The 230,686-nt window shown below is 32.0% G+C and carries 193 protein-coding genes, 1 tRNA gene and 2 pseudogenes (1 of these 196 cut by a window edge); 115 read left to right on the top strand and 81 right to left on the bottom strand.

The annotated features are described in order from the left end of the window. The 5 genes from CHB67_RS13940 to truB form a co-directional block, all read left to right on the top strand. Positions 1 to 609 carry the 3' portion of a transporter gene (locus tag CHB67_RS13940; protein ID WP_089382397.1) on the top strand. Its footprint begins 138 nt before the window's first position, so 609 of the gene's 747 nt are visible here — the last part of the coding sequence; its start codon lies off the left edge, out of view; the stop codon is at positions 607 to 609. 72 nt (positions 610 to 681) lie between these two features. Then, positions 682 to 1,560 carry a cell division protein FtsX gene (locus tag CHB67_RS13935; protein ID WP_089382427.1) on the top strand — a complete coding sequence of 293 codons (879 nt, stop codon included), beginning with the start codon at positions 682 to 684 and terminating at the stop codon, positions 1,558 to 1,560. A gap of 4 nt (positions 1,561 to 1,564) precedes the next feature. Then, on the top strand, positions 1,565 to 1,810 hold the full coding sequence (locus CHB67_RS13930) for a DUF3098 domain-containing protein (protein ID WP_089382396.1): 246 nt from the start codon (positions 1,565 to 1,567) through the stop codon (positions 1,808 to 1,810). Between the two features lie 2 nt (positions 1,811 to 1,812). Further along, positions 1,813 to 2,625 (top strand): undecaprenyl-diphosphate phosphatase, encoded by an 813-nt coding sequence (locus CHB67_RS13925; protein WP_089382395.1) that lies wholly within the window; start codon positions 1,813 to 1,815, stop codon positions 2,623 to 2,625. Beyond that, positions 2,625 to 3,317 (top strand): tRNA pseudouridine(55) synthase TruB, encoded by a 693-nt coding sequence (gene truB / locus CHB67_RS13920; protein ID WP_089382394.1) that lies wholly within the window; start codon positions 2,625 to 2,627, stop codon positions 3,315 to 3,317. Before CHB67_RS13925 ends, truB begins: the two co-directional genes overlap by 1 nt. An 11-nt stretch (positions 3,318 to 3,328) precedes the next feature. Here truB and CHB67_RS13915 read toward each other — a convergent pair whose 3' ends face one another. Together CHB67_RS13915 and CHB67_RS13910 are read right to left on the bottom strand one after the other, a co-directional pair. Continuing rightward, positions 3,329 to 3,814 (bottom strand): ABC transporter ATPase, encoded by a 486-nt coding sequence (locus CHB67_RS13915; protein ID WP_089382393.1) that lies wholly within the window; start codon positions 3,812 to 3,814, stop codon positions 3,329 to 3,331. A gap of 33 nt (positions 3,815 to 3,847) precedes the next feature. Beyond that, positions 3,848 to 4,462, bottom strand: a complete 615-nt coding sequence (locus CHB67_RS13910; protein ID WP_089382426.1) for a thioredoxin family protein — start codon at positions 4,460 to 4,462, stop codon at positions 3,848 to 3,850. Between the two features lie 269 nt (positions 4,463 to 4,731). On the opposite strand from CHB67_RS13910, the gene CHB67_RS13905 reads away from it, so the two are divergent. Together CHB67_RS13905 and meaB are read left to right on the top strand one after the other, a co-directional pair. Then, positions 4,732 to 5,445: a Bax inhibitor-1/YccA family protein gene (locus CHB67_RS13905; protein WP_089382392.1), complete on the top strand. Its 714-nt coding sequence runs from the start codon at positions 4,732 to 4,734 to the stop codon at positions 5,443 to 5,445. Positions 5,446 to 5,576: 131 nt separating this feature from the next. Next, positions 5,577 to 6,581, top strand: a complete 1,005-nt coding sequence (meaB, locus tag CHB67_RS13900) for a methylmalonyl Co-A mutase-associated GTPase MeaB (RefSeq protein WP_089382391.1) — start codon at positions 5,577 to 5,579, stop codon at positions 6,579 to 6,581. Positions 6,582 to 6,763: 182 nt separating this feature from the next. Here meaB and hypE read toward each other — a convergent pair whose 3' ends face one another. The 7 genes from hypE to CHB67_RS13865 form a co-directional block, all read right to left on the bottom strand. After that, a complete protein-coding gene (gene hypE / locus CHB67_RS13895) occupies positions 6,764 to 7,789 on the bottom strand; it encodes a hydrogenase expression/formation protein HypE (protein WP_089382390.1) in 1,026 nt (341 codons plus the stop codon). A 2-nt stretch (positions 7,790 to 7,791) separates the two neighbouring features. Continuing rightward, positions 7,792 to 8,883 carry a hydrogenase formation protein HypD gene (hypD, locus tag CHB67_RS13890; RefSeq protein WP_089382425.1) on the bottom strand — a complete coding sequence of 364 codons (1,092 nt, stop codon included), beginning with the start codon at positions 8,881 to 8,883 and terminating at the stop codon, positions 7,792 to 7,794. Positions 8,884 to 9,006: 123 nt separating this feature from the next. Beyond that, positions 9,007 to 11,259, bottom strand: coding sequence for a carbamoyltransferase HypF (gene hypF, locus CHB67_RS13885; protein ID WP_089382389.1), 2,253 nt, complete (start codon positions 11,257 to 11,259; stop codon positions 9,007 to 9,009). A 31-nt stretch (positions 11,260 to 11,290) separates the two neighbouring features. Continuing rightward, positions 11,291 to 11,824, bottom strand: coding sequence for a hydrogenase maturation protease (locus tag CHB67_RS13880; protein WP_089382388.1), 534 nt, complete (start codon positions 11,822 to 11,824; stop codon positions 11,291 to 11,293). A 76-nt stretch (positions 11,825 to 11,900) separates the two neighbouring features. Next, positions 11,901 to 12,650, bottom strand: a complete 750-nt coding sequence (gene cybH, locus CHB67_RS13875) for a Ni/Fe-hydrogenase, b-type cytochrome subunit (RefSeq protein WP_089382387.1) — start codon at positions 12,648 to 12,650, stop codon at positions 11,901 to 11,903. 10 nt (positions 12,651 to 12,660) lie between these two features. After that, a complete protein-coding gene (locus CHB67_RS13870) occupies positions 12,661 to 14,391 on the bottom strand; it encodes a nickel-dependent hydrogenase large subunit (protein WP_089382386.1) in 1,731 nt (576 codons plus the stop codon). A gap of 11 nt (positions 14,392 to 14,402) precedes the next feature. Further along, positions 14,403 to 15,527, bottom strand: a complete 1,125-nt coding sequence (locus tag CHB67_RS13865) for a hydrogenase small subunit (protein ID WP_089382385.1) — start codon at positions 15,525 to 15,527, stop codon at positions 14,403 to 14,405. Positions 15,528 to 15,709: 182 nt separating this feature from the next. Between CHB67_RS13865 and CHB67_RS13860 the strand changes: the two genes are divergently transcribed. From CHB67_RS13860 to CHB67_RS13850, 3 genes are all read left to right on the top strand, one after another. Next, a complete protein-coding gene (locus CHB67_RS13860; protein ID WP_141119725.1) occupies positions 15,710 to 16,078 on the top strand; it encodes a hydrogenase maturation nickel metallochaperone HypA/HybF in 369 nt (122 codons plus the stop codon). A gap of 10 nt (positions 16,079 to 16,088) precedes the next feature. Then, positions 16,089 to 16,919 carry a hydrogenase nickel incorporation protein HypB gene (gene hypB / locus CHB67_RS13855; RefSeq protein WP_089382383.1) on the top strand — a complete coding sequence of 277 codons (831 nt, stop codon included), beginning with the start codon at positions 16,089 to 16,091 and terminating at the stop codon, positions 16,917 to 16,919. A gap of 188 nt (positions 16,920 to 17,107) precedes the next feature. Next, positions 17,108 to 17,362, top strand: coding sequence for a HypC/HybG/HupF family hydrogenase formation chaperone (locus tag CHB67_RS13850; RefSeq protein WP_089382382.1), 255 nt, complete (start codon positions 17,108 to 17,110; stop codon positions 17,360 to 17,362). 51 nt (positions 17,363 to 17,413) lie between these two features. Here the strand turns inward: CHB67_RS13850 and CHB67_RS13845 are convergent, their stop codons facing one another. Together CHB67_RS13845 and gpmI are read right to left on the bottom strand one after the other, a co-directional pair. Beyond that, a complete protein-coding gene (locus CHB67_RS13845) occupies positions 17,414 to 17,944 on the bottom strand; it encodes a thioredoxin family protein (protein WP_089382381.1) in 531 nt (176 codons plus the stop codon). Between the two features lie 33 nt (positions 17,945 to 17,977). Continuing rightward, positions 17,978 to 19,495, bottom strand: coding sequence for a 2,3-bisphosphoglycerate-independent phosphoglycerate mutase (gpmI, locus tag CHB67_RS13840; protein WP_089382380.1), 1,518 nt, complete (start codon positions 19,493 to 19,495; stop codon positions 17,978 to 17,980). 454 nt (positions 19,496 to 19,949) lie between these two features. Here gpmI and CHB67_RS13835 point away from each other — a divergent pair, with 454 nt between their 5' ends. The 5 genes from CHB67_RS13835 (at position 19,950) to CHB67_RS13815 (ending at position 24,635) form a co-directional block, all read left to right on the top strand. Then, entirely contained in the window at positions 19,950 to 20,768 is an 819-nt protein-coding gene (locus tag CHB67_RS13835; RefSeq protein WP_089382379.1) for a prephenate dehydratase, read from the top strand. Beyond that, complete coding sequence (locus CHB67_RS13830; protein WP_089382378.1) at positions 20,768 to 21,916, top strand: pyridoxal phosphate-dependent aminotransferase; 1,149 nt, start codon at positions 20,768 to 20,770, stop codon at positions 21,914 to 21,916. Before CHB67_RS13835 ends, CHB67_RS13830 begins: the two co-directional genes overlap by 1 nt. A gap of 3 nt (positions 21,917 to 21,919) precedes the next feature. Continuing rightward, complete coding sequence (locus CHB67_RS13825) at positions 21,920 to 22,783, top strand: prephenate dehydrogenase (RefSeq protein ID WP_089382377.1); 864 nt, start codon at positions 21,920 to 21,922, stop codon at positions 22,781 to 22,783. 9 nt (positions 22,784 to 22,792) lie between these two features. Continuing rightward, positions 22,793 to 23,869, top strand: a complete 1,077-nt coding sequence (locus CHB67_RS13820) for a bifunctional 3-deoxy-7-phosphoheptulonate synthase/chorismate mutase type II (protein WP_089382376.1) — start codon at positions 22,793 to 22,795, stop codon at positions 23,867 to 23,869. A gap of 139 nt (positions 23,870 to 24,008) precedes the next feature. Beyond that, the gene (locus tag CHB67_RS13815; RefSeq protein ID WP_089382375.1) at positions 24,009 to 24,635 is read left to right on the top strand and encodes a DUF6134 family protein; all 627 of its coding nucleotides are present in this window, start codon (positions 24,009 to 24,011) and stop codon (positions 24,633 to 24,635) included. A gap of 3 nt (positions 24,636 to 24,638) precedes the next feature. On the opposite strand, the gene CHB67_RS13810 is transcribed toward CHB67_RS13815, so the two are convergent. The 11 genes from CHB67_RS13810 to nifH form a co-directional block, all read right to left on the bottom strand. Then, the gene (locus tag CHB67_RS13810; RefSeq protein WP_089382374.1) at positions 24,639 to 25,748 is read right to left on the bottom strand and encodes a homocitrate synthase/isopropylmalate synthase family protein; all 1,110 of its coding nucleotides are present in this window, start codon (positions 25,746 to 25,748) and stop codon (positions 24,639 to 24,641) included. A 12-nt stretch (positions 25,749 to 25,760) separates the two neighbouring features. After that, a complete protein-coding gene (locus CHB67_RS13805; protein WP_089382373.1) occupies positions 25,761 to 26,489 on the bottom strand; it encodes a sulfite exporter TauE/SafE family protein in 729 nt (242 codons plus the stop codon). 39 nt (positions 26,490 to 26,528) lie between these two features. Beyond that, a complete protein-coding gene (locus tag CHB67_RS13800; RefSeq protein ID WP_089382372.1) occupies positions 26,529 to 26,837 on the bottom strand; it encodes a (2Fe-2S) ferredoxin domain-containing protein in 309 nt (102 codons plus the stop codon). A 61-nt stretch (positions 26,838 to 26,898) separates the two neighbouring features. After that, positions 26,899 to 28,170: a radical SAM protein gene (locus tag CHB67_RS13795; RefSeq protein ID WP_089382371.1), complete on the bottom strand. Its 1,272-nt coding sequence runs from the start codon at positions 28,168 to 28,170 to the stop codon at positions 26,899 to 26,901. Between the two features lie 62 nt (positions 28,171 to 28,232). Beyond that, a complete protein-coding gene (locus tag CHB67_RS13790; RefSeq protein WP_089382370.1) occupies positions 28,233 to 29,606 on the bottom strand; it encodes a nitrogenase component 1 in 1,374 nt (457 codons plus the stop codon). Positions 29,607 to 29,630: 24 nt separating this feature from the next. Beyond that, entirely contained in the window at positions 29,631 to 30,965 is a 1,335-nt protein-coding gene (gene nifE, locus CHB67_RS13785) for a nitrogenase iron-molybdenum cofactor biosynthesis protein NifE (protein ID WP_089382369.1), read from the bottom strand. A 61-nt stretch (positions 30,966 to 31,026) separates the two neighbouring features. Further along, positions 31,027 to 32,409, bottom strand: a complete 1,383-nt coding sequence (nifK, locus tag CHB67_RS13780; RefSeq protein ID WP_089382368.1) for a nitrogenase molybdenum-iron protein subunit beta — start codon at positions 32,407 to 32,409, stop codon at positions 31,027 to 31,029. Between the two features lie 53 nt (positions 32,410 to 32,462). Beyond that, positions 32,463 to 34,094, bottom strand: coding sequence for a nitrogenase molybdenum-iron protein alpha chain (gene nifD, locus CHB67_RS13775; protein ID WP_089382367.1), 1,632 nt, complete (start codon positions 34,092 to 34,094; stop codon positions 32,463 to 32,465). A 17-nt stretch (positions 34,095 to 34,111) separates the two neighbouring features. After that, positions 34,112 to 34,489: a P-II family nitrogen regulator gene (locus CHB67_RS13770; protein ID WP_089382366.1), complete on the bottom strand. Its 378-nt coding sequence runs from the start codon at positions 34,487 to 34,489 to the stop codon at positions 34,112 to 34,114. Positions 34,490 to 34,501: 12 nt separating this feature from the next. Further along, entirely contained in the window at positions 34,502 to 34,828 is a 327-nt protein-coding gene (locus CHB67_RS13765) for a P-II family nitrogen regulator (RefSeq protein ID WP_089382365.1), read from the bottom strand. A gap of 29 nt (positions 34,829 to 34,857) precedes the next feature. Then, positions 34,858 to 35,682, bottom strand: a complete 825-nt coding sequence (gene nifH / locus CHB67_RS13760; protein WP_089382364.1) for a nitrogenase iron protein — start codon at positions 35,680 to 35,682, stop codon at positions 34,858 to 34,860. A 370-nt stretch (positions 35,683 to 36,052) separates the two neighbouring features. On the opposite strand from nifH, the gene CHB67_RS13755 reads away from it, so the two are divergent. Beyond that, entirely contained in the window at positions 36,053 to 37,660 is a 1,608-nt protein-coding gene (locus CHB67_RS13755; protein WP_089382363.1) for a sigma-54 interaction domain-containing protein, read from the top strand. Positions 37,661 to 37,704: 44 nt separating this feature from the next. Here CHB67_RS13755 and CHB67_RS13750 read toward each other — a convergent pair whose 3' ends face one another. From CHB67_RS13750 to CHB67_RS13735, 4 genes are read right to left on the bottom strand one after another with little or no spacing between them, the layout of a single operon-like run. Then, positions 37,705 to 38,085, bottom strand: coding sequence for a hypothetical protein (locus tag CHB67_RS13750; protein WP_089382362.1), 381 nt, complete (start codon positions 38,083 to 38,085; stop codon positions 37,705 to 37,707). 10 nt (positions 38,086 to 38,095) lie between these two features. After that, the gene (locus CHB67_RS13745; RefSeq protein ID WP_089382361.1) at positions 38,096 to 38,389 is read right to left on the bottom strand and encodes a hypothetical protein; all 294 of its coding nucleotides are present in this window, start codon (positions 38,387 to 38,389) and stop codon (positions 38,096 to 38,098) included. Positions 38,390 to 38,393: 4 nt separating this feature from the next. Beyond that, complete coding sequence (locus tag CHB67_RS13740; protein ID WP_089382360.1) at positions 38,394 to 38,612, bottom strand: hypothetical protein; 219 nt, start codon at positions 38,610 to 38,612, stop codon at positions 38,394 to 38,396. A gap of 11 nt (positions 38,613 to 38,623) precedes the next feature. Next, the gene (locus CHB67_RS13735) at positions 38,624 to 39,016 is read right to left on the bottom strand and encodes a NifB/NifX family molybdenum-iron cluster-binding protein (RefSeq protein WP_089382359.1); all 393 of its coding nucleotides are present in this window, start codon (positions 39,014 to 39,016) and stop codon (positions 38,624 to 38,626) included. Between the two features lie 683 nt (positions 39,017 to 39,699). Between CHB67_RS13735 and leuC the strand changes: the two genes are divergently transcribed. The 6 genes from leuC to CHB67_RS13705 all read left to right on the top strand — a co-directional run bounded on the left by leuC (position 39,700) and on the right by CHB67_RS13705 (position 48,399). Then, positions 39,700 to 41,094, top strand: a complete 1,395-nt coding sequence (gene leuC, locus CHB67_RS13730) for a 3-isopropylmalate dehydratase large subunit (protein ID WP_089382358.1) — start codon at positions 39,700 to 39,702, stop codon at positions 41,092 to 41,094. A gap of 50 nt (positions 41,095 to 41,144) precedes the next feature. Next, positions 41,145 to 41,504, top strand: coding sequence for a four helix bundle protein (locus CHB67_RS13725; RefSeq protein ID WP_089382357.1), 360 nt, complete (start codon positions 41,145 to 41,147; stop codon positions 41,502 to 41,504). 39 nt (positions 41,505 to 41,543) lie between these two features. Next, positions 41,544 to 42,140, top strand: coding sequence for a 3-isopropylmalate dehydratase small subunit (gene leuD / locus CHB67_RS13720; protein ID WP_089382356.1), 597 nt, complete (start codon positions 41,544 to 41,546; stop codon positions 42,138 to 42,140). A 96-nt stretch (positions 42,141 to 42,236) separates the two neighbouring features. Beyond that, a complete protein-coding gene (locus CHB67_RS13715) occupies positions 42,237 to 43,757 on the top strand; it encodes an alpha-isopropylmalate synthase regulatory domain-containing protein (protein WP_089382355.1) in 1,521 nt (506 codons plus the stop codon). Positions 43,758 to 43,819: 62 nt separating this feature from the next. Continuing rightward, positions 43,820 to 44,875, top strand: a complete 1,056-nt coding sequence (gene leuB / locus CHB67_RS13710; protein ID WP_089382354.1) for a 3-isopropylmalate dehydrogenase — start codon at positions 43,820 to 43,822, stop codon at positions 44,873 to 44,875. Positions 44,876 to 45,063: 188 nt separating this feature from the next. Beyond that, positions 45,064 to 48,399 (top strand): T9SS type B sorting domain-containing protein, encoded by a 3,336-nt coding sequence (locus tag CHB67_RS13705; RefSeq protein WP_089382353.1) that lies wholly within the window; start codon positions 45,064 to 45,066, stop codon positions 48,397 to 48,399. 10 nt (positions 48,400 to 48,409) lie between these two features. On the opposite strand, the gene CHB67_RS13700 is transcribed toward CHB67_RS13705, so the two are convergent. From CHB67_RS13700 to CHB67_RS13685, 4 genes are all read right to left on the bottom strand, one after another. Then, positions 48,410 to 49,978 carry an efflux RND transporter periplasmic adaptor subunit gene (locus CHB67_RS13700; protein WP_176461282.1) on the bottom strand — a complete coding sequence of 523 codons (1,569 nt, stop codon included), beginning with the start codon at positions 49,976 to 49,978 and terminating at the stop codon, positions 48,410 to 48,412. 1 nt (position 49,979) lies between these two features. Then, the gene (locus CHB67_RS13695; RefSeq protein WP_089382352.1) at positions 49,980 to 51,209 is read right to left on the bottom strand and encodes a TolC family protein; all 1,230 of its coding nucleotides are present in this window, start codon (positions 51,207 to 51,209) and stop codon (positions 49,980 to 49,982) included. A 77-nt stretch (positions 51,210 to 51,286) separates the two neighbouring features. Next, positions 51,287 to 54,985 (bottom strand): efflux RND transporter permease subunit, encoded by a 3,699-nt coding sequence (locus CHB67_RS13690; protein ID WP_089382351.1) that lies wholly within the window; start codon positions 54,983 to 54,985, stop codon positions 51,287 to 51,289. Positions 54,986 to 55,092: 107 nt separating this feature from the next. Beyond that, positions 55,093 to 55,509, bottom strand: a complete 417-nt coding sequence (locus CHB67_RS13685; protein WP_245813548.1) for an HYC_CC_PP family protein — start codon at positions 55,507 to 55,509, stop codon at positions 55,093 to 55,095. A 147-nt stretch (positions 55,510 to 55,656) separates the two neighbouring features. On the opposite strand from CHB67_RS13685, the gene CHB67_RS13680 reads away from it, so the two are divergent. The 3 genes from CHB67_RS13680 to CHB67_RS13670 all read left to right on the top strand — a co-directional run bounded on the left by CHB67_RS13680 (position 55,657) and on the right by CHB67_RS13670 (position 57,506). After that, complete coding sequence (locus CHB67_RS13680; protein ID WP_089382350.1) at positions 55,657 to 55,926, top strand: hypothetical protein; 270 nt, start codon at positions 55,657 to 55,659, stop codon at positions 55,924 to 55,926. Between the two features lie 77 nt (positions 55,927 to 56,003). Then, positions 56,004 to 56,975 carry a PorP/SprF family type IX secretion system membrane protein gene (locus CHB67_RS13675; RefSeq protein ID WP_089382349.1) on the top strand — a complete coding sequence of 324 codons (972 nt, stop codon included), beginning with the start codon at positions 56,004 to 56,006 and terminating at the stop codon, positions 56,973 to 56,975. A 21-nt stretch (positions 56,976 to 56,996) separates the two neighbouring features. After that, positions 56,997 to 57,506 carry a gamma carbonic anhydrase family protein gene (locus CHB67_RS13670; protein WP_089382348.1) on the top strand — a complete coding sequence of 170 codons (510 nt, stop codon included), beginning with the start codon at positions 56,997 to 56,999 and terminating at the stop codon, positions 57,504 to 57,506. Between the two features lie 189 nt (positions 57,507 to 57,695). Here the strand turns inward: CHB67_RS13670 and murI are convergent, their stop codons facing one another. The 8 genes from murI to CHB67_RS13630 all read right to left on the bottom strand — a co-directional run bounded on the left by murI (position 57,696) and on the right by CHB67_RS13630 (position 65,600). Next, a complete protein-coding gene (gene murI, locus CHB67_RS13665) occupies positions 57,696 to 58,487 on the bottom strand; it encodes a glutamate racemase (RefSeq protein WP_089382347.1) in 792 nt (263 codons plus the stop codon). A 59-nt stretch (positions 58,488 to 58,546) separates the two neighbouring features. Continuing rightward, positions 58,547 to 59,047 carry an OmpH family outer membrane protein gene (locus tag CHB67_RS13660; RefSeq protein WP_089382346.1) on the bottom strand — a complete coding sequence of 167 codons (501 nt, stop codon included), beginning with the start codon at positions 59,045 to 59,047 and terminating at the stop codon, positions 58,547 to 58,549. Between the two features lie 37 nt (positions 59,048 to 59,084). Beyond that, entirely contained in the window at positions 59,085 to 59,855 is a 771-nt protein-coding gene (locus tag CHB67_RS13655; RefSeq protein WP_089382345.1) for an OmpH family outer membrane protein, read from the bottom strand. Between the two features lie 67 nt (positions 59,856 to 59,922). Next, entirely contained in the window at positions 59,923 to 62,478 is a 2,556-nt protein-coding gene (bamA, locus tag CHB67_RS13650; protein ID WP_089382344.1) for an outer membrane protein assembly factor BamA, read from the bottom strand. After that, positions 62,471 to 63,226, bottom strand: a complete 756-nt coding sequence (locus tag CHB67_RS13645; protein ID WP_089382343.1) for an isoprenyl transferase — start codon at positions 63,224 to 63,226, stop codon at positions 62,471 to 62,473. Before CHB67_RS13645 ends, bamA begins: the two co-directional genes overlap by 8 nt. After that, a complete protein-coding gene (gene porG, locus CHB67_RS13640) occupies positions 63,226 to 63,921 on the bottom strand; it encodes a type IX secretion system protein PorG (RefSeq protein WP_089382342.1) in 696 nt (231 codons plus the stop codon). The genes CHB67_RS13645 and porG overlap by 1 nt, the downstream gene beginning before the upstream one ends. A gap of 135 nt (positions 63,922 to 64,056) precedes the next feature. Beyond that, positions 64,057 to 64,938, bottom strand: a complete 882-nt coding sequence (locus CHB67_RS13635; RefSeq protein ID WP_089382341.1) for an NAD kinase — start codon at positions 64,936 to 64,938, stop codon at positions 64,057 to 64,059. Positions 64,939 to 64,940: 2 nt separating this feature from the next. After that, positions 64,941 to 65,600 carry a CBS domain-containing protein gene (locus CHB67_RS13630; protein WP_089382340.1) on the bottom strand — a complete coding sequence of 220 codons (660 nt, stop codon included), beginning with the start codon at positions 65,598 to 65,600 and terminating at the stop codon, positions 64,941 to 64,943. 100 nt (positions 65,601 to 65,700) lie between these two features. Here CHB67_RS13630 and CHB67_RS13625 point away from each other — a divergent pair, with 100 nt between their 5' ends. The 4 genes from CHB67_RS13625 to tig all read left to right on the top strand — a co-directional run bounded on the left by CHB67_RS13625 (position 65,701) and on the right by tig (position 69,010). Then, positions 65,701 to 66,417: a pyridoxine 5'-phosphate synthase gene (locus CHB67_RS13625; protein ID WP_089382339.1), complete on the top strand. Its 717-nt coding sequence runs from the start codon at positions 65,701 to 65,703 to the stop codon at positions 66,415 to 66,417. Positions 66,418 to 66,425: 8 nt separating this feature from the next. After that, positions 66,426 to 67,193, top strand: a complete 768-nt coding sequence (locus tag CHB67_RS13620) for an alpha/beta fold hydrolase (RefSeq protein WP_089382338.1) — start codon at positions 66,426 to 66,428, stop codon at positions 67,191 to 67,193. 51 nt (positions 67,194 to 67,244) lie between these two features. Further along, positions 67,245 to 67,595, top strand: a complete 351-nt coding sequence (locus CHB67_RS13615) for a phage holin family protein (RefSeq protein ID WP_089382337.1) — start codon at positions 67,245 to 67,247, stop codon at positions 67,593 to 67,595. Positions 67,596 to 67,687: 92 nt separating this feature from the next. Next, entirely contained in the window at positions 67,688 to 69,010 is a 1,323-nt protein-coding gene (gene tig, locus CHB67_RS13610) for a trigger factor (protein ID WP_089382336.1), read from the top strand. A 125-nt stretch (positions 69,011 to 69,135) separates the two neighbouring features. Here the strand turns inward: tig and CHB67_RS13605 are convergent, their stop codons facing one another. From CHB67_RS13605 to CHB67_RS13595, 3 genes are all read right to left on the bottom strand, one after another. Next, positions 69,136 to 70,467, bottom strand: a complete 1,332-nt coding sequence (locus CHB67_RS13605; RefSeq protein WP_089382335.1) for a DEAD/DEAH box helicase — start codon at positions 70,465 to 70,467, stop codon at positions 69,136 to 69,138. 62 nt (positions 70,468 to 70,529) lie between these two features. After that, positions 70,530 to 71,156 (bottom strand): class I SAM-dependent methyltransferase, encoded by a 627-nt coding sequence (locus CHB67_RS13600; RefSeq protein WP_089382334.1) that lies wholly within the window; start codon positions 71,154 to 71,156, stop codon positions 70,530 to 70,532. 3 nt (positions 71,157 to 71,159) lie between these two features. Beyond that, entirely contained in the window at positions 71,160 to 72,758 is a 1,599-nt protein-coding gene (locus CHB67_RS13595) for a M1 family metallopeptidase (RefSeq protein WP_089382333.1), read from the bottom strand. A gap of 542 nt (positions 72,759 to 73,300) precedes the next feature. On the opposite strand from CHB67_RS13595, the gene clpP reads away from it, so the two are divergent. The 3 genes from clpP to dnaG all read left to right on the top strand — a co-directional run bounded on the left by clpP (position 73,301) and on the right by dnaG (position 77,485). Then, entirely contained in the window at positions 73,301 to 73,960 is a 660-nt protein-coding gene (gene clpP, locus CHB67_RS13590; protein WP_089382332.1) for an ATP-dependent Clp endopeptidase proteolytic subunit ClpP, read from the top strand. Between the two features lie 40 nt (positions 73,961 to 74,000). Beyond that, on the top strand, positions 74,001 to 75,242 hold the full coding sequence (gene clpX, locus CHB67_RS13585) for an ATP-dependent Clp protease ATP-binding subunit ClpX (RefSeq protein ID WP_089382331.1): 1,242 nt from the start codon (positions 74,001 to 74,003) through the stop codon (positions 75,240 to 75,242). Positions 75,243 to 75,445: 203 nt separating this feature from the next. Continuing rightward, a complete protein-coding gene (gene dnaG, locus CHB67_RS13580; protein ID WP_089382423.1) occupies positions 75,446 to 77,485 on the top strand; it encodes a DNA primase in 2,040 nt (679 codons plus the stop codon). A gap of 15 nt (positions 77,486 to 77,500) precedes the next feature. Here dnaG and CHB67_RS13575 read toward each other — a convergent pair whose 3' ends face one another. The 3 genes from CHB67_RS13575 to nadE form a co-directional block, all read right to left on the bottom strand. Continuing rightward, a complete protein-coding gene (locus tag CHB67_RS13575; RefSeq protein ID WP_089382330.1) occupies positions 77,501 to 78,112 on the bottom strand; it encodes a thioredoxin family protein in 612 nt (203 codons plus the stop codon). A 2-nt stretch (positions 78,113 to 78,114) separates the two neighbouring features. Then, the gene (locus tag CHB67_RS13570) at positions 78,115 to 78,657 is read right to left on the bottom strand and encodes a TlpA family protein disulfide reductase (protein WP_089382329.1); all 543 of its coding nucleotides are present in this window, start codon (positions 78,655 to 78,657) and stop codon (positions 78,115 to 78,117) included. Between the two features lie 77 nt (positions 78,658 to 78,734). Next, positions 78,735 to 79,523 (bottom strand): NAD(+) synthase, encoded by a 789-nt coding sequence (nadE, locus tag CHB67_RS13565; RefSeq protein ID WP_089382328.1) that lies wholly within the window; start codon positions 79,521 to 79,523, stop codon positions 78,735 to 78,737. Between the two features lie 60 nt (positions 79,524 to 79,583). Here nadE and gldB point away from each other — a divergent pair, with 60 nt between their 5' ends. After that, positions 79,584 to 80,543, top strand: a complete 960-nt coding sequence (gene gldB / locus CHB67_RS13560; protein WP_089382327.1) for a gliding motility lipoprotein GldB — start codon at positions 79,584 to 79,586, stop codon at positions 80,541 to 80,543. After that, on the top strand, positions 80,543 to 80,881 hold the full coding sequence (gene gldC, locus CHB67_RS13555; protein WP_089382326.1) for a gliding motility protein GldC: 339 nt from the start codon (positions 80,543 to 80,545) through the stop codon (positions 80,879 to 80,881). Before gldB ends, gldC begins: the two co-directional genes overlap by 1 nt. Positions 80,882 to 80,929: 48 nt before the next feature. Here the strand turns inward: gldC and folK are convergent, their stop codons facing one another. Next, on the bottom strand, positions 80,930 to 82,054 hold the full coding sequence (folK, locus tag CHB67_RS13550; RefSeq protein WP_089382325.1) for a 2-amino-4-hydroxy-6-hydroxymethyldihydropteridine diphosphokinase: 1,125 nt from the start codon (positions 82,052 to 82,054) through the stop codon (positions 80,930 to 80,932). A gap of 105 nt (positions 82,055 to 82,159) precedes the next feature. On the opposite strand from folK, the gene sppA reads away from it, so the two are divergent. Both sppA and CHB67_RS13540 read left to right on the top strand, forming a co-directional pair. Continuing rightward, complete coding sequence (sppA, locus tag CHB67_RS13545) at positions 82,160 to 83,914, top strand: signal peptide peptidase SppA (RefSeq protein ID WP_089382324.1); 1,755 nt, start codon at positions 82,160 to 82,162, stop codon at positions 83,912 to 83,914. Positions 83,915 to 83,940: 26 nt separating this feature from the next. After that, entirely contained in the window at positions 83,941 to 85,050 is a 1,110-nt protein-coding gene (locus CHB67_RS13540) for a sulfotransferase family protein (protein WP_089382323.1), read from the top strand. Here CHB67_RS13540 and CHB67_RS13535 read toward each other — a convergent pair. Both CHB67_RS13535 and CHB67_RS13530 read right to left on the bottom strand, forming a co-directional pair. Then, positions 85,047 to 85,487, bottom strand: coding sequence for a DUF2141 domain-containing protein (locus CHB67_RS13535; protein ID WP_089382322.1), 441 nt, complete (start codon positions 85,485 to 85,487; stop codon positions 85,047 to 85,049). The two genes, CHB67_RS13540 and CHB67_RS13535, sit on opposite strands and share 4 nt — an antisense overlap. Before the next feature lie 560 nt (positions 85,488 to 86,047). Then, a complete protein-coding gene (locus CHB67_RS13530) occupies positions 86,048 to 86,926 on the bottom strand; it encodes an AraC family transcriptional regulator (RefSeq protein WP_089382422.1) in 879 nt (292 codons plus the stop codon). A gap of 204 nt (positions 86,927 to 87,130) precedes the next feature. Here CHB67_RS13530 and CHB67_RS13525 point away from each other — a divergent pair, with 204 nt between their 5' ends. Next, complete coding sequence (locus CHB67_RS13525; protein WP_089382321.1) at positions 87,131 to 87,724, top strand: T9SS type A sorting domain-containing protein; 594 nt, start codon at positions 87,131 to 87,133, stop codon at positions 87,722 to 87,724. 64 nt (positions 87,725 to 87,788) lie between these two features. On the opposite strand, the gene CHB67_RS13520 is transcribed toward CHB67_RS13525, so the two are convergent. From CHB67_RS13520 to CHB67_RS13480, 9 genes are all read right to left on the bottom strand, one after another. Continuing rightward, positions 87,789 to 88,271 (bottom strand): dihydrofolate reductase, encoded by a 483-nt coding sequence (locus CHB67_RS13520; protein ID WP_089382320.1) that lies wholly within the window; start codon positions 88,269 to 88,271, stop codon positions 87,789 to 87,791. After that, complete coding sequence (locus CHB67_RS13515) at positions 88,268 to 88,666, bottom strand: 2TM domain-containing protein (protein WP_089382319.1); 399 nt, start codon at positions 88,664 to 88,666, stop codon at positions 88,268 to 88,270. Before CHB67_RS13515 ends, CHB67_RS13520 begins: the two co-directional genes overlap by 4 nt. Positions 88,667 to 88,683: 17 nt before the next feature. Continuing rightward, entirely contained in the window at positions 88,684 to 89,460 is a 777-nt protein-coding gene (locus tag CHB67_RS13510; protein ID WP_089382318.1) for a hypothetical protein, read from the bottom strand. Between the two features lie 7 nt (positions 89,461 to 89,467). Continuing rightward, on the bottom strand, positions 89,468 to 89,680 hold the full coding sequence (locus CHB67_RS13505) for a hypothetical protein (protein WP_089382317.1): 213 nt from the start codon (positions 89,678 to 89,680) through the stop codon (positions 89,468 to 89,470). 140 nt (positions 89,681 to 89,820) lie between these two features. Next, positions 89,821 to 90,645 (bottom strand): thymidylate synthase, encoded by an 825-nt coding sequence (locus tag CHB67_RS13500; protein WP_089382316.1) that lies wholly within the window; start codon positions 90,643 to 90,645, stop codon positions 89,821 to 89,823. Between the two features lie 75 nt (positions 90,646 to 90,720). After that, positions 90,721 to 92,115: a NupC/NupG family nucleoside CNT transporter gene (locus tag CHB67_RS13495; protein ID WP_089382315.1), complete on the bottom strand. Its 1,395-nt coding sequence runs from the start codon at positions 92,113 to 92,115 to the stop codon at positions 90,721 to 90,723. Positions 92,116 to 92,122: 7 nt separating this feature from the next. Next, positions 92,123 to 92,734, bottom strand: a complete 612-nt coding sequence (locus CHB67_RS13490; RefSeq protein WP_089382314.1) for a bifunctional nuclease family protein — start codon at positions 92,732 to 92,734, stop codon at positions 92,123 to 92,125. Positions 92,735 to 92,828: 94 nt separating this feature from the next. Continuing rightward, the gene (locus CHB67_RS13485) at positions 92,829 to 93,791 is read right to left on the bottom strand and encodes an electron transfer flavoprotein subunit alpha/FixB family protein (protein ID WP_089382313.1); all 963 of its coding nucleotides are present in this window, start codon (positions 93,789 to 93,791) and stop codon (positions 92,829 to 92,831) included. A 64-nt stretch (positions 93,792 to 93,855) separates the two neighbouring features. After that, positions 93,856 to 94,602: an electron transfer flavoprotein subunit beta/FixA family protein gene (locus CHB67_RS13480; RefSeq protein ID WP_089382312.1), complete on the bottom strand. Its 747-nt coding sequence runs from the start codon at positions 94,600 to 94,602 to the stop codon at positions 93,856 to 93,858. Between the two features lie 151 nt (positions 94,603 to 94,753). On the opposite strand from CHB67_RS13480, the gene CHB67_RS13475 reads away from it, so the two are divergent. The 4 genes from CHB67_RS13475 to CHB67_RS13460 all read left to right on the top strand — a co-directional run bounded on the left by CHB67_RS13475 (position 94,754) and on the right by CHB67_RS13460 (position 101,453). Beyond that, positions 94,754 to 95,758 (top strand): pyruvate dehydrogenase complex E1 component subunit beta, encoded by a 1,005-nt coding sequence (locus CHB67_RS13475; protein ID WP_262494288.1) that lies wholly within the window; start codon positions 94,754 to 94,756, stop codon positions 95,756 to 95,758. A 63-nt stretch (positions 95,759 to 95,821) separates the two neighbouring features. Next, positions 95,822 to 98,308, top strand: a complete 2,487-nt coding sequence (locus CHB67_RS13470) for a DUF5686 and carboxypeptidase-like regulatory domain-containing protein (protein WP_089382310.1) — start codon at positions 95,822 to 95,824, stop codon at positions 98,306 to 98,308. 70 nt (positions 98,309 to 98,378) lie between these two features. Beyond that, positions 98,379 to 98,912: an inorganic diphosphatase gene (locus tag CHB67_RS13465; protein WP_089382309.1), complete on the top strand. Its 534-nt coding sequence runs from the start codon at positions 98,379 to 98,381 to the stop codon at positions 98,910 to 98,912. Between the two features lie 123 nt (positions 98,913 to 99,035). Continuing rightward, positions 99,036 to 101,453: a sodium-translocating pyrophosphatase gene (locus CHB67_RS13460; RefSeq protein ID WP_089382308.1), complete on the top strand. Its 2,418-nt coding sequence runs from the start codon at positions 99,036 to 99,038 to the stop codon at positions 101,451 to 101,453. A 64-nt stretch (positions 101,454 to 101,517) separates the two neighbouring features. Here the strand turns inward: CHB67_RS13460 and CHB67_RS13455 are convergent, their stop codons facing one another. The 3 genes from CHB67_RS13455 to CHB67_RS13445 all read right to left on the bottom strand — a co-directional run bounded on the left by CHB67_RS13455 (position 101,518) and on the right by CHB67_RS13445 (position 104,338). Next, entirely contained in the window at positions 101,518 to 102,132 is a 615-nt protein-coding gene (locus CHB67_RS13455; protein WP_089382307.1) for a deoxynucleoside kinase, read from the bottom strand. A 75-nt stretch (positions 102,133 to 102,207) separates the two neighbouring features. Then, entirely contained in the window at positions 102,208 to 102,885 is a 678-nt protein-coding gene (locus tag CHB67_RS13450; protein WP_089382306.1) for a response regulator transcription factor, read from the bottom strand. Next, the gene (locus CHB67_RS13445) at positions 102,878 to 104,338 is read right to left on the bottom strand and encodes a sensor histidine kinase (RefSeq protein ID WP_089382305.1); all 1,461 of its coding nucleotides are present in this window, start codon (positions 104,336 to 104,338) and stop codon (positions 102,878 to 102,880) included. Before CHB67_RS13445 ends, CHB67_RS13450 begins: the two co-directional genes overlap by 8 nt. A gap of 126 nt (positions 104,339 to 104,464) precedes the next feature. On the opposite strand from CHB67_RS13445, the gene CHB67_RS13440 reads away from it, so the two are divergent. Beyond that, a complete protein-coding gene (locus CHB67_RS13440) occupies positions 104,465 to 105,346 on the top strand; it encodes a GLPGLI family protein (protein ID WP_089382304.1) in 882 nt (293 codons plus the stop codon). 33 nt (positions 105,347 to 105,379) lie between these two features. Continuing rightward, complete coding sequence (locus CHB67_RS13435; protein ID WP_089382303.1) at positions 105,380 to 108,055, top strand: carboxypeptidase-like regulatory domain-containing protein; 2,676 nt, start codon at positions 105,380 to 105,382, stop codon at positions 108,053 to 108,055. Between the two features lie 178 nt (positions 108,056 to 108,233). Here the strand turns inward: CHB67_RS13435 and metK are convergent, their stop codons facing one another. From metK to CHB67_RS13405, 6 genes are all read right to left on the bottom strand, one after another. Then, the gene (gene metK / locus CHB67_RS13430; RefSeq protein ID WP_089382302.1) at positions 108,234 to 109,490 is read right to left on the bottom strand and encodes a methionine adenosyltransferase; all 1,257 of its coding nucleotides are present in this window, start codon (positions 109,488 to 109,490) and stop codon (positions 108,234 to 108,236) included. Positions 109,491 to 109,773: 283 nt separating this feature from the next. Beyond that, positions 109,774 to 110,781 carry a UDP-glucose 4-epimerase GalE gene (galE, locus tag CHB67_RS13425; RefSeq protein ID WP_089382301.1) on the bottom strand — a complete coding sequence of 336 codons (1,008 nt, stop codon included), beginning with the start codon at positions 110,779 to 110,781 and terminating at the stop codon, positions 109,774 to 109,776. A 2-nt stretch (positions 110,782 to 110,783) separates the two neighbouring features. Then, a complete protein-coding gene (locus tag CHB67_RS13420) occupies positions 110,784 to 111,935 on the bottom strand; it encodes a DegT/DnrJ/EryC1/StrS family aminotransferase (protein WP_089382300.1) in 1,152 nt (383 codons plus the stop codon). An 87-nt stretch (positions 111,936 to 112,022) separates the two neighbouring features. Then, positions 112,023 to 112,910, bottom strand: coding sequence for a cysteine synthase CysM (gene cysM, locus CHB67_RS13415; protein WP_089382299.1), 888 nt, complete (start codon positions 112,908 to 112,910; stop codon positions 112,023 to 112,025). A gap of 2 nt (positions 112,911 to 112,912) precedes the next feature. Further along, entirely contained in the window at positions 112,913 to 113,668 is a 756-nt protein-coding gene (gene epsC, locus CHB67_RS13410; protein ID WP_245813546.1) for a serine O-acetyltransferase EpsC, read from the bottom strand. A gap of 80 nt (positions 113,669 to 113,748) precedes the next feature. Continuing rightward, positions 113,749 to 114,483, bottom strand: coding sequence for a nitroreductase family protein (locus CHB67_RS13405; RefSeq protein WP_089382297.1), 735 nt, complete (start codon positions 114,481 to 114,483; stop codon positions 113,749 to 113,751). 172 nt (positions 114,484 to 114,655) lie between these two features. Here CHB67_RS13405 and CHB67_RS17475 point away from each other — a divergent pair. Next, positions 114,656 to 114,817, top strand: a pseudogene (locus tag CHB67_RS17475) (NAD(P)/FAD-dependent oxidoreductase); the annotation flags it as partial. Between the two features lie 60 nt (positions 114,818 to 114,877). On the opposite strand, the gene CHB67_RS13400 reads toward CHB67_RS17475, so the two are convergent. The 6 genes from CHB67_RS13400 to CHB67_RS13375 form a co-directional block, all read right to left on the bottom strand. Further along, positions 114,878 to 117,262, bottom strand: coding sequence for a TonB-dependent receptor (locus CHB67_RS13400; RefSeq protein WP_089382296.1), 2,385 nt, complete (start codon positions 117,260 to 117,262; stop codon positions 114,878 to 114,880). Positions 117,263 to 117,472: 210 nt separating this feature from the next. Continuing rightward, positions 117,473 to 117,874, bottom strand: coding sequence for an alternative ribosome rescue aminoacyl-tRNA hydrolase ArfB (gene arfB, locus CHB67_RS13395; protein ID WP_089382295.1), 402 nt, complete (start codon positions 117,872 to 117,874; stop codon positions 117,473 to 117,475). Continuing rightward, a complete protein-coding gene (locus CHB67_RS13390) occupies positions 117,871 to 118,464 on the bottom strand; it encodes an AAA family ATPase (RefSeq protein ID WP_089382294.1) in 594 nt (197 codons plus the stop codon). The genes arfB and CHB67_RS13390 overlap by 4 nt, the downstream gene beginning before the upstream one ends. Continuing rightward, positions 118,428 to 119,057 carry a nicotinamide riboside transporter PnuC gene (gene pnuC, locus CHB67_RS13385; RefSeq protein ID WP_089382293.1) on the bottom strand — a complete coding sequence of 210 codons (630 nt, stop codon included), beginning with the start codon at positions 119,055 to 119,057 and terminating at the stop codon, positions 118,428 to 118,430. The genes CHB67_RS13390 and pnuC overlap by 37 nt, the downstream gene beginning before the upstream one ends. A gap of 2 nt (positions 119,058 to 119,059) precedes the next feature. After that, complete coding sequence (locus tag CHB67_RS13380) at positions 119,060 to 119,767, bottom strand: geranylgeranylglyceryl/heptaprenylglyceryl phosphate synthase (protein WP_089382292.1); 708 nt, start codon at positions 119,765 to 119,767, stop codon at positions 119,060 to 119,062. Then, positions 119,760 to 120,398, bottom strand: a complete 639-nt coding sequence (locus CHB67_RS13375) for a 4'-phosphopantetheinyl transferase family protein (protein WP_089382291.1) — start codon at positions 120,396 to 120,398, stop codon at positions 119,760 to 119,762. The genes CHB67_RS13380 and CHB67_RS13375 overlap by 8 nt, the downstream gene beginning before the upstream one ends. An 88-nt stretch (positions 120,399 to 120,486) precedes the next feature. Here CHB67_RS13375 and ahcY point away from each other — a divergent pair, with 88 nt between their 5' ends. The 3 genes and pseudogenes from ahcY to CHB67_RS17525 all read left to right on the top strand — a co-directional run. Next, on the top strand, positions 120,487 to 121,803 hold the full coding sequence (ahcY, locus tag CHB67_RS13370) for an adenosylhomocysteinase (protein ID WP_089382290.1): 1,317 nt from the start codon (positions 120,487 to 120,489) through the stop codon (positions 121,801 to 121,803). 106 nt (positions 121,804 to 121,909) lie between these two features. Next, complete coding sequence (locus CHB67_RS13365; protein ID WP_089382289.1) at positions 121,910 to 122,704, top strand: universal stress protein; 795 nt, start codon at positions 121,910 to 121,912, stop codon at positions 122,702 to 122,704. Positions 122,705 to 122,997: 293 nt separating this feature from the next. Continuing rightward, positions 122,998 to 123,542: pseudogene (locus CHB67_RS17525) on the top strand (IS982 family transposase); the annotation flags it as partial. 20 nt (positions 123,543 to 123,562) lie between these two features. On the opposite strand, the gene leuB (CHB67_RS13355) reads toward CHB67_RS17525, so the two are convergent. After that, on the bottom strand, positions 123,563 to 124,678 hold the full coding sequence (gene leuB / locus CHB67_RS13355; protein WP_089382287.1) for a 3-isopropylmalate dehydrogenase: 1,116 nt from the start codon (positions 124,676 to 124,678) through the stop codon (positions 123,563 to 123,565). 32 nt (positions 124,679 to 124,710) lie between these two features. After that, on the bottom strand, positions 124,711 to 125,886 hold the full coding sequence (locus tag CHB67_RS13350) for a 2-isopropylmalate synthase (RefSeq protein ID WP_089382286.1): 1,176 nt from the start codon (positions 125,884 to 125,886) through the stop codon (positions 124,711 to 124,713). Between the two features lie 150 nt (positions 125,887 to 126,036). Here CHB67_RS13350 and CHB67_RS13345 point away from each other — a divergent pair, with 150 nt between their 5' ends. From CHB67_RS13345 to argH, 17 genes are all read left to right on the top strand, one after another. After that, positions 126,037 to 127,581: a hypothetical protein gene (locus CHB67_RS13345; protein WP_089382285.1), complete on the top strand. Its 1,545-nt coding sequence runs from the start codon at positions 126,037 to 126,039 to the stop codon at positions 127,579 to 127,581. 520 nt (positions 127,582 to 128,101) lie between these two features. Further along, positions 128,102 to 129,784, top strand: coding sequence for a dihydroxy-acid dehydratase (gene ilvD, locus CHB67_RS13340; RefSeq protein ID WP_089382421.1), 1,683 nt, complete (start codon positions 128,102 to 128,104; stop codon positions 129,782 to 129,784). Positions 129,785 to 129,791: 7 nt separating this feature from the next. Beyond that, entirely contained in the window at positions 129,792 to 131,525 is a 1,734-nt protein-coding gene (ilvB, locus tag CHB67_RS13335; protein ID WP_089382284.1) for a biosynthetic-type acetolactate synthase large subunit, read from the top strand. Position 131,526: 1 nt separating this feature from the next. Continuing rightward, positions 131,527 to 132,048 (top strand): acetolactate synthase small subunit, encoded by a 522-nt coding sequence (ilvN, locus tag CHB67_RS13330; protein WP_089382283.1) that lies wholly within the window; start codon positions 131,527 to 131,529, stop codon positions 132,046 to 132,048. Between the two features lie 19 nt (positions 132,049 to 132,067). Continuing rightward, positions 132,068 to 133,540: a ketol-acid reductoisomerase gene (ilvC, locus tag CHB67_RS13325; RefSeq protein WP_089382282.1), complete on the top strand. Its 1,473-nt coding sequence runs from the start codon at positions 132,068 to 132,070 to the stop codon at positions 133,538 to 133,540. 20 nt (positions 133,541 to 133,560) lie between these two features. Beyond that, positions 133,561 to 134,826, top strand: coding sequence for a threonine ammonia-lyase IlvA (gene ilvA / locus CHB67_RS13320; protein ID WP_217900274.1), 1,266 nt, complete (start codon positions 133,561 to 133,563; stop codon positions 134,824 to 134,826). A gap of 261 nt (positions 134,827 to 135,087) precedes the next feature. Continuing rightward, positions 135,088 to 135,702, top strand: a complete 615-nt coding sequence (locus tag CHB67_RS13315) for a GNAT family N-acetyltransferase (RefSeq protein WP_089382281.1) — start codon at positions 135,088 to 135,090, stop codon at positions 135,700 to 135,702. Between the two features lie 4 nt (positions 135,703 to 135,706). After that, positions 135,707 to 136,888: an argininosuccinate synthase gene (argG, locus tag CHB67_RS13310; RefSeq protein ID WP_089382280.1), complete on the top strand. Its 1,182-nt coding sequence runs from the start codon at positions 135,707 to 135,709 to the stop codon at positions 136,886 to 136,888. A 2-nt stretch (positions 136,889 to 136,890) separates the two neighbouring features. Then, positions 136,891 to 137,868 carry an N-acetyl-gamma-glutamyl-phosphate reductase gene (gene argC, locus CHB67_RS13305; RefSeq protein ID WP_089382279.1) on the top strand — a complete coding sequence of 326 codons (978 nt, stop codon included), beginning with the start codon at positions 136,891 to 136,893 and terminating at the stop codon, positions 137,866 to 137,868. 32 nt (positions 137,869 to 137,900) lie between these two features. Next, entirely contained in the window at positions 137,901 to 138,695 is a 795-nt protein-coding gene (proC, locus tag CHB67_RS13300; RefSeq protein ID WP_089382278.1) for a pyrroline-5-carboxylate reductase, read from the top strand. A gap of 10 nt (positions 138,696 to 138,705) precedes the next feature. After that, complete coding sequence (locus CHB67_RS13295; protein ID WP_089382277.1) at positions 138,706 to 139,833, top strand: aspartate aminotransferase family protein; 1,128 nt, start codon at positions 138,706 to 138,708, stop codon at positions 139,831 to 139,833. Beyond that, positions 139,833 to 141,029, top strand: coding sequence for a glutamate-5-semialdehyde dehydrogenase (locus tag CHB67_RS13290; protein WP_089382276.1), 1,197 nt, complete (start codon positions 139,833 to 139,835; stop codon positions 141,027 to 141,029). Before CHB67_RS13295 ends, CHB67_RS13290 begins: the two co-directional genes overlap by 1 nt. Further along, positions 141,013 to 141,792 (top strand): glutamate 5-kinase, encoded by a 780-nt coding sequence (gene proB / locus CHB67_RS13285; RefSeq protein ID WP_089382275.1) that lies wholly within the window; start codon positions 141,013 to 141,015, stop codon positions 141,790 to 141,792. Before CHB67_RS13290 ends, proB begins: the two co-directional genes overlap by 17 nt. A 5-nt stretch (positions 141,793 to 141,797) precedes the next feature. After that, positions 141,798 to 142,745 (top strand): N-acetylornithine carbamoyltransferase, encoded by a 948-nt coding sequence (locus CHB67_RS13280; RefSeq protein WP_089382274.1) that lies wholly within the window; start codon positions 141,798 to 141,800, stop codon positions 142,743 to 142,745. A 51-nt stretch (positions 142,746 to 142,796) separates the two neighbouring features. Beyond that, positions 142,797 to 143,579 carry an acetylglutamate kinase gene (gene argB / locus CHB67_RS13275; RefSeq protein ID WP_089382273.1) on the top strand — a complete coding sequence of 261 codons (783 nt, stop codon included), beginning with the start codon at positions 142,797 to 142,799 and terminating at the stop codon, positions 143,577 to 143,579. A 5-nt stretch (positions 143,580 to 143,584) separates the two neighbouring features. Beyond that, positions 143,585 to 144,643 (top strand): M20 family metallo-hydrolase, encoded by a 1,059-nt coding sequence (locus CHB67_RS13270; protein ID WP_089382272.1) that lies wholly within the window; start codon positions 143,585 to 143,587, stop codon positions 144,641 to 144,643. Positions 144,644 to 144,733: 90 nt separating this feature from the next. Next, entirely contained in the window at positions 144,734 to 146,011 is a 1,278-nt protein-coding gene (gene argH / locus CHB67_RS13265) for an argininosuccinate lyase (protein WP_089382271.1), read from the top strand. A gap of 176 nt (positions 146,012 to 146,187) precedes the next feature. On the opposite strand, the gene CHB67_RS13260 is transcribed toward argH, so the two are convergent. The 4 genes from CHB67_RS13260 to CHB67_RS13245 all read right to left on the bottom strand — a co-directional run bounded on the left by CHB67_RS13260 (position 146,188) and on the right by CHB67_RS13245 (position 148,740). Further along, complete coding sequence (locus CHB67_RS13260; RefSeq protein WP_089382270.1) at positions 146,188 to 146,583, bottom strand: DUF3570 domain-containing protein; 396 nt, start codon at positions 146,581 to 146,583, stop codon at positions 146,188 to 146,190. Between the two features lie 92 nt (positions 146,584 to 146,675). Further along, positions 146,676 to 147,362: an RluA family pseudouridine synthase gene (locus CHB67_RS13255; protein WP_089382269.1), complete on the bottom strand. Its 687-nt coding sequence runs from the start codon at positions 147,360 to 147,362 to the stop codon at positions 146,676 to 146,678. Position 147,363: 1 nt separating this feature from the next. Beyond that, a complete protein-coding gene (yihA, locus tag CHB67_RS13250) occupies positions 147,364 to 147,972 on the bottom strand; it encodes a ribosome biogenesis GTP-binding protein YihA/YsxC (protein ID WP_089382268.1) in 609 nt (202 codons plus the stop codon). A 3-nt stretch (positions 147,973 to 147,975) separates the two neighbouring features. Beyond that, positions 147,976 to 148,740, bottom strand: coding sequence for an alpha/beta fold hydrolase (locus tag CHB67_RS13245; protein WP_089382267.1), 765 nt, complete (start codon positions 148,738 to 148,740; stop codon positions 147,976 to 147,978). Positions 148,741 to 148,949: 209 nt separating this feature from the next. Between CHB67_RS13245 and CHB67_RS13240 the strand changes: the two genes are divergently transcribed. From CHB67_RS13240 to CHB67_RS13145, 20 genes are all read left to right on the top strand, one after another. Beyond that, positions 148,950 to 149,423, top strand: coding sequence for a division/cell wall cluster transcriptional repressor MraZ (locus tag CHB67_RS13240; RefSeq protein ID WP_089382266.1), 474 nt, complete (start codon positions 148,950 to 148,952; stop codon positions 149,421 to 149,423). Then, positions 149,410 to 150,306 (top strand): 16S rRNA (cytosine(1402)-N(4))-methyltransferase RsmH, encoded by an 897-nt coding sequence (gene rsmH / locus CHB67_RS13235; protein WP_089382419.1) that lies wholly within the window; start codon positions 149,410 to 149,412, stop codon positions 150,304 to 150,306. The genes CHB67_RS13240 and rsmH overlap by 14 nt, the downstream gene beginning before the upstream one ends. Then, on the top strand, positions 150,307 to 150,633 hold the full coding sequence (locus CHB67_RS13230) for an FtsL-like putative cell division protein (protein WP_317045702.1): 327 nt from the start codon (positions 150,307 to 150,309) through the stop codon (positions 150,631 to 150,633). A 7-nt stretch (positions 150,634 to 150,640) separates the two neighbouring features. Further along, on the top strand, positions 150,641 to 152,632 hold the full coding sequence (locus CHB67_RS13225; RefSeq protein ID WP_176461280.1) for a penicillin-binding protein: 1,992 nt from the start codon (positions 150,641 to 150,643) through the stop codon (positions 152,630 to 152,632). Further along, the gene (locus CHB67_RS13220) at positions 152,633 to 154,081 is read left to right on the top strand and encodes a UDP-N-acetylmuramoyl-L-alanyl-D-glutamate--2,6-diaminopimelate ligase (RefSeq protein ID WP_089382265.1); all 1,449 of its coding nucleotides are present in this window, start codon (positions 152,633 to 152,635) and stop codon (positions 154,079 to 154,081) included. 19 nt (positions 154,082 to 154,100) lie between these two features. After that, positions 154,101 to 155,327 carry a phospho-N-acetylmuramoyl-pentapeptide-transferase gene (gene mraY, locus CHB67_RS13215; RefSeq protein ID WP_089382264.1) on the top strand — a complete coding sequence of 409 codons (1,227 nt, stop codon included), beginning with the start codon at positions 154,101 to 154,103 and terminating at the stop codon, positions 155,325 to 155,327. Then, complete coding sequence (gene murD / locus CHB67_RS13210) at positions 155,328 to 156,662, top strand: UDP-N-acetylmuramoyl-L-alanine--D-glutamate ligase (protein WP_089382263.1); 1,335 nt, start codon at positions 155,328 to 155,330, stop codon at positions 156,660 to 156,662. Further along, a complete protein-coding gene (locus CHB67_RS13205; RefSeq protein ID WP_089382262.1) occupies positions 156,663 to 157,853 on the top strand; it encodes an FtsW/RodA/SpoVE family cell cycle protein in 1,191 nt (396 codons plus the stop codon). It abuts the gene before it with no gap. Next, a complete protein-coding gene (gene murG / locus CHB67_RS13200; RefSeq protein ID WP_089382261.1) occupies positions 157,837 to 158,931 on the top strand; it encodes an undecaprenyldiphospho-muramoylpentapeptide beta-N-acetylglucosaminyltransferase in 1,095 nt (364 codons plus the stop codon). The genes CHB67_RS13205 and murG overlap by 17 nt, the downstream gene beginning before the upstream one ends. A 5-nt stretch (positions 158,932 to 158,936) precedes the next feature. Further along, positions 158,937 to 160,283 (top strand): UDP-N-acetylmuramate--L-alanine ligase, encoded by a 1,347-nt coding sequence (gene murC / locus CHB67_RS13195; protein WP_089382260.1) that lies wholly within the window; start codon positions 158,937 to 158,939, stop codon positions 160,281 to 160,283. A 64-nt stretch (positions 160,284 to 160,347) separates the two neighbouring features. Then, entirely contained in the window at positions 160,348 to 160,995 is a 648-nt protein-coding gene (locus CHB67_RS13190; protein WP_141119724.1) for a cell division protein FtsQ/DivIB, read from the top strand. A 3-nt stretch (positions 160,996 to 160,998) separates the two neighbouring features. Next, the gene (gene ftsA / locus CHB67_RS13185) at positions 160,999 to 162,336 is read left to right on the top strand and encodes a cell division protein FtsA (RefSeq protein WP_089382258.1); all 1,338 of its coding nucleotides are present in this window, start codon (positions 160,999 to 161,001) and stop codon (positions 162,334 to 162,336) included. Positions 162,337 to 162,378: 42 nt separating this feature from the next. Continuing rightward, on the top strand, positions 162,379 to 164,349 hold the full coding sequence (ftsZ, locus tag CHB67_RS13180; RefSeq protein ID WP_089382257.1) for a cell division protein FtsZ: 1,971 nt from the start codon (positions 162,379 to 162,381) through the stop codon (positions 164,347 to 164,349). Positions 164,350 to 164,474: 125 nt separating this feature from the next. Continuing rightward, a complete protein-coding gene (locus CHB67_RS13175) occupies positions 164,475 to 164,924 on the top strand; it encodes a GatB/YqeY domain-containing protein (RefSeq protein WP_089382256.1) in 450 nt (149 codons plus the stop codon). 10 nt (positions 164,925 to 164,934) lie between these two features. Further along, a tRNA-Arg gene (locus CHB67_RS13170) sits at positions 164,935 to 165,008 on the top strand. A 233-nt stretch (positions 165,009 to 165,241) separates the two neighbouring features. Continuing rightward, the gene (locus tag CHB67_RS13165; protein WP_089382255.1) at positions 165,242 to 166,495 is read left to right on the top strand and encodes a site-specific integrase; all 1,254 of its coding nucleotides are present in this window, start codon (positions 165,242 to 165,244) and stop codon (positions 166,493 to 166,495) included. A gap of 102 nt (positions 166,496 to 166,597) precedes the next feature. Continuing rightward, on the top strand, positions 166,598 to 167,452 hold the full coding sequence (locus CHB67_RS13160; protein ID WP_089382254.1) for an RteC domain-containing protein: 855 nt from the start codon (positions 166,598 to 166,600) through the stop codon (positions 167,450 to 167,452). A gap of 345 nt (positions 167,453 to 167,797) precedes the next feature. Continuing rightward, positions 167,798 to 168,076 carry a helix-turn-helix domain-containing protein gene (locus tag CHB67_RS13155; protein ID WP_089382253.1) on the top strand — a complete coding sequence of 93 codons (279 nt, stop codon included), beginning with the start codon at positions 167,798 to 167,800 and terminating at the stop codon, positions 168,074 to 168,076. Positions 168,077 to 168,124: 48 nt separating this feature from the next. Then, positions 168,125 to 168,802 (top strand): hypothetical protein, encoded by a 678-nt coding sequence (locus CHB67_RS13150; protein WP_176461279.1) that lies wholly within the window; start codon positions 168,125 to 168,127, stop codon positions 168,800 to 168,802. Positions 168,803 to 169,077: 275 nt separating this feature from the next. Next, positions 169,078 to 169,782 (top strand): ATPase, encoded by a 705-nt coding sequence (locus CHB67_RS13145; RefSeq protein ID WP_089382252.1) that lies wholly within the window; start codon positions 169,078 to 169,080, stop codon positions 169,780 to 169,782. 166 nt (positions 169,783 to 169,948) lie between these two features. On the opposite strand, the gene CHB67_RS13140 is transcribed toward CHB67_RS13145, so the two are convergent. Next, positions 169,949 to 174,055, bottom strand: a complete 4,107-nt coding sequence (locus tag CHB67_RS13140; protein ID WP_089382251.1) for a hybrid sensor histidine kinase/response regulator transcription factor — start codon at positions 174,053 to 174,055, stop codon at positions 169,949 to 169,951. Positions 174,056 to 174,645: 590 nt separating this feature from the next. On the opposite strand from CHB67_RS13140, the gene CHB67_RS13135 reads away from it, so the two are divergent. The 31 genes from CHB67_RS13135 (at position 174,646) to CHB67_RS12980 (ending at position 229,483) form a co-directional block, all read left to right on the top strand. Continuing rightward, positions 174,646 to 177,771 carry a SusC/RagA family TonB-linked outer membrane protein gene (locus CHB67_RS13135; RefSeq protein ID WP_089382250.1) on the top strand — a complete coding sequence of 1,042 codons (3,126 nt, stop codon included), beginning with the start codon at positions 174,646 to 174,648 and terminating at the stop codon, positions 177,769 to 177,771. Positions 177,772 to 177,781: 10 nt separating this feature from the next. Further along, a complete protein-coding gene (locus tag CHB67_RS13130) occupies positions 177,782 to 179,617 on the top strand; it encodes a RagB/SusD family nutrient uptake outer membrane protein (RefSeq protein ID WP_089382249.1) in 1,836 nt (611 codons plus the stop codon). Positions 179,618 to 179,653: 36 nt separating this feature from the next. Continuing rightward, positions 179,654 to 182,689 (top strand): SusC/RagA family TonB-linked outer membrane protein, encoded by a 3,036-nt coding sequence (locus tag CHB67_RS13125; protein WP_176461278.1) that lies wholly within the window; start codon positions 179,654 to 179,656, stop codon positions 182,687 to 182,689. A gap of 24 nt (positions 182,690 to 182,713) precedes the next feature. After that, positions 182,714 to 184,435, top strand: a complete 1,722-nt coding sequence (locus tag CHB67_RS13120; RefSeq protein WP_089382247.1) for a RagB/SusD family nutrient uptake outer membrane protein — start codon at positions 182,714 to 182,716, stop codon at positions 184,433 to 184,435. Between the two features lie 42 nt (positions 184,436 to 184,477). Next, positions 184,478 to 185,512 (top strand): DUF5627 domain-containing protein, encoded by a 1,035-nt coding sequence (locus tag CHB67_RS13115; protein ID WP_089382246.1) that lies wholly within the window; start codon positions 184,478 to 184,480, stop codon positions 185,510 to 185,512. A gap of 104 nt (positions 185,513 to 185,616) precedes the next feature. Then, entirely contained in the window at positions 185,617 to 186,318 is a 702-nt protein-coding gene (locus CHB67_RS13110; protein ID WP_089382245.1) for a fibronectin type III domain-containing protein, read from the top strand. A 119-nt stretch (positions 186,319 to 186,437) separates the two neighbouring features. Beyond that, positions 186,438 to 187,394 (top strand): family 43 glycosylhydrolase, encoded by a 957-nt coding sequence (locus tag CHB67_RS13105; protein WP_089382244.1) that lies wholly within the window; start codon positions 186,438 to 186,440, stop codon positions 187,392 to 187,394. Between the two features lie 39 nt (positions 187,395 to 187,433). Then, positions 187,434 to 189,794 carry a T9SS type A sorting domain-containing protein gene (locus tag CHB67_RS13100; RefSeq protein WP_089382243.1) on the top strand — a complete coding sequence of 787 codons (2,361 nt, stop codon included), beginning with the start codon at positions 187,434 to 187,436 and terminating at the stop codon, positions 189,792 to 189,794. Between the two features lies 1 nt (position 189,795). Then, on the top strand, positions 189,796 to 192,678 hold the full coding sequence (locus CHB67_RS13095) for a T9SS type A sorting domain-containing protein (protein ID WP_089382242.1): 2,883 nt from the start codon (positions 189,796 to 189,798) through the stop codon (positions 192,676 to 192,678). Between the two features lie 2 nt (positions 192,679 to 192,680). Further along, positions 192,681 to 193,865 carry a glycoside hydrolase family 88 protein gene (locus tag CHB67_RS13090; protein WP_089382241.1) on the top strand — a complete coding sequence of 395 codons (1,185 nt, stop codon included), beginning with the start codon at positions 192,681 to 192,683 and terminating at the stop codon, positions 193,863 to 193,865. A gap of 322 nt (positions 193,866 to 194,187) precedes the next feature. Further along, the gene (locus CHB67_RS13085) at positions 194,188 to 194,967 is read left to right on the top strand and encodes a DUF1961 family protein (protein ID WP_089382240.1); all 780 of its coding nucleotides are present in this window, start codon (positions 194,188 to 194,190) and stop codon (positions 194,965 to 194,967) included. Positions 194,968 to 195,463: 496 nt separating this feature from the next. Further along, a complete protein-coding gene (locus CHB67_RS13080; RefSeq protein WP_176461277.1) occupies positions 195,464 to 196,792 on the top strand; it encodes a chondroitinase-B domain-containing protein in 1,329 nt (442 codons plus the stop codon). A 196-nt stretch (positions 196,793 to 196,988) separates the two neighbouring features. Then, entirely contained in the window at positions 196,989 to 200,315 is a 3,327-nt protein-coding gene (locus CHB67_RS13075; protein WP_089382238.1) for a glycosyl hydrolase, read from the top strand. A gap of 13 nt (positions 200,316 to 200,328) precedes the next feature. Next, entirely contained in the window at positions 200,329 to 203,676 is a 3,348-nt protein-coding gene (locus CHB67_RS13070; RefSeq protein ID WP_089382237.1) for a glycosyl hydrolase, read from the top strand. A 115-nt stretch (positions 203,677 to 203,791) separates the two neighbouring features. Next, positions 203,792 to 205,498, top strand: a complete 1,707-nt coding sequence (locus tag CHB67_RS13065; RefSeq protein WP_089382416.1) for a glycosyl hydrolase family 28-related protein — start codon at positions 203,792 to 203,794, stop codon at positions 205,496 to 205,498. Positions 205,499 to 205,689: 191 nt separating this feature from the next. Continuing rightward, positions 205,690 to 206,553 carry a T9SS type A sorting domain-containing protein gene (locus tag CHB67_RS13060; protein WP_089382236.1) on the top strand — a complete coding sequence of 288 codons (864 nt, stop codon included), beginning with the start codon at positions 205,690 to 205,692 and terminating at the stop codon, positions 206,551 to 206,553. 271 nt (positions 206,554 to 206,824) lie between these two features. Continuing rightward, positions 206,825 to 208,318: a sulfatase gene (locus CHB67_RS13055; protein WP_089382235.1), complete on the top strand. Its 1,494-nt coding sequence runs from the start codon at positions 206,825 to 206,827 to the stop codon at positions 208,316 to 208,318. Between the two features lie 38 nt (positions 208,319 to 208,356). Beyond that, positions 208,357 to 210,189, top strand: coding sequence for a glycoside hydrolase family 2 protein (locus tag CHB67_RS13050; protein ID WP_089382234.1), 1,833 nt, complete (start codon positions 208,357 to 208,359; stop codon positions 210,187 to 210,189). A gap of 51 nt (positions 210,190 to 210,240) precedes the next feature. Continuing rightward, positions 210,241 to 211,629, top strand: coding sequence for a 3-keto-disaccharide hydrolase (locus tag CHB67_RS13045; protein ID WP_089382233.1), 1,389 nt, complete (start codon positions 210,241 to 210,243; stop codon positions 211,627 to 211,629). A gap of 2 nt (positions 211,630 to 211,631) precedes the next feature. Continuing rightward, entirely contained in the window at positions 211,632 to 212,975 is a 1,344-nt protein-coding gene (locus CHB67_RS13040) for a Gfo/Idh/MocA family protein (RefSeq protein ID WP_089382232.1), read from the top strand. A gap of 3 nt (positions 212,976 to 212,978) precedes the next feature. Continuing rightward, a complete protein-coding gene (locus CHB67_RS13035; protein WP_089382231.1) occupies positions 212,979 to 214,160 on the top strand; it encodes a Gfo/Idh/MocA family protein in 1,182 nt (393 codons plus the stop codon). A gap of 178 nt (positions 214,161 to 214,338) precedes the next feature. Further along, positions 214,339 to 215,382, top strand: a complete 1,044-nt coding sequence (locus tag CHB67_RS13030; protein ID WP_089382230.1) for a GntR family transcriptional regulator — start codon at positions 214,339 to 214,341, stop codon at positions 215,380 to 215,382. A 144-nt stretch (positions 215,383 to 215,526) separates the two neighbouring features. Next, positions 215,527 to 218,421: a DUF5060 domain-containing protein gene (locus tag CHB67_RS13025; protein ID WP_089382229.1), complete on the top strand. Its 2,895-nt coding sequence runs from the start codon at positions 215,527 to 215,529 to the stop codon at positions 218,419 to 218,421. Positions 218,422 to 218,467: 46 nt separating this feature from the next. After that, positions 218,468 to 220,129 (top strand): glycoside hydrolase family 43 protein, encoded by a 1,662-nt coding sequence (locus tag CHB67_RS13020; protein ID WP_089382228.1) that lies wholly within the window; start codon positions 218,468 to 218,470, stop codon positions 220,127 to 220,129. Between the two features lie 26 nt (positions 220,130 to 220,155). Next, the gene (locus CHB67_RS13015; protein ID WP_089382227.1) at positions 220,156 to 221,913 is read left to right on the top strand and encodes a sulfatase family protein; all 1,758 of its coding nucleotides are present in this window, start codon (positions 220,156 to 220,158) and stop codon (positions 221,911 to 221,913) included. Between the two features lie 24 nt (positions 221,914 to 221,937). After that, complete coding sequence (locus CHB67_RS13010; RefSeq protein ID WP_141119723.1) at positions 221,938 to 223,455, top strand: hypothetical protein; 1,518 nt, start codon at positions 221,938 to 221,940, stop codon at positions 223,453 to 223,455. 472 nt (positions 223,456 to 223,927) lie between these two features. Continuing rightward, a complete protein-coding gene (locus CHB67_RS13000) occupies positions 223,928 to 225,220 on the top strand; it encodes an IS110 family RNA-guided transposase (RefSeq protein WP_176461276.1) in 1,293 nt (430 codons plus the stop codon). Positions 225,221 to 226,667: 1,447 nt separating this feature from the next. After that, complete coding sequence (locus CHB67_RS12995) at positions 226,668 to 227,072, top strand: DUF6943 family protein (RefSeq protein ID WP_089382415.1); 405 nt, start codon at positions 226,668 to 226,670, stop codon at positions 227,070 to 227,072. 222 nt (positions 227,073 to 227,294) lie between these two features. Then, on the top strand, positions 227,295 to 227,645 hold the full coding sequence (locus CHB67_RS12990) for a DUF2493 domain-containing protein (protein WP_089382223.1): 351 nt from the start codon (positions 227,295 to 227,297) through the stop codon (positions 227,643 to 227,645). A gap of 345 nt (positions 227,646 to 227,990) precedes the next feature. Then, complete coding sequence (locus tag CHB67_RS12985) at positions 227,991 to 228,629, top strand: type IV toxin-antitoxin system AbiEi family antitoxin domain-containing protein (RefSeq protein ID WP_089382222.1); 639 nt, start codon at positions 227,991 to 227,993, stop codon at positions 228,627 to 228,629. Beyond that, the gene (locus CHB67_RS12980; protein WP_089382221.1) at positions 228,626 to 229,483 is read left to right on the top strand and encodes a nucleotidyl transferase AbiEii/AbiGii toxin family protein; all 858 of its coding nucleotides are present in this window, start codon (positions 228,626 to 228,628) and stop codon (positions 229,481 to 229,483) included. The genes CHB67_RS12985 and CHB67_RS12980 overlap by 4 nt, the downstream gene beginning before the upstream one ends. An 82-nt stretch (positions 229,484 to 229,565) precedes the next feature. Here CHB67_RS12980 and CHB67_RS12975 read toward each other — a convergent pair whose 3' ends face one another. The 3 genes from CHB67_RS12975 to CHB67_RS12970 are packed head-to-tail and all read right to left on the bottom strand — an operon-like array spanning position 229,566 to position 230,510. After that, a complete protein-coding gene (locus tag CHB67_RS12975; protein WP_089382220.1) occupies positions 229,566 to 230,075 on the bottom strand; it encodes a tRNA (adenine-N(6)-)-methyltransferase in 510 nt (169 codons plus the stop codon). A 5-nt stretch (positions 230,076 to 230,080) separates the two neighbouring features. Then, a complete protein-coding gene (locus CHB67_RS17240) occupies positions 230,081 to 230,248 on the bottom strand; it encodes a hypothetical protein (RefSeq protein WP_176461275.1) in 168 nt (55 codons plus the stop codon). A gap of 4 nt (positions 230,249 to 230,252) precedes the next feature. Beyond that, on the bottom strand, positions 230,253 to 230,510 hold the full coding sequence (locus tag CHB67_RS12970) for a hypothetical protein (RefSeq protein WP_089382219.1): 258 nt from the start codon (positions 230,508 to 230,510) through the stop codon (positions 230,253 to 230,255). Between the last annotated feature and the right edge of the window lie 176 nt (positions 230,511 to 230,686).

The raw sequence follows: 230,686 nt of genomic DNA, 5'->3' as shown, positions 1-230,686 counted from the left end.
GGAGTACAAAAAAAGGTAGCGTGGAGTTTACCAAGCGCATTATTTAGATATGGAATTTTAAACGGTGTAGAATTACAGCTAAATGCTCCGCTAATAAAAGAGGAATTGTATGAAAATGAACATTTGGTACATAAAAAGTTAAGCAAATTTGCAAACCTTCAAGTAGGGGCGGCAGTAACCCTTTGGCAGCAAAATAGCATAATTCCACAGGCAGCCTTAATGGCTAGAATGATTATTCCTGTTAGAAATAATCAAGAATTTAAAGGTTTGGGAGAATTAATATCTTTAAATTTTTCTAATACTTTTGCTAAAAAATGGAGTTTAAATTACAATGTTGGCTTTGTACACGGAACAGATAATTCTAATGCGGGTTATTATATTTTAAATTTATTGTATAATTTAAATCCTAAGGTCCATTTTTTTATGGAGAATTTTTCAGATTTTGACAGTTCAGTATCTTCTCAAAATTTAAATGCTGGTGGAGGTTATAATTTTAAAGGCAATATGAGTATAGATTTTTCTGTAGCAAATGGGTTAAATCACCATCTTTTTTATACAAGCGTTATTTTTACTTGGGCCATAAATACCAAGCACAACAAAAACTTGTAAACTGCTTTAAAAATAATCAATCATAAACTTCAACAAATTTGTATATTGCAAACGTTAAAAATAATAGCACGTTTGAATAAATCATTTGAAACATATCAAAAAAGAAGATTGCGATCTTCCTACTTTTCAGTAATTATAAGTATTGCTTTAGTATTATTTTTAGTTGGCTTGTTAGGGCTTATTGTATTGAAAACCAATACAATTGCAAAGCATTTTAAAGAGCAGGTCACAATGACTATTTTTTTGAAAGACAATGCGAAAAATTCGGATGTTGAAATTTTACATGCCGAATTAAAAAAAGCAGATTACACAAAAAATACAACGTATATTTCAAAAGATGCTGCTGCTGAAAAGTACAGCGAAGATATTGGTGAGAATTTTTTAGAATTTTTAGGCGAAAACCCTTTAAAAAATGCCATTGATTTGTCTTTAAAGTCAGACTTTGTAACGCCAGAAAAAATGGATGAGATTGAAAAAACGCTAACCATTAGAAGTATTGTTGCTGAAGTAGTTTACGACAAACCACTTATTGAATTGTTATCTAAAAACATCAATAGGTTAAGTTTTTGGATGTTGTTATTTAGCACTTTATTTACAGTAATTGCAGTTGTTTTAATCAACAGTTCTATCCGTCTTTCAGTATATTCAAAAAGATTTACCATAAAAACAATGCAAATGGTAGGTGCTACAAAACGCTTTATTAGAGTGCCTTTTATTTTGAAAAGTGTTCAATTAGGAATACTAGGAGCACTGGTTGCCATTATTGGCTTGCTGATTTTTATTATATATGTGAACAAAATGATTCCAGAAATAGCGCTACTATCCGATTTTAAAATTTTAGGAATTTTATTTTCAGGCATCATTGCAGGTGGTATTTTAATTACTTGGCTAAGCACCTTTTTTGCAACCCAACGTTTTTTAAATTTAAGAACCGACGAACTTTATTATTAAAAGTATGAATAAGAAAAAACAAGAAAATAAAGGTACATTTCTCTTTAGTAAAAAGAATTATGTGCTCATGTTAATTGGTATTGCAGTAATTGCTTTAGGTTTTATTTTAATGGCCGGAGGCGGAAGTGATGATCCAGCTGTTTTTAATGAAGAAATTTATAATTTTAGAAGAATTAGATTGGCTCCAACTCTTGTACTTATAGGTTTGGCTATAGAAATTTACGCCATCATGGCAAAACCTAAAAAATAAGTATGAATTATTTTGAAGCCATTCTTTTAGCAATTATTGAAGGAATTACAGAGTATTTACCTGTTTCTTCAACAGGACATATGATTATAGCATCGTCTTTTTTACAAATTGCTGATGATGATTTTACAAAATTATTTACCATTGTAATTCAACTAGGAGCTATTTTAGCTGTAGTTGTGTTGTATTGGAAACGTTTTTTTCAAAGCTTCGATTTTTATTTAAAATTATTAGTAGCTTTTATTCCTGCAGTAGTGTTAGGCTTATTGTTGAATGATGTTATTGATGAGTTATTGGAAAGTCCGTTAGTAGTTGCCATTTCACTGGTTATAGGAGGTGTTATTTTATTGAAAGTTGATGATTGGTTTAAATCTAATGAAGAATTGGATGAGGATAATCCAACTGCACATACTAAAATTAGTTATTTAACAGCACTTAAAATTGGCTTTTTTCAGTGTATAGCTATGATTCCTGGTACATCAAGAAGTGGTTCAACTATTGTTGGTGGAATGACTCAAAAACTAAACAGAAAAACAGCCGCTGAATTTTCGTTCTTTTTAGCAGTACCAACAATGTTTGGTGCAACAGCAAAAAAACTATATGATTATTTTGGAGATGGTTTGGTTTTAACGGGCGAACAAATAAACTATTTAATAATTGGAAATATTCTTGCGTTTATAGTTGCAATGATAGCCATTAAATCGTTTATAGATTATTTAAGTAAAAAAGGCTTTAAAATATTCGGTTATTACCGTATTATTTTAGGGGTTGCCTTATTGCTAATTCACTACTTTATTTACCCTTTATCAGTTATTTAATGCTCACTTTAGAAGATTACAAAGAAGGACAAGTTTTATTAATTGATAAACCTTTGAAATGGACTTCATTTCAAGTGGTAAATAAAATTCGTTGGCACATTCGACAAAAATATGGAATTAAGAAAATTAAAGTAGGTCATGCAGGTACTTTAGATCCGTTGGCAACAGGTTTGTTAATTTTGTGTACTGGTAAATTCACTAAAAAGATAGATGAATATCAAGGGCAAATTAAAGAGTATACTGGCGAAATTACCTTAGGAGCAACTACACCAAGCTACGATTTAGAAACCGAGGTGAATGAAACTTTTTCAACCGAACATATTACTGAAGCATTGATTTATGAAACCACAAAGCAATTTGTAGGTGAAATAGATCAAAAACCACCAATTTTTTCTGCAATTAAAAAAGAGGGAAAGCGTTTGTATGAATTGGCAAGAGCAGGTGAAACTACAGAAATTAAAGCTCGGAAAATAAACATTGAAACTTTTGAAATAACCAATATTGACTTGCCAAAAGTACAGTTTAGAGTTGTTTGTAGCAAAGGAACTTACATTCGTTCATTGGCATATGACTTTGGGAATGCGCTAAATTCTGGCGGTCATTTATCAAAATTGCGTAGAACAAAAATTGGAAACTTTAGCGTTGATAATGCCAAAGAACCACTAGCGTTTATTGAAGATAATTTAAGTTAAATTTCTTAGTGCTATTTTAAAAACCTACCCAACCAACTATCCATAATATTTATTTCCCAATCATTCTCAAGTTCTTCTTTGGTAGTAATCATATTGTCAAAAACAATAGTTTTTTTAGAAACACCATTGTTTTTCATCATTTTTTTAAACGCTATTAAATCTTTGTATTGTACAAATTCACCTTGTTTGTAACAAACATTAATTTTATCAAGCAATACAATGTCATAGTTTGCTTCTAAACCTAAAATAAATGCCGTTAAATCGTCATGAGCTTTTAGGGTTAAACTAATTTCAGCATTGTTTACAGTAATTACAATAAAACGATCATACCTTAAACTGTAGGAGCATTCTAACGGATTACCTTCATTGGTCCAACTCGTTAAAAATGCTTCAATGCGTTGTTTTAGTTCTTCAATTTCTTGAGGATAAAATTTTCGACTTGAAGGAAAAACCCACAGTTTACACCAGTTTGGAATCGTGTTAAAATCTACAATCATTATTTATAGTTAAAAAAACAAAGGTAGTTTAAATTAGCTCACTTCAACTTCTGAACCTACTAATAATTGAAGGATATCTTGTTGAATATTATTTCCTTTATCTTTGTTGTACCAAATTTGTAACTCTTTTTTAAATTCAGCATCTAAACCGCCATTTGCAGCTTTATAGTTATTTACCATAGCAGTTGCTATTGATGGTCTTGGCCCCCAAGAATCCAACACTTCATTTTTATGGTTAACTAAAATAACCTTCGGAATTGCTTTTCCGCCATTGGTTAAAAATTCATTCATTAAAGCCTCATTTTCATCTCTACAAACAATTTTCATTTCAATTTTTGAAGAAGATTCAGCTATTTTATTTAGTACAGGTAGTATTTGAGCAGCATCTCCACACCAACCTTCAGCGAGTACTAACAAAGTAAAGTTGTCGTTTAATTGGTTTAAAGCATTGGTAGTTTCTGCTGAAATTTTCAATGTTTTATCCAATCGATCCATTCGCTTGTCATTTAAAGTGCTGTAATTTAATAGCGCTTCCGATTGCTCATTTCCAGTAGATTTTCCTTCAACTAATAAGCCTTTTATTAAAGTTCTATAGGTTGAATAGGATACTGCTTTATTGATACTAGTTGAAATTAATTTGTTTTCCATAATTTTTATCGTTTTACATTGCTGCTTTTGACGTGTGTAAATACAATTACTTACAGTATTTTTAAATGCCAATAGTTGAATTGCAAAAATAAAGCTTGAAAATGAATAAGTCGTGCTACTTTTGTTACCCGTAGAAAATAGCTGTTACACTATGCCATTTGTTAAATAAGTCATAATTATTGTTTTAGAATAATATACTTTTTCATAAAAAATACTTTTAAATGATTTTAGAATTCTATTTTTGTTAGAAACACAAAAATAAATTCAACATGGAAAATAATTTTTCGAATTCTAACTTTAGTCAAAAACAATTAGATGCTAGTCATAGTATATCCGTTTACCTAACAAAAGTATATAATTGGATGGCTATTGCCTTATTATTTACAGGTTTGGCAGCCTATTTTACTGCGGGATCTGAACAGCTATTACAAGCCATTTTTGGAAATAAAATCTTATTTTTTGGATTGATTATTGCTGAAATTGCACTGGTAGGTTACATCTCTGCTCGCATTCAAAAGTTAACAACTATGAATGCAACGTTACTATTTTTATTATACTCAGTATTAAATGGACTTACACTATCATTTATATTTATAGCTTATACTTCAGCTTCTATTTCATCAACCTTTTTAATTACTGCGGGTACTTTTGGAGCAATGAGCTTGTATGGTTATTTTACTAAAAGAGATTTAACCAAAATAGGAAACATTGCTTTTATGGCATTGATAGGAATCATCATTGCCTCTGTAGTGAATTTTTTTATGCAAAGTTCTGTAATGTCGTTAGTTATTTCTTATTTAGGGGTGCTTATTTTTGTAGCGTTAACGGCGTATGACACTCAAAAATTGAAAAGAATTGCAATGAATGGTTTTCATAATGAAGAGAGTATGGAGAAAAGTGCCATTTTAGGAGCTTTAACTTTATACTTAGATTTTATCAATCTATTTTTATTTTTATTAAGAATTTTTGGAGATAGAAAATAAATAGTTTCAAGTTAACTTCAATAAAGAAAATACCGAAATTCATGATGCTTTTTACGAATATGTTTATCTTTGCCATTCGTAAAAAGTATAAAAAAGCCGATTTAAAAAATTGGTGAATACACCTAGAATTAATGAAAAATTACAAGCCAAAAGGAAGATTAACAGCTTCAGCGTATATTGATGGAATTTTAAAGGGAGATAGAGTGCTGTTGTCTAGAGCAATTACTATTATCGAAAGTAATTTAGAAAGCGATAAAGTATTAGCTAAAGAAATAATTCAGGAAATATTACCACATTCTGGAAAATCAATTAGAATCGGAATCACTGGTGTGCCAGGTGTAGGTAAAAGTACTTTTATTGAATCTTTTGGGAAATATTTAATTACCCAAGGAAAACGTGTTGCAATTTTATCGATTGATCCTAGTAGTCAACGTTCAAAAGGAAGTATTTTAGGAGATAAAACTCGTATGGAAGAATTGGCTACCATGCAAGAAGCTTATATTCGTCCGTCAGCATCAGGAGATACTTTAGGTGGTGTTGCCAATAAAACAGGTGAAACTATGTTACTTTGTGAAGCAGGTGGCTACGATATTATTTTAATTGAAACAGTAGGTGTTGGACAATCTGAAACTGCTGTTCACGGAATGACTGATTTCTTTTTATTATTAATGCTTTCTGGAGCTGGTGATGAATTGCAAGGTATTAAGAAGGGGATTATGGAAATGGCCGATATGGTGGTGATTAACAAAGCTGATGGTGACAATGTACGAATGAGTGAAATGGCGCGTTTGCAATACCAAAACGCGTTGCATATTTTTCCGCAGTCGGAATCTGGATGGAGCCCCGTTGTAAGTACGGCTTCAGCAATTAAAAATATTGGAATTGATACTGTTTGGAATGAAGTTTCAAAATTTAAATCCCTTGTTGACCAAAATGGCTACTTCTTCAAAAACAGAAATCATCAGCAAATAGCTTGGATGTATAATAATATTAACGAAGAATTGAAGCATCTTTTTTATGGTTCAGCTAACATTAAAGAACACCTTTCAGTTTTAGAAAGGGACATTGTTTCTGCAAAAATTTCTCCTGTAAAAGCTGCTCAATTAATGATTGATGAATTTAAAAGGTCGTTTTAAATAATGTTTTTTCTTCTCGGCAGGTTGGCTTGATGCAGGGTCGCATAATTTTTTGAGAAGTAAGATGAGCTACTGAAACAAGTTCAGCATGACATAACTAAGCTGTCATTCCTGCGTAGGCAGGAATCCATAACGGGTTGAATCATACCAAAAGTGGTTTATCGATATGGGTTTGACAAGCGCTAACAAATCCTAGGCAATTGTTCACCAACTAGCGGACTCACAATTCGTTTTCCGCCAATTAAACTTTCCATTACTACTTTCTTTGGATGTTCACTAGTAATTTCTCCCACAAGAGCTGCATTTTTTCCTTTTGTATGTTTCCTCATCAATGCCAAAACTTCAGTTTCAATACTTGGATCAACTATCATTAAAAATACGCCTTCGTTAGCTACATACATTGGATCTAAACCTAACATTTCGCAGGCTGCTGCAACTTGTTTTTCTAACGGAATAAATGCTTCTTTTAAAAATACCCCTTTTGAAATGTCATTGGCAATTTCGTGTAAAACTGTTCCTAAACCACCACGAGTTGGATCTCTAAAGAGTTTAATTTTTTCTCCAAATTCATCTAATAAATCGTTTACTAAAAAGTTCAAATTGGTAGAGTCGCTTTCAATGGTAGATTCAAATTCCAAGCCTTCGCGCTCACTCATAATGGCCATTCCGTGTTGCGCAATAAATCCGTTTACTAAAATTTTATCTCCCTCTTTTATGTTATGTACGGAGATATTTGCCTTCGGATGCATTGTTCCAAAACCTGTGGTGTTAATAAATATTTTATCGCCTTTTCCGCGCTCAACAACTTTGGTGTCGCCAGTAATTATTAAAACGCCACTTTCGTCTGCTGCTTTTTTTATGGATTGTACAACCGTAATAAATTCTGATACTTTTAAGCCTTCTTCAATAATAAAAGCCAAGGATAAATATTTTGGAATGGCGCCGCACATGGCAACATCATTAACGGTTCCGTACACTGCCAATTCACCAATATTTCCCCCTTTAAAAAAAATGGGAGTAATTACAAAACTATCGGTTGAAATAGCTATTTCACCTTCAATTTTAACAATAGATCCGTCGTGTTTTTGATCTAAATACGGGTTGCTAAATGTTTTAAAAATGATTTTATCTAATAAATCTCTTGTTAACTCACCACCACTTCCGTGACCCAAATTTATGGTTTCAAACCCTATGTTTTCAATGTCCATTTTTAATCAATTAAATTAGTTGAAAAATGATAATATGCAGCGCAAGCACCTTCCGAAGAAACCATTGGAGCACCCAACGGATTTGCAGGTTTACACGTTTTTCCAAACTCGCTACATTGCTTTGGTTTTTTAATGCCTCGTAAAATTTCACCTGCAATACATAGTTGGTTCTCAGGTACTTTTATATGCTGAATATTAAATTTTGTTTCAGCATCGTATTTTTGATAAGCATTTTTGATAATGTAGCCGCTGTTCGGAATTTCGCCAATACCTCGCCATTCACGTTGCCCAACTTCAAACACTTTTTGAATGACTTCAATAGCCGATTTATTCCCGTGTTCTTTTACAATGCGTGCGTACTGATTTTCTAATTTATGCTTGCCTTCTTCTAATTGTTTTACCGCCATATAAATACCTTGTACCAAATCTAACGGTTCAAAACCGGTAACCACAATGGGTAGTTTGAATTTTTCTACTAAGGGATAATATTCTTGAATTCCCATAATAGCACACACATGACCTGCAGCTAAAAAAGCATCAATAGTACAAAATTTATCATCTAAAATAGCCTCCATCGCCGGGGGAACCAATACATGAGAAGCTAAAATAGAATAGTTTAAAAGCTCCTCTTTTTCAGCATGTAAAACAGACAATGCATTTGCAGGCGCAGTAGTTTCAAACCCAACGGCAAAAAACACCACTTCTTTATCTGGATTTTCTTTTGCAATGGAAACAGCTTCAATAGGCGAGTATAAAATACGTAAATCGCCACCCAAAGCTTTGGCTTCTAACAAGCTTTTTTTACTTCCTGGAACTCGAATCATATCTCCGAACGAACATACAATTACACCTTGTTTTAACAATTCAATTGCTTTGTCAATTAAACTCAACGGCGTTACGCAAACTGGGCAGCCAGGGCCGTGAATCATCCTTATTTTTTCAGGTAGTAATTCTAAAATTCCGTTTTTAACCAAGCTATGTGTTTGTCCGCCGCAAATCTCCATAATGTTCCATTCGCGTGTGGTTATTTTATGAATTTCATCTAAGATTTTCTTTGTGGCTTCTAAATTTCGATATTCGCTTAAATACTTCATTTTTAATTTATTTATAATCGTCATTCTGAATTTATTTCAGAATCTCATCAAACCAATTACAAGAATTGTGAGAACCTGAAACAAGTTCAGGTTGACGAAGACTCTAATTTTTAGTTTCCTTTATCATTTTATATTCAAATAATACATTATTTGCCCAAAAGAAATATTCTCATCGTTGGGTGATAATTCTTTATGAAAGTACAATTTTATTTCTTTAGGCGCTAATTCAATAAGCATGTCAACCAATGTTGTGTTTTGAAAAACTCCACCGCTAAATGCTATTTTTTGAAATCCTTTTTCGGTAGCAAATTTTAAAATAGTTGAAGCCAAGGTGAATAAAAAGTTATATATAATGTCTTCTTTTGAAATTCCATGTTGAAGATCCTTATAGCAATTTTTCAAAATTTCTTTTCCCGAAAAGCCTTCTGAAGTAACCTCACAATAAAGTGTACAATCTTTTAAATTATAACCTAAAATAGAATTCTCTAACAAAATGGCTGCTTCTCCTTCATAAGAATTAATATCTGTAATATTTAGTAACGAAGCTACTGCATCAAATAAGCGTCCGACAGAAGAAGTTTTTAGTTTGTTTTTACTTTTTAAATAAGCATAGTTTTTTAGTTCAGAAGGCGAAAATTTTTCTTCTAAAATGGGTTTCATTTCTTCAGAAGCCAAAGCAAACAAAGAAATACGAGGTTCTTTCGCCATTTTATCGCCTAACAACCAATCAAAATTTTCCAAATAACCAATTCGTTTTATGGATTTGTTTTCGTAGCTAAAAAATTCTCCGCCCCAAATATGAGTGTCATCGCCATAACCTGTTCCGTCAAAAACAACCCCTAGTACTTGTTCTTCAAACAAATTATATTCACCTAAAATTGCTGTAAAATGCGCTTTGTGGTGCTGAATTGCTATCAATTTTGAATGGTATTTTACAGCCAATTCTTTTCCGTATTGTGTACTTTGGTACAAAGGGTGTTTATCTACCAAAATAACTTGCGGCTGCTGTTCAAAAAGTTGGATAAAATTTTCAGAAGTTTTACAAAACTGGTTGTAAACATCGTAATTATCGAGGTTTCCTAAATACTGACTCACATATAAATTTTCATTCGGGTAAAAAGCAATGGTGCTTTTTAAATGTGCACCCATTGCGAGTATTTTTTCTTCAGAATTAATTTTTATATTTAAATAATTGGGAGCATATCCGCGTGATCTTCTAAACAATATTTTTTGCTGAAACTTTTTACTGAATTTTACTACCGAATCATCTTGCGGATGTTCAATTGTTAAGTTGTGTTGTAAAAAATAATCTGCCACATGCTGTAATTTTTCAAGGGCTTCATTATTTTTACTAATAATTGGAGAACCGTGAATATTTCCGCTTGTAGCCACAATAGGGAAGCTTAATTGGTTGGCTATTAATTGTAAAATTCCGGTATAAGGTAATAGCACACCTAACTGATTTAACCTTGGCGCAATTTTATTTAAAGCTAAATTTCCGATGTAATTTTTTGTAGAAATTATATTGATAGGACTTTCAGAAGAAGTTAATGAACCTATTTGTTGTTGATTCAATTCAATTTCATTTTCAAGATGTTTTAGTGACGGAAATAAAACGGCAAATGGTTTGTTTAGTCGGTTTTTTTTAGTTCGAAGTTGTTGAATAACTTCACTGTTTTCAGCATTGCAACACAACAAATATCCACTTGTATTTTTGATGGCTATAATTTTTCCTTCTAAAAGTAATTTTGCTGTTTTTTTGAATAAATTTTCACTTGAAGTTTCAATAGTTTTTCCTTCGGAATCGATTAAAAATAAATCAATTCCGCAGGTTTTACAAGTGTTTGTTTGCGAATGAAAGCGTCTGTTTGAAGGATTTGTATATTCTTCTAAACACGGTTTACACATTGTAAATTTATGAATACTAGTGTTGTTTCTTTCAAAAGGAAAAGTTTGCGTAATTGCCCAACGTGGGCCACAATTTACGCAAGTTGTAAAAGGGTAGTTGTAGCGTGTATTTTTAGGGTTTTTAATTTCTGTTTTACAAGTGTCGCAAATGGCAAAATCAGGGGTTAATGGTAAATTTAATTGCCCACCTTTTTCTGAAGGAATAATTTTAAAATCATTAAAATAAATTACTTCAATTTCTTTAATAGAGCTTTGCTGAATTTTAGAAACGGGCGGTGGAAAACTGATTAATTTTTGATAAAAATTTTCACTATTACTTTTTTCTCCAGAAATAAATATAATTACTCCAACTTCATTGTTTGAAACCGTGCCTTTTATTAAAAATTGATGTGCTAAATTATACACGTACGGACGAAAACCTACGCCTTGTACTTGTCCGGAAATAGAAATTTTGTAGGTTTTAATCATTCAATTGATAACTGAAAATGCTCCTATAAATTTACACTTTTTTTAAATGAATTTCTTTAGAAAGGTTTACTATATTCTCAATAACTTTAGGAATGGCCTCTTTTACTTTTTGTGACAAATCTATGGTCATAGGGTTTAATTCTTCAATTGAAACGGTAAATAAGTGAATAGTTGGAACGTGATCCATTAAATATACGGCTTCAATCATATCTTTTAAACCAACATCATGCACGCTTAATGCAGAAGGGAAATCGGAAGCAAATTTAGGTTTGATTAGTGAAACCGTTCCTGCAGGTTTTCCGTCCATAGTTGCGTCAATAAAAATAATAGTTGGGTACACTTCAAAACAACTTAATAGTAAAAAACCACCTGTTCCTCCGTCAAGTATGTCAAGGTATTCAGGTAGTTTTTGTTTTGACATTTCTTGAATAACATGTACGCCAATGCCTTCATCGCCCATTAAATAATTTCCTACACCCATTGCTAAAATGCAGTTAGATTTATCTTTTTCAAAAAAATAGGAATCGCTACTAATAGCGACTGGAGTTCTTTCAGTTACACTCATTTTAATGCATTTAAAAAAAGTAAATTCATTCAACAGAAAAACTATTCAGTTAAATGAATTTACTTTAGGTATTAAACTATTCGTCTAATTCTTCTTCAACAATTATTATTTTTCCTTCTTTTTCAATTTTCCTCTTTGTTTTTATACGTTTTCTTCTTACAAATTTATAGCCACCAAACATAGATGATACTTCGCCACGACCTTCTAACCAATCATGATAAAAAACCAAGTAAATATGTGCCATGCTAAATAAGATAAATCCCCACATAGTAATATGGTGTATAGTTCTTACCATAAATTCACTTCCAAATAATGGAATTACCCAATAAAATAATTTTGGTAATCCCCAAGCTGACATATCAGCATACAATGCAAAGCCAGTGAAAACTTGTATTAAGGCTAACATAAATAGCGCAATGTATGAGAAAGCTGCCACACTGTTATGCCCAATACTAATATTACTTAAATCTTCTTTTTCTTCATTCATTAATAAAATGTCAATTTTTAAAACGTGCCATACATTGTTCCACATTTTTTTACTGAAAGGCCAAAAAGCTCTCCAACTTGCAAATTGATTTCCTACGAAAGCCCAATAAATTCGCATTAACATATTAAAAAAGAAAATATAGGCTGAAGAAAAATGGATGAATCTAACAATTCCGAAGGTATGTAAGTCTGTTGCTTCCATATTTGATAAAATTGCAGGCGGATTTGCAATGATAAAACCTGTAATTGTGAGCGCAATAATTGTGAGCACATTTACCCAATGGAAAATGCGAACGGGAAGTTCCCAGACTAGGACTCGTTTAAAGTTTTTAGTTTCCATAATTTAGAGTTTAACTATCACAACTTGATATATTTTGAACTTGTGAAATATGTTTTCCATGTTCATCATATAAATGCACAGCACACGCAATACAAGGATCAAAAGAATGTATTGTTCTAATAATTTCTAATGGTAACTCTGGATCTGCTACCGGAGTGCCAATTAGTGTTGATTCGTACGCAGAACGTTGACCTTTTGGATCGCGTGGTGAAGCATTCCAAGTACTTGGAACTACTTGTTGGTAATTTTCAGTTTTACCATCTTTAATTTTAATCCAATGTCCTAATGCGCCACGAGGAGCTTCCATAAAACCAACACCTTTAGCTTCTTTTGGCCAAGTTGAAGGTTCCCACTTGTCCATATTAGCCATTCGTTCATCACCATTTTTAATGTTATTCATTAAAGTATCGAAAAATTCAAGTGTCCAATCTGCTACTAATTGAGATTCAATAGCACGAGCTGCTGTTCTTCCTAAGGTAGAATATAAAGCATCAACAGGAACATTTAAATGCGATAAAGCGCCATCTACAACTCCTTTAATTTCTTTATTTCCTCTACCATAACCAACTAGCAAACGTGCTAATGGTCCAACTTCCATTGGAAGTCCTTTCCAGCGCGGTGTTTTTATAAAACTGTATTTTTCTTCAACATTTAAATGTGTATATGGTGGTTTTGGTCCAGAATATTTAATATTAGTTTCTCCATCCCAAGGATGTTTCCCTTTTTCATCGCCATCAGAATAGTTGTACCAAGAATTATTTACAAATTCTTCAATTGAGTCACCTCTATGGTCAACATCATGAACTTTAGTTAAATCTCTATCTAAAATAATTCCTGAAGGAAATTTGAAATTTGAAAGATCAGCATATCCATTGGTTGGAAAATCGCCATAACTCATATAGTTTCCGAAGCCTTTTCCAATTGCTCCCCAATCTTTATAAAATGAGGCAATGGCTAATACATCAGGAACGTACACTTGGTCAATAAAATCTTTTCCTTCTTGTAATAATTTTTTTACATACGATAATCTTTCAGCGTTTAATCCGCCAGGGTTTTCAGTATTAATTGCGCAAGCCATTCCACCAACTAAATAATTAGGGTGTGGATTTTTACCACCAAAAATAGTATGTACTTTTACGATTTCTTTTTGCCATTCTAGGGCTTCTAAATAATGTGCAACGGCTAATAAATTTACTTCCGCAGGTAACTTCATCTCTTTATGTCCCCAATACCCATTAGCGAAAATTCCTAACTGACCGCTTTCAACAAATTTTCGAATTCTTTTTTGAATGTCAGAAAAATAGCCAGGTGAACTTTTTGGCCATTTTGAAATACTTTGAGCTAATTCTGAAGTTTTTTTAGGGTCGGCTTTTAAACAATTTACAACATCCACCCAGTCGAGTGCATGTAAATGATAAAAGTGTACTACATGATCGTGCATATACAAAGCACCTTCCATAATATTCCGAACCATTTCAGCATTTTGAGGAACAGCAATTCCTAAAGCGTCTTCAACAGCTCTAACTGATGAAAGCGCATGAACGGTGGTGCAAACACCACAGGTTCGTTGAACAAATGCCCAAACATCCCTAGGGTCGCGCCCTTTTACAATTTGTTCAATACCACGAACCATTGTGCTAGAGCTAAATGCATCTACAATAACACCATCTTTAATTTCTGCTTCTATTCTTAAATGACCCTCAATTCTTGTAATTGGATCAACTACTATTCTATTTGCCATTGTATTACTATTTAAGAGTCAATATTTTGTTCGTTTGATTTTCCGCGATTTATTCGTTGCATTAATTCTTTTCTTTTAGAAACGTTTGCTGCAATTGCATGTGCCGCAATACCGCCGGCCAATACTCCAGCCGCTACTTTACCAATATCATCGGCCGTTTTTTCGGTCTCAATACCAGGCACCTTTGTCATTCGTTCATAAAAAGGTCCGTGATCCCAGAAACCGTCTTCGCTGCAGCCTATGCATCCATGACCAGATTGAATAGGATAACTAACACCATTGTTCCATTTTATTGTTCCACAAGAATTGTAAGTCATTGGCCCTTTACAACCAACTTTATACAAGCAATAGCCATCTTTTGCATTTTGGTCGTCAAAGGTTTCCGCAAATAAACCAGCATCAAAATATGGACGACGATAACAACTATCGTGTACGCGTTTTGCGTAAAAAGCTTTTGGTCTTCCTAGTCTGTCTAATTCAGGTAAACGTCCAAATGCAACCACATGAACAATTACACCTGCCATAACTTCTCCAATTGGCGGACAGCCAGGTACTCTAATAATAGGTTTGTTTTTAATTATTTTATGAATTGGAGTAGCCCCTGTTGGATTTGGTTTTGCAGCTTGCACACATCCATTTGTGGCACAACTTCCCCAAGCAATAATAGCTTTTGCACCTTCAGCTGCCTCTAATAAAGCTTCTTTTGCTGTTTTTCCTGCAATACAGCAATAATTTCCATCATCACCCATTGGAACAGAACCTTCAACGCATAAAATATATTCGCCATGATATTTTTTCATGGTTTCTTGCTTGGCAGCTTCCGCCTGATGTCCTGATGCAGCCATTAATGTCAATGTATAGTCTAACGAAATTTTATCTAAAATAATATCTGCGACTATTGGGTGATCAGACCGTATGAAAGATTCGCTGCAACAAGTACATTCTTGGTAGTGCTCCCAAATAACAGGCATTCTAGGTGTTTTTTCTAGAGATTGTGCAATTTGTCCCGCCATGGTAGACTCCAAGCCCATAAAAGCAGCCATATAAGTAGTGAATTTCATAAAATCCCTACGACTGTAACCTTGTTTTATGATGTTTTCATAATAGGTTTTTTTGTTTTCGCTGTTGGTTGACATAGGTAAAAAGTTTAGAGTAAAAAATGACTTTTTAGAATTCATAAAAAAATCGCTGAACTAATTTATAATAAATTTAGGTATGTTTTACGTTAACTGGTTAATTTAGAATGGTTTAAAATAAGATGGTCTTATCTTAATTGAAGGGTGTTATTTTATGATTTCTCTTTAGATATTTTGTAACTTTGAGAATACATACATTTTTTGTACCCATGCACGAATTATCCATAGCCTTAGGAATTGTAAAAATTGCGGAAGATGAAACCGCAAAAGTGAAGGCGGAAAAAGTAACTAAAATTGAATTAGTGGTTGGTGTTTTATCGGGTATTGAGCTAGATTCTTTGAATTTTGTTTGGGAATCAGCTGTAAAAGATACTGTTTTGGAACATGCACTAAAAAAAATTATTGTGGTTGAAGGTAGAGGGAAGTGTATAGATTGTGATACCGAATTTGAGATGGAAAATATGTACGATTGTTGCCCTAATTGCAATAGCAATTTTAAAGGAATTTTAACAGGGAAGGAATTAAAAGTAAAAGCATTAGAAGTAATTTAAAATTAAAAATATGTGTGGAACTTGTGGCTGTGGATCTGATAATAATGGTCCAACAATTTTAAAACCAGGTGAAGAAATGCATACGCATTCACATGATGGGCATCACCATCATCATGAAAATCATTCTCATGGCGAACATACGCATCACCATCACGATGGGCATACACATGCTCACAATCATACTCACAACCATAAACATAAGGTGTTAGAAATTGAGCAAGATATTTTGCAAAACAATCAATTACTGGCAGCTAGGAATAGAGGTTATTTTGAAGCGAAGCATATTTTTGTATTGAATTTGGTTAGTTCGCCGGGTTCTGGGAAAACATCTATTTTAGAAAGAACATTGTCCGATTTAAAAGAGGAGATTTCTTTTTATGTGATTGAAGGTGATCAGCAAACATTGAATGATGCCAATAGAATTGATGCATTGAATGTTCCTGTAATTCAGATAAATACAGGTAAAGGTTGTCATTTAGAAAGTGATATGGTGTATAGTGCCGTGAAAAAGTTAGAGATGCAAAACAATGCTATTTTAATGATTGAAAATGTGGGGAACTTAGTGTGTCCGTCTATGTTTGATTTGGGTGAAAGCAAACGTGTTGTAATAATAAGTACTACTGAAGGGGAAGACAAGCCAATTAAATATCCAGATATGTTTCATTCGTCAGATGTTTGTATTATTAACAAAATAGATTTGTTGCCTTATGTAGATATTGATGTTCAAAAATTGAAAAATTACGCATTGCAGGTAAATCCTAATTTGCAATTTTTTGAAGTTTCTGCAACAACAGGTAATGGTATGGATGCCTGGTATAAATGGTTGAAACAGAATATTTAGAATCTAGTGGTTGAGCGGAGTAGAAACTACGTAATAGTAAAACTTAATAGTTAATTTGACTCTGCTCAACCACCAAACAAAATTTTGTGTTAGCGATTGAAGTGGCATCCTTTTTTGAAGTGTAACGAAGAAAAAGATATAACGGAAAGCGCGACCTGAAAGGGAACACCCTAAATAAAATTAAAATTATGTGTTTATCAATTCCTGGAAAATTAATAGCAATTACTTCGCAATTAGATGAAGTTTTTAGAGTGGGAAAAGTTTCGTTTGATGGTATTATAAAAGAGGTGAGTTTAACCTTGGTGCCTGAAGCTAATGTTGGCGATTATGTACTGGTGCACGTTGGAGCTGCTATTTCAACTATTGATGAAGATGAAGCTAAAAAAACATTTGATTTGTTGAAACAACTTGATGAGTTGCACGAATTAGATAATGAGGAATAAAAATGAGGTTGCGAAAACAACCTCTTTTTAATACTATTTTATTTGTAAATTCTACTCGTCTTCGTATGAGTGTTTGTAAGATTGGCCACTTACAATTTTAAATATATCAGCTTCCACGCTTTCTCTTGGATATTCAACAAAACGTCCAATTTCAACTCCATTTTTATAAAGTATAAACGTAGGAACACGTTCAATGTTTAAGCCTTGTTGCAAATTATCGGGTGTTTTTTTGTCCACGTCAACAGCTACCATTTCTAAATTATCATAATTAAATTCAGCAGCGTCTAGCACTTTATAAAAAACAGGTGTTTGCTCTTGACTATCGCTACACCAAGTTCCCATAAATGCTTTAATAGTTATGTCTTCTAACAAAGGAGCTAGCTTTTCAACCGTATCCTCGTCCATTTCATAATCTTCATAATTAAAATGAAACCAGATATTAAAAGGTGCTTCTGTAAAATTAGCTTTGGTAGCAATACCAACTAAATTTTCATCATCATCTAAAATTGCTATTCCTTTTTCATCTTGAGCAAAACAATTTAAAGATAAAATTAGAACTAAACTGAATAAAATTTTCTTCATTATTAATATTTTAATACAGGTAAATGTACAAAATTAGATTAATGAATGACGTGTCATTGCTGCTGGTTGTTCAACGCCCATTAATTTTAAAATTGTTGGAGCAATATCACCTAAAACACCATCTTTAATTTCTTTTAAATCTTTGTCAACTAAAATAAAAGGAACTGGGTTTGTTGTGTGTGCTGTATGAGGAGATCCATCAGGATTTTTCATAGTTTCACAGTTACCGTGATCGGCAATTACTAATACCGTATAATCATTATCATTTGCAGCAGTAATTACATCTTTAACACAAGTATCTACAGCTTCACAAGCTTTAATAGCTGCTTCCATAACACCTGTATGACCAACCATATCTCCGTTAGCAAAATTTAAACATACAAAATCAACATCTCCTTTTTCTAATTCAGGAATAATTGCATTTTTAATATCAAATGCGCTCATTTCTGGTTGTAAGTCGTAAGTTGCAACTTTTGGTGACGGGCATAATAATCTGCTTTCACCTTCAAATTCACTTTCTCTTCCTCCAGAAAAGAAAAATGTAACATGAGGATATTTTTCAGTTTCAGCAATTCTAATTTGTTTTTTGCCTGCTTTTTCTAAAACTTCACCTAAAGTGTCTTCTAAGTTATCTGTATTATAAATAACATTAATTCCTTTAAAAGTAGCATCGTAATTAGTCATAGTTACGTAATGTAATTTTAAAGGCTCCATTCCAAATTCAGGGAAAGCTTTTTGAGATAACACTTCTGTTAATTCACGACCTCTATCTGTTCTGTAGTTAAAGAAAATTACAACATCATCTTCTTTAATTTGCGCTTTTGGAACACCGTTTTCATCAGCCATAATAATTGGCTTGATAAATTCGTCTGTTACATTATTTGCGTAATTAGCTTCTAAACTTTTAACAGCATTGGTGCTTTTTTCACCAGTTGCATTTACAACAGCATCGTAAGCTACTTTTACACGTTCCCAACGGTTATCACGATCCATAGCATAGTAACGACCAGTAATAGAGGCAACTTTTCCAGTAGTTTTAGCCATATGCTCTTCAACTTCATTTATAAAGAAAGCTCCAGATTTTGGATCACAATCTCTACCATCAGTAAAAGCATGTAAATACACGTTTTCAGCATTGTTTTCAGCTGCAACATCTAATAGCCCTTTAAGGTGGTTAATGTGTGAGTGAATTCCACCGTTAGAAACTAAGCCTAATAAATGAATGTTTTTATTGTTTTCTTTAGCGTAGTTAAGTGCATTAATTAATACTTTTTCTTGACCTAAAGTTTTGTTTTCAACAGCCATATTAATTCTAACTAAGTTTTGGTAAACAATTCTACCAGCACCTAAATTCATATGACCAACTTCACTATTTCCCATTTGCCCTACAGGTAATCCAACGTGTTCACCGTCAGTTCTTAAGCTTGCATTTGGATATATATTGTATAAACTATCAATGTAAGATGTGCTGGCATTATAAATTGCAGAAACCTCAGGCTCTTGCGTTATTCCCCAGCCATCTAAAATCATTAAAATTACTTTCTTGTTCATTCTGTTTTATATTAAAATTTACGAAAGCCAAATATACAAAGTATTCGGCGTAAACGTCTTATAATTAGCTCTTAAATTACTGTGAAAATTACTAAAACGATTTAGCGTATAGTTGAGAAAAAAATGAATTTAATAAGTGTTAATCTATGTTGAAGGTTACTTATTATTGCAGTGTGAAAATAATAGGTAAACGGAGGTTTTTCCATTTTTTTATTAAAAATTTTAACAAAAAAATGATAATTGTGTATTTTTTTGAAAAATACTTGTTTTTTTAAAATTTAAATATACATTTGTGCTTCAATTACTGAATATGAGAACATTTAACACTTGGATTAGCTTCTTTTTTTACTTTTATTTTAGCAATAAAAGATGAGGCTTTGTATGTGTTAATTAAACAAAATATAATTTAAAAGTCTCGAAAAATTTCGAGGCTTTTTTTTTGATAAAATTTAGAATGAAAGTAGCAATACAAGGAATTAAAGGTTCATTTCACCACATAGTGGCAGAACAATTTTTTGGAAAAAACATAGAGTTGTTAGAATGTTTGTCGTTTTCTGAAATGCCAGATTTGCTTTATAAGAAAAAAGCAGACGTGTTAATTATGGCTATAGAAAATACCATTGCAGGTGCCATTTTACCTAATTATGCATTAATTGATGATCATAATTTAAATATTTCTGGAGAATTTCATTTGCCAATTCAGCATAATTTAATGGTGCTGAACGGACAAAAAATTGAAGAAATAACTGAAGTGTACTCGCATCCTATGGCGTTATTGCAATGTCATAAGTTTTTTAAAGATTATCCACATATTAAATTAATTGAAGATAAAGATACCGCCTCAGTTGCAAAACGCATTCATGATAAAAAATTGAAAGGAGTTGGGGCAATAGCAAGTGAGTTGGCTGCTGAAATTTATGATTTAACCATTTTAGCACCTTCAATTCAAACAATTAAAGAGAATGCAACGCGCTTTTTTATTTTAACCAATGAAGATAAAAAAAATGCAGTTTCATCTAACAAAGCATCTATTAAATTTACTGCAAGTAACGAAACGGGAAGTTTAGCAACTGTTTTAACGGTTTTAGCAAAGCATCACTTGAATTTAACAAAAATACAATCTATGCCAGTAATTGAAACTCCTTGGAAATATGCATTTTTTGCAGATTTCACTTTTCAGAGTTATGCTAATTATTTTAATGCTATGGATGAAATTAAAGATAAGGTTGAAATGTTAAAAATACTGGGAGAATACACCAAAAGTAGAAGATAATGATACAAAAAGCAGATAGATTAAGTGATGTAAAGGAGTACTATTTCTCAAAAAAATTAAGAGAAGTAGCCGCTTTAAAAAATGAAGGGAAACCAGTAATTAATATTGCTATTGGTAGCCCAGATTTACAACCTTCAGCACAAGTTATTGAAGCAATTCAACAAGCTGTTGCAACACCTAATGCACACCAATATCAAAGTTATCAAGGTATTCCGGCTTTACGTGAAGGAATGCGCGATTTCTACGCAACTAATTATAATGTAGATTTAAATGCTGCCACCGAAATTTTGCCTTTAATGGGTTCAAAGGAAGGAATTATGCACATTTCAATGGCGTTTTTAAATAAAGGAGATAAGGTGTTAATTCCTAATCCAGGATACCCTACTTATGCGTCGGTAACAAAATTAGTGGAGGCTGAGCCTGTTTTTTATAATTTAAATGAGGCTGGAAATTGGTTGCCAAATTATGAGGAATTAGAAAAAGAAGATTTAGAAAACGTAAAAATAATGTGGGTAAATTATCCGCATATGCCAACAGGTGCAGTAGCTTCAAAAGAAGATTTTGAACAATTAATTGCGTTTGCCAAAAAGCATAATATTTTAATTGTGAACGACAATCCGTATAGTTTTATTATACATAAAAATGCGCTAAGTATTTTAGCTGTTGAAGGAGCAAAAGATATTGCTATTGAGTTGAACTCTTTGAGTAAAACGTATAATATGGCAGGTTGGCGTGTAGGAATGGTTGTAGGTGATGCTGAAATTATTAAAACCATTTTGCAGGTAAAAAGTAATATGGATTCTGGAATGTTTTTAGGAATTCAAAAAGGAGCGGTTGAAGCATTGAAATTATCAAATGAGTGGTTTGAAAGTTTAAACGAAATTTATTTAAAACGAAGAGCTATAGTTTGGCAAATTTTTGATGCATTAAACTGTACATACGATAAAAGTATTGGAGGTTTATTTGTTTGGGCTAAAATTCCTGAAGGAACAACTTCAGAAGCTTTAACAGATAAATTATTATATGAAAAGGATGTTTTTATTACTCCAGGAACCATTTTTGGTTCAAATGGTGAAGGTTATATTAGAGCATCGTTATGTGTGACTGAGGAAGTTTTACAAGAAGTTTTAAATAGAATAAATAACTAATAAATGGAAAAATTAGTAGTTATTGGTTTAGGTTTAATTGGAGGTTCATTAGCGCGAGATTTAAAATTGCGTATGGATTTTAAAGTTTATGGTGTTGATCAAAATTTAGAGCACATTAATAAGGCCATTGAATTAGGAATTATTGATGAAGAAGGAACTTTAGATGATGTGGCTGATGCAGCAGTTGTAATTGTAGCTGTACCTGTAAATGTAATACCTAAAGTTATAAGTCAGGTATTAGATAAGGTTGGTTTAGAAACACTGGTTTTTGATGTTGGTTCTGTAAAGAATGAAATTTGTAAAGCGGTTGAATACCACCCAAATCGTAAAAACTTTGTGGCGGCACATCCTTTAGCTGGTACAGAATTTTCTGGACCCGAAGCAGCAATTTTAAATTTATTTGACGATAAAGTGAACATTATTTGTGAAGCAGATAAAACAGATTGGAAAATACTAGACACAGCAATTAGCTTGTTTAAAAAACTAAATATGCGCATAAAAATGATGAACCCTGTTGAACATGATAGGCATATAGCTTATGTTTCGCATTTGTCGCACGTAAGTTCTTTTATGTTAGGAAAAACAGTATTGGAGATTGAAAAAAATGAGCAAGCTATTTTTGATATGGCAAGTACAGGTTTTGCTTCAACAGTACGATTGGCAAAAAGTTCTTCAGCAACTTGGACACCCATATTTTTAGGGAATAAAGAAAACGTGTTACAATCATTAAACGAATACATTAAAAATTTATCTGAATTCAAAGAAATGTTAGAGAATAATGATGTTGAAGGTTTAAATAAAACAATGGATAGCACAAATTATATAAAATCGATATTAAACGGAATAGAAAACACAACTAAGAAATAAATTAATAAAATGGAAATTACAAAAGAAAACAGAAAGTGGTTAGATGGAATGGGTTTAGAACACCCACTTGTTATTGCAGGACCTTGTAGTGCTGAAACAGAAGAGCAGGTTTTAAAAACGGCTCACTTATTAAAAGATACAGATACAAATGTATTTAGAGCTGGTATTTGGAAGCCAAGAACAAGACCAGGAGGATTTGAAGGTGTTGGTGCTTTAGGATTGCCTTGGTTACAAAGAGTTCGTGAGGAAACCGGAATGAAAATTACAACTGAAATTGGAAATGCAGCTCACGCAGAATTAGCTTTAAAAGCTGATGTAGACATTTTGTGGATCGGTGCAAGAACTACTGTTAACCCTTTTGCTGTTCAAGAAATTGCTGATGCTTTAAAAGGTGTTGATAAACCAGTATTGGTTAAAAACCCTGTAAATCCAGATTTAGCTTTATGGTTAGGTGGTGTAGAGCGTTTTCAAGCAAACGGAATTTCTCAATTAGGTGTTATTCACCGTGGATTCTCAGCTTACAATACAGGTCATTACAGAAATTTACCGAAATGGCACATTGCTATTGAGTTGAAAAAAGAATTTCCAGATTTACCAATAATCTTAGATCCTTCACATATTTGTGGACGTAGAGACACTATTTTAGATGTTTCTCAAACAGCATTGGATTTAAATTTCGATGGATTTATGATTGAAACTCATATTGATCCAGATAATGCTTGGAGTGATGCTGCGCAACAAATTACACCTGCTAGATTAGATGAAATTACAAAAGAATTAAAAATTCGTCAAAGAAGTAGTTCAAAAGAAAGCTTCCAAAGTAAATTGAATTTATACCGTAAAGAGTTGGATTTAATTGATAGCAGTATTATTGATATTTTAAGTAATAGAATGGGTGTTTCTGAAAATATTGGGAAATTAAAACATCAAGAAAACGTTGCTATTTTACAAAGCGGTCGTTGGTCTGATATTTTAGATTCAATGATTGAAACTGGAGTAAGTAAGGGCTTAACTAAAGAGTTTGTTGAAGAAGTATTTAAGGCTATTCATGTAGAGTCTATTAACATTCAACACAATGTAAAATAAGCTGAAAACTTATTTTTAGTTATATGAAAAAGGTCTAGTGGAAATTTAATTTCTGCTAGGCTTTTTTTAATTTACGTATTTATAAATTGTAACTTAGAACTTTGGAATTTAATTTGAATACATAGTATAACCTTTGAAAATGAAACCTTTCGTATTTTTTTTAACTTGTTTTTTACTACTATTTTCTTCTTTCAGTATATTAGGTCAGACTAAAACGGAAGTGTTTAATATTAGAGCTTTAGGAATGAATGTTGGAACTATTACTGTAAATCAACAGATTGATGGTGATAGGTTGGTTGTTGAAGCGATTAGCCAGGTTGAAGTTCGCATTATTTTTAAATTTAAGGTAAAATATATTCAAACAAGTGTTTATGAGAAAGGGGAGTTGGTAACCTCTTTACTTCAAACATATAAAAAGGGAGAAGTAAATTCAAATACACGTTTAACAAAAAGAGGAATCGGTTATGAATTAAATAAAGATGGTGAGAAGTCGTATATAAACGATAAAATATACTACAGTGGAAGTTTGTTGTATTTTCACGAACCTATAAGTGTAAAGAACTTATATTTTGAAATTAATGGTAAAAAAACCATTGTTGAACCTACTAAAGCGCATACCTATTTAATTACCGATCCTCAAAATGGTAAAAAAAATGAATATATGTATAAAAACGGCGTTTTAAAACAGGCGATTATAAAACATAATATGGCAAATGTTTATCTAACTTTAAATGAGCAATTAATTAAAACAGCCTCTTCAAATTAACAATTAGCAACTATGGTATATTTGCATTAAATCTAGTTCAGTTAAAGGTCGTTTCCATGAACATGAATTTTCTTTTACTAAGCTTAAAATTTGTTGTGCTCTATGCTCGTCTAAAAACAAGTTTCTTGTTTTAAAAAAATGATTTATGGAAGCTTTTCCAGAATGTTTTCCAAAACAAAACCCATCATTATCTTGACCAAAATCTTCAGGGTTTATAAATTGATACGATTTTTTGTTTTTTAAAATAGCTGAGGTGTGAATTCCAGATTCGTGGGTGTGTACCTTTTTTCCAATAAGTGGTTTGTTAGTCGCTAATTTTAGCTTAGAATTATCAGCTACATAGTTGCAAAGTGTTGAAATAATTTTAGACTTATAGTGGGTGTTTTTTTCTTTATAAAAAAAGTAGGCAATTAATTCTTCTAATACTGAATTTCCAGCTCTTTCACCCAAACCATTAACGGTTGCACTTAAACATTTTGCACCCGATTTGTAAGCCGTAACAGCGTTGGCGGTTGCCATTCCTAAGTCGTTATGACCGTGAAATTCAAATTCCATAGTTGGGAAACTACCCGTTAAATTTGAAAATAATTCGTGAATTTCTAACGGACTCGAAATTCCAACAGTATCTGCAATCCGAACACGGGTTGCACCACATTCTTGTGAAAAATAAATATATTGTTTTAAAAAATTGATATTAGCTCTAGTAGCGTCTTGTGCTCCAACGGTTACATGTGAAAAATAGTTGCTTGCAAATTCCGTGTTTTTTTTCAATTCAGAAAGCACCCAATCTCTCGATTTTCCTAGTGTTTTAATTTGAATGTCAGATACAGGTAATGAAATATTGATAGAAGTAGTTCCTAGCCTTGAAGCTTCTTTAATATCTTTTAAATTAGCCCTGCACCAACTTGATGTTTTGTAAGCATATCCTTCAGAAGCAATGGCTTTTATGATTGCTCTTTCGTCATAACTAATGGCGGGCGTACCAATTTCAACCTCATCAACTCCAAGTTCGTTTAAGAATAGAGCAATTTTCATTTTTTCTCTTTTTGAAAAAACAACTCCTGGTGCTTGTTCACCATCTCTAAGGGTTGTATCTATTAAGTAGGGTTTCATACAGTAAAAATTTTAGATAAAAAATAATTTAAAACTAGCCATTATTAAAACAGAGGCTAAAACGTATCGCAATGCAACGGTTGAAAATTTAAAACTGCCAGACCAAGAACCTAAAAAACCTGCAAAAAGAGCAATGAGCACCCAAGGAATTATTGACGGTGATAAATGAACTCCTGAACTTACAGCGCCTAGTAATCCTGTAGCTGAATTCAACCAAATAAACCCTGCGGAAATTGCAGCAGACTCTTTTAAATTTGCCCATCCAAAAACAATTAAAAGCGGACTTAAAATAATACCTCCTCCAATTCCAATCATTCCTGAAAAAAAGCCAACAATACCCCCTACAAGTAATGCGATGATAAAATTAGGGGTTTCAGATGTTTGACTTTTTTTAGATGTTACTTGAATGAGCATTCTTGCAACAGCAATTAAAAGACATACGCCTAATGAAATTTTGTAAAATGTAGGGTCAACAGAAAGTTTTGCCCCAAAAAATGCAGCTGGCATTGAAGCCAGTGCAAAGGGGAGCAATATGTTCCATTTAAAATAGCCACCTTTATAATAACTGTAAAATGCAATTCCGGCTACAAATAAATTAAGTGTTAAAGCTGAAGATTTCATTAACGTAGTTTCTACACCAAAAACAGCCATTAAAGCTAAATATCCGCTTGCGCCACCATGACCAATTGAAGCGTAAAGAAAAGCAACTACAAACAGTGTTATTAAAAAAAGTGGATCCATAATTAAAATTTTTTAGGTTATTATTTCATAAGCATTTTATCAATCAGCGATTAAGTATTCTTCAACCGCTTCGTTTTCTTCCAAAGCATCTAAAACTTCATCAATTTTATCTTCGTCTGTGATGCCTCCGTACCAGTAATTATTAGGTTGAATAACAATTACAGGTCCTTGCGGACAAATGTTTAAGCAGGCTGTTGTAGTTACCGCAACATCTAAACCGCGGTCTGCAGCTTCTTCTGAAATGTATTGTATTAAATCTGATGAGCCTCTTTTAAGGCATGTACCTTTTGCTTCACCTACCATTCTGTAGGAATTGCATAATAGTATTAAGTAATCTGGTTTTTTCATTTTAAAATTGTTTTATGTGAATAAGAATTAACTAAAAAATTTGACAGTATAATTTTGCAGATTATCCGCACCCCATGGCATTTCCACCACAACCACTTCCGCATTTACCTAACGTGGTTTTAAGTACCGATTTTAATTTTTTGCCTTTGTAAACAGCTTCCAAACCATCTTCAATTAATCCTGACATTTCTAATACTGCGATTCCTACTTTTTGAAGTAAATCAACCGGTTTTGCTCCAACACCATTTACCAAAATATACGAACAATCGTTCAGTGTTTTTGCAAGATTTATCCAGCGTAAATCTCCGCTTCCTTTTGCTGGAGCAAAACGTCTTTCAACTAATTCGTAGCCGGTTTCAGTTTGTTTGTAAATTAAAAAATCGGTTGCTTCGCCTAAGTGTTTGTTAATCATTAAGCCTTCATAACTTGCTACTGCTACGTGTGGTTTTGTTTTGTCTACTGCGGTTGGCATTGCTGCATATTCCTCAATTAATTTGTAAGCATCAATATTGTCATTTCCTAACATACCTGCAGCATCGGCTCTACAGCGAGAGCAATGTGTCATTGGTTTTATATGTTTGCGAACAGCTCTGTAACTGTCTCTAACTAATTGACTGCTCGGTTTTTCAAGGTCAGAAAATTCAGTATCTTCTGTAGGGATTAAAGGAATACAGTTCATTGTTGCTGCTCCTAATTCTCCAATAATTTGAGCAACTTCTTCTATCTCTGTGTCATTTACGCCAGGAATAAGTACGGTATTTATTTTAACAGTAATATTTTTAGCGACTAAAGCTTTTAATGCTTCAGTTTGTTGTTCTAACATTAGTTCTGCAGCAGCAATACCTCTGTACATTTTTTTATTGAAACGTGCCCAGTTGTATATTTTGGCTAGCGTTTCTAACCTAAAACTGTTGATTGTTATTGTTACGTGAGTTACATCTAATTCAGCGATTTGATCTACGTATGGTAATAAGTTTAAACCATTAGATGAAAGACAAAATATTTTGTCAGGGAATTCATCTTTTATCAATCGTATAGCTTCAAAAGTTTTTTCAGGTTCAGCAAAAGCATCTCCAGGACCTGCAATTCCAATAGTTGAAATATTGTCAATTTTTTGTGAGATGGCTTTTATATATTGAAGTGATTGTTGAGGTGTTAAAATAGAACTTGTAACTCCAGGTCTACTTTCATTTACACAATCGTATTTTCTATTGCAATAACCACATTGAACATTACATTTTGGGGCTACTGGGATATGAACTCGTGCGTATTTTCCTTTTGCTTCTTTATCAAAACAAGGGTGTGTTTTGCTTAATGGGTTTGTATTTTCCATGTACTTACGTTTTAATGGTTATAGGTGTTCAATCGTTATTAATTATTACATGTAAATTTTAATTACATGTATTTGTACCCAACAGGCGAATGATCTTGCATTTGTTGAATAAGGGTGTTTGCTATTAAATCAAAAAGGGCTTGGGTTCCTTCGTAGCCAATATGTTTAATGCGCGATCCACCCAATCTGTCATGAATAGGGAAGCCAACTCTTGCAAGCGGAATTCCAAGTTCACGCGCTATGTAATAGCCTTTGCTATTTCCTATTATAATGTCTGGTTTTAGTTCTTTACAAACTGTTGCAATTTCTTCAAAATCAAAGTTATCATGAATATTGATGTCTGATTTTGGTTGCACTTTTTCTTGAATAACTTCTTTTAATAAGCCGCTGTTTCCTCCTGAAGCGCATAAAACAGTTTCAATTCCAATTTCTTCTAAAAATGAAATCATAGCTACAACAAAATCTTCTTCGCCATAAACTACTGCCTTTTTGCCGAAGACATATTTATGCCCGTCAACATAGGCGTCAATTAGTTTTCCGCGTTGTTTTGTGTATTTTTCAGGTGTTTTATTGTTGGTTATTTTTTCCAGCGCATCAAAAAGTGCGTCTGTTGCTTTAATTCCTATTGGAATGTTGAGGTTTACTCGTGGAATGTCAAAAGCGGTTTTTAAATACTCGGCTGCCGATTGTGTTTGAGGGTTTGATTTGTTTAAGATATACCCAAACTCTAACGAAGCTTTTGCACACGCAGTTTGTTTTAGTTCTTTTATGGTTGTTCCTCCCTTCGGAAGTTTTTCATACTCTCCGGTATATTCATTATCTAAAATATCTGAGTAATCAGGCACCATAATGGCGTCAATTGCTACGTCAGTTAAAATTTCTTTTAAATGTTGTAAGTCTGCCGGTGAAAGAAATCCGGGGAAAATATTGATGCTCTCACGATTTTCAGTATTGCTTGCAAAAGCCGCAACTATTGATGTTACAGTATCGTGAAATCCGTTGATGTGAGTTCCCATAAAACTAGGTGTATTCACAAAAACTAACTCAGGAATGTTTGTATCATGCTCGGTTTTATACTTGTGAATGATTTTGCGCATATCGTCTCCAATAACTTCACTAAGGCAGGTTGTAGCAATGCCAATTATTTTAGGATTGTATTGTTTAGTCACATTTTCTATGGCGATAAATAAGTTTTTTTCACCACCAAAAATGGCTGTTTCTTCAGAGAAATTTGTAGAAGCAATATCAACTGGTTCTTTGTAGTGACTAATTAAATAGCGTCTAATATAAGTAGCACAACCTTGCGAACCGTGAATAAGAGGTACACAGCCTTCAATTCCTTTAAAAACAATACTTGCTCCTAATGGTGTGCAAACTTTACAAGCATTACGAGTTGAAGTGAATGCTTTTTCTTTTATGTCAATTGTTTTTTCCATATTTCAAAGTATTAGATCGTATTGCTATTTGTTTTTAGTGAATTGAAAAACAGGACTCATAGCTGTTGCGTAAATTTCTTTGGCGAAATTTAACATGCCTTTATAGCCAGCCAATGCCAGTTTACGTTCGTGGTTGTGATCACAAAAACCTAAGCCTAGTTTATAGGCAATGGGTCTTTCTTTTACGCCACCTATTAAAATATCTGTGTTTGTTTTTTTAACTAATTGTGTTAATTCTAAAGGGTTGGTGTCATCTACCAAAATAGTACCTTCATCGCTCAAATTTTTCATAGTTAGGTAATCTTCTTTATTACCTGTTTGAGAGCCAACTACCACTGTTTTTACCCCAATCATTCGCAATGCTTTTATAAGAGAAATGGCTTTAAATGCGCCACCAACATAAATGGCAGCTTTTTTACCAGCCAATGCTTTTTTATAGAATTCAAGTTTTGGTAATAGATCTCTAACTTCTGAGCCAACCAATTCAATGGCTTTGTCCATCATTTCTTTGCTGTCAAAAAATCGGGCTACGCTGTAAAGTGCATCAGACATATCTTCAATTCCAAAATAAGAAACTCTCATATTAGGAATTTGGTATTTCTCTTCCATTTGCATTGCAAGGTTGCTCATAGAGCCAGAACATTGTACAATATTTAAGGCTGCTTTATGAGATTGTCTAATATCATCAACTCTACCATCACCGGTAATAGTTGCCATAATATGAATACCCATTTTTTCGTAATAATCGCGTAATAAATATAGTTCACCAGCTAAGTTGAAATCTCCAATAATATTAATGCTGTTAGGAATGGTTTCGTTGGTTCCTTTGCTTCCAACAAGTTTCATAAGAGAGTCACAAGCAACTTTGTAACCATCTTTTTTAGTACCTGCAAAACCAGGAGCTTGTACGGTTATTACTTCAACCCCAGAAATGTTAGTTACATCTTTACAAACACTTTCAACATCGTCTCCAATTAAATCAACAATACAAGTTGAATACACAAAAGCAGCTTTTGGGTTATAAGCAGAAATCAATTCAAGAAGCGCTTTTTTTAAGGTTTTTTCACCCCCAAAAACTACTTGTTGCTCTTTTATATCTGTTGAAAAACTTAGCCTGTGTATTTGTGGACCTGATGATAATGCCCCTCTAATATCCCAAGTATATGCAGCGCATCCTATGGGTCCGTGCACCAAATGAAGTGCGTCTGCAATTGGGTATAAAACAACTCTAGACCCGCAAAATACGCAAGCTCTTTGGCTTACGGATCCTGCTAGACTAGATTTGTCGCAACTTAACTCATGGGAATCTGTTCCCTTAGTCAATACCTGATTTTGTCTTCCTTTAAGTATAGATTCCATGTGTTTTGATTTTAATTATACGTTCATTTTTCAAATTTTGAATAGTTGTTTATTTTTCGAATTACATTACCAATTCAAACTCAGGTTCAGAAGATTCTAAATCTTGTTTGTCCATGATAAGATCTAATATTTTTTCTAAAATTCGAAGTCCGCCCATATACCCTAATGTTGGGAAATAAGAGTGACCTACACGGTCAAGAATTGGGAATCCCATTCTTAAAAATGGAATATTTTCGTCTCTAGCAATATATTTACCGTAGCTGTTACCAATTAATAAATCAACACCTTCGTTTTTAATCCATTGGTGTAATAAATACATATCGGCTCCTTTTCCATTTTGGAATTTAGCTTCAGGTACAGTTGGAAGCAACAATTCTTCTAAGCGTTTGTGCATTTTTTTTCCGGGAGTTCCTGAAACGATGTAAACAGGTTTCATGTTCATGTCTAACAAAAATTCAACCAATGGAATTAATTGATCTGGATCACCAAATAAGGCAACACGTTTTCCGTGTAGGTACTGTTGCATATCTGTTATCATATCAACCAATCTTCCTCGTTCGGCAGTAATTGCTTCTGGAATTCCTACTTCAGCAAGTTTTGACAATTCCATAATAAAACGGTCGGTTGCTCTTACTCCAATAGGGAGTTCTGTAGCTTCAAACGGAACTTTACACTTGTTTTCTAATTTAATAGCAGCATCTTCAGTAGCCCATTTTCCAAAAGCTAAAGTTGCTTTATTATCTCCTGAAGCTATTAAATCTGGAATTGTAGTTCCTCCTTTTGGATACATTTCGTAACTACCTGTTTGTGGCGCATCAACAACATCAGAAGTATCTGGGAAAAGTGTAAAATTAGCTCCCATAAGGTTGGCCATTCTTTTTACTTCTCTCATGTCTGAAGGTTCAACCCAACCAGAAATCAAGTTTATTTTATCGTTTGTTACACCGGTAGATTTTGATAATAATTTAACCATTCCGCTTACCATATTTGAATATCCAGTAACGTGAGATCCAATATAACTAGGCGTATTGCAAAATATTACGTGTTTACCTTCAGGTATTTTACCACCATCTCTTGCTTTTTCAACAATTTGAGTAAGGTCATCACCAATAGTTTCTGATAAACAAGTTGAGTGTACTGCAATTACTTCTGGTTCGTAAATGGTAAAAATATTGTCAATTGCCTGTATTAGGTTTGATTGCCCTCCAAATACTGATGAACCTTCTGTAAATGAACTTGTTGCGGCCATAATAGGCTCTTTGTAGTGACGTGTAAGTGCGCTTCTGTGATACGAACAACAGCCTTGCGAACCGTGACTGTGAGGTAGGCATCCATGTATTCCAAGTGCTGCATACATTGCGCCAACCGGTTGGCAAGTTTTGGCAGGATTTATGGTTAATGACTTCCGTTCTTTTATATCTTTTGTAGTATGTCTTAATAACATAATGTGTCTAATTTAAGTTTATAAATTGTTTTTATAAATGGGTTTGAAATAGCTTAATAAGCTGTGTCAGCCATTTTAGCTACTAATTCAGGTTCGTTTTTCCAAGGCGGTGGAATTAATCCCCAAATTTTAGTGTTCACCATTTTATCAATGTCATTATAGAAATTAACGGCTCCTTTGAAACCTGCATAAGGCCCTCCGTAATCGTAACTATGAAGCTGTTTTAACGGCACTCCATATTTTTGAATTACATACTTTTCTTTAATACCTGCTCCAATAATATCAGGTTTGTAGTATTCAATTAATTTTTCAGTTTCCCAATGTGAAATATCGTCGATAACCAAACTGTTTTTTTCCATATCAGGCATCATTCCTTCATATTCAGAGAATCCATAGCCTTTATCTTCAAGAGAAGTCTTTTTTGCTACTAAATCGTCTCTCCAATTGGCTTCATCTTTAACAATATCCAATTCTTCAATGTTTCTACTATCGGCATCAATTTTTATACTGTCTAAAACTTTTCTTCCTTCGTAATCATCACGGTGTCCAAATTCGTAACCAGCAGAAATGGTGCGCATACCTATTTCACCAAATAATTCTTGGTAGTGGTGCGCTCTAGATCCACCAACGTACATCATACATAATTTACCTTCGGTTCTGCTTTTTACATCTTCAATTGTTGCTTGAACTTCTAACATTTCACGTGCAATAATTTCTTCAGTTTTAGCCATTAGCTCTTCATCTTCAAAATACTTAGCAATTTTTCGTAATGATTTTGCTGTAGCATCTGCTCCAATAAAGTTTATTTTAATCCAAGGAATACCGTGCTTTTTCTCAAGCATTTCAGCAATATAGTTGATTGATCTATGACACATTACCGCATTTAAATCGGCCATATGAGCGTTTTCAAACTGACTCATGGTTGAGTTTCCACTAAATGTTGAAACCAATGTAATACCCATTTCTTCAAAATATTTTTCAAGAACAAATGAATCTCCACCAATATTATATTCACCAAGAAGGTTTAGTTTGAATTTTCCACCAGGATCGGTATTGTTTAAACCAACAACATGTTTAAAGATTCCGTTGTTTGCAATGTGGTGACCAGCCGATTGGCTAACCCCTTTATAACCTTCACAACTAAAACCAAAAATATTGATATCTAGTTCTTCTTTCATTTTTCTTGAAACGGCATGAACATCGTCTCCAATTAAACCAATTGGACAGGTAGAAAATACCCCAATTGAATGTGGTTTAAATATTTCGTAAGCTTCACGAATAGCTTCTTCCAATTTTTTTTCACCTCCAAAAACAATGTTGGTATCTTGCATATCGGTAGAAAAGCAATAGTTCATGTAATTTTCACCATCGGGTCCTGCATCGGTTTGATTTCTTCGTGTAAGCCAAGCGTAAAATGAGCATCCAATAGGACCGTGTACGATGTTTATAATATCACGTGTTGGCCCTAGTATTACCCCTTTACAACCAGCGTAACAACAACCTCTTTGAGTAATAATCCCTGGAATAGTTCGAATATTCGATTGAATTTCTTGGTCTATTTCTGGATCATTTGTAACCAAAGATTTAGCTCTTTTTTTAGCTACTTTGCTCGGGTATTTATTTAATATTTCCTCTATCAGATCTGATGAGTCTGGAAACATATTAGTTTTATTATCTGTAGACATATTTTTTGTTTTAACTGTTAATCTAATACACTATCTCCAGATTCACCTGTGCGAATACTTATGACTTCTGAATTAGGAAGTACAAATATTTTTCCGTCTCCAGGTACATCTGTTCTGTTGGCGTTCATGATTTCTTCCACAGCTGTTTTTACTTTAGAATCTTCTACTGTTAGTGTAATCATTCTGTGTAGTCGAAGTCTTGGTTCAGGTCCTAAAAGCGCAATAGCTTCTGGTTGATTGTTTCTAACACCTTCCATAACTTCGGCATCCCATTTTCCTTTACCTCGTCCAAAAACCTGACCTGTAGCAGTAAAAGATGGCAACCCTGCATTAGAGAGTGCTTCTTTTGTTTTATTCATTGTGTGAATTCGTAGAATAGCTATTATCGTCTTCATTTTTATTGAGTTTTAAAGTTCTTTTGTCCCACGACTTATTGTGTAGGCTTCTTCTACTGAGCTTACAAAGATTTTTCCATCTCCAAAAGCACCGTTTTCTCCTGTACGAGCAGCTTCAATAATTGTTTTAATTGGGAAATCTTTATCTTCATCTTTCACCACAATCATTAATAAATCTTTAGGAATTTCGTCGTAAGTAATGTCTCCAATTTTAATTCCACGTTGTTTACCACGTCCTACAACAGGTACTTTTGTAACAGCTACATAACCAGCTTCAAATAAGGCTTTTATTACGGTTGCAGATTTCTCGGATCTTACAATGGCTCTAATTAATTGCATATTGATATTTTTTAAAATGAGTGTTTTCTTTAGTTTAAAATTCCAAATTCGATTAATAGTCCTTCTAATTCTTCTATTTCAAGAGGTGTTGGAACTACAAACAATTGGTTTTGGTCAATTTTTTTAGCAAGTGTTCTGTATTCATCTGCTTGTGGATGTTCAGGAGCATATTCAATTACTGTTTTTCTATGAATTTCAGCCTTTTGAACCATATTATCACGAGGTACAAAATGAATCATTTGTGTTCCTAATTTTTTAGCTAACTCTTCAATCATTTGTCTTTCGTTGTCAACCAAACGACTGTTACAAATAAGGCCTCCTAAACGTACCGCACCTGCTTGTGCAAATTTCACAATACCTTTACAAATATTATTAGCAGCGTACATTGCCATCATTTCTCCAGAAACTACAATGTAAATTTCTTCAGCTTTACCATCTCTAATTGGCATTGCAAATCCACCACATACAACATCACCTAGTACATCGTAAAAAGCATAGTCTAAAGCTTTGTCTTCTTCGTAAGCTCCAAGTTGTTCTAACATGTTGATAGATGTGATAATACCACGACCAGCACATCCAACTCCTGGTTCAGGACCCCCAGATTCTGTACAGCTAGTGTTTCCGTAACCTGGTTTTACAATGTCTTCAAATACAACATCTTCACCTTCTTCTCTTAAAGTATCTAATACTGTTTTTTGGGCTAAACCTCCTAAAAGAAGTCGTGTTGAATCTGCTTTAGGATCACATCCTACAACCATCACTTTTTTTCCCATTTCGGCTAATCCAGCCACTGTGTTTTGTGTAGTAGTTGATTTTCCAATACCACCTTTACCGTAAATTGCTATTTTTCTCATAATGAAAATTATTTAATGAATATTTGATTTCCTTTTTTCACTTTCTGTGCCAATAAAATTTAAGATTGAAATAGATTGGTTGAATAAGGTATTTAATTTGTTGTTTTTGAGTGGTTTAAAAAAATAAGTAGTTTATTTTGTGGCAGTTTTATCAAATTCAAAAATTTACGTTTATGTAAGGTTTTAGAAGTGTTTTTACAAAAGTGTAATTGTATTTTTTTTATTAAAACACAAATAATATTAAATAAAAAACACTACTAATACGTTTTCGTTGTTAAAAATAAGATTAAAACGTATTTTTATTAAAAATATAGTATTTTTGTAAATTAATATTTTACTTGTAAAAAGATGAAATAAAAACAGTTACCCCATGTCTACGGAATTAAATAACACCATAAAAGACGGATTTAAAAGTCATTACTGCCACAAAGCTGGTAGGTTTTGTAAGGGAGATACTGAATTGCCTTTATTGTTTGAAATAAGCACAATGATCAATAATAGTAGGTTTATTAAAGAAATAATGGATCCTATTATGGAATTGGTGGCAAAATATTTAGATGCTGAACGCTCTATGTTGTCAATTTTAAATCGTGAGGTTTCAAAAATTTTGATAGAAGCTTCTTACGGTATTTCTTACGATGATAAAAAGCAAGGGCGTTACATGGTTGGTGAAGGGGTTACAGGTAATGTAGTAAAAAGTGGTAAGCCTATTTATATAGATAAAATTGAAGGATCTCAAGGTTTTGTGAATAAAACCAAAATGGATCTTCAAACTAAAAGTAAAAAAGATATTTCATTTATTATAGTTCCAATAAAGGTAGATTTTGAAATAGTTGGAACTTTAAGTATTTCACGAGTTTATGATGAACGCGTAAATAAGGATGAGTTGATACGAATTCTTACAGTTATAGGTTCTATGGTTGCGCAAGCGGTGCGCGCAAGACAAGATAGGGTTGAGGAAATACAACGCTTAAAAAATGAAAATGAAAAATTACACCTAGAACTTGAAAATAGGTTTTCTTATGAAAATATTGTTGGAAATTGTTCTAAACTTCGAGAGGTATTTAAACAAATAGAGCAAGTTTCAAATACACAAGCTACCGTATTAATTAGAGGTGAAAGTGGTGTTGGGAAAGAGCTAATTGCTGATGCTATACATTATAAAAGTGCAAGAGCATCTAAGCCATTTATAAAAGTAAATTGTGCTGCCTTGCCTGAAACCTTAATTGAAAGTGAATTATTTGGACACGAAAAAGGCGCGTTTACCGGAGCTTCAGAGTTGAAAAAAGGGAGATTTGAATTGGCTGACAGTGGAACAATATTTATTGATGAAATAGGAGAATTGTCGGCACATATGCAAATTAAATTGTTAAGAGTGCTTCAGGAAAAACAATTTGAACGACTTGGGGGAAGTAAAACAATGAATTGCAATGTAAGAATAATTACCGCAACCAATAGAAACCTAGAAAATGCTATTGTTGAAGGTAAATTTAGGGAAGATTTGTATTACCGTTTAAATGTGTTTCCGTTGTATATGCCGGCTTTGCGTGAACGACTAAATGATATTCCGCTTTTAGCAGATCATTTTATTCAAAAAACAAATAAGAAAAACGGAACAAATATCATTCGTATTTCTTCTTCTGCTATTGATGCTTTAATGATTTATAATTGGCCTGGGAATATTAGAGAATTAGAAAACTGTATTGAACGTGCTGCAATTATTAGTACAGATCAAGTAATAAGAATAGGAAATCTTCCACCAACACTTCAAACGGCACAATCATCAAGCACTTTTAGTAAAGGTTCGCTTCAAATTATTGTTGAAAAAGTAGAAAAACAGTTGATTATTGATTGTTTAATTGCTAAAAAAGGAAACATAATGCAAGCAGCAAAAGAACTAGGGATTTCGAATAGAAAGCTAGGATTGAGAATTGAAAAATATGCTGTGAATGTAGCTAAGTATAAAATTAAAAAATAATAATTTTTGAACCTTATACTTAACCTCAATATTTTAAATATAATTTAATTACAAGTTGCATGTGCAAGTGTGCTTATTTCAATAACTGCACCTTTTAAATCTATAAGTTCGTCCTCTGTTGGGGCAGTAGTATGGTACTTTTCAATAGAACAAATAGATTGTATATTTTCATATTTTAAAATACGATTTTTAAGTATTTTGTCTATTGGAATTACGGTTTCTAAAGCGTACATAAGATCTGAATATGTATGATTTTCGGGCAAAGAATTGTGAAAATCTAATATAGCCATGGTGTAAGCTTCAAAAGACATTGAAACCAAGTTGTATCTTATTTCTGGACCAAATAAATTTTTTGTTCCATATGCTTTCATATATTGGTCTCCTTCTTGTAGCCAATTTTTCCAGTTAAGTTTTTTGTTTGCCATAGTAATTTAGTTATATAAATTGTAGTGCTATTTCTTCGTTTTTTTGTTCTAATTTAAATTCACCTTTTAATGTTAGCGTACATTTTTGTTGAAGACAGGCATTTGAAAGATCTTTAAAAAGTGTTTCTTTTTCATTGCAATCTTCGTGAAAGTAGCAGAAAAAATTAAATGAATTTGTATCATCAAATTGTATAATAAATGCTGTGTAATCTGGAAACACCAAATCGTCATAAGCGTAGCCAACTGGCAAACCTGTTGCGTTATCTATTATTGAACGCACTTTTTCTAAATCTCTATATTCCATAAAATTATATTAATAAAAACCATATTCTTAATTGTTGATATACTTCAGCCTGTTCATAGCTTTGGCATTTTACCAGTTGCATGTTTATGGCGTCTTCAAATTCTACTTCACTAAAATTTAATTTAAGTAGTAGTTTCTCTTTTGAAAAAGAAGTGCAAGCATTCCTTAATTCTTCATTACTACTTGCTGTTTTAACAAATGTTATTGCTTTGCTTAATGCCATACTTAGCTTTTTTAATTACAAGATGAACCACAAGAATTACAAGAACTACTGCAATTAGACGTATTAAATAATTGCTGAGCAGAAAAAGGAGCAAGCTCATCTTTTAAAAATAATTCAATATTTTCTTCCAAACATTTTCCTTTTGATTTATACACTGTTAAACCACTTTCTTTAAACAATCGTAAGGCTAAATAAGGCATGTGACTTGTGATGATTGTATAAATACCTTGGTGTTTTAAAGCAATACTAAGGTTGTCTTCTAAGTTGCTTAGCTCCTTAGTTTTTAACCACTTGTAACTGCTGTTTAGACTGTTGTAAATACAGGCGTAATTGGTGTTATGAAAACCTTTAGCTAGTGTTTTTTTGTCATGTTCTAAATCTGTAACAGGGATAATTATATTCATAGTAAATATTTTATTTAAAGTGTTGTAACTAACTGTGGTAGCTAAGAAACAAATCTAGTGCCATAAAATATAATTCACTGAAAGTAAGTTGTTTGGGTTTATTTTAAATGGTTCTAAAGTTACATTTATGTAAAAAAACCAATAAAAATTACATAAATGTAGATTCATGAATTTTACTGTTTTTAAATTAAAAAACAGTATTCGTAATCAATTAAAACCTTCTAGAACTTTTTGGATATCGTATAATTTAGATTTTAAAAAACGTGAAAAATGAAGATGATTACTCGTGTTAATTGTAGCTAAATAGATGGTTTTACCTTTAAAAGATAAAAATAAAGGTGAAGTTTTGTTGTTAATAATTTATTATATAGGTGTATATTTTGTTTTTTATTAAAATATGTTGGTGTTTTTGGTTTAAATGTGTAAAATAATTAATTTTGGATGAAATTTTATTATTTTTGAAATACGGTGAAAATGATAAAATGAAAACTAATTATTGAAGTTTGGAAATAGCGTTCAAATTTAGAGTTTAATTTGAATGTATGAAAAATCGCTTTGGGTATCGTATTAAATATAGAATGAACTTAGTGTACTTATTTCTTTTTTTAAATTTGCACCGATTGTTGTAATTGAACAAAATTAATCTTAATTACAAAAAACAAATACAATTAAAAACATAATAAATGAGTACTACATTATTTGACAAAGTTTGGGATTCACATGTTGTTCGTAAAATTGAAGGCGGACCAGATGTGCTATTTATTGATAGACATTTAATTCATGAAGTTACAAGTCCCGTAGCTTTTTTAGGGTTGAAAAGTAGAAATAATAGTGTTTTATTTCCTAATAGAACTTTTGCTACAGCAGACCATAACACACCAACAATTAATCAACATTTACCAGTTGAAGATCCACTTTCAGCAAACCAATTGAAGGCTTTGGAAGAAAATTCTGCCGAATGGGGAATTTCTCACTGGGGATTAGGACATCAACAAAATGGTATTGTACACGTTGTAGGTCCTGAATACGGAATTACATTGCCAGGTGCTACGATTGTATGTGGAGATTCTCATACATCAACACATGGTGCTTTTGGAGCTATTGCATTTGGTATTGGTACTTCAGAAGTTGAAATGGTACTTTCATCACAATGTATTATGCAACCAAAACCTAAAAAAATGCGTATCAACGTAAATGGTGAGTTAGGTTTAGGTGTTACACCTAAAGATGTTGCTTTATTTATAATTTCTAAATTAACAACTTCTGGAGCTACAGGTTATTTTGTAGAATATGCAGGTAATGTATTTAGAAATATGACTATGGAAGGTCGTATGACTGTTTGTAACTTGAGTATTGAAATGGGAGCTCGTGGAGGAATGATTGCTCCAGATGAGAAAACTTTTGAATATGTAAAAGGAAGACAATTTGCACCAAAAGGAGCAGATTGGGATAAAGCAATGGCTTATTGGGAAACGTTAAGTACTGATGAAGATGCTGTTTTTGATGAAGAATTAACTTTTAGTGCTTCTGAAATTGAACCAATGATTACTTACGGAACCAACCCAGGAATGGGAACTGGAATTTCACAAAACATTCCATCAGCTGATCAAGTTGAAGGTGGTGCAGCAACCTATAAAAAATCATTAGATTATATGGGATTTGCTGAAGGAGATACTATGATTGGGAAACCAGTAGATTATGTATTTATTGGAAGTTGTACCAACGGTAGAATTGAAGATTTTAGAGCTTTTGCTTCTATTGTAAAAGGACGTAAGAAAGCAGCTAATATTACAGCTTGGTTAGTTCCAGGTTCGCATATTGTTGAAGCTAAAATAAAAGAAGAAGGGTTGTTAGCAATCTTTAATGAAGCTGGTTTTGTATTGCGTGAGCCAGGTTGTTCAGCTTGTTTAGCAATGAATGATGATAAAGTTCCTGCAGGAAAAGTTGCAGTAAGTACATCAAACAGAAACTTTGAAGGTCGTCAAGGTCCAGGTTCAAAAACTATGTTGGCAAGTCCGTTAGTTGCAGCAGCAACAGCAGTAACAGGAGTTGTAACTGATCCAAGAACACTTTTATAAAAGTGTTTTTAGCCTTTAGCAATTTGCGATTGGCTAATTAAATTTGTTGAATGAGAAATTTTAGGAAATATCAAGTTTGGGAATTAGGGCATCAAATTACATTAGATGTTTATAAGTTAACAATGAGTTTTCCAAAAAATGAACAATACGGATTAACAAGTCAAATGAAAAGAGCTTCATCTTCAGTTCCAGCGAATATTGCAGAAGGTTGTGGAAGAGAAAGTGAAGTGGAGTTTAAAAGGTTTCTTGTTATTGCAAACGGCTCAGCAACAGAGTTGGAATATTTTTTAATTCTTGTGAAAGATTTAAATATTGTTTCAGAAAAAGATATTACCAATTTAGTTGGAAAAGTAGACCAATTAAAAAGAAGTTTAAATAAATTAATAAGTAAAATTAACACTACTAGTTAGCAGACCGAAGCTAAAAGCTAGTAGCCAAAAGCAAATATAATGGCTTACGATAAATTCGAAATATTAAAAAGTACAGCGGTTCCATTACCAATTGAAAATGTGGATACCGATCAAATTATTCCTGCTCGTTTCTTAAAAGCAACAGAACGTAAAGGATTTGGAGATAACTTATTTAGAGACTGGAGATACAATCCAGACAATACACCAAAAGAATCATTTGTGTTTAACAATCCAATTTATAAAGGGAAAATTTTAGTTGGAGGTAAAAACTTTGGTTCAGGTTCATCTAGAGAGCATGCAGCTTGGGCTGTTTATGACTATGGATTCCGTTGTGTTGTTTCAAGTTTCTTTGCAGATATTTTTAGAGGAAACTGTTTAAATATTGGTGTTTTACCTGTGCAGGTAAGTGCGGAATTTTTAGACCAAATTTTTAAAGCAATTGAAGCAGATCCAAACACTGAAATTGAAATTGATTTACCAAAACAAACCATTACAATTTTGGCTACTGGAGCTCAGGAATCTTTTGAAATTAATAGTTACAAAAAGGAAAACATGTTAAATGGTTATGATGATATTGACTATTTAACAAAAATGAAAGAAGAAATTTCGGCTTTCGCTGAAACAAGACCATTTTAATAAAATTTTGTTTTGTTATTCCTGTTGAGGTAGGAATTTAAACAGCTCAAAAAACATATGCACACCTGCTTTCGCAGGAATGACAATAAACCAAATATGTCAAAAAGAAAAATTGAAATAATGGATACGACGCTTCGGGATGGTGAACAAACCTCCGGAGTGTCTTTTCCCTCTGGTGAAAAATTAACCATTGCAAAATTATTGCTTGAAGAATTAAATGTTGATAGAATTGAAGTTGCGTCTGCCAGAGTTTCAGAAGGGGAATTTAACGCAGTAAAATCAATTACAGATTGGGCAAATAAAAATGGCTATATTGATAGAATTGAAATGTTGACATTTGTTGATGGTGGAAGATCTATTGATTGGATGATAAGAGCAGGAGCAAAGGTTCAAAACTTATTAACCAAAGGTTCTTTAAATCATTTAACACATCAACTTAAAAAAACACCCGAGCAACATTTTTCAGAAATAAAAGAAGTAGTTTTGTCAGCTCAAAAAGCGGGGATTGCAACCAATGTTTATTTGGAAGATTGGAGTAATGGAATGCATAATTCGCCCGAATATGTTTTTCAATTATTAGACTTTTTAGTAACGCTACCTGTAGAAAGAATTCTACTGCCAGATACTTTAGGTGTGTTAACGCATACTGAAACTTTTGAATATTTTTCTCAAGTAACAAAAAAATATCCAGAAGTACATTTTGATTTTCACGCACATAACGATTACGATTTAAGTGTGGCAAATGTGATGGAAGCTATAAAAGCCGGTGCAAAAGGATTGCATTTAACGGTGAATGGAATGGGTGAAAGAGCAGGAAACGCACCAATGGCAAGTGTAGTTGCTGTGATTAACGATTTCTTTAAAGATGAGGTTGAAATAAATGTAAAAGAGACATCTTTATTTTCAGTTAGTAAAATAATTGAGACATTTTCAGGAGTTCGAATCCCATCAAATAAACCAGTTGTAGGTGATAATGTATTTACGCAAACAGCAGGAATTCATGCGGATGGTGATAACAAAAATAACCTATACTTTAACGATTTAATGCCTGAGCGTTTTGGTAGAAAACGTAAATATGCTTTAGGAAAAACTTCAGGCAAAGCAAATATTGAAAAGAATTTGCAAGAACTTGGCTTAGAGTTAGATCAGGTTGATTTGTTGAAAGTTACACAACGAATTATTGAGTTGGGTGATAAAAAAGAATTAGTTACTAAGGAAGATTTGCCATACATTATTTCTGATGTGTTGGAAAGTAGTTTGTATGAAGAACGAATTACAGTAGAATCTTACGTGTTAACCCATTCAAAAGGGTTAAAACCTTCAACAACAGTTGCTGTTAAAATTGATGGTGAACTATATGAAGAACATGCACAAGGCGATGGGCAGTTTGATGCTTTTATGAATGCATTGAGAAAGTTATACAAAAAGAAGCGTATGACTATGCCACAATTGGTAGATTATGCCGTTCGTATTCCTCCAGGAAGTACTTCGGCAGCGCTTTGTGAAACTATTATTACGTGGGAAAGTAAAAACAATAAGTTTATAACACGAGGTTTAGATTGTGATCAAACGGTATCAGCAATAAAAGCCACCCAAAAAATGTTAAATATCAGATAGTTTTTAATCTAAAAACTATTTTCAAGATAAAGAATAAAATAAAATATTAAAATTATACTAGAATGAAATTAAATATAGCACTTTTAGCAGGAGACGGAATTGGACCAGAAGTGATAGATCAAGCAGTTAAAGTTTGTGATGTTGTAGCAACTAAATTTAATCATGAAATTAGCTGGAAACCTGCCTTAACAGGTGCAGCTGCCATTGATGCAGTTGGAGAGCCTTACCCTGATGAAACACACGAAATTTGTAAAAACTCTGACGCTGTTTTATTTGGAGCAATTGGTCATCCTCGTTTTGATAACGATCCTTCAGCAACAGTTCGTCCAGAACAAGGATTGTTAAAAATGCGTAAAGCTTTAGGATTATTTGCAAATGTACGTCCTACATTTACATTTCCTTCTTTATTAGATAAATCTCCATTAAAAAGAGAGCGCATTGAGGGTACCGACTTAGTTTTCTTAAGAGAATTAACAGGTGGTATTTACTTTGGAGAAAAAGGTAGAAGAGATGGTGGTGAAACTGCTTTTGATAATTGTGTGTATACACGTGAAGAAGTTCAGCGTTTGGCTAAAAAAGGTTTTGAATTGGCAATGACACGTTCTAAAAGATTGTGTTGTGTTGATAAAGCAAATGTATTAGAAACATCTCGTTTATGGAGAGAAACTGTTCAAGCTATGGAAAAAGATTATCCAGAAGTTGCCGTTTCTTATGAATTTGTTGATGCAGTTGCTATGCGTTTAGTACAATGGCCAAATAGCTACGATGTATTAATTACTGAAAACTTATTTGGAGACATTTTAACTGATGAGGCTTCTGTAATTTCTGGATCTATGGGCTTAATGCCATCAGCATCTTTAGGGTCTGATATTGGTTTGTTTGAGCCAATTCACGGATCGTATCCGCAAGCAACAGGATTAAATATTGCAAATCCAATGGCTACCGTTTTGTCAGCAGCTATGATGTTTGAAAACTTTGGTTTACATGCAGAAGGAAAAGCAATTAGAGAAGCAGTTAACAATGCCCTAAATAAAGGTATTGTTACTGAAGATTTAGCTGACGGAGGAAAAGCTTACGGAACAAGTGAGGTAGGAGATTGGTTAGCAGCTAACATATAATTCACTCTATAAAAATAAAAAAAGGGTTTGTATTTAAATACAAACCCTTTTTTTATTTTTATAGAGTTTTAGTGTAATTAACTATAAATTAGTATAAAAACTTTGATTTTAGGAATAAATCTTTAATTTTGAGTAGAAAGCATTTCAATTTATCTGATGAACCTATATGAAACTCCAAGACAAAATTCATGAATAAATATAAATTCTCCTTTCTTATTTGTTTAATTTTTGGCCTATTTCATGGTTATAGTCAAGCAGATTGTTCCACTGCTTTACCTGTATGTACGAATGCTGACGCTGCAGGAGGAGTTGTGAATGGGTATGGAAATGACGATTTTAATGGACGAGATGAGTTAGGCTGTTTAAGACTAAAAAATGGATCATCTACCATTGAGGTAAATTCATATTGGTTTAAAGTTAAATTAGCTGAAAGTGGAGACTTCGGTTTTAATATTATTCCGAATAGTACCTCAGAAGATTGGGATTTTGCTGTTTTTGGTCCAAACCCTACGTGTGGTGCTTTGGGTGAGCCTGTTGCATGTAATTTTAGGGCAAATAATGGAGCTACAGGAGTCGGAAATGATTACCCTTCAGGTTCAAATCCTGATGCTTATGAATCTTGGATGACAGTTAATGCAGGTGATGAATATCTTATTTTTGTAAATCAATACGATGGTAACAATGCAGGGTTTTCAATTGAGTGGAAAGGCGCTGTAATGAGCAAGCCTAATCCTTTAGATTGTGATATTTTAGTAAACCTAGGACCTGATAGAGATTTTTGTATGGGAGATGCAGGAACGGTGCTTAATGCAACAACTTTTGGAAGTTCATACAGTTATAGCTGGTATAAAGAAAATTCAAGTACGGGTGCTTTCGAAGTGCTGCCATTAGAGACAGCTCCAACACTTTTTGTTGATGCAAGTGGAAATTATAAGGTTGAAGTTACAGATAATAGCACTTTAGAAGTAAAGAGTGATGATATTGTTGTTACGTTTCATCCTGTGCCTATTGCAAATTCGGTAAGTAATTTGGCAGCCTGTGATGCAGATTTAGATGGTGTTGAAGCATTTAATTTAGAATTGCAAACCCCTGGAGTTACATCCGGTCAAACAAATGTAAAAGTAACTTATCATAGTTCTTATATATTCGCACTGGCAGGCGCTTCACCACAAGTGAGTCCTCTTACCTCTGGAAATGCAACTATTTGGGCTCGTATTGAAAGTTTAGGAAATTCTAAGTGTTACGATGTAACTTCTTTCGATTTGATTGTAACTGGAGCATTAAACGTAGCTAATCCTGTTAATTTAATTGAATGTGATGATGATGGTGACGGGAGCTATATATTTGATTTAGAATCTCAAACAAGTAAAATTTTAAATGGAGAAACGGGTGTTGTTACCTATTATGAAGATGAATTTAATGCTATAGATAGCAAAGGTTGGATTCCAAATCCAGAAAGTTATAACTCTAAAACTAGAACTATTTGGGCAAGAGCTGAACCTAGCATAAGATCAGATTGTGCTACCATTCTTTCCTTTGAAATTGAAGTGCTTGATTTTGCTGTGGCAAATCAACCAACAAATATTTTACAATGTGATGATAACAATGATGGATATTATCAGTTCGATTTAAAAACATTAAAAGATGCAGAAATCTTAGGGAGTCAAGATCCAGCAAATTATGAGATTTATTATTTTGCAACTCAAGCAGATGCAGATAATAATTTAAATGCTTTAACAAATCCCTATACAACTGTAACTCCGTATGCAGTTGAAACAATTTATGCGCGTATTCAAAATTCATTGGTATCCTATTGTTTTAATACCATAAATTTTACATTGCAAGTTTTTGATTCTGCAAACCCTCCAATTCCTTCAGATATTCCTAATTTGGAGTTTTGTGACGATAGGTCTGATGGTGACGATACAAATGGTTTTTATGAATTCAATTTAAGGGATAGAGAAGTTGAAATTTTAAATGGACAATCACAATATATATTTGATATAGATTATTTTGAAGATCCTCAATATTTAATTCAAATACCAAACCCAACAGCTTACACAAATAAGGAAGTTAATGAACAAACTATTTATGTAAGGGTAACTAATAATAATCCAAATAATGTTGATTGTTATTCTGATACGTCTTTTAATATTAAAGTGAATCCACTTCCAAATGCAATGACTTCAGTTTTTGAATTTAGGCAATGTGATGAAGATGGAACAAGTGATGGAATAACAGATTTTAACCTTGAAGAGGCTGATACCTTTATTGCTTTTGGAGATTTATCGCTGAAAATAACCTATCATTTATCGCCAATTGATGCCGCTTCAGGAATTAATATTCAAGCCAAACACCCATTTTCAAACAATAAGGCTTCAACAGTTTATGCCAGAGTTGAATCTTCAAATGGCTGCTTTAGAATTGTTCAAGTAAACTTAATAGTATCGGTTACAGCATTTCCACCAAGTTATGTTCGTAAATTAATTACTTGTGATGATGATGGTTCCATAGATGGATTGCATGTATTTGATTTGGCTCAAACCACTTCTGAAATAATAGCACAATTTTTACCAGCCCAAAATTTACGAGTATCTTTTTATCGAAATTCTGATGATGCGCTTTCAGAATCCAATAAAATAAACCCAGATAATGCTTACCTGAGTGAAGTTCCCAACAACCAAACTATTTGGGTTCGGGCAGAAAGTTCAGTAAATGGAGGTTGTTTTGGAATAGCTCCTGTTATTGAATTAATTGTAAATCCAATACCTGAGTTTGAGTTAGAAGAAGAGGGCGTAGTTTGTTTAAATAATGCTCCATTAATTGTTCCAACGTATAATCCAAAGGGTTTTTATACGTACGAATGGTATAATGAAGCGGGAGACCTTATAAGTCAGCAGGCTTATGCTGAGATTAACAATGCAGGTATTTATACCGTAATTGCATCAACAAATTTGAATTGTGAGTCGTTCCCGAAACAGATTACTATCACCGAGTCTAATATTGCGGCTATTTCTTCTGAAGATGTTGTAATTTTAGATAATTCTAATAACAATTCAATAACTGTGATTACTGAAAATAAAAACCTTGGAATTGGAGATTATGAATTTGCATTAGATGACATTTCTGGGCCTTTTCAAGATAGTCCAAGCTTTTCAAATCTTGAACCAGGGCAACATACCCTTTATGTTCAGGAAAAAAATAACTGTGGAATTGCATCAACAACCATTTATATATTTGGTTTCCCAAACTTCTTTACACCAAATGGAGATGGTGTAAATGACACTTGGAATGTAAGAGGGGTTGATTTCTCTCTCTTCCCAGAGTCTAATCTATATATTTATGATCGTTATGGAAAATTGCTAGCTAATTTTACTGCAAACAGTAAAGGTTGGGATGGTATGTATAACGGTCATGAATCACTTAATGCAGATTATTGGTACTTGGCTCAAATTACAGATAATAACGGTGTTATGCGTGAGTTTAAAGGTCATTTTAGTTTGATTAGACGTTATGTGAATTAGTTAAAACTCTCTACTGATTCATTTTCATTTCTCTACTGTACAAACAGCAAGTAGGTAAATTGTTATAGGCAGCAGTATTGCCTTTTGTTTTTTCAGTATCATAACCACTGTTTGCAATTGCTTTGTGAATTTTAAGCTCCGTAGTTTTTGAAGCGTCAAAAACTACATCAATTTTCTTTTTTTCAACGCTCCAATTAGCACTATAAACACCCAAAACACTGTTCGCTGCTTTTTCAATGGTTGCTTTGCACATGGTACAATTTCCACGAACACCAAAACTAAGTTTATTGGAGGTTTTTGAAGTTTCAGGTGTTATAGTTGAACGATTTTCATGACCGTTCATTACTTTTTCTCCTTTGGTACTCATCATACTTTTTTTACCTTGTAATTGTGCCGCTGCATCAACTGTAAATGTTCCGTTTGTTACTATTTCTTCTTCTTCTGCCAAGCCTTTTAAAATTTCATAGGAGTCTCCAATTTCGTTCCCTAAGGTTACCTCTCTCAATTCAAAAATAGGTGTGTTACGTTGCTTTTTTACATAAACTATAGATCTTTTTCCTGTCCATAAAACTGCTGTTTTCGGAACGATTAAAGCCTTGTTTTCTTGGTTTTTTAAGGCTATTTTACCTTCAATAAACATACCGGGTTTTAATTCGTTTTTACTATTATTTAGCACAGCTCGTACAATAACTATTCTGGTTGAAGTGTTTAAAACGGGACTAATAAATGAAACTGTTGCTTTAATTTTTTTGTTAGGGTTTGCATTGGTTGTAATGCTTATTGCATCACCTATATTTAGTAAGTAAAGTTGTTTTTCATACGCATCAAATGCAGCCCAAACAGTATTCAAATTTGAAATCATAAATAAGTTTTGCCCCTCTTTTACATAAGATCCTTCTTCAACCATTTTTTTAGAAACAACACCGTTCACATTTGCATATATTGGAAAGTTGGTAACTATCTTTTTTGAAGTTTCAATTTGATTGATTTGTTGTTCGGAAAGCTTCCATAGTTTTAGTTTATTTTTAACCGAAGTGTACAATAAAGGGTCGGTTTTTTTACTGGCTAATGCAATTAATAATTCTTTTTGAGCAGTTACCAATGCAGGAGCATACATAGAAGCAAGTAATTGACCTTTGTGTACGTTTTCGCCTGTTGTACTGATGAATAATTTTTCAATTCTTCCACTAAAGTGGGCTGTTTGAATGGCTGTTGAATTTTCATTTTCTGTAATTTTACCCGACAAAATAAGTGTATTTTCTGAAGTTGAATTTAACGTAACCGTACTTGTTTCAATATTAGCCAAAGCCAAAGCGTTGTTACTTATTTTAAACTCATTTGCAGTTAACCCGTCAGCGCTTGCTTCCGAAGGAATTAAATCCATTCCGCAAATAGGGCAATCTCCAGGTTCTGGTTGCATAATTTGAGGATGCATTGAACAGGTCCATAATTCATTTTCGATTGCTAAGGATTCATGTTGGTGGGTTTTTTCTTCTGAAGTTGAAGAGTTTCCAAAAAACAACCAACCTAAAACCAAGCCAGCTGTTAATATTCCGAAGTATATAATGTATTTTTTCATGTTAGTTTGTTGTTGTTAAAAATTCTAATGTTGATTTTTGAATGGCATATTCTTTTTCTGAACCTACTTTTTTAAATTCAAATTTTAGTTTCATTTGTTGAATTTCAAGTAGTTGTTTAAAATCTATGCTTGATGTTTCATAAGCTGCTAATAAAAGTGTTTTAATGCGTTCGGTTTCAGCAATGTTTTGGGTTTGAGTAAGTATGGAAGTTCTAGCTGTTTTTATAGCACTTTCTGAAGTTTCAAATAGCGTTGTTAATTCATTAGTTGTATTTATTGAAGTGGCAACTATAGCTTTTTGATCTAATTGAAATTGTTTTTGTTTTGAACGGTATTTGTTTGAAAATAAAGGAATGGAAACCGAAACCATAGGCATAAAAATATCCTTTCCATTATCTGCTATATTTGGTGCAGGTCGCTCTTCAACAATAACATAATCTAGTCCAATACCAACGGTTGGTAACCCTTCTTTTTTGGTAGCTAGTTCTTCTTTTTTTAACGACGCTTTTAAATTTTGTAGTTGTAAAAGTTTAGGATTTGTAGAAATAGCTTCTTTAGAAAAAATAGCTTCAGAAGTATTAATTGATATGTTTTTAGTAATTGTAATTTCGGAGTTTTTATTTCTGTTTAATAATAAGTTAAACGTAATTTGTTTCGCCTTAAAATTCTCTTGAATAGTGTTTAAAGAATTTGTAAGTTCATTCTTTTCAATTCTAATTTTTAGTACATCAACCATAGTTGAACGATTGTTTTCCAATTCGCTTAAAGCAAGTTCTTCAAAGCTTGTTAATAATTTAAGATGTTCAGTTATAATATTTTCCTTTGATTTTAATTCGTAAAGTTGATAATACGTTGTTTTTATTTGTAAAAATAAGGTGCGTTTAGCCATGTCAAATTCATTCAAAGTTGCATTAGCTTTTAAGGCTGCGCCTTCTTGTTTTGTGTTTAATGTACCAAACCAAGGCAAATTTTGAGAAATACTGAATTTTGCTTTTTGTGCACCAACTCTTGTTTCAACAGGCGACACAAAATACCCTACACCAATAGATGTGTTTTGAATGCTTCCTAGCTCGTTTATTTTTTCTAAATCACTTTCGTAATTGTAGTGTATTGATTGTAAATGCGGACTGTTTTTAGTAGCAATTTTTAAATAATCGTCTAAGGATTGTGCGTTGCTAAAACTACAAATTACAATAAGGCTTATGAATGTTATACTATAGTTAGTTTTCATTGTTTTAAAATTTTGTTAGTATTTAGATAAGATTCTGAATCAAGTTCAGAATGACGCATATTTTATTTTTTTGTGATTCATACATTGGAGGAAATCTCAAGTTGTTTTTTAATTTCCAATTCTTGTTTCCAACTAAATAAAACAGGAACTACAAAAAGTGTAATTAGGGCTATTAGCATACCTCCAAAACTTGGTATTGCCATTGGAATCATAATATCAGAACCTCTTCCTGTAGATGTTAGTACGGGTAACAATGCTAGTATTGTTGTAGCGGTTGTCATTAAACAAGGTCGAATTCTTTTTTCACCAGCTTCTACAATTGAAGCTCTTATATCTTGCTTTGTTTTTGGCTTATTTTTATTAAAAGTTTGTGTTAAGTAGGTTGCCATTACAACGCCATCATCAGTAGCAATACCAAATAAGGCAATAAAACCAACCCAAACAGCAACACTTAAATTAATAGGGTGCATTTGAAATAATGTTCGAAGATTTACGCCAAAGACATCAAAATTTAAAAACCACGATTCTCCATACAACCAAATCATAATAAAACCACCAGCAAAAGCAACTGCAATTCCAGTAAAAACCATAAATGAAGTAGCAACCGATTTAAATTGAAAATATAAAATTAAAAAGATAATTAACAAGGCTAAAGGCACAACAACAGCAAGTATTTTTTCGGCCCTAAGTTGGTTTTCATAAGTTCCGGTGAACTGATAATTAATGCCTTTTGGTACAATTAGTTCACCGTTATTAATTTTTTCTTGAATAATTTTTTGTGCATTTTCAACAACCGTTACTTCGGCTGCTCCATCAATTTTATCAAAAAGTACGTAACCTACTAAAAAAGTATCTTCACTTTTTATTACTTGCGGACCTTGTTCATAGTTGATGCTTACCAATTCAGCTAGTGGAATTGAATTACCATTAGCAGTAGGAACATATATCTTTTTTAAATCTTCGGGATTGGTACGTTTTTCTCTTGGATACCGAACTCTAATTCCATAACGCTCACGACCTTCAACTGTTTGTGAAATTAGTTTTCCGCCAATGGCAACTTCTAAAACATTTTGAACAGTGTTAATGTTTAGTCCGTAATGACTTAATTTTGCTCTATCAATGTCAATGAGTAAATAAGGTTTTCCAACAATTCTATCGGCAAAAACGGCCTCTTTTTTAATGGTAGGAATTTCTTTCAAAACAGTTTCTAATTCCAAGCCAAAAGCTTCAATCTCAGTTAAATTTTGCCCTTTTATTTTTATGCCCATTGGAGCGCGCATTCCTGTTTGAAGCATTACCAAACGCGTTTCAATAGGCTGTAATTTTGGAGCTGAAGTTACACCTGGAAGTTTTGTAACTCGAACAATTTCATTCCAAATATCGTTTTCAGTTTTAATGCTTTTGCGCCAGTTTCGGTAGAATTCACCATTTGTGTCTTCAATCAAATTTTTGGTGTCAATTTTGGTTCCTGAAGCAATAAATTTTCCTGAAATTGTTTCAAACAATCCATTATTATTCACTTTAAATTTTAACCTTTTTCCATCTTTGTTTAGTTTATATTCGGGTTTGTAACTAATAATATTTTCATACATTGAGAGCGGAGCAGGGTCTAAAGCGCTTTCAGTTCTTCCTGCTTTTCCAACCACTGTTTTAATTTCAGGGATAGTGGCTACAGCCATATCTAATTGTTGTAGCACACGTTTGTTTTCTGCAATTCCTGAATGCGGCATAGAAGTTGGCATTAGTAAAAAGGAACCTTCATTTAAAGTAGGCATAAATTCTTTGCCAGTATTTTTCCAAATGCTAATACCAGCTATAATTATAATGGTTGGAATGCTTAAAAACAACAGTTTGTTTGCCAATGCCCATTGTAGTATTTTAACATAATACTTTCTAAATAATGTAAAAACACCCAACAATCCAAAGCAAATAATACTAACAAAAATAAGGTTGTTAAAAATAGAATTGTCTACACCTAAAGGCCTCCAATACCTACTTAAAAGAGTTATAATTGTTAGGGCAGAAATTACAATGTTTATAAAGTTTGATTTTTCTTCGGAAATAATTTCACGACTTTTTAAAATCCCTACACAGCCAAAAGCAATGAATAAAAAGGCAATGGTGTAGCCACTTACGAGTCCCGCAATTCCCAAAATAATTAAAAAGATACTTCCAAAAAGTTTTCCTTTTTTAAATGGAGATTTCCACCCAAACAACCAAGCAGCAAAAGGCGGAATTAAAAATAACGCTACCATTAATGAAGCTGTTAAAGCCATTGTTTTGGTAAATGCTAGAGGTCGAAATAGTTTTCCTTCAGCACCAATCATTGTAAAAACAGGAATAAAACTAATAATGGTTGTCATTACAGCAGTGGTAATAGCTCCTGAAACTTCTTTAGTTGCGTTAAAAATTACGGTATTTATAGGTAGTTTTTCAGCGTTTTCATCAAGATGCCGAATCATATTTTCAGATAAAATAACACCAACATCAACCATAGTTCCAATGGCGATTGCAATACCTGATAAGGCAACAATATTGGCATCTACATTAAAAATTCTCATCGCAATAAATACCATTAAAATGGCAATTGGTAGTAATCCAGAGATTAATACTGATGCTCTTAAATTAAAAACCATTACAATAATGACCAATATTGTAATGAGTATTTCTAACGTTAAAGCTTCATTTAAGGTGTTTAATGTTTCTTGAATTAGTTCAGTTCTGTCATAAAAAGGAATAATAGTTAATTGTGAAGTTCTTCCATCTTTTAGCACTTTTGAAGGTAATCCGGCACTAGTTTCAGTAATTTGTTTTTTTACATTATTAATTACTTCCATTGGATTTGCGCCATAACGAGCAACTACAACACCACCAACAACTTCAGCACCTTCCTTGTCTAAAATGCCCCTGCGTTCAGCAGGACCTAAAGTAACATTGGCAATATCTTTTATTAAAATAGATGTAAAATCTTTTGAAGTTACTACGGAGTTTTCAATATCTTCAACAGATTTTATATAACCTAAACCACGTACTAAATATTCTACTTGATTAATTTCAATAGTTTTAGCGCCAATCTCTTTATTAGAATTTCTAACTGCATTTACAACTTGCTGTAAAGAAATACCGTATTGTTTTAAAACCTCAGGATTTACATCTATTTGATATTCTTTTACAAAACCACCAATGGAAGCCACTTCAGAAACACCATTAGCAGATGAAAGTGCATATTTTACATAGTAATCTTGTATGCTTCGCAGTTCTTGTAAATCCCAACCACCTGTAACATTTCCTTCTTTGTCTCTTCCTTCTAATGTGTACCAAAATATTTGCCCTAAACCTGTGGCGTCGGGTCCTAAAGTAGGTTGCACTTCTAAAGGTAATAAGCCGTTTGGTAGTGAATTTAGTTTTTCAAGAATACGACTTCGGCTCCAGTAAAATTCAATATCTTCTTCAAAAATGATATAAATACTTGAAAATCCAAACATTGATGAACTTCGAATGGTTTTAACACCAGGAATTCCCAATAATGATGTGGTTAACGGATACGTAATTTGATCTTCAATGTCTTGAGGTGAGCGACCGCTCCACTTGGTGAAAACAATTTGTTGATTTTCGCCAATATCAGGAATAGCATCAACTGCTACCGGATTTCTAGGAAAGTTTCCAGTATCCCAATCAAAAGGAGCTGTAGCTATTCCCCAGCCTAAAAACAAGGCTAATAATAATACGGCAACTAATTTATTTTTTATTAGAAATTGAATGCTTTTGTTTAGCATGGTGTTGATATTTAAATGTTTAGAAATATGTATTTAAAAAATATAAATACAGAAATATGCCCATATTAACGGTTGCTAATTGGGGGTTGAATTCTAAAAATTTAAAATCAAATTAAAAAAACAGCATCAAGAACTTGAATATCTTTGAAAAGTAAGGGGGGCGTATAATGTTTAAAAGGAATTACATTGTTAGCTAATCCTTCAAACAAATTTATATATGAATAAATATATGAAGCAATAAAAAACTGTTGCTCTAAGTTTATAGGTGTTACGTTAGTTTTTAACTCACTTTGACCTTCAAACTGTTTTACAATATCACTACAACAATTCTTTTTTTGAACATTACAATCTTTAGTAGGGCCGGGTTTATCTAGTTCCATTCCACAAGATGCAGCTTTTGAAAACAAGGCACTATCAACCAAGTGATCACCGCAATAGTGTTCACTAATGGTAAATGACATTGTAGAAAAAAGGACTACAAAAGCCATTAAAAAAGCAGTAATTTTTTTCAAAAATTCGTTCATAATATAAAACAAATATATCATTTTAAAATTTAATTGTTATTTGTAGTTTAAATTCTTAATGAAATTTAACAACTTTTTAATTTTATCTCTATTCGTTTTGTTAAAATTCTGTAAATTAGAGGGTAATACTTTTTTTAATTCTAATTTATGGTTTCAATAAACTTAAGTGAGGTTACAAATAGGCGAGAAATAGCTGTAATTATTCATGAAAAAATGGAAATGAATGGTATTAAAAAAAGTGAAATTATGTTAGGTACGCAATTAAGTAAAACTGCTATTAATAGTGTGTTGTGTACAGGAAATTCAAAAAAAGATTACAGGTTTACAACCTTATTAAAAGTGCTTTCTTTTATGAAGATTCAACTTTTTATAGGTGGCAACAAGGAACAAAAAAGTAAAGTACTGTCTTTATTTTAAAATCATTGTTAATATTAAGATAATGCATGAAAATAATAGCTTAAAAAATTATATATTTGAAATTCTATTTTAAAGGAATGAAATTATTTAATACTCTTATTAGCTGTTTGCTATTTATTGTACCTTTTACAATAAAAGCACAAGAAACATTACCTGTTTATTCCGATTATCTTTCAGACAATGTTTTTTTGGTACATCCTTCTGCAGCAGGTATAGGAAATTGTAGTAAAATTAGGTTTACAGCACGTAACCAGTGGAGTGGAGTAGCAGATGCGCCTTCTCTACAAACTTTAACAGCGCATACAAGATTTGGAGATAATATTGGTGCGGGTGTTGTTTTATTTAATGATAAAAACGGATACCATGCACAACAAGGTTTTGAGGCAGTTTTTGCTTATCATATCAATATGGGTAGGGCTGATGATGCCAATCAATTATCATTCGGATTGGGTCTAATGGCAGTTAATAATACCGTTGATGAAAGCTCATTTACAATTTATGATCCTGTAATTTCTCAAATAGTTCAAAGTGAAGCTTATTTCAATGCCGATTTTAGTATGGCATACCATTACAAAGGGTTGTTTACTTATTTTACGGCTAAAAACATTGTGCTAAGTGCTAGAAATTTATACGATAGTTTTTATGAATCTTTAAATCTAAGACGCTATTTGTTTACTGCTGGGTACTATTTTGGTGAAAAAAAAGGTCTTCAATTTGAACCTTCAATAATGGGGCAAATTGTTGAACGTACAGGTGAGAAATTTGTTGATTTCAACTTTAAGATTTATAAAAATATAGGCGATGCTCAACTTTGGGCAGCTTTTTCATACCGCCAAGGTTTCGACAATGCTCTGCCTCAAGAATTACAATATTTTACACCTATAATAGGTATTAATTATAAGAACTTCATGGTTTCTTACACCTACACCAAACAAACAGGAGAAATTTTGTTTGACGATGCAGGTTATAACCAACTAACATTGGGCTATAACTTTGGTTGTAGAACGCCAAGAAACAGTGGTTGTCCTAATATTAATTATGCCTTTTAATTATTTCAAAATTATTTTATTATGATTATTAAAGAATTGAACGGAAACGTTCCAAAATTTGGTGACGATTGCTTTATTGCTGAAAATGCCGTTATTATTGGAGAAGTTGAAATGGGGGCACAATGTAGTATTTGGTACAATGCCGTAATTAGGGGAGATGTACACTACATAAAAATGGGTAACAAAGTAAATGTTCAAGACGGAGCGGTTATCCATGCCACATATCAAAAACACCCAACAAACATTGGTAATAATGTATCTATTGGTCACAATGCAATGGTGCATGGTTGTACCATTCACGACAATGTATTAATAGGTATGGGATCTATTGTTATGGACGATTGTGTAATTGAAAGTAACTCTATTATAGCAGCTGGTGCAGTGGTTACAAAAGGTACACATGTGCCGTCTGGAACTATTTACGGCGGTATTCCTGCTAAAAAAGTGAAAGATATTAGCCAAGAATTAATTTCAGGAGAAATTGATAGAATAGCTAACAACTATGTAAAATATTCAGGTTGGTATAAGTAGGTTTAGGGCGTTGCCTTCGGCCAGGCTTTCCGTTAAATCTTTTGCCATGCAAAAGGATACCACTTCAATCCTTAACGCAAAAAGTTACAATCTATAAACCTAACAGACTTCAAAAATTTGTTAGGTTTGTTTTTTATTAGTTCAGAATTAATTGTATTTAAATTTGTTGCTATTAGTTTAGAATATTCTTTAAAAGTCCAACTCATTAACTAGCACATTAGCTTTAGCGCTTTTCAACATATTTTCTAACACTAGTTTTTTAGTATTTGTATAAAATTGATGCGTTGGTTCATTTAAAACGTCATTTAATAAATGGTGTTTTTCTAATACAGCTTTTGTTTGTCTAGCTGCAGCTTCGCCTGAATCAATAATGTGAACGAGTGGACCTACAATTTCTTTAATTTGAGGAATCAAGTATGGATAATGTGTACAACCTAAAACCAAATGGTCTATGTTAAATTGTAACATGGGCGATAAATAATTGGTTAATAATTGTTGTGTTTCAGGGCTGTTTAATTTTCCGTCTTCAATCAATTCAACCAAGCCTTCTCCATCTTGTTCAATAGTAGTAATATTTTTGGTATATTCATTCGCTGTTTTTTCAAAAAGCTTGCTTGTAAGCGTCCCTTTTGTAGCTAATATACCAATGGCCTCTGTTTTACTAAAAAGAGCAGCAGGCTTTATAGCAGGCTCAATACCAATAAAAGGAATGTTGTAATGTGATCTTAAATAATCTATAGCGTTTGTTGTAGCCGTATTGCAAGCAACAATTATTAATTTGCATCCTTTTGAAATTAATAGTTCTGTGTTTTTTACACTCAGTTCAATAATTTGATCTGAGGTTTTTTGACCGTAAGGAGCATTTTTACTATCGGCTAAGTAAATGGTGTGTTCATTAGGTAATATTTTAACAACTTCTTTCCATATTGAAGTGCCGCCAATACCTGAATCAAAGAGACCAATAGCTTGTTGATTTTTCATTAGAATAAAAGTAAAAAAAATCCCGCCTAAGCGAGATTTTTTTTAAAAGTATTTTTGTTTTATTGAATACCTAACTTAGCTTTTACTAAAGGCAATAAGTCTTTTCCTTTTGCTACCACTAAAGTTTGAGCACCTAAAACATAGTCAAAACCTTGTTCAGTTGCAACAGCTTCAATAGCTTCTCTTGCTTTTTCAACAATAGGTTTCATTAGCTCAGTTTCTTGATTCGTAATATCTTTTTGAGCTTGTTGACCTGCTAATTGTAATTTTTGTTGATCTTGTTGAACTTCAGCAACTCTTTGTTGATTTACTTCGTTAGTTTGTGAAGCAGCCTCAGCATCGTATCTTTTTAATTTAGCTTCTAATTTATCATTTTCAGCTTTTAATTCATCCTGATAAGTTTTAGATAATTTTTCTAAATCAGCTTGCATCGCTTTAGCTTCTGGCATTAAACTTACTAATTCCATGAAGTTAATGTGAGCAACTTTAGATTGTGCATTCATTGTATTAAAACCCAAAGCAATAACTGCAACTATTAATAACGTTTTAAATTGTTTCATCTTTTTTGTTCTTATTTTTAAATTAATTATTCTTATTTTATTCGGTTTGTTTTTTTGATTCTTCTATTTCTTTTATTCGTTGTTGTTTTTTTTCTTCATTAGCTTTAAGTAAAGCTTCTCTTTTTTTAAGTTGTTCAGCTCTTTTAGCTTCCATCTTTTGCTTCATTTCAGCTCTTTTTTGCTCCTTTTCATCAATCTTATTTTGAGCTTCTTCGCTTAAAACTGGAGCTTCTTTTGTTACTGTTGCAGCGTTTTTTTTATTTTTTTTGTCAGTTGCTTCTTCAATCTTTTTAACTCTACTAATACTTGTTAGCACTAAATCACTAATATCGTATTGTTTATTTGTATAGAGCATTACCAATGCTGTTGATTTATCTAATATAAAATCATATTTTCTTTTAACTGCAATTTCTTGAACGGCATTGTAAACTAAATCTTGAATTGGTTTAACAAGTTGCTTTCTTAAAAAGAACAAATCTCCATTGGTTCCAAAGTAGGCTGCTTGTAATTTTTTTAAATCTAATTCTTTAATAGTTATATCTTCTTCTTTTTCTTCAATTAACTCTTGTGTTAAAAGAACTTTTTCATTTCTTAAATCGGCTTTTAAACCATCTATTTCAGATTGTTTTTTATCAATAGTGCGCTGCCAAGTAAGTGCTTTCGCATTAATTCTGGTCTCAGCTTCTGTATATTCAGGAATATTTTCTAATATATATTCCATATCAATATATCCGAACCTTTGAGGTTTTTGTGCTATCACTTGTATGCTTAGCAGAATAAACGCAAATAAAACAACTTTTTTGGTCATTACAAATAAGTATTTAGAAATAATCGTGCCACTTTAAAATTTTAATTACAAATATAACTGATTTAGTTTAAAATTGTTGCCCAATAACAAAATGAGTTTGCCATCCTGATTTTTGAACTTGTCCAGTTGCTGGGTCAAATCCATAAGCAAAATCAATACCTAATAATCCAAACGCAGGCATAAATACTCTAAGCCCAAGTCCTGCAGATCTTTTTAGGTTAAAAGGGCTCAATTCTTCAAAGCCATCATAAGCATTACCAGCCTCTAAAAATCCTAAAGCATAAATAGATGCTGATGGTTTTAAAGTAATTGGATATCTAAGTTCCATTTGAAATTTATTGTAAATGGTTCCACCTAATACTGATGAAATTTGACCGTTTTCATAACCTCTTAAAGCTACTGTGGTTCTTCCATCTAATTGGTATGAAGCCATTCCGTCACCCCCAACAAAATATCTTTCAAAAGGTGAATAACCTAATTCTTTGTTATATCTTCCTAAGAAACCAAATTCAGCATTGGTCATTAATATTAAATCTTTGTAAATTGAAGTGTACCATTTTCCAGTAAAACTAGCTTTGTAATATTCTAGCCATCTGTACTTTTCTTGGTCAGTTAAGGTTGAGTAATCTTTATTATTCATTAAAGACCAAGGCAACGTAAATTTTCCTGTGATTGCAAATTCAGAACCTGTTTTTGGGAAAATTGGGTTTGGACCTGATGAATTTCTTGAAAATGTAATGTTGTATGCCAAGTTGTTTGATTTTCCTGTTTCAAAACTAAAAGTTGATATAGGATAATCTTTTAAATCGTATAATTGATAACTGATGCTCTGTGAAAGTGAGAAGTTATCATCTGGCCATGTTAACCTTCTTCCAATTCCGGCACTTGCTCCAAGGATGTTTAATCGTTGATCCTTATCTACATTATTTGTAGCATAGTTGTAACGATATTGACCAGAATAATAGACTGAAAGTGAAAGTGATTGTGGTTTTTTACCTCCTAACCAAGGTTCAACAAAAGAAAAACTTCCCGTAGTATAATATCTACTTTTTTGTAAACGTAATGAAAGTGTTTGCCCGTCACCCATTGGTAATGGTTTGTAAGCCTTTCCGTTGAAAATATTTCTAATTGAAAAGTTATTAAACGACAAACCGATAGTACCTATAAAAGAGCCACCACCGTAACCACCTTGCAATTCAATTTGACTTGCCCCTTTTTCGGCAATTGTATAATCAATATCTACGGTTTTATCCGTATAGTTAGGCTTAATATCAGGTGTAATTGTTTCAGCATCAAAAAATCCTAACTGACCAATTTCTCTAATAGTTCTAATAATTTGACTTTTACTATATAAATAACCAGGTCTTGTTCTAATTTCTCTATAAACTACGTGGTCATTTGTACGGTCGTTACCATTAATAGTTACTTTATTAATTTTGGTAGGTTCATCTTCGTAAATTCTAATTTCAACATCAATTGAGTCGTTACTAATTTTAGTTTCAACAGGCATTACTCTAGAAAATAGGTATCCGTTGTCTTGGTACAAAGTAGCAATATCTTGCGAGTCTGGTGTGCCGTCTCCTGTAACACGTTCTTTTAAAAGAATTCCGTTGTAAGTATCCCCTTTTTGAATTCGCAACATACCTTGTAATTGCTCGTTGGTATATTTGCTATTTCCTAAGAATTTGATGTCTCCAAAGTAATATTTATTACCTTCTTCAACATTAATGTTTAGGTTTATAGTGTTGTCATCATTCCAAGTAATTGTTTTATCTAAAACTCTGGCATCACGGTATCCTTTTTTGCTGTAGGTTGAAACCAGTTTTTCAAGATCTTCTTTATAATCAGCTTCAATATATTTTGAACCTTTCCAAATACGACCAAACATTTTTTGTTTTGTGTTTTTCATTGAACCTTTAAGTATTTTGTCACTTAAAGCTTCAGTTCCAATGAAATTTATGTTTTTAATTTTCACTTTTTCACCCTTGTCTACTCTAATAAGCATTTTTACAGAGTTTACATTTGAGGTGTCAGCTTTAGTGTCTAAAGTCACTTTTGCATTTAAATATCCTTTGTCTTGGTATGTTTTTTTGATGTAGTTTTTAGTGGTAACAATTAAATTGTCTGTTACCATAGTACCCACTTTTAGCTCAGCGTCTTTTTTAAGTTCTTTTTCTTTGCTTTTTTTAACACCTTGAATAGTTATTTGACTAAGTTGAGGTAATTCTAAAACATCAAATTCTAAATAAGCTGTATTGCCATCAATTTTAGAAATGTATACATCAATTTTACTAAATTGATTGGTTTCGTATAATTTTTTTATTGCACTTGTAAGTTTGTCTCCTGGTATTTTAAGTTCCATACCCACTTTTAGCCCTGTAAAAACTTTTACGGTTTGCTCTTCAAACTTTTTAAGCCCAACTACTGAAATACCACCCAATTCATATTTTGTATCTTCAACAAAATTTATGGGTCCCTTGGTTTTAGGTTGTAAAGTGTCTTTTGCTATAGTTTTATTTTCTACTGAAGTCTCTTTTAGCGTATCATTTTTTACTTCTTGAGCTTGCGCAAAAGTTGTAAAAATAACCACCAAAAGTAGGAGCGCTATCTTAAATTTATTCATTTAATTTTTCAATTTGTTCACTAGTTTTTCCAAACCGTCGTTCTCTGTTTTGGTAATCTATAATTGCTGTATATAAATTTTCTTCTCTAAAATCTGGCCAAAGTGTATCTGTAAAATACAGTTCTGCATAAGCTATTTGCCACAATAAAAAATTGCTGATTCTTTTTTCGCCACTTGTGCGAATCATCAAATCAACATCAGGCAAAGAAAACGTATATAAATGATTATTAATAATTTTTTCGCTAATTTCTTCTATGTCTAATTGTTTATTAACAACTTTTTTTGATATATTTTTGATAACATTAACAATTTCTTCACGAGATCCGTAGTTTAAGGCCAATGTTAAGGTTAAAGTGCTGTTATTTTTGGTTTTTTCAATTACATCAGCAAGCTCAATTTGAGCTTTTTTAGGCAAATATTCAAGGTTGCCAATGGCGTTTAATTTGATGTTGTTTTTTTGAAGTGTTTTTAATTCTTTTTTTAAAGAAGAAACTAATAACGACATTAATGTTTTGACTTCTAATTTTGGACGGTTCCAATTTTCTGTTGAAAAAGCATATAATGTTAAGTATTGAATGCCAATTTCAGCTGCTGCTTCAATTGATTTTCTTACGGAAGTTACACCATTTTTATGTCCAAAAACACGCGCTTTACCTTGTTGTTTTGCCCAACGTCCATTTCCGTCCATAATAATAGCTACATGTTTCGGAACTCTGTTTTTATTTATTCTATCTTTTAAGTCTTTCATTAATAAGGTGTTGCGTAGCAAGGAGGTCTTCCGAAGGTATAAACAAATGAAACGCCAGCTAACATATACCAATCGTTGTTATTTGGGTTTCCAAACTCTAAAGCAGGAATCCTGTCTGAATCTTCTCCATAATAATTATAATCTATTTCATCAGTAAAAGTGTAAGTCGCTCTTAATTCAAATGCTACTGCAAAACGACGAGCGACTGCGAATTTATATCCAACACCAAACGGAATAGCAAATGAAGTTTTTGAACCGTATTCATATACTTCTGGTGAAATTTCACGAGTTACAGTTTTGTAATTTAAAGCTGCAATTTCAAGCAAAATATATGGGGTTTGACTTTGTTGATAATTGTCTATGTTGTAATCAAAGTAGTTGTATTCTAGTCCAACAGCTAATTCTTTTACTGAATTTGTAAAACGAAGCCCTCTTAATTTTCTAGCATTATTGGTAGCATTGGCATCATTTGATGAAAGTTCTATGTATGTAAAAGTTCCTCTTAAAGCCATTCTAGGATTTGCATTCCATTTATAAATAATTCCACCCATAAAATTATTTGGGTTTATATAGTATTCTGGTCCAATATCTCCAACATAATTACTTCCTCCAGCAAATATTCCAATTTCATTAATTTGAGCTTTGGAAGTGGTTGTAATACAGATGAATGAAATAAATACTATTAACTTTTTCATATAAAAAATTGCGAGCAAATATAATTAAATCTATTTGCATTTAGAAGTTAAACAAAGTCTTTTTTGATAAACTGTTTTTTTATGAAATTATTGTTAGGAGCTGCAAGTACGTTTTTAAGTATCAATAAATTACTATTAATTACGTGTGTCTTGTCCCCAAAGTAATTTTTCGCGTAATGTTTTAATAAATGTTTGTTGATTAATTTCAATCATATTCAAACTGAAATCGGCTTTCTTTATAGAGATTTCAGTACCACTTTCAATGGTGATAATTCTAGAATCTAACGATAAAAAAAACTTATCTTCTCTTCCTGTGACTTTAAATTTAATGGTTGTTTCATCAGGAATTACAAGTGGTCTGGCGTTTAAATTATGAGGTGCTATTGGTGTTAAAACAAAGCTTTTTGCTTCGGGCGTAATTATGGGACCGCCACAACTTAATGAGTAGCCAGTTGAACCTGTAGGTGTGGCAATAATTAACCCATCTGCCCAGTATGATGTTAGGTATTCATTATTTAAATAAGTTTCTATGGTAATCATTGAAGCGGTGTTATTTCTGCTTACAGATACTTCATTTAAGGCAAAATTTAAGTTATTTAAATCTTCGTTTTTTGATGTAGTGCTGATGCTTAACAAAGAACGTTGCCTGGTAATGTATTCTTTTTTCAATAACAAGTCTATTGAAGATGCAATTTCTTCTTTTTTAACCGTTGCTAAAAAACCTAGTCTTCCTGTGTTAATTCCTACAATAGGAATGTTAGAATCTCTTAAATAGGTTACGGCTCTTAAAATTGTACCATCGCCACCAATGGTAAACATAAAATGAAAAGAGCTGTCTAAATCTTTAAAAGAGTTAAAAGTTTGTGGGTTTTTAAGTTTTATGCTGTTTTTGAAATGGTTATAAAAATGCGCTTCAATTACAAACTCAATGTTGTTTTTTTGCAATAACTGAAATAATTCTTCAACATATATTTTATCATCAACTTTGTAATATTGACCATAGATAGCAACCTTCATAGTTAAATGTTTAAATATTTTTGTAAGTATTTTGAGCGTTCTTTTAAATCTTCTAGATAAAAATCTTCTTCGTGACTTGAGATGATCTCATATTCATAGCGTCTAAAAGATTGTAAAATTTCGTTTACATCTTGAGAGTCAAATTTAACAGTAATTTTTACGGTGGTTTCATTTTTTTCAGAAATAAAAAGCCCTTGTATTTTTCCACCATTAGATTCTATAATTTGGCAGATTTCACTAAAAGAAAAACCTCTAACTTCTTTTTCTAAAACCATAACGGTGCCGTTATTTTTTAAAAATGGCGTTTCGTTGTATGCATGTAAAACATCAGTTAAGTCAAAATACCCGATGTAGTTTTTTTGAGTATCAATAACAGGTACAATATTGGTTTCGTTTGACGCAAACGTGGTAATAATTTCTAAAATATTTGTTGTTACGTGTGTAGAAAACAGGTTGAATAAATATTGAAAATAGCCAATTTCTTTTTCATCTTCATCAATACCTTCAATATCAGTTTCAGAAATTAAACCAATTAAATGATTTTCTTTAACAATAGGAAAATGGCTATAGGTAGTTTCGTTAAAAAAAGTTTTCACTTCATTAACACTGGTTTCTAAACTAAAAGCCTCAAATTCGTTTAGTATATAAGGAGCTGTTTCCATATAGTTTGTTATTATACTACAAATTAATCAAAAATAAATCCAAAAACATATTCTTAGTTCGTAAATTTGCGCACTCATTTCAATTTTAAATATTTATAGAATGACAAAGTTAAGTGTTAATGTAAACAAAATTGCAACATTGCGTAATTCACGAGGGGCAGATTTCCCCAATGTAGTTAAGGTTTCTACTGATATTGAGCGTTTTGGAGCTGAAGGAATTACCATTCATCCAAGGCCAGATGAACGTCATATTCGTTATCAAGATGCTTACGATTTAAAAAAGAGTGTTACTACAGAATTTAATATTGAAGGAAATCCGATTCCAAAATTTATGGAAATGGTATTGGCAATTTGCCCAACGCAAGTAACGTTGGTACCTGATGCAATTAACGCTGTAACTTCAAATGCAGGTTGGGATACTATAAAACATCAAGACTTTTTAAAAGAAGTAATTGCTGAATTTAAATTGAAAGGAATTAGAACTTCCGTATTTATTGATACCGATTTAAAATTAATTGAAGCTGCTGCAACAACGGGGGCTGATAGAATTGAATTGTACACCGAAGATTTTGCAACACAATATGCTTTAGGAAATAAAGATGCTATAAAGCCTTATGCTGAAAGTGCAATATTGGCTACAGAGCTTGGTTTAGGAATTAACGCTGGGCACGATTTAAGCTTGGATAATATTCAGTTTTTTGCGCAAAATATTCCAAACTTGTTAGAAGTTTCTATAGGGCATGCACTTATTGCTGAATCTTTATATTTAGGTTTGGAGAACGTAGTAAATATGTACAAGTATAAGTTAAAAGCATAAAGATTAAAGTGGAAGTTTTACATTCAACAATTGTAGGAAACGGAGCGCCATTACTTATTTTACATGGGTATTTTGGTATGAGCGATAACTGGCGCGGATTAGGAAATAAATTTGCAGAAAATTTTGAAGTTCATTTAATTGATCAGCGAAATCACGGAAGAAGTTTTCATTCAGACGATTTTGATTACGAATTGTTGGTTGAAGATTTACACTATTATATTAAAAGTCATAATTTATCAAAAGTACATCTTTTAGGCCATTCAATGGGAGGTAAGGTTGTTATGCTTTTTGCTGTAACGTATCCTGAAATGGTTGATAAATTAGTAGTTGCTGATATTTCACCTAAATATTACAAGCCACACCATCAACATATTTTAGCAGCACTAAACGCTGTGAATTTTTCAATACAAGATTCAAGAAAAAAAGTTGAAGATGTATTGAAAATTTATATTGAAGAGCCAGGAATATTACATTTTTTATTAAAAAATGTATACTGGAAAACAAAAGGCGAGTTAGCCTACCGTTTTAATATTCACAGTTTAACCGAAAATAATAGTGAAGTTGGTGAAGCCTTACCGTCGTTTACGCATTTTAACGGGCCAACGTTGTTTTTAAGAGGTGAAAATTCAAACTACATTACCAAAAATGAAGCCCCTTTAATTGAAGCGCATTTTTCAAATGCAAGTATTGTGACTGTCAAAAATGCAGGACATTGGTTGCACGCTGAAAATCCCGCTGATTTTTATGCTGAAGTTGTCACGTTTTTAAACAATTAAAAAATTGGCATAATTATAGTTAAATTTATAGTTCATTATAAATTTAAAAAGATGAAATTAATATTGAAAATATTACTTACAGCCGCAGCCGTAGTAATTTTAGCAAACATTTTACCAGGTATCCATGTACAAGATTATACAAGCGCTATATTTGTAGCTATTGTTTTAGGGGTGTTGCGTATTACAGTAAAACCGCTATTAATAATTTTTACGTTGCCAGTTACAGTACTTACCTTAGGACTGTTTTTACTAGTTATAAATGCTATTATTATCATGTTGGCAGGTAATTTTGTTAGTGGTTTTGTAGTTGATGGTTTTTGGTGGGCACTATTGTTTAGTTTATTATTATCCTTTCTTCAATCGGTTTTCTATTCGCTTTTAGGTGAAAATAAAGAAAATTAGTTGAATTTGAACGGATTAAATATTTGTCAGGTGAGCAAAAAATAGTAATTTTGCAGCCAATTTTGAATGATTTAAGATAAAAACAACATAAAATGAATATTACAAAAGAGAATGTTGATGCATTAAATGCAGTAGTAAAGGTTGAAATTTCAGCAGCTGATTATCAAGATAAAGTAGAGGCGATTTTAGTTGATCACCGTAAAAAAGCTGATATTCCTGGGTTTAGAAAAGGTCAGGTTCCTATGGGGATGATTAAAAAGCAGTACGGAAAATCTATTATGATTGATGAAGTAAATAAATTACTGCAAGATTCATTAAATAACTATTTAGTTGAAGAAAAATTAGATATTTTAGGAAATCCGTTACCTAGAATGCAAGAAGATTTTAATTGGGATGCAGATGATTTTGCATTTGAATTTGAATTAGGTTTAGTTCCTGAATTTGAAGTAAGTTTAGATGCTAAAAAGAAAATCACTAAATATGATATTATTGCTGATGATGAATTATTAACTAAAGAAGTTGAAAACATTCAAAAAAGATTTGGTAAAATTGTTCCTCAAGAAACTGTTGTTGAAGGTGTAGCAATTGCTGGTACATTTGTAAATGAAGAAAGAGAATTAGAGAAAAAATCAACAATTGAGTTAGATACAATCAAAGGAAAATCAAACCAAAAGTTATTTATTGGCGCAAAGGTTGGTGATGTTATTGAATTAACTACAAAAGGTTTATTTGATGATGATCATAAATTAATGGGCGCTTTAGGTTTATCTCACGATGAAATTCACGATTTAGACATTCCTGTATCTTTCACAATTGAAGAAATAAATGTTACTGAATTAGCGGAGGTTAATCAAGAATTATTTGATAAAGTTTTTGGACCTGATGTTGTAAAATCAGTAGAAGAATTAAAAGAAAAAATTAAAGAAGATGCTGAAAAGCAATTTCAATCTCAAGCAGACCAACAGTTATTAAACGCTGTTACTGAATATTTAGTTGAAAATACAAAGTTTGATTTACCTGCTGAATTTTTGAAAAAATGGATAGCTGTTGCTGGTGAAAAACCAATGACTCCTGAGCAAGCTTCTGAAGAGTACGAAAAATCTGAAAAAGGTTTACGTTACCAACTAATTGAAGGAAAAGTTTTAAAAGACAACGATATTAAATTAGACTTTCAAGAATTAAAAGACTTTGCGAAAGGTTTTGTAAAAGCTCAAATGGCTCAATATGGTCAATTAAATCCTGAAGAAAAAGAATTGGATGATATTGTACAACGTGTTTTAAGCAACCAAGAAGAAGCTAAACGTTTACAAGAGCAATTAGTAAGTCAAAAATTATTAACCTTTTACAAAGAAGCAATTACTTTTAAAGTAAAAGAAGTAAACTATGAAGGATTTGTAAAAGAAGTTTACAAATAAAAAATAGTATAAAATTAAAAAAGCTCCTTAAAGAAATTTAAGGAGTTTTTTTATGTCAATTTTTAAATACTTTTAGAACTCAAAGTGTTGATTGTTTGTAGTTATTGTAAACAAATAGAAACAATTTACTTTCGTTTTTGCCCTCTAGTTTTAGGTTTTTTATATTTTTTGGCAATTTCTCTTCGGTAAGAACCACCTAAATTTACACGGCTATTTTTCTCTTTTTTCTCGTGAAAAGCAGCGCCACTAGGTTCAGTAATTACTTTTTTCTTACCAGTTTTTTCTGGTTCTACTTTTGGCATTTCTTCGCCAATTAAATTTGTTGAAATTTCAATGTTCTCAGGTAAATCCAATACATCAATTTCGGTATTCATCATAAATTCAATTTCACCTAAATAATCAGCTTCTTCTTCAGTAAAAAATGAAATGGCTGTACCCTCTTGTTCAGCCCTACCAGTTCTACCAATTCTATGAATATAATTTTCAGGTTCTTTTGGAATGTCAAAATTTATAACGTGTGTTACATCGGTTAAATCCAATCCACGAGCAATAATATCCGTGGCAATTAATACTTTGAAAAAGCCCATTTCAAAGTGTTTTACCGAGCGTAAACGGTAATTTTGAGTTTTATTTGAATGAATTACATCGGTTTCACCTGGTAGTAAAATTTCTAATTCTTCGTATAAAATATTGGCTTGTTTTTTATTTTTCACAAACACTAAAACCTTGTTAAAGGTTTCTTTATCTTTTAATAATTCAACCAAAAAGTTGAGTTTGGTGTAAAAATTAGGAATTGGATATGCCAATTGCTTTATGGTATCTAACGGACTTCCGCTAGTTGCTATTTCAATTTTAGTTGGCGATTTAAAAAACTGACTTAAAATTGCGCTAACTTCATTGGTTAATGTTGCTGAAAACAAAATACTTTGACGGTTTTTTGGTAACAAGTCTAGCAAAGTAATAAGTTGCGGTCTAAAACCTAAATTCATCATTTCATCAACTTCATCAATTACCAATTTCTGAATTTGTTTCAACTTTAAAATACCATCTAAGGCTAAATCTAACAAACGACCAGGAGTAGCTACCAAAATATCCTGACCCTGATAAACTAACTGTTTTTGCTTGTTTAAATTTGTTCCACCGTACACACCAGCAAAACGCACATTAATATAAGGCGTTAAACTAGTTAATTCATCAACTACCTGCACCACCAACTCACGTGTTGGTACAATAATTAAAACACGTGGGTGTTTTTGTTCAGAATAACGTAGTTGCTTTAAAATAGGTAATAGGTACGCAAATGTTTTTCCGGTTCCGGTTTGTGCAATACCCACCATATCTTTACCGCTCATAATTTCAGGAAAAGCTTTTTCTTGAATAGGTGTTGGAGTGGTAAATCCCATTTCATTTAGGGCATCTAACAAGAATCGGTTCAAGTTTAAATCGGAAAAATTCATTACGTGTAGTTTTTTGCAAATATAAGCTTAAAACTTTTAGCAATCGTAATTTGTGTTTTTAATCAATTTTCAAAAATAATAAGCCTTTTTTTAACCGTAACTTTTGAGAAATTCAATTGTTTTGCTAGCCATTCAAGCGTTTTTTGCTTGTAAAAAATTACATGTGTTTCATCGTTCTTATAATACCAATTGTCAAAATTAATAGCTTCATTGTAAATATCGGTCATACAAAATAACTTTCCTTCTGAATTTAGTAGCGATTTTAATAGTTGAAATTCTTTTAACGGATTGTGAAAATGCTCAATTACTTCGCAACATACAATATAATCATAGGTAGTTTTTAAAGCATTTGAGTTATTGTCAAAAAACGGATCGTAAGTAGTTATGTTGTAAGCTTTGTCTCGTAATAATTTAGTAATAACAGGACCAGTTCCACAGCCAAAGTCTAGTCCTTTATGTGTGTTTTTAAAATCAGCAAGTATACCATCTACAATTGGGCTTACAAATTTTTGATAACCGGTATCATGCACATCGTTATTGTGTTCTTTATAGCGTTTAATTTCTTTGTCTTTTGAAACAAAATCAGCAGGATCCATATAAATGGCATCGCAATTTGTACACTTATAGTATTTGTAATTTAAAGTGCTAAAAATTATTGTTGAAGTTGATTTACAAAGATTGCAATGCATTTTTTAGTTTGCTAATTCAAATAATAACCAAGTGTTTGGGTCAAATTTCAGCTCTTTTACATCACCTTTAGTTTCAATAGAGTATGGTGTGTTTGAATAATCTACTTTAATAGTTTTAACTTCAGAAGTGCCATCTTCATAAATAAGTTCAACATCTAACGGGAATTCAAATATGCTTCCTTGCACTTGTTCAACCATAATTCGGATTCTTCCTTTAAAATAAATCCACTGCGTTTTAAGAACCGGGTGTCCTGGATTTTCTAACCATTGTTTAAAAAAGACATCTAAATTTTTTCCTGCGGAAGCAGCCATTACATTTTTAAAACCGTTGGTTGAAGCGCTTCTATACTTGTATTTGTTATAGTAAGCTTTAATTCCTTTGTAAAAAGCTTCATCCCCTAACTCTCTACGAAGCATATGTAACACCCAAGCACCTTTTTGGTAGGAATTTGGGTTTAAAAGCTGAAGGTAATCAGTTGTTTTGGTATCAACAACGGGTGTTTTTGTTGTTTCATAAAACTTAAGAACTCTCGCACGCTCTTGTTGCATTCTTTCTTGAAAAATACTGTCTCCTTTTGTTTCTTGAATATAAACATCAGTAAAATAAGTAGCAAAACCTTCACTTAACCAAACATGTGGCCAATCTATTTCTGAAGCCGAATTTCCAAACCATTGGTGTACAATTTCGTGAGCAATGGTATTGTCAAATTTTTGTTCGCCCGTAAAAGACGCTTCAGGATAAAAAACACAACTCGCATTTTCCATACCGCCATAACGTGTGGTTGATTGTACACTGGCTAATTTTTTAAAAGGATAATCGCCAAAAAGATTGATATAGAATTCAAGAATTTCTTTGGAGTTCGCTAAATCGTGAAATGCTTTTTCTTTGTTTTGTGCATACACCCAAGAAGTAACAGGAGTAATACTATCAATTACACCTAAGCTATCAATGGCGAAATTAGCAGCTCCTATTACCATTACTTTTGTAGGCAACGCTTTGCTGGTTTTCCAATGTGTTTTCTTTGTGTTTTCGTTTAAATCAATTTCCTCAATAAGTTCTCCATTCGCAATTACTTTATAATGTTTTGGAGCTGTAACTACATATTCAATGGTTGCTTTATCTGAAGGGTGATCTATACAAGGAAACCAATTTTGCGCTCTGTTTGGCCAGTTGTCGGCAAAAAAAGTGCGTTCTCCAAGCATATTTTTATCAATAATTAACCCATCAGCCGGAATCCCACTATATTTAATAGTATAGGTGTAAGTAAGGTTTGCAAAATTGTGCTTAGGGTAAATGGTTAATTTGTTATTGGTATGTTTAAAATCAACCGCCACTTTGTTTTGAAAAATAGAATCTACTTTCATTCCTTTTCCTGAAATTGAATCGTAGCTAACTAAATCTAAATAAAAAGAAGGAACACTTTTTCTGAATCTTAAATCAATTGCTATTTTAGCATCAATGGCATTGTTTTCATCATTTAATTCAATTGCTAAATTATAATGTTCAATATTTAAAATTTTTAAACGTTCTTTATATTGTTGTGCAAAAACAGTTGAGCTAATTACTAAAAATAAGAAAGTAATTTTTAGGGTTTTCTTCATTTTTTATTTTTTTATGAGGTTTCAAATATACCAAAAAAGACGAAAAGAAGTCTGTTTCTACAGTACTAACCGACTTTTTTAACTGAACTTAATAAATTTGCTTGTGGTATAAATATCAATTTTTAGGGTGTTTATGTTTAATTTTTATAGTTTTTCTTCAATAGAATTTAGGTTAAATGTTTGAAAACTTGTTAAAACGCTATTTTTTTCATGTTTTACCTTCAAAATATAAGTACATGTTTTGTTGTTAAAGTACTTTATTAAAATAGTTGTACCGTTTCATTTTCTGTGGAAGTACACAATACCAATGTTGGTATAATTTTGGTTTATTACACTGTAAAACAGTTGCTTATGTTTGCTTGGTTACTTGTTGCATATGTGGTAAAATTAAACAGCTATATTTTATTGCTCCCTAAAATGAACGTTACTAAAGTAACTTTAAAAGAATATAACTGTCATGTTGATACCGCTAAGTTGTTTATCCATATAATAATAAATAAATCTTCTTATCTTTACACCTTCTAATACTAAAAAACTGTTCAATGGATTACGGAAAAGAATTTAAAAAATTTGCTACAAAAGATCAAGGGATTAGTAGTATGCATTATGATAAAATAGTGAGTAGTGTTACTCCTTATATCATTGAAGAACGCCAATTAAATGTTGCGCAAATGGATGTGTTTTCTCGTTTAATGATGGATAGAATTATATTTTTAGGAACTGCTATTGATGATTATGTGGCTAATATTATTCAGGCACAATTATTATTTTTAGAAAGTGTTGATAATTCAAAAGATATTTCTATCTACATTAATTCTCCTGGTGGAGGCGTGTATGCAGGATTGGGTATCTACGATACCATGCAATTTATAAAGCCAGAAGTAGCTACAATTTGTACAGGTATGGCAGCATCTATGGGAGCTGTGTTAATGTGTGCTGGTGAAAAAGGAAAAAGATCGGCATTGCCACATTCTCGTATAATGATTCACCAACCTTTAGGTGGAGCACAAGGGCAAGCAAGTGATATTGAAATTACTGCACGTGAAATTTTAAAATTAAAAGAAGAATTGTATCAAATTATTTCTTCACACTCAGGTCAAACTATGGAAAAAGTACATGCTGATTCTGATCGTGATTACTGGATGAAAGCTGAAGAAGCAAAAACTTACGGTATGATTGATGAAGTGCTAAAGAGAAAATAATAAGTTAGTTAAACTAACACATAAAACTAAGAATTAAAGAATGGCGAAAGATGAAGTTTTAGAATGTTCGTTTTGTGGTAGAAAAAAACCAGAAACAGACTTATTGATTGCAGGTTTAGATGCGCATATTTGTGATAAGTGTATAGAACAAGCACACGGAATTGTTATTGAAGAAATTGCAGAAAGTAAATCCTCTTCATTAACTTCTGAATTAATTGTGCACAAACCAAAAGAAATTAAGGCTTTTTTAGATCAATATATGATTGGTCAAGATCAGGCAAAACGTGTAATGGCCGTAGCGGTTTATAACCATTATAAACGATTATTACAGCCTGAATCTAAAGATGAAGAAGAAATCGAAATTGAAAAAAGTAACATTGTTATAGTTGGTGAAACTGGAACCGGAAAAACATTAATTGCGCGTACAATTGCAAAAATGTTAAATGTGCCTTTTTGTATTGTTGATGCTACTGTTTTAACTGAAGCAGGTTATGTAGGTGAAGATGTTGAAACTATTTTAACACGTTTATTACAAGCTGCCGATTACGATGTAACAAAAGCGGAAAGAGGTATTGTTTTTATTGATGAAATTGATAAAATCGCTCGAAAAGGAGACAATCCTTCTATTACGCGTGATGTTTCAGGTGAAGGAGTACAACAAGCTTTATTAAAATTATTGGAAGGTTCTGTAGTAAATGTTCCGCCAAAAGGAGGAAGAAAACATCCTGATCAAAAATTTATTGAAGTAAATACCAAAAATGTATTGTTTATTGCTGGTGGAGCTTTTTCAGGTATTGATAAATTAATTGGAAAACGATTAAATCGTCAGGCAGTTGGTTACAGCGCTTCAATTAAAGAAGATAAGGTTGACGAAACTAACTTGTTACAATACATTATTCCAAGTGATTTAAAATCGTTTGGGTTAATTCCTGAAATTATTGGTCGTTTACCTGTGTTAACACATATGGATCCTTTAGATGCTGAAACATTAAGAGCTATTTTAACCGAACCAAAAAACTCTATTATCAAACAATATGAAAAGTTGTTTGAAATGGATGGTATCGATTTTAAAATTAATGAAAAAGCATTGAATTACATTGTAGATAAAGCGGTTGAATACAAATTAGGTGCCCGTGGTTTGCGTTCGCTTTGTGAAGCTATTTTAACTGATGCAATGTTTGAAATGCCAGGGTCTGATGAAAATACATTAGAAATTACAGAGAAATATGCTGAAGATAAAATTAACAAATCAACGTTGAAAAAGTTAAAAGCAGTTTCGTAATTTCACGAATATTTATTAAAAAAAGCGATCTAAAAAAGAAATTTTCGTCATTCTGAATTTATTTCAGAAACGCATTAAATAATTCTATTTGATGTAGCACCTAAAAAAGTTTGGGTAGACGTTTTTCTGAATTTTTAGATGGCTTTTTTTTGGCTATTTTTGTATTTTTACAACCCTTAAAAAATAATACCAATTACTATATTTTGATATCCAGAACTACCATAGATCAAATATTTGAAACTGCTCGTGTTGAGGAGGTTATTGGAGATTTTGTTCAATTAAAAAAATCAGGAAGCAGCTTTAAAGGGCTCAGTCCTTTTTCTGATGAGCGAACACCTTCATTTATGGTGTCTCCGGTAAAAGGTATTTGGAAAGATTTTAGTACTGGAAAAGGCGGGAATTCCGTTTCATTTTTAATGGAACATGAGCATTATTCGTACCCAGAAGCACTTCGATATTTAGCAAAAAAATACAATATTGAAATTGATGAAATTGAACAGACCGACGAGCAAAAGCAGCATGCCAATGAAAAGGAAAGTATGTTTTTGGTGTCGGAATATGCACGAGATTATTTTCATCAAACCTTATTAGAAAGTGAACAGGGAAAAGCAATTGGTTTAAGTTATTTTAAAGAAAGAGGTTTTACCGATGAAACCATCAAAAAATTTCAGTTAGGATATTGTTTAAATGAATGGCAAGCTTTTACTACTGAAGCGTTAAATAAAGGTTACAATCTTAAGTATTTAGAATCTACTGGACTTTCAATTGTAAAACAAGATTTGTTAACTGAAAGTGGTACAAAACAATTCGACAGGTTTAAAGGCCGTGTAATGTTTCCTATTCATAGTATGAGTGGGAGAGTGCTAGGTTTTGGTGGTAGAATTTTAACCAACGATAAAAAAGCAGCTAAATATTTAAACTCACCAGATAGTGATATTTACCATAAAAGCAACGTGTTGTATGGTATTCATTATGCAAAGCAAACCATTGCTAAAGAAGATAATTGCTTTTTAGTTGAAGGATATACTGATGTGATTTCAATGTATCAAAAAGGAATTCACAATGTGGTTTCTTCCTCAGGTACTGCTTTAACTGAGAATCAAATACGTTTGGTAAATAGACTTACCAAAAATATTACCATTCTTTTTGATGGTGATGCTGCAGGTATTAGAGCTTCTATTCGTGGGATAGATTTGATTTTAGAACAGGGAATGAACGTGAGGGTTTTAATGTTTCCTGATGGTGATGATCCTGACAGTTTTGCCAAAAAAGTTTCTACTGAAGAATTGAAAAATTACTTGGCAAATAATTCACAAGACTTTATCAATTTTAAGGTTTCTTTATTAATGGAAGACGCCAAAAATGATCCTGTTAAAAAAGCGGGATTGATTAGAGATATTGTGATTAGTATTTCTAAAATTCCAGATAGAATTCAGCAAGAAGTTTATGTGCAGGAGTGTTCCCGAATTATGGATATTTCTGAAAGTGTGTTGTTTAATGAGTTAGCGCAGTTAAATAAAAAACAACAACGAGAGATTTCAAAACCAAAGCCATCAAGAAGCGCTCCAACTTCAACTAATAACCTACAGCAAGATCCTAATGAGCCTCCTTTAGATGTATTGTACCCAGAAATGGTACAGTTGCATAATACACCTGAACTTCAAAAAGTAAATGAACTTACCAAGTATGAACGTGAAATAATAAGAATTTTATTATTACACGGAAATAAAGAAACAGAGTTTGAAGATTTTATTGTTGGTGAAGAGGTTGATGCTAATGAAGTAGAATCTTTAAAAAAAGAGTATTTCAAAAATCTTGTTTCCAAAGAAATTTATTTAAACCTACAAGAAGATGAGGTTGAATTTACCGATGCCATTTTTAAACAAGTGTATTATGAAATTATAATGCAGTTAAATCAAAGTGAAAATATCTCAGTAAATTCATTGGTAAATAACCCAAATCCTGAAATTTCTAATTTGGTTACTAGTATTTTAATGGATGATGAAAAGCATGTGTTAAGTGATTGGGCTAGAAAAGAAGTGGTTATAAAAAGTGTAGATAAAGATCTTCCTAAAATGGTTTTAGATGCTATTTATAATTTACGAAGAGTGCTTATTGAACAAAAAATACAATCGTTAATTACTGATACAGAAAATACTGAGCGACAACAATTATTGGAAACTATTATGAACTACACTGAACTAAAAAAACTGTTATGCGTTCGTTTAAATAGAATAGTGTAGCTCAATTAAGTGTGCTTATTTTTTTATAGAACAACCTATTGCTTTTGTATAATCAATAGCTGGTTTTTTACCTTCTAATAAAGCATCAACGGCATTTTCAACATACTTTTCAGTTACTGCAGTTGCATCATGTGAATTATTGTCAATAGCACCAATATAGGCTACTTTTAAGTCGTTATTTTCTTTCTTCAGTAAAAATACATGTGGCGTTCTTGTAGCTCCATATTGCGGGAATATTTTTTGCCCATCGTCAAATAAATAAGGGAACGTAAAGCCTTTGTCTTTTGCTCTTTGTTGCATAGAAACAAAATCATCTCCTTTTGAAATTGCTGGATTATTTGGGTTAATAGCAATTACCGGATACCCTTTTGATTTATATTTTTTATCTAAATCAATAATGCGATCTTCATAAGCAACAGAATACGGACAATGGTTACAGGTGAAAATAACAATAAACCCTTTTGCATTGTCATAATCTGCAAGTGAAACCATTTTGTTGTCAATATTTTTTAAACTGAAGTCCGTAGCTGTATCTCCGATTTTATAGCCTTCAGAAGTGTTTTTTAAAGTAAATGCTGTTATGGTAGCAAATGCAATTAATACCAAACTTAATTTAAGTGTTTTCATAATTAGTTAGTTTTTAAAAATTTAGTTAATTCAGTTTCTAGTGTGCTGTAATCAAAAGATTGTTCGTAAAATTTGCGTTTATTTTTGGTGTAAATTACCGTTGCCGGAATAGCACCCGACCATTCAGAACTTACTTTTGGAATCCAAGTATTTTGATCAGGATCTCCCATTAAAACTACTTTTCCTTTTAAGTGATTTTTTTCAATAAAAGGAAGTACTCTACTTTCTAGTTGATTTGGAAAATCTAAGCTTACCAAAACCAATACTACATGTTTATCTTTGTAGGTTTCGTATAATTTTTCAAATGCAGGTAATTCTTCAACGCAAGGTTTACACCAAGTAGCCCAAAAATTAATAATATAGGTTTTGTCGTCGTTTTTGGTTAAAATGGCTTCAAGACCATTGTAATCAATAATTTCAATATCAATGTTTGTTGTTGAAATTTCTTTAACAGGCTTTTTAGATTCAGTTGTTGAACTTTTAGGCTCTGATTTACAGCACGTAAATGTTAGTGCAAGTAGCAGTATTGTTAAATTTTTAATCATAGGTTTAAATATACTTAAACTAAATTATGATGAAAAAATATTAACAAACGTTAACAAAAAAACGGGAAGTAAATGAATTACTTCAAATCTTCGGGAATCATGCAAACAGGAATCGGATCCATTTTGTGTTTGTTAGCCCTATTTCTTTGTGCGTAAATTGTGAAAGCTTCTTTTTCTCTTCCTTCAAAATCGTTAGCGGTTTTACCTAAATCAGCTTGATTCATAGCCCATTCTAATTCGTCGTAACTTGCACCAATTTGATCTTCGTCGGTTCTACTATCGCCAAATAAACCATCGGTTGGTTGTGCTTTTTGAATGCTTGTTGGAACTCCTAAAACTGCGGCTAATTTATACACTTCAGATTTCATTAAATCAGCTATCGGACTTAAATCTACGCCGCCATCACCATATTTTGTGTAAAAACCAACTCCAAAATCTTCTACTTTATTACCTGTTCCGGCTACTAAATATCCGTGTAAACCTGCTAAATAATACAGCGTACTCATACGTAAACGAGCTCTTGTATTTGCTAAAGACATATTTACAGTAGCTTCATCATCAATAACAGGAACCACCTTTTTAAATTCTTCAAAAGTATTGGTTAAGTTTACTTCAACCGATGAAACTTGCGGAAATTGTGCTTTTAATTGTGAAATGTGTTCTTTTGCTCTTGAAACTTGATGTTCACCTTGATGAATAGGCATTTCAACACACAACACAGGAAAACCTGTTTTTGCACACAATGTTGAGGTTACAGCAGAATCAATTCCACCTGAAATTCCAATTACAAAACCATTTACGTTTGCATTAGTAGCATACGTTTTTAACCAATCAACAATATATTCAACAACTTTTTCGGTATTCATACTTAAACTTTTTTAGTAATTTTGACGTTTTAAAAAATAGAAGTGTAAATATAGAAATTAATGAACAAAATTATAGGAGTACTAATTATTTTATTGACAGTAATTTCTTGTAAAACTGATGAGAAAAAACAAATTGATGTTTCTGAAATTGATATAACGATTTCAGTTGACAGGTTTGAAGAAAAATTTTATGCGGCTACCAAAGAAAGTTTACCCCAATTAAAAGCTGAATATCCTTTTTTGTTTCCTGTACAGAATCCTGATACGGTTTGGTTAAATAGAATTCAAGATCCTAAAGAACTTGAATTGTACAAAAAAACGCAGTTAGTATTTGGTGATTTTAAAGCTGAAAAATTGGAAATAGCCGATTTGTTTAAGCATGTAAAATATTATCATCCAACTTTTACAGCGCCAGAAATTATTACATTGATTACCAATTTAGATTTTCAAAATAAGGTAATGTATACAAAGAATTATTTATTTATTTCATTAGACCTATTTTTAGGAAAAGATGATGAAGTGTATGAAGGGTTTCCGTTGTATTTAGCTCAGAATTTTGAGAAAACTCAATTACCAGTTGCCATAGCAAAAGCAATAAGTCAACAGTTTGTAATTCCTGAAAAAAGCCGTCAGTTTATCGATTTGATTGTTAATGAAGGAAAAAAAATGTGCCTGTTAGATAGTTATTTACCTTCGGAAACAGATGCCCGAAAAATGGAATACTCAACCGATCAATTAGAATGGGCAATTACAAATGAGCAACAGATTTGGAAATATTTTATTGAAAATAAATTATTATATAGTACTGATGCTGATTTATATACACGTTTTGTAGCAAATGCACCATTTTCAAAATTTTATATTGATATTGATAAAGAATCGCCCGGTAAAATTGGTGTTTGGTTAGGTTGGCAAATTGTACGCTCGTATATGAACAATAATAATGTAACTTTGCAACAGCTTTTGCAAACCAATGCAGAAGAAATTTTTAAAAAATCTAAATACAAACCAAAAAAGTAATGGCAGTAGCACATACATCAAAAATTGAATTTAACGTAGGTTTAGACGAAAATAAAGTTCCAGAAAAATTAAATTGGACTGCTGAAGAAGGTGGTATTTCAAATGAAGAAGCCAAAGCTTTAATGATTTCAGTGTGGGATTCAAAAGCAAAAGATACGTTACGTATGGATTTGTGGACAAAAGATATGCCTATTGATGAAATGAAACAATTTTTTCATCAAACATTAGTGTCTATGGCTGGTACTTTTGAACGTGCTACAAACGATGAAAAAATGAGCGCTACCATGCGCGATTTTTGTGATTATTTTGCTGAAAAATTAGAACTCAATAAAAAATAGGAGTTGTTTTACGTGCGGAATCAGGAATCGTTGCCTAAGAAAACGTAATTATTTTGCTGAAATTTCATTAATAATAGCCTTGTAATCTTCTGGATTATTAACGAAATCTTTGTCTGAAACGTCAATTATTAGCGTGTCTAAGTTTTTTTCGGTTTTAATAAATGTTGAATATCCTTGGTGAATTTTATCTAAATAAGCAGGTTCAATATTTTGTTCGTAATCTCTACCTCGTTTTTTAATATTCTCAATTAAACGTGGCGTGTTTTGGTATAAGTAAATATACAAATCGGGTTTAGAGATTTCTTTGTACATAATGTCAAACATTTTTCGGTATAAAAAATATTCTTCTTTTTGCAACGTTACTTGTGCAAAAATCAGCGATTTAAATATGTAATAATCTGAAATTATAAAGTTTTTAAATAAATCAAATTGCGCTAAATCATCAGTGAGTTGTGAATACCTGTCGGCTAAAAAACTCATTTCTAACGGAAAAGCATATCGGTCGTTATCCTCGTAAAATTTAGGTAAAAACGGGTTGTCGGCAAATCGTTCCAATACAACTTTAGCATTAAAATCTTCAGCAAGCATTTTAGAAAGTGTTGTTTTACCAGCTCCAATATTTCCTTCAATAGCAATGTAATTATATTTTTCAGAAAGGCATATAGGTCTAACTAATTGTAAATTGATAAGCTTAATTTCACTAGTGTCATTGCAATTTGTTAAACAAACTTCAATGCGTTGTTTCTCAATAGGGTGTATTAAATTTGGAGCAATTTCAGCCAAAGGAACCATCACAAATTTACGGTTCAACATATCTTTATGCGGAACAATTAAATCTTCCGAAAAAATAATTTCATTGTCAAAAATCAATACATCAATGTCAATAGTTCTAGGTTTGTAACCTTCTTCAGAAGAACGAATTCTTCCCATTGAAAATTCAATTTCATGAATTTTTTTCAATAAATTTTCAGGGTTCAATCCTGTTGCAACTTGAATACAAGTATTGTAAAAATCATCACTTTCAAAACCCCAAGCAGCAGTTTTATAAATGGAGGCTATTTTAACAACATTACCTATGCTTTCAGCAATTAAATCAATAGCATTTTGTAAATGTTCAAGTTTGTTGCCTTGGTTGCTTCCGAGGGATAAATATGTGGTTCTTAATAATTGCATAAAGTGATTGCAAAGAAAAGAAAAGTATCATTTAAAAACTTATCTTTGTGTTTCAACTTATAAACATTTGCAATATTTTTTTGCATTTTAAAGAGCAACGGTTACATGAAATTTTTAAGAAATTTATTAGCATCTATTATTGGTAGCTTTATAGCATTAGGTTTAATTTTTGTTTTGTTTTTATTGGTCGTAGTTGCCTTAAGCGAAGACAAAGAGATTACCGTAAAAGAGAACTCAGTTTTAGTGATTAAGCTTGATAAAACGGTAAAAGATTATGCACCAAAGAGCGAGGATCCTTTTGATGAAATATTTGGGGCTAATAATAAAAGAATGGGGTTAAATGATATTTTAAATGCCATTGAAAATGCAAAATACGATGCTAAGATAAAAGGAATTAGTATTCATACTTTGGGTGTAAATGCAGGTGTAGCTCAAACACAAGCCATCCGAAATAAAATTGAAGAGTTTAAAGGAACTGGAAAGTTTGTAAAAGCGTATGCTGATGTTTACGATCAAAAAGCCTACTATTTGGCTTCAGTCGCTGATTCGGTTTTTATGAATCCGGTTGGTGAAATTAGTTTTAAAGGGCTTTCTTCAGAAGTGCTATTTTATAAAAAATTGCAAGAAAAAACGGGTGTTAAAATGGAAGTAATTCGTCACGGAAAATATAAAAGTGCCGTAGAACCGTTTTTAGCAAATGAAATGAGCGACAATAATAGAGAGCAAATAGCTTCTTTTTTAAATGCTATTTGGGTTGAAATGCTTGATGATATTTCTGAAAGTAGAAACAAAACAGTTAGTGAATTAAATAAGGTTGCTGATGGTTTGTTAGCTAGAAATTCAAAATTAGCTGTTGAAAATAATATGGTTAATGCTGCTATTTATTTTGATGAATACGAAAATAAATTGAAGTTAGCTTCAAACGTTGCAACTAAAAGTAAATTGAATACTATTAAACTTCAAGATTATATTGCTACAGGAAAGGGTAGAATATTAAATACAGCATCAGATAGAATTGCAGTTATTTATGCACAGGGTGAAATTATTTACGGCAAAGGTGATGAGAATTTAATTGGTCAGGATTTAATAATTAATGCTTTAAGAAAAGCAAGAACTAGTAATAGTGTTAAAGCAATTGTTTTACGTGTAAATTCTCCTGGTGGAAGTGCTTTAACTTCTGAATTAATTTGGAGAGAGATTGAATTGACGAAAGCAAAATTACCGGTAGTAGTTTCAATGGGGAATGTTGCCGCTTCTGGGGGTTATTATATAGCTTGTAATGCCAATAAGATTATTGCTGAACCAACTACAATTACGGGTTCTATTGGTGTTTTTGGAGTAATTCCAAATCTTAGTAAATTGGCCGATAATATTGGGATAAATGCGGAACAGGTAAAAACGAACAATGGACCAGATTATAGTGGTTTTGAACCTATGACCGATGCTTTTAGAACAGTAACTCAAGAAGGTGTTGAATTTGTTTATACTACTTTTATAAGTAGAGTAGCGGCTGGTAGAAATATGACTATTGAACAAGTTGATGAAATTGCACAAGGTAGAGTTTGGTCGGGTGTGCAAGCAAAAGAAAACGGGTTGGTTGACGAGCTTGGAAGTTTAAAAGATGCGGTTATTGAGGCTGCTGGCTTGGCTGGGATTACAGATTATAGAATACGAAATTATCCAAGCTATAAAATTGATTTTGAAGAAAGATTTAGCGGTTTGCCATTTGCTTCAACCAAAGAAGAATTGTTAATTGAAGAATTTGGAGAAGAAAATTATAAATTATACCAAACAGTAAAACAGTTTTCAAAAGTTAGTGGTATTCAGGCACGTTTACCTTATGTGCTAGATATTAAATAAAAATGTTTTAGTGTTGTTTTTGCTTTATGAAAAAAAAAGAAAAACAATTTGCATTTAAAATAACAACTTTAGCTGGGGCAAGGTTTAAAGTATTTCGTTTTGTTTCGAAAAAATATGGAGTTGAAAAAAAATACAAGACCAAATGGAGCTTAAGTGGTTTTGTAAGTGTTGTTGCTACTTTTTTTAGTTTTTTTGATTGGATTAGTTTCAAGCTAAGGTCTAAACCTAAAAATTTAAAAGATCCAGTTTTTATTTTAGGTCATTGGCGCAGCGGCACAACTTTATTACATAATTTAATGTGTTTAGATCCTGAAGCAGGATATCCTACTACATATCAAACTATTTTCCCAAATAATTTGTTTTCATTTCAATGGTTGTTTAAGTTTTTCATGAAATCTTTAATGCCAGATAAACGCCCTGTAGATAATGTTTCTTTACATGTAGATTATCCGCAAGAAGAAGAATTTGCCTTAAATAATGAAACTCCTTTTAGCTATTATAATTGGTGGTATTTTCCGAAAAAAAATAGAGAAATTGCCAATGAATATTTGTTAGGTAATACAACTAAAGAAAGTGATTGGACATGTTGGAAAGTTAATTTTAAAAAGTTTGTAGACCGTTGTTTAATCAATACCAAAGGCATTCGGTTTATTTCTAAAAATCCGCCTCACACAGCTAGAATTCCTCAGCTTTTAGAATTGTATCCAAATGCGAAATTTATTTATATTCACCGAAATCCTTATGAAGTAGTGCGTTCAACCGTTGCTTTTTATAAAAGTATCTTACCTGCAACACAGCTTCAAGATATTGACGATGCTATTTTAATGAATGATATTTTATGGGTGTATCAACAATTAATTTATAAGTATGAGAAAGATAAATTAAATATTGCTTCTGAAAATTTAATTGAAATTAAATATGCCGATTTAGTAAGTCAGCCAGATAGAGAAATACAGCAAATTTACTCGAACTTATTAAAAGATGACTACCAACGAATAGAACCATTTGCAACTAATTATTTAGAAGGGTTGAATCATAAATTAAAAACCTACGAATATAAAAGTGAGTTTTTAGTATTGGTAAATAAACAACTTTCTGAAATTATAAAAATGAAAGGATACACGGTGCTTTCTTAATATTGCATGTGTATAATGATGGTTTTTTTAGAAGCGTTAACCTCAAAATTAGCTTCTTCATATTTAGGTGCTCTAAACATCACTTTGTAATTTCTCGAAAAAGCAAATCCTTCTTTGGGTATTCCAATAAAATTTTTATTCATTTCACCATTTACATTCTCATCATGAAGTAATCCAATAGCGTAATTTCCATAAGGAAGATTTTCAAAATAAATTATATGCGTAGGAGCGTTAAATTCAGCAATAAAGCGTTGCTCGTAAAAATTTTCTTCAGGCCAACCTACAGCCCCTTGATTAATACTTATCATAATTTGTCCTTGTGAATTTTTTAAGCCATTTACAATAACCTTTAAATTACAGGTTTCTTGTGCATTTGTATTATTGATTGAAATTAGAATAATGACCGTAGTAAAAAGCAGTATTTTATTGAAATTCATGTGAACAGGTTGTTTGTTAAATAAAATCTGAAGTTTAAATTTATGAAATTAATTAGTTATAAAAGTTTATTTTTATATAGAATGGTAAAGAAAGTAATATCATAGTTAAAATAAAATAGAAATAAGAAAAATATGGAGTTATTTAAACGTTTTATTGGTTATACATTTGACTTATGTTTGGTTTACATTTAATAGATAATAAGCGGTTATTATATATTAATGAAGTTTAAAATCACCTCTTGTTAAAGAGGTGATTTTTTTAATTTAAAAATATACTTCTCTGTATGGAATAGGGTTAAAATATAATAGAAATAGGAAAAATTTGGTGTTATTTAAACCTTAAATGAGCCGTATCTTTGACCTATGTTTGGTTTACATGAGATAGATAATAAAAATTTATTATATATCAATTAAGTTTGGAATCACCTCTTTTTAAGAGGTGATTTTTTTTGCGCTTAATTTTCCCAAATTCTATTGAAAGTTTTGGTATTAAAAAAGCCATCAACAAATAAAATGCAATGGCTTATATACTATAAAACAATAAGTGTTTTTTAATACAGTTATTTTTGTTCAACAAGTTGTTTCATTTCATTTCTGTATTTCAACGGACTTTTTCCTGTGAATTTTTTGAAAAGCTTGTTGAAGTGAGAAAAATTATTAAAACCACTTTCAAAACAAATATCTGTAATACTTGTTGGCTTTTCTGCAAGCAATTTAGTTGCGTGTACAATTCTAAATTCATTTACAAACTGGGTGAATGTTTTTCCAGTTACTTTTTTAAAATATCTACAAAATGCAGGTACGGTCATACTTACTTTTTCTGAAATCTCATCTAATGTTATTTGTTGTGTGAAATTATTTCTTACGTGATGAAAAATAATTTCAATTTTATTATTGTCTTGTGGTTCTACTTCAAAAGCAAATCCATCTACATTTAATAAGGAGTAATCTTTAGATAAAGAAAGATCTTTTAATATTTCCAAAAAGTAAATAATTCTGTCAATACCTTGATAGTTTAATAAAGCTTCAATTTTTGGTCCAATTTCTTTTTTTGCTTCTTGATGAAACAACAATCCCTTTTTTGCTCTTGCAAACAACGTTTTAATAGTTTGCATCTCAGGAATATCAAAAAAGGTTTCCCCTAAAAATTCTTCTTTAAATTGAATAATTGTTTCAGCTCCATTTGAAGTAAACCTATCAGTAAAGCCGCTATGTGGTAAACTAGCACCTATTAATATTAACTGACTGTTATTAAAATAGGATAAGTGACTACCAATATGTCTTTTTCCTTTCGCTTTATTTACATAAACTAATTCAAGTTCAGGATGAAAATGCCAAAAAGGTAAGTTATTTTCAACAATCTCAGTATGTTGCTTAATAAGCAAAGAGTTTCCGAACTCTAAGTTTATTTTCTCAAATGCGGGCTTTGTATTTTTCATATTTGCCATAGTTACTACAAAAGTAAAAATAAATAAAAGAATGATTCTATTTAGATTTCACAACTTTATGTTCTAAATTACCTTTTAGCGCTATTAACATTAAATTAACAGTTAAAATAGGATATAAATTTGAAAAATTTGAAGTGTTTTACCTTGAATTTCCATCATACATTTGTACCATACTAATTAATAAATTATTGAATTATGAAAAATTTAATTAAAAAGAGTTTACTAGTTGTAGCCGTATTAACTACAATAGTAATGAGTGGAGCAAACATTAATAACAATGTTAAAGTAAATGTAATTGACTCAAAAGTAATTGATTTAAAATTAAAAAATTCAGATGGAGATTTAACAATAAGCGTAAGAGATGCTAAAGGTGAAACTTTATATACTGAAAAATTTGAAGGAAACTATTTCTCAAAAAAATATGACTTAAATACATTACCTACAGGTGATTATTATTTTGAGATTGAAGGGCGTACAAAAATTAACTTAATGCCTTTTAAAGTAACCTCTGAAGGAATTGAATTTGATAACAAGGTGGAAAGTATTTACTACAAGCCTAATGTTAGACAAGATGGCGATTTAGTTTTTATTTCGAAAGTAGCATTGAATAATGAAAATTTCACAATTTCTTTATACGATGATCATTTAAATATGTTGTATAAAGAAGAGTTAAGTGGGCAAGTAAATTTAGGTAAAACTTTAAATCTAATGAAACTTGAAAAAGGTAGCTATTCAGTTGTTATGAAAAGTGGAGGTAAATCATTTGAACAAAAAATTTATAAAAAATAATAATATCTCATATATTATTTATGTTTGGTTTGGTAAAAGGGTCTTCAATATGAAGGCCCTTTTTTTATTTTCTTAAGTACGATACAAAACTATAATCGTATTTGTTTTTTTCATCGGATTTAAAACAGGTACGCTCGGTTTCTTTCCAAATAGTACTGTTAATTTCAGGGAAAAATGCATCAGCTTCAAAAGTATGATGAACAAAAGTTAAATCTAGTTTATCGGCAATTTCGAATGCTTGTTTGTAAATTTCAGCACCTCCTAAAATATAAGGGTTTTCATCGGTTTTTGATGCTTCAATGGCCTCAGAAAGTGAGTTTACAACGATGCAACCTTCTTGTTTATAGTTTTTATTTCTTGTAATAATAATGGTAGTTCTATTAGGTAAAGGTTTTCCTAAAGACTCAAATGTTTTACGTCCCATAATAATATGATGACCAAGTGTAACTTGTTTAAAACGTTTTAAATCGGCAGGTAAGTGCCAAATTAATTGGTTGTCTTTTCCTAAGGCTCTATTTTCAGCAACAGCAGCTATTATTGTAATCATTCTTTGGTTGTTGAATTTGGTTGATTTTCCTTTTCTATCTCACTTGCGTGTAGCTCACTTTCTAATTTTATTCGTGCCTCTTTTTCAATTTCTTTTTGTAGTTTTTCTATCTTAGCTTCTTGTTTTAATATTAACTTTTCAGTTTGTTTTTCAACCCATTCCTTACCCATAAATTTGTGAGTAATAAACACATTTATAAAATGAAGTAAAAACAGAAAAAACCAGCCAACAATTGCCCAAACAAACCAGTCGTAAGGTTCTCCAACTTTTAATAGTTTGTTAAGTACAATAAAAAAAACCGAACCTACTAAAAATAAGATAAAATGAAAATATAAGCGTTTTTTTTGTTTTGTTCTTTTTTTTGCGTTTTCGTAAAGTTCGAATTGTTCTTTCATAAATAACTTTTTAGAGGTTATCGTATTGCTTGTTTAATAGGTAGTGAATAGTTGATATTTGCAGGTTTTCCCATTAGATATCCATGTTTTATTATTTCAGGAAAATTATATAATATTCGTTTTGTTTCAAACTTCAACGCATCATTAGGAGCTTTAACTTTAATATCAGTAAATCTTTTAGTGTCTTTATTAATTACAAACTTTGCATAAATGCTAATAGTTCCAGATAACCCCGCTCTTTTAGCTAAACTAGAGTCGAAATTAGAAGAAATAAATTCACTAACTTTTCGATTATTACACTTCATTAAAGTACTGTAATTTTTATTACTGTTTTTACATCCATCAAAAATAGCAGGAGTAGTGTATATTAAAATTGAACTGCATTTAAGTACGGGTTTATTATTTTCTCTAGAAATAATTTGGAGAGCATAATTATTTAATACTGATTTTTCTGGCAAATTTAATTCCTCTAGTGAAAACAATAGGAACGCATTAATAATAGAATTATTAAGTTTTTTGTTTTTTGAATTAGTTCTTAGATTAATAATTTTATTATTCTTGTCTAAATTAAATTGTAAAATAATAGTTTTCCTACTTTTGGAAACATCGGCTGAAGCTATTAAACTTGAATTTAAGAATTGTTTGAAATGATTTGTGTAAGTATTTTCAAAACTTGGTTTTGAATGTTTTTCCCAAAAAGTTCCTTTATTAGCAACTGAATCCTGAGTTCTTATTTGTTGTGAAAATCCATAATATAAAGTGCAAATAAATAATAGCGTGAAAATTTTTTTCATAAAGACATTACATGTTTTTAACCCATTCCTTAATGTAATCTGTATATTCATTGGTTTCACTTACATCAGCATTTTTGTTTTGTTCAATAGCAAAAGTTAAAAATTTTGCTATTTCTTCTTCGGAAGAATTAAAAAGAATTTCAATAGATTTTAAAATATTTACATCTTCAATTTGATTAATTCGTTCAATTATTTTTTCTTTTAAAACTTGATCTTGCATTTTTCGTGATTTTAACTTTAAATATATTAAATCTTTTGCGAATGCTGTATTAAAAAAATTATAATATTTTCTTTTGAGTAATGTTATTAAAGTTGTTTCAGAGAATCATTAAATTCAATATTATAAAAAATAAATTTATTTTAAACTGCTACAGCTCCTTTTATATGTGGATGTGGGTTGTAACCTGTTAAATTAAAATCTTCGTATGTAAAATCAAAAATGTTTTTAATTTTTGGGTTGATTTCCATTTGAGGTAATTCTCTGGGCTCTCTAGAGAGTTGTAAATCTATTTGGTCACTGTGATTACTATATATGTGAGCATCTCCAAAAGTATGAATAAAATCACCAGGTTTTAAGTTACAAACTTGCGCCATCATTAACGTTAATAATGCGTATGATGCAATGTTAAAAGGAACTCCTAAAAATATATCAGCACTTCGTTGATATAATTGACAAGATAGTTTTCCTTCAGTAACATAAAATTGAAAAAATGCATGACACGGTGGCAATGCAGCTTTTCCGTTAGCTACATTTTCTGAAAAAGAAATGGAGGTATCTGGTAAAACACTAGGATTCCATGCAGTAACAATCATACGTCTACTATCTGGATTGTTTTTGATAGTTTCAATTACTTCTGTAATTTGGTCTATTCCTTCGCTGTTCCAGTTGCGCCATTGATGTCCGTAAACAGGACCTAAATTTCCGTTATCATCGGCCCAGGCATCCCAAATTTTAACATTGTGTTTTTTTAAATAATCAATGTTTGTTTCACCTTTTAAAAACCAAAGTAATTCATAAATAATAGATTTAAGGTGCAATTTTTTTGTGGTAACCATTGGGAAACCTTCATTTAAATCAAAACGCATTTGATAACCAAAAACACTTTTAGTTCCAGTACCAGTTCTATCTTCCTTTAAAATCCCGTTATCTTTTACGTGTTGTATTAAATCTAAATATTGTTTCATTTAAAACTTTTTAGTTGTAGTAAAATTTATTTGTTGAATTGCTATTTGATCTATAATTCAACAAATAAACAAAAATTATCCGATAATCATACCTGCAATTGTAGCTGAAAGTAAAGAGGCTATGGAGCCTCCAATTAATGCTTTTAGTCCAAATTCAGACAAGGTTTTACGTTGACCAGGAGCTAAAGATCCAATTCCTCCAATTTGAATTCCGATAGAGGCAAAGTTAGCGAAACCACAAAGCATATAAGTAGCCATAATTACTGATTTATTATAGGTGAAATGCGTTAAGTTGGTAACGTCTTTTAGTTCTGCTAATTGTATGTAGCCTACAAATTCACTTGCGGCTAATTTAACGCCTAATAGTTGTCCCATTAGCATAATATCTTCAGTAGCAACACCAATTAACCACATTAATGGCGAAAAAATAGTTCCTAAAATAGCTTCTAAAGAAAAGCTTTGGTACGGAGTGTTTGTTGCCATCCAAGCATTTAGAGTTGTAATATCTCCAATCCATCCTAAAATACCATTTAGCATAGCTATAATTGCAACAAAAACTAATAACATTGCCGCTACGTTTGCCGCTAATTTTAATCCTTCAGTAGTTCCGTTTGCAATAGCATCTAAAATATTTGACCCAATTTTATCTTGTGAAACATTCACATCGGTATTAATTTCTTCGGTTTGTGGATATAGCATTTTTGAAATTACGATTGCTCCAGGAGCAGCCATTACAGATGCTGCTAATAAATGTTTTGCAAAATGCAAACGTAATACAGGGTCACTTCCGCCTAAAAATCCAATGTATGCAGCTAAAACACCACCAGCAACGGTAGCCATTCCACCAATCATAACTAGTAATATTTCTGAACGATTCATGCGCTCTAAATAGGCTTTAATCATTAAAGGGGCTTCAGTTTGACCTAAGAAAATATTTCCTGCAACCGATAAACTTTCAGCACCTGAAATTTTTAATAATTTAGTTAAAAGCCAGGCCAATGCTTTTACAATAATTTGTATAATACCTAAGTAAAATAATAAGGAAGTTAATGCTGAGAAAAAGATGATTGTTGGTAAAATTTGAAATACAAATATAAATCCGTAAGATTCTGCATTCATTAAACCGCCAAACAAAAATTCGCTACCAGCAGCTGTATAATCTAGTATGTTTGTGAAAATACCTCCAACAAATTCAAAAATAGCTTGTACAAAAGGTATTTTTAATACACCAATGGCAATCAATAATTGCGCGCTTAAACCAGCTCCAACCGTTTTCCAGTTTATAGCTTTTCTGTTGCTGCTAAATAAATAGGCAATAACCAAAAGCGATACCATTCCTAAAACACCTCTTAAAATAGAGTTTAATGAAAGTCCTTGGTTGTCAATAAGTTGATTTTGTAATGTTTCTTGTGCGTTTATTGATAAAACACTACATACGAGTAGTATAGATAAACCTATTTTTTTTGTCATTCTAAGATTATTTGGAGGAACGTTTATTTATCTCGTCTCTAATTTTTGCAGCCATTTCGTAATCTTCATCTAAAACAGCTTTGTTTAACTTTTCGTTTAACTGTTTTAAAGTGTCTTTTGAATAAGATGAGTCTTCTTTGGAAGTAGGTTCTTGTATTAATTCTTCAAGTTCAATACTTTCTTTTTCAGGAAGAAATTCATCTTTAATTTTTAAATAAATACCCGCTTTATCTAAAATGTTTTCATAAGTAAAAATAGGAGCATCAAAACGGGTGGCTAATGCAATTGCATCAGAGGTTCTGGTGTCTATAATTTCTTCAATATTGTCTCTTTCACAAATTAAACTTGAATAAAAAACACCATCAACCAGTTTATGAATGATTACTTGTTTAATTACAATTTGAAACCTATCGGCAAAAGTTTTAAACAAATCATGCGTTAATGGGCGTGGAGGTTTTATTTCTTTTTCAAGCGCAATTGCAATGGATTGTGCTTCAAAAGCACCAATTACAATTGGTAAGGTTCTGCTTCCATCAACTTCATTCAAAACTAAAGCATAAGCACCACTTTGTGTTTGACTATACGATATCCCTTTTATATTAAGGCGAACTAAACTCATAAGTTAAATTTAATAAAAAAAGCTATCTAATCAAAGGATTCCATTATCCAATTTAATTAGATAGCCTTTTTTTAAGAGGCACAATTTACTAAAATTATATGTTATTTGTTTTAAATTCTTTCAACTTTTCAATTAATTTAGGAACAACTTCAAAAGCATCACCTACAATACCATAATCAGCCGCTTTAAAGAAAGGAGCTTCAGCGTCGGTATTGATAACTACCTTCACTTTTGAGGAGTTAATTCCAGCCAAATGTTGAATGGCTCCTGAGATTCCTATGGCAATGTATAAATTAGAAGCTACGGGTTTTCCGGTTTGTCCAACGTGCTCACTGTGAGGTCTCCACCCTAAGTCTGATACCGGTTTAGAACAAGCGGTTGCTGCACCTAATATTTGAGCTAACTCTTCTACCATTCCCCAGTTTTCAGGACCTTTTAAGCCTCTTCCTCCTGAAACTACAATGTCTGCATCAGCAATTGTTACCGTACCTGTTGTTTGTTCTATTTTTTCTGAAACGATTGTTGTTTCAATTACAGATGGTGAAAAATCTTCGGTAGTACCTGCAACTTCGTTTTCAATTATACCAAACGAGTTTTTAGACAAGCCTATCACTTTAACATCAGTATTGATTTCAGTATTGTTAAACCCTTTACTTGAAAAAGCTTTTCTTTTTACTACAAAGGGTGTTGTAGAGCTAGGAATTGCAACTACATTACTTGCATATCCTGCATTTATATTTACTGCAACCATTGGCGCAACATACAAGCCGTTTGCACTTGCATCTATAATAACAATTTGTGCGTTTTCTTTTTCAACGGCTTGTTGAATGATGTTAGCATACACTTTTGCATTAAACGTTTTTAAGTTTTCGTTTGAAACATTTAAAACTTTTTCAGCACCATAGGTGTATAGTTCTGATGGATTTGTTGCATTTATGGCTAAAACTACGGTAGTTGTACCTAATAATTCGGCAACTTTTTTTCCGTAGGAAGTAGCTTCAAATGTTGATTTTTTAAATTTCCCTTCTAATGTTTCTGCTAAAATTAAAACTGACATATTTTTTTATTTTTTTATTCGTTTAACTGATAATTCTTAATTATTATCAATTCAACAGAAATTATTAAATTACTTTGGCTTCGTTGTGTAATAAATCTACAAGCTCTCCTATATTTTCGGTACTTACTATTTTACAAGCCGATTTAGTTGCGGGTTTTTCAAAAGAAGCTGTTGTTGTGGCAGTTTTAGTTGAAATTGGTTCTAAAATACTTAATGGTTTTTTACGCGCCATCATAATTCCACGCATGTTTGGAATGCGTAAATCCTTTTCTTCAACGAGTCCTTTTTGTCCAGCAATAACCAAAGGTAAATTTGCAGATAAAATTTCTTTTCCGCCGTCTATTTCACGAGAAATAGTTGCTTTTTCACCTTCAATTTCTAATCCAATACAAGCATTTACAAAATTATAATCTACTAACGCAGCAAGCATTCCCGGAACCATTCCTCCGTTGTAATCAATAGATTCTTTCCCTGCCAGCACTAAATTATAACTTCCATTTTTAACAACTTCGGCTAATTCTTTTGCAACTTGTAATCCGTCAATAGCCTCCGTATTTACTCTAATAGCATCATCGGCACCTATGGCCAGTGCTTTACGCAAAGTAGGTTCAGTAGAGGTGTTTCCAACAGTAACTGCGGTAATAGTTGCTCCTTGTTTTTCTTTAAACCACATGGCACGTGTTAAAGCAAATTCATCATATGGATTTATTACAAATTGCACGCCATTATTATCGAATTTTGTATCGTTTTCTTTGAAATTTATTTTTGAGGTTGTGTCGGGCACATGACTTATACAAACTAATATTTTCATTTTAATAGATTTTTGGTTTGAAACTATAAAATTAATGGGAAAACCATTACATTTTTACGAATGTACTACTTTTTTTTAAAAGTACTATGCGTGCATAGTAAAATTTTATAAATCATAATTTTTTTGATAGTAAAATTAGAAATGCTTATTTTTGCATTTCGAAAAAACACACAAAATGAAGACAATACAATTTAGAGAAGCTATTTGCGAGGCAATGAGCGAAGAAATGCGCCGTGATGAATCTATTTTCTTAATAGGTGAAGAGGTTGCTGAATATAATGGTGCTTATAAAGCTTCAAAAGGAATGTTAGATGAGTTTGGTGAAAAGAGAGTTATTGATTCTCCTATTGCCGAATTAGGTTTTACAGGTATTGCTGTAGGGTCTGCTATGAATGGTAATAGACCAATTGTAGAGTTTATGACATTTAATTTTGCATTAGTTGGTATTGATCAAATTATAAATAATGCTGCAAAAATTAGACAAATGTCTGGTGGACAATTAAACTGTCCAATTGTTTTTAGAGGCCCAACAGGATCTGCAGGACAATTAGGAGCTACGCATTCACAAGCATTTGAAAACTGGTTTGCAAATACACCAGGTTTAAAAGTAGTAATCCCATCAAACCCATACGATGCAAAAGGATTATTAAAAGCAGCAATTAGAGATGATGATCCAGTAATTTTTATGGAATCTGAACAAATGTATGGTGATAAAATGGAAGTTCCAGAAGGTGAATATTTGATTCCTATTGGAGTTGCTGATATAAAAAGAGAAGGTACTGATGTTACCATAGTTTCTTTTGGTAAAATTATTAAAGAAGCTTATAAAGCTGCTGATGTTTTAGAAAAAGAAGGGATCTCTTGTGAAATTTTAGATATGAGAACGGTTAGACCAATGGATTGGGAAGCTATTTTTACTTCAGTTAAAAAAACTAACAGATTGGTTATTTTAGAAGAAGCTTGGCCATTTGCTAGTATTTCTTCTGAAATTACATTCCAAGTTCAAGAAAATATATTTGACCATTTGGACGCTCCAATTAGAAGAATTACTACTGCTGATACACCAGCGCCATATTCTCCAGTATTACTTGAAGAATGGTTACCTAACTTTAACGATGTTGTTAAGGCTGTTAAAGATGTAATGTACATAAAATAATTTAAGCTAAATTTGCGTTATAAATTCCTTTTGAGTTTGTCTTGAAAGGAATTTTTCTATATTATGAAAAAATATATTGTTTTAAACATATTGTTTTTACTGATTTTTTCAGTCTCGTTTTCGCAAGTAAAAATTAGCGGAACAGTAAAAGATGAACAAAACAATACTATTCCTTTTGCAAATATCTTATTTGTAGGCTCTAATACTGGGACTGTTTCAAATGAAAATGGAAAATTTTATTTGGAATCAGATACTACATTTTCAGAAATAGAAGTTTCATTTTTAGGTTTTGATACCAAAATTATTCCAATAAAAAGTCGAGATTTTAATATAGTAATTACCTTAAAAGAAGCTGCTTCACAGCTAAATGAGGTTTTTATTTATAGCGGAAAAATTAAGAAAAAAGGAAATCCAGCCATTGCAATTTTAAAAAAGGTTTGGGAAAAAAAACGTCAGAATGGTATTTACTTATTTGATCAATATCAATATGAAAAATATGAAAAATTAGAGTTTGATATCAATAATGTTGATAGCACTTTAATTGAAAGTAAGTTGTTCAATAATATTGAATTTATTTTTGAAGGAATTGATACTTCAAGGGTTACCGGAAAAGCTTTTTTACCAATTTTTATCAATGAATCAGTTTATAAAACCTACGGAGATAATACTAAAAATAAAGTTAGAGAAGATATTGAAGCTAACAAAAATTCAGGTTTTAGTAGTAATCAAAACGTAATTGCTTTTATCAAAGATTTATACGTAGAGTATGATATTTATAGTAACTACATTAAAATTTTCGACAAAAGTTTTGTAAGTCCTGTTTCAAAAGCAGGAGTATCATCATACAATTACGTGTTAACCGATAGTGCGTATATTGATAATAAATGGTGTTATAATATATTGTATTATCCGCGCCGAAAAAGTGAACTTACTTTTAAAGGTGATTTTTGGGTAAATGACACCACTTTTGCAGTGAAAGAAATTAATATGCAGGCTACTAAAAGCGCCAATATTAACTGGATAAAAGATATTTATATAGAGCAAGAGTTTAATGTGTTGAATGATTCTATTTTCTTATTGAAAAAGGATTATATGATGTCTGATTTTAGTTTGAAGAAAAAAGACAAAGCTAAAGGTATTTATGGAAAGCGAACAACAATGTATAAAGATTATGTTTTTAATGAACAAAAAACAGATAAATTTTACAATGTTAAAATAGATGCTTTTAATGAAGAAATTTACAATAAAGGAGCAGACTTTTGGAATAAAAGCAGGCAAGAAAAATTAAGTGAAAATGAGTTGGGTATTTATAAAATGATTGATACCCTAAAAACGGTTCCTAAATTTAAACGAATGTATGATTTGATGTCTATTTTAGGCTCAGGATATATAGAGTTAAATAATTTTGATTATGGACCTATTTTTTCATCAATAGGAACAAATGATGTTGAGGGAATTCGTTTAAGAATAGGTGGAAGAACCTATTTTGGACCGAATGATAAGTGGAGGTTGCAAACCTATTTAGCCTATGGTTTTAGAGATGATCAGTTTAAATACGGCGCCCAAGGAAAATGGATGCTAAATCCTAAAAGTAGGTTTATTATTGGTGGTGGAAATAGGCGAGATGTGGAACAAATAGGAGTAAGTTTAACAACAACTAACGATATATTAGGTAGAAGTTTTGCTTCTTCGGCATTTTTCTCAAGTGGAGATAACAGTAAATTAACTTCAATAAATCTAAGTAATTTATACCTCTCTATTGAGCCTAAAAAAAATCTTGAGTTTAGGGTAGGTGCTTCTTATAGAACCTTAAAATCTGCATCACCTTCAACTTTTAATTTAGATTGGTGGGTTGATAAAGATAATGGAATAAAGAACTATAAAACTGTACAATCAGAAGTTGATTTCTCTGTAAAGTATACCCCAAATAGAAAAACAATAGGTTGGGGTGTTGAAAGGAACGAAGTTTCAAGTGTGTATTCAACCTTGTTTTTTAGTTTTTCTCAAGGAATCAAAGGCGTGTTTGACAGTGATTTTGATTATCAAAAAATACAAGCATATTATCGTCAACCAATATTAATAGGCGGATTTGGAAGAATGTTTACCACTTTTGAAGTTGGGAAAACTTTTGGTGAAGTCCCGTTAGGGTTGTTAAGTGTTGTGCCTGGTAACCAATCGTATTTTACCATTGAAAACACCTATTCATTATTAAATTATTATGAATTTATTACAGATACCTACGCATCAATACATATAGATCATAATTTTAACGGACGGTTTTTCTCAAGAGTTCCTTTTCTTAGAAAATTAAATTGGCGAGAATTAGTTGGAGTAAAAGCTGTTTGGGGCTCAATATCAGATGAAAATATTGCTTTAAATGCTTCTAATATAACGTATGTAGCTCCAGAAAAAGGTTATTTTGAATACAGTGTTGGTGTTGGTAATATTTTTAAAGTACTTCGTATAGATTTCAGTTGGAGAGGTAGTTACCGAAATATTCCTGAAACAAATAATTTTGTGATAAAGGCAGCTGTAGGAATCCATTTCTAAAATTTAGGTGTCATTTTAGCTATTCCGTTTTGAATTTTGTATTTTTGAAAAAATTAAAAAAACTAAAAAAATGAGCGCTAAAGCAAAGAAACCTATAACTTTTGATGTATTAATTGAGATACCAAAAGGTAGTAGAAATAAATATGAATATGATTTTACTTTACATAAAATTAGATTCGATAGAATGTTATTTTCATCTATGATGTATCCTGGAGATTATGGGTTTATTCCTGAAACATTGGCTTTAGACCAAGATCCACTAGATGTATTAGTATTAGGTCATCAACCTACTTACCCAATGGTGGTAATGGAGGTTAGACCTATCGGAGTTTTTTATATGACCGATGAAAAAGGACCTGATGAAAAAATTATTTGTGTTCCTGTTTCAGATCCAATTTGGAGCCAAAGGGCTGATATTTCAGATTTAAACCCACATAGATTAATGGAAATAGAGCACTTTTTTCAAGTTTATAAAGATTTAGAGAAGAAAAAAGTAGATACTGGCGGTTGGGGAAATGCTGAAGCTGCAGTAAAAATATACCATGAATGTGTTGCACGCTATGAAAATAGTGAACACAAAAAGAAAAGAACTTTTACCATATAGTTAGTTATATTGATTCCAAATAAAAAGACCACCTTATATTAATTTATTAGGTGGTCTTTTTATTTATCTTATTTTACTAAATTCGCGAGACCAAATATTAATTAATTAAATAATAAATTTAAAATGGAGATTATTGTGAATTATTTACCCCTGTTTGGGGTACTAGCGCTTGCGTTTGTAATTGTGAAAAACGCTTGGGTGTCAAAACAAGATAGCGGAAATGAAAAAATGACTAAAATTGCAAAACACATTGCCGATGGGGCCATGTCGTTTTTAAAAGCTGAATACAAAATATTATTAATATTTGTATTAGGAGTTGCAATTTTATTATACTTTAAAGGAACTTATGATGTTGATTCTAACGGAATGATAGCAGTTTCATTTATTGTAGGTGCTATTTGTTCAGCTTTAGCTGGATTTATTGGAATGAAAGCAGCTACTAAAGCAAATGTTAGAACTACTCAAGCAGCAAGAACTTCTTTAGGAAAAGCCTTAGAAGTTGCTTTCGCAGGTGGATCTGTAATGGGGCTAGGAGTTGTTGGTCTTGGAGTACTGGGATTAAGTTCTTTATTTATCTTATATCAATTGATGTGGCCTGGAACTGAAAATATACCAATGGTATTAAATGTACTTTCAGGTTTTTCATTAGGAGCTTCATCAATAGCTTTATTTGCACGTGTTGGTGGTGGTATTTATACCAAAGCAGCCGATGTTGGAGCTGATTTAGTTGGTAAGGTTGAAGCAGGTATTCCTGAAGATCACCCATTAAACCCAGCAACTATTGCAGATAATGTAGGTGATAATGTAGGTGATGTGGCAGGTATGGGAGCCGATCTATTTGAATCGTATGTAGGTTCTATTATAGGTACAATGGTTTTAGGAGCTCTAATTATAACTCCTGATTTTGGAGGTTTAGGAGCGGTTTATTTACCATTGGTTTTAGCAGCTGTAGGAATTGTATTATCAATTGTAGGTACATTTTTTGTGAGAGTTAAAGAAGGTGGTAACCCGCATAAGGCTTTGAATTTTGGTGAATTTGGATCAGGAATCTTAATGGTTATTGCTTCATTTTTCATTATTGTAAAGTCTGGTTTATTACCAGCTGAATGGGTAATAGATGGAGTGCAATATAATGCAATGGGTGTGTTTTATGCTACACTGGCAGGTTTAGTCGCTGGTTTTGGTGTTGGTAAAGTAACAGAATTTTATACAGGAACTGGAACCATTCCAGTAGCTTCTATTGTTAAACAATCTGAAACTGGTGCTGCAACTAATATTATTGCAGGTTTAGGTGTAGGAATGATGTCTACAATGTTTCCAATATTATTTATTGCTGGAGCAATCATGTTCTCTCACTATTTTGCAGGTTTATACGGTATTGCAATAGCAGCTGTAGGAATGTTAGCAAATACAGGAATTCAATTAGCAGTAGATGCTTATGGACCAATTTCTGATAATGCAGGTGGAATTGCTGAAATGGCTGAATTGCCGAAAGAAGTACGTAAACGTACTGATGAATTAGATGCTGTTGGAAATACAACTGCTGCAATTGGTAAAGGGTTTGCAATTGCTTCTGCAGCATTAACTGCATTGGCTTTATTTGCCGCCTTTATGGAAACTGCAAACGTAACATCAATTGATGTGTCTAGGCCTGATATTATGGCGGGTCTATTAGTTGGTGGAATGTTACCTTTTGTGTTTTCAGCTTTGGCTATGAAAGCTGTTGGACGTGCAGCAATGACTATGATTGAAGAGGTTCGTCGTCAATTTAGAGAAATACCGCAATTACATGCCGCTTTAGAGGTAATGAGAAAGCATGATTCAGATACAACAAAATTTTCAAAAGAAGAACGTGCTATTTTTGATGGAGCAGATGGATATGTTGAATATGAAAAATGTGTAGAGATTTCTACGGAGGCTTCTATTAGAGAAATGGTTTTACCTGGTTTATTAGCTTTAATAGTGCCTGTTTTAGTTGGATTTATTGGTGGCCCACAGATGCTTGGAGGTTTGTTGGCAGGTGTAACAACTTGTGGTGTTTTAATGGCTATTTTTCAGTCGAATGCTGGTGGAGCTTGGGATAATGCTAAAAAAACAATTGAAGAGCACGGAAGAAAAGGATCTGAGGCACATAAAGCTTCAGTAGTTGGTGATACTGTTGGAGATCCATTTAAGGATACTTCAGGACCTTCTTTAAATATTTTATTAAAATTAATGTCTGTTGTAGCATTGGTAATTGCGCCAAGTATTGCTTTAGATACTGTTGATGTAGCAAAATATGCTGGAGATAAAGCTCAAACTGAAGTTGTGGTTGAAGTAGTTAAGAAAGAGGTTGTTGTGCAAATGGAAAAAAATGAAAACGGAACTGTAAAAGCTACAGTTACTACAACTACTATTGAAAATGAAGAAGAAGCTGTTGTTGAAATAGTTTTTGAAGGTACCGAAGAAGAGGTGAAATCAAAAATAGATGCTTTAGAAGATGCAGATGTTAAGGTGAAGAAAGTTGAAAAAATAATTAAAGAAGTAGAAAAAAGAAAATAAATTATTTTTTTATTTAATAAAAAAGCTCGCCATTGGCGAGCTTTTTTTATGACTTATATTTGGGTTAAAATAACCCGTTTATTTGAGCATCAATTTTATCAATAATACTACCTAAATCTTCTTGATTGTCAACAAAATCTAAATTATCTACATCAATAATTAATAAGTTTCCTTTGTTGTATTTTGTAATCCAAGCTTCGTACCGCTCATTTAAACGACTTAAATAATCAATGCTAATTGAGTTTTCATAATCGCGTCCTCTTTTATGAATTTGCCCAACCAAAGTTGGAATAGATGCGCGTAAATAAATGAGTAAATCTGGAGGAGAAACTAAGCGTTCCATTAAATCAAATAAAGAATCGTAATTGTTATAATCTCTATTAGTCATTAATCCCATTGCATGTAAGTTGGGTGCAAATATTCGGGCGTCTTCATAAATAGTTCTATCTTGAATAATGTTTTTACCACTTTCCCTAATTTCCAAAATTTGACGAAAACGACTATTTAAAAAATACACTTGTAAATTAAACGACCAGCGTTCCATTTCACCATAAAAATCATCTAAATAAGGGTTTTCTGCCACAGATTCATAATGTGGTTCCCATTTAAAATGTTTCGCTAAAAGTTTTGTTAGTGTGGTTTTTCCTGCTCCAATATTTCCAGCAATGGCTACGTGCATAATTCTTTATTGTGTGAAAATTAAAAGGCTAAAGTAATTAATTTTTTTATGATTTAACAGAACAATATTAACGCATTAATAAATGAGCTTATAACCATAGCCACGAACGTTGATTATTTGAATGGAACTATCTTCTTTTAATTTCTTTCGAAGTTTTGTAATAAACACATCCATACTTCTGGCATTAAAGAAATCATCATCACCCCATAATTTTTTTAAAATGAATGATCTTTCTAAAATCTGATTTTTATTTTTAATTAAGTAATACAGTAAGTTGGCTTCTCTATGCGTTAAATTTTCAGAAGTATTATTTATTAATAAAGTTTGCTTTTTTAAATTAAACGTATAATTTCCTAATTGAATATTTTCTGCAATATTTTTTTTATTTCTATTTAAAAGTGCATTTATACGAACAATTAACTCTTCCATACTAAATGGTTTTCTTAAATAGTCATTTCCTCCTAAATTAAAACCTTCAACCACATCTTCAGTTTGAGATTTTGCAGTTAAAAATATAATAGGAATTTCAGGATCTTCTTTTCTAATTTCTTTTGCCAGTGTGAAACCATCTTTTTTTGGCATCATTACATCTAAAACCAGCAAAAGAGGTTCTTCAGTTTTATACGTTTTGTAGGCTATTTCACCATTGGCACATAGCAGTACTTCAAAATTTCGAGTTTCTAAACTTTCTTTAATAATTTGACCCAATGAAGGCTCATCTTCAGCCAATAATATTTTAATTTTTTTATTCATTAGGTAGGGTAATTTTAAATAAGGTGTTATTATTTTTATCGTAAATTACTTGCATAGTTCCACCGTGTTTTTCAATAATGCTTTTGGTGTAAAATAGTCCAATTCCAAAGCCTTTTACATTGTGGGTATTTCCTGTTGGAATTCTGTAAAACTGTTTAAAAATATTCTCTTTTTCGCTCTTAGGAATCCCATTTCCGTTATCTTTAATTAAAATGTGTAGCTTATTTTTTTCTGAAGTTAATTCAACAGAGATTTCACCACCTCCATATTTAATGGCATTATCAATAATATTTCCAATGGCATTTTCAAAATGAAATTTATCTAAGTTAAGTATTGTTTTTTTAACATTGTTTTTAAGGCTAATGGTTTTGTCAGCTGCAATTAATTTAAACTTATCAATTACTTGTTCCAGTAATTCACCAATATCAGAAGGAAGCTTTGTAATCGCTAAGTTTTCTTGATTTATGGTCGCAGTCTCTAGTATTTTTTCTACCATTTCGTTCAATTTCATTAACTGTAAATTAGCCATTGAAAGGTATTTTTCAGACTTTTCTTTATCGTCTAAAGCATTAAAGCTTTTGAGCGCTTCTAGCACTGTTGAAATGGTTGCAATTGGTGTTTTTAATTCGTGGGTAATATTATTTATTAAATCGTTTTTAACTTCAGCTAATTGTTTTTGTTTATAAATTGTTTTTAGTAAATAAACCAAACTTGCAATAATACTTATTGAAAGCAATAATGATAATAAAACGCTAACTAAAGAAGCTTTTAAAAGTGCTATTGTTTCGTTGGTAAAATATAATTCTAACTTATTTCTGTGTAAAAAAGTAGATTTAGAGGTTGCTGTTAAGTGCTTTTTTGGAATGTTGGCTAGGTTAAACTGTTTGGTTTTTTTTACAATACTATCGTTAATAGTTCGGTAGCCGTAATTAAATTTCAACCCATAGGTTACATCAATATTGTTTCGTTCAAATTCTTTTTCTAAATAGGAGTTTAGCTTTACCAAATCTAAAGTGTCACGAGAAATTGAAACGACTACTTTTGAAATTAAACTATCTAAATGTTTTGGGAAATCGTCATTAGGTGTAAAAAAAGGATACGATTCATTTCTGAAATTTTTAATAATTATGGGTTTTCCTAAGCTATCATTTTTTGCCAAATTTTGAAGAGTACTATCAATTTTTCTTCTAAAATGATGTCTAGAAGTTGTACTTACAATTATAGTGTCAGTTTTACTTTTAGCATTTTTTGAATTATATGTAATAATACCAGATTTGGTTAAATTAGCAAAATAAGCTTCTACAGAGTTATCTAAGCTTAACTGCACTTTACTTATAAGGTGCTGCTTGTTAATTCGGTATTCTTTAAAGTTCCAATATACTTGTACAGCAATGGTTGTTGCAATGGTTATTCCAATAAAATAAACAACCCATTTATAATTTTGCTTGTTCATAAGTTCAAAGTTAAGTACATAAATTGTATAATCCCAAACGCTTAACAGTCGTTAACACTTATTAACGGCTATTTATACAAAGACTTTCTATATTTGTTTAACAATTAAACAAAAGACACCTTAAAAATGAAAAACTACCTTTTAAAAAGTACTACAGCTATTTTACTCTTATGTACTGTTACACTCAGTGCCCAAGATTTTCAAGGAAAGGCAATCTACTTCTCTAAAACAACCTTGGATATTGATCTTTCTGGTTCTGGAATGCCAGCCGATCGTATTAAAATGGTAAAGGAGCGCATGAAAAATAATTTAGAAAGAACCTACGAATTTACCTTTGATAAAACAGCTTCTATATACAAGCAAGAAGAACAATTACAACAAGCTGGTGGTCCTGGTGGTGGGCGAGGAGGAATGCGAATGATGATGTTTGGAGGTGGAGCTTCTGGAGATTATTATAAGAACATTCAAACAAAAAAATCAACCAAAGAAAATGAGTTTAGCGGGAAAAACTTTTTAGTGAAAGATGACTTGGTTGCTTATGATTGGAAAATGGAGCAGGAAACAAAAATGATTGGGAATTATTTATGTTTTAAAGCTACAACTACTATTGAAAGACAGGCTAAACCTGAAATAAAATTTGGTAGAAGGTCTCCAGAAGAAAGAGAAGCGGAAGAAAAGAAAGCAAAAGAGTTAGAAAATGTAATGGAGGTTATAATTGTTACTGCTTGGTACACTATGGATATTCCGGTGAGTAATGGCCCTGGTGATTATTGGGGATTACCAGGTTTAATTTTAGAAATTGATGCGGGTGATACAAAAATATTATGTACAAAAATTGTAATGAATCCTAAAGAGAAAGCAACCATTTCAGAACCTTCTAAAGGGAAGGTAGTAACACAAGCAGAATATGATAAAATTGTAAAGGAGAAAACTGAAGAAATGAGAGAGCGCTTTCAAAATGAACGTCAAAAAAGTGGTGGCGGAGGTCACATGAGAGTAAGAGGGTAAATTTTGAATAAATAGCATTAATAATTAGTTGAAATGAAAAATTTTATAATACTTTTTTTGATTGTGATTATTCCTGTTTTAGCGTTTGCTCAGCATACTATTAAAGTAGAAGGGACTGTAAAAGACTCTTTAGGTAACCCTTTAGAAATGGCCAATGTAATTGCTTTTAAAAAGGGAACAAAATTTTTACAGTCGTACTCAATTACCGATTCTAAAGGACATTATAAGCTAAGTTTAGAAGAAGAGCAAGCATATACTTTAAGAACAAGCTATTTAGGTTTTGATGCACAAAGTATTGATATTTCCATAGGAAGTTCTTCCGAAGATTTGATTAAAAATATTGTTTTAAAAGAATCTAACGAATCTTTGTCTGAGGTTGAAATTACTTACGAAATGCCTGTTAAAATTTCAGGAGATACTATTTCATACAATACCGATTCCTTTACCAATGGAACTGAAAAAAAATTAGAAGATGTGTTAGAAAAATTACCCGGTGTTGATATTGATGATAATGGTGAAATAGAGGTTGAAGGAAAAAAAGTTAACAGAGTTTTGGTTGAAGGAAAGGAGTTTTTTGATGGAGATTCAAAATTGGCGACTCAAAATATCCCTGCAAATGCGGTTGATAAAGTACAAGTTTTAAGAAATTATAATGAGGTTGCAGGAATGCGTGGTGTTACCAATAATGAAGATAATATTGCTATTAATATAAAGTTAAAAAAAGGAAAAGATAAATTTTGGTTTGGAGAAGTAAACGCAGGTGCAGGTGCTAGTGATGATAACACTAAATATTTGGCAAAACCAAAGTTGTTTTATTACAGTCCAGATAAAAGTGTAAACCTATTGGCTGATTTTAATAATATTGGTGAAGCGCCTTTTACGCGCCGTGATTATTTTAGGTTTACTGGTGGTTTACGTAGTGCTTTAAGTGGCAACGGAACTAGTTTTAATGTGCAATCTGATGGGTTGGGTTTTTTAACAGCTCAAAACAATAGAGCGGTAGAAATTACGTCTAATTTTGGAGCCTTAAACTTTAGTGTTGCGCCTAAAGAAGGTTTAGATTTAAATGGTTTTGCTATTGTAAACAATTCAGAAACACAAATGTTTACCCAAGCACAAACGGTTTACAATGAAACAGGTTTGGTTGATGAAAGTGAATCATCATCTGTACAAGAAAGTCAATTAGCCATGGTGAAATTTAGTACAACCTATAAACCAAATGATAATTTGCATATAGATTATGATATTTTTGGTAAAATTTCAGAACAATCTGAAATGAACGATGTGACTTCAACTCAAAGAAGTGCAGATACTTATAAGGAAGAAAAACCGGCATCCATCAATCAAAATTTCAATGTATATTATAATATAAATGAAAAGAATATTTTTTCTGCAGAATTGCAATATGCATACCAAAATGATAAGCCGTTATTTAATTCGGTAGCCGATTCGCAACCATTTTCATTTGTGCCAACGGTGCCTGTAGATGTTTATGATTTACTTCAGAATAAAAAATTAAGCACAAGTAAATTTGACGGACAAGTTTCTTATTACTATTTATTAAATGCTAAAAGTAATATTAATTTTACGTTGGGTTCAACGCTTAGTTCTCAAAAATTAACGTCAAAAATTACTCAAAATTTAGCAAATGGTTCTAGTATTGAGTTTGATCAGGAGAATTTAAATAATGATGTGAAGTTTAATTTTACCGACGTGTTTTTAGCTGCGCATTATAGAATGATTACGGGTATTTTCACCTTTGATCCAGGTGTTATTTTACATCAATACACTATTAAAGATGATCAATTAGGGTCTGTTGATAAAGAAAATTTAACGTTAGTATTGCCAGATGTATATGCGCGTTTACAATTTAAATCTTCAGAAAGTTTAAGATTCAATTATTCAATTACATCTCAGTTTTCAGATATAAATAAAGCAGCAGAAGGGTATATGTATAGTAATTATAGGTCTATGAGTAGAGGTAATAGAGATTTAGAAAACTCTTTAAATCACCGCTATTCATTAAGCTATTTTAGTTTTAGTATGTTTTCTTTTACCAATATAAATGCATCATTAACTTATACAAAAAAGGTGAATGGTATTAAAAATAGCACTGAGCAAATTGGTGTTGATAGAGTTTCGTTTCCTATAAATTCAGCATTTGCTGATGAAACTTTAGCGGGTAATTTTAGATACGGAAAAACCTACAGCAAGTTAAAAACTAATTTTAGAGCCAATTTTAACAATTCAATATTCAACAATATTGTAAATAATGAATGGGTGAAATCTAAAAATTTCTCACACAGTTACCAAGCAAGTGTGGCAACAAAGTTTAAGAATGCCCCTAATTTTGAAGTAGGTTATAATTTATCGTTTGCTAAATATGCTGAAACGGGTAGTACCACAAATAGGCCTTTTGCTAATATGGAAATAGCCTTTTTAAAGAGTTTTATTTTAACTGCAGACTATAGTTATTACAATTATAAAAATGAAGAGCAGACCTACAAAAACGAGTATTCATTTTTAAATGCTAATTTGTATTTTCAGAAGCAAAATAGTAAGTGGGAATTTAAATTGTCGGCTAATAACATTACAGACAATCAATCAATAAATACAGATAGTTATAATGAACTTTCAGATAGTAACTCAACTTCTTTGTATTATATTCAACCAAGATTGTGGCTGTTTTCGGTAAAATATAATATTTAGGTTGAAGGGTGTTGAATTTGAAAAAGGCTGTATAAAAAGTATCAAAACCCGTCATTCTGAATTTATTTCAGAATCTCATCATATTGATCATTAACCTTTATGAGAACCTGAAATAAATTCAGGTTGACGAAAAGCTTACTTTTTACACAGCCTCTTTTTATATAATTTATAAAGCTAATTACAAGTTAAAAGCTTCTTTCACTTTATCTAAGTAATCTAATTTTTCCCAAGTAAATAATTCTACATCAACAGAAATTTCAGTTCCATCTACGTTTTTAAATGATTTATTTACAGTTTCGTTTTTACGTCCCATATGTCCGTAAGCAGCGGTTTCAGCATACATTGGTTGGCGTAATTTTAAACGACTTTCAATTGATGCTGGTCTCATATCAAAGATTGTTGAAACAATTTCAGCAATTTCACCATCGGCTAAATCAACATTGGCAGATCCATTTGTGTTTACATAAATCCCCATTGGTTCAACCACACCAATAGCGTAAGAAACCTGAATTAAAATTTCATCGGCAACACCAGCAGCTACTAAATTTTTTGCAATATGACGTGTTGCATACGCAGCACTTCTGTCAACCTTACTTGGATCTTTTCCAGAAAAAGCACCACCACCGTGCGCTCCTTTTCCACCGTAAGTATCAACTATAATTTTTCTTCCTGTTAAACCTGTATCTCCGTGTGGCCCACCAATAACAAATTTACCAGTTGGATTTACGTGATACACAATATGATCGTTGAATAAGGCTTTAATTTCCGTAGGAACTTTAGCAATAACTCTTGGAATTAAAATTGAAATAATGTCGCTTTTTATTTTAGCTAACATTTCCTCATCATTTTCCATAAAATCATCATGCTGTGTTGAAACAACAATATCTTTTATTCTGAAAGGAACATTATCATCGGTATATTCAATAGTAACCTGACTTTTAGAATCTGGACGTAAATAAGTAATGTCTTTATTTTCTCTACGTAACTCAGCTAATTCAACTAAAATTAAATGACTTAAATCTAAAGCCAAAGGCATAAAGTTTTCAGTTTCATTTGTTGCATAGCCAAACATCATTCCTTGGTCACCAGCACCTTGCTGCTCCTTAGATTCACGGTCTACACCTTGATTAATGTCTTGAGATTGTTCGTGAATTGCAGATAAAACTCCACAAGAGTTTCCATCAAACATATATTCACCTTTTGTATAACCAATTTTATTAATAACGTCTCTTGCAATTTTTTGAACGTCTAAATAGGTTTTAGATTTTACTTCACCAGCTAAAACAACTTGCCCAGTAGTTACTAAAGTTTCACATGCTACTTTTGAGTTTTCGTCAAAGGCTAAAAAATTATCAACTAAAGCGTCTGAAATTTGATCAGCTACTTTGTCTGGATGTCCTTCTGAAACAGATTCAGATGTAAATAAATATGACATATCTTTTTATATTTTAATTATAAATAATTGAAAGAAAAGTTGATTACAGCGGTCGCTAAAAGAAGTAATGAATACTGCTTTAGCATTTTTTAATGAGGTTGCAATCAGTCAAATTCTTCCTCCTAAATTTTAGACTGCAAACTTAGGAAAATTATAGGTATGAAAATATTTTTTAACGAATTTTTTGGTTTTTGACCAATTTTCAATAAAAAGCCCAATAAGTTTAATACACTTATTAGGCTTTTAGTAGTTTGTTGTTATTAACTAAGTTAACAATTAAACTTTATAAAGTTTCTTGCCATTTCCAAGCCGAAAGTAAAGCTTCATCTAATGATAATTCAGTTTTCCAACCTAATTCGTTGTTTGCATAATTGGTGTCAGCATAAGCAGCGGTAACATCACCTTCTCTTCGAGCAACCAATTTAAAATTCACTTTTTTTCCAGTAACTTTTTCAAAAGATTTAATAACTTCTAAAACTGAATTTCCTTGACCAGTTCCCAAATTAAATACTTCAAATTGAGATTTATTATTGTCTTCAATTAATCTTTTTAAGGCAACAATATGTGCTTTTGCAATATCTACTACATGAATATAATCACGCACTGCAGTTCCGTCAGGTGTGTTATAATCACTTCCAAACACAGATAACTCATCGCGTAAACCAGCTGCAGTTTGAACTACATACGGAATTAAGTTTTGAGGAACTCCAATTGGTAATTCACCAATTTTTGCTGATTCATGTGAACCAATTGGGTTGAAATAACGCAACGCAATTGCTTTTAATTCTGAAATTTTTGTAGCATCTTTAATAATTTCTTCGCCAATTTGTTTGGTGTTTCCGTAAGGAGATTCCGCTGGTTTAACTGGTGCATTTTCAGTAATAGGCAATTCATCAGCCTGACCGTAAACCGTACAAGAAGAACTAAAAATGAAATTATTTAGGTTGTTAGCCTTCATTTCTTGTAAAATGTACACTAAACTTCCAATGTTATTTTCGTAATATTCTAAAGGTATTTGAACACTTTCACCCACAGCTTTATAAGCAGCAAAATGAATTGTTCCGTCAACTTTATTGTTTGCAAAAAAATCTTTTACAGCAGCTTTATCTCTTAAATCAATATTGAAAAAAGAAGGTTTAACTCCTGTGATTGATGTAATTTTGTCTAATACTTCAATTTTAGAATTTGATAAGTTATCAATAATGTAAACTTCAAATCCTTCGTTTTGTAATTCAACTACGGTGTGAGAACCAATAAAACCTAATCCTCCTGTTACTAATACTTTTTTCATAATTATTTGATGAAATTTATGATGGTTGTGGTTATAAACTCTAATTGTTCTTCATCTAATTCGGTATGCATTGGTAATGAAATAACCGTATTAATTAATTCATTGGTAACTTTAAAATCTTCCTCTTTATATCTCTCGTCTGCATACGCTTTTTGACTATGTAATGGAACTGGGTAGTAAATTGCGTTTGGAATACCATTGTCTAATAAATGCTGGTGCAATTCATTACGTTGACCGTTTAATATTTGTAAGGTATATTGATGAAAAACGTGGCAATCACAATTGTCGCAAATAAACTCGCAACCATTGCTCATTTTTGGAGTAACAATATTTTGTGCATTTTTAAAAGCATTGTTGTAAAAACGAGCTGCTTTTCTTCTTGCATCACAATAATCATTTAATAAAGGTAGTTTAACTCTTAAAACAGCTGCTTGTAGGCTGTCTAAACGAGAGTTTACACCAACAACATCGTGGTAATAACGTTTGTACATTCCGTGATTTACCATTCCTCTAATTGTGTGCGCTAAATCATCATCGTTGGTAAAAATAGCACCACCATCACCGTAACATCCTAGGTTTTTAGAAGGAAAAAATGAAGTAGTTCCAACGTTACCTATAGTGCCCGCTTTCTTTTTACTTCCATCTTTAAATGTATAATTTGCTCCAATAGCTTGGGCGGTGTCTTCAATTACAAATAAATCATATTCTTTTGCGATTTCAAGAACAGCTTCCATATTAGCACATTGTCCAAATAAATGAACAGGAACAATTGCTTTTGTTTTTGGAGTAATTGCTTTTTTCAAGGCATCAATATCCATATTAAAAGTGTCTTTTTCAACGTCAACTAATACCGGTGTTAAATTTAATAGAGCAATAACTTCAACAGTAGCTGCAAATGTAAAATCGGCTGTGATTACTTCATCTCCTGGTTTTAAATCTAAGCCCATCATTGCTATTTGCAATGCGTCTGTACCATTGGCACAAGGTATTACGTGTTTTACATCTAGATATGCTTCTAAATCTTTCTGAAACGCGTGAACCTGAGGTCCGTTAATATAAGCTGATGAGTTTAAAACTTCTTGTAATTGGATATCTACTTTATCTTTAATTTTTTGGTATTGACCTTGTAGGTCAACCATTTGAATTTTATTCATGGTAAGAAATTATGTAATTCGTGCTAACAAAAGTACGATAAATGCAATTCACAAACAATGATAAATAGAGAATACTGCTACAACGTTTTATTCAAATAAATCAGATGATAAATAGCGGTCTCCACGGTCGCAAATAATGGCTACAATAATCCCAGAATCTATTGTTTCTGCAATTTTTAAGGCGGCAGATACAGAACCTCCGCTACTCATTCCTGCAAAAATCCCTTCTTCTTTAGCGAGTCTTTTAGTCATTAAACGAGCTTCAGTTTCGCTAACTTCAATCACAGTATCTACTTTTGAAGGGTTAAATATTTTTGGTAAAAATTCTGGAGACCATTTTCTAATCCCAGGTATTTTGGAATTATCGGTTGGTTGTGCTCCAATAATTTGAACATTTTTATGTTGTTCTTTTAAAAAGGTTGAAGTTCCCATAATTGTTCCTGTAGTTCCCATTGCTGAAACAAAATGTGTTATTTCTCCATTGGTATCTCTCCAAATTTCAGGACCTGTAGTTTTATAATGCGCCTTCCAATTATCATCATTTGCAAATTGGTTTAGCATGGTATATCCTTTTTCAGTTACCTTTTTCTCAGCATAAGCTCTTGAACCTTCAATTCCAACTACGGAAGGAGTTAAAGTTACTTTTGCACCGTAAGCCTCCATAGTTTGAACGCGTTCTTTTGTAGAGTTTTCGGGCATTACTAATTCTAGGTTGATGCCAAATTGTTGTGCAATCATAGCTAAGGCAATACCCGTATTTCCGCTAGTAGCTTCAATTAAATAATCGCCTTTTTTGATTTCTTTTCTTAGCATTGCTTCTGAAATCATATTAAAAGCGGCGCGATCTTTTACACTTCCGCCAGGGTTATTTCCTTCTAATTTTAAAAACAATGAAACACCTTCTTTTTTTAAAATATGATTGGCTTTTACAAGAGGTGTGTTTCCAATAAAATCAAATAAACTACGGCTTTTCATAACTACTTTTTTTGTTTTAACTTGGTTTCGGGTTTGTGATATACTAGTGAGTTTTTTGGAATAGATTCCGTAATCCAAACGTTACCACCAATAACACTGTTTTCACCAATAACAGTTTCTCCGCCAAGAATTGTAGCATTGGCATATATAGTTACATTGTTTTCAACTGTAGGATGTCTTTTTACGTTTTTCAACTCTTTGGCAACTTGTAAGGCACCTAAAGTAACCCCTTGGTAAATTTTTACGTGGTCTTTTATTAAACAAGTTTCACCAATTACAGTTCCTGTAGCGTGATCAATAAAAAATGATTTGCCAATGGTTGCTCCTGGGTGAATGTCAGTTCCTGTTTTACTATGCGCATATTCACTCATTAATCGTGGGATTAAAGGTGTGTTTAGTAAAAATAATTCGTGACTAAATCTATAAATAGCAATAGCATAAAATCCAGGATAAGCTAAATATACTTCTTCAATATTGTTAGATGCAGGATCGTTATTTACCAATTCCTGAGCGTCTAAATTTAGATTTTCTAAAATTTCTGGTAATTCAGATAAGAAATTTTTCCAAATAGTTCCGCAATATTCTTGGTCAACTTTACAAGCTAACTTATAAATTTCTTCAAAATCTATTTCTAATTGTTCAATGTTTTTAGCAACGCAAGCAGTTGCATCAAATAAGGTATGAAATAAATTATCGGTAAATTTTTCAGTTTTAGTTTTTAAACTAAAATCTAAATGTGGTCGATTTTTACTCGACATAATTTTATGTATAATACTTTCTTTTGCGGTCATAATTGTATTGACTTTTCTAATTCTTTGTCGTGTTAATTTTTAAAAAATTACCACTGTTTGTAAATTTCATTAAAAGGAATTCTAAAACGCTCTCCGTAAACACCTTCAGGCTTTCTAATTCCACAGGAAATAACCATATTTATTTCGCTTCTAAGTGGCAAATTTAATGTTTTTTTAATTCGTAGGGTGTCTGAGCCTTCCATTGGGCAAGTGTCATAATTTTCTGCAGCCATACTTAACATAAATGTTTGTGCTGCTAAACCTGCCGATTTATGTGCTACAACTCTCATATCTGAATTTCGTAATTGACGATAACTTGGTTTAAAAAGTCCTGTAACCCAAGAAAAACCATATTTTAAACATCCAAAAATTCCTAAAAAATCAAAATAGATAAAAGGAATTAATTTTTGATAATAGTTTAAGGCGAATTTTTCTTTTGACGAATAATCACTTTTTGGTTTGTTGCCAAATGTATTTATTAAGTGTGATGCGTTTGCTTTTGCTCGTTTTTTCCACAAATCTTTTCGAACCACAACAACAACTAATTGCTTGGCTGTTTTTGCTGCAGATTGCCCTAAGCACTCTTCTGTTAATTTACGTAGTTTTTTTGAAGAAGTTATATGATGAAATTCCCATAGCTGCATATTGCTACTAGTAGGAGCTAAAGTTGCTTGTTGAATACATTTTTTTACAATTTCGGTATTAATTTCTTTGTTTTCATCATACAATCTAACTGAGCGTCGATAATTTAAAGCGTCTATAAAACTTGTCTTGTTTTTCATAATTGGTAAATCTACAAAAAACTACACCCAAAATTTGTTGTAATTTTGTGTGTAGCTTTAATAAATTGTTAATTTTTACCCGGTTTGCATAATGATTTAAAAGAAAAAAGTTGTTCATTTTTGTTGTGTTTACCTTTGCTTTGACGGTTTTTTAGAGTCCATAAATATTTATAAATTTGATTATGTCAAAAATTTTGAACCCGATCCTAAATTAAAACAATACCCCTTAACGATTGAAGATTCTTCAAAAGAACATTGGCGTTTATGGGTTTTAAAAAAGTATATGTTACCTTATTTGTATTGGAACAAAATGATGAAAGGTATAGAAGTATAAATAAAAAAACCGAGACATTCGCCTCGGTTTTCTCTTCTTTATAGCAATTCAATTATATTTTTAAAATCTTACTGTAGCTCCTAATAAAAAGTTAATAGTTGCTTGCGGATAATAACCAGCACCATCTATTGTAGTAACTTCACCAGGTACAGACCAATCATCATCATAAGTATAGTAATATCCATTTGAAATATATTCAGCATTAAAAATGTTATTTACTAACAAATCAAAGCGGATAGATTTTGCAATTTTGTTTGGTGTAATTTCATAAGAAACATTAAAATCGTTTACAAAATAGCTGTCTAACTTTGAATTGTTTGTATCAATATTTCCCATATATTGTTCTCCAACAAATTTTGATAATAATGATAATTTAAGGTTTGAAGTTGGTTGGTATGCAAGGTTGTTTCCTGCAATAAAATTAGGTGAAAATGCAATGTTTGTACTCTCAAGTATAACCTCTTCACCATCAATATAAGCTGGGAAATCAATGTTTTTATTGCTGCTAATGGCAACGTTAGGCATCACACTAAACTTATTTGAAATTTTTACTGCTGCATCAATTTCTAACCCTAAACGGTAGCTTTTATCACTAGTAGCTCTAATAGGAGAACCAACATCATCAATTGCACCTGTTAACACCAATTGATCTTTATAAAGCATATAATAAGCATTCGTGTTAATTTTAAATGTTTCCTTATTTATACGCCACCCTAATTCAAAGTCGTTTAACTTCTCTGGACTAGAAATACCATTTTCAAAATCATTTCTATTTGGTTCTCTATTTGCTTTTGCATAAGAAAAGTACAAACTGTTGTAATCGTTAATTTGGTAGGTTATACCTGCTTTTGGATTGAAAAAAGAATAATTTTCATCTACATTTATTGGTGTTCTGTCTGAAGTTAATCCGTTGGTTTCAAACGAAACAAAACGCCCTTGTACATCAACAAATAAAGACCAAGCTTCACTAAATTTGTAATCTAGTTTTGCAAAAATATTTGAATCTGTTTTTTGAGTTTCACTTTCGTAATACCTGTCTCTTATTTCAGAATTACTAGCATATTCAGCCCAAATAATTTCACCAAAATGATCACCTGTATAGTTGCTGAAAGATCCTCCAAAAATTACATTGTAATTGGTGTTTGTATAAGTTGCATTCGCATTAAAAACATAAAAATCGTTGTCTAACCAACGTCTTCTAATTAAGTCGGTTTCATCAATAGTTTCTCCACCAATAACTATAGGGTCAAGGTTGTAATCTGCAAAATCTTCCCCATCTTTAAATTGTTCAAAATATCCTTTTCCTTTGGTGTAGTTAAAAGCAATGTTTGTAGACCAGTTTTCTGAAATAGTTTCATTCCAGTGTAATTGATAATGATCTTGATTGTAATTGTCAATCTCATTGTCATAAGTGTAGGGATTGTAAGTTCTTCCAAATTCTTCCATTTCTTCTTTGGTTACACCGTACCAAGCTTGGTACGTTTTTTCGTGACCTCCAAAAGTAATGGCCTTAATCAAGGTATTATCATCAACATAAGCAGCTTGTAAAAAGTAAGAAGTTAGGTCTGAATATGCTCTGTCAATATATCCGTCAGAATCAATTTTAGAGACTCTTCCTGAAATTTCAATATGGTCATTCAATAATCCTGTACTAAATTTCCCTGTAATTTTTGTAGTGTTGAAAGATCCTACAGAAGCACTCAATTCTCCAAAGGCATCTTCAGAAACAGCATCTGTTAACAAGTTTAAACTCGCTCCAAATGCACCAGAACCATTGGTTGAAGTTCCTACACCACGCTGTAACTGTAAACTCTCTGTTGAAGAAGCAAAATCGGGCATATTTACCCAAAAAGTTCCTTGACTTTCAGCATCGTTGTAAGGAATACCGTTGATAGTTACATTTACTCTAGTTGCATCACTACCACGCACTCTAATTCCTGTGTATCCAACACCTGCTCCAGCATCAGAAGTGGTAACAACTGATGGTAAATAGTTTAATAAAATTGGAATGTCTTGACCTAGGTTTCGGTCTTTAATTTCTTCTTTGCTTACGTTACTAAATGTAACAGGAGCACCAGATTTTACGCGTACTGCAGATACCAATACTTCATCTAAGCTTTCAAAATTATCAGACAAATCTATAGTAATAGAAGTATTTTCTGTTAAGGTAATTTTTACTTCCTTAGGAGTACTAATTAAACTTACTTGTAGTGTATAGGTTCCCTTTTTTAGGTTTAATAAAAAAGAACCATCTGCACCTGAAGTAGTTCCTGTTTTTGTTCCTTTTACTACAATTGAAGCGCCAGCAATTGGGTTTTCCCCGTCAACTACATTTCCTTTAATAGTAAATAATTGTTGTGCGTTTGTATTGATTGAAAATACAATGATTAAAAAAGCTACTAAATTCTTCGCTTTTTTAAAGTTCTGTTTTAAATATTGTTTCATTTTTTAATAAATAAAACGATATAAAAAGAGGTAATTAAATCGATGATTTGACAAAATTACAAATTGCCCCAACAGAATTTTTCTGTCTGAACGTCCCTTAACAGCATTACCTGTTCAGGTTCAATGGGTTTGATCTCAGCCGTTATAGGCACCCCTTTTGAGATGCGGCAAAGCTACTCAATATTTTTTTAAAAGTAAAATAAAGAAAAATTATATTTCTGGTTTTCTTCTGAAGGCCTTTTTAAATGCCTGTTTTTTCTTTTTATCTAGCCGTTTTCGAATGCTAGATTTACTAGGTTTGGTGGCTTTTCGTTTTTTAGGAACTTTTAATCCGTTTGTAATAAGTGTAATAAATCGGTCAATTACAAGCTCTTTATTTTTATGCTGACTTCTACTTTCATCACAATTTAAGAGTAAAACACCTTCTTTTGTTAGTTTTGAATACAAGTTTTTTTGTAGTAATTCTTTTTCTTCAGAAGACAATTCAATAGAATTTATAAGGTCAAAAATTAGTTCAACTTTTGAAGAAACTTTGTTCACATGTTGTCCGCCTGCACCGCTACTTCTAACTGCTTTAAAACTTAATTCTTTTATGAGGTTTTCAGCAATCATAACCCTGAAAATGTTTGTAAATTAGGCTTTGATGCTAATATTTTATCAATAGCTTTTACAGCTTTATCTAATCTGGTTTTTTTATCTCCTTTTAATAAAATATAAGGTCGATTGTATTTTTTTAAAGCATTTTCAAAAGCATTAAACATTTCTAAACGTTGTTCAGGTCTGTCTCTTAAGTCATCAGCATCCCAAGGTGTGTCAATATAAGTTAGCAGGTACAAATCATATTGATTTGTTTTTGCGGCTTCTTCCAAGTCGGGGTGTACATAACCGCCGTAAAACTCTTCTGAATACACTTTGGTTTCTAATAAATCAGTATCACAAATTAAAACTCTATCAGCTTTTTTTGCCAATTCATTTTCTAATTTCATTTGACCAATGGCAATTGGAATTAAGTCGGAATTTTCACAAGTTTTACGTTCGTTGTTCCATTTATCTTGTAAATATTCGCGTGCATATTCACGTACCCAAACAGTATTGTAATGGTGTGCTAAATTACGAGATAGGGTAGTTTTTCCTGTGCTTTCAGGACCAAACAACACAACTTTTATTATGTTTGCGTTTGTTTGTTTAAGAGTTTCTTCCATGATAAATAACCAGAAATTGCGATAAGTGTAAATATAAGATATTGAAAGCTTGTAAACGTAAATCCTTTGTAAAAATATAGCGGAACAGAAATTAGGTCTCCAATAATCCAATAAATCCAGTTTTCAATTTTTCTTTTCGCCATTAACCACATTCCTACAAAAAATATAGCTGTGGTAATAGTGTCAACATAAGCAACCCAACTGGTCCATTTATCAAAATAAGTATAAACAAAATACACAAAAACTAAGGTGGCTAAAAATATAAAAATGGATGTGATTTTTTCTTTTTTAGTGGTTTTTGTAATAGGCGTATTATGCGTGTCATCTACTTTTCTAGTCCAAATATACCAGCCGTAAACACTCATTATAAAATAATAAGCATTGATCATCATATCACCTAAAAGTTCCCATTTTAATAATAAATACACAAAAATTAAGGTACTTACCATTCCGGTTGGATATACCCAAACCTTGTTGTTTTTTGAATACCAAACCGATAAAAAACCAAAAATAACAGCAATAATTTCTAATGCAATATCTATTGTATCATAGCTACTATATTGCCCAAAAAGGGTATCAAATAATTCGTTCATAGTTATAGCTCGTTATTTTCAAATGCGGTTCCAATTACCACAAGGTCTGCACCATTTTTATAGGCATTTTTTAATTGTTCTTTTGATCTTATACCACCACCAACAATAAGTGGTATTGAAATATTTTTTTTCACTTCTGAAATTAATTCAGCACTTACAACTTGTTTAGCACCACTTCCGGCTTCTAAATAAATTAGTTGTTTGCCTTTGTACATACCGGCAACAGCTGTGGAAACGGCTAATTCTATATTATTTTGTGGAATAGGACTGGTTTTACTCACTTTTAAAACTGACGAATTTGTGCCGCCATCAATTAAAATATAACCTGTCGGAATTATTTCTAAAGTTGAATTTTTTAAAAAAGGAACTGCTTTTATTTGTTGTTCAATTAAATATTCGGGATTTCTACCAGAAAGCAACGATAGAAATAGCAAACCATCAGCATAATTTGTGACTTGTGAGTAATCTCCTGGGAATAAAATGATTGGAATTTCAGTGTTTTCTTTCAGTTTTTTTACAAAGTTGGAAGTAACTCCATCTTCAACAAAACTTCCGCCAACAAAAATAAAATCTGCATTTAGTTTTTCAATTCTTTTTATAATTGAAGAAATTTCACCCAAAGTACTTTTATCAGGGTCTAATAAAATAGCCAATAATTTTTGGCTCTTTTTTGAAGCGTTTTGTATGTTTGAAAGAATTGATTTAATCATTCGTAGCAGGATCTAGAGCATAAACCAATGTGAAATTTTCTACTTGGTGAAAATGAATATCGTAGGTTTTGTCCCAATTTTCCACTTTAATATAACCTGTTGTTTTTTTATCTGAAATTTGAAAAGAATCAATATCAATATCATTTTTAAAAGTCAATCCGCCATACGGGTAAATTTTATACAAACTTTCTTTTGCACCCCAAATAACTGTTAATTGCTGAATGTAATCATCATTCTCATGAATAAAACCTCTTTCAAAATTGACAAACTTATGCTGAATTATTTTTATTTTCTCTCTATTTTTTTCAATGTCAATTCCCACTTCATTAGTGCTAATTGCAATGGCAGAAAAGGTAAATGAATGCGTGATTGAAATATGCTTACCATCGGTTAAATGTGGCTTTCCATTTCCATTATAAAATAAATCGTTGTCGCAATATCCTGCTTCTTTTAATAAATGACGTACGCTTAAAAAACCGCGTTGGTGTAATTCCGATTTCATAGATTGAATTCGGTTTTTACTTCTATCTGTTAAAAGCATACCCTTAGATAATGCATCAAAAGACTCTTCAATTTTCCACACATAAATTGTGGTGTGCTTATTTGGTTTAATGGTTTTAAATAAAGGCATTTAGTTTCTCAAATGTATTTTGTACTTTTGCAAAATATTAAAACAATACTAACTAATTGTTTTAAATAAAAAAACAAATTTAAGAAATATGAGTACAGAAACATCAACATACGTAAAATATAAGGTAAAAGATATCAATCTTGCCGATTGGGGACGTAAAGAAATTGAACTTGCTGAAGCTGAAATGCCAGGTTTAATGAGTTTAAGAGAAGAGTATAAAGGTCAAAAACCTTTAGCAGGAGCTAGAATTGCAGGTTGTTTACATATGACTATTCAAACAGCTGTTTTAATTGAAACATTGGTTGATTTAGGAGCTGAGGTTACTTGGAGTTCTTGTAATATTTTTTCAACACAAGATCAAGCTGCCGCTGCTATTGCTGCTGCAGGAGTTTCAGTGTATGCTTGGAAAGGTTTAAGCGAAGAAGAATTTGACTGGTGTATAGAGCAAACATTATTTTTTGGTGAAGATAAAAAACCATTGAATTTAATTTTAGATGATGGTGGAGATTTAACCAATATGGTATTAGATAGATATCCAGAATTAGCTGCAGGTATTAATGGTTTAAGTGAAGAAACTACTACAGGTGTGCACCGTTTATACGATCGTATGAAAGCAGGAACATTGCCAATGCCTGCAATTAATGTAAACGATTCTGTTACAAAATCTAAATTCGATAATAAATACGGATGTAGAGAAAGTGCAGTAGATGCCATTAGAAGAGCAACAGATATTATGTTAGCTGGAAAGCGCGTAACAGTTTGTGGTTATGGTGATGTTGGTAAAGGTACAGCTGCATCATTTAAAGGAGCAGGTTCTATTGTAACGGTTACTGAAATTGATCCTATTTGTGCATTACAAGCTGCAATGGATGGTTTTGAAGTAAAACGTTTAGAAACAGTTGTTGGTAATTCTGATATTGTTATTACTACAACAGGAAATAAAGATATTATTCAAGGTCGTCATTTTGAAGCAATGAAGGATAAAGTAATTGTATGTAATATTGGTCATTTTGACAATGAAATTGATATGGCTTGGTTAAATAAAAACCACGGACATACAAAAGATACAATTAAACCACAAGTTGATAAATACAATATTAACGGAAAAGATATTGTTGTTTTAGCTGAAGGTCGTTTGGTGAATTTAGGATGTGCAACAGGTCACCCAAGTTTTGTAATGAGTAACTCATTTACAAATCAAACATTGGCGCAATTAGAACTTTGGAATAACAGAGAAGCTTATAAAAATGAAGTGTATATGTTGCCAAAACATTTAGATGAAAAAGTAGCTCGTTTACATTTAGCTAAAATAGGTGTTGAATTAGAAACATTACGTGAAGATCAAGCTGAATATATTGGTGTAACGGTTGAAGGACCATTTAAACCTGAGTATTACAGATACTAATTAAAGGTATTTTAATATAAAAAAAGGCTTCATTAAATTAATTAATGAAGCCTTTTTTTGTCTTGTTTTCTAAATTAATTAATACCTTTGGCGAAAATTATTTTTTATGAAAACCATTTTAGTTCCTCTTGGAAGTTCAGAAAACGCAGTGAATACTTTACAGTATGCAATTGACTTTGCTTCGGAAGTAAATGCAAATATATATGTTGTTCAAGTCTTTGGTTCAACAAAAGTAACAGGTTCTTTACGAAATATTGATGACCTTATTGAAAATAGAACAAAAGAAGAAATAACAGCTGTTTTATCAAAAGTTGATGTTAAAAATGTTGATATAAAAGCAATTACATCAACAGGTAAAATTTTAGATGTTATTGCCAGAGCATCAAAAGAATTAAATGTTGATTTAATAATTGCATCTGCAAATATTACAAGTGCCGATAGCTCTCTATATGTTGGGTCAATAACAGGTGGAATTGTAAAACGCACTGAACTTCCAATGTTAATTATTCCTGTGAATTGTAAATTTAAGCCGTTTAAAAATGGTTTAATTGGATTAAGATCAGGTTTGCTTAGAAAACATAAAGTATTAAAACCTTTAGAAGATTTAATGGCTAATTTTAATACAAAATTTAATTTATTGCATGTGATTACCCCACATAATAGTGAGAAAGATAACGTATTGCATGAAGATTTTAAAGAAATTGCAGATACTATTACAACAAGTGAAAACGCTACAGTATTTCATGGTGTATTATTGCATTTAAATAGCATTACTCCAGATTTAATTTGTGTGATTAGACGAAAACGTGGATTTTTTGCTAAATTATGGGAGAAAAATAGCATCAAAAAAATTGATTTTGAAAGTAAAGTTCCATTATTAGTTTTAAAAGGAAACTTATAATAAAATTGGGAAGTAGCTCTTTTTTAAAATAAGGAATATAAACATTTACTATATGTTTATAGTTTAAAATAATCGTGTCTTTTTTTGCATGTCAAAAAAGATACGATTATTTTTTAGTTTATGGAAGAGGTAAATGTTGGTTACTTAATTTTAAATGAATGTTTGAAAATTCGTAAACAATAATATAGTCTTTTGTCCCGTTGTGCATTATGATTTAAAAGAAAAAGGTATTCATCTTCCTGAAAATTAGTAAATATATTTAATTGCAAATTATTAACAATGAGTAACTTGAGTGTAAATTATCACGCAGTTCTCGTTCAAGTATTTGTAAATAAAATACTTATGTATTTCTAGGTAGAGGCTATTGTACAGCTCAAAGTTCTAATTATTACGGTTATAAACTACATGCTGTTTGTTCTGTAAATGGGGTTTTTCAAAGTATCGATTTGAATCCAGTATCTGTATACGATATTAATTACCTTAAAGATATTAAGAAGCAAATAAGTGATTGTACGTTAATTGGTGATAGAGGTTATTTATCAATAGAAATACAACTTAGCTTGTTTGAAACCTGTAATATAACACTAAGTACACATAAGAGAAGCGATTAAAAAAATTACAAAATACCCACCTTATGTATTTAGAAAAAGGATGAAAAGGATAGAAACTTTATTTTCACAACCTTGTAAGCAATTTATGATAAGACGTAATTATGCTAAAAACTTTTGAAGGTTTTAAAACTAGAATAGTAGCTAAGATAACTGCTTTAACAACTGTTCAATATATCAATAAGTTATTTGGTAGAAATATTAATAATATTAAATTTAGCATTATTTAAAATGCACAACGGGTTAATTTTTAAATAATAGTTGACTGTCCTAAATCAATATTATTTTTATTGTAAAATGTATTTTCATCATCCAAAATAAAATCTCTTAAAAAATTTCCAACATTGGTAGTTGAAAAATGATTTGTAGAATTTAAATCCGGTGTTGTAATATTTAACTCTATTGATTTTTCAACAGCATTTTTAATATCTTCAGCTTCATCAATTAATTGAAAATGTTCTAAAAGCATCGCTGCTGATAATACTGCGGCTAAAGGATTAGCGAAATTTTTACCTTTTGCTTTTGGATACGACCCGTGAATTGGTTCAAATAAAGCTGTTTTTTTGCCTATAGATGCCGAGGCTAACAAACCAATAGAGCCTGAAATTACACTTGCAGCATCAGATAAAATATCACCAAACATATTTTCAGTTAAAATAACATCAAACTGTGTTGGTTTTAAAATTAACTGCATTGCAGCTGTATTTGCATATAAAAAGTTAAGTTGTACTCCTGGGTAACTTTTTGAAATTTCTTTCACTCTTTTTCTCCACAAACGAGATGTTACAAGTACATTAGCTTTATCAATTAAAGTTAATTTTTTACGTCTTGATTTTGCAGCTTTAAATGCTAAATGTGCAATTCGGTCAATTTCACTTGCAGTATATTTACATGTATCTATTGCTTCTTTACCGTCTTCACTAAACTTTTTTTCGCCAAAATAAATACCACCAGTAAGTTCTCGGTAAATAATAAAATCAGTTCCTTCAACAATCTCCTTTTTTAAGTTTGATTTATGAATTAAGTAGTCGTAAGATATTACAGGTCTAATATTGGCATATAAATCTAATTCTTTCCGAAGCCTTAATAAACCTTGTTCAGGTCTTATAGTTGCATTGTGGTCTTTGTCGTATTTTGGATCTCCAATAGCCCCAAATAAAATGGCATCAGCACTTGAACAAATTTCTAATGTTTCGTCAGGTAGCGGATTTCCAGTTTTATCAATGGCAATAGCACCAACATCAGCCTTTTTATATTCAAAAGTATGATTGTATTTTTCGGAAATTGCATCTAATATTTTTACAGCTTGATGTATTACTTCGGGTCCAATTCCATCACCAGGAAGCAAAGCGATTGTTAATTTCATAAATTAAATATACAATTTTTACCAATACAAGTTTAAATTGCTATACGAGTTTTTGAAATTTGATTTAGTTCCATTAAATGTTGGATATCTTCATCATTCACTTCTTTATGATGATCGGCAAATTTTAAAAATTGAGGATAAATATCATCTAACTGAATTTTAGTTAAGTCGTATCCAACATTTTTTGCACGGTAAGCCAATGCAGCTCTACCACTTCGGGCAGTTAAAACAATAGAAGATTCAGTAACACCAACATCAGCAGGGTCCATAATTTCGTATGTTTCACGGTTTTTTATAACTCCGTCTTGATGAATTCCTGAACTATGAGCAAATGCATTTTCACCTACAACAGCTTTGTTTGGTTGAACTATCATTCCCATACTTCGTTGCACTAATAAACTTGTATCGTATAATAATTTGGTATTAATTCCAGTGTCTAAATTTAAGTATGGGTGTTGTTTTAAAATCATTACTACTTCTTCTAAAGCGGTATTTCCAGCACGTTCACCTATTCCGTTAATTGTACACTCAATTTGACGTGCTCCATTTTGAACCCCAGCAATAGCATTTGCAGTTGCCAAACCTAAATCGTTATGACAGTGGCATGATAACGTTACATTATCAATTCCTTTTACGTTTTCTTTTAAGTATTTTATTTTAGCACCATACTCATCAGGTAAACAGTAACCTGTAGTGTCAGGGATATTTAAAACAGTTGCTCCAGCTTTAATAACTTGTTCTAAAACTCTAGCTAAATATTCGTTATCTGTTCTACCTGCGTCTTCAGCGTAAAATTCAACATCTTCAACAAATTTCTTTGCGTAAGCTACGGCATCATAGGCGCGAACAATAATTTCTTCTTGAGTAGATCTAAATTTATGTACAATATGCGATTCAGACGTTCCAATTCCTGTATGAATTCTAGGGCGTTTAGCATATTTTAAAGCGTCTGAAGCTACCTCTATATCTTTTTGATTTGCTCTTGTTAAACCACAAACCGTTGCATTTTTCACTAATTTTGAAATTGCGACTACTGAATCAAAATCTCCCGGACTTGAAATTGGAAAACCAGCTTCAATTACATCAACTCCTAAAATATCAAGGCGTTCAGCAATCACTAATTTTTGCTCAGTATTTAACTTACAACCAGGGACCTGTTCACCGTCTCTTAGGGTTGTGTCAAAAATTTGGACTCTATTTTTACTCATTTCTGATTTTTTTTTATCAATTTTGGAAAGTCAAAAATAGAAGTATAGTATTCGTATAATTCTTCATGTAGAAGGTTATTACTATATTCAAGTTCTTGGCATTGGTTTTAAGTTACTGATTAACAGTATAATAAAAATATTTTTATTACAATGGCTATTGAGCAAAAAGATTCACTTTTTACTTTAGTGAAATCACTCTCTAAATCTGAAAAACGTCAATTTAAATTGTATGTTGGGCGATTGGGTGGTAATTCTGAAGCAAACTTCATGTCTTTATTTAATTTGTTAGATAAGGTTAATAGTTATAATGATGAACTTATTTTAAAAAAAACCAATATTAAAAAACAGCAAATTTCTAATACAAAAGCACATTTATACAAGCAAATTTTGGTGAGTTTAAGATTTAACCCTGTGCATCAAAATGTAAAAGCGCAAATAAGAGAGCAGTTTGATTTTGCTTCAATTTTATACAGTAAAGGTTTATATAAGCAAAGTTTAAAAATTTTAGATAAAGCTAAGGAATTGGCGCTAACTAACGATGAAAACAATTTAGCCTACGGAATTGTAGAATTTGAAAAAATTATTGAGTCGCAATATATTACTCGTAGTATGAGTAATAGAGCTGATGAACTTTCTGAACAGGCAAAACAATTAAGCTTAAAAAATGTTAGAACCAGTAAATTATCAAACCTTTCATTGCAATTATATAGTTTATTATTAAAACAAGGGTACGTTAAAGACGAATCAGATTCTCAACTTGTAAATGAGTATTTTGAAAAGCGTTTGCCAAAGTATAAATTATCTGAGTTAGGTTTTATGGAAAAACTTTTTTTATACAAAGCTCATTTATGGAGAAGTTTAATTTTACAAGATTTTGTTTCGAGTTATAAATACGCTCAAAAATGGGTTGATTTGTTTGAAGATGCTCCCGAAATGAAAAAACAAAACACGGTTTTTTATTTAAAGGGGTTAAATTACTTATTAGAGTCTTTATTTTTAATTCGACATAAAGAAAAATTTAAAAATGTTGTAGAGAAATTTAAATTAGATATTGATGAAGGGAATGTGTTGTTAAATGAAAATACGTTAACTCTAGCATTTTTATATTACAATCAAAATAAATTGAATTCCTATTTTATTAATGGTAAATTTACTGAAGGCTTAAAATTTATACCAACATTACTGTTAGAATTAGAGAAGTATAAAACAAAAATAGATCCACATCATATTATGGTATTTTACTATAAAATTGGTTGTATGTTTTTTGGGGCTGGTAAAAATGAAGAATGCATTGTTTATTTAGAGAAAATAATTAATAATAAAGATTTAAAAATGCGAGAAGATTTATTGTGCTTTTCTCGTGTATTAAATTTGGTTGCACATTACGAAGCAGGGATAGATTATAATATTGAGAAACTAATAGTTTCAACCTATAAGTTTTTGTTGAAAATGGATGATTTACACGATGTTCAACGGAAAATGATTGCGTTTTTAAAGAACTTGAGTAATATTTATCCACAAGACCTTCGTAAAGAGTTTATAAAATTACATAGTGAGCTCATAAAATATCAAGACCACCCTTACGAAAAAAGAGCATTTTTATATTTAGATATTATTTCTTGGCTTGAAAGTAAAATACAAAACTTAACTGTTGAAGAAATAATTCAGAAAAAAGAAAAAAATAAAGTACACTAAAAGTCTTTTATTTAAAATTATTTTACATATTTGTACCAATTAAGATGAAAAAATTAATTATCAATATCATTTCTATTTATGTCTCTGTGATTATTTCACAAGAAGCATAGGAATGTTGTTGAAGTATATATCGTACAAAACCTTCCTAATATAATTTGGGAAGGTTTTTTAGTTAAAAATAATATGAAAGCAAAATTTATATATATAATTATTTTAATTCAAGTCATTATAGTCAGTTCAAAAGATTGATACAAGTTTGTTGTGTAAGTAACTTAAAAACCTGTATCATTTATTCGATGCAGGTTTTTTTATTGTATAATCATTGTAAAAAAAATAGAGTTAACTATCAGCATTACAGTAGTGTAAGTAATATATTTGGTAGATGGCTATTGTAAAAAAACCAAATGGAAAACTGTTAAAAGAAATAGCTGAATTAAATTTGTATCTTATTGTTAAATAAGGAATTAAAATGTGATTATTTTAAAAATAGTTTAAAATAATTTAAAAAATGCTAAAATTAATGCAATTAAATAAACATAGTAAAAGAGTAACACAAGACCCTACGCAGCCCGCAGCGCAAGCAATGCTATATGCTGTTGGACTTTCTGAAGAAGATATGAAACTTCCACAAGTAGGAATTGCAAGTACAGGTTACGATGGTAACCCTTGTAATATGCACCTAAATGGGTTGGCATCTCAAATTAAAGAAGATGTAAATAAGCTAAACCAGGTCGGACTTATTTTTAATACTATAGGTGTTAGTGATGGAATTTCTATGGGGACTTTAGGTATGAATTATTCATTACCTTCTCGTGATGTTATTGCAGATTCTATTGAAATTGTAATGAACGCTCAAAGTTATGATGCGTTAGTAACGGTTGTTGGTTGCGATAAAAATATGCCAGGAGCCATTATTTCAATGTTGCGTTTAAATCGCCCATCTTTAATGGTGTATGGTGGTACAATTGCTTCAGGAAATTATAAAGGAAAAAAATTAAATATTGTTTCGGCATTTGAGGCTTTGGGTCAAAAAATTGCAGGAGAAATTTCAGAAGAAGAATATAAAGAAATTATTAAAAATGCTATTCCAGGAGCAGGAGCTTGTGGGGGCATGTACACGGCAAACACCATGGCTTCTTCTATAGAAGCATTAGGTTTTGCTTTGCCTTATAATTCTTCAATTCCGGCAGAAAATCCAACGAAAGAATCAGAAAGCGAAAGAGTAGCTGCGGCAATTAAAAACTTATTAGAATTAGATTTAAAGCCGTTAGATATTATTACAAAAAAATCATTAGAAAATGCCATTGCTTTGGTGAATGCCTTAGGAGGTTCAACCAATGCCGTATTGCATTATTTAGCCATTGCACATGCTGCAGGAATTGAATTTACACTAGAAGATTTTCAACGAGTAAGTGATAGAACTCCACTTATTGCAGATTTAAAACCGAGTGGTGAATATTTAATGGAAGATGTTCATGGAGTTGGTGGTACGCCAGCAGTTATGAAATATTTATTAGATAAAGGGTTTTTACACGGAGATTGTATGACTGTTACAGGTAAAACATTGGCAGAAAACTTAGCAAATGTTAAACCATTGACTTTTGAAGAAGATCAAAAAGTAATTCATACAACAGATAAAGCTTTAAAATCATCAGGAAATCTTCAAATTTTATATGGAAACCTAGCGCAAGCAGGTTCTGTAGCAAAAATTAGTGGAAACGAAGGTAATTTGTTTGAAGGAAAAGCAGTGGTTTTTGATAGCGAACAAGAAGCAAATGATGGAATTGGAGCCGGAAGGGTTTCAAGAGGTGATGTTGTGGTGATTCGTTATGTAGGTCCAAAAGGAGGTCCAGGAATGCCAGAAATGTTGAAGCCAACCTCTATGATAATGGGTGCTGGTTTAGGAAAATCTGTAGCTTTAATTACCGATGGTCGTTTTTCAGGCGGAACACACGGTTTTGTGGTAGGTCACATTACTCCTGAAGCGCAGGCAGGTGGGAATATAGGTTTAGTTAAAGATGGTGATATTATTGTAATTGACGCAGTAAATAAATCAATTGATGTGAAAGTTTCTGAAGCTGAACTGTCTGAAAGAAAAGCGCATTGGGCTGAGCCAGCTTTAAAACATTCAAAAGGAATATTATATAAATATGCAAAAACCGTTTCTTCTGCTTCAGAAGGTTGTGTAACGGATAAATTTTAATATTATTATGAAAACATTAAATAAAGAAGCTAAACATCAAGAAACTGCACAGGAGGTAAAAATATCAGGTGCAGAGGCTGTAATTAAGTGTCTGTTAGAGGAGGGAGCAGATTTAGCCTATGGTTATCCAGGTGGTGCTATTATGCCTGTTTATGATGAAATATATAAATACCAAGAAAAATTTCACCACGTATTAACACGTCATGAACAAGGCGCTATACATGCAGCGCAAGGTTTTGCCCGTGTAACTGGTAAGCCAGGTATTGTATTTGCTACTTCAGGTCCGGGTGCAACAAATTTAGTAACGGGTATTGCTGATGCTCAAATAGATTCTACACCTTTAGTATGTATTACAGGTCAAGTAGCATCTCATTTATTAGGTTCTGATGCTTTTCAGGAGACTGATATTATAGGTATTTCAACACCAGTTACAAAATGGAATTACCAAGTTACCGATGCCTCTGAAATTCCAGAAGTTATTGCAAAAGCATTTTATATTGCAAAATCAGGTCGTCCAGGTCCTGTTTTAATTGATATTACAAAAGATGCACAGTTTGGAGAATTAGATTTTTCATACCAAAAATGTAAAAAAATAAGAAGTTATAAGGCAGTTCCAGATTTAGAAATCGAAAAATTGAAAGATGCGGCTACCTTAATAAATAAAGCTAAAAAACCATTAATTGTTTGGGGTCAAGGTGTTATTCTTGGTGAAGCAGAACAAGAGTTTAAAGATTTTATTGAAAAAACCAACATTCCTTCGGCTTGTACAGGTTTAGGTCTTTCAGCTTTAGAAACATCACATCCGTTACATGTTGGAATGGTTGGTATGCACGGAAATTATGCGCCAAATGTTTTAACCAATTCTTGTGATTTGTTAATAGCTATTGGTATGCGTTTTGACGATCGTGTAACAGGTAATTTAGCTACGTATGCAAAGCAAGCAAAAGTAATTCATTTTGAAATAGACGCTGCTGAAGTTGATAAAAATGTAAAAACTGAGGTTGCTGTTGTGGCAGATGTTAAAGAATCTTTAACTAAAATTATGCCTCTTGTAAATAAAGGTGATCATAATGAATGGATGCAAGAATTTCAAAAATTATATGATATTGAACATGAAAATGTAATCTACGATCAGTTAAATCCTACAAAAGAAGGATTAACAATGGGTGAGGTTTTAGGCGGAATTAACAAAGAAACAAATGGCGATGCTGTAATTGTTTCAGATGTTGGTCAGCACCAAATGTTTGCTTGGCGTTATGCCAACTTTAATAAAACTAGAAGTAATGTAACTTCTGGTGGTTTAGGTACCATGGGCTTTGGTTTACCAGCAGCAATTGGAGCAAAAATGGGAGTGCCAGATCGTGAAGTTGTTGCAATTATTGGTGATGGAGGTTATCAAATGACATGTAATGAGTTAGGAACCATTCTTCAAACCAAAGCAGCAGTTAAGGTTGTAGTGTTAAATAATAATTATTTAGGGATGGTGCGCCAATGGCAAGAATTATTTTTTGATAAACGTTATGCTTCAACAGAGATGATTAGCCCTGATTTTGTTAAATTAGCAGGCGCTTATGATATTGAAGCTCAAAGAGTTTCAAAACGTGAAGATTTAGATGCAGCAATTCAAACAATGATTGCTTCAAAAGAAGCTTATTTCTTAGAAGTAGTTATTGAGCAAGAAGATAATGTGTTTCCAATGATACCAACAGGTGCAAGTGTTTCAGATGTAAGATTAAGTTAAGATGGAAGAAATAAAAAATTATACAATTTCAGTTTACACTGAAAATAACGTAGGGATATTAAATAGACTTTCAGCAATATTTTTAAAACGTCATATTAATATTGAAAGTATGACCGTTTCAAAATCAGAAATTGATAACGTACATAGGTTTACATTTGTGGTAAATATTAGCGGAAATCAGGCGCACAAAGTTGTTGGGCAGTTAGAAAAGCAAATCGAAGTAATTCGTGCGTTTTTTCATACTGAAGATGAGATTATTTATAATGAAACAGCATTATTCAAAATTTCTACAGAACACTTATATAATGAAGAAATTCAGGAAAGAATGAAATTTAGAAGGGCTCATATAATTGCAATAACAGAACGTTATTTTGTAATTGAGGCTTCGGGATTAAAAGAAGATATAGACAATATGTACGATAAATTAATGCCTTACGGTTTATTACAATTTGTACGTTCAGGTCGTATCGCAATTACAAAGCCAAAAATGGCAATATCAGAATTATTAGCAGAATTTAATTAAATAGAATAAAGATAGAGAAATGGCAAATTATTTTAACACACTTTCATTAAGAGACAAATTAGATCAATTAGGAAGATGTAGATTTATGGATTCTTCAGAGTTTGGAGAAGGTGTAGAAGCTTTAAAAGGGAAAAAAATTGTAATTGTTGGTTGTGGAGCTCAAGGGTTAAACCAAGGATTAAACATGAGAGACTCAGGTTTAGATGTTTCTTATACACTAAGACCAGCTGCTATTGCAGAAAAAAGACAATCTTTTTTAAACGCAACTGAAAACAATTTTGCAGTAGGAACGTATGAAGAAATGATTCCTACAGCAGATTTATTAATTAACTTAACTCCAGATAAACAACACACAGCGGTTGTTTCTGCTGTAATGCCTTTAATGAAAAAAGGAGCAACATTATCTTATTCTCACGGTTTTAATATTGTAGAAGAAGGTATGCAAATTCGTAAAGATATTACCGTAATTATGGTGGCGCCAAAATCACCTGGTTCTGAAGTTCGTGAAGAATATAAAAGAGGATTTGGAGTACCAACTTTAATTGCAGTACACCCTGAAAATGATCCTGAAGGAAAAGGATGGGATTATGCAAAAGCGTATGCGGTAGCAACTGGTGGGCACACAGCAGGTGTATTAGAATCTTCATTTGTTGCTGAAGTAAAATCAGATTTAATGGGGGAGCAAACAATTCTTTGTGGGTTGTTACAAACAGGTTCAATTTTATGTTTCGATAAAATGGTAGCTGAAGGTGTTGATGCTGGTTATGCCTCAAAATTAATTCAGTATGGTTGGGAAACAATCACTGAAGCTTTAAAGTACGGTGGAATTACAAATATGATGGATCGTTTATCAAATCCAGCAAAAATTGCTGCATTTAACGCTTCAGAAGAATTAAAAGATATTATGCGTCCATTATTCCAAAAACATATGGATGATATTATGGAAGGTGAGTTTTCTAAAACAATGATGGAAGACTGGGCTAACGATGATGTGAATTTATTAACTTGGAGAGCTGCAACAGGAGAAACTAATTTCGAAAAAACACCAGCCGGAGATATTGAAATTTCAGAACAAGAATATTTTGATAACGGTGTGTTAATGGTTGCAATGGTAAAAGCAGGTGTAGAATTAGCTTTTGAAGCGATGACAGAATCTGGAATTATTGATGAGTCAGCTTATTACGAATCTTTACACGAAACTCCATTAATTGCAAATACAATTGCACGTAGAAAATTATACGAAATGAACAGTGTAATTTCTGATACTGCGGAGTACGGATGTTATTTATTTGACCATGCTTGTAAGCCTTTAATTGAAGATTACGTTAAAAATGCACCAAGTAATTATGTTGGTAAAGCTTTTAACGATGGTTCAAATGGAGTTGATAATAAAGAATTAATTGAAGTAAATGATGCAATTAGAAATCACCCAGTTGAAGAAATTGGAGAATTCTTAAGAGCTTCAATGACAGCAATGACAAAAATTGTTTAATAAGTTTAAAGCAATATTAAATTTTGAGTGAAACTATTAAAAATAGCCTTTCATTAGAGAAAATTTATAAAGCTCAACAGAGCATTAAAGGAGTTGTGCAAGCAACTCCTTTAGTTTTTATGAAAAATTTCTCAGAAGAGTATCAGGCAAATATCTACTTTAAAAGAGAAGATGTCCAAGTAGTTCGTTCGTATAAAATAAGAGGAGCCTATAATAAAATACAGGGTTTAAGTCAAAAAGAACTTAAAAACGGAATTGTGTGCGCTAGTGCTGGAAATCATGCACAAGGTGTTGCTTTTGCTTGTAAAAAGTTAGAAGCAAATTGTACCATATTTATGCCTATAACTACGCCTCATCAAAAAATTGATCAGGTTAAAATGTTTGGAGGTGAATTTGTTGAGGTAAAACTTTTTGGAGATAGCTTTGACGATAGTCAGGCTGCTGCATCAATATTTTGTAAGGAACATAAAAGTACTTTTGTACATCCGTTTGATGATTTAGATGTAATTGCTGGTCAAGGAACAATAGGTTTAGAAATATTAAATGATATCAATTCTAAAATTGATTATTTATTAATGCCTGTTGGAGGTGGAGGTTTGGCTTCAGGAGTAGGAAGCGTATTTAAATCTTTAAGTCCAGAAACCAAATTAATTGGAGTTGAACCAAAAGGAGCGCCATCTTTAACAACTTCATTAAAAAAAGGTGAAAATACTACTTTAGATGAAATTGAAAAGTTTGTAGATGGAGCTGCTGTTAAACGAATGGGTGAATTAACCTTTGAGTTTTGTAAACAATTTTTAGATGAAACCGATACCATTTGCGAAGGCTTAATTTGTTCAACAATTTTAAAAGTGTATAATGAGAATGCCTTGGTGGTTGAGCCCGCAGGAGCACTTTCTATTGCAGCTTTAGAACAACACAAAGAGAAAATTAAAGGGAAGACGGTTGTTTGTATTGTAAGTGGAGGTAATAATGATATTACCCGAATGGAAGAAATGAAAGAGCGAGCTTTGTTATTTAGAGGTTTAAAGCACTATTTTATTATAAAATTTCCGCAAAGAGCAGGTGCGCTAAAAGAATTTGTAGTAGATGTTTTAGGGCAAAATGATGATATCACGTATTTTGAATATACGAAGAAAAATAATAGGGCTGAAGGGCCTGCTGTAGTTGGAATTCAATTAGCAGATAAAGATGATTTTGAGCCATTAATTGCTAGAATGAAACAAAAAGGATTTTTAGGTGAGTATTTAAATGATAATCCCGAGTTGTTCCAGTTTTTAATTTAGGTGATTTATAATAAAAATTGATGCATATTGTTAATAAAGGACTGTTTAATATGAAATGTTGTTAAATAATAAACAAATGAGTGGTTGTATAGAATATTTAGCGTAATATTGTGGTAATGAAAAATTACAATTTAAATACTACAATTGTACGCCGCTTCGCACGCCGCCCCTTACGGGCGTAATTTTCTATTGAAAACGGTGAGTCCGTTTTCGTTTCTCAAAAAAAACATCAATAAATCAATTTAAAACAAAAAGTAATCAATGAAAGTTGTTATTGCTAATATATCGCATATTAAATATGCTGAATTAATTTGTGAGACTATTAAAGAGTCTGCCAAAGTTAGAGGTACTGGTATTGCCGAAAGAACACCAGAATACATCACAAAAAAAATTAGTACAGGTGATGCTGTAATTGCTGTTGAAAACGGAAAATTTGCTGGGTTTTGTTATATAGAAACTTGGGATAATAAATCTTTTGTGGTAAATTCAGGGTTGATAGTACATCCCGATTTTAGAAATCAGGGTTTAGCAAAAAAAATTAAAAAGAAAATTTTAGACTATTCTCAGGAAAAATATCCTGAAGCTAAAATATTCGGAATAACTACTGGGTTGGCGGTATTAAAAATTAATTATGAATTAGGATACCAACCAGTAACTTTTTCAGAATTAACTACAGATGAAGCTTTTTGGAATGGGTGTAGAACTTGTAAAAATTACGATGTTTTAATGAGAACCGATAAAAAAATGTGTTTATGTACAGGAATGTTATTCGATCCTAAGCAGAAAAAAAATGCAAAGGAACATAAATACAATTCAAAAACATTAAGCAGATTAAAAAGAATAAAACAAGCATTATTTCTAAAGAAGAAAAAATAATATCATGGAAAAAGTTGTTGTAGCATATAGCGGAGGTTTAGACACATCATATTGTGTAAAGTACTTGCAAAACGAATTAAATTTAGAAGTTCACAGTGTATTGGTAAATACTGGTGGGTTTTCAGCCGAAGAATTAAAAGTGGTTGAAGCGAAAGCTTATGATATGGGAGTAAAATCGCATACAAACCAGAATATTTTAGATATTTATTACGAAAAAGCCATTAAATTTATGGTGTATGGTAATGTGTTAAAAAACAACACATACCCTTTGTCAGTTAGTGCTGAACGTGTTTTTCAAGCTATTGAAGTTGTTGAATATGCTAAAAAAATAAATGCAAAATATATAGCTCACGGAAGTACTGGTGCAGGAAATGATCAAGTGCGTTTTGATATGATTTTTCAAACATTGGCTCCTGAGATTGAAATTATTACTCCAATTAGAGATTTAAAATTATCTAGACAAGAAGAAATAGAATATTTAAAAAAACACGGGGTAGATTATCCTTGGTCAAAAGCTAAATATTCCATCAATAAAGGAATTTGGGGAACAAGTGTTGGAGGTGTTGAAACCTTAACTTCGCACCAAGCATTGCCAGAAGAAGCCTACCCAAGTCAATTAAAAAGAACCGAGCCAACCAATATTAAATTGCATTTTGAAAAAGGGCAAATAGTTGGTCTAAACGGAGAGTTTGATACACCAGTAAACACCATTTTAAAGTTAGAAGAAATTGCTTCTAAGTACGCTATTGGTAGAGATATTCACGTTGGAGATACTATTGTAGGAATTAAAGGTAGAGTTGGTTTTGAAGCCGCAGCTGCAACCGTAATTATTAAAGCGCATCATTTATTAGAAAAGCATGTGCTTTCTAAATGGCAACAAAATTTAAAAGAAGGTTTAGGAAGTACCTACGGAATGTTACTACACGACGGGCAGTACTTTGAGCCTGCAATGCGCGATATTGAAGCCTTCTTAACCAATTCTCAAAAAACGGTAACCGGAGAAGTTTATGTAACTTTAAAACCGTATCACTTTAGTTTAAATGGAATTGAATCTAAACACGATTTAATGAAATCTAAATTTGGAGAATATGGAGAAACTAATAAAGCTTGGACATCTGAAGATGCTAAAGGATTTATTAAAATTTTAGGAACAGCAAATAAAATTTATCACAGCGTAAACTCATAAGTATGATTAAAGTAGGAATAGTTGGAGGAGCAGGTTATACAGCAGGTGAACTAATTAGATTGTTAGTTAATCACCCAAGCGCAGCATTAGATTTTGTATACAGTACATCAAATGCAGGAAACTATATTTATCAAGTACACCAAGATTTATTAGGAGCCTTAGATTTAAAATTTACGAGTGAAATTAATCCAGAAGTTGATGTGTTATTTTTATGTTTGGGACACGGAAATTCTACCGCGTTTTTAGAAAATAATTCGTTTTCAGAAAATACAAAAATTATTGATTTAAGTAACGATTTTAGATTGAATGCCGATATGGTTTTTCAAGGTAAAGAATTTGTGTACGGATTAACCGAAGCTAAAAAAGAAGAAATTAAACAAGCCAAACACATTGCAAACCCAGGTTGTTTTGCAACCGCAATTCAATTGGCATTATTGCCATTGGCAAACGCAGGCTTATTAAATAGTTCTATTCATATAAATGCTACTACAGGAGCTACAGGAGCAGGTGTTTCACCAGGAGCAACAACTCATTTTGCATGGAGAGATAATAACTTTTCTGTTTATAAGGCTTTTACACATCAACATTTAGGTGAAATAGGTGAAAGTCTAGTGGCGCTTCAAAATAATTTTAATCAAGAATTATTTTTTATACCAAACAGAGGTAATTTTAGTAGAGGAATATTTGTTTCCATCTATTTAAAATTTGATGAAAGCATAGAAAAAGCTTATGAATTATTTGAAGATTATTACAAAGATGCCTTGTTTACACACGTATCAAAATCACCTATAAATTTAAAACAAGTTGTAAATACAAATAATTGTTTTTTACACTTACAAAAGCACGAAGAAATGTTGTTAATTACTTCGGAAATAGATAATTTATTAAAAGGAGCATCTGGTCAAGCCATAGAAAATATGAACTTAATGTTTGGTTTGGATCAAATGGAAGGTTTAAAATTAAAAGCAACATCGTTTTAAAAAAACTAATCACAATACAACACCAAATTATAATGAAAATAGCAATTTTAGGAACAGGAAATTTAGGGTATTCAATAGCAATGGGGATATTAACCCAAGACGATTTTAAGGTTAAAAATTTATACTTGACCAAACGTAATATTGATTCTTTAAAAAAATGGGATAAGCTGCCAAATATTAAAATCTCAACAGATAATAAAAAGGCAGTACGTTTTTCTGATGTAATAATTATTGCGGTTCAACCAAAACAATTACAAAGTGTTCTAGAGGAAATAAAGCCTCAGTTAAATGCAAAAAGGCATACTATAATTTCTGTAGTTACTGGTAGAAAGATAGAAGAAATTGAAAGCATTGTAGGTCATGGTATCTCAATTGTTAGAAGTATGCCAAATACAGCTGCTTCGGTTGGACAATCTATGACATGTTTAAGTGGAAATGAAAAAGGAATGGAAAATGTAGAAACTGCAAAATCTATTTTTAATTCTGTTGGGCAAACTATGTGTATTGATGAAAAATTAATGCAAGCTGCAACTGTAATTTGTGCTAGTGGAATTGCTTTTTGGATGCGTTTAATACGTGCAACTACACAAGGAGCTGTTCAATTAGGTTTTGATGCTGAAGAAGCACAAGAGTTATCTATGCAAACAGCTTTAGGAGCTGCAAGTTTATTAATTAAATCTGGAAGTCATCCAGAGCAGGAAATTGATAAAGTTACAACGCCAAGTGGTTGTACTATTGAAGGGTTGAATGAAATGGAGCACCAAGGTTTAAGCTCATCCTTAATTAGAGGTTTGGTAACTTCATTTGAAAAAATTAATCAGATTTAAAAAAATAACTATGGAATTATTTGATGTATATCCGTTGTACAATGTAACGCCAGTAAAAGCAGAAGGCGCTTATGTTTGGGATGAAAAAGGTACAAAATATTTAGATTTGTATGGAGGTCATGGCGTAATTTCTGTGGGGCATACACATCCTAAATATGTAAAATCAATTTCCAATCAATTAAATAAAATTGGGTTTTATTCCAATTCAATTCAAAATCCATTACAAAAAGAATTAGCGGAGAAATTAGGTCGAATTTCAGGTTGTGAAAACTACAATTTGTTTTTATGTAATTCTGGTGCCGAAGCAAATGAGAACGCTTTAAAATTAGCATCTTTTAAAACTGGTAAAAGTAGAGTTATTGCTTTTAGTAATGCTTTTCACGGGCGAACTTCAGCAGCAGTAGCAGCTACAGATAATAAAAATATAAATGCGCCAATAAACCTACAGCAAGAGGTTGTTTTTCTACCTTTAAACGATATTGAATTAGTGATTCACGAAATAGGAAAAGGTGATGTTGCAGCGATTATTATTGAAGGAATTCAAGGTGTTGGTGGTTTAGATGAAGGAACTACAGCATTTTTTCAAGAAGTAGAAAAAATATGTAATAAGCATAACGTATTTCTTATTTTAGATGAAATTCAAAGTGGTTACGGAAGAAGCGGACAGTTTTTTGCATTTCAACACCACAATATTCAACCAGATATTATTACAACTGCCAAAGGAATGGCAAACGGTTTTCCTATTGGAGGCGTTTTAATTTTAAATAAACACGAAGCCAAATACGGTATGTTAGGTACTACTTTTGGCGGAAATCATTTAGCGTGTGCAGCGGCAATTTCAGTTTTAGATATTATTGAAGAAGAGCAGTTGTTGGCAAATGTAAATAGTGTTTATGCTTACTTTTTAGAAGAAATAGCAACAATTCCAGAAATTAAAAAAGTAAAAGGAAAAGGTTTAATGCTGGGCGTTGAATTTGATTTTGAAGTGGGTGAACTAAGAAAGAAATTAATTTTCGACAAACAAATTTTTACGGGTGGATCAAACAATAAAAATTTATTGAGAATATTACCTCCATTATCAATTTCAAAAGAACAAATAGCTAGTTTTATAACTGCACTTAAAGAAGTTTTAGCCTAATGAATACCATGTTAACACACCAACAACGAAATGCTGTTTTAAATACAATGGCAACTTTAATTGCTCAAGAAAGGGCTAGTATTTTAGCCATTAATAAAATCGATGTTGAAAATTATAGCGGTGAAGATATCGCCATGTACGACCGACTAAAAGTTGATGATAGTAAAGTTGACGGAATGATTTTATCATTACAACAACTAATTGAAGATTCAGACCCTTTAGGGAAAGAATTGTACAACTTTACGCACGAAAACGGCATGAAAATTATAAATAAAACGGCACCTTTTGGCACCGTTTTAATTATTTATGAATCTCGCCCTGATGTAACTGTTGAAGCTGCAGGAATTGCATTTAAATCTGGAAATAAAATTTTACTAAAAGGGGGGAAAGAGTCGTTAAATTCAAACCTGAAAATTGTGGAATTATGGCATAAAGCACTTGCAAGTCATAACATAACAACAGATTGGGTAGCATATTTAAATTACAACCGAACAGAAACACAAGAATTTTTAGAAAATCCTACTCAAAAGTTAGATTTAATTGTGCCACGTGGAGGTGAAAAACTAATCGCTTTTACAAAACAACATGCCAAATGCCCGGTAATTGTAAGTGGTAGAGGTAATAATTTTATATATGTTGAAAGTGAGGCAGATACCGATGTAGCTTTAAAACTAATTATGAACGGTAAAACAGCTAAAATTTCGGCATGTAATGCGGTTGATAAAGTGTTAATTGCGGAAGATCTTCCAAATAAAGAAGCATTTATTCAAAATTTAATTCAACAATTAAAAGAATTTAAAGTTGAAATTTTAGGTGATGATGAATTGTCGAAATTTGAGAATGTTGCAGCTTTTGAAGATGATGCTATTTGGTTTGAAGAGTTCTTAGATTACAAAATTGTGTTAGGAAGTGTTGCTACGATACAAGAAGCAATAACCAAAATAAATACTTATGGAGGTGGACATTCAGCAGTAATCATCACAAAAAATAACGCTACTGCGCAGCAATTTATGGAGTCGGTAGATTCGGCGGCGGTGTATCAAAATGCATCTACTCGTTTTACAGATGGTGGACAGTTTGGTTTGGGTGGTGAGTTGGCAATTAGTACAGATAAATTACATCATAGAGGACCAATGGGATTACACCATTTGGTAACTAATAAATGGTACGTTTTTGGAGATGGGCAAATCAGATAAAAAAAGAATCTTATTAAAAATTGGTTCTAATGTTTTAACAAAAGAAACCAACCAAATTTCTAGAGGGAAATTAGAGGATATTGCGCGTCAAATAGCATCGTTAAAAGAGGTGTATGAGTTTATAATTGTAAGTTCAGGCGCCATTGCTGTAGCAAAACAGTTTGTTGAACTAGAAAGTAACGGCAAGCTTATAAATGTAAAACAGGCACTAGCTTCTATTGGTCAACCGCACTTAATGCGTATTTTCCATGAAAATTTTTGGGAATTAGGTTTGTTTACATCTCAATGTTTGTTATCGTATTCCGACTTTAAAAAAGAGAAATCTAGAACCAATATAAAAAATACCATTAATGTGTTGGTAGAGAATAATTACATTCCTATTATCAATGAAAATGACACGGTTGCAACTGATGAAATTAAATTTGGCGATAATGATAAATTATCGGCATTAGCAGCAGCATTGTTAAATGTTGATTTGTTAATAATTGCAACCAATACTGATGGGATTTACACCAAAAAATCTATGGATGGTGATCACAAAGAAACCATCAAGCAAACAGCAGATATAGCATCTTTAAAAGAGCAAATTCAACAAGCCTCTGTTTCATTGCATGGAACTGGAGGTATGGCAACAAAAATTGCTGCTGCTGAAATAGCGCAAGAGGCTAAAATTGAAACTTGGATTGTAAACGGCTTAAAAGAAAATTTTATAATTGACGCCATTAATAATACTACAGAGTTTACAAAAATAATTACAAAATAAAAAACATGAAACATTACTTGAACATTAACAACTTAGATAATTTGCAAAACACCGTTCAAGAAGCAATAACGCTTAAAAAAAACGAATTGCAATTTGAACACTTAGGAAAAGGAAAAACAATTTGTTTGTTATTTTTTAACAATAGTTTACGTACCCGCTTAAGCACCCAAAAAGCAGCTCAAAATTTAGGTTTAAATGTAATTGTAATGAACTTTGGAAGCGAAGGTTGGCAGTTAGAGTATGAAGATGGAGTTGTAATGAATCAAGACAAAGCAGAACATGTAAAAGAGGCGGCAGAAGTAATTGCACAGTATTGCGATTTTGTTGCTATTAGAGCGTTTGCTTCGTTAACAGATAAAGAAAAAGACAAAGCCGAGATTGTTTTAAATAATTTTAAAAAGTATGCCGGAATCCCAGTAATTAATATGGAAAGTGCCACAGGGCATCCTTTACAAGCGTTAGCTGATGCTATTACTATAGAAGAATACAAGGTTGCTCACAAGCCAAAAGTGGTTTTAAGTTGGGCGCCGCATCCAAGAGCTTTACCGCATGCGGTTGCTAATTCGTTTGTTGAAATGATGCAATTACAAGATGCTGATTTTGTAATTACGCACCCTGAAGGTTACGAGTTAGATACAGAAATTACAAAAAATGCAAAAATTGAATACAATCAAAAAAAGGCTTTTGAAAATGCAGATTTTGTGTATGTAAAAAACTGGAGTTCTTTTAAAGACTACGGGAAAGTGGTTTGTACCGATGAAAATTGGATGATTAATGAAGAAAAAATGAACGTTACAAATAATGGTAAATTTATGCATTGTTTGCCTGTTCGTAGAAATGTTGTGGTTGCTGATGAGGTAATAGATTCTGAAAATTCAATCGTAATTCAGCAAGCAAATAACAGAACGTATTCAGCACAGATTGTGTTGAAAAAAATATTGGAGAATAATTAAAATAAGAAACGTCATTCTGAACTTGATTCAGAATCTCATCATAAAGAGTAAATGAGCAAACAAATAGTACAAATAGTTAAAATTGGAGGAAATGTAATTAATAATGAAGAAGCTTTAAATTCGTTTTTAAAAGATTTTTCAGAAATTTCAGAACCAAAAATTTTAGTACACGGAGGCGGTAGAAAAGCAACTGAAGTGTCTTCAGCAATGGGTTTAGAGCCAAAAATGATCAATGGTCGTCGTGTAACCGATGAAGCTACTGTTGAGGTGGTAACAATGGTGTATGCCGGTTTGTTAAATAAAAAAATAACAGCTAAACTGCAAAGTTTTGGCTGTAACGCAATGGGATTGTCGGGTGCTGATGCCAATTGTATTTTAGCGCATAAACGTATTGTAAAAGATATTGATTACGGTTTTGCAGGTGATGTTGATGCTATTAATTCAGAAATTATTGATGTGTTACTTCAAAATAAAGTTACACCTGTTTTTTGTGCCATTACACATGATAAAAACGGACAGTTATTAAATACAAATGCTGATACTATTGCTTCGGAAGTTGCTATAGGAATGAGTAAATTGTACACTACAGAATTAAATTTTGTATTTGAATTGAAAGGTGTTTTAGAAAGTATTGATGATAAAGATTCAGTAATTACAGCAATCAATTCAGAAAAATATGAGCAATTAGTTGCAGCAGGAATAATTGCTGACGGAATGCTTCCTAAAATGCACAATTGTTTTAATGCGCTTCAAAAAGGAGTAAGTAAAGTGAAAATTGGAGACGCTTCTTTAGTGAAAAATTCAACAAAATTATACACAACATTAAGTTTGTAAAAAAAATGATAGAACAGTTGACAAAAGAAGCAATTGAGTTGCTTCAAAAATTAATTTCAAAGCAATCTTTTTCTGGAGAAGAAAACGAAACGGCTTTATTAATTATGCAATGGTTTTCAGATCACAACATAAAATTTGAAAGTAAAGTTCATAATGTTTGGGCAAAAAACAAACACTTTGATCCTTCAAAAAAAACCATTTTATTAAACTCTCATCATGATACTGTAAAGCCAAATAAAGGTTATACACGTGATCCTTTACTTCCTGAGATAATAGATGGTAAATTGTATGGTTTAGGTAGTAATGATGCAGGTGGTTGTTTGGTTTCATTATTGGCAACATTTACGTATTTATATGAAAGAGAAGACTTAAAATATAACTTTGTAATGGTGGCTTCTGCCGAAGAAGAAAATACAGGTCCAAATAGTTTGGTAAGTATTGTACCAATTCTTCCTCAAATAGATTTCGCCATAGTTGGTGAGCCAACCTTAATGAATTTAGCCATTTCAGAAAAAGGGTTAATGGTGTTAAATTGTGAAGCAAAAGGAACTTCGGGGCACGCTGCACACGGAAATGCTGACAATGCAATTTACAATGCGATTGAAGATATCAACTGGTTTAAAACCTATGAATTTCCGAAGGAATCAGAAACTTTAGGGAAAGTACGAATGACGGTGACTCAAATTGGAGCAGGAAGCCAACACAATGTAATTCCTTCAAGTTGTAAATTTGTGGTTGATGTTCGGGTGACAGATGCATATACAAATCAAGAGGTGTTTGATATTGTAGCAGCACATGTAAAATCAGAAGTTTGTCCAAGATCACAACGCTTAAACTCATCTTCAATACCAAAAGATCACGAAGTTGTACAGGCGGGAATTAAATTAGGACGCGAAACGTATGGGTCACCAACAATTTCAGATCAGGCAATATTAACCTGTCCGTCCTTAAAATTAGGTCCGGGTGAAAGCTTAAGGTCACATACGGCAGATGAGTTTATTTATATTCGTGAAATTGAAGAAGGAATAGATTTATATATTAAAATATTAGAACAAATAGTATAATGGTGACTGAGCGGAGTAGAAGTGACAGCAGTAAAATGTTACGTGATTTCCACTCCGCTCAATCATCAAACTAAATAAAATAACAATATTATGAAACTTTGGGATAAAGGATTTTCAACCGATAAAAAAATAGATATTTTCACAGTTGGAAACGATAGAGAGTTAGATTTAATTTTAGCAAAATACGATGTAATAGGAAATTTAGCACACGCTAAAATGTTGCATAAAATTGGTTTGCTTTCTTCTGAAGAAATTTCAGCTTTAGAAGTAGAATTAAACGCCATTTTAAAAACAATTGAAGCGGGAGAATTTACTATTGAAGACTCGTTTGAAGATGTACATTCAAAAGTAGAATATTTGTTAACTGAAAAGTTAGGAGATACAGGTAAAAAAATTCATACAGCGCGTTCAAGAAACGATCAAGTTTTAGTAGATGTGCATTTGTATTTAAAAGATGCTTTAGTTGAAATAAACGAAGGTGTTGATGAGTTATTTGATTTACTAATTCAATTAGCTGAAAAGTACAAAAACGTGTTATTGCCAGGTTATACGCATTTACAAGTTGCAATGCCATCTTCTTTTGGTATGTGGTTTTCGGCTTATGCTGAAACTTTAATTGACGATATTTACTTTTTAAAAGCAGCGTATAAAGTTGCCGATCAAAATCCGTTAGGTTCAGCGGCAGGTTATGGAAGTTCATTTCCTATTGATAGAGATGAAACGACTGAATTGTTAGGTTTTGATACGTTGAAATTTAATTCAGTTGCGGCACAAATGGGGCGTGGAAAATTAGAGAAATCGGTTTCTTTTGGGTTGAGCTCAGTGGCAGCAACCTTATCTAAAATGAGTATGGATATTTGTTTGTACATGAGTCAGAATTTTAATTTTATCTCTTTTCCAGATGAATTAACAACAGGTTCAAGTATTATGCCTCATAAAAAAAATCCAGATGTTTTTGAATTGATTCGTGGGAAATGTAATAAGTTACAAGCATTGCCAATGGAATTTACATTAATTTCTAACAACTTAACAAGTGGGTATCATAGAGACTTACAATTGTTGAAAGAAGGTTTAATTCCGTCGTTCTCAACGTTGAAAGCTTGTTTGGAAATGTTAACCTATTCGTTAAAAAACATTCAAGTGAAAACTGATATTGTTGAAGATGAAAAATACTTGTATTTATTTAGTGTTGAAGAAGTAAATAAATTGGTTCAAAATGGAGTGCCATTTAGAGATGCTTATAAAATAGTTGGTAAAGATATTAATGAAGGAAACTTCAATCCTGATAAAGCCGTAAATCACACACACAAAGGAAGTGTAGGTAATTTATGTTTAGATGAAATTGTAGCCAAAAAAAATAGAGCTTAAAAAAGAAGCTTGCTAAAAAAGTATTGAAGGTCTCGTTATTCTGAACTTGTTTCAAAACTCACCATACTGGTAACTTAACTTTCAAAGAACCTATATTTCGACTCCGCTCAATAACTGGTTGCTGAGCGGAGACGAAGCATAGATTGACGAATATTTAACTTTTTTAGACAGCTTTTTTAATACAGCACAAACTTAAAACCGGCATTCACAATACCTGCCGATAAGCCTGTAGTTCTATCGTAATAGTGATAGTTTAAATCAATGCTTTTTAAGCGAAGTTTCCATATATGTGCCTTGGTAAAAATATCGGTATACGAAATTCCTAATCCATATTGACTAGAATCAAACGCAGATAAATCATAATCAGATGTGTAAAATTCATCTGTTGAAGTATGTGCTTCAAAAGGTGCAAAATAATCTGCAGCAGTTTGTGTGTAATATCTATAAGAAGGGTACAGTGTAAACTTATCTGATATTTTTATAGGAAGTTCAATTTTTGCTGTATGTGCTGCAATTTCCCAATCATCATAATAATAGCGATAATAGGTTGTTAAAGCAACCACTTCATTCATATAATAGTTGATTCATCAATACTAAAATAGTTTTGATTGTTTGTTATTAAAAAACGAGACTTTTGTTGAAATAGGATGTAACTTATGTGTCTTTAGTTACATGCGTTCCAAATAACTTCGTTTGGAGTTGGAGCAGTTATCACTATTTTTTTGTTGGTAACAGGATGCATAAAATCAATTTTTCGAGCGTGTAAATGAATACTTGCATCTTTATTACTTCGGTCAAAACCATATTTTAAATCGCCTTTAATAGGACTTCCAATGGCTGATAATTGGCAGCGAATTTGATGATGTCGACCAGTTTCTAAATCTACTTCTAGTAGGTAATAATTGTCTAGAGATTTTATAGTTTTATAATGAAGGATTGCTTTTTTACTATTCTCAATTTCAGAAGAATATGAAGTGGATTTGTTGTTTTTAGGGTTCTTTTTTAAAAAACCTATAAGTGTGTCGTTAGTTTTTTTTGGTTTGTTTTTTACAACAGCCCAATAGGTTTTATGAACTGTTTTATCACGTAACATTTTATTAAAACGTTCCAATGCTTTTGAAGTACGAGCAAATACAATTACACCAGTTGTTGGTCGGTCTAACCTGTGAACAACACCTAAAAAAACATTGCCTGGTTTATTGTATTTATCTTTAATATAATCCTTAACAACATCGCTCAACGGTTGGTCGCCAGTTTTATCACCTTGAACAATATCACCAGATTTCTTATTGATAATAATGAAGTGATTATCTTCAAATAAAACCTCTAAATCTTTTTTGGTAGAAGCCATTTTAAGATTTCTCTAATTGATTATTTATTTGGTCAATATAATTAAGAAGTTCTTCTTTTCCGGTTGAATTTGTTGCTGAGGTGGCAAAGTAAGGAGGCATTTCTTCCCAAAGAGTACTGGTCATTTTTTTTGAATAAAACTGAATATTTTTATTCAATTCATTCAGCTTTAATTTATCTGCTTTTGTGAAAATTATGCAAAATGGAATGCCGTTTTCACCTAAAAATTCCATAAATTCTAAATCTATTTTTTGAGGCTCCAAGCGAGAATCTATCAATACAAATGTGCAAATTAATTGTTCTCTGTTTAAAAAGTATTGTTTTATAAAGCTCTGAAATGTTTTCTTAATGCTTTTAGAAACCTTGGCATAACCATAGCCTGGTAAATCCACTAAAAACCATTCGTTATTAATTTTGAAATGGTTGATTAGTTGAGTTTTTCCTGGTCTTCCAGATGTTTTGGCTAATTTATTCCTATCAGTAATCATATTGATTAACGAAGATTTCCCAACATTAGACCTGCCTATAAAAGCATATTCAGCAATACGCTCTTTTGGGCATTTTGCCACATCAGAATTGCTTATAATAAATTCGGCAGTTTTAATTTTCATAGCTTAAAGATTACGTTCTTTTAACCATTTTTCCAATACATCGTTAAATTTATCAGGATGTTCCATCATAGGTGCATGCCCGCACTCATCAAACCAAAATAGTTGGGCGTCAGGTAATAATTTCTGAAAATCTACAGCAACTTCAGGCGGTGTAACAGTATCATTTTTACCCCAAATAATACAAGCTGGAACTATCATATCTGGTAAATCTTTTGCCATATTGTGTCTAATAGCACTTTTAGCAATTGTCAAAGTTTTTAACACTTTACTTCGGTCGTTTACTAATGCATAAACATCATCAATCATCTCTTTGCTTGCAACTTCTGGTCTGTAAAAAACAGCTTCTGTTTTGGCTTTAATGTACTCGTAGTTTCCTCTTTTTGGGTAACTATCTCCCATTGATTTTTCATACAATCCAGAACTTCCAGTTAGCACAAGTGCGTCAACCTTACTTAAGTTCATTTTTGCAAAATATAATGCAATGTGTCCACCTAAAGAATTCCCCATTAATATGGCGCTATCAATGTTTTTGAATGCCATAAATTCTTTTAAAAATTTAGATAAATTTCTAACATTGGTTTTTAAAATAGGTAAAGAATAAATAGGTAATTCAGGCATAATTACTTTATACCCAATTTTGGAGAAATGTTTAAAAACACCTTCAAAATTACTCAAGTGTCCCATTAGACCATGGAGTAAAATAATAGGTCGCCCTTCACCAGCTTCTATATAGCTAAATTTACCTTCTTTTTTAAGAGTTAAGCTCATTAAAATACACATTTAATACGTGGTGCAAAGGTAGTCTTTTTTTTGAAATTCAAACCTTTTAAAAAATCCCTTCAATTTTATTTTTAAGAGATTGACATTCAAATTTATAGCCCAAATATGGGTGATTGTGGTAAAAGTTATCAACAAAGTGGGTAAAAGTGGATAATTGTGGGAAAAAATTTATATTTTTGAATTCATTCAGTACACTCATGGTAAATATAATTGGGACATACGAAGGGAAAGCAGATGCCAAAGGAAGATTGGTGCTTTCAGCTGCGTTAAAAAAACAATTATCGCCTATGTTGCAAGACGGATTTGTATTGAAACGTTCTGTGTTTCAGCCATGTTTGGAGTTGTATCCAATGTCTGAGTGGAATGTGTTGATGGGGCAGGTTAACAAACTAAATAGGTTTGTGAAAAAGAATAATGACTTCATTAGAAGGTTCACTGCAGGTGTAAAAATTGTCGAGTTAGATGCCTCAGGAAGGCTTTTAATTCCGAAAGACTTGCAAGTGTTTGCTAAAATTACAAAAAATGTGGTGCTTTCTTCAGCTGTAAATATTATTGAAATTTGGGATAAGGAAAATTATGAAAAGGCTATTGAAGATGCTTCAAATGAGTTTGCAGATTTAGCTGAGGATGTTATGGGTAATATAATTAGCGATGAAAATGGAGTATCATAATGCAGTATTGTTGAAGGAGAGTGTAGATGGTTTAAATATTAAGCCTGATGGAGTGTATGTAGATGTTACGTTTGGTGGCGGTGGTCATTCTAGAGAAATTTTAAGTCGTTTAGGTTCTGAAGGAAAGTTATTTGCTTTTGATCAAGATGAAGATGCACAGCGAAATAGTATTGATGATCCAAGGTTTACGTTGATACCTCAAAATTTCAGATTTATAAAAAGGTATTTACGTTTTTATGGTGTGAAGAAGGTAGATGGTGTGTTGGCTGATTTAGGTGTTTCATCACATCAATTTGATGAAGCTGAAAGAGGGTTTTCGACTCGTTTTGATGCGGAATTGGATATGAGAATGAATCAATCTGTTGGTTTGTCGGCGTTTGATGTGGTGAATAATTACGATGAAGAACAAATTAGCAATGTGTTGTTTCAGTATGGAGAATTAAGAAATGCCAGAGCTATTGCAAAGAAAATTATTGAAAAACGTTCAGAAGGATCTATAAAAACAAGTTTTCAATTAAAAGAAGTATTAGAACAATTTATTCCAAAAGCAAAAGAGCACAAAGTGTTGGCTCAAATTTTTCAAGGAATTAGGATTGAAGTAAATCAGGAGATAGAAGTGTTGAAAGAATTTCTACTTCAAATACCTGAAATATTAAATGAAGATGGAAGGTTGAGTGTAATTTCATACCATTCTTTAGAAGATAGGTTAGTGAAGCGGTTTATAAGAGATGGTTTGTTTGAAGGGCAGCCTGAAAAAGATTTTTTTGGAAATATTAAAGTTCCTATGAAGAAAGTGGGGAAATTAATAATACCAAGTTTAAAAGAAATTAAAGAGAATAACCGTGCAAGAAGCGCAAAGCTTAGAATTGCAACACTAGCGTAAATGGCAAAAATAAAAGAGCGCATATTTAACATATTAAAAGGTAAATTTTTAATAAGTGATGATTCCTTAAGTAATTGGGGTTTTATTTCATTTATAGTATTGCTAATGTTGTTGATGATTGCCAGTGCTCATGGTTCTGATAAAAAAGTAATGGAAATAGCAAAGTTAAATAAAGAGGTAAAAGAGCTGAGGGCTCATTTTGTCGATTTAAGGTCTATTTCTATGAAAATGAAATTAGAATCGTCCATAAGATATAAGGTTGTTGAAATGGGGTTGAAACCTAGTGAAACGCCTCCGAAAGTAATTAAGGTAATTTCAAAAAAATAAATTCAACTTGGCTGTAACTAAAAAAAACATACTAAATAGATTAAATTTTGTATTGCTTTTTATTGTTGTGTTTTTCATAGCAATAGCTGCTCAGTTGGTTAATATTCAATTTGTAGAAGGTGACAGGTATAGAGGTTTATCAGAGCAGTTGACCATTCGTACGGATACAATTCATGCAAATAAAGGAAGTGTTTTTTCGGCTGACGGAAGTTTGTTGGCAACCTCTATGTCTCAATATGAGATAAGAATGGATTTGGTGACGGTAAATGGTGATGTGTTTGAGAAAAATGTGAAAGGACTTTCAAAAGAACTTTCAAAAATGTTTGGAAATTCAGCTTCAAAATGGGAAACCAAATTAAGAAGAGGTAAAAGTAAAAAGAGTCGCTATTTATTTATAGCTAGAAATGTTGGGTACACAGATTATGTGAAAATAAAAAAGTTTCCAATTTTTAATTTGGGTGTGTATAAAGGTGGATTTATTGCAGAGCAAACAACGGTAAGAGCGCATCCTTTAGATAAAGTAGCTGAAAGAACAATAGGGTACGACGATTATAGAGGTGCTCCGGGTATTGAAGGTGCTTACCGTAGTTATTTAACGGGGGTTAATGGCGTTAGGTTGAAGCAGAAAATAGCCAAAGGACAGTGGAAGCCTATCAATGATAACAATGAAAAAGAACCGGTAAACGGAAAAGATATTGTAACCACTATTGATGTAAATATACAGGATATAGCGCATCATTCTCTTTTAAGACAGTTGGAGTTTTATAAGGCTGAACACGGTTGTGTGGTGGTTATGGAAACTAAAACAGGTGAGGTGAAAGCGATTTCTAATTTAGGGAGAAGTAAGGCGGGTAAATATTACGAGAAAAGAAATTATGCGGTATATGAATCTCATGAGCCAGGATCAGCTTTTAAAGTAATGGCTATGGTTGTGGCATTGGAATCCGGTAAAATTGATACAAGCACCGTAGTTGATACTGGTACAGGGCGTTATCGTATGCATGGAAGGTATATTAGTGATTCTAAAAGAGGTGGTTATGGGGAAATTTCTGCAGCACGAGCTTTAGAAGTGTCTTCAAACATTGCATTTGCAAGGTTAATTGATGAGAATTTTGGTGAAAAACCTGAGGAATTTATCAATCCGTTATTGAAGATGAATCTAAACAATAAATTAGGGTTGCCTATTAAAGGTGAAGGAGCGCCTCTAATACCTAGTCCTGGGCATGAAATTTGGAGTAAAAATGCATTGCCTTCTATCGCTTATGGGTATAACTTAAAGCTAACACCTTTGCAAACATTGACATTTTATAATGCTATTGCAAATAATGGAGAGATGGTAAAACCCAGTTTTGTGAAGGAGATAAGATCTTATGATAAGCATGTTCAGAAATTTGATAAAGTAGTAATAAACCCTAAAATATGTTCTGAAAAAACAATAGGAAAAGTTCAGGAAATATTAAAAAATGTAGTTTTTAGAGGTACTGGAAGAAGTTTGTATGAAGAAAATTTCTCTATGGCAGGTAAAACAGGTACAGCAAGAACTGAATATGGAAATTATCAAGAGTGGGTAAAAAATAAAAAATACATTTCATCGTTTACAGGTTATTTTCCTGCGGAAAACCCTAAGTATTCATGCATTGTTGTCATTCATAAACCAGATAAAACTGTAGGGTATTATGGGGCAGATGTTTCAGGACCTGTGTTTAAAGATATTGCTCAAAAAATTTATACATCAAATCACGAAATAAATTTAGCAGAGAATAAAGTGCCAGAATTTGAAAGTGTTGATAAGAATTTTAACAAGTATAATAAGTTGTCAGATATAGAGTTGAAGTCAATCCCAAATTTAAAAGGAATGGCAGCTATGGACGCGATTTCTATACTTGAAAATTTAGGATTGAAAGTGCAAGTTGAAGGTAACGGGAAAGTTGTAGAGCAATCTTTAAGTGAAGGTGAAAAATTAGTAAAAGGATCAACCATTTTTATAAAGTTAGTTTAATTGAAATTAGTTAAAGACATATTGTATAAGGTTGCTGTTACTGCGGTAAAAGGTAGTATAGATCGTTTTGTGAATGCAATAGAATTTGATTCAAGAAAAGTTGGGTTAGATGCATTGTTTGTAGCTCAAAAAGGGTTGGTTTTTGACGGACATCAATTTATTGATAAAGCAATTGAACTAGGTGCCTCGGTGGTGGTTTGTGAAGAGTTTCCTAAGGAATTAATAAATGAAGTAAGCTATATTAAAGTTGAAGATGCAGATGAGGCTTTGGCAATTATGGCTGCTAATTTTTATAATAATCCTTCTTCAAAATTAAAATTGGTTGGAGTTACCGGTACAAATGGAAAAACAACTATTGTTACTTTATTATATCAGTTATTTCAAAAAGCAGGTTATAAAACTGGTTTGCTTTCAACAGTAAAAAATTTAGTAGATAAAAAAGTATATAAAGCTACGCATACAACACCTAATTCAGTAGTTATTAATCAATATCTGAATGAAATGGTTGAAGCTGGTGTTGCCTATTGTTTTATGGAGGTTAGTTCTCACGGAATTGATCAAAAACGAACTGCAGGTTTGCATTTTGAAGGTGGAGTTTTTACGAATTTAACACATGACCATTTAGATTATCACAACACATTTAAGGAATATAGAGATGTGAAAAAATCATTTTTTGATTCATTGCCAAAAACAGCTTTTGCATTGGTAAATGTTGATGATAAAAATGGCTCGGTAATGCTTCAAAATACAAAGGCAAAACAATATACATACGCTTTAAAAACAATGGCCGATTTTAAAGTGAAAGTTTTAGAAAATCAGTTTGAAGGCTTGTTGTTGAATATTAATGGAAATGAAGTTTGGACAAAATTAATAGGAAGTTTTAATGCTTATAATTTAGCAGCTGTTTACGGAGTTTCAACTTTGTTGGGCTTAGAAAATACGGAGGCTTTAACCATTATTAGTGAGTTAGAAAGTGTAAGTGGCAGGTTTCAACATTTTATTTCAGAAGGTGGAGTAACTGCTATTGTAGATTACGCACATACACCAGATGCTTTAAAAAATGTGCTAGAAACCATTAATAATATTAGAACAGGAAATGAACAAATTATTACCGTTGTGGGATGCGGAGGTAACCGAGATAAAGCTAAACGTCCTGTTATGGGGCGTATAGCTTCTCAATTAAGTTCGCAAGTGATTTTTACTTCAGATAACCCTAGAAATGAAGATCCGCAACTAATTTTAAATGAAATTGAAGCGGGTGTTGAGTCGCAAAATTTCAAGAAAACGTTGTCTATTTTAGATCGTTTGCAAGCAATTAAAACGGCTAGTAAACTCGCACAAAAGGGTGATATTATTTTAATAGCCGGAAAAGGGCATGAAAACTATCAAGAGATAAAAGGAGAGCGATTTGATTTTGACGATTACAAGCAAATTAAACAATTATTATAAGTTATAGAAAGTACATAAAATGTTATATTATTTATTTAGCTATTTAGAAAATCATTACAGTATTCCTGGGGCAAGTTTGTTTCAGTATATCTCGTTTCGTTCGGCAATAGCTTTTATTTTTTCGCTGTTAATTTCAACAATCTATGGAAAGCGAATCATCACATTTTTACAGCGAAAACAAGTTGGAGAATCGGTGCGTGATTTAGGACTTCAGGGTCAGGTTGAAAAAGCTGGTACACCAACAATGGGAGGTGTTATTATAATTTTGGCAACTTTAATTCCTGTGTTGTTGTTTACCAAACTTGAAAACGTTTACATTATTATTTTAATAGTTACCACACTTTGGATGGGGGCCATTGGTTTTATTGATGATTATATTAAAATTTTCAAAAATGATAAAGATGGCTTAAAAGGTCGTTTTAAAGTTTTAGGTCAAATTACTTTGGGAATTTTTGTGGGGTCTATGCTGTATTTTCATCCTGCGGTTACTATGAAAGAAAAGCTACCTCAAGGTGTTGAAGTGGTTACAGAAAATGGAAGAACGAAACTATTTGCAGATGAAGTGAAATCAACAAAAACCACCATTCCATTTTTAAAAGATAACGAATTAGATTATGCTGCGGTATTAGATTTATTTGGTGACGGGCTTAGAGGATACGCGTGGATTATTTTTATACCAATCGTAATTTTTATTATTACAGCGGTTTCAAATGGAGCAAATTTAACTGATGGTATTGATGGATTAGCTGCTGGTTCTTCGGCGATAATTGTACTAACATTAGGGGTGTTTGCCTGGGTTTCTGGAAATATTATTTTCGCAAATTACTTAGATGTCATGTACATTCCAAATTCAGGTGAAATGACCATCTTTATTTCAGCATTTGTAGGTGCATTAATTGGATTTCTATGGTATAATACATACCCTGCTCAGGTATTTATGGGTGATACAGGAAGTTTAACAATTGGAGGTATTATTGCTGTTTTAGCTATTTCAGTTCGAAAAGAATTGTTGATTCCAATTTTGGCAGGCGTATTTTTAGTTGAAAATCTATCGGTGATTTTACAGGTAAGTTATTTCAAATACACCAAAAAGAAATTCGGAGAAGGAAAACGCATATTTAAAATGTCACCATTGCATCATCACTATCAAAAATCAGGTTATCACGAAAGTAAAATTGTAACCAGATTTTGGATTGTGGGTATTATGTTGGCAGTATTAACCATTGTAACATTAAAGTTGCGATAAATGAAAAAGTTAGTTGTATTAGGCGCAGGAGAAAGTGGTGTTGGCACAGCGATACTTGGAAAACAAAAAGGGTACACTGTTTTTGTTTCTGATAAAGGAGCAATTGCAGAAAAATATAAAAAAGTTCTTTTAAATAATGGAATTTCTTTTGAAGAAGAAAAACATACAATAGCTGAAATAATAGACGCAGATATTGTAATGAAAAGTCCGGGAATACCCGATTCAGTTCCCTTAGTAACGGAATTGAAAGAAAAGGGTATTTCGGTAATTTCAGAAATTGAATTTGCGTCAAAATTTTCGAAGAGTGTAATTGTTGGTGTTACTGGTTCAAATGGTAAAACAACTACAACAATGTTGGTAAATCATATTTTGAAAAAGGCGAATTTAAATGTTGGAATGGGAGGGAATATTGGCGATAGTTTTGCGCAGCAAGTTGCAGAAAGTGATTTCGATATACAAGTATTGGAATTAAGTAGTTTTCAATTAGATGGTATTGAAGATTTTGCACCGCATATTGCCATAATAACCAATATTACGCCAGATCATTTAGATAGGTACAATTATAAGTTTGAAAACTATGTTGAGTCAAAATTTAGAATTACTAAAAATCAAACGGAAGATGATTTTTTAATTTATGATGCTGACGATGAGGTGATTGCAAGTTGGTTAAAAAATAATAAAGTAAAAGCTACTTTGTTGCCTTTTTCATTAAGAAATGAAGTGGAGCAAGGGGCGTACATAAAAGATAATAAGATATTCATAAAATATAATACAGAGATAGAAATAATGAAGACTAAAACTTTAGCGGTAAAAGGGAATCACAATACAAAAAATGCCATGGCAGCAGCTATGGCAGCAACTTTATTAAAAGTTAGAAAAGATACGATTAGAGAGAGCCTTGAAGATTTTGAAGGAGCAGCTCATAGATTGGAGCCTGTGCTAAAAATTAATGGTGTTCAATACATAAACGATTCTAAAGCAACTAACGTAAATGCTACTTACTACGCATTAGATAGCATGCAAACTCCTACAGTTTGGATTGTTGGTGGTGTTGATAAAGGAAATGACTATTTAGATTTAATGCCTTTGGTAAGAGAAAAGGTAAAAGCAATTGTTTGTTTAGGTGTTGACAATCAAAAAATCATGCAGACTTTTTACAATGTGGTCGATTTAATTGTTGAAACTGCTGGGGCTGAAGAAGCAACAAAAGTTGCTTATAAAATTGCAGAGAAAGGAGATACTGTTTTGTTGTCTCCTGCTTGTGCAAGTTTCGATTTGTTTGAAAGTTATGAAGATAGAGGTAATAAATTTAAACAAGCTGTTAGAGAATTATAAATGAAACGCCTACTTAAAAATATTGAAGGTGATCGTGCTATTTGGGCAATTGTTACAATTTTAGCAATCTTGTCCTTTTTGCCGGTTTACAGTGCAAGTACCAATTTGGTTTATGTAGCCAATAATGGTACCACTACCTATCATTTATTTAAGCATGCTTTTTTATTGTTCTGTGGTTTTTTTATTATTTACGCAGTTCACAAAGTTCCTTTTAGGTATTTTAGTGGAGGTTCTGTATTAGCTTTACCGCTAGTTATTGTCTTGTTAATTTACACACTTTCGCAAGGAACCACCATTGGAGGTGCAAATGCAAGTAGGTGGATCCAAATTCCAGTAATTGGTATTGGTTTCCAAACTTCAACCTTGGCAGCCTTGGTTTTAATGGTCTATGTTGCCAGGTATTTAGCACGAAATAAAGAAAAAGTAATTATTTTTAAAGAAAGTATATTCCAATTATGGTTGCCAGTAGCGGTAACTTTAATGTTCATTTTACCAGCAAACTTTTCAACCACCGCCATCATTTTTTCAATGGTGTTATTAATATGCTTTATTGGCGGTTATCCATGGAAATATTTAGCATCTGTTGTGGGGATAGGTGTATTTGCATTAACTCTATTTGTGCTTACTGCAAAGGCATTTCCGAATGCCATGCCAAATAGAGTTGATACATGGATAAGTAGGATTGAAAATTTCTCCGATAAAAATGCCCAAGAGGGGTATCAAGTTGAAAAAGCTAAAATAGCCATTGCAAGTGGAGGAATTAAGGGGAGAGGTCCAGGTAAGAGTGTTCAAAAAAACTTTTTACCACAATCTTCTTCCGATTTTATATTTGCAATTGTTGTGGAAGAATTCGGGCTTATAGGTGCAGGAACCTTAATTTTCTTTTACCTGTTTTTATTGATCAGAATTTTAATTGCAGCAAAAAAAGCAACAAGCATATTTGCCACATTACTAGTCATAGGTGTTGGTTTACCTATAATTTTTAGAGCCATGATAAATATGGCAGTAGCGGTTAATTTATTTCCTGTTACAGGTCAAACCTTGCCGCTAATTAGTAGTGGAGGTACTTCAATTTGGATGACTTGTATTGCTATTGGAATTATTTTAAGTGTTACCGCAAACAAAGAAAAAACGGATCGCGAAATTAACGATGAAAACCCTTTAAATGTACTGCATGAAACAATCGGTTAATATTATATTAAGTGGCGGTGGAACAGGCGGACATATTTATCCGGCGATTTCTATTGCGAATGAGTTGAAGGCGAAATACCCTTCGGCTAATTTCTTATTTGTGGGTGCAAAGGATAAAATGGAAATGGAAAAAGTGCCTCAGGCGGGTTACGCAATTGAAGGTTTGTGGATTTCAGGATTACAACGTCAGTTAACTTTAAAAAACCTGTCGTTTCCTTTTAAACTCTTAAGTAGTTTGTGGAATGCATATAAAGTTGTTAAAAAATTTAAGCCAAATGTGGTTATTGGTACAGGTGGTTTTGCAAGCGGGCCAACATTGTATGCTGCAAGCAGAAGAGGTGTAAAAACCTTGATACAAGAGCAAAATTCGTATCCGGGAATAACCAATAAATTATTAAGTAAAAGAGCAGATAAAATTTGTGTAGCCTATGATGGTTTAGAACGCTTTTTTCCTGCTGAAAAAATTGTAAAAACAGGGAATCCTGTACGTCAGGATTTATTAAATATTGAAGAGAAGCGAACTGAAGCGCTTGAATTTTTCAAGTTAGATATTGCTAAGAAAACCTTGGTAATTATAGGTGGAAGTTTAGGTGCAAGAGCTGTAAATAATTTAGTTGAAAAACATATTAATTGGCTGGTTGAATTGGGTATTCAAGTAATTTGGCAAACGGGGAAGTTGTATTATGAAGAGTTTAAAAAATATGACAACTTAGAAGGTGTTCAAACTTTTGCATTTTTAAATAGGATGGATTTTACTTATGCAGCTGCTGATGTTTTAATTAGCAGAGCTGGGGCAAGTTCAATTTCAGAATTGTGTATTGTAGGTAAGCCGGTTATTTTTATTCCATCGCCAAATGTAGCTGAGGATCATCAAACAAAAAATGCCTTGTCAGTTGTCTCTAAAGATGCTGCTTTATTGTTGAAGGAATCTGAAATAGAACTATTTCAAGCCATGTTTTCTGAGTTAATTGCCAATGAAGAATTACAGTTGAAACTCAGTGAAAACATTAAAAAATTAGCATTGCCAAATGCAACAAAAGATATTGTGAAAGAGATTGAAAAATTAATGATTAGTTAAAGAATTTGAATTTAGATAGTATACATAACGTTTATTTTATTGGTATTGGAGGTATCGGAATGAGTGCTGTTGCACGCTATTTTAAAAGCAATGGTAAAAATGTTGCTGGGTATGATAAAGCACCTACAATTATCACCAAAACTCTTGAAGATATAGGTATTGCAATTCATTTTGAAGATTCAGTAGGTTTAATTGGTTCAGATTTTAAAGACAATCAAAATGCCCTTGTAATTTATACACCTGCTGTTCCTAAAAATCATTCAGAATTAAATTATTTTTTAGATCACAATTTCAAGGTTTTAAAACGATCTGAAATTTTAGGAGAAATTACTGAAAAAACGTTTTGTTTGGCTGTGTCAGGAACGCACGGTAAAACAACAACTTCAACCATATTAGGTCATATTTTAGAGGAAGCTGGTGTAAATGCGACTTCTTTTTTAGGTGGGATTTCAGAAAATTACAACTCTAATTTAATTTTAGGTGGCAATGAAGTTTCGGTAGTAGAAGCTGATGAATTTGATCGTTCATTTTTAAAATTGTCGCCAAATATTGCTTGTATCACTTCAATGGATGCTGATCATTTAGATATTTATGGCGAACATTCCAAGTTGGAGCAGTCGTTTAGAGATTTTGCAGTAAAAGTTTCGGACACCTTAATTGTTAAAAAAGGATTGTCAATTAGTGGTTTAACTTATGGTATTGAAGAGCAAGCAGATTTTGATGCTTCATCCATTAAAATTGAAGATGGAGCTTATACTTTTAACGTAAAAACTCCAACAGAAACCATAGAAAATGTACAAATAAATTTACCAGGAAAACATAATGTGCTAAATGCAGTGGCAGCTTTAGCAATGGCAAATAGTTATGGTGTTTCATTACCTGTCATTGCTAAAGCTTTACGATCCTTCAAAGGAATTAAAAGACGTTTTTCCTATAAAATAAAAACAGAAAATTTAGTATTGATTGATGATTATGCGCATCATCCAACCGAAATAAATGCAGTGATAAGTTCGGTGAATGAAATGTATCCTTCAAAAAAGGTGTTGGGTGTTTTTCAACCGCATTTATACAGTAGAACAAAGGATTTTGTAGATGATTTTGCCTCGGCACTTTCAAAGTTTGATGAATTGATCTTATTAGACATTTATCCGGCGAGAGAATTGCCTATTGAAGGGGTAACTTCAGAATGGTTATTGGGTAAAATTTCCGCCAAAAAGAAACAAATTTCAACCAAAGAAAATTTAGTTGAAAATATTTTAAAATCTGATGCGCAAATTATTGTGATAATTGGCGCTGGAGATATAGGAGAATTAGTAGATAATATTAAAAATAAATTGACAGTTGAAAATTAATTGGATTTTTATAAAGGGCTTGCTGTTACTGGTCTCAGTAATGTTTCTTGTTGGGTTTTCACACGTGAAAAACGACAGTAAAACAGTGCGTGATATTAGCATTGAATTTGAAGGGGGAAATAGCCTTTTTATGGATTATGAAATGGTTAATAAATTGTTAATACAAAATGGCAAGACGGTTAAAAATGAGTCGAAAACTGTTATAGATTTACATAAATTAGAAGCCAACGTTTTATCGCACCCCATGGTAGAAAACGCTTCAGTTTTTTTAACGGTTGATGGTTTGCTGAAAACGGTAGTGAAACAGCGAACACCTATTGCAAGAGTTATATCAGGTACAGAAAGTTATTATATTGATAAACAGGCAAAAAAAATGCCTTTATCGAAGAATTACTCAGCTAGAGTTTTATTAATTTCTGGCGATGTAAATGAAGAAGATAATACTCAAATTTATTTGTTAGTTACGAAAATTTTAAATGATGAATTTTTGAAAAAGCAAATAATTGGAATTCAAAAAACAAGGAATAATGAGTTTGTTTTAAGTACCAGAATTGGTGGTCAAAAAATTGAATTAGGGAAAATTGAAAATCTAAAATTGAAGTTTAAAAACCTAAATTCATTTTTTAGTAAAACAATGGCAGATCATTCAATAGACAATTACACGTTAATAAATTTAAAGTACAACAACCAAGTTGTGTGCACTAAAAAGTAGGATATGGAACACAATGATATTTCAGTAGGATTGGATATAGGAACAACAAAAATTGTTGCTATGATTGGTCGTAGAAATGAATATGGAAAGATTGAATTGCTTGGAACTGGAAAAGCCAAGAGTTTAGGTGTGCATCGTGGTGTTGTAAATAATATCACACAAACCATACAATCTATACAAATGGCGGTTGACGAAGCTATAGCCGTTTCGGGAATAAAAATAACCGATGCAGTTGTAGGTATTGCGGGTCAACACATTAGAAGTTTACAACACAGCGATTATATTACGCGTGTAAATGCTGAAGAAGTTATTGATGATGATGATTTAGATGCATTAGAAAAGCAAGTGTATAAATTAGTAATGCTTCCAGGTGAAGAAATAATTCATGTATTACCACAAGAATTTAAAGTTGATGGTCAAGCTGAAATTACCGAACCTGTGGGAATGTACGGAGGAAGATTGGAAGCTAATTTTCATGTAGTAGTTGGACAGGTTTCTTCTATCAGAAATATTGGACGTTGTATTCGTAGTGCAGGTTTAAATCTGGCAGGCATTACATTAGAACCTTTAGCATCAGCTGAAGCTGTTTTAAGTACCGAAGAAAAAGAAGCTGGTGTAGCATTGATTGATATAGGTGGTGGAACAACAGATTTGGCAATATTTAAAAATGGTATTATTCGCCATACAGCTGTAATTCCATTTGGAGGAAATGTAATTACGGAAGATATAAAAGAAGGTTGTTCAATTATTGAAAAGCAAGCCGAATTATTAAAAACAAGATTTGGATCGGCTTGGCCAGGTGAAAATAAAGACAATGAAATTGTTTCAATACCAGGTTTAAGAGGAAGAGATCCAAAAGAGATAACATTAAAAAACCTTTCAAAAATAATTAATGCACGTGTTGTTGAAATTATTGAGCAGGTATTTTTAGAAATAAAAAATTATGGGTACGAAGAGCCAAAGAAAAAATTAATAGCAGGAATTGTTATTACAGGTGGTGGTGCTCAATTAAAACATTTAAAACAATTAGTTGAATATATTACGGGAATGGATTCTAGAATTGGATATCCAAATGAAAATTTAGCAGGTGATTCTGACGAAAGTTTATCAAGTCCGCAATATGCAACAGCAGTTGGTTTATTAATGAATGGTTTAAAACAACTAGATAAAGAAAAAGTAAGAGTAGCCGAACAACAGAAGTTTGAGGAAGAAGCCGCAGCCGTAGCGGAAACAAAAGAAGTTGTTAAGGAGGTAGTTAAGGAAGAGCCAAAACCACCAAAGAAAACCATTTTTGAAAAATGGGGAGAAAGATTCAAAGATTTTTTAGACAACGCAGAATAATTAAAAAAAAGAAAAAGAAACAACATACCAAAATATATATTTATGAGCAGTTCAGATTTTAGCAACATTTCATTTGATTTACCAAAGAATCAGTCAAACGTAATAAAAGTCATTGGTGTAGGTGGTGGCGGTAGTAATGCCGTTAACCATATGTATTCTCAAGGAATTAACGGAGTAGATTTTGTGATTTGTAACACCGATGCTCAGGCGTTACAAAACAGTCCTATTCCAACAAGAATTCAGTTAGGAGTTGATTTAACTGAAGGTTTAGGTGCAGGAGCTAATCCAGAAGTTGGGGCGCAAGCAGCTGAAGAAAGTATAGAAGAAATAAGAGCAATGTTAGGTACCAACTCTAAAATGGTATTTATTAACGTTGGAATGGGTGGAGGAACCGGTACCGGAGCTGCACCAGTTATTGCAAGAGTTGCTAGAGAGTTAGATTTGTTAACTATTGGTATTGTTACAATTCCATTTTCTTTTGAAGGTAAAATGCGTAATGATCAAGCTAAAAAGGGGATTGAGAAATTACGTGAATATGTAGATTCTTTAGTGGTTATCAATAATAATAAATTAAGAGAAGTTTACGGTAACCTAGGTTTTAAAGCAGGTTTCTCAAAAGCTGATGAAGTTTTGTCAACAGCCTCACGTGGTATTGCTGAAGTAATTACACATCACTATACACAAAATATTGATTTAAAAGATGCTAAAACGGTTCTTTCAAATAGTGGGACAGCTATTATGGGATCTGCGACGGCATCAGGTATGAATAGGTCTGAAGAAGCTATTTCAAAAGCCCTTGATTCACCACTTTTAGATGATAATAAAATTACAGGAGCTAAAAATGTATTGTTGTTAATTGTTTCGGGTTCAGATGAAATAACAATTGATGAAATTGGAGAAATAAATGATTTTATTCAATCAGAAGCAAAGTCCAATGTAAATATTATTATGGGTGTTGGTGAAGACGAAAGCTTGGGTGATTCTATTTCTGTAACTGTTGTAGCTACAGGTTTTACTAAGGATCAGCAAAATGAAATTTCAAATACCGACCCTAAGGTAATCAAGCATGTGCTTGGTGACGATCAAGAGGCAACATTTGATTTGTCTGGTGATAAAGGAATTAAAGTGTCTAGTAACAAGCCAACAATGCCTTTAAATGAAAAACCTGAAGAAGAAGAAAAGGTGGTTTATGATTTAGGAGAAGAAGTTGAAGATGAATTTGATATGATACCTTCAACAGAGTTTATAAATAATTTAGATGTAATTTATGAAGAAGTAGCTGTTACATCACCAAGTGATTTTGTAATTACAAATATAGCACCTGTAAGTGAAGAACCTGAGGTAGAATCTATAGAAGAGGAAAGTCAAATATCATTTACGTTTGATATGCCAATAGCAAAAGAGCAAGGCGAACCTGTTGAAAAAAAGCTTGAACAACCTATTGTAGAAGAGCCAACTATTGAAATAAATGCAATTGAGGTTATTGAGCCAGAAGTTGTTGAGCCAGCTAAAACGGTTGAAAAAGTGATACATTTTTCTTTAGAAGACTATACGGAATTAGAAGATAATTTAGCGAATGCAAAACCAAATGCAAAAGCAAATGCAAAAGCAAATGCAAAAGCACCTGTAAAACCAATTAGTAAGGTTGCAATTGAAGAAGAAGCCGATTTAAATTTAACCTTGCGTTCAGAAGGTAAAATTGATATTAATGAACAAGAAGTTGTAGATCACAAGGAAGTTTCACCGTTAGATTTAACCATTTCAGAATTGCAAAAAAGAGCTGATGATAGAAGAGAAAAAATGAAAAACTTTAATTATAAATTTATGAATAAAGTGAGTCATAATATTGATGAAATTGAAAAGGTACCTGCATACAAAAGAATGGGAGTTGATTTAGATGCTAGCACACATTCATCAGAAACAAAAGTTTCTAGAACTTCTTTAGAAATTGATGATAATGATGACGTTCAGTTAAGATCAAACAATTCATTTTTACATGACAATGTAGATTAAAAATATATTGCCCAAAGACGAGTGCCCTTAGACTAATTTTCTAAGTTTAGACTCGAAAATCTTCTTGTTATATTGAAGATTTTCGAGTTCTTTTTTTTTATATTCGCAGTATCAAATTATAGACTATGAGTTTACAAAAAGAATTAATGGTGAAAATAAAAGAAGCAATGAAAGCTAAGGATACAGTTGCTTTAGAATCTTTAAGAGCCATAAAGTCAGAAATATTGTTAGTGCAAACTAAAAGTGGAGCTTCAGAAGATTTAACGAAAGTAGAAGAAATTAAGTTACTTCAAAAATTAGTAAAACAACGTAAAGATAGTGCAGCTTTATATTTAGAACAAGATAGAAATGATTTGGCATCGCCAGAATTGGCACAAGTTGAAATTATTGCTCAGTTTTTACCAGAGCAAATGAGCCAAGAGGAGCTAAAGAACATAATTGCAACAATTATTGCTAACGTAGGAGCTTCATCAATGAAAGATATGGGGAAAGTTATGGGGATGGCTTCAAAACAATTGGCGGGTAAAGCTGATGGAAAAGCTATTTCAGCAGTAGTAAAAGAGTTATTAGGATAACATAATAAATGGCCTCGTGGCGCAACTGAATAGCGCACTGGATTTCGGCTCCAGCGGTTGCAGGTTTGAATCCTGCCGGGGTCACTAAAGTAACAATCAAAAAAGCCCAAATCCTTGTAAATCCTATGTTTATATAGGTTTTTTAAGTTTTTAGGAATACATAGAATTTGATGCTATTTGATATGAAATGGTAGTTAACTGTCAGTTAATTTTCAAAGTGTCAGTTTAACTGACACTTTCATTAAATCAAATATAAATCAGTATAGTAGATTTGACTTTCGTCATAAACAATGTTAAACATTTAAAAGACGACTGCTATGCGTGCAACAAACACATTCTCAATTCTCTTTTGGGCTGACCAAAAGAACAGTAAAAACAATGAAGCATTATTATATGCTAGAATAAACGTTAACCAAAAAAGAGTTAACATAAGCCTTAAAAAGAAAATTCCAATTGACCTTTGGAACCCTAAATTAAAAAAGGCTAAAGGAAACTCAGCTGAAGCTAGACAAATTAACCAGTATTTATCTCAGGTTAATTCTCAAATTTTTCAGGTTTATCAAGATTTAAAATTTAAGGATAAATTAATCACAGCCCAACTCATTAAAGCTAATTTCTTGGGTGAAGGAGAGCATAATAAATCTCTAATCGAATTAATTGCCTATCACTCTAATAAAACAAAGAATACATTTGCTATTGGAACCATAAGAAATTATGGTATTACAGAAAATTATATTTCGAAGTTTCTTGAGCAAAAAAGAAAAACAACAGACATTTATTTAAATCAATTAGATTACAAATTTATCTGTGATTTCGAAAACTTTCTACACGGTTTCTGGCCAAAAGGGCATCCTAAGGCATTGGGCCAAAATACGGTGATGAAGCATATTCAAAGGTTAAGGAAAATGGTGACACTTTCATATCATTTAGAATGGATTGATAAGGATCCATTCATAAGATGGAAGCCAGTTTTTGAAAAAACCAATCGAGAATTTTTATCAGATAGTGAATTGTCAAACCTTGAAACCTATGAGTTTATTTCTGAGCGTTTAGACCGTGTTCGAGATTTATTTGTTTTCAGTTGTTACACAGGAATAGCATATATAGATATTATGCAACTTACTGAGAACAACATTCATTTAGGAATTGATGGTAATAACTGGATTATTACAAAACGTCAAAAAACAAATGTAATGGTAAAAGTGCCGCTACTAGAAAAAGCAAAATATATTTTAGATAAATATAAAAGTCACCCAATTACAGAAGTTACAGGAACATTACTTCCCGTGATAACAAATGAAAAATTGAATATTTATTTAAAAGAGGTAGCAAATTTTTCAGGTATCAAAAAAAATCTAACATTCCATATGGCACGTCACACATTTGCAACTACAGTAACTTTAACAAATGGAGTACCTATAGAAACTGTTTCAAAATTATTAGGACACACTAAAATAGCGACTACTCAAATTTATGCACGTGTAATTGAACGAAAAGTGAGTGATGATATGAATGCTCTTAGGGATATATTAAATAAGAAAAAAGCTGACGATAACAAAAAGGCGCAATAATTAACAAAATATAAAATAGTGTTATTTATGTGATTTTTGTCACACAATAAAAGATGTTTTAGTATTTTTATTTCGAGAAAAAGATTAAAAATACGATTGTAAATGAAAAAAATTGCTTCGATTATCGAATGTTTCGACACATCTATATCTGAAATTGAAAAATCAAATTTAACACAGTTATTACAACTTAAAAAAAAGATAAATAGAACTAAAAACTGTTTAAATGAACTTAGACGTGAAGTCCTATTGAACAGTTTTGATTCTCCAAAAAAGGAAATATATTTTTTTAAACATCAAAAACCCTATGTCAAAGGAAGGTTAATATTTTACCTTAATTTGAATGGTTATTTACACGAAAAACCAAAGGGAAGCAAATCGGAACAGCGTAAATTTGTGAATCTAAAATTGAGTGAAATTTCAAAAGAACATTGTAGGCATATAGATTTTATAAATTATTATAAGCTTGAGGAATCAAAAAATGATAAAACTTATTTCCTAAGAGGTGAAGAGCAATTAGAACTATTTATCGACAATACGACCATTTTTGAAGACCCTGAATTTAGCACCTTGAGAGATCATCTTGCTTCAAAAGTAGTTGCGTACGATTTGCTTATTAAGTTTTACGAAAAACAATTAGAATCTTTTAAAAAAAAGAATTCAAAACCACCAATTAAGGAAGTTCGGGCACAGCAAGATACAGGCTTAAAATGGACGGCTTCAAACACCGATTTGATAGAGTGGATACTACCTTTAATAAAAGCAAAGGCTATAAATAATGGAAATGTAGAAATGTCTAAAATTGTTGAATTTTGTAAAAATAATTTCGATGTTGATGTAGGGAATATTTACAATACCTTCAGTCAAATTAAAAACAGAAAAAAAGATCCCACAAAATTCCTTGATAAATTAAAAATTGCCTTGTTGAAAACAATAGATGAAGATTTGAAAAAATCTTAATAACTTATAAGTCAATCTATTATAGATTAGTAAATGTTAAAATTTTTAGTAGTAAGTAGTATATACTATTTACTATTATTTTTGAAAAATAGTCCTTTTTTAGCCTGAAAATTGTCAATTTTCAGGTTTTTTTTGATAGAAAAACAAGGTCTGGTTAAAAATTTTTTAAGGTTCAAAAAAATATCAAAAAATAAATCTCTGATTACAAGTGATTTAAGTGTTTTGAAATGTTAAATTTTTTAGTAGCTACTAAGTTACTACTAAAAATATTCAAACAAGTTTTACAGCTTTGTAGTACGAAAGTCAAATCGCTATAAAAATTTATTAATTCAAAAAACAATTAAAATGCCTACAGAAATTATCACAACCGATGATCTGAGAGAATTCAGATTAGAACTACTAGACGACATAAAAAAATTATTAAAATTAAGTGAAGATTTAAGCCGTAAAAAATATTTGAAATCTCCCGATTTAATGAAAATATTAAAAGTAAGTTCTGGAACACTTCAAACAATGAGAATCAATGGAACACTGCCCTATATAAAAATTGGCGGAATTATATTTTATGACCCAGAAGAAATATCAAAAGTGATGAAAGAAAATAGCATCCATAATAACTTTTAATATCAACGTCATTCTGCACTTGATAAGGAATCTCATCATTAAAAAACTATGAACTACATAAAACACCTCAACGCTATACTAGATCAATTTTCAAAAGATAGGAGATTAAATACAACACATATCAGCTTATATTTAGCCTTATTTTATATTTGGAATTACAACCGATTTCCGAAAGATTTTTTCATAAATCGAGAAGAAGTTATGAGTCAATCTAAAATAGGCTCAAAATCCACCTACCATAAATGCATCAAAGAGCTAAGTAACTGGAAATATATACTTTATAGTCCATCTCACAACCCGTTTAAAGGCAGTAGAGTTCAGTTGTTTCAATTTGGGACAAGTGAAATTCAAGGTGTGGATTTAGACCGTCCTATAAACGGACAAGCTTCGGTATCTTATATAAACATTAATAAACATAATACAAACATAAATAAACCTCTCTCTATAAAAGAGATTTTTAATTTTTTCAAAAAAAAGAATTGGTCTGAAAATGAAGCTGAAAAATTCTTCAATTACTACGAATCTGTTGGATGGAAAAAAGGAAACAATCCAATTGAAAATTGGCAAGCAGCAGCAGAAAGTTGGATGCTAAAAACATCCGATTTTAAAGTTTATCAAAAATCAAAAAAGAAAGCAACACAAAACGATCCAAACGCTTTACCACTTGACCATTTTTACGACAACCTCCACGTCAACGAAAACAAAAGATACGATGAACCACTTTAGAAGCTTATTAAAATTTCTTTTTCGCAAGAATATATTCTTAAAAGCTTCGAGATTCAGGAACGCAGTGACGCGAAGTTTTAAGAATGGTTCTGCAAAGCAGAAATTCCTACGAAAAAGTGTCCTTTTTTGATTCGTTTTTTGGACAAGCAAAAAATGAATAAAACATCAAAAAGAAGAGATAAGCAACTGCGAAGCACATCACGATTTCCAATAAAAAGTAGAAAAGGAATGAGCAAAAAATGAATAAGAATAATTAAATAACCAAAAAAACCACTATGAACCCAACACCACACATAAAAACCGAAGGCACCTCCAAATTCCAAATCGGAGAAATCCGAAACAACACAGTACACTACGATTTTGAAAAAATAAAAACCTACCTCAACATCAAAGGCCATATCTTATTCGGAAAAAACTTCAGAATCCACAAAGAAGACGAAGCCTTACTGTTCAAGTTATGCTCATACTTCATTCAAGACCATTACAGCTGCGCTCAAATGGGAATCGACACCAACAAAGGCATATTACTTTCAGGACCAGTAGGGTGTGGTAAAACATCGCTAATGCAATTACTACTGCACTTAGCACCACACAAAACAACCTACGAAATCATTCCAACACGCAACATCGTATTCAGCTTCAATGCATCCGGATTTGAAACCCTGAAACAATATAACCAAACAAAAAACTACTGTTTTGACGATTTAGGTGTAGAACCTATCGGAGTTCATTATGCAAAAGACTGCAATGTACTAGGAGAAATCTTACTATCAAGATATGATCTATTTACCCAAACCAGTCAAAGTCTTAGTCATAGTTTTAGTCATAGTCAAGGTCATAGTCATTCAAACACCCACATCACCACCAACCTAAATACTAGGGAACTAGAAACCCGCTACGGAAAAAGAGTCCGAAGTCGAATGCGTTCTATGTTCAACCTCATCACCTTTGACGTTAACTCAAAAGATAAAAGAATCTAATTATGTCCTGTCTAATATAGTAAGTCCAGATATTGGTTATCAAGCTACACCTTTTAAACGAGAAACTATATAACCTCCTTTAAGCGAGGTTTATCTGTGGTTTCCAGTAAAGTTTCGCATTTATTCTTAATCATGTTTCATAATTAAGTTTAATGTAAGTTGTTAATTAGTCTCTAGGAGTTTCATTAGTTTTAAGATTTTCAAAGTATTCTTTAGGCGAAACATTATACACTTTTTTAAAACACCTTGTAAAGTAGGATTGTGAACTAAAACCAACTTTATATGTAACTTCACTAAAGCGATAGTTTTCTTCTATAATTAATTTTACAGCATATTTTATTCGAACAAGATTTACAAAATCAGATGTGCTTAGACCTGATAGTGATTTTATTTTTCGGTGAAGATTACTTCTGCTTATCATTATTTCATCTGTCAATTTCTCCAAGCTAAAATTTTCATTTGATAAGTTGTTCTCAACAACGGTGCGCACTCGGTTAAGAAAGAAATTATCTAAACCTCCAGCATCTATGGTTTTTTTAGAAATAAATTGTTTTGTAAAGTTTTCATGAATGCGTCTGCGCTGTTCTAAAAGGTTTTCAATTTGTTTCAATAAAATATTTTCATCAAAAGGCTTCATTATATAAGCATCTGCACCTTTGTCCAAACCTACCATTACATTTTCAGAGGATGATAAAGCAGTTAATAAAATAACAGGTATATGGCTGCTTTCTATTTGCGATTTAACAATGTTACAGAATTCAAAGCCATCCATTTCTGGCATCATGATATCAGATACAATAATGTCAATGTTGCGTTGTTTTAAAACGGCCAATCCTTCTGAGCCATTTTTTGCATACTCTACTTGGTAATAGTCACTCAGAAAAGTACATATTAAGGAACTAAAATCAGGATTGTCTTCTACAACTAGAATTTGGCTTCTATTTTCAGGTGATTTTTCGTTTTTTAGTTGAACAGAAGGTAGTTCGTTTTCGTTCAGGTTTTTGACTTTTTGGTGGCTTTCGAAAAGAATCTTTTGTGCTTTTTGCTTTGTTGGTAAAAGAAGTGAAAAACGTGAGCCTTTGCCAAAACTACTTTGCACCATTATTTCTCCATGATGTAGCAGAGTAAAATCTTTGCAAACAGATAGCCCAATGCCACTTCCTTCATTCTTAGTCGTATCTTTTTTATTGTTTTGTCTTCCTTGCTCAAATCGGTTAAAAATTTTAATTAAATCATCATTGTCAATTCCTGTTCCATTATCTTCAATTGTAATTTGGATAAAATCATCAGTATGTATTTGACCATATCTTAATTGATTGTTATATGAGTTAGATATGGTATTCAGTTTTTTATTTATAGATATTTTTATCTGACCATTTATTTGAACATATTTGAACGCATTGGAAAGGAGGTTGTAAAGTATTGTATCAAGTTTTTGTTGGTCAGCCTCAATTTCTATTTTGGTGTAATTAGAATCAATTAAAAAATCAATTTGTTTAGATCGTATCTCACCTAAAAAACCCTGCTTAATGTCTTTTATTAATTCAACAACATCAAGGTTAGAAATATTTAATTTGTTTTCACCTTTTTCAATTTTCCTTAAGTCAATAATTTGATTTATTAACTCAAGTAATCGATTGGTATTTCGTTTAGCAATTTCTAAATTTGTACGATCTACGGTCGAAATATTTTTTGATTTCAAAAGTTGTTTTAGTGGCCATGATATTAAAGTTAAAGGTGTTCTAAATTCGTGTGAAACATTTGTGAAAAATTTTAGTTTCATTTCGTGAATTTGCTCTTCATTCTCACGTTGCGTTTTCTCAAGTAAAATAACGCGCTTAAGCTTTACACGCTCTATGTAGAATCGACCTATAAAATATAAAATTGTGACAAAAATTAAAATGTAAAGAATGTATGCATAGTTTGTTTTATACCAATATTGTTTTATAATAATTGTCATTTTGGTAGGTGAATCATTCCATATACCATCATTATTAGAGGCTTTTACTTCAAATATATATTTACCAGGATTAAGACCTGTATATAATACTGACCCTTCATTTTCTATAGATATCCATTCATTATAATAATTTATCAAGCGATATTTATATTTATTTTTTTTAGGCTTCAAATAATTATCAGCAAAGAAATTGATTCTAAAAGTTGTTTCACCAGGATTTAAATGAATGGGTTTAATTTCAAAATTATTGGAGTAAATAGGGTAAATAGACTTATTATTTTTTATATTTAATGTGTTAATTATGGTATAAGGTTTTTTTGAATTTACTTTTATATCTTTTGGATTAATTCGGGTAAATCCATTAGTACCACCAAAATTTAAAATTCCATCTTGATCCTTAAATATTGCTTGAGGGCTAAATATGTTACTTTGAATGCCATCAGAATAGACAAAATGACGTTTGCTTTTATCTTCAGGGTTATAAAGAATAAGTCCATTGTTAGATGATATCCAGATATTTTTATTTGAATCTTCTATAATACCATAAACGTTTTTTTGCTTAAGAAAACCACCATCATCAAAATATTCAATTTTGTTTGAATCAGGATTGTAAATTAGTAATCCTTTATTTTTTGTTCCAATCCAAATATCACCTGAGCTGTGTTGCCATAAACTATAAATGGTATTAGCCTCATTTTTTTTTACAATCTGGTTATCCGAAATTTTTGTTATTTCTTCAGTAGGTAAATGAATACGGTATAGGAAATTGTCATAAGTCCCGATCCATAAATTAGATTTATTATCGGCTAGTATAGATTGGACTTCAATGTTATTCATTGGAATACCTTTGCTGTTGTTTAAAAAGCAACGAGTAATAGATTTGGTTTTAAAACTATAGAAATCAATGCCGCCGTGATACGTACCAATCCATACCCCAGAATCTACTGCACATAATGAATAAACACTGGTAGATGATATGTGGTTACCATCATCTATTCCATAGTCAAATACCTTAAATGATGAAGCTCCTGCAGGTTTGTACCAAAGTCCTTTTCTAAAAGTACCAGCCCAAATTCCACCATATTTGTCTTTACATAAAGACTTTATATTTTTTATTTGTTGTTTTTTATCTAAAGGAATAACATCAAATTTTTCTGTAATTAAATTAAATGAATTTAATCCGCCAACTTCAGTTCCAATTAGTAGTTCATCTTTATTTGTTTGTAAAATTGAACTGACCACATTGTTACTTATGGAATTATGTGATGGACTGTGTCTATATGTTTTAAAATTGTTATCGGAATGGTGTAATAGTGCCAATCCTCCTGACCAGGTTCCAATCCATAATTGTCCCTTATTGTCTTCATAAATTTGAAATATGGAATTATGAGGTATTCCAGGATAATCATCAGGATCTAGCCAAGTAAAGCTTCCTTCGTAATCCATAAATAAACCATCATCTGTACCAAACCATAATCTACCATAGGTATCTCTTTTGATAGTCCTTACTCTTTCAGATTTGGAAAGTTCAGAGGTGCTTTTAAATACAACTTGTTTTATAAAATCTCCTTTTAAATTGTATATTTTAGCTCCATTTTCTTCTGTTCCTATCCAGATTTGATCATTTTCAGAATAAATACAAAGAGCTTTTACATTGGTTGAAATTATTTTTTTTAGGGTATTAGATGAAGGAGAAAAACGATAAATGTCACCATTTCTAGTAGTAATCCAAATTCTGTTTAAATCATCCTTGTATAAAACTTCGGGATATTTTAATTGATTTTTAGCTATTCGGTTTAACTGTTTGTTCTTATAATCCAAAATACCAAAACTATTATTGTCTATAACCAAATACCGTCCATCTTTTATTTGAAGTATTGATAACACCTTTTCACTACCCTTAGAACCATCTTCATAAACATACTTTATAGGTTCAAAATTTTGAGTTTCTCTTTTAAATTTACACAAGCCTTTACTTGTTGTAACCCATATTTGGTTGTTTTTATCAGAATAAATTTGCAAGATTTCTTCGCTTGGTAAACTTAAAGAATCGTTAGATATAGGTTCAAACCAATCTGTGTTTTTTGAGTCATACCTTATAAGCCCTTGCTGAGTACCCATCCATATATAGCCCAAATCATCCTGAATAATAGACTGAATAGCATAACGCGTAAAACCTCCTGGAGGAGACATCTCTCGAAAAATGATATTTTGTGTTTGTCCATATCCAATATTTTGAAAGAAAATAGTGAACAATAATAATGTAAATAACGGTTGTAATTTATTCATTGTAACGTGAGAAATATTTTTCATAAAAATATTAAATGTTTCAGTTTGTTTTTTTTCACTATTGATGCAATTGTGGGATTATAGTGAAAAACTACAGTAGATTTGACAATAATGGAACAATAGTGCATAGAAATAACTTCTTCTAGTGTCTAAGTTTGTCTTCTAATAACCAAACTACATTTTAACCGCAAATGTACAAACTTAGATTTATATCATCTTTTGTAAAGATTTTAACTTGTTTAAAAAAAAGCAATTCTAATGAACTTTTAAATTCTAATAATGGAATAGAAAGTGCGAATTGCAATAACCTTAATTTAGGGTGTATTTATTTTAATATGCCAAACCACTCTAATTATAATACTTCTAAAATCCACTTAATAAGTTTAGTTCTGGCTGAACTTAATTTGTATTCAAAAAAAAAAGGAAGCTATGTGTACACTAACTTTCTAGGAGGTCTTAAAAGTTATTATCATTATTTTTTTATGAAATACTTCTACGGAAATTTCATTTAAATAAAAATCACTTAAACAATAATTATGGAAATAACATTACTAACATTTTAACAAATATTAATTAACTAATAAAAAACAAACACTTAAACTAAATTTAAATTTATGAGACTAAATGACAGATTAAAACTTTGTATGGTCGTGATGCTTTTTTTATGTACAGCATTCGTTTTTGCACAGGAAAAAACAATTGCGGGAACTGTTACAGATGAAGGAGGTATCCCCTTGCCAGGGGTGTCAATTATTGTAAAAGGCACTAAGAATGGTGCTGTTACTGATTTTGACGGTGAATTTGCAATAAAAGTAAAGAGCGAACTTGATATTCTTGTATTCTCTTATATAGGGATGGAAATAGAGGAGGTGCCTGCTTCAGGGAAAACTAAAATAGCATTGATAATGCGAAGCGCTGCAGAACAATTAGATGATATAGTAATTATAGGATATGGTTCACAAAAGAAAGAAAGTGTTGTTGGCGCCATAACTAAAGCTAAAGGAGAAGACCTAATGAAATCTGGGGGTGTATCAAACGTAGGTGAAGCAATTCAAGGAAAATTACCTGGTGTAGTTGCCATCTCGTCTAGTGGATTGCCAGGGCAAACAGATCCTAAAATTTTTATTCGTGGTCAAGGTTCTTGGAATGGAGGAGGACAGCCTCTTATTCTTGTAGATAACATTGAGCGTTCAATGGGTGATCTTGATTTAAATGAAATTGAGTCAATTTCAGTATTAAAAGATGCTTCAGCTACTGCTGTATTTGGTGTTAAAGGTGCTAACGGGGTTATTTTAATTACAACAAAAAGAGGTAAGTCAGGTAAAGCTCAGCTTTCACTTTCTGGTAATGCAACCGTTAAATCGGTATCAAAATTACCTAAACAGTTAAATTCATTTTCATCTATTACGCATGCAAATGAGTCAATTATGCGTGAGTTGGCTTATACTCCTAACTCATGGAATGACATTGTTCCTTTCCAAATTCAAGATAAATACCGAAACCCTGCTACATTGGAAGAGAGTTTTCAGTATCCAGATGTTGATTGGCACGATGTTCTTTTGAAAGATCAAGTCACAGATACTAGAGTTAATCTTTCTGTAAGAGGTGGTTCAGATTTTGCTAAGTATTTTGGAAGTTTATCTTACCAAACAACACGAGATATTTTTAAAGGATCAGAATATAATAATGGTAAGGGATATAATAGTGAATATAGATATGATCGTTTTAATTACCGAAGTAATTTAGATTTTAATATTACATCATCAACAAAAGTTTCGGTTAATATTTCTGGGTATTATGGAGTTCAGGAGAAACCTATAAGTGATATAACAAAGCCTCTTAATGGATTATATAATATTGCATCTTCACTTTACACACCTCTTTATCCAGATGGATTATATGGAGATCATGTTAGTGGTGAGTCAAGTTTTAGAAACCCGTTAATTTACCTTACTCAAAGAGGAGCTGAAACTTCAAATAGAGTAGGGATTAGTAGTGATTTTATTTTAGATCAAAAACTTAATTTTATAACTAAAGGGTTAAGTTTAAATGCAAGATTGTCTTATGACAATAACACGACAGCAGGAAGATCTATTAGAGATAGAGGTGATTCCGATTATGATAATGTAATTTATAGAATTTATGATGTTGATGGAAATGAAATAATTACTTCACCTGATGGTGTTAATGATTTTGATTATGTAATTCAGCCTTGGACACAATCGGCTTTAAATGTAAGTAATGGCTCAAAGTTTAGAAGATTAACATATCAAGGAGCCTTAAATTACAAGAGAACTTTTGCAGATAAGCATAATACTTCAGGATTATTTTTATTCCAAAGAGAAGAGTCTGCTAGAGGGTCTGTATTTCCTTCATATAGAGAAGATTGGGTAGGTCGTATTACTTATAATTACGATGATAAATATTTTTTAGATGTTAATGGAGCTTATAATGGTTCAGAGAAATTTGGTCCAGGCTACCGTTTTGAATTGTTTCCTTCTGCCGCTGCAGGTTGGATGATATCCAATGAAAATTTTTTAAGTAATGAAGATTGGTTAAATACCTTAAAAATACGTGGTTCTTATGGTTTGGTAGGAGATGATAGAGCTAATGGTAATAGATTTTTATACGACACTAGATGGGAAAATGGAGGAAGTTCTTTTTTAGTACCTAGTCATATTCAGAATAGATCACCATATATATGGTACAGTGAACAAGTTGCGGGTAATCCAGAATTACAATGGGAAACATCTTTAAAGTCTAATATAGGTATAGATTTAGCTTTATTTCAAAACGCTGTAACAGCACAGTTTGATTATTTTGCAGAAGACAGAGAGAATATTTTTATAACAGGTACAAATCGAAATGTTCCAGATTTCTTTGGTTTTGCACCACCAGCAGCAAATACAGGAGTTGTTCATGTAAAAGGATTTGAATTTGTACTTGGACTAAAACATACGTTTGCAAATGACTTGAGGTTATTCACAGACTTTAGTTATACACGTGCAAAAGACAAAGTTATAGCAAGAGAAGATCCAGAATTAAAACCGTTTTATCAAAAAGCAGCAGGATACATTATTGGTCAACCACGTGCTGCAATTGCAGGAGATATTTTAGCTAGTTGGGATGATATTTATATGTCAACTCCAACGGTAAATGATCAAAATTTCCGTCGTCCAGGATATTATGATGTTATTGATTATAATGGAAATGGTGATTACAATAGCACAGATGATAACGCGCCTTTAGGTTACTCAGACCGTCCTCAAAATACTTGGACTTGGAATGTTGGAGGAAGCTATAAAGGATTTAATCTAATGCTAATGTTTTATGGTTCTCAGAATGCCAATAGAACACTAGACTCAAGAACATTTAATAAAGAAACATATTTGTTTTTTGATTATTTACAGGATTACTGGTCTCCAGATAATCAGGATGCTACCCTTACTTTACAACCTTGGACTCTTGACAATGCAGCTTTAGATCCAATGCGAAATAGATTTGATGCATCGGTAGTGCGTTTAAGAACAGTAGAATTTGCTTATGATATACCAAAATCGTTTTGTAGTCAAATGGGAGTAAGTAGTATGCGATTTTTTGTAAACGGTAATAACTTGTTATTGTGGACTGATTTACCAGATGATAGAGAATTTAATGGTAGTAATTCTCAAGATTCTGACCGTACAGGAGATTATCCAACGTTGAGAAGAATCAATTTTGGTTTTAACTTAAACTTTTAAACAGAGAACAATGAAAAATATTATTATTAAAACACTATGTATTTTAGGGCTTTTGTTTTCTTTCTCATGCGAGGAATATTTAGACGCAGCGCCTGAATCAGTGATCGAAATTGAAGATGTATTCAAGAACTTTGATAATATGCAAGGGTTTGTGGAAGAAATGTATGCTTTGGTAACAGATTACCAAACAGGTGGACATCAACAAACCGATTATTTGTATGGAGATGATGCGACAATAAATAATGGTTGGCAACCAATGAATCGAATAGATAAAGGGGAGCTAGGTTTTTGGATAAGAAATGATTTTACTTATTTAAATAAAACGGATCGCATTAGAACAAATGATCCTAACGATGCGAGAACATTGCATAGACCAGGGGTTTATAATGGATCATTATTAGGAATTCGTAAAGCAAATATTGCAATTGAAAATATTGACTTACTTGTAAATGCTACAGAGGATGAGAAGAATGTTATTTTAGGTCAAGCATATTTTTTTAGAGCTTTTTTTCATCTAGAAATTATGAAGTTTTGGGGGCGTTACCCTTATGTTAATAAAGTTTTGGTTGAGGATTATAACTTACCTCGTCCAGACTCTTACAGAGAAACTGCACTTGCAATTCATGAAGATTTTAAAAAAGCTGCAGAATTATTACCAGTAAAGTGGGATGATGAAACCTATGGACAAAAAACATTTGGCGAAAATAAAGGTCGTGTAACTAAAGGTGCTGCTTATGGTTATATGGGTAAAAATTTACTTTTTGCTGCCAGTCCATTAATGAAAGGAAGTACTAATACCTATGACTATGATAGTGATTTAGCTGCAATGGCTGTTGATGCTTTTGCTGAGTTACTTAAATTGGCAGACCAAGGTACCTATGCATTATCCACTTTTGAAAATTATGAGGAAGTATTTTGGGATGTGCCAGCTAAAGTTTGGCCAGGAGGTACCGAATTTATTTTCAATAGTACTGGATTTAATTACAGTTTAACTAGGGAAGTTATTAGACTTCAAATGGATAGTAAAGTTGCAGGTGGAGGTAGTAAAGTGCTAAGTCCTACACATAACTTTATTCATTATAATTTTGGAATGGCCAATGGGCTTTCAGTTCAAGATGATATGAGTGGAAATTATGGAGCCCCTACATTCGATCCTGCAAAACCTTTTGAAAATCGTGATCCTAGGTTTTATAAGTGGATTACTGTTAATGGAGATGTTTTGGCAACAAAATCATCAGCAGGACAACATAAAATAGCTCAACTTTATGAAGGAGGATTGCACCGTAACAGTAGTACAGGGTCTGAAACAGGTTACTTCTTTAAAAAATATTATCCAACATTACATAGTAAATGGAATAGATTGGATAATAAATATACACCATGGAGAATTCGAATGCGACTTACAGATATTTATTTAATGTATGCCGAAGCATTATTAGCAGCTACAAACAGCGCTGTTTCACAACCAGCTTCATACAATTTATCAGCAGAACAAGCTATAAATATGTTAAGAGATAGAGCAGGAATACCTCAGGTACATCCTTCTAAAGTTTCAGATCCAAACGAATTTATGGACGAGTTACGTCGTGAACGTAGTGTTGAACTTTCTTTTGAAGCGCACCGTTGGGTAGATATTCGTAGATGGGTTGTAGCACATTTAGATCGATATAAAACTAAAACGGGTGTTAATTTTCCTGAAAAGGACCCTAATACTGGAACTTATTCGTATTTCGAGGAATTTGTGCTGGTAAATAGAGTTTGTGATTATCCAAAACATTACTGGTTGCCATTTGAAGCAAGCCAAACTCAGATTTATGATGGATTTCCTCAAAATCCAGGTTGGTAAATTTTCAGAGTCTTAATTTAAATGAAAGAATATAACATGAAAAAATATATAAAAGACAAAATTCTATTCCTGGGATTATTAACCATTTTTTGCTTTGCCACTATGGCAACAGCACAACAAATGGGAACAGGAATTTCAGCAACAATTGTTGACGAGCAGGGAAAACCCTTGAGTGGTGTACAAATATTTGCACCTAAAGGTATTAGTACCACTACAAATGCTAAAGGAGAATTTACTTTAGCTAAAGTTTCTTTAGACCAGAGTATTATTATTGAAATGGATGGGTATAATACACAGCTAATTAATTCTTCTGATTTAATTGGGGAAGTCACCCTTAAGAAATCTCTTTTCCTAGCTTCAGATAAAGATATTGTTAAACAAGCTATTAAAACAATAACGAAAAGAGAAATGACAGGTGCTTTTTCTTCAGTTAATACTAGTGATCGAATTGTTTATGATAATACTCAATATGTTAGAGATTATATTGAAGGCCTTATGGTAGGAGTAAAAGGTACTTCTAGTGTAAGAGGTATTGGTACGGCATTATTTGTTATTGATGGTGTAATTGGTAGAGACCCAAATATTTTAAATATGGATGAGGTTGATCAAATCACGGTACTAAAAGATGCTAGTGCTATTGCACTTTACGGTAGTCAAGCTAAAAATGGTGTAATTATTATCAATACCAAGCGTGGAGCTATTAATAAGAGAAGTGCTACAGTAAATATTAGAAGTGGATTAAAAACACCAATTGAATTGCCAAATTATTTAGGCGCTGTAGATTATATGCAGCTATTTAACGAGGCAAGAAGAAATGATGGCTTAGAAGTATTTTATGAGCAGTCTTTAATTGATGATTATAAAAGTAGTACCAACCCTTATTTGTATCCAGATGTAGATTTCTATAATGATGAAGGATATTTAAGAGGGGCTACAACTACAACAGATATTGTAACACAGTTTGCTGGAGGAAATGATAAAACGCAATATTACATTAATATGGGCTGGAATTATGACCAAAATCAGGTACTGCTAAATTCTGAGGCTAATAAAGGTAGCAACCGTTTTAATGTAAGAGCGAACGTTGATTTTAAAGTGAACGATTGGATTAAAAGTAGTGTTGATGTAGTTGCTATTATAAATTCAAATAAAACAGCAAACGAAAATCTTTTAAGTAGTGGTACAACATTTAAACCTAATGCTTATGCACCGTTTTTACCGCTTTCTATGATGGACCGTTCAAATAATAGTTTAAATGCAATAATAGAAGGAGCAAATGTTTTCAATGGTAGCTTATTAGGGACAACTCAGGCACTAAGAAATAACACACCGGTTGCAGAAATATTAGCTGGTGGTCGTAAAAACAAAATTACAAATACTACTCAGTTCAACAATGCAATTGATCTAGATTTAAGTATGATAACAAAAGGTCTGTCAGCTAAAACATATTTAAGTTTTGACTTTTTGGATGTATATACGGAATCTCTACAAAATCAATATAGAGTTTATGAACCAACTTGGGAAGATGGACAAATTGTAGACCTTACACCTTATGGTGAGGTAGATTTGAAGGATCAAACTCAAAATGTAAATTCAAATTCTTTTGTAAGTAGATTAGGGTTTTATGGTCTTTTAAATTATGAGAAAACATTTAAAAATAAGCACTCAATTAATACAACCATACTAGGTTATACATTTACAGAGCAGGAAGATGATGTTTTACAGGCAGACAAGTATTCTCACCTTGCTTTGCAAATATCGTATGATTATAAGAAAAAAATATTCGCAGATTTTGGAGCTACCTATGCTAATTCTATAAAATTAGCTGAAGGAAATAGAGGAGGCTTGTCTCCAACAGTTAGTTTAGCTTATATTATTAGTGAAGAGAGTTTTATGAAAAATGTAGGCTTTATAAATTACTTAAAATTAAAAGCTTCTGGTGGAATTATCAAATCTGATATTGACATAGATGAGTATTATCTTTATGATGAAAATTATAGTGATGGTGCAACTTTTACGTGGGCTGATGGTGTATTTAATCGTGAAAAAGACATATCACAAGGTCAAAATTTATCAATAGACTATGAAGATCGTATTGATTTAAATTTCGGATTAGAAGCTAATTTATTTAATTCTTTATGGTTAGAATTTAATTATTTCAAAACTGATTTTGACAATCAGGTAACTAGATTAAGCAATAGATACCCAAATTATTATAATATTTTTAGACCTTATGATAATTTTAATAAAGATGCATACCATGGGTTTGAATTAGGATTAAATTATGCAAAGAACTTTGATAGTGGTTTTTCATTTAATTTAGGGGGTAATATATTGTATTCACAGTCTGAAGTTAAGACTCGTGATGAAGTAGTAGAGTATGATTATTTATCTAGAATAGGTAGACCAACAAACGCAATTTTTGGTTTAGTTGATGATGGGTTTTATTCAGAAAATGATTTTAATACGAATACTAACGGAGATTTAGTACTAAACGATAACCTACCAGTTCCAGCTTTTGGAGCAGTACAACCAGGAGATCTTAAATATGTTGATCAAAATAATGATGCTATAATTGATGATAATGATAGAAAGGAAATAGGTCAGTATAGCAATCCTTGGTCTTATGGGGTTAACCTAAGATTACAATATAAAGGTCTAAGTTTATTTATACTAGGTGTTGGACAATTTGGAGGCGAGCTAATTACAGATGATAACTATTTTTGGGTAGACGGAAACGATAAATACTCTGAAGTTGTTTTAGGACGTTGGACTCCAGAAACTGCAAATACAGCTACCTACCCAAGATTATCTTCAAACACAAACAATCATAATTATAGAAGATCTACATTCTGGATGAAGGACAATAGTTTCTTTGATATCAAACGAGCGCAATTAACTTATGAGTTTGGAAAAGATGTATGTGAAAAATTAGGAATGAGTCAGTTTAGTATAAATACAGCTGCAATAAACCTATTTCAATTTGGAGAAAGTAGAGATATTCGTCAGTTAAATATTGGGAGTAACCCACAATATAGAACGATCACTTTTGGTTTAAGAACAACATTTTAGGTCAATTAAATAAAACTTTTAAATATGAAAAAAATAATCAATTATATAACGATTGCACTTCTTTTTACAGGTCTGGTAGCTTGTGAAGATATGCTAGATCCTCTTGATGAAAACCGGATTACAACCGATTATATTGGAACTGACCCAGAATCAGCAGAAGGAATACTGCTACAAGGGTATAACAAGATAATGAATCAGTACCAATATACCGAAGCAGGTACAGATGACGCCGTTCACAATCAAATGGATAATGGCTATAAAAGAATGGCTTTAGGTGAATTATCAGCTCAGTATAATCCTGCTTCTGAATGGGGGCAATTCGAAAGAGTATTTTACATTAATAAATTTATTGAAATTGTTAATGAAGGCACAGTTCAATGGCATAGAGATCAGGAAGTTGATCAATTATTTAATGATAGACTACTTGGAGAAGCATTAGCACTAAGAGGCTTGTTTCATTTTTATATATTACAGGCGCATGCAGGTGTAGGTGTATCTGGTGATTTATTAGGTATTCCTTATATCAAGGAGTTCATTCCTCCAAGTGGAAACTTTAATATACCGCGTTTATCATTTCAAGAATCTTTAGACGAAATTTTAGCTGATTATGATGAGGCTTTTGAATTACTTCCAACAGATTATTCGGATAATGAAGCAGATATTGATCCTAAATATGGAGATGTTGATTTTGGAAAATACAAAACAGTAAATGGATCACAATACAATCTTAGAGTTTCTGGTAGAATTGTAAAAGCATTAAAAGCCCGATTGGCATTATATGCTGCTAGCCCATCATTTTTAAACGGGTCAGGGTATTATGAAAAAGCAGCAACTGTGGCTTCAGAACTTTTAAATGATATTGGAGGTATTTCAGGTTTAGATCCTAATGGAGTAGTTTTTTATGACTCTGATGATGATAAAGATGGTGCTGAAATGTTGTGGCGTGGTTCTTTGGGAAATAACAATTCAACACAAGAAGAAAGAAATTTTCCACCTTCAAGAAATGGATTAGGACAAATAAATCCTACGCACAATATTGTGAGTGCCTTTCCAATGAAAAACGGCTTTCCAGCAACTGTTGCTAATGGATATGATCCGCAAAATCCTTACAATAATAGAGATCCTCGTTTGTTGGAATATATTGTTACTAATGGCTCTTCAATTGGAGGAGGAACTATCAATTCTGGACTTGGGGGTGGTGTAGATAGAACAGATTCAATACCTGAATTGTCTACAACTACAGGTTATTATTTAAAAAAATTACTTCGTTCTGACGTACGTTTAAATGATGATGGTACAACTTCAGGTAAAAGACATTTTAACGTATATTTTAGATATACTGAATTGTTTTTGATTTTAGCAGAAGCATCTAATGAAATTGGAGGTCCAATGCACCAAGTAAATGGTATTTCAGCAACCGATGTAATGAGTGCTATTCGTGAAAGAGCAGGTATTACTCAACCTGATTTATATTTAGCTTCTATAAGTTCAAAAGAGCAAATGCGAGATTTAATTCGAAATGAACGTCGTTTAGAACTAAGTTTTGAAGGGCATCGTTTTTGGGATATTAGAAGATGGGGACTTCCTTTAAACGAAACAGCAACAGGATATTTTTATGATGGTACAAACTACGTAGAATTAACAACTGTAGAAATTAGAGATTACCCTTCTCATGCCAAATATTTACCTATTCCTAATAACGAGATTGTAAAGTTTTCAATGCTTGAGCAAAACCAAGGATGGTAATATTAGTGAACATTTTATTTAAAAAAGTTTAAAACACGAATTATGAAAACAAAAATATTAATATTATTAGTTGCTGTAATCAGTATTATGGCTTGTGAAAATCAAGACATTGAGTTTGGTGATTACGATTTTACAGCTGTGTACTTTCCTTTTCAAACTCCAGCACGAAGCCTTATTTTAGGAAAATATGATCTTGGAGTAAACGAAAATGATAACAATAGCAAGTTTGAAATTGGAGTAACCATGACGGGTGTATATAGTAATAAAGAAAATAGAAGTGTGCATTTTCAAGTAGCGCCAGAACTTCTTGACGGTGTAGAGAATGTAGTAGCTTTACCAGAAAATTATTATACCATTGAAACTCCAAGTCCAGTTACAATACCTAAAGGATCTGTTAAAGGAAGAATTGAAGTACAATTAACTGATGCCTTTTTTGAAGATCCATTATCTTTTGCTCCAGAAAAAACAGTAAACTATGTGGTTCCTGTATTAATTACAGAAGTCGAGAATTTAGATACTCTTTTGGTAGGTAAACCTTTAGAGGGGATTATAAATCCGTCTAGAGTAAATGAAGAAGATTGGGAATTTACACCTAAAGATTATACACTTTATGGTATTAAATTCATGAATAAATACCAAGCAATTTATTTACGTCGTGGAGTAGATGTAATGACAAACGCTGCAAATGAAACTATTACTACTGAATATCGCACAGAATTTATTGAAAGAGATGAACTAGTAAAATTAACCACAACAGGTAAAAGCAATGTAGAATTATCAAATCGTATTAGAAGAGGTGATGATGTAAGTCCTGGTGATGTAAATTTTGAACTAGTTTTTGATAATGAAGGTAGTTGTATTGTTAGAAGTTTTGGTGATGATCCATACAATGTTTCTGGCTCAGGTATATTTGTTGAAGATGGTGATACTTGGGGAGATAAAAAACGCGATGTAGTTTATCTAGATTATGCTTATACAGATAGTGCAAGCAATGAAACCCATAAGGTGAAAGATACTCTAGTGGTTAGAGATAGAGATGTGATTTTTGAAGAGTTCAAAATAGAACTTACAGAATAATAAATTTGATTAGAGTTTGGTTTATTAAGTAAGGGGATGCCCGTAATATTGGGCATCCCTTTTAAAACAAATTTTAGTTTTAATTTTCTAAACAAAAAAATAAAATGAAAAAAGTATATATACTAACTATAAGTTTAGGCATGTTACTATCATGTGGTGGAGGTGGAGATAATGATTCAGATTTTATTACTACTACTGAAAATAAAGCCCCTACAACACCATTAAAGGTGTACCCGCTAAACAATACACTTTGTGTAGACAACGCTGTGAAATTTGAGTGGAATGAATCAACTGACCCAGATAATAATTCGGTTAGCTATAAATTAGAAGTTTCAGAAACTAACTCATTTTCATCGTTATCATATAATGAAACGAGCAATGCGACATCAAAAATCATTGTTTTACCAAAAGGTAAAGCCTATTATTGGCGTGTAAAAGCAGTAGATAATAAACAAGCTGAGAGTACTTACTCATCATCAAGTCAATTTTTAACTGAAGGAGAAGGAGTAACCAATAATTTACCATTTTTACCAGTATTAGCATATCCAGAATTAAATGCAGAAATAGTTGGTTTCAGTGTCACATTAAGTTGGACTGCCAGTGATGTTGATAATGATACATTAACCTTTGACGTGTATTTAGATACAAATAGTAATCCTACTACCAAAGTTTCAGAAAACCAAACTGAAACAACCTATACAGCTAGTAACCTAACTGCAGCTAGTACCTATTATCTTAAAGTGATAGTGAAAGATGGTAATGGAGGAATAACTATTGGACAAATATGGAACTTTAAAACAAAATAAAAAGCGATGTATTACCATAACTCTAGATGCTAGGATTAGTAAAAGACTATACTATTCAGAAGGTTTGAAATGGGCGTTGTGTAAAAATTGGATTAATAAGAATATAATAAGATCAAGAAATGAAAATTAGTAAAAAAAGTGTTTTAGGCCTTTTGTTAACTTTAGTAACAATTGTTGGTGTGTCAAAGATTGTATCAAAGAGTCTAGATAATAAACAAATCGAAGAACCATTAATGGAGCCTAAGTTGGTAATTACAAATCCATTAATTCCAGAACCAGGAATGTCTGATCCTCATATGTTGGTAGTTGATGATGTGTGCTACGTTTTTACAGGTCACGATATAGGTTTTGGTATAAGCGATTGGGTAATGCCAGATTGGCGTATCTATAAATCTATGGATATGAAAACATGGGAGCATGTAGGTACTATTAGTCCTGAAGATAATTATATGGGGAAAGGAAATACATCATGCTGGGCAGGAGATATTGTAGAACGAAACGGTAAGTATTATTGGTATTTTTCAAATCACCATGACAATGCAGGGGTTATGGTAGCAGACAAGCCTGAAGGGCCATATAAAGATGCACTAGGTAAACCTCTAGTAGATTCATTTGACCCTACTATTTTTGTTGATGATGATAACACTCCATATATAATTTATGGTAGAACAAATTATAAAATAGCACGCCTTAAAGAATCTATGATTGAGCTTGATGAAGAGCCCAAAACAATTGTTATTAACAAAACAACCTATTTTCCAGATATGGATAAAAATTCGTTACATAAGTATAATGGTATATACTATCTAAGTTGTTCGGGTTATTATGCTACTTCTAAAAATTTGTATGGTCCTTATGAAACTCAAGGACTTGTAGGAGAAGGTTGGGAATTAGACACGCCTTATGGCCATGGTGACTTTTTTGTTTGGAAAGGCGATTGGTATCATGTATGGTGCCACTACAAGGATCGTACAAAAGATCGTATAAGAGATTGTTTTATAGCACCTGTTATATATGGTAAAAATGGAGAAATGAAAGACGATTTAAGTCAATTAGAAGCAGCACTTACTAAGTAATACAAAGCTGTAAATTACATAATTAATTATATCATTAGTATGAACAAAATCTCAACTAAGTTGCAACTTTTAGTTTCTATAATTGTTTTGTGTTTACAAGTAAATATGTTTTCGGGTATTTACGCACAAACAAAAACAACTTCAGATTTATGGGGTGAAAAAGGAGAGTTATGGGACTCACGTGGCCGACTTTCCGATTTTTCTTATGCAGGTTATGGAGGTGGGTATGCTGAAAAACCAGTATTTAGTAATATTATTAATGTATTAGATCAAGGTGTTGTAGCTAATGATGGTTTAAGTGATATTTTGGCTATTGATGTTATAATTAAATCAGCTCCCGATAATAGTATTATTTATTTTCCTGCCGGAAGATATGTGATTGATGATTGGCTCAAAATAGAAAGAAGCAATGTTGTTCTTAGGGGAGCAGGTGATGGAGCAGACGGTACTGTATTTTATATGCCCAATTCAGCTACTGATATCAATGGGGAATTTAATGGACTTTATGCTACAGGAGATAAAGGTCATATTATAGAGTTTTTTGGGAGATATAGTAGTAAGGTTACTAAAATTACAGAGGAAGCATTGAGATCTGACAAAGTGATTGTAGTAGAGGATGCCAGTAAATTAAAGCAAGGAGATATTATAGAAATAAATGCTGATGGTAATAACCCTGTAAATGGAGAATTGTGGTATGAATACTTTAATAACCAAACTCAAGATTATCCTGAACCTCATAGTAGCTGGCTTTCGGCTGATGGCGGTAATATGTTTCATACCATAGAAAAAATTGAAGGTAATTTAATTACGCTTCGTGAACCCTTAAGACTTAGACTTAAACCTTCTTGGGAAATGTTTGTATACCAACGAAACAGTGCGTTGCAAAATGTGGGTATGGAAGATATAAGGATAGAAGTGATTGAAAAAGAGCATGCAGAGCATTTAACAGAACCAGGATATAACCCTATTGGTTTTAATAGTTGCTACAATTTTTGGTGTAAAAACCTAACAATAGTAAATGCTGATAATCCAATTTTCCTTAAATATTCAGCGTACGGAGAAATTGATGATATTGTAATTGAAGGAAGAGATGGGCATCATGGTTTTACGTATGCTTATTCTTCTAGCAATGTAATAAGTAACATCAACATAAATACAAGTATTCCATATACACATGCAATCACTTTTATACATAAATCAAATGGAAATGTATTAAGAAATGTAAAAGGAGCTAGTACTATTAGTCTGGATTTTCACCGTAATGCACCTTTTTCAAATTTAATATGTGATGTACGTACTGATTGGAATCATAGAAGTACAGGTACTAATACAGCAGGACCATATGCAGGAGCACGTAATGTTTATTGGGGCTTGTATGGAGAGTCGACTGCTTTGTATTGGGGCGATATAAATAATATAATAAGAAATCATTGGGGTATGTATCAAAGTACCATCGTATCTGCTTTAAATACAGGAGAGCTTTTTACAGAGGAAAGAGAATGGTATGAGCATGTACCAAATTTAGCTGAAAAAGACTTGTATGAAATTCAACAAAAATACCATACTGAATTTATTCATGAGTCAGTTTTTAATAGTAATGAATATGGAAACCGAGCTGACTGGAAAGAAAGAGATAACTCCCGATGGAAAGTAATTGATATAGCTGGTAATAATAGATATGCGCTTTTTGCTAAAGATCTTCCACCAGTTTCAACCGGGAAATTATCAGAATATTCTGTTATTGATATTCCAGAAGGAAACACTTATGAGGTTGAGGCAAGAGTAAAACGTTATGTAACTAGTGAAATTGAAAACGAATCTGATGTTGCTATAATTACTGCGTTTAGTAATGATGATAATTATATTTTTGGAAGATTGAGTGCTGATTCAAGCAAGTCAGGAATATATAGAGTGCTTAATGGTAATGTTACAAAATTAGCAGGTACAGGTTCTACGCTTTCTACAAATGGTTATGTGACACTAAAATTAGTAATTGATAGTGGAAATGTTGTTTTTACCTTAGATGATAATGAAATAGCTAAAGCTAATAATGTACTTAACATTTCATTTGGTAAGGCAGGTGTAGGATCCTCTAGAAACGGAATAGTTTTATTGAAGTTTTTAGAAAATGGAGATGTGCTGTCTCTTAATGAAAGTACAATCAATAGCTTTAAAATTTATCCAAATCCAATTGAAAATGAGTTTGTTATATCCTTGCAAAACTTTACAAATGCTACAATTACCATTTTTAATATGAATGGACAATTGTTGTATAAAACAATAGCAAATAAGACATCAATAAAAATAGCTGCTAAGGGTGTATTTTCTCAAGGTGTTTATATTGTGAAAGTCTCTAATTTAGAGGGGCAAAGCTATTTCAAAAAAATGATAATTAATTAACATGGAAAGGATTATAAAAAAAATATCAATTTTATTAATTCTACTACTAAGTAGTAATTATATTCAGTCACAAACAAAAACAACTTCAGATTTATGGGGTGAAAAAGGAGAGTTATGGGACTCACGTGGCCGACTTTCCGATTTTTCTTATGCAGGTTATGGAGGTGGGTATGCTGAAAAACCAGTATTTAGTAATATTATTAATGTATTAGATCAAGGTGTTGTAGCTAATGATGGTTTAAGTGATATTTTGGCTATTGATGTTATAATTAAATCAGCTCCCGATAATAGTATTATTTATTTTCCTGCCGGAAGATATGTGATTGATGATTGGCTCAAAATAGAAAGAAGCAATGTTGTTCTTAGGGGAGCAGGTGATGGAGCAGACGGTACTGTATTTTATATGCCCAATTCAGCTACCGATATCAATGGGGAATTTAGTGGACTTTATGCTACAGGAGATAAAGGTCATATTATAGAGTTTTTTGGGAGATATAGTAGTAAGGTTACTAAAATTACAGAGGAAGCATTGAGATCTGACAAAGTGATTGTAGTAGAGGATGCCAGTAAATTAAAGCAAGGAGATATTATAGAAATAAATGCTGATGGTAATAACCCTGTAAATGGAGAATTGTGGTATGAATACTTTAATAACCAAACTCAAGATTATCCTGAACCTCATAGTAGCTGGCTTTCGGCTGATGGCGGTAATATGTTTCATACCATAGAAAAAATTGAAGGTAATTTAATTACGCTTCGTGAACCCTTAAGACTTAGACTTAAACCTTCTTGGGAAATGTTTGTATACCAACGAAACAGTGCGTTGCAAAATGTGGGTATGGAAGATATAAGGATAGAAGTGATTGAAAAAGAGCATGCAGAGCATTTAACAGAACCAGGATATAACCCTATTGGTTTTAATAGTTGCTACAATTTTTGGTGTAAAAACCTAACAATAGTAAATGCTGATAATCCAATTTTCCTTAAATATTCAGCGTACGGAGAAATTGATGATATTGTAATTGAAGGAAGAGATGGGCATCATGGTTTTACGTATGCTTATTCTTCTAGCAATGTAATAAGTAACATCAACATAAATACAAGTATTCCATATACACATGCAATCACTTTTATACATAAATCAAATGGAAATGTATTAAGAAATGTAAAAGGAGCTAGTACTATTAGTCTGGATTTTCACCGTAATGCACCTTTTTCAAATTTAATATGTGATGTACGTACTGATTGGAATCATAGAAGTACAGGTACTAATACAGCAGGACCATATGCAGGAGCACGTAATGTTTATTGGGGCTTGTATGGAGAGTCGATTGCTTTGTATTGGGGCGATATAAATAATACAATAAGAAATCATTGGGGTATGTATCAAAGTACCATCGTATCTGCTTTAAATACAGGAGAGCTTTTTACAGAGGAAAGAGAATGGTATGAGCATGTACCAAATTTAGCTGAAAAAGACTTGTATGAAATTCAACAAAAATACCATACTGAATTTATTCATGAGTCAGTTTTTAATAGTAATGAATATGGAAACCGAGCTGACTGGAAAGAAAGAGATGCATCACGTTGGAAAGTTCAGAATATTGAAGGTATGAAATATTATTCGTTGTTTGCAGAGGAACTCCCTCTAGTTTCAACGGGGAAATTATCGGAATATTCGGTAGTAACCATACCACAAAAAGCTATTTACGAAATTGAAACTAGCATAAAAAGTATTGATAAGTTAGAGAATAGAACAGAATCAGATATTGTTTTAGTTACTTCTTTTATTGATGATAATAACTACCTGTTTGCACGTGTTAGTACAGATAAGGAAAAATCAGGTATTTTTTCTGTAAAAAACGGAGCTACAAGCAAGTTAATAGGAAGTTCTTCAGTTTTACAAAATGATGAAGAAGTACTTTTAAAGTTGGGTGTAGAGAATAACCAAATCATATTTACCATGAATAATGGGCTAGTTGCAAAAGTAGCTTATAGTGGAACGATACCATTTGGCAAAACAGGTGTAGGCTCTTCAAAAAATGGTATTTTATTTCAAGAGTTTCAAATAAACGATACGGTAACAAGTAATGTTAATGATTCAGATAACGATGGTGTTCCTAATTCAGAAGATTTATGTTCAAGTACACCAGAAGGAACAGTTGTAGATAATCAAGGTTGTCCAAAAACGCAATTGCCATCAGATAATTTTACTATTGAAACTACGGGAGAAACTTGTGTAGATAAAAAGAATGGTAAGTTGGTTATTAATGCAGGAGAAAGCAGGAATTACATATTGAGTATGAATGGTGTAGATTACGATTTTACAACTACTAAAATAATTGATGGATTAAGCCCAGGTACTTATGATTTATGTATCAGTATTTCAGGAGATGATTATGAGCAGTGTTACTCAGTAATAATTGAAGGTGGTGTTAATTTATCGGGGAAAATAAAAGTTACAAAACAAAAGGCTTATGTATCTGTAGCAGTTGGAACAGCTCCATACACGGTCTATAAAAATGGAGAAGCTATATTTGAAACGTATCAATCTAGCTTTTCGCTACCTGTTAATCATGGTGATCAATTAAAGGTAGTAAGCAAAACAGCTTGTGAAGGAGGTGTTTCAAAAAGTATTAATTTTCTTGAAGAAATAAAAGCTTATCCAAACCCATCCAACGGTTTGTTTGAAATTTATATTCCAAATAATATACAAAAAATAGATGTTGAGATTTATAATATGCTTTCACAATTAATTGAAGCACAAATCTACCCTGTAAGTTCGGGCATGATATTGATAGATATAACAGACAAACCCAGTGGTGTTTATATTGTAAAAGTAAATGGAGATAAACCAGTATTTGTAAAAGTGATAAAAGAATAAAAATGAAAAATTTATATATCGTATTTATTAGTTTAGGATTTCTAATGTCTTGTCAGGTAAGTAAGAAAAATGAAAAGCAGGCAGAAGTATCAAATACAAAAACACTCCTAGAAAGAAGATATCAAGAGCTTCTTAATTATCCTGTAGATTCTATGTCTATTCCAAGAAGTTATACCAAAACAACAAATGAAGTTAGGGGTGTAGCTTCCAAAGATTGGACAAGTGGTTTTTTTCCAGGAAATCTTTGGCAATTATATTTAATTACGGGTAAACAAGAATTTTTAGATAAAGCTGAAACTTGGACTTCATTTATAGAAAAAGAAAAGTTTAACAATAACGACCATGATATAGGTTTTAAAGTGTACTCTTGTTTTGGTACTGGCTATAAAGTTACAGGAAAAGAACATTATAAAGACGTTATTATTAAAAGTGCCAAAACACTTTGTACCAGATATAGTGATACGGTTGGAGCTATTAGATCTTGGGATTTTAACAAGAAGAAATGGCAATATCCTGTGATTATAGATAATATGATTAATTTGGAATTGTTGTTCGAAGCAAGTGAAATTACAGGAGATAGTCTTTATCATAAAATTGCAGTAAACCATGCAAATACAACTTTAAAAAATCATTTTAGACCAGACAATAGTGTGTACCATGTCATCGATTACAATCCTTCAAATGGAGAGGTTCGATTAAAAAATACGCATCAAGGATTAAATGATAATTCAACTTGGGCTAGAGGTCAGGCTTGGGCTATTTACGGCTTTTCAATGGCTTATAGATACACAAATGATCAAAGATATTTAGATCAGGCAATTGCTACGGCCAACTTTTATTTAGAGCATGAAAATTTACCAGAAGATGGTATTGCTTATTGGGATTTTGATGATCCAAAAATTCCAAATACACATAAAGATGTTTCTGCATCAGCGGTTGTTTGTTCAGCTTTATATGAAATTTATGGATATACAAAACAGCAATATTTTTTGGATAAAGCAAATTTAATATTAGCATCTTTAATGTCAGATAAATATGTTTTAGATGCTGAAATTGAAGCTCCTTTTATTTTGGATTACAGTACAGGGAATAAACCAAAAGAGGATGAGTTGGATGAGCCAATAGTTTATGGCGATTATTATTTTTTAGAAGCTTTGGTTAGAAAAAAATTAAAAGATTCGAAATAACATAAATATAGGTTATAAAGAAATATATATTGTTATTTATTTGGGTATCAATTTTAACTTTTGTCTTTGAAATAAATATCAGGTTAGAAATTCAAAGGAACTTATATAAACAGTTTCAAAAGTTAAACAGGAGATGTAATGATTCTTCTTAACTGGAATTATGGAGTCGAAACATTTATAATTAAACCGTAAGGATTAAAAAAAATAATTGAACATTAAATAAAACATCGTGAATAAAAATAGTAAATATGTTACCAGTTCATAAGTTTTGTATTCGATTTTAGAATAAATCCAAAAGAAATAATTTAGTTTACATCAGTTTATGAAGTATATTATTAGTTTGCTTTTATTTATTAATAGTGCTTATTTTTTCGCTCAAGATGAAGAAAAAGATTTTAATATACTAGATAATAATGAGCATTGGAATTTAGTTTTTAAGGATAATTGTAAAAATGATTGGACCAATAAATGGACTTTAGACGGACTCATTGCAAAGGTAGAAAATTCAAATAAAGGAATGCATTTCAAAGCAGGGCCAAAACCTAATGATGATGCACATCATGCTGTTTTATGGACCAAAGAGTCTTTTGCTGGAGATGTTAAAATAGAATTCGATTATACTCGAACAGATACCGAGAATAGATATGTAAACATTTTATATATCCAAGCAACAGGGGATCAAGATACAGAAGTGTATGATAAGGACATCTTAAAATGGAGTGATTTAAGGACAGTTCCTGCAATGCGAAACTATTTCAATAATATGAATCTACTACATATCAGTTTTGCCGCATTCAAAAATGATGGTGGCGGAGCCTATTACGTAAGAGCTAGAAAGTATCCTAAGAATACTTCATTTGAAGATATGCGTATACAACCTTCTTATGATATGGATGGTTATATGAAATCGAATCAAAAATATCATATTACAGCCATTAAAAGGGATAAAGCGCTTTTTTTTAAAGTGGAGAGTGTGGATGGGGTAAAGCTTTTTTTCTGGGATCTTTCTAAAATCCCTCCAATAAAAGAGGGTAGAATAGGCATTAGGCATATGGCCACACGTTCTGCTATTTATAAGAATTTCAAAGTGTATACAAATTGAATTTTAAAACTAGATTTCTTTAGGATGTCTACTTAGGTTTTAGTTATAAAATCAGATTGAATTCCTTTTGTTATTAGTCATTATTGAGTTGAATGTAAGACTTCAACTTAAAAATAATATAATAGCGTTTTTGAGACAATAATATAAATACGCATCAATAATGAAAGTAATGATACAATAGTGCTTAAATATTGAGTGTGTAAGTTGGTAAATTTGACTGTTTTGAAAATCTCATACGATAGTATTATTACTTACCAGTATCTAAGAAATGGATATGTGTTGAATTCGACAAATGGTAAAAGAGGATTAAATGGATGTACTAATTTAAATTCAAATATTTAATTGTAATTGGCAATAAATATATATTGAAAATAATTTAGTTAATCATCAAATATTTACAGAAATAAGAAAATTGATAATGTTTACAAAAAAAACGACTAAAAGACTAGTGCAAATTAACTTTATAATCTGTTGCATCTTAGCATCAAGTTTGCAAATGTTTGCAAACACTGTTACTGTTACATCTATTGCTCAGTTACAAACTGAGGTAAATAGGGCAACAGCTGGTACCGAAATAATTGTTAAAAATGGTATTTATACTACAAGTAGTCAAATTTCCATTAAAGATGTAATGGGAACAGAAAGTGAACCAATTATTATTCGTGCTGAAACCATTGGAGGTGTTACTATAAATGGAAAAGATGGATTTGTTACCCAAGGTTCAACGCAATATGTGATTATCAAAGGATTTGTTTTTAAGCACGAGGCATATCATAGACTTTTTAATTCTGCATCCCATTGTACTTTTACCAGAAATGTATATGAATGTATCAAGGATTCAGAAACAGATGCAAATACGAGTTCATCATATTTAGCTATTTCAGGTAGTAATAATGAAGTGAGTTATAATACATTTCAGAATAAGAATTTTAGAGGGCCAATGCTTTCATTACAAGGTTCAAACGGTAAAATTGCACAAAATAACTGGGTGCATCATAATTATTTTAAAGATTTTACAACTAGTGACGCTGATAATGACAACACTGCCGTGCAGCCGGGTTATGGTAAGTTTGGTAACAGTAGAGCAAATATGGTTATTGAACATAATTTGTTTGAAAATTTATCTGCAGATGCCGAAGGAGTATTATCAGCCAAATGTTGGGATGTAACTTTTAGGTACAATACTGTAAAAAACTGCACACATACTTCGCTTCGTAACGGTCAAGAACATAAAGTCTATGGAAATTATTTTTTTAATTCTAAACTTCGCTTTGCAGACAGTAACCATAAGTTGTATAACAATGTATTTATTGGAGATAATGCAGGGATAATCCTTTTTAGCAGATTAGAAGCATCAAAACCAACCGGATACTCACATATTCGTCCTGTTAATTGCTTCATTGGGTTTAATACGTTTAGTAAAAACAGTTCAGCATTCATAAGTAACGGTGATGGTGGTTCACAAGATTTAAAAATAGTGAACAATATTTTTTATGATTGTGATAAAGCTATAGAAGATGTAGGAGCCAAAATGGATGGTGTTCAATTCGATGCAAATATTATTTGGAAAGGAAATAAAAACAATCATCCAAATAGTGGATTAATAATTAAAGATCCCATGTTTGAATTTGATAACGATGGTATTCCAAGTATAAAATCAAATAGTCCCGCAGTTGATAATTCAAAAGGAAACTATGAGTTTGTTCTTGATGATATGGATGGTCAAATTCGCACAGGGAAGAAAGATATTGGAGCTGATGAGTTGGGGAAAGGGAATAAATCTGTCAGCGTTTTGTCTGCCAACCAAGTTGGGCCAAATGGATAAAGTTTACATTAAAAATCAATAGTAAAATCATATAAATACAACTATTGGTATTTTCAAAAGCTTACGATAAAAAGTTGTGGGTAATTACTGTCAACTTTGTTGGTTCAAAAAAGCAATATCAATTTTTGGTCGAAGTTAAAGGTATTATAATTTTTAGAAATCTTTATATTTTGATTACACCAGAAAATTTAAACGAATGAAAAATATATCACGAATTCTATCTATTCTATTTCTAACTGTATGTTCAGAGGTAAGTAGTCAAAACTTAGAAAAAACTTTTAAATCACCACCAAATTCTGTAAAACCGAAAACCTGGATGCATGCCATGAGTGGTAATATGAGTAAGGTGGGGATGACCAAAGATTTAGAAGCAATAGCTGCAGCAGGACAAGGTGGTATTTTGTTATTTAATATTGCCAACAAAATACCTTACGGAAATGTTGATTATAACTCAGATGAACATCACGACATACTTACGCATACAGCTAAAGAATGTGAACGTTTAAATTTAACTTTTGGGGTGCATAATTGTGATGGTTGGACTTCAAGCGGTGGTCCTTGGATTACCCCAGAACAAAGTATGAAAATGGTAGTTTGGAGCGAAACTATTTTAGACGGAGGTATCATAAATAAGCCGCTATTGCAACCTACTACTATTGAAGGCTTTTATAAAGATATTGCCGTTATTGCGTATCCAGCATTTGAAACCGAAATTATAGATGCTAATGCTAAACCCGTAATTACAGCTTCAGATAAAAAATTTGATATTGGTATTGCTACTGATAATTGGAATGAAAAATCTTCAGAATTGAAGAAAACTAGTGATTACGATCCCTCAATTACTTTTGATTATGAACAACTACATAAAATAAGTTCGGTATATGTTTCCTATTTTGGTGAAGGTATTGTTGCTGCTCTCGAAATATCGGATGATGGAAAAAATTACACAAAGATTAAGACGTTTAAATACGCTACCCGAATTGGTAAAAAGAAAAGAATTATCAGCGAACAATTTGATGCAATTAGCGCAAGATATTTTCGAGTGTCTTTTGAAAAATCAATCAATATTAGAGAAATCAACTTAACACAAACACGCCCCTATAAAGATTATTTAAAGTTTAGCGGGTTAGGCTCGCCTGAAAATTATTTGGATATAGTTAAAAATTCCAAAAATGTAAATGTTATCCCCATGTCATCCATCTTAAATTTAACAGGTTCACTTTCAAAAGAAGGAATATTACAAACTAAATTAACAAAAGGGAAATGGATGGTGATGAGATTTGGATATACATCTACAGGAGCAACCAATTGGCCAGCCTCTAAATCGGGTATTGGTTTAGAATGTGATAAATTTAGTAGAAAAGCATTTAAAATTCATTTTGATGCTTTTTCAAAAAAGGTCATTGACAATACAAAAAAAGTAGCGCCAAACGCCTTACAATATATTGAGATTGATAGTTATGAAATGGGTGGGCAAAACTGGACCAACAACTTTGAATCAATATTCAATAAAGAAAAGGGGTATGATATCATCTCGTTCTTACCCATTTTTGCAGGTCGTTATGTAGAAAATTCCGAAACTACTAGTGCTATTTCTTATGATCTTAATGAAGTATACTGCAATTTAGCAACCAATAATTACTTTAAATATTTTACGGAGTTGTGCAATGAAAATGGTTTAAAAAGTTACATAGAACCTTATGGAGAAGGTCCTTTGAGTCCTCTTGATATTTCTAAATATATTGATTTGCCAATGACCGAGTTTTGGATGGGTAGGAAAAATCAAAAAAGACTAACTGGAACCATAGATGGCGCCCATATTTATGGGAAAAATATTATCTCGGCAGAAGCCTTTACAGCGACTCCAGATGTCAATTGGAAAATGCATCCAGCAATGGCCAAAATTTGGGGTGATATGGCTTGGGTTAAGGGTGTAAACGAATTTATGTTTCATCGCTATGTACACCAACCCAATACCAATGTAAAACCAGGATTGACGATGGGAACTTGGGGTTCGCATATAGACAGAACGCAACCTTGGTGGATGAATGCAGGTTCTGCTTGGTTTCAATACATAACACGCGGTAGTTACTTATTGCGACAAGGGTATCCTGTGGCAGATGTATTAGTATTTGTTGGCGATGTACCACATAAAGATGGTTTTAAACGCAAAGAATTAAATATCAAAATACCAACAGGCTTAAATTTCGATTGTACAAATACCGACGTTTTAATCAATCGTACTGTCATAAAAAATAAAACACTTGTACTACCAGAAGGAAATGCTTATAGTCATTTAGTTCTTCAAGATGTTGATTTAATGGCGCTACCAACTTTAAAAAGATTAAAAGCAATTGTTGATGCAGGTATTCCAATTGTTGGAAATAAACCAAAAAAGTTAACGGGGTATAAAAATTCCGAAAGTAATATAAAGATGTTTGAAGAATTAGTTGCTTACATCTGGAGCAAACCAAATTGCATTACTTCATATAATTTTAACAATGTACAAGCAGACTTTACAATAAAAGATAAAGATATAGAATTTGAACACCGGAAATCTAAGGAAGCTGATATTTACTTTTTTTATAATGAAAAAGAGCAGCCTGCTAATTACGAATGTAAGTTTAGAGTTGGTAATAAAATTCCAGAATTATGGGATGCTACTACTGGAGAAATTACAAAAATTGCACGTTTTAAAACTAATGAAAAAGAAACAATCGTTTGGTTAAATTTAAAGCCATTAGAATCTGCTTTTATTATTTTTAGAGAAAATGCCAATAACGTTATTTCCATTGTTGAAGTAAATGACGCTAATGAATACCATTTCGACGAATCGAATAATATCATAGCTGTATCTGATAAATCAGGAGATTATAGCTTAAAGCTAAGCAATGGAAAAACAAAAATTTTTAGCATAAAATCTAAAGAAATAGTTAAGCCTATTAGTTTGAATACCTCTTGGGATGTAGAATTTTTGGAAGAAAATGATTATGCAGTGAATCTTAAATTTGAAACATTAACAGATTGGAAAGATAATGCTAATGAAAATATCAAATATTACTCAGGTGAAGCTATTTATCGTAAAAATTTCACTATTTCTAAAAAGCTAAAAGAATCAGACAAAGCAATATTAGATTTAGGAAATGTAAGTATTACAGCAGAAGTATTTATAAACGGGAAAAATGCTGGTGTACTTTGGATAGCGCCGTTCACATTGGATATAAGTAACAATCTCGTAAAAGGTGAAAATACCATAGAAGTAAAAGTATTCAACCAATGGACTAATAAATTAATTGGTGATGAACGCTTTCCTAAACAAGATGACGGTTATAATTTATCAAGTTACATACCTAAAGATGATAGTAAAATGCCAGATTGGTATATAAATAACCAACCCCTGCCAAAAGGACCAAGAACCACCTTTGATGCGGGACAATTTTATAAAAAAGGAGATGAACTTATGTCGTCAGGACTTTTAGGACCAGTTAGTATATTTTTTAAAGAAGAAAAAATAATTAAGTAAAAATTTATAAATAATGAAAAAAGTAATTTATACGATACTTACCTTAATGGCATGTAATTTTTCACAAGCTCAGGTTAAACAAAAAATGGTATTAGATAATGAATTCGTTAATCCGGCTCCAGAAAACAGACCACGAACATGGATGCATGTCATGAATAGTAACATGAGTAAAGTAGGGTTAACTAAAGATTTTGAAGCCATGGCCGATGCTGGTATCGGTGGAATTATCCTTTTCAATGTTTCTGCTTATATAAAAGATGGCGATGAGAAATTTAATTCGCCTGAGCATATTGATAAGATTGGACATGCTGCAGCAGAATGTGAGCGACTTGGTTTAAGCTTTGGAGTGCATAATTGTGATGGATGGACTTCAAGTGGTGGTCCTTGGGTTACTGCCGAACATTCAATGAAACAAATTGTACATCGTGAAATGGTTGTAGAAGGAGGTAAAATAAATTTGAAATTGCCTGACCCTACAAAACGAGGTGATTATTACAAAGATGTAGCTGTTATTGCATATCCTGCTTTAGAATCTGAAGTTATAACATCTGAAATAAAACCAGAAGTTACAAGCTCAAGTTCAGACTTTAACATAGATATGGTTATTGATGGTAAAATTGATGAACGCAACTGGCTAAAAGTTCCAGAAAAAGGCTTGTCATGGATTCAATGGGACTTTAAAAAACCACATACTGTGAGATCTTTCTATCTAAATTGTGAAAAGAAAAAAGAAAATGGTATTACCAAACTTCAAATGTCTAATGATGGTATTAATTTTAAAGATGTTGTAGATTTCAAAGTATTGCGCCAAGGTAAAAAAGAGTATGCTATAGACAAACATTTTGATGCCATTACAGCTCGTTATTTTCGTTTTGTAACCGATATGGATTTTGAAATTTCAGAAATAAACTTAACCGGAGTTTATAGGTTTAATGATATGTTGGCACGCACTAGTTTATTTATGCAAGAAAATCATAGGCTACCATCTTTAGATCAAGCGCCAGAAAATATGATTGTAAAGAAAGATGAAATTATCAATCTAACCGAATTTGTTAACAACAATGGCGTGCTAAAAACAAAGTTGCCAAATGGGAATTGGACCATCATGCGTTTTGGATATACCATCACTGGGGCCGTTAATGGTCCTGCATCAGATGAAGGTCGAGGATGGGAAGTAGATAAAATGAGTAAAGCTTCCTTTAAAACTTTTTTTGATGGTTATGTAAAGAATGTTATTGATGTTTCAAAACCAGTAGCACCCAATGCTTTGCAATATATAGAAATTGATAGTTATGAGGTAGGTGGTCAAAATTGGACACTAGGATACGAGAACTATTTTAAAGAACATTTCGGGTATGATATCATGGACTTTCTACCATTATATGCAGGACGTTATGTAGAGAATACAGATACCACAGAACGTGTTTTGTGGGATATGCGGAATTTTACTAGTAAAATGATGACCGATAATTACTTCGATTATTTTACAGAGTTATGCCATGATGAAGGGTTGATAAGTTATGTGGAGCCCTACAGTTTTAATGCTGCATTTAACGAACTAGATGCCACTAAGAAAGTAGATATCCCAATGGGAGAATTTTGGATGCGTGGGTATTTTAAAACAGAAACAGCTGTATCTGGAGCCCGTATTTATGGTAAGAATATTGTATCTGCAGAGGCATTTACAGCACTACCAAAAGTGAATTGGAGAAGTCACCCAGGGCAAATGAAACTATCTGGAGATAAAGCTTGGACTTTGGGTATTAACGAATTTATGTTCCATCGTTACGCTCACCAAGCCAATACAAATGTAGCACCTGGAATGACTATGGGGATTTGGGGTTCTCATATTGATAGAACGCAAACTTGGTGGGACAATGCTGGGAAATCTTGGTTCAAATATTTGGCACGTGGTCAATATATGTTACGAAAAGGAATCCCTGTTTCAGACTTACTAGTATTTGTTGGGGATGGAACACCTAATTCATCTTATAAAGTAAATTCCATTAGTCCAAAATTACCAGATTATGTAAATTTTGATTGTATTAATTCGGATGCAATGATCAATAGAATTACTGTAAAAGATCATAAAATGGTATTACCCAATGGTATTTCCTATTATATGCTGAATTTAAAAAACATGAAGGAGGTAAAACTTTCTACCTTAAGAAAAATAGCCGAGTTAGCTGAAAAGGGCATTATAATTACGGGTGATAAGCCTGAACAATTAGGAGGTTATAACAATTCTTTAGTAGATAAACAGGAATTTGAAAAATTGGTAAAATTAATTTGGAGTGCACCTAATACTTTAAAAAACAAACCATGGGAAGAAATTTATAATTCATACAATATTCCTAAAGATTTAGTTATTGAAGACGGAAATGATATTGGGTACACGCACCGTAAAACTGAAAATGAAGATATTTACTTCTTTTACAATCCAACTGAAAATGAAAAGACCTTCAAATGTACCTTTAATGTGGCGAATAAAATTCCAGAGCTATGGAATCAATTGAATGGAGAAATTACAAAAGTTGCAGCCTTCAATCATAATAAAAATGGCACAACTATTACTATTGTTAAATTGTCTTCTGAAGGATCTGTATTTGTTGTATTTAGAGAGTCGTCAAATAATGTAACGAGTATTCAAGCCGATTATGCCTTAAATACCCCATTAGTTCAAGCTGTTTTATCAAAAGAAAATAAGATTGAATTTAATATTTCAAAAGCTGGAGTTTATAATGTAAAATTAAATAACGGTGAAACAAAAACGATTAAAGTAAAACAAATTTCTGAAAATGTTGATATTTCATCTAATTGGAAAGTGTCATTTCCAACGATAAAATCGGAACAAAAAACATTTAATTTTTCTGAATTAATAGATTGGACTACACATAGCAATGAAGAGATAAAGTATTTTTCTGGTACTGCTATTTATGAGAAATCTTTCAATATAAATAAAAAGGTGCTTGCTAAGGATGTAAAGTTAATACTAGATTTAGGCAAGGTAGACATTGCTGCAAAAGTAATTTTAAACGGAAAAGATTTAGGTGTTATTTGGAAAGCGCCTTATCAAATAGACATTACGGATGCTGTGAAAAAAGGAGGAAATGTTTTGAAAATTGAAATTACCAATCAATGGACGAATAGATTAATTGGTGATGAAAATTATCCAGACCTTTCGGGGTATTACGATTCAAAGGAGATGCCAGAATGGTATAAGAATAATGAGCCTGCACCACTAGGTAAGCGTACCACGTTTACAACATATAATTTCTTTAAAAAAGGAGATGATTTAATACCAGCAGGATTAGTTGGGCCAATTATGATAACGTTTAAACAATACAAAACAATTAAGTAATGAACAATAAATATATCTTTTTGGAATGTAAACGTAGCTACAAATAGAATGGTTTATAATTTTTTGAAAGGTTTTTTTGAGCAAATAATAACAACACGCTGATAAAATGAATGTTATGGGCAATAAATCTAAAAAAGAAAGAAAGAATAAGTATCTATTTAATACTAAAGTATTAGTTTTTGTAGGGGTATTTGTGCTAAACACTGCATTTTCTCAAGAAGCTAAAATGCCAGAAATTTTGGTAAACAAAAAAGTAATCAAAGAAAATTATTTGCCAGATTTCTCTTTTGCAGGTTATCATTTTGGAGAAAAGGAAACACCAAAACAATATGATCATTATTTAAATGTAACCGATTTTGGTGCAAAACCCAATGATGATATTGATGATAGTAAAGCCTTTATTGACGCCGTTAAAAAAGCAGATGAATTAGAAGGCTATGTGGTAATAAATATTCCTTCTGGAAAATTTAACATCAGTAAAATTATCTATATAAATCGTAGTAAAACGGTTTTGAGAGGTGTTGGTGCTGGTGAAAAAGGAACTGTTTTGTATTTCCAAAGATCTCTACGTTTTGTTCAAGATCCACCCGAGCATGAAGAGTTGATGGCATATCTTTCTGTTTTTGATAAAAAACAAAGAGAACCACAAAATGGTGTGGATAACACTTTTTCACAATACTCATGGTCTGGAGCTTTTATTTGGGTAGCTAAAAAGGGAAAGTTTTATAAATCTTATAACATTCCAAAGTACAATCAACCTATCACTACTTATGCAAAAGGATTATCAGGAAAACAAGGTGATTTTAAAATTCAAGTAGATGACGCCTCAAAAGTTAAGGTTGGAGAAACCTATAAACTATGTTGGTTTAATAAAGATGGCAAAGAAGGTTCTTTTTTAAAGCACTTGTACGACAACCAAAATATAGAAATTGGAAAACATCATTGGGATAATCCAGAAAGTCCGTTGGTTACACAAATGGTATTGGTTACTAAAATAGATAAAAATACGGTTTATATTAAAGCGCCTTTATTACACGATATTAAAACAGACTGGCATTGTGCCATTACTGAATGGGAGCATATAGAGGAGGTTGGTATTGAAAATATAGCTTTTGAGTTTCCTTTATATCCAGATTTACCACATCACTTAGAAGAAGGAAACAACGCTATATACTTAACTAGTTTAATGAACGGTTGGGTAAAAAATGTTCGATTTAAAAATGCAGATAGCGGTATTTTAACAGATGATATTTCAAATGTAACCATACAGGATGTTATTACTTATGGTGATAAATTAGCACACTATTCTGTTTCTATGGGTGAGGTTCATAATGTTTTAGTAGAAAACCTTTACATTAAAAATAAGGTTAGGCATCCGTTGAGTTTTAATACACGTTCTACAAAATGTGTGTATACAAATTGTACAATAGAGCAGCAGCCTATTTTAGATCAGCATAGTGGTGCAAACCAACAAAATTTATTCGATAATATTAAGGTTTACATTGATGCACCAGTGCACGAAACATTAAAGTATCCTTTATTTAAGTCGGGAGGTTCAAAATTTTGGCATCCTGCTCATGGCGCTTTTAGTACAATGTTTAATATTGATATTAATTTTGCAAACATACCTGAAAGCTTAAATAAACCAATTCTTTTAAATGGAATAATTAACGGTATATCAGCTAGGTTAATTGGGTTTCATGCCAATCATCCAATAAAAATAGATTATACACCTAATGCGTATATTGAAAATCAAAATCAGATACCTGCAATTAGTTCATTATATAATTATCAACTTCAAAACAGATTGAAAAAGAAATAATTAATGAGAATTTTAGATTATTTAACAAGATTATTGTTCAAAACGATAGTTCTATTTTTCACTATTGTTTAAATAGCTGTATAAGTGTTGAAAAAAGTGGAAAAAGTGAAAATAATAGAACAATAGTGCAAAGAAATGAACACTTTGAGTCATTACTTTTGAATCACAAACTAAAATAAAATATATACATTATGAAAAAATTATTACTATTATCTGGTTTATTTTTAACCAGTTTACTTTATGCCCAAGATCCTGCTTTGCAAAACGATCAATTTGACGAAATACCTAAAATAGGGGGAAGTGATTGTGCTTGTTCGCAATGGATCAATGAAGATATCGCTCCAGATAGACCCGCTCAAACTACATCTGGGCTTACATTTCCTAATACAGGTGTAAAGCTTGTTGGTACAAAAGATCAAGTAATATATCAAGAAGTAGCCGTTTTAGCTAATACAGACTATAAATTTACTTATCATGTTTACATCAAAGACGGAACCGCAGGTGTTCCTCAAGTAGAGATACGTATTTTAAAAGGTTCTGGATATGAATCTGGATATACGCCAATTTATTATACTGATAGTTCACAGAAACCCTATAGTGGTTTTGGGTACAAAACAAAGGCAGCTGTTGAAACAACATCTAATAATATTAAATTAGTTACAGAGGAGTTTCCAGGCAATACGGATTATAATACAAAAGAATTTACTTTTAATTCTGGGTCAGAAACGAGTATAGCTATATACATGAAGATGCTAGATGTAAACGAAATCCGATTTGATTGGGTGTCTTTAACTAATCAAGCGACCGCATCTGTGCAAGATGTCTTTAAATCTAGTTTAAGTGTGTATCCTAACCCAACTAAAAACTTAATTTCTGTAAAGTCTAAAGATATTAAAATTGAGTCTGTTGAAGTTTTTAATATGCTTGGAAAAAGTATTTTAAAAGGTAGTTTAGTAAATGAGACAATTGATGTTTCTAATTTAACTCCAGGAGTTTACATGTTAAAAGTTAATAGTGAAACTTCAAGCTCAACAAGAAGAATAGTTGTAAATTAGTTTTTGTTTTAATTTATGGTAAATAAATAATTAGTGTGTAAGTTAGTTTAACTGCACACTATTATTTATTTAACTAATAAAGTTAGAGAACAATTTAGTAAAATATAAATATTTTTATTTTGAGACTTATGAATTAGCAAGATGAGAATTCCGAGAATTAGTAGTGTGATGTAAAATTCGAAAAGACAACACAAATTATAATTATACTGAAAAATAAAATACAAAAAGAATAGCATTAAATATAATAATTACCGCACAAATTTAAACCCTTATGAATGTTCCAAGTTTTATCAAACGACTTTTTCTTATATTATTAATATATCCAACAATTTCATCATGCCAAACAAAACAAAAAAAGCAAACGCCATATAATGTACTGTTCATTGCTGTAGATGATTTAAGAACAGAACTCAATTGTTATGGTGCTACACATATTAAATCACCAAATATTGACCGTTTAGCAGGTAGTGGAGTTCGTTTCACCAATGCACACGTGCAACAAGCTATTTGTATGGCTTCAAGAGCTTCAATTATGTCTGGTATTAGACCAGAAAAGCAGGGAATCTATACAGGTGAATCTGTTACTGATCTTTTACCAAATGTACTTACCATGAACAAGTTTTTCGCACAAAATGGTTATGAAATAGCTTCTTCTGGAAAAATTTATCACTATACTGAAGACACCAAAGCACAATTTGGAGATACTTATATTGAACCAAATCCTACTTGGGAAGCTAAGGGTTATGTAACAGAAGAAGGTTCTGAAGCTCTTAAATTAACTAAAAAACCAGGAAATGGTTTACCGTATGAGGCCGCCCAGGTTCATGATACCATTTATCCAGATGGCATAAATACTTTAAATGCCATGAGAAAGCTGGAAGTTCTTAAAAAAGAAGGCAAACCTTTTTTTATGGCTGTTGGTCTTATAAAACCTCATTTACCTTTTAATGCACCTCAAAAATATTGGGATATGTATCCTAAAAGTTCTGTGGGGCTATCTAAATTAACTGAAAGACCAGAGAATTCTAGTAATTATACAATGCGTTATGGAGGAGAATTAGGTAACTATTATGGTATGCCAAAATTATTTGAAGATGTTCCAGATTCAACGGCTATTTCTTTACGACGTGGGTATTACGCTTGTGTGTCTTATGTTGATGCTCAGGTTGGAAATTTAATGAATAAATTAGATGAATTAGGGCTGAGAGAAAATACAATAGTGGTTTTATGGGGAGATCACGGATATAAATTAGGAGATTACGGTAGTTGGTGTAAGTGGTCTAATATGAACATAGACACAAACATACCATTTATATTTAATGTACCTAATGGAAAAAAAGGGCAAGTGTACACACATCCTGTAGAAGCTCTAGATATCTATCCAACATTAGCAGAATTATGTCAATTAAAACAACCTTCTCATTTAGAAGGAAAAAGTTTAGTTCCTATTCTAAAAAATCCAAAGAAAGAGTCTAAAACAAAATCGTATGCCTATTCAATTTGGCCAGACAACCGCTGGAACTATGATAAAACCGTTATGGGATATTCAGTAACAGATGATCAATTTAATTATGTAGAATGGGTACAACTAAATACAGGAGAAGTATTAGAGCGCGAATTATATGACCATGCTAAAGACCCAAAAGAGACGAAGAATGTTATTGCTGAAAGTCAGTATCACAATGTTATTAGTGAATTAGCTAAAAAAGTTAAGGAGAAAAAAGAAGCTACAGACCATAATCACAATTTTAAAAAGTTGAAATAATAAATCAATAGTAAAAACGAATTTAAAATAAATAAATAATGAAAAAAATAATTGTAATATTATTAGTGTTAATTTCAAATACCGAAGTGTTTTCTCAAGATAATTTATTGCAAAATAGTTTTTTAAGAGAAGGTATAACACTAAATGGTAGATGGAATTATATAGTAGATGTATATGAGTCGGGTTATTATAATTATAGAAGAGAGCCACATGACGAATCTGAAAATCCGGGAGCAGGTGCCTTTTTTGTAAATGCAAAACCTAAAGATAAAACTGATAGAGTAGAATATGATTTTGATGCTGCACCAACATTAGTTGTACCAGGTGATTGGAATTCACAAAAAGAAAATTTGTTTTATTATGAAGGTACACTTTGGTATAAAAAATCATTTGATGTTCCTAATTACGATGCTTCAAAAAGGTATTACTTACATTTCGGTGCTGTAAATTATTTTGCAGATGTATATGTGAATGGAGAAAAATTAGGAGCGCATAGAGGTGGTTTTACACCTTTTAACTTTGAAATGTCGAAGGTATTAAAACCTAAAGATAATTTTGTAATTGTAAGAGTAGACAACAAACGTTTTCCAGATGAGGTGCCTACAGTAAGCACTGACTGGTGGAACTATGGAGGTATTACACGAGATGTAACCATTTACGAGTTAAATGAAACTTTTATAGAAGATTATAGCGTTCAATTAGATAAAGAAAATGATAAATTGTTAAAAGGGTTTATTCAATTAAATGGAGAAAGCAAAGCGAACTCAAAAGTTTTAGTAAACATACCAGAATTGAAAATAAATAAAACTTTTACAACAAATGAAAAAGGGTATGCTTCTTTTGAAATTCCTGTAAAAAAGATAGACAAATGGAGCGATACCAATCCAAAACTTTATACTGTTTCTATAGCTACCGATAAAGATAAAATTTCAGATAAAATAGGATTCAGACACATAAAAACAAAGGGTGCTGATATTTTATTGAATGGAGAAAAAGTATTCTTAAAAGGAATATCTATTCATGAAGAAAATGTAATGAGAGGTGGAAGAGCACATTCTATTGAAGATGCTAGAGTTCTTTTAGGTTGGGCAAAAGAGTTAGGATGTAATTTTGTGCGATTGGCACACTATCCACACAATGAAAATATGGTGCGTTTGGCTGATGAAATGGGGCTATTAGTTTGGGAAGAAATTCCAGTTTATTGGACCATTGATTGGGAAAATATGGAAACCTATAAAAAAGCAGAGACACAATTAAAAGAGGTGGTTAGTAGAGATAAAAACAGGGCATCGGTAATCATTTGGTCAATGGCAAATGAAACACCACAATCAGAGGAGCGACTTAGTTTTTTGTCAAATCTAGCGAAGGCTACAAGAGAGTTAGACAATACACGTTTAATAACGGCTGCACTAGAAGACCATCCAAGTAAAGACAATAAAAATATTATGGTGATTGAAGATAAATTCTCAGACATTGTAGATATTGTTAGTTTCAACCAATATTATGGTTGGTATGGAGGTTCTATTGAGGATTTAAAAAATATTAGCTGGGAAATAGCAATTGATAAACCTGTAATTATTTCTGAATTTGGAGCAGCTGCTCTACAAGGTTTTCATGGTGATAAAACAACAATGTGGACAGAAGAAAATCAAGCATATCTTTACGAAGAAACTTTACCAGCATTAGCTAAAATACCACAATTTAGTGGTGTAACACCTTGGATTTTGACAGATTTTAGATCGCCACGTCGTATGCATGATGTGTATCAAAATGGATACAATAGAAAAGGATTGATTTCTGAAACAGGAAATAAGAAAAAAGCATTTTACACTTTGCAAAAGTTTTACGAAAATATTAAGATTAAAGAGTAAAGTTATTTTTTTAATAAAGTAGAACAAATTTAATTTAAAATAAAATTTAAAATGAAGTTAAATATTTTAAGAAAATTAATGTTAGTAGTTATTATGACTTGGGTTTTAAACGCTTGTCAACAACAAAAAGATAACACACCCTGGGTAAACCTAATAAATAAGGATAATACAGAAGGTTGGACTATTTTAGGAGGTAATGCTACCTATAAAGTTGAAAATGGTGTAATTACTGGAACCACAGCGCCTAATACACCAAATACATTTTTAACAACAAATAAGATATATGATGATTTTATATTTGAAATAGATTTTAAAGTCGATGCAGTGATGAATTCAGGCATTCAAATTAGAAGCAACAGCTTTCCTTATTATCAAAATGGAAGAGTTCATGGTTATCAAGTAGAAATTGATCCATCAAAACGTTCATGGAGCGGTGGTATTTATGATGAAGGAAGAAGAAAATGGTTAAATACCTTAGAAAATAATGCAGCCGCTCAAAAGGCTTTTAAACAAAATGAGTGGAATCATTATCGAGTAGAAGCTATTGGAGATACCATAAAAACTTGGATTAATAATATTCCTGCAGCTTACTTAATAGATGAGATGACTTCAAGTGGTTTTATAGGTTTACAAGTACATTCTATTGGTGATAAAAAAGAAAAATTAGGTAAAACAGTTATGTGGAAAAATGCAAAAATAATAACTGAAGATGTATCAAAATATTCGAAAAAATCAACTTTAGAACCTGTAATAACTAAAAACGAGCTAACCTATCAAGAGAAAAAGGACGGTTGGGAAATGCTTTGGGATGGTAAAACCACAAATGGTTGGAGAGGTGCAAAATTAGATAAATTTCCAGAAGAAGGATGGAGCATTAAAAATGGTATTTTATCTGTAGCCGATACTGGAGGTGGAGAGTCTACGGCAGGAGGAGATATTGTTACAACAAATGATTATAGCAATTTTGAACTAAAAGTTGACTTCAAATTAACTCCAGGTGCAAATAGTGGTATAAAATATTATGTAGATACAGAAATAAATAAAGGTGAAGGATCTTCAATTGGTTTAGAATATCAAATTTTAGATGATGAATTACATGAAGACGCTAAATTAGGTTCTCACGAAGGTAGTAGAACAGTTTGTTCTTTATATGATTTAATACAAGCAAACCCTAAAAAACCAATCAAACCAATAGGAGACTGGAACACAGCATATATCAAGTCTATTAACAATAAAGTTGAACATTGGTTAAATGGTGTAAAAGTTTTAGAGTATGAAAGAGGAAGTAAAGAGTTTTTAAAATTGGTTTCTGAAAGTAAATACGCTAAATGGCCAAATTTTGGAGTATTGGAAAAAGGTCAAATTCTTCTTCAAGATCACGGAGATAAAGTATCATTTAAAAATATAAAAATACGTGTTCCTAAAAACAAGAAAAAGTAATTATGAGCAGTAATAGAAGAGATTTTTTAAAGAAAACTACAATGGCAGCGGCTGGTATAAGTTTAAGCAGTAGTATAAACGCAATGTCTGCACTAAGCTATAATAATATTATAGGTGCTAATGATAGAATTAATGTTGCTATTCAAGGTTTAGGAAGAAGGTATGGTGCTTTTATTAATGGCATAGTGGCTAAAGAAAGTAATGCACGTATACTTTATTTATGTGATGCTATGCAAGGTCAAATGGATAAAGCTGCTACTAAAATTGGAGAAAAGATAAATTATAAACCAAAGTTAGAGGAGGATGTTAAGAAGATTCTAACTGATAAAGATGTTGATGCTATTTTTATGGCTACACCAGATCATTGGCATACGCCAGGTGCTATCATGGCAATGCAGGCAGGTAAACACGTGTACTTAGAGAAACCTTGTAGTCATAATGCTTGGGAAAACCAATTAATCGTAACTGCTCAACAAAAATACAATAAAGTAGTTCAAATGGGGAATCAGCAACGTTCGTCTCCAGAAAGTATTAAAATAGTAAATGAAATTCATAACGGCATCATAGGTAATGCATACAAAGCCATTGCATTTTATGCAAATGGAAGACCTAAAGTTCCGCACCCTGTTAAAGCAGCACCTCCAGAAGGTTTAAATTGGGACCTGTTTCAAGGACCATCACCTAGAAAAGAATATACTCATGACACTTGGAATTATAATTGGCATTGGTATGGTTGGGATTTCGGAACAGCAGAAATGGGTAATAATGCCACTCATGAATTAGATATTGCACGATGGGCCTTAGATGTTAATTATCCAAAACATGTGGATGTATTGGCAGGGAAAAATTATTTCAAAGATGACGGTTGGGAAATGTATGATGAAATGTTGGCAACTTTTGAATTTGAAAACGAAAAAATCATTCAATGGGATGGAGTAAGTAGAAATCGTTATAATAAATACGGTAGAGGTAGAGGTACGCTTATTATGGGTACTGAAGGCTCTGTGATGGTAGATCGTAATGGATATGAACGTTTCAATCGTAAAGGAGAATTGGTTGATAGCATGAAGTCCGGAAGTACTGAGGGTGGAGTTGCTTTAGGTGGAGGTGGAAGTTTATCCACACGACACACCATAAACTTCTTTGATGCTATTCGTGGAAAAGCCAAATTAACTTCGCCTATTGAAGTTGGAGCCATGTCTCAAATGTTAACACATTATGCAAATATCTCATATAGAATAGATAAAGGTTTTGATGTTGATCAACAATCAGGAAGAATATTTGATAGAGATGCAATGAAACTTTGGTCTAGAGCATACGAGCCGGGTTGGGAACCAAAAATATAAGTTTTGAAAAGACGCACATTTATAAAAAAAACAGGAATTGCAGCCTCAGGAATTGTAGCCTCAGGTTATTTATATGGAAAAGTGATGCCTCATTTTACTAATACTATTAATATTGGTGTTATTGGCACAGGGGCTAGAGGCTGTGGACTTACTTCTATAATAAATTCAATTGAAAATATAAATGTTTCAGCAGTTTGTGATATTCTTCCATTTCGTCTTAACCAAGGTTTGTCAAAATCAAATGCTATTGGATATTCAGATTATAGGGAACTTATAGAAAATAAAGATATTGACGCTGTAATTGTTGCAACCCCATTTAGTACACATGCTAAAATTGCAAAGGATGCTTTAGATGCAGGTAAACATGTGTATTGTGAAAAAACACTAGCAAAAGGATTTGAAGAAATTAATACGTTAGTTGTTAAGGCACAAAAATCTAAACAAATATTCCAAACAGGACATCAGTACCATAGTTCTAGATTGTATGCTCATGTTGTAGATCTTATAAATGAAGGAAAAATAGGAAATATTTTATCTTTTGAATGTCAGTGGAATCGTCATGGAAATTGGAGAAAGAAGGTGCCAAATCCAGAATTTGAAAAAGCGATTAATTGGAGAATGTATCGTGAATTTTCAGGGGGACTTACTGCTGAATTATCTTCTCATCAAATTGATTTTGTAAATTGGATTTTAGGAACAACTCCAATTCAAGTTATGGGAGTTGGAGGTGTAGATTATTGGAATGATGGTAGAGAAACCTTTGATAATACACATTTAATTTATAGTTACCCAAATGGTGTAAAAGCAACATTCAAATGCTTAACTAGTAATGCGAATGAGGGGTATCAAATTAAAGTGTTTGGAGATAAAGGGACAATTATTATTGACCGTAAAAATGCTTATTTTCTTCCCGAAGGTAAAAGTGAAAAGGTAATGGGAGAAGTTGATGGTGTTACAGGAGCCACAGCAAGTAGTACTTTAAATAAAGGTGAGCCATTAAATATTGAACATTTAGATCCAAGTAAACAAGCTTTGGTTGATTTTAGAAGTGCTATTATAAATAATGAACAACCAAAATCCAATATTATTACAGGTGCTAAAACTGCATTATGTGTGCAAATGGGATTAGATGCCATGTATAGTAATGAAATAGTTAAATGGAGCCCTAATTCAATAATAGGTTAAATTAATAAATATAGAAATGAATTGATTATTAGTCACATTTTTTACTGGTTCAATAAGCCAAAATGCAACTGCTTAAAATTCTGTAGCGTATAAAATATTAATAGTAGATTAGACCTAATAATTATAACAATAGATTTATTAGAAAAAAATTACAAGAAGAGATGGTAATTTAAGTATTATGAAATTAATCAAAGGTTTACAAATTAATCAGGATCTGATGACGCCATTATATTTGCAAATAGCAAATAAGATTACTGATAATATTAAAATCGGCAATCTTAAAATGGGTGAAAAATTACCATCTATCAATACTTTTAGTAATGAGTATAAGATTTCAAGGGATACTGTAGAAAAAGCATATAATATATTGAAACAAAAAGGAATTCTTGAAGCTAAAAGAGGAAAAGGAGTATATGTAAAGACTAATAATGTTATCTCAACAGCAAAAATCTTGTTTCTCCTAGGTAAATTAAGTTCCTATAATTTAAAAATTTATGATTCTTTCATTCGAAGTATTGGGAATAACTATCAAACCGATTTTGAAATTTACCATTGTAATGATTCTCTTTTCTTAAGTTTAATGGATAAAAATAAAGAGCTGTATGACTATTACGTTATTATGCCTGAATTTGAAAATACTGGAATAAAAAAAAATCAGCTTAGAAAGGAATCAATTAATTTTATTAAAAGTATTGCTAAAGAGAAGCTTATAATGTTAGATAATAATGGATTATCAGTTGATGGCGATATTGTGGAAATTTATCAAGATTATGAAACCGATATTTACAATGCACTTAAATCTAGTGTAAATAAAATTAAAAAATACGAAAGGCTAAATTTAATAATACCTAATAAAGTAGCATTTCCATATATTGAGCAAATAAAATTAGGATTTTTAAGGTTTTGTGAAGAATTATCATTTGAATTTAAAATTTTAAATAAAATTGAAGAAGACATTGTTGATCCATCAAATTTGTTTATTGTAATAACAGACAATGAGTTATTTGAACTATTAGATTTAATATCCATAAAAAATCTTACCATTGGAAAAGACTTAGGGGTAATATCTTATAATGAGACTCTATTTAAGCGCCAGTTAGATTTGGATGTTTTTACAACAGATTTTACAAAAATGGGAGAGACTGCAGCCAACATGATTATAAATAACAAAAGGGGGAAAATTAAAAACCAGTTTAATTTTATTCCTGGGAATTCAATGTGAATGGATATTACAAATATTTCATTTAGAGGTAATAGGGTTTTGATGTCAATCAAAAATCAGAAAGAATATTTAATAAAGATGCTACGAAATTATCGTATGGAACTTACCAGGCAGGATAGTATCTAAAACTTTAAAATAATAATAATGCGAAATAAAATTTTAAAAATGAATAAGGTAATACTCATAATAGTGCTTTGTATAATGTCTCAAAGCATTTTCTCCCAAAACTTTAATACTGAAGTTAAAGGTGTACTAAAAAAATGGCATAAAGTAACACTAAATTTTGAAGGTAAAGAATTGAGTGAAAATGATGAGGATAATCCATTTTTAAACTACAGACTAAACGTAACTTTTAAAAATAAAAATAAAATATATGTAATACCTGGTTTCTATGCTGCCGATGGCAATGCATCAGAGTCTAGTGCAAAAGGAGGTAAAGTATGGCAAGTTCGATTTTCTCCTGATGAAGCTGGATTATGGACCTATGAAGTTTCTTTTAGAAGAGGAAAAAATATTGCCATAAATAATAAACCAGATGCAGGTGTTACTTCAGATTTTGATGGAGCAACAGGTAGTTTTACAGTAAAAGATTCAGATGCTAGCGGAAGTAATTTTCAAACCAAAGGAAGGTTAAAATATGCAGACAGCAGATATTTATATTACTCAGAAACCAATAAGCCTTTTTTAAAAGGAGGAACTGATAGTCCTGAAAACTTTCTTGGTTATTATGAGTTTGACCAAACACCACCTTCACATAGGTATGAACCACACGCTAAAGATTGGAAAAAAGGAGACCCCACTTGGCAAAATGGAAAAGGTAAAAATATTATAGGAGCTCTTAATTACTTAGCGTCAAAAGGAATGAATTCTGTTTATTTCCTAACTTTGAATGTGCTAGGAGACGGCAAAGATGTTTGGCCTTGGATAAATGAAAATGAAATGACCCGTTTCGATTGCAGCAAGTTAGATCAATGGGAAGTCGTATTTGATCATATGGATAATTTGGGCTTAATGTTACATATAGTAACTCAAGAAACTGAAAACGAATTGTTACTGGATATTGGTCAATTAGGTATTCAAAGAAAGCTCTACTATAGAGAGTTAATAGCGAGGTTTTCTCACCATTTAGGGGTGACTTGGAACTTAGGTGAAGAAAACGGGCCTATACATTTTTCTCCAAAAGGGCAGGATGATAAAGATAGAAAAGCTATGGCTAGGTATATCAAAGAAAACGACCCTTATAAAAACATGATTGTTTTGCACACACATTCGCATCCAGAAATGCAAGATAAATATTTAAATCCGCTATTAGGAAACCCATATTTAGACGGTATATCATTTCAAACGCATAGTATAGATTCTATACACTCAATAACTAATAAATGGATATCTAAATCTCAAAATGCAGGAAGGAATTGGGTAGTAAGTCAGGATGAAATTGGACCCGCTGGCTCTGGCGCGAAACCAGATGCAGACGATCCTACACATGATGAGATAAGACATAAAGTGCTTTGGGCTAATTTAATGGCTGGTGGAGCAGGAGTAGAATGGTATTTTGGGTATAAGTATGGGCATAATGATTTGAAATGTGAAGATTGGCGTTCCAGAGATATTCTTTGGGAACAGACAAAACATGCCTTAGACTTTTTTAATAATTATTTGCCATTTGAAGATATGCAATCGGCGGATGGATTAACCGATAATGAAGAGGACTACGTTTTTGCTAAAAATGATGCTATTTATGCTGTTTATTTACCAAAAGTTAAAAACACCTACATTAATTTATTTGGATCAACAAATACCTTTTCAGTAAAATGGTATAACCCAAGACAAGGCGGTAAATTACTAAATGGATCAATTAAAACTATTAAAGGAGGAGCAAATGCCTTTATTGGATTACCACCTAGTAATAATATGGATTGGGTAGCATTGATAAAATCGAAAAACAAGAACAAACCTTCAGTGAAATTTGAAAAGGAAGTGACCGTATTGAATGCAGTCACAGACTTTCATTTTGAAAAATCACAGGCTGGTATTTCATATTACAAAGATTATAAAAACGATGCATTAGCAATAGACGCTTCCAACAAAAATAATCGCAACAAATTTGCGATTGCTACTGCTAAATTTTCAAAAGCAACAGGGAACTATAAAGTGGTATTTGTAACATCTGCAGAAAATGATGGCGAATCAGAATACATAGTTTTTAAAAATGGTACACCAATCGATACTATCTTAAACCCTCAAATTAGTGAAACATTTCAGGCAGTTCGTCATGAACTTGGAGCGTTTCGTTTAACTGAAAATGACATTATACAAGTAGCATCAAAGGCAGTAACTAATGGTAAAATACCTGAAAATGACGAAACTGCTTGGTCTAGGGGGCGTTGGAATTCTTTAATTTTAATTCCCGAAGGTTTGTCAATAAAAGAACAACTTAAGAATGTAATTCCTTTTGAAGAAAATAATGGATTATTAGAGGTGGAAGCTGAAGCATTTCATTACAAATCAAACAATGGTACAAAAAGGGATTGGTATATTAGGTCTCAAGAGAGTGTTATATCATTCGCTGAGAGCAAAATGGAAGACCACACAAAGCAAGCAAGTGGAAATTCTTATATAGAAGCTCTGCCAGATACACGAATTACACATGATGATAATTTAATACCTGGTGAGAATTTTTTCCCTATTGCAGGTGTTGGAGGTATTGTTTCTTATAAAATAAAAATTATTAATCCAGGAAAATATTATATATGGGGGAAAGCATTTTCTAGCGGAACTGAGGATAATGGTCTTCACGTAGGTATTGATGATAACTGGCCCGAAAGTGGAGCTAGGATGCAGTGGTGTGACGGTAAAAATGAATGGACATGGTCTTCAGCTCAGCGTGTGCCTGCTAACCATTGTGGTAAACCCAGTACAATTTATTTAAATATAGATACACCAGGAGAGTATATAATTTCCTTTTCCATGAGGGAAGATGGTTTTGAATTAGATCAATGGGTAATGACGAAGGATCCTAATTTTATACCTAAATAGGTGTTGTTTTGTAACTTGTAATCAAGTTACATGAAATAATATAAATATGAAAAGTATTATAATTTTAGAGAAATTTTGTTTAGTATTTTTTTGTCTACTTACAGTAAATACTTTTAGTCAAAACAAAACATATAATAATCCTGTAATACCAGGATTTAATCCTGATCCATCAGTTTGTCGTGTTGGAGATGATTATTATTTGGTAACTAGTACATTTGAATATTTCCCTGGTGTGCCTATCTATCACAGTAAAGATTTGGTAAATTGGCAAATTATAGGTCATGTTTTGCATAGACCTGAGCAGCTAGATTTAGACAATGTAGTTTCTACTGCAGGTATTTATGCACCAACATTGCGTTATCACAATGGTGTGTTTTATATGATAACTACTTTAGTTACAAATCGTGAGGATAAAAAACCTAAAGGAAATTTTATAGTTACAGCAACTAATCCCGAAGGTCCCTGGTCTATGCCATACTGGATAGAAGATGCGCCAGGAATTGATCCGTCACTTTTTTTTGATGATGATGGGAAAGCGTATTACTGTGGAAATTTTACGCCTAAAGACGAGGAACTTTTACACACAAGTCATAGAAATATATGGATTCAGGAAATTGATTTAAAAACATTTAAATTAAAAGGGAAAAGAGAAATATTGGATTCAAAACCCTATTTTATAGAACGCACTATTGGGTCTCCTTATGCTTTTGAAGCACCACATCTTTACAAAAAAGAGGGTTTTTATTATTTAGTTTTGGCTCATGGAGGTACAGGAATGTGGCATGCAGTTTCAATTTGGAAGTCCAAATCACCATTAGGATCTTGGGAAGAAAATCCTAATAATCCTATTTTAACTCATAGAGGAGATGAAACTTCAGGAATTAACGCTACAGGACATGCCGATATTTTTCAAACGAAGGAGGGCGATTGGTGGTCGGTTTTTTTAGCTGTAAGAAGTAATGATAAAAAAAATAATGTGATGGGGCGAGAAACATTTTTAGCTCCTGTAGATTGGTATGGAGAATGGCCCGTATATAATCCTGAAGGGGAAACGGGTAAAACAGCTTTTATTCATAAAGCGCCTAAAATGTTTATGGGTAAGCAACGTAGTTTTAATTATACCGATAATTTTGAAGATAAGAATTTGAATCTTTCTTGGAGTATGATACGAACTCCTAGAACCGTTTGGTGGAAAATTAAATCAGGGAAATTAGAATTAAAATTGAGACCAGATGAAATCGAAAATTATGAACAACCTTCATTTTTAGGTATTCGTGTTCCAGCAATGAAAATAGAAGCTATAACATCTTTGATTTTTAAGCCAAAAAAGGAAAATGAATGTGCAGGTTTAGCATTTGAACGAGGGCATGATGAGGAATATACTTTAGTAAAAGAACTTCATAATGGCAAAATAGTTGTAAGTGCTTATTATGATGGCAACACACTTTTAGGTAGGCTAGAATTAGAAGCAAATAAAATTATTGAATTAAAAATTCATTTAGACCATTTTACAATATCTTTTTATGTTAAAGAACCTCAAGCATCGTGGAAACAAATAGCTAAAGCAGATGCTAGTAAACTTGGGTTTCCACCCGCAGGACGATTTACAGGTTCTATGGTAGGCCCTTATGCGTCATCTAGAGGAGAAGTGTCAGATAACTATGCCAGTTACAATAATTTTCAACTAAAAACCTATACTGGTAAATAATATAAAATTATAATTAAATAGATAAAATGAAAAATAAATTTATAGAAATTCAAAGAGTTATTTTAACGGTTATCTTATTGTTTTTTTTAACTAGCTGTTCTCAACAGAAATCAACTTCTAATTTAGAAAATACAGCTCTAAAATTACCGCAACGGCCTAATATTTTATGGTTGGTTACAGAAGATTTAGGAGCTTATATTCCACCATTTGGGGACAACACTATTGAAACACCAAATCTTAGCAGATTAGCAAATGAAGGCGTAATTTATCCAAATTTATATTCAATATCAGGCGTTTGTGCTCCAAGTAGAGCTGCAATTGCTACGGGTATGTATCCTACTAGCATTGGAGCAAATAATATGCGGGTAAACTCCTTTACCGAAGTAACAGGACTACCAATTTATGAAGCAGTACCGCCTACAGGTTTGAAAATGATAAGTGAGTGGATGCGATTAAACGGCTATTATTGTACCAATAATTATAAAGAAGACTATCAATTTAACCCTCCAAAAACAGCTTGGAACGAAAGTAGCCCTTATGCACATTGGCGTAATAGAGAAGACAATCAACCTTTCTTTGCCGTTTTTAATTTTCATGAAACACACGAATCAGGTTTGTTTGAGCCTTATGGTTTACGCTACCATGAAAAAAGACTTTACGCAGCAGGTGATAGAAATTTTAAGATAAGAGGCAATGGCAAAAAACGGATGAAAGAGTCTGAGTCAACCATTCACGTACCAAGAGATATTGATTTTAAAATCCCACCTTATTTACCTGATAATGCTATTGTAAAACGGGATATGTGGAAGGTTTATAATAATATTGCCGAAATGGACAAACAGATTGGTGCTGTTATAAAACAATTAGAGGACGATGGTTTGCTGGAGAATACCATCATATTTTTTTATGGAGACCATGGAGGGCCTTTGCCTAGAGAAAAAAGATTAACCTATGATTCGGGATTAAATACACCAATGATTATAAGGTTTCCGAATAAGTTAAAAGCTGGAACTAAAGATGATCAATTAATAAGTTTTATTGATTTTGCTCCAACATTGTTGTCGTTAATTGGGGAAAAACCTAAAAAGTACCTGCAAGGACAAGCATTTTTAGGTAAGTACACCGCGAAAAATAAGCGAAAATACATTCATGCTGCGGCAGACCGATTTGATGAATATACAGACGTTATTAGAGCAGTTAGAGATTCACAATTTAAATATCTTAGAAATTACAGACCTGAACAAGGGTATTATTTACCCCTTGGTTACGTGCAAAATATTCCAACCATGCAAGAATTATTACGTTTGAATAAAGAAGAAAAACTAAATGGTTTTCAAAAACAATGGTTTAGAAAAAGCAAGCCAACAGAAGAATTGTTTGATTGTTTTGCAGATCCTTACGAGTTAAATAACTTGGCAAATGATCCTAAATATAAAGATAAACTGGTAGCGTTAAGAATGGAAATGGATCGTTGGTTGGTTACAGTTGGAGATGAGCCCAATTTACCTGAAAGAGATTTAATAAATAAGTTATGGGAAGGTAAAAATAAACAGCCTGAAACAACCAAACCTGTAATTGCTATTTCAGATAATAAAATCACAATAAGCTCAGAAACTGAAGGTGCTTCTATAGGTTATAAAATAATAAATAGAAATGGAGAAGATCCAACAGAATGGTCAGTTTATAATAGGCCGTTAAATAGTATTAATAAAGGAAGTCGATTATTAATTCAAGCACATCGTATAGGGTTTAAACCTAGTGAAATTATTGAGCATAAATTTTAATTTCTCCAAAATTGAAGATCAACAATGAAAAATAAATTTACTTTATTTGTGTGTTTCATATCACTAATGTTAAAAGCGCAAACATCAGAACTTTTAGTTCTTGATATTAATGGGGAATTAACGTATGTAGAAGATGAGAAAGGGAATAGAATTCCTGATTATAGCTACGTAGGTTATCACCATAGTGAAAAGGCTATTCCAAATGTACCTGTGCGAAAAACTATTAGCCCAACAGCTGGAGACAATCTAAATCATATTCAAAATGCTATAGATGAATTAGAAGCCTTACCGTCAGATAGTGATGGTTTTAGAGGAGCATTACTTTTAAAGGCTGGAGTTTATAAAGTTAATGGGATTTTAAAAATTAAAAAAAGTGGTATTGTAATTAGAGGAGAAGGAAAATCTACTATTTTGATAGCCACACAAAAGGTTCAGTCTAATTTTATTGTTTTTGAAGGTGTTGCAAATCCAGAAAAAATAAAATCAAGTAGAAAAAAAATAACAGATTCTTATGTTCCAGTTGGAGTTCAATCCGTAATTGTTGAAAAAAGTCATAATTTCAAAGAAGGAGATGCTGTTATGATAGAAAGAAAACCCAATCAAGCTTGGATAAAAATGTTGGGGATGGATAACTTAAGTCAAACGGATCCCGATGATAAAAATTGGACTCCTGAAAAATACACAGTTACTTATAGACGAAAAGTACTAAAAGTTATTGAAAGCAAAATTATTTTTGATGCTCCTATAGTAGATCTAATTGATTCAACTTATGCAGAAGGTTTCATCTACAAATACTCTTGGAATGGAAAAATAGAAGAAGTAGGAATTGAAAATATACAATTAGATTCTTATTACGCCTCAGAAGAGGATGAAAACCATGCTTGGAATGCTGTTAGCTTTAAGAATGTGGAAAACGGTTGGGCAACAAAAGTATATGCTAATTATTTCACATATTCCTGCATAAATATTGAGCGGTCTAGTATGAAAATTACGGTAGATACTTGTGAAATGCGCAATCATAAAGGGGTAGTATGGGGTGGTAGAATGTATTCTTTTAATATACTTGGTGAACAAAATTTGATAAAAAATTGTATTGGTGAAAAGGGAAGGCATGACTATGTAACAGGTGCAGTAGTTGCTGGGCCTAATGTTTTTTTTAAATCTAAGTCTATAAAAGCACAAAGTATTAGTGGTCCTCATCATAGATGGGCTTCGGGGTTGCTTTTTGATAACATTGAAATTGAGGGGAATAATCTTGGTGTTGAAAATAGAAGGAATTCAGGAAGTGGTCATGGGTGGGCAGGTACAACATGCATGTTTTGGAATTGTACTGCCGAAGAAATTTTAATTCAAGATCCTCCAGGAGATCATACCAATTGGGCAATTGGCTGCGTTGGAAAGCACGTTAACAAAGGCTGCTGCGGACCAATTGAACCTTATGGATACATCGAATCGAAAAACACAAACGTTAAACCAGAAAGCCTATTTGAAAAACAACTTAATGAACGTTTAAATCTGAATTTAAAATACACAATCCCATAAAGTGTGTAAACTTATTATCAGGGTGTTATTTTATTAAGTTGAACCCTATTTTCAGTTAAATGTATTTAGGGAGTTAAGAGTTTAAATACAATGTTAAACTGAAAAAAAAATATTGCCTCATCTCCAGCAGTATTCCATTTCGTTTCACTCCATTACATACAGTTTCCAATTCCGCCCAGTAAAAACCACAGGCAAAGGTGGTATTTACTTTTTGCCTTTGCGCTAACTATCGTCACCCTCAGACCCGAGAAAAAATTTTTCAAGCGGAGGGAATGACGTAACTTAGAATTGAATTTACCAAATTGTAAAATAATCGTTACAAGAATAGTGTTCAGTTACCTGTGCCTCAGTATGATTTTCAAAAATAGAGTAAGCGAATTTGGTACTCAAATTTTTAAATTTGATGTCCGTATGGTAGCCTTTCAAGCGTAATTTCTTTTTTGAATGCAATTTGGTTTCTAAACTATTTATGATGAAAAAAATCAGATTAAATTCAGCAGGCATTGATATTGGTGCTAAAAAGCTGTTTGTTAGTATTGAAAATCAACCTGTAAAAAGTTTTGAAACTTTTACTGAAGATTTAGAAATGTTAGCCACTTATTTAATAAGTCACGGCATAAAAACTGTTGCTATGGAAGCTACAGGAGTTTACTGGGTCATTTTATATGATATATTAATGTCTCATAGTATAGATGTATGGTTAGTTGATGGCAGGAGTACAAAACAAGTACCTGGCAGAAAGACTGATGTTAAGGATTGTCAATGGATACAACAATTGCATAGTTATGGTTTGTTAAACAAATGTTTTATACCTGATAATTTAGTACAAGAGTTACGCACTTATCAGCGTTTGAGAGAAGATCATATTAGAAGTAGTGCTATGCATATTCAACATATGCAAAAGGCATTAATTTTAATGAATATTCGTTTAAAAGAAGTTATTAGTCAAATCCACGGGGCAAGTGGTATACGTATTATACGGGCAATATTATCAGGAGAAAGAAGTGCAGAAAAACTAGCTTCGTTATGTGATTCAAGAATACTCAAAACAAAAAAAGAATGGGTTATGAAATCCTTAAAGGGTCATTATAATGAATCTTGTTTATTCAGCTTAGAACAAGCAGTAAACTGCTACGATTTTTATCAACAACAAATTACAAATTGTGATATCAAACTAGAGCAGGTTTTAAAGAAAATGCATAAAGATGAATTTGGGCAACCAAAAAACAATAAAGCTAGAAAACCCATTCGACACCATAAACCAAATATTGATAATATGGGAGCCCATTTAATGATAATTTTTAAAGAAATAGACGCTACAGTATTACCAGGTATAACAGATTATAATTGGATGCAATTACTAGCTGAGATTGGAGCAGATTTAAAGAAATGGAAATCGGAAAAACACTTTACTTCTTGGTTGGGTTTGGCTCCAAAACAACATAACTCAGGAAAAAGAAATCGCAACTATAAATCGAAAGGAACACCAAAAGCTGGATTAATATTTAAACAGGCAGCAGTAGGGTTGCTTAACAGTAAGCATATAGCATTAGGTGCATTTGGTAGAAAAATACGATCCAAAAAAGGTGGTTTAGTAGCTATAAAGGCAGTAGCTAGAAAATTAGCAGAGTTGTATTGGAAACTTTTTGTAAAAGGATTAGAATATGTAGAAAATGGAATACATAAATATCAAGAAAGAATGCTCTTAAACAAGCAGCGCTCTGTAAAAAGAATGGCTAGAGAACTCGGTTTAGAGGTTATTTAAAATATACTGATTATCAGGAGTTTAAAAAAGACGTCAATGGTAGCTTGACTGGGGGTCTCATAATCCGAACTACTAACAAATCCGTTTCCAAAACAAACTTCAGAACAAAGCACAAACATCCGTGCAGGTAATAAGGTGTTCACAATACGCTCCATTTTGTTCCATAAAATATAATTACAAGGGCATTTTAGTAAATAAACTAAAATCAAAACTCCTGACCTTTTAAGGGGAGGTGCCAAAGGCGGAGGGGTAAACAATACCCTTGTACTTACCATAAATTGCACTAATCGTCCACAGTCCTCATTTAGCACAATTTATTTATTTTACTACACACAATACACGTATTGCTCACGCATAGCTATCTTTTGCCCCTAAAACCCTCAACGGTTATGCTTCGCAAGAAAATACCATTTACACCAGAGCGAGGTTCTAAAGAAAAATGATAGATTTTTTGAATTTTACGAAATAGAAAATTCTAGCATAGCCTTAGCTACGGTTTAATTTTATGTTGAAGTAAAAACGAAAAAGGTGCATTTTAATAGAAATTCGTTTCGGTGTAAATGGTATATCATTAGGGGCAAACCGCTATTACACAATTTGGCTCGCCTGCTGCTCACTTCGGGCTAAAAAAAGGCTGTCACAGTTTTTGATTGCAGCCATTTTGCATATAAAATAACCATTGCAAGTACTAAATACAATGCAGTAAAAAAGTTCAATTAAATACATTAACAACTTCCGATTTGTTAACCAAACAATGGATTATTACATATTGCAAACGCACACAAGAGCAATGTATTCCGATCATCATTCATCGTTTAGGCACTGCGCTACTCTCAATATATATCATAATTCAATTCCTAAAAAGTATACTGTGCATAACAAGCAATCAACAACCTAAAGCGAAGTGCACATCTCTTTTCATTCTTCACTACATAAATTGAACTTGCCTTTCCTACCGCATCAAAAACACCGCCACCCTTGCGTGTACCACGTAATTGTTGCACGTACTTATGCCGAAGGCAACGTACTTTTGCCCCAACACCCTTCGTTCAACTCGCCGGCGGCTCGCGTTAATGCTACCGCATTAGGCAGCCATTACCTGCAAAAGATTAATTCTAGAACGACTATTAAAACAATAATCCTACTACAAAAAAAATAAAAAAGTTTGCAAATTTCGGTTGTTCCCCGCACCAGCCACACTTATGTAATCAAGGTCAAGCCCTACGGGTTTTGAAAAAAATCTCCACCTTAGAATTCGTTTTTAATAAAAATATTAAATAAAAGAAAACTGCCAACTGTTACTGTAAACTGTCAACTAGAATACGGTAGTATTTTTCTCAAAAACCTTGACAACATTTGCCACACAACCTAGCTTATGCTATCTTTTTTCTTTCTCTTCCGAAAAAAATTACGTGCGCGAAGCGCAAATAATTTTAATTCCGGAACTATGTCTACTTATGAAATCAAAACCCACCAACTAGGAAGAACCTACTCAGCCCCGCATTTTTTTATTCTAAACAAAGGCCTGAACAGTGGCAAGCCACTAGATCAGCCTTGCCCTAATTGTTTTGTAATTACAACACGGTCAGAACAAACCCGTGAATCCTTGTATTATTTATGCTTATCACTTAAAACAGGTCGATTTTTCAGCTACTATTTAAAAGGAAGTGTCATTCCATTTATCTGTATTTCAGATGCAAAAAAAGTAATCAATACAGCACTTCAAAACAACCAGGAGCAGCAATGGAAAATCAAAGTTGAGAAGCTCAAAAAAATCAATGCCTTTGAAGAAAACCTGCAGCAACAACTCGCAGCAATCAAGCAACTAAAAATTGCATTGCTGAGGTCTTAATAAAAATACCTCTCCCCCTTTTCAAGGGGGACAAAGGGGGTAAAACGTCATCATGAACTAGGTCACTGAGAGGAGTCGAAGAGCAAACAAAGTGTCATTCCCAGCTTGACTGGGAATCTCATTCTGAACTGTCATTCTGAGCGCAGTCGAAGAATCTCATCATCAAAAACCTAATCGTCATTCTCAGCTTGACTGGGAATCTCACCATTTAAAACAAAAAAAATGAAACTAATAATTGCAGGAACCAGAACATTCACCAACTACCAAAAACTAAAACAAATCTGCGACCACTTCCTCCAGGATCAAAACAACATTGAAATTGTATCTGGAGCTTATTACAAAGGTGCTGACAAACTTGGAGAACAATATGCTAAAGAAAAAGGATATAAACTCACACAATTTCCTGCAGATTGGAATAAACACGGTAAATCAGCAGGACCAAAAAGAAACCAACAAATGGCAAATTATGCTGATGCATTAATTGCCTTTTGGGATGGTAAAAGTAAAGGAACTTATAATATGATTGATTTAGCGAATAAGAGAAAATTAAATGTACTGATTTTTTATTATTAGCTCTACAGAGTTTTTAAACTCAAGATCTTAAAAAGACACTTCGTTAATTAAGTTTTTTGTAATTTTCTTAAATAAGATCTAGCCAAAACGCAACTTTGATTATTAGACAAACTGCCGTTGGGCAACATTTTGCACCGTCCTGAATAAAGGCTACATGATTTTAAACAACATGTACTTATGTAGAAATAACGAAGAAAATTTAAAGAAACACACCAAAAGTAATTGTAACAAATTAAGCGCATAATCGGAATAATTCCGATTATGTGCTTGTTTTTTTACTTAAAAAGCCTATATTTACATTAGTTAATCGGATATTATCCGATTATCATACACAATAATTACAATATGAATTTTAGAGAGATAGTAAAGGAATATGCTGAAGCACCTATATCTAGACATTTGATTTTAGAACTACTAAGTGATTATCAGAGTCCTAATGACAAAATTAGTGAGCTACTTAAAAGCAAAGAGCTTATTTCAATTAGAAGAGGACTATATATAACTGGACCCAAAATGGACTTACCAACACCAGAACCTTTTCTAATAGCGAATCACCTTAGAGGACCGAGTTATGTGACATTAGAGTCCGCATTATCTTATTGGAACATGATACCAGAAAGAGCTTATGAAATAAGTTCAGTAACCATAAAAACTTCAAAGTTATATAAAACTCCTGTTGGACGATTTAGTTACCAACAATTAAAGACTCCTTATTATTCTTATGGAATAAAAAACATAGAATATTCACCTAAGCAAACAATGTTAGTTGCCTCACCTGAAAAAGCTTTATGTGACAAAGTTGTGCTAACACCCAAAATTTATCTTAGAAGTATTAAACAAACTCGAGAATTTTTAATAGAAGATCTTCGTATGGATAGTGAAGTATTAAAAACATTAGATACGAAAGTTATGGAATTATGGATTAAAAATGCTCCTAAAAAAAGTAGTCTAAAAATGCTTATTAAAACGTTGATAGAATTATGATAAAAGAGTGGATAGAGGAATATAATCCTCAAAATGAAGAAGAAATATTAGCTGCATTACGAGAAATAATGCAAGAAATAACTTTAGCAGGTTTATCAAGAACTGACTTTTTTGAGAAAGCAGCTTTTTATGGAGGAACAGCTCTCCGGATTTTTTATGGCTTGGATAAATATTCAGAAGATTTGGACTTCTCGTTACTTAAACCTGACCCTAATTTTTCAATTGAGCCATATTTCAAAGCCGTTATAGATGAATTTAAGTCATTGGGACTGACTGTTAGTATTAAGGAAAAGAAAAAAACTAAACAAACAGCTATTGATTCTGCTTTTTTAAAAGCTGAAACAATATGGCAAGAAATTGTACTCGAAGACATCATCAAAGAAATTGGGGTGCGTTCTAACAAGACTTTGAAGATAAAAATAGAAGTTGATCGACAGCCTCCATTGAATTTCAGAACCGAAGAAAAGTTACTACTCCGTCCATTTTCTTTTTACGTGAAATGTTATACTAAATCAAGTTTATTTGCAGGTAAAATGCATGCCTTACTTTTTAGAAAGTGGCTAAATAGAGTCAAAGGAAGGGATTGGTATGACTTAGAATGGTATATCAAAAAAGGAATTCCTTTGGATCTAAATCATTTCCTAACTAGGGCAAAAGATACAAACGACTGGCAAGATGATAGTATTTCTAATGAACAGATTATCGAGCTATTAGATACCAAAATCAAATCAGTTTCTTTTAGCAGTATTAAAGAGGATGTTGTTAGGTTTATTCAAAATGATGATGTTTTAAATATTTGGAGTCCTGAATATTTCAAAGATTTAATAGAGAAAATTAAATTTGAGAATACTTGATCATAGTAAAAGGTCAATAGTTGAGAATTGCCAGTAAAAAAATAAAAACGATTGCCCAACAAAGAACTGAGTTAAAAACCATTTAGTTTTTCAACTCCTCAATAATTAGTTGCTGAGGTAAAAAATTCCAGCAATAATAACTACTGCTAAACGTAATTTTATTGGCAACAACACCATTGTTAAGAAATTTCATACGCTTGTCAAACAGCAATAATTGCAGCTCTTTGTGTTTGAAAAGTTGTTTTGGAGCAGCATCATTAAGCCAGGTATTGGTCATAATTAATGCAAAGGGTTTATTAAAAGATAATGCTCTTTCAAAGTATTTCCGTTTGTTAGTAAACGGTGGGTTACTAATTAATACATCCCAATGTTGAGGTTCATAAGAAAAGAAATCTTGTCCTGCTGCAATATGACTAAACACCACTTTGTTTTGTTGGCTAATTTGTTTTACAAACTCACTTTCTTTAGTGTCAAAAGGACACCAAACAATCGCATTTTTAGGAATGTATTTTAAAATGGGAGTTACTCCATAAGCGGGTGTATAACATTCATCATTCTTGCCTTTACTGTACAATACCTTCTTACTATTCATAGGTTTTAATTTGAAAATAATTTCTTTAAAATATAAGAAACAAAAAAACTAACTACTGCACCAATAACAGCCATTACAATGGTAAAAACCACATCATGCAAACTGATATTAAATACAGTAGATAAAAGTGTGCCCCCAAACACACCGTGTTTTAGTTGTAAATTATTTTCCATTTAATCAGTCTTCGTTTTCGTCCAAGTCAGAAGCCTGCACTGAGCTTGTCGAAGTGTCATTGTCAGATACCACCGCCTGACTCACAGCTGTAGCCACAGTTCCGGCAACTGTTAAATAAGTCGCTACAGTAATAACAATAGCAGGTAAACTAATGGGTGCTGCAATAATAACACCTCCAGCCGTGGCCAATGCAATACCTATATTTCTAAGTTTTCTAAAAAATGTAGGAGTCTTTTTTTTATATCGAGTAGTTAATTTCATAATTAAGATGTTATGGTTAATGTGATGTTTTCTTTTCGGTCAAATGCTTGGTAGCAACTAGATATTATTTTTTGAAATAAGGGTGTAGATTTCAATCCTTTTCCAATACCAGTCAATGTTGAAACAGGAGCCAAACAACCTTTCAATTCCTTTTTTGCATCATTCGCAGGATGTAT

The sequence above is a fragment of the Lutibacter agarilyticus genome (assembly GCF_900188235.1).
Classification (GTDB): Bacteria; Bacteroidota; Bacteroidia; order Flavobacteriales; family Flavobacteriaceae; genus Lutibacter; species Lutibacter agarilyticus.
Note: the sequence above shows the minus strand (reverse complement) of the source record. Positions and strands in the feature narration are given on the sequence as shown.

Bases quoted from the DNA above. Each gene is read 5' to 3' on its own strand.
- CHB67_RS13930 (WP_089382396.1), top strand. From the start codon at position 1,565: ATGAATAAGAAAAAACAAGAAAATAAAGGTACATTTCTCTTTAGTAAA.
- CHB67_RS13925 (WP_089382395.1), top strand. From the start codon at position 1,813: ATGAATTATTTTGAAGCCATTCTTTTAGCAATTATTGAAGGAATTACA.
- truB (WP_089382394.1), top strand. From the start codon at position 2,625: ATGCTCACTTTAGAAGATTACAAAGAAGGACAAGTTTTATTAATTGAT.
- CHB67_RS13915 (WP_089382393.1), bottom strand. From the start codon at position 3,814: ATGATTGTAGATTTTAACACGATTCCAAACTGGTGTAAACTGTGGGTT.
- CHB67_RS13910 (WP_089382426.1), bottom strand. From the start codon at position 4,462: ATGGAAAACAAATTAATTTCAACTAGTATCAATAAAGCAGTATCCTAT.
- CHB67_RS13905 (WP_089382392.1), top strand. From the start codon at position 4,732: ATGGAAAATAATTTTTCGAATTCTAACTTTAGTCAAAAACAATTAGAT.
- meaB (WP_089382391.1), top strand. From the start codon at position 5,577: ATGAAAAATTACAAGCCAAAAGGAAGATTAACAGCTTCAGCGTATATT.
- hypE (WP_089382390.1), bottom strand. From the start codon at position 7,789: ATGGACATTGAAAACATAGGGTTTGAAACCATAAATTTGGGTCACGGA.
- hypD (WP_089382425.1), bottom strand. From the start codon at position 8,883: ATGAAGTATTTAAGCGAATATCGAAATTTAGAAGCCACAAAGAAAATC.
- hypF (WP_089382389.1), bottom strand. From the start codon at position 11,259: ATGATTAAAACCTACAAAATTTCTATTTCCGGACAAGTACAAGGCGTA.
- CHB67_RS13880 (WP_089382388.1), bottom strand. From the start codon at position 11,824: ATGAGTGTAACTGAAAGAACTCCAGTCGCTATTAGTAGCGATTCCTAT.
- cybH (WP_089382387.1), bottom strand. From the start codon at position 12,650: ATGGAAACTAAAAACTTTAAACGAGTCCTAGTCTGGGAACTTCCCGTT.
- CHB67_RS13870 (WP_089382386.1), bottom strand. From the start codon at position 14,391: ATGGCAAATAGAATAGTAGTTGATCCAATTACAAGAATTGAGGGTCAT.
- CHB67_RS13865 (WP_089382385.1), bottom strand. From the start codon at position 15,527: ATGTCAACCAACAGCGAAAACAAAAAAACCTATTATGAAAACATCATA.
- hypB (WP_089382383.1), top strand. From the start codon at position 16,089: ATGTGTGGAACTTGTGGCTGTGGATCTGATAATAATGGTCCAACAATT.
- CHB67_RS13850 (WP_089382382.1), top strand. From the start codon at position 17,108: ATGTGTTTATCAATTCCTGGAAAATTAATAGCAATTACTTCGCAATTA.
- CHB67_RS13845 (WP_089382381.1), bottom strand. From the start codon at position 17,944: ATGAAGAAAATTTTATTCAGTTTAGTTCTAATTTTATCTTTAAATTGT.
- gpmI (WP_089382380.1), bottom strand. From the start codon at position 19,495: ATGAACAAGAAAGTAATTTTAATGATTTTAGATGGCTGGGGAATAACG.
- CHB67_RS13835 (WP_089382379.1), top strand. From the start codon at position 19,950: ATGAAAGTAGCAATACAAGGAATTAAAGGTTCATTTCACCACATAGTG.
- CHB67_RS13830 (WP_089382378.1), top strand. From the start codon at position 20,768: ATGATACAAAAAGCAGATAGATTAAGTGATGTAAAGGAGTACTATTTC.
- CHB67_RS13825 (WP_089382377.1), top strand. From the start codon at position 21,920: ATGGAAAAATTAGTAGTTATTGGTTTAGGTTTAATTGGAGGTTCATTA.
- CHB67_RS13820 (WP_089382376.1), top strand. From the start codon at position 22,793: ATGGAAATTACAAAAGAAAACAGAAAGTGGTTAGATGGAATGGGTTTA.
- CHB67_RS13815 (WP_089382375.1), top strand. From the start codon at position 24,009: ATGAAACCTTTCGTATTTTTTTTAACTTGTTTTTTACTACTATTTTCT.
- CHB67_RS13810 (WP_089382374.1), bottom strand. From the start codon at position 25,748: ATGAAACCCTACTTAATAGATACAACCCTTAGAGATGGTGAACAAGCA.
- CHB67_RS13805 (WP_089382373.1), bottom strand. From the start codon at position 26,489: ATGGATCCACTTTTTTTAATAACACTGTTTGTAGTTGCTTTTCTTTAC.
- CHB67_RS13800 (WP_089382372.1), bottom strand. From the start codon at position 26,837: ATGAAAAAACCAGATTACTTAATACTATTATGCAATTCCTACAGAATG.
- CHB67_RS13795 (WP_089382371.1), bottom strand. From the start codon at position 28,170: ATGGAAAATACAAACCCATTAAGCAAAACACACCCTTGTTTTGATAAA.
- CHB67_RS13790 (WP_089382370.1), bottom strand. From the start codon at position 29,606: ATGGAAAAAACAATTGACATAAAAGAAAAAGCATTCACTTCAACTCGT.
- nifE (WP_089382369.1), bottom strand. From the start codon at position 30,965: ATGGAATCTATACTTAAAGGAAGACAAAATCAGGTATTGACTAAGGGA.
- nifK (WP_089382368.1), bottom strand. From the start codon at position 32,409: ATGTTATTAAGACATACTACAAAAGATATAAAAGAACGGAAGTCATTA.
- nifD (WP_089382367.1), bottom strand. From the start codon at position 34,094: ATGTCTACAGATAATAAAACTAATATGTTTCCAGACTCATCAGATCTG.
- CHB67_RS13770 (WP_089382366.1), bottom strand. From the start codon at position 34,489: ATGAAGACGATAATAGCTATTCTACGAATTCACACAATGAATAAAACA.
- CHB67_RS13765 (WP_089382365.1), bottom strand. From the start codon at position 34,828: ATGCAATTAATTAGAGCCATTGTAAGATCCGAGAAATCTGCAACCGTA.
- nifH (WP_089382364.1), bottom strand. From the start codon at position 35,682: ATGAGAAAAATAGCAATTTACGGTAAAGGTGGTATTGGAAAATCAACT.
- CHB67_RS13755 (WP_089382363.1), top strand. From the start codon at position 36,053: ATGTCTACGGAATTAAATAACACCATAAAAGACGGATTTAAAAGTCAT.
- CHB67_RS13750 (WP_089382362.1), bottom strand. From the start codon at position 38,085: ATGGCAAACAAAAAACTTAACTGGAAAAATTGGCTACAAGAAGGAGAC.
- CHB67_RS13745 (WP_089382361.1), bottom strand. From the start codon at position 38,389: ATGGAATATAGAGATTTAGAAAAAGTGCGTTCAATAATAGATAACGCA.
- CHB67_RS13740 (WP_089382360.1), bottom strand. From the start codon at position 38,612: ATGGCATTAAGCAAAGCAATAACATTTGTTAAAACAGCAAGTAGTAAT.
- CHB67_RS13735 (WP_089382359.1), bottom strand. From the start codon at position 39,016: ATGAATATAATTATCCCTGTTACAGATTTAGAACATGACAAAAAAACA.
- leuC (WP_089382358.1), top strand. From the start codon at position 39,700: ATGAGTACTACATTATTTGACAAAGTTTGGGATTCACATGTTGTTCGT.
- CHB67_RS13725 (WP_089382357.1), top strand. From the start codon at position 41,145: ATGAGAAATTTTAGGAAATATCAAGTTTGGGAATTAGGGCATCAAATT.
- leuD (WP_089382356.1), top strand. From the start codon at position 41,544: ATGGCTTACGATAAATTCGAAATATTAAAAAGTACAGCGGTTCCATTA.
- CHB67_RS13715 (WP_089382355.1), top strand. From the start codon at position 42,237: ATGTCAAAAAGAAAAATTGAAATAATGGATACGACGCTTCGGGATGGT.
- leuB (WP_089382354.1), top strand. From the start codon at position 43,820: ATGAAATTAAATATAGCACTTTTAGCAGGAGACGGAATTGGACCAGAA.
- CHB67_RS13705 (WP_089382353.1), top strand. From the start codon at position 45,064: ATGAATAAATATAAATTCTCCTTTCTTATTTGTTTAATTTTTGGCCTA.
- CHB67_RS13700 (WP_176461282.1), bottom strand. From the start codon at position 49,978: ATGAAAAAATACATTATATACTTCGGAATATTAACAGCTGGCTTGGTT.
- CHB67_RS13695 (WP_089382352.1), bottom strand. From the start codon at position 51,209: ATGAAAACTAACTATAGTATAACATTCATAAGCCTTATTGTAATTTGT.
- CHB67_RS13690 (WP_089382351.1), bottom strand. From the start codon at position 54,985: ATGCTAAACAAAAGCATTCAATTTCTAATAAAAAATAAATTAGTTGCC.
- CHB67_RS13685 (WP_245813548.1), bottom strand. From the start codon at position 55,509: ATGAACGAATTTTTGAAAAAAATTACTGCTTTTTTAATGGCTTTTGTA.
- CHB67_RS13680 (WP_089382350.1), top strand. From the start codon at position 55,657: ATGGTTTCAATAAACTTAAGTGAGGTTACAAATAGGCGAGAAATAGCT.
- CHB67_RS13675 (WP_089382349.1), top strand. From the start codon at position 56,004: ATGAAATTATTTAATACTCTTATTAGCTGTTTGCTATTTATTGTACCT.
- CHB67_RS13670 (WP_089382348.1), top strand. From the start codon at position 56,997: ATGATTATTAAAGAATTGAACGGAAACGTTCCAAAATTTGGTGACGAT.
- murI (WP_089382347.1), bottom strand. From the start codon at position 58,487: ATGAAAAATCAACAAGCTATTGGTCTCTTTGATTCAGGTATTGGCGGC.
- CHB67_RS13660 (WP_089382346.1), bottom strand. From the start codon at position 59,047: ATGAAACAATTTAAAACGTTATTAATAGTTGCAGTTATTGCTTTGGGT.
- CHB67_RS13655 (WP_089382345.1), bottom strand. From the start codon at position 59,855: ATGACCAAAAAAGTTGTTTTATTTGCGTTTATTCTGCTAAGCATACAA.
- bamA (WP_089382344.1), bottom strand. From the start codon at position 62,478: ATGAATAAATTTAAGATAGCGCTCCTACTTTTGGTGGTTATTTTTACA.
- CHB67_RS13645 (WP_089382343.1), bottom strand. From the start codon at position 63,226: ATGAAAGACTTAAAAGATAGAATAAATAAAAACAGAGTTCCGAAACAT.
- porG (WP_089382342.1), bottom strand. From the start codon at position 63,921: ATGAAAAAGTTAATAGTATTTATTTCATTCATCTGTATTACAACCACT.
- CHB67_RS13635 (WP_089382341.1), bottom strand. From the start codon at position 64,938: ATGAAGGTTGCTATCTATGGTCAATATTACAAAGTTGATGATAAAATA.
- CHB67_RS13630 (WP_089382340.1), bottom strand. From the start codon at position 65,600: ATGGAAACAGCTCCTTATATACTAAACGAATTTGAGGCTTTTAGTTTA.
- CHB67_RS13625 (WP_089382339.1), top strand. From the start codon at position 65,701: ATGACAAAGTTAAGTGTTAATGTAAACAAAATTGCAACATTGCGTAAT.
- CHB67_RS13615 (WP_089382337.1), top strand. From the start codon at position 67,245: ATGAAATTAATATTGAAAATATTACTTACAGCCGCAGCCGTAGTAATT.
- tig (WP_089382336.1), top strand. From the start codon at position 67,688: ATGAATATTACAAAAGAGAATGTTGATGCATTAAATGCAGTAGTAAAG.
- CHB67_RS13605 (WP_089382335.1), bottom strand. From the start codon at position 70,467: ATGAATTTTTCCGATTTAAACTTGAACCGATTCTTGTTAGATGCCCTA.
- CHB67_RS13600 (WP_089382334.1), bottom strand. From the start codon at position 71,156: ATGCATTGCAATCTTTGTAAATCAACTTCAACAATAATTTTTAGCACT.
- CHB67_RS13595 (WP_089382333.1), bottom strand. From the start codon at position 72,758: ATGAAGAAAACCCTAAAAATTACTTTCTTATTTTTAGTAATTAGCTCA.
- clpP (WP_089382332.1), top strand. From the start codon at position 73,301: ATGGATTACGGAAAAGAATTTAAAAAATTTGCTACAAAAGATCAAGGG.
- clpX (WP_089382331.1), top strand. From the start codon at position 74,001: ATGGCGAAAGATGAAGTTTTAGAATGTTCGTTTTGTGGTAGAAAAAAA.
- CHB67_RS13575 (WP_089382330.1), bottom strand. From the start codon at position 78,112: ATGAAAACACTTAAATTAAGTTTGGTATTAATTGCATTTGCTACCATA.
- CHB67_RS13570 (WP_089382329.1), bottom strand. From the start codon at position 78,657: ATGATTAAAAATTTAACAATACTGCTACTTGCACTAACATTTACGTGC.
- nadE (WP_089382328.1), bottom strand. From the start codon at position 79,523: ATGAATACCGAAAAAGTTGTTGAATATATTGTTGATTGGTTAAAAACG.
- gldB (WP_089382327.1), top strand. From the start codon at position 79,584: ATGAACAAAATTATAGGAGTACTAATTATTTTATTGACAGTAATTTCT.
- gldC (WP_089382326.1), top strand. From the start codon at position 80,543: ATGGCAGTAGCACATACATCAAAAATTGAATTTAACGTAGGTTTAGAC.
- folK (WP_089382325.1), bottom strand. From the start codon at position 82,054: ATGCAATTATTAAGAACCACATATTTATCCCTCGGAAGCAACCAAGGC.
- sppA (WP_089382324.1), top strand. From the start codon at position 82,160: ATGAAATTTTTAAGAAATTTATTAGCATCTATTATTGGTAGCTTTATA.
- CHB67_RS13540 (WP_089382323.1), top strand. From the start codon at position 83,941: ATGAAAAAAAAAGAAAAACAATTTGCATTTAAAATAACAACTTTAGCT.
- CHB67_RS13535 (WP_089382322.1), bottom strand. From the start codon at position 85,487: ATGAATTTCAATAAAATACTGCTTTTTACTACGGTCATTATTCTAATT.
- CHB67_RS13530 (WP_089382422.1), bottom strand. From the start codon at position 86,926: ATGAAAAATACAAAGCCCGCATTTGAGAAAATAAACTTAGAGTTCGGA.
- CHB67_RS13525 (WP_089382321.1), top strand. From the start codon at position 87,131: ATGAAAAATTTAATTAAAAAGAGTTTACTAGTTGTAGCCGTATTAACT.
- CHB67_RS13520 (WP_089382320.1), bottom strand. From the start codon at position 88,271: ATGATTACAATAATAGCTGCTGTTGCTGAAAATAGAGCCTTAGGAAAA.
- CHB67_RS13515 (WP_089382319.1), bottom strand. From the start codon at position 88,666: ATGAAAGAACAATTCGAACTTTACGAAAACGCAAAAAAAAGAACAAAA.
- CHB67_RS13510 (WP_089382318.1), bottom strand. From the start codon at position 89,460: ATGAAAAAAATTTTCACGCTATTATTTATTTGCACTTTATATTATGGA.
- CHB67_RS13505 (WP_089382317.1), bottom strand. From the start codon at position 89,680: ATGCAAGATCAAGTTTTAAAAGAAAAAATAATTGAACGAATTAATCAA.
- CHB67_RS13500 (WP_089382316.1), bottom strand. From the start codon at position 90,645: ATGAAACAATATTTAGATTTAATACAACACGTAAAAGATAACGGGATT.
- CHB67_RS13495 (WP_089382315.1), bottom strand. From the start codon at position 92,115: ATGACAAAAAAAATAGGTTTATCTATACTACTCGTATGTAGTGTTTTA.
- CHB67_RS13490 (WP_089382314.1), bottom strand. From the start codon at position 92,734: ATGAGTTTAGTTCGCCTTAATATAAAAGGGATATCGTATAGTCAAACA.
- CHB67_RS13485 (WP_089382313.1), bottom strand. From the start codon at position 93,791: ATGTCAGTTTTAATTTTAGCAGAAACATTAGAAGGGAAATTTAAAAAA.
- CHB67_RS13480 (WP_089382312.1), bottom strand. From the start codon at position 94,602: ATGAAAATATTAGTTTGTATAAGTCATGTGCCCGACACAACCTCAAAA.
- CHB67_RS13470 (WP_089382310.1), top strand. From the start codon at position 95,822: ATGAAAAAATATATTGTTTTAAACATATTGTTTTTACTGATTTTTTCA.
- CHB67_RS13465 (WP_089382309.1), top strand. From the start codon at position 98,379: ATGAGCGCTAAAGCAAAGAAACCTATAACTTTTGATGTATTAATTGAG.
- CHB67_RS13460 (WP_089382308.1), top strand. From the start codon at position 99,036: ATGGAGATTATTGTGAATTATTTACCCCTGTTTGGGGTACTAGCGCTT.
- CHB67_RS13455 (WP_089382307.1), bottom strand. From the start codon at position 102,132: ATGCACGTAGCCATTGCTGGAAATATTGGAGCAGGAAAAACCACACTA.
- CHB67_RS13450 (WP_089382306.1), bottom strand. From the start codon at position 102,885: ATGAATAAAAAAATTAAAATATTATTGGCTGAAGATGAGCCTTCATTG.
- CHB67_RS13445 (WP_089382305.1), bottom strand. From the start codon at position 104,338: ATGAACAAGCAAAATTATAAATGGGTTGTTTATTTTATTGGAATAACC.
- CHB67_RS13440 (WP_089382304.1), top strand. From the start codon at position 104,465: ATGAAAAACTACCTTTTAAAAAGTACTACAGCTATTTTACTCTTATGT.
- CHB67_RS13435 (WP_089382303.1), top strand. From the start codon at position 105,380: ATGAAAAATTTTATAATACTTTTTTTGATTGTGATTATTCCTGTTTTA.
- metK (WP_089382302.1), bottom strand. From the start codon at position 109,490: ATGTCATATTTATTTACATCTGAATCTGTTTCAGAAGGACATCCAGAC.
- galE (WP_089382301.1), bottom strand. From the start codon at position 110,781: ATGAAAAAAGTATTAGTAACAGGAGGATTAGGTTTTATTGGTTCTCAC.
- CHB67_RS13420 (WP_089382300.1), bottom strand. From the start codon at position 111,935: ATGAATAAAATTCAAATGGTTGACCTACAAGGTCAATACCAAAAAATT.
- cysM (WP_089382299.1), bottom strand. From the start codon at position 112,910: ATGAAAAGCCGTAGTTTATTTGATTTTATTGGAAACACACCTCTTGTA.
- epsC (WP_245813546.1), bottom strand. From the start codon at position 113,668: ATGTCGAGTAAAAATCGACCACATTTAGATTTTAGTTTAAAAACTAAA.
- CHB67_RS13405 (WP_089382297.1), bottom strand. From the start codon at position 114,483: ATGAAAAACAAGACAAGTTTTATAGACGCTTTAAATTATCGACGCTCA.
- CHB67_RS13400 (WP_089382296.1), bottom strand. From the start codon at position 117,262: ATGAAACAATATTTAAAACAGAACTTTAAAAAAGCGAAGAATTTAGTA.
- arfB (WP_089382295.1), bottom strand. From the start codon at position 117,874: ATGATTGCTGAAAACCTCATAAAAGAATTAAGTTTTAAAGCAGTTAGA.
- CHB67_RS13390 (WP_089382294.1), bottom strand. From the start codon at position 118,464: ATGGAAGAAACTCTTAAACAAACAAACGCAAACATAATAAAAGTTGTG.
- pnuC (WP_089382293.1), bottom strand. From the start codon at position 119,057: ATGAACGAATTATTTGATACCCTTTTTGGGCAATATAGTAGCTATGAT.
- CHB67_RS13380 (WP_089382292.1), bottom strand. From the start codon at position 119,767: ATGATTAAATCAATTCTTTCAAACATACAAAACGCTTCAAAAAAGAGC.
- CHB67_RS13375 (WP_089382291.1), bottom strand. From the start codon at position 120,398: ATGCCTTTATTTAAAACCATTAAACCAAATAAGCACACCACAATTTAT.
- ahcY (WP_089382290.1), top strand. From the start codon at position 120,487: ATGAGTACAGAAACATCAACATACGTAAAATATAAGGTAAAAGATATC.
- CHB67_RS13365 (WP_089382289.1), top strand. From the start codon at position 121,910: ATGAAAACCATTTTAGTTCCTCTTGGAAGTTCAGAAAACGCAGTGAAT.
- leuB (WP_089382287.1), bottom strand. From the start codon at position 124,678: ATGAAATTAACAATCGCTTTGCTTCCTGGTGATGGAATTGGACCCGAA.
- CHB67_RS13350 (WP_089382286.1), bottom strand. From the start codon at position 125,886: ATGAGTAAAAATAGAGTCCAAATTTTTGACACAACCCTAAGAGACGGT.
- CHB67_RS13345 (WP_089382285.1), top strand. From the start codon at position 126,037: ATGGCTATTGAGCAAAAAGATTCACTTTTTACTTTAGTGAAATCACTC.
- ilvD (WP_089382421.1), top strand. From the start codon at position 128,102: ATGCAATTAAATAAACATAGTAAAAGAGTAACACAAGACCCTACGCAG.
- ilvB (WP_089382284.1), top strand. From the start codon at position 129,792: ATGAAAACATTAAATAAAGAAGCTAAACATCAAGAAACTGCACAGGAG.
- ilvN (WP_089382283.1), top strand. From the start codon at position 131,527: ATGGAAGAAATAAAAAATTATACAATTTCAGTTTACACTGAAAATAAC.
- ilvC (WP_089382282.1), top strand. From the start codon at position 132,068: ATGGCAAATTATTTTAACACACTTTCATTAAGAGACAAATTAGATCAA.
- CHB67_RS13315 (WP_089382281.1), top strand. From the start codon at position 135,088: ATGAAAGTTGTTATTGCTAATATATCGCATATTAAATATGCTGAATTA.
- argG (WP_089382280.1), top strand. From the start codon at position 135,707: ATGGAAAAAGTTGTTGTAGCATATAGCGGAGGTTTAGACACATCATAT.
- argC (WP_089382279.1), top strand. From the start codon at position 136,891: ATGATTAAAGTAGGAATAGTTGGAGGAGCAGGTTATACAGCAGGTGAA.
- proC (WP_089382278.1), top strand. From the start codon at position 137,901: ATGAAAATAGCAATTTTAGGAACAGGAAATTTAGGGTATTCAATAGCA.
- CHB67_RS13295 (WP_089382277.1), top strand. From the start codon at position 138,706: ATGGAATTATTTGATGTATATCCGTTGTACAATGTAACGCCAGTAAAA.
- CHB67_RS13290 (WP_089382276.1), top strand. From the start codon at position 139,833: ATGAATACCATGTTAACACACCAACAACGAAATGCTGTTTTAAATACA.
- proB (WP_089382275.1), top strand. From the start codon at position 141,013: ATGGGCAAATCAGATAAAAAAAGAATCTTATTAAAAATTGGTTCTAAT.
- CHB67_RS13280 (WP_089382274.1), top strand. From the start codon at position 141,798: ATGAAACATTACTTGAACATTAACAACTTAGATAATTTGCAAAACACC.
- argB (WP_089382273.1), top strand. From the start codon at position 142,797: ATGAGCAAACAAATAGTACAAATAGTTAAAATTGGAGGAAATGTAATT.
- CHB67_RS13270 (WP_089382272.1), top strand. From the start codon at position 143,585: ATGATAGAACAGTTGACAAAAGAAGCAATTGAGTTGCTTCAAAAATTA.
- argH (WP_089382271.1), top strand. From the start codon at position 144,734: ATGAAACTTTGGGATAAAGGATTTTCAACCGATAAAAAAATAGATATT.
- CHB67_RS13260 (WP_089382270.1), bottom strand. From the start codon at position 146,583: ATGAATGAAGTGGTTGCTTTAACAACCTATTATCGCTATTATTATGAT.
- CHB67_RS13255 (WP_089382269.1), bottom strand. From the start codon at position 147,362: ATGGCTTCTACCAAAAAAGATTTAGAGGTTTTATTTGAAGATAATCAC.
- yihA (WP_089382268.1), bottom strand. From the start codon at position 147,972: ATGAAAATTAAAACTGCCGAATTTATTATAAGCAATTCTGATGTGGCA.
- CHB67_RS13245 (WP_089382267.1), bottom strand. From the start codon at position 148,740: ATGAGCTTAACTCTTAAAAAAGAAGGTAAATTTAGCTATATAGAAGCT.
- CHB67_RS13240 (WP_089382266.1), top strand. From the start codon at position 148,950: ATGGTAAATATAATTGGGACATACGAAGGGAAAGCAGATGCCAAAGGA.
- rsmH (WP_089382419.1), top strand. From the start codon at position 149,410: ATGGAGTATCATAATGCAGTATTGTTGAAGGAGAGTGTAGATGGTTTA.
- CHB67_RS13230 (WP_317045702.1), top strand. From the start codon at position 150,307: ATGGCAAAAATAAAAGAGCGCATATTTAACATATTAAAAGGTAAATTT.
- mraY (WP_089382264.1), top strand. From the start codon at position 154,101: ATGTTATATTATTTATTTAGCTATTTAGAAAATCATTACAGTATTCCT.
- murD (WP_089382263.1), top strand. From the start codon at position 155,328: ATGAAAAAGTTAGTTGTATTAGGCGCAGGAGAAAGTGGTGTTGGCACA.
- CHB67_RS13205 (WP_089382262.1), top strand. From the start codon at position 156,663: ATGAAACGCCTACTTAAAAATATTGAAGGTGATCGTGCTATTTGGGCA.
- murG (WP_089382261.1), top strand. From the start codon at position 157,837: ATGAAACAATCGGTTAATATTATATTAAGTGGCGGTGGAACAGGCGGA.
- ftsA (WP_089382258.1), top strand. From the start codon at position 160,999: ATGGAACACAATGATATTTCAGTAGGATTGGATATAGGAACAACAAAA.
- ftsZ (WP_089382257.1), top strand. From the start codon at position 162,379: ATGAGCAGTTCAGATTTTAGCAACATTTCATTTGATTTACCAAAGAAT.
- CHB67_RS13175 (WP_089382256.1), top strand. From the start codon at position 164,475: ATGAGTTTACAAAAAGAATTAATGGTGAAAATAAAAGAAGCAATGAAA.
- CHB67_RS13165 (WP_089382255.1), top strand. From the start codon at position 165,242: ATGCGTGCAACAAACACATTCTCAATTCTCTTTTGGGCTGACCAAAAG.
- CHB67_RS13160 (WP_089382254.1), top strand. From the start codon at position 166,598: ATGAAAAAAATTGCTTCGATTATCGAATGTTTCGACACATCTATATCT.
- CHB67_RS13155 (WP_089382253.1), top strand. From the start codon at position 167,798: ATGCCTACAGAAATTATCACAACCGATGATCTGAGAGAATTCAGATTA.
- CHB67_RS13150 (WP_176461279.1), top strand. From the start codon at position 168,125: ATGAACTACATAAAACACCTCAACGCTATACTAGATCAATTTTCAAAA.
- CHB67_RS13145 (WP_089382252.1), top strand. From the start codon at position 169,078: ATGAACCCAACACCACACATAAAAACCGAAGGCACCTCCAAATTCCAA.
- CHB67_RS13140 (WP_089382251.1), bottom strand. From the start codon at position 174,055: ATGAAAAATATTTCTCACGTTACAATGAATAAATTACAACCGTTATTT.
- CHB67_RS13135 (WP_089382250.1), top strand. From the start codon at position 174,646: ATGAGACTAAATGACAGATTAAAACTTTGTATGGTCGTGATGCTTTTT.
- CHB67_RS13130 (WP_089382249.1), top strand. From the start codon at position 177,782: ATGAAAAATATTATTATTAAAACACTATGTATTTTAGGGCTTTTGTTT.
- CHB67_RS13125 (WP_176461278.1), top strand. From the start codon at position 179,654: ATGAAAAAATATATAAAAGACAAAATTCTATTCCTGGGATTATTAACC.
- CHB67_RS13120 (WP_089382247.1), top strand. From the start codon at position 182,714: ATGAAAAAAATAATCAATTATATAACGATTGCACTTCTTTTTACAGGT.
- CHB67_RS13115 (WP_089382246.1), top strand. From the start codon at position 184,478: ATGAAAACAAAAATATTAATATTATTAGTTGCTGTAATCAGTATTATG.
- CHB67_RS13110 (WP_089382245.1), top strand. From the start codon at position 185,617: ATGAAAAAAGTATATATACTAACTATAAGTTTAGGCATGTTACTATCA.
- CHB67_RS13105 (WP_089382244.1), top strand. From the start codon at position 186,438: ATGAAAATTAGTAAAAAAAGTGTTTTAGGCCTTTTGTTAACTTTAGTA.
- CHB67_RS13100 (WP_089382243.1), top strand. From the start codon at position 187,434: ATGAACAAAATCTCAACTAAGTTGCAACTTTTAGTTTCTATAATTGTT.
- CHB67_RS13095 (WP_089382242.1), top strand. From the start codon at position 189,796: ATGGAAAGGATTATAAAAAAAATATCAATTTTATTAATTCTACTACTA.
- CHB67_RS13090 (WP_089382241.1), top strand. From the start codon at position 192,681: ATGAAAAATTTATATATCGTATTTATTAGTTTAGGATTTCTAATGTCT.
- CHB67_RS13085 (WP_089382240.1), top strand. From the start codon at position 194,188: ATGAAGTATATTATTAGTTTGCTTTTATTTATTAATAGTGCTTATTTT.
- CHB67_RS13080 (WP_176461277.1), top strand. From the start codon at position 195,464: ATGTTTGCAAACACTGTTACTGTTACATCTATTGCTCAGTTACAAACT.
- CHB67_RS13075 (WP_089382238.1), top strand. From the start codon at position 196,989: ATGAAAAATATATCACGAATTCTATCTATTCTATTTCTAACTGTATGT.
- CHB67_RS13070 (WP_089382237.1), top strand. From the start codon at position 200,329: ATGAAAAAAGTAATTTATACGATACTTACCTTAATGGCATGTAATTTT.
- CHB67_RS13065 (WP_089382416.1), top strand. From the start codon at position 203,792: ATGGGCAATAAATCTAAAAAAGAAAGAAAGAATAAGTATCTATTTAAT.
- CHB67_RS13060 (WP_089382236.1), top strand. From the start codon at position 205,690: ATGAAAAAATTATTACTATTATCTGGTTTATTTTTAACCAGTTTACTT.
- CHB67_RS13055 (WP_089382235.1), top strand. From the start codon at position 206,825: ATGAATGTTCCAAGTTTTATCAAACGACTTTTTCTTATATTATTAATA.
- CHB67_RS13050 (WP_089382234.1), top strand. From the start codon at position 208,357: ATGAAAAAAATAATTGTAATATTATTAGTGTTAATTTCAAATACCGAA.
- CHB67_RS13045 (WP_089382233.1), top strand. From the start codon at position 210,241: ATGAAGTTAAATATTTTAAGAAAATTAATGTTAGTAGTTATTATGACT.
- CHB67_RS13040 (WP_089382232.1), top strand. From the start codon at position 211,632: ATGAGCAGTAATAGAAGAGATTTTTTAAAGAAAACTACAATGGCAGCG.
- CHB67_RS13030 (WP_089382230.1), top strand. From the start codon at position 214,339: ATGAAATTAATCAAAGGTTTACAAATTAATCAGGATCTGATGACGCCA.
- CHB67_RS13025 (WP_089382229.1), top strand. From the start codon at position 215,527: ATGCGAAATAAAATTTTAAAAATGAATAAGGTAATACTCATAATAGTG.
- CHB67_RS13020 (WP_089382228.1), top strand. From the start codon at position 218,468: ATGAAAAGTATTATAATTTTAGAGAAATTTTGTTTAGTATTTTTTTGT.
- CHB67_RS13015 (WP_089382227.1), top strand. From the start codon at position 220,156: ATGAAAAATAAATTTATAGAAATTCAAAGAGTTATTTTAACGGTTATC.
- CHB67_RS13010 (WP_141119723.1), top strand. From the start codon at position 221,938: ATGAAAAATAAATTTACTTTATTTGTGTGTTTCATATCACTAATGTTA.
- CHB67_RS13000 (WP_176461276.1), top strand. From the start codon at position 223,928: ATGAAAAAAATCAGATTAAATTCAGCAGGCATTGATATTGGTGCTAAA.
- CHB67_RS12995 (WP_089382415.1), top strand. From the start codon at position 226,668: ATGTCTACTTATGAAATCAAAACCCACCAACTAGGAAGAACCTACTCA.
- CHB67_RS12990 (WP_089382223.1), top strand. From the start codon at position 227,295: ATGAAACTAATAATTGCAGGAACCAGAACATTCACCAACTACCAAAAA.
- CHB67_RS12985 (WP_089382222.1), top strand. From the start codon at position 227,991: ATGAATTTTAGAGAGATAGTAAAGGAATATGCTGAAGCACCTATATCT.
- CHB67_RS12980 (WP_089382221.1), top strand. From the start codon at position 228,626: ATGATAAAAGAGTGGATAGAGGAATATAATCCTCAAAATGAAGAAGAA.
- CHB67_RS12975 (WP_089382220.1), bottom strand. From the start codon at position 230,075: ATGAATAGTAAGAAGGTATTGTACAGTAAAGGCAAGAATGATGAATGT.
- CHB67_RS17240 (WP_176461275.1), bottom strand. From the start codon at position 230,248: ATGGAAAATAATTTACAACTAAAACACGGTGTGTTTGGGGGCACACTT.
- CHB67_RS12970 (WP_089382219.1), bottom strand. From the start codon at position 230,510: ATGAAATTAACTACTCGATATAAAAAAAAGACTCCTACATTTTTTAGA.